Below are 230,686 nucleotides of genomic sequence, written 5' to 3'. Positions count from 1 at the left end.
ACTATCCTGTTTGGTAGCGAACTGATCCAAGGCGAAATTTTGGGTGTTGCTTCTGCACGCACCCTCCGTGGTCACCGCTTTATGGGTGAAGCGGAATTCACCATCGAATCGGCTGAGCAGTACCCTGCGATTCTTGAAGAGCGCGGCAAAGTCATCGCTGACTACGCGACTCGTAAAGCGATGATCATCGAAGGCTCACAACAAGCGGCTCAGCAGCTCGGCGGTATCGCAGATCTGGAAGATGCACTGGTAGAAGAAGTGACCTCGCTGGTGGAATGGCCAGTGGTCATGACGGCGAAATTTGAAGAAAAATTCCTCAAAGTTCCGGCAGAAGCTTTGGTGTACACCATGAAAGGTGACCAAAAGTACTTCCCAGTTTATGACGCGAGCAAAAAACTGCTGCCTAACTTCATCTTCGTTTCGAACATCGAATCGAAAGAGCCTCGCCACATTGTGGAAGGTAACGAGAAGGTAGTTCGTCCACGTCTAGCGGATGCAGAATTCTTCTTTAATACAGACCGCAAGCGCCCATTGGTGGATCGCTTACCTCTGCTAGAAAACGCGATTTTCCAACAGCAACTCGGCACGATTAAAGACAAAACCGACCGCATCACTGAACTGGCTGGCTACATCGCAGAACAGATCGGTGCTGACGTAGAGAAATCTAAGCGTGCAGGCCTACTGGCAAAATGTGACCTCATGACCTCGATGGTGTTTGAATTTACCGACACCCAAGGCGTGATGGGTATGCACTATGCGCGTCACGATGGCGAAGCAGAAGAAGTGGCGGTTGCGCTCAACGAGCAGTACATGCCACGTTTTGCGGGTGATGAACTGCCAAGCCGTGGTGTTTCTGCCGCAGTCGCAATGGCTGACAAACTCGATACTATCGTAGGTATCTTTGGTATTGGTCAGGCGCCGAAAGGCAGTGACCCATTTGCTCTGCGTCGTGCTTCACTGGGTGTGCTGCGTATTCTGGTTGAGTACGGCTACCAATTGGATCTGGTGAATTTGATTGCCAAAGCCAAATCACTGTTTGGTAACCGCCTGACTAACGCCAACGTTGAGCAGGAAGTGATCGAGTTTATGCTTGGCCGTTTCCCAACCTGGTACCAAGATGCGGGCTTTAGCATCGACATCATCCAAGCGGTGCTGGCGCGTAACCCAACCAAACCCGCTGACTTTGATCAGCGTGTGAAAGCCGTATCGCACTTCCGCGCTCTTGAAGAAGCCGAAGCACTGGCAGCAGCCAACAAGCGTGTAGGCAACATTCTGGCGAAGTACGATGGCGAATTGGGTGAAGAAATCGATCTCGCTCTGCTGCAAGAAGATGCAGAAAAGGCCTTAGCCGAAGCCGTCGAAATCATGGCAGAAGCGTTAGAACCTGCGTTTGCAACCGGCAACTACCAAGAAGCCCTGAGCAAACTGGCTGGCCTGCGCGCGCCTGTCGATGCCTTCTTCGACAACGTGATGGTGATGGCTGACGATGAAGCACTGAAGAAGAACCGTCTCACGCTGCTCAACAAGCTGCGTAACCTGTTCCTGCAAATTGCTGACATTTCGCTGCTGCAAAAATAATCTGCAGCACGATAATTTCGTCAACAAACTTTAAGCCCAACTCTTTTGAGTTGGGCTTTGTTTTTGCTCGCGCTCCCCAAACGACTTGGAGTTGCAGCCAACACCGCTGCAGCTTCAAGTAGGAAGGGGACACAAAAATATTGCTTTGCCTCGCAAATACATTGCGGTATGTTCAAGAACTATTCTAAACGGCGGAGATTCCACCGGTATATCGTTTCGCAAACACACAGCAATCATTAGGTAGTCGAGCAATGCAGTATTCCTCTTTTGGCGAAAAGTTTAATCGCTACTCCGGTATTACCCAGTTAATGGATGATTTGAACGATGGTCTGCGCACTCCAGGCGCGATCATGCTTGGTGGCGGTAATCCTGCTGCCATCCCTGCCATGCTCGATTATTTCCATAACACCAGCGCCGAAATGTTGGCCGATGGTTCACTGCTCAATGCCATGACCAATTACGATGGTCCACAGGGCAAAGATGTGTTTGTAAAATCGCTCGCCACACTGCTGCGTGAGACGTATGGCTGGAATATCAGCGAAAAGAACATCACTTTAACCAACGGCAGCCAGAGTGGCTTTTTCTACCTGTTTAACTTGTTTGCCGGTAAACAGCCCGATGGTGCACACAAAAAAATCCTCCTGCCCCTCGCGCCCGAATACATTGGCTACGGTGATGCAGGCATTGATGACGATATTTTTGTCTCCTACCGTCCGGAGATTGAGCTGCTCGATCAAGGACTGTTCAAATACCATGTGGACTTTTCTGAGCTGAAAGTCGATGAATCGGTGGCTGCGATCTGTGTGTCTCGCCCCACCAACCCAACCGGTAACGTGTTAACCGAAGAGGAAATCCACAAACTCGACCAATTAGCACGTGATAACGGTGTGCCTTTAATTATCGACAATGCATACGGCGTGCCATTCCCGAATATCATTTTTGAAGACGTTGAACCGTTTTGGAATGACAACACCATCTTGTGCATGAGCCTATCCAAACTGGGTTTGCCCGGTCTGCGCTGCGGCATTGTGATCGCCAATGAAGCGGTGACCCAAGCACTGACCAACATGAATGGCATCATTAGCTTAGCACCCGGCAGTATGGGACCCGCACTGGTGCAACGCATGATAGAAAAAGGCGATCTGCTGAGACTTAGCGAGCAGGTGATCAAGCCGTTTTATCGCCAAAAAGCGCAACATGCGGTAGAGCTGCTGCAAAGTGCGATTACTGATCCGCGTTTTCGCATCCATAAACCAGAAGGGGCGATCTTCCTCTGGCTGTGGTTTGACGAACTGCCGATCACCACAATGGAGCTTTACCAACGTTTGAAAGCGCGTGGCGTATTGATTGTACCGGGCGAATATTTCTTTATCGGCCAGCCGCAAGAATGGCCACATGCTCATGAGTGCTTGCGTATGAACTATGTGCAGAACGAGCAAGCGATGGAACAAGGCATTGCCATCATCGCCGAAGAAGTACAAAAAGCGTATCAACAAGCCAACGTCTAAACACCCAAACTAAGCAATGCAAAAAGCCCGCGAAATTCGCGGGCTTCGTTTTATCTAGCGTTCAGTGCGTTAAAACGCTGCGCAGAGTTATTTGTTTTCCAGTAGGTGCTTGCCGTTAATCGCAATTTTGCGTGGCTGCATCGCTTCTGGAATTTCGCGCTCTAAATCAATGTGCAGCAGACCATGTTCCATAGTCGCGCCAGTCACTTTCACGTAATCCGCTAATTGGAATTTACGTTCAAAATCGCGCTCGGCAATGCCCTGATAGATGTAGTTTTTGCTCTCTTCAGGTTTACGCTCACCGCGCACAATCAAAGTATTCTCTTGTTGAGTAATATCGATCTCTTCATCGCCAAAACCCGCTACCGCCATGGTAATGCGATATTGGTTGTCTTCTTTTTGCTCGATATTGTATGGAGGGTATCCGCCTTGGGCGTTTTTCGCCGCGCTGTTTTCCATCATGTTCAGTAGACGGTCAAAGCCAATCGCGTTGCGGTACAGTGGAGTAAAATCTACAGTTCTCATATTCCTATCCTCTTTGATTAAGCAATAGTCTTAACAATGACTTGTTAAGTCGCCCGATCCATTCTTATGACCTGAATCGGCGTGATTTCAGTTAGATAACACACTCCTCAGTTGAGCAAGGGTGTTATTCCAGTTCAGAGGTCCTAGCGGCATCCTCTTCACTTCTAGATATAAGGTCGCTCAAAACCATTTCAAGTTTTTGCCCCAAAATTTTTTGAAAAAAAGCCCGACACTGAGTCGGGCTAATTTGGATAATGCACTTTATCCTAACTTAACGGCCTTTGCTTTTGCGTGGCTTAATCACTGAGCTATCTTGCGCTTTTTCTTGCTTCAGCTTGCGCTTCTCTTTGAGGCTGAGTTGTGGTTTTTTCATCTCTTGTTTACTCATGACAAACTCCTAATTACTGACATAACAAACATGGGCAAAGCTTGGTTGGCTTACCCTGCATTGAGTGCTGAACGTGAGTAATGGCAAAGCAGTGATGTTGGCCCCAAATAGGCAACGTAAACACTTCATGCTGACGACGGCCAAGTAGGGCGGCACCAAGTAGGGAGTCGCACGTCACGCCACCGTGGACTTCGTGCTGATCTTCAGACGTGGTCAGAGTGACTTGAAACGACAACTGACGATGAGCATCAACAAGGCTCACCGTATCCCCAAGCTTAATGCGCTGTGGCGCTCGTTCAATAGGCGAGCGAGGATGCTCCAACTTCTCGAACAATTCGAGCAGCAACAACGGAGATTGATAGGTCAAAAAGCGGCTACGTAGCCACCAACCGGCGAGAAAACGCCGAATATTCAAAGATAACCGGTTCAGCATGATACTTCCTTTGCTCATTCCATTACCAACAGTGACAAATCGATGAGTATGCCCGGGAGTGAAATACACTCCCGGTTCAATTCACAAAGGCGACCATCCTGACCTCCAGTCAAAAAATGAGGAATAACTATAGGGTTCACAGACCACTATAGACACTAAAAAAATGAATGCAACCCAATGAAATATAGAGAAAAAATGAAAGTCTAATAAACGCCATTCTAGGATAGAAAAGCCTTACTTATGACTCAATGCTGGTGCTTTAGTCCAACAACCGAGGATATTCGACACAAAATTTTTATTGTGTCTTTTGTACTTGCGCGAGGTTGCAGACCTCCAGCATCAGGAAAGTACAAATTGCAGAGATAAAAAAAGCAGCGCCGCAGCGCTGCTTTTTATCACTGTGAATCAACCAACCCCTTATACGTCGAGGTTGGCCACTTTCAGTGCGTTGGTTTCGATAAATGCACGACGTGGTTCAACTTGATCACCCATTAGAGTAGTGAACAGCTCATCCGCGCCTACCGCATCTTCGATGGTCACTTGCATCATACGACGAGTGTCTGGATCCATCGTGGTTTCCCACAGCTGATCTGGGTTCATTTCACCTAGACCTTTATAGCGTTGGATAGACAGACCGCGACGCGATTCTTTGATTAACCACTCAAGTGCAGCGGCAAAGCTGCTGATCGGCTGAACACGCTCACCACGTTTGATAAACGCGCCTGCTTCAATCAAGCCGTCTAGCGCTTCTGACAGTTCCGCTAACTTAGCGTACTCTTTCGAGTTGATCAGATCTGCGCTCAGCAAGTATTCATGGGTCACACCATGAGTACGTACCTGAATTTTTGGCAGGTACACATTCAGCTCAGCATTGTGCTCAACCAGAACGCTGTATTGGCTCGCGCCCACTTCTTTAGCATTCAGCTGTTCGACTAAACGCTGTGTCCAAACTTCAACTGCGGCTTTATCCGCACACAGCTCGGCATTGATGCGTGGTACGTAAATCAGCTCATGCAGCATCGCGTAAGGGTAGCGGCGGCTCATGCGCTCAACCAACTTGATCGCGGCATTGTATTGCTGAACCAGTTTCTCCAGCGGTTCACCCGCCAATGCAGGAGCATCGGCATTCACGTGCAACTCTGCGCCATCCATCGCCAGTGCCACTTGGTACTGGTTCATCGCGTCTTCATCTTTGATGTACTGCTCTTGTTTGCCTTTCTTCACTTTGTAGAGTGGTGGCTGAGCAATGTAGATATAACCACGCTCAATTAGCTCAGGCATTTGGCGGTAGAAGAAGGTCAACAGCAGAGTACGAATGTGCGAGCCGTCGACGTCCGCATCGGTCATGATGATGATGTTGTGGTAACGCAGTTTATCTGGGTTGTATTCATCACGGCCGATACCACAACCCAATGCAGTGATCAGGGTCGCGACTTCTTGTGAAGACAACATCTTGTCAAAACGCGCTTTTTCTACGTTAAGAATTTTACCTTTCAGCGGCAGAATCGCTTGATTCTTACGGTTACGGCCTTGTTTCGCTGAACCGCCCGCTGAGTCTCCTTCCACTATGTAGAGTTCAGACAATGCTGGGTCTTTTTCCTGACAATCCGCCAGTTTGCCTGGCAAACCAGCGAGGTCTAGCGCGCCTTTACGACGAGTCATTTCACGTGCTTTACGCGCCGCTTCACGAGCGCGCGCCGCATCAATAATCTTCGAACAAACGTTTTTCGCTTCGCTTGGGTTTTCCGCCAAGAAATCAGCCAGCTTCTCATTCATGGCTGACTCAACCGCGGATTTTACTTCCGAAGAAACCAGCTTATCTTTGGTTTGGCTTGAGAATTTAGGATCCGGCACTTTCACCGAAACAACTGCCGTTAAGCCTTCACGCGCATCATCACCCGAGGTTGCTGCTTGCGCTTTCTTCGAGAAGCCTTCTTTGTCCATGTAGTTGTTCAAAGTACGGGTCAACGCACCACGGAAACCGGCTAAGTGGGTACCGCCATCACGCTGTGGGATGTTGTTGGTAAAACAGTAGATATTTTCTTGGAAGCCATCGTTCCACTGCATTGCCACTTCCACGCTGATGCCATCTTCACGCTCTTGGTTGAAGTGGAAGACTTTTTCATGGATCGGCGTTTTATTGCGGTTCAAGTGGGTCACAAACGCTTGAATACCCCCTTCATACATGAAGTGGTCTTTTTTATCTTCTTCACGCTCATCGCTCAGCTTGATCGAAACGCCAGAGTTCAGGAATGACAGCTCACGCAGGCGTTTAGCCAGAATGTCGTAATGGAATTCGATATTGGTAAAGGTTTGTGCGCTTGGCCAGAAACGTACGGTAGTACCGGTACGCTCAGTATCACCCACTACAGCCAACGGTGCTTGTGGCACACCATGATGGTAAGTTTGGGTGTGGATTTTGCCGCCGCGATAGATGGTGAGTAGCACTTTTTCAGAGAGCGCGTTAACCACCGACACACCTACCCCGTGCAGACCGCCGGAGACTTTATAGGAGTTGTCGTCAAATTTACCGCCGGCGTGCAGTACAGTCATGATGACTTCTGCGGCAGACACTTTCTCTTCAGGATGCATTTCGGTCGGGATACCACGACCGTCATCGCTGACTGACACTGAGTTGTCTTCGTGGATAGTGACCACGATGTCTTTACAGTAACCCGCCAACGCTTCATCAATTGAGTTATCTACCACCTCAAAAACCATGTGGTGCAGACCGGTGCCATCATCAGTGTCGCCGATGTACATACCCGGACGCTTACGTACCGCATCCAGACCCTTCAGTACCTTAATACTCGATGAATCGTAATTGTTCGACATGAGTTACTCTCTCACTCTGTTTATCCTTGCTCTATTACACCGTGGGCAACATGAAATGTTTTACTGGACTCATCCAACATATCCGCCACTTGGCTTTCGGTAATAGAACTTACAAAAACCTGCGCCCCCGTCCCTTTTAGGCTATCTGCCAAACGTTGGCGACGTAGGCTATCCAATTCGGAAGCAAAATCATCGATAAGATAAATGCATTGCTTTCCCGTCAACTCGGTGAGGTGCTGCCCTTGCGCTACACGCAACGCACACACCATCAACTTCAGTTGTCCCCGTGACAACACATCTTCCACCGGAGTTGCGTTTACTTTAATCCGCAAATCGGCTTTGTTGGGTCCGCTAAAGGTGTAACCCAACTGCTGATCCCGTTCGAAGTTTTTTTCCAGAATCGATTGATAAGGCTGATCTTTTTCCCAACCTCGATAATACTTTAAGTCGATATCGAATTCTGGCAAAAATGTGCGACATAACTGCTCTGCCACATTTTTCAATTGATTGACGTAACTTTCACGCCACTGGTCAATCTGTTCTGCCAAACGGGCTAATTCCTGATCCCAATAACTGAGTTCACGATAGCTTTGTGCACTTTTGAGCAGCGCATTACGCTGCTTGCTGAGTCGCTTAAACCGCCCCCAAGCATCATAAAAGGCAGGCTCGGTATGAAACACACCCCAATCGATAAATGCACGACGCTGTTTCGGTCCATCGGTCAGCAGTTCAAAGCCTTCCGGATGAATCAATTGCAGCGGCAAAATCTGCGCTAATTGCGCCAACTTTTGCCCAGTTTGGCCGCCTATTTTAACCTCAGTTGAGCCGTCACGCTGCTTATTAATGCCGACAGGTAGCTCAAATTGATCAGAGGTCAAAGAATGCTCACAAATCCGGCCATGCACAAACAGTTCTGGGCACTCATTTTGAATAATCCGTCCTGTCAGCGAGCTTTTAAATGAACGGCCATGGCCGAGCAGATAAATCGCCTCAAGCACACTGGTTTTACCGCTGCCATTCGGCCCGATAAGAAAGTTAAAGCCTGCTGATAGGCGAATATCACAGGCTTTAATATTACGAAACTGTTGGATCACTAACCGGGAAAGCGGCATGGTAACTCGGTTATACCTTTAGAGACGGATTGGCATCACCACGTACATGGCGCTGTCATCATCAACATTCTCAACCAAGGCACTGGCGTTGGCATCCGACATCGAAACGCGCACATTGTCGCAGCGCAGGGTGTTAAGCACATCCAAGATGTAGCTGACGTTAAAGCCAATCTCAATCGGCTCACCTTCAAAGCTTACATCCAGCAACTCTTCCGCTTCTTCTTGCTCTGGGTTATTGGCGGTAATGCGCATTTCGTTATCGGCCAGATTAACGCGCACACCACGGAATTTTTCATTCGACAGAATCGCGGCACGCGAAAATGCCTGACGTAATTCTTCACAACCCGCTTGAAGTGTTTTGTTGGTATGTTGCGGCAATACGCGACGATAATCAGGGAAACGACCATCAACCAGCTTCGAAGTAAACACAAAATGATTCACTTCAGCACGCAAGTTAGAGTGGCCGATTTGCAGCACCACAGGCTGCTCTGGCGCATCGAGCAGTTTTACCAGCTCAAGTACCCCTTTACGCGGAACAATGATCTGCTTTTGCGCGAAATCCGCACCCAACTGAGCTTGCGCTACCGCCATACGGTGACCATCGGTCGCGACTGAACGCAAGGTGGTGCCATCAATTTCAAACAGCATGCCATTTAGGTAGTAGCGCACATCTTGGTTGGCCATGGAAAACTGCGTTTTTTCAATCAGACCACGCAGCTCCGCTTGAGTGAGCGAAACTTGCACTTCACTTTGCCAATCTTCGATGTTAGGGAAATCATTGGCAGGTAAAGTTGCGAGCGAGAAACGGCTACGACCAGAACGCACTTGAATGCGATCACCTTCAAGCAGCACAGTGATCACGGCACTATCGGGCAAACCACGGCAAATATCTAAAAACTTACGCGCAGGAACGGTAATGCTGCCTGCTTCAAATTCACCTTCTAACGTCACGCGGCTGATCAGTTCCACTTCCAAATCGGTGGCTGTCATCGACAGTTGATTGTCTTCCACCTTGAGCAATAAATTGCCCAAGATCGGCAAGCTGGCGCGGCCACCTAAAGTGCCGGACACCTGTTGCAAGGGTTTAATCAAGTGGCTACGTTCAATGGTAAATTTCATAGTCTTCTCTTAAACGGAGTGAAAGCGAAATACGCAAGTGCGCTAACCATAGCGCAAATTAAGAGGAAAGCGTACGAATCAGGTTCGAATAATCTTCTTTGATATCGTGACTCTCTTCGCGCAACTGCTCGATTTTACGGCAAGCATGTAACACCGTCGTGTGGTCACGGCCGCCAAACGCATCACCAATCTCAGGCAAGCTATGGTTAGTCAGCTCTTTAGCCAGTGCCATCGCCAATTGACGAGGACGAGCGACTGAGCGCGAACGGCGTTTTGAGAGCAGATCCGCCACCTTAATTTTGTAGTATTCGGCAACGGTTTTCTGAATATTATCAATCGTGACCAGCTTTTCTTGCAGTGCTAATAAGTCACGCAGTGCTTCACGCACGAAATCAATCGTGATTGGGCGACCGGTAAAGTTGGCGTTGGCAATCACGCGGTTCAGTGCGCCTTCTAACTCACGTACGTTAGAGCGCAGGCGTTTAGCAATAAAGAAAGCCACTTCATCTGGCAGATGAATTTGGTGATCTTCGGCTTTTTTCATCAAGATCGCAACGCGGGTTTCTAATTCAGGCGGCTCGATCGCCACCGTTAAGCCCCAGCCAAAACGCGATTTGAGACGATCTTCTACACCATTGATCTCTTTAGGATAACGGTCAGAAGTCAAAATAATTTGTTGGTTGCCTTCCAGCAGCGCGTTAAAAGTGTGGAAGAACTCTTCTTGCGAACGCTCTTTGTTGGCAAAAAATTGAATATCGTCGATCAGCAAGGCATCCACACTGCGATAGTAGCGCTTGAACTCTTCAATCGCGTTATTTTGCAGAGCTTTAACCATGTCTTGCACGAAACGCTCTGAGTGCATGTACACCACTTTGGCGTTTGGATTGTTATCGACAATCGCGTTACCTACCGCATGCAGCAAGTGAGTTTTGCCCAGACCAGTGCCGCCATATAAAAAGAGGGGGTTATACGCCGCGCCAGGGTTGTCTGATACTTGGCGAGCCGCCGCTAAACCTAACTGGTTGGATTTACCTTCCACGAAGTTGTTGAACTTATGTTTCGGGTTCACATTTGAGCGATGAGTAATATCGGCCGCTGCGCTGTCATCATCCCAGGTTTTATGGATAGGTTTACGCTGCGCCAATTGCGCAGGAGCCGACGATTCAGCCGCGACATCTGCAGCCGTACGCACAGGCGCAGGTTTTGGCGCCACCACAGGGCGGCTACCCACTTCAAAGCGCAAGTTAGGCACATCATTGCCACTGAATTCCATCAGCAGACGATTGATGTTATTGAGGTACTTATCGCGTACCCAATCCAACACAAAGCGGTTCGGGGCGAATAAAGTGAGAGTATTGTCATTGAGCTCCGCTTGAAGCGGACGCACCCACATACTGAATTCTGCGGCAGGTAGCTCTTCCTGAAGCCGTTGCAAACATTGCAACCATAGCGAAGATGACACGATTCCCTCACTCAAAAATCAACGATCGGTAAAGAGGAGCAATTCTACCTGTTGATAACTCAGATCGCCAGCGCTGGATCGTCGATCCAGTGAATAAGATCTAAGTTATTCACATTATTTTTCGACCGATAACTAAGATCCTCACACATTTTGCCCGTGCTACCCACATAAAGATCCACATATCTCAGGATCTTTAGTAGTTATCCCCACTTTTTTCCCTTTGCTCAGTTATTGTTAATAACTACTGGTTATTTCTTTTGATGATTTAATTGCCAGTAGTATATAAACATAAATGATACAGGAGTCACATAATGAAACATTGGTTTAACATCGCTCTGGCTGCCCTAGCCCTTTCTTCTGCCACCGTTCAAGCTGCCACCGATGTCAAAGTCGGCATGTCGGGCCGCTATTTCCCATTTACCTTCGTGAAACAAGATGAGCTACAAGGCTTTGAGGTCGATGTATGGAATGAAATTGGCAAACGTAATGGTTACAAAGTGGAGTTTGTAACCGCAAACTTCTCTGGTTTGTTTGGTCTACTCGAAACAGGGCGCATTGATACAATTTCTAACCAAATCACTATCACGGATGCGCGTAAAGCCAAATATCTGTTTTCTGACCCATATGTAATTGATGGCGCGCAAATCACCGTACGTAAGGGTAATGATGCAATTAAAGGCATTGACGATTTAGCGGGTAAAACCGTTGCGGTCAACCTAGGTTCTAATTTTGAGCAGCTACTACGCAGCCATGACAAAGACGGTAAAATCAACATCAAAACCTACGATACCGGCATTGAACACGATGTGGCTTTAGGCCGTGCCGATGCGTTTGTGATGGATCGTCTTTCAGCGCTTGAGCTGATCGAAAAGACCGGTTTACCACTGCAACTCGCGGGTTCGCCGTTTGAAACTATCGAAAACGCGTGGCCATTTGTAAATAACGAAAAAGGTCAGCTACTGCAAGGTGAAGTCAATAAAGCACTCGCCACCATGCGTGCTGACGGTACATTAAGCCAAATCGCGCTCAAATGGTTCGGTACCGATATCTCGCAATAATTCTGCTTCACCAAGCTAGACTCTATAAAGGTGGGACTTTCCCACCTTTGATTATTTCAGAAAGGAAAGTAGATGGGTTTTGACTTTCACTACATGCTTGAGCTGCTACCGATCTTGCTCAAATATCTGGGAACCACACTGGAAATGGCCAGTTGGGGATTGGTTTTTGCGCTGATTCTGGCGCTGATTCTAGCCAATATTCGGGTGTTCAAAGTGCCAGTGTTGGATCCCCTTAGCCAGCTCTACATCAGCTTTTTCCGCGGAACGCCGCTGCTCGTACAGCTATTTTTGCTCTACTACGGTTTACCGCAAGTCTTCCCCCTGTTGGTTGGACTTGATGCTTTCAGCGCGGCGGTGATCGGTTTAACTCTGCATTTTGCGGCTTACATGGCTGAAAGTATCCGTGCCGCAATCATCGGCATTGATCGCAGCCAAATGGAAGCCAGCTTATCCGTCGGAATGACCACTTCACAGGCGATGCGCCGGATCATTTTGCCACAAGCCACACGTGTCGCTTTGCCCTCTTTGATGAACTACTTCATTGATATGATCAAATCGACCTCGCTGGCTTTTACCCTTGGCGTGGCAGAGATCATGGCTAAAGCGCAGATGGAAGCCTCATCCAGTTTCCGTTTCTTCGAAGCCTTCTTGGCGGTAGCTCTCATCTATTGGGTGGTGGTTTTAGTGCTCACTCGCCTGCAATCTTGGGCAGAGCAGAAACTCAATAAGGCGTACGCACGATGATTAAACTGAAGAATATCCACAAAAGATTTGGTACCAGTGAAGTGCTAAAGGGTATCGACCTAGAAATCCAGCGCGGAGAAATCGTGGTCATCATCGGCTCCAGTGGTACCGGAAAATCTACCCTATTGCGCTGCGTAAACTTTCTTGAGCAGGCGGATCAAGGCAGTATTAGTATTGATGAACTCACTGTCGATACCCAAAAACATACTAAAGCTGATGTGCTGGCACTGCGCCGTAAAACTGGCTTTGTGTTCCAAAACTATGCGCTATTCGCTCATTTAACCGCGCGGCAAAACATTGCAGAAGCCTTGATCACGGTACGCGGTTGGAAAAAAGATCAAGCGCACCAACGAGCTCAGCAGATTCTCGATGACATTGGCCTTGGCGATAAAGCTGATAGCTACCCTGCGGCACTGTCTGGTGGCCAACAGCAACGGGTAAGCATTGGCCGTGCGATGGCGTTGCAGCCCGAACTGCTGTTATTTGATGAACCGACCTCCGCACTCGATCCAGAATGGGTGGGGGAAGTGTTGGCTCTTATGAAAAAATTGGCGACTCAACATCAAACCATGTTGGTGGTCACTCATGAGATGCAGTTTGCTAAAGAAGTGGCGGATCGGGTGATCTTTATGGCGCAAGGAACCATTGTCGAGCAAGGTTCTCCACAGGATATTTTTGACCATCCACAGGATCCGCGCTTAAGAAAATTTCTTAATCAAGTCGGGATCCGTTAAGGATCCTTGAGATTTTGCGGTTTGTCCGTATAATCGGCCGACCGGAAATAAAGCGGCAACCAGAATGAACCCTCTCATTTGAGTAAGTTCTGACTGGGGAAAACCCAATCATTGACACCTTTTGTGACAGTGATTACAATTCCGCCTCTTTGTTGAGAGGCGTCGGCGTCTTCAGTGAAGACCTTAATGCCCACGCCGGGTTAACCAAGAACCTAAAACTACTGATCAGTAAAGGTAACATCATGTCTAAACGCACTTTTCAACCTTCAGTTCTGAAGCGCAAGCGTACTCACGGTTTCCGTGCTCGCATGGCGACTGCGAACGGTCGTAAAGTTCTGAATGCACGTCGTGCAAAAGGCCGTAAGCGCCTTTCAAAATAATCTCGAATTATTTTGAGTACGTACGCATTCAATCGGGAGTTACGTTTGTTAACTCCCGAACATTATCAAAAAGTCTTCCAGCAAGCTCACAGTGCTGGTTCTCCTCATCTCACAATCATCGCTCGCGCAAATAATCTTTCTCATCCTCGTTTGGGACTTGCAGTTCCTAAAAAGCAGATCAAAACGGCCGTTGGTCGTAACCGCTTTAAACGTCTCTGCCGAGAAAGCTTTCGTTTACATCAAAATCAGTTAGCTCATAAAGATTTTGTTGTCATTGCGAAAAAGAGCGCGCAAGATTTGAGCAATGAAGAACTGTTTAACTTGCTTGGCAAACTATGGCAACGCCTCTCTCGCCCTTCTCGTGGTTAGCCATTGGTATAGTAAAACTTTACCAGTGGTTCATTAGTCCACTCATCGGCCCACGCTGTCGATTTACTCCAACTTGTTCCACGTATGCGATAGAAGCGCTGCGAGCTCACGGTTTTATAAAAGGATGTTGGTTATCCACCAAACGTCTATTAAAATGCCACCCTTTGAACGAAGGGGGCTTTGACCCCGTTCCACCAGTCCAAAAACAAGACAGAGATAAATAACGATGGATTCTCAACGTAATATCTTGTTAATCGCCTTGGCATTGGTTTCTTTTCTGCTGTTTCAACAATGGCAAGTAGCGAAGAATCCTGCACCGCAAGCGACACAGCAAGCCCAATCCACAGGCGCAGCTGATGCACCTTCATTTTCAGATGAGTTAGATCCAACGCCTGCACAAAATGCAGCAGCGCAGGCTAAAACCATCACCGTGACTAGCGATGTACTGACTCTGTCTATTGATACGCTCGGTGGCGATATCGTCAGCGCAAAACTGAATCAATATGCTGAAGAACTCGATTCTGCTGAATCTTTTGTCTTGTTGCAAAACACCCAAGGTCATCAGTTTATTGCTCAAAGTGGTTTAGTCGGCCCACAAGGCATTGACGTCACTAGCAATAACCGTCCAGCTTACCAAGTGAATGCGGATAGTTTCACTCTGGCCGAAGGCCAAGATGAACTGCGCATTCCTATGACCTATCAAGCCAACGGCATCGATTACACCAAAACCTTCATTCTTAAGCGTGGTAGCTATGCTGTGGATGTGGTGTTTGATGTAGCCAACAACTCTGGCAACCCTGCGACTTTAGGTATGTATGCTCACCTGCGCCAAAATCTGCTCGATTCTGGTGGCAACTTGGCCATGCCAACTTACCGTGGTGGTGCGTACTCAACCAGCGATGTTCGTTACAAGAAGTACAGCTTCGACGATATGAAAGATCGCAATCTCAGTGCGCCAAACGATGTAACCGTAAACTGGGTCGCGATGATTCAGCACTACTTTGCTTCTGCATGGATTCCTCGTGATGAGCCTCAAGCTCAACTTTACTCACGCGTGATCAGCAACTTGGGCGATATCGGTATCCGTACCCCGAACAAAACTATTGCCAACGGCGATAAAGCGGAATTTGAAGCCACCTTATGGGTAGGCCCAAAACTGCAAGACCAAATGGCAGCCGTTGCGCCTAACCTTGATCTGGTGGTGGACTACGGATGGTTATGGTTCATTGCAAAACCTCTGCACTGGTTGTTGTCTGTGATTCAGAGCTTTGTGGGTAACTGGGGTGTGGCCATCATCTGCTTAACCTTCATCGTACGTGGTGCGATGTACCCACTGACCAAAGCACAATACACCTCAATGGCGAAAATGCGCATGCTGCAACCTAAACTGCAAGCAATGCGTGAGCGTATTGGCGATGACCGCCAACGCATGAGCCAAGAGATGATGGAGCTGTACAAGAAAGAGAAAGTAAACCCACTCGGTGGCTGTTTACCGATCGTACTGCAAATGCCGATTTTCATTGCGCTGTACTGGGCACTGATGGAATCCGTTGAGCTACGTCACTCACCTTTCTTTGGTTGGATTCATGACTTATCCGCACAAGATCCTTACTACATCCTGCCACTCCTGATGGGTGCAAGTATGTTCGTGATCCAGAAGATGAGCCCAACAACGGTTACCGATCCAATGCAGCAGAAGATCATGACTTTTATGCCTGTCATGTTTACCTTCTTCTTCCTGTGGTTCCCATCAGGACTGGTTCTGTACTGGTTGGTATCAAACATCGTAACTCTTATCCAACAAACGCTGATTTATAAAGCGCTGGAGAAGAAAGGCTTACATTCCAAGTAAGTTTAACGGAGTAAGAAAGAGGCGGCCAAAAGGTCGCCTTTTTGTTGGCTGCTGATTACAATGAGCCTAATTTAATCCTGTTCAGGTAACACTATGACAACAGATACCATTGTCGCGCAGGCTACGGCACCCGGCCGTGGTGGTGTCGGCATAATTCGTGTATCAGGCCCGTTAGCAGCCCATGTGGCACAGACGGTCACCGGACGCACGCTTCGCCCTCGCTATGCTGAATACTTGCCTTTTACTGATGAAAATGGCCAACAACTCGATCAAGGCATTGCGCTGTTTTTCCCCAACCCTCATTCGTTTACAGGGGAAGATGTCCTTGAGCTACAAGGTCATGGTGGCCCTGTCGTCATGGATATGCTGATTCGACGCATTCTGCAGATTAACGGCGTACGTCCTGCCCGTCCTGGGGAGTTCTCAGAACGAGCCTTCCTTAATGACAAGATGGATCTAACTCAAGCAGAGGCGATTGCTGACTTGATTGATGCCAGCTCAGAGCAAGCTGCCAAATCTGCACTGCAATCGCTGCAAGGTGAGTTTTCCAAACGTATCCATACCCTGGTGGAATCACTGATTCACCTACGCATCTATGTTGAAGCCGCCATTGATTTTCCAGAAGAAGAGATCGACTTTCTGGCTGACGGTAAGGTTTCTGCCGATCTGCAAACCATCATCGACAACCTCGCCGCAGTACGCCGTGAAGCCAATCAAGGCGCCATTATGCGTGAAGGGATGAAGGTGGTGATTGCTGGGCGTCCAAATGCGGGTAAATCCAGCCTGCTCAACGCACTTTCAGGTAAAGAGTCAGCCATTGTCACCGACATTGCCGGTACCACCCGTGATGTCCTGCGCGAGCATATCCATATAGATGGTATGCCACTGCACATCATCGATACCGCAGGGCTACGTGATGCCTCTGATGCGGTAGAAAAGATTGGTATTGAACGGGCGTGGGAAGAAATACGTCAAGCCGACCGCGTGCTGTTTATGGTCGATGGAACCACGACCGAGGCGACAGATCCACAAGACATTTGGCCTGATTTTGTTGATAGACTCCCTGAAAACATAGGGATCACGGTGATCCGCAACAAAGCCGATCAAACGGGTGAACCCCTAGGGATCTGCCATGTCAATCAACCCACCTTGATCCGCCTTTCTGCGAAAACAGGTCACGGAGTGGATGCACTACGTCAGCATCTCAAAGAGTGTATGGGCTTTGCCGGTAATCAGGAAGGTGGTTTCATGGCGCGTCGTCGCCACCTTGATGCCCTAGAGCGTGCAGCAGAACACTTAGATATTGGCCAACAGCAGCTCGAAGGTTATATGGCTGGAGAAATCCTCGCGGAAGAGCTACGTATCGCTCAACAGCACCTTAACGAAATTACGGGCGAGTTCAGCTCTGATGATCTGCTTGGCCGGATTTTTTCATCATTCTGTATTGGGAAATAGAGTAACGCTATGATTCATATCATTACGGGCAGCACCCTAGGTGGTGCGGAATATGTCGGTGACCACCTCAGCGATCTACTGCAAGAACAGGGATTTGATACAAAAATTCACAACCAACCCAAGTTCAACGAGATCCCAGCGAAAGGGACTTGGTTGATCATCACCTCTACGCACGGAGCGGGTGAATACCCAGACAATATCCAACCCTTTATCCAGTCATTGCAGGATACCCCCCCTAATACCGCAGCTCTACGCTATGCCGTGGTGGCCATTGGTGATTCAAGTTACGATACCTTCTGCGCCGCCGGTAAGCATGCCTACCAGCTACTGGCCGATATAGGTGCAAAACCTTTAGCCAACTGTTTTACTATCGATATTCAGCAGTACCCAGTACCCGAAGATGCCGCAGAAGCTTGGTTAAAGCGTGTGATTAACCGATTTTAAACTCTCTCGCGTTATACATATCAAAAGCGGCTGTGTAGGCCGCTTTTTTATTCACTATGGATAAAAAGAGTATTCACCTAAAATCGAATGTTGCATTTTTAAGCAATTACTGTGTGGATAACTATCGTATTATCCGGTGATCTTCCTTTAGTTATCCAAAGAATAACTTTTCTACTCCCCACCCCCTGTGTATAACACCTATTTTTGATCCCAGCTAATCCTTGATCAGATCAGTGCTTGATCACATGATCTGATCTTCTCAATCCGCATGATCTTGTTGATCATTTTTTACTTATCCACAAAGATCCTGTTCCTTAATAGTAGATCTAATAAAAAGATCTCTATATAGATCTTTATATATATTAATTGCCTCTCAGGATCGGAAAAAGCAGGAAAGCGATTCTCTCGCCAATCGAAAGAGGTTAGAATACGCCTCTTTTGTTAACCCATAGTCTCAATGAATACCTGAGGTCGTTCATGCTTTATCACGAAACATTTGACGTCATTGTGGTTGGTGGCGGTCACGCAGGAACGGAAGCCGCCCTCGCTGCAGCACGTACAGGACAGCGTACGTTACTTCTTACGCACAATATTGATACCCTAGGCCAAATGTCCTGTAACCCAGCGATTGGTGGGATCGGTAAAGGACATTTAGTCAAAGAAGTGGATGCAATGGGCGGATTGATGGCACAAGCTATCGATCACGCAGGTATTCAATTTCGAACACTGAACGCCTCAAAAGGTCCTGCGGTACGAGCAACACGTGCGCAAGCGGATCGTGCTCTGTATAAAGCCTATGTGCGTAATGTTTTGGAAAACACTCCCAATCTCACCCTGTTCCAACAGGCTGTTGATGATGTGATCGTTGATAATGATCACATCCGTGGTGTGGTCACCCAAATGGGCCTAAAATTTCATGCCAAAGCCGTGGTGTTGACGGTAGGTACTTTCCTTGGCGGTAAGATCCATATTGGTTTAGAAAACTTTTCTGGTGGTCGAGCAGGTGATCCTCCATCGATCGCTTTAGCACACCGTTTGCGTGAATTGCCTTTCCGCGTGGATCGCCTAAAAACCGGTACTCCACCACGTATTGATGCCAATAGCGTTGATTTCTCGGTATTGGAAGCGCAACACGGTGACAACCCGACTCCAGTATTCTCTTTTATGGGTAAACGTGAGCACCATCCACGTCAAATTCCGTGTTACATCACGCATACCAATGATCGCACGCATGATGTGATCCGAGCTAATTTGGATCGTAGCCCGATGTATGCCGGGATCATCGAAGGGATCGGTCCACGCTACTGCCCATCGATCGAAGATAAGGTGATGCGTTTTGCTGATAAAAACAGCCACCAGATCTTTATTGAACCAGAAGGCTTAACCACCACTGAACTGTACCCGAATGGCATTTCGACCAGCTTACCATTTGATGTGCAAGTACAAATCGTACGTTCAATGAAAGGTTTTGAGAACGCACATATTGTTCGTCCGGGTTACGCGATTGAATACGATTTCTTCGATCCTCGTGATTTGAAACAAACCTATGAAACTAAATTTATCCATGGTTTGTTCTTTGCTGGCCAAATTAATGGTACTACCGGTTACGAAGAAGCGGCGGCACAAGGTTTAATGGCAGGTTTGAACGCTAGCTTGTACAGCCAAGACAAAGAAGGTTGGAGCCCACGTCGTGATCAAGCCTACATGGGCGTATTGATTGATGACCTTTCAACCATGGGTACCAAAGAACCCTACCGTATGTTTACTTCTCGTGCGGAATATCGTCTGCTGCTGCGTGAAGACAACGCCGATTTACGTTTGACTGAAAAAGCACGTGAACTTGGTCTCGTGGATGATGCGCGCTGGGCACGTTTCAACCAAAAAATCGACAACATGGCCAAAGAGCGTCAGCGTCTGCAAGAAACGTGGATGAATCCGAACTCGGTTGGTGTAGAACAACTCAATGCATTGCTGAAAACGCCAATGTCGCGTGAAGCCAGCGGTGAAGATCTGCTGCGTCGTCCGGAAATGACTTATGAATTACTGACTACTTTGCCAGCTTATACGCCAGCTCTGGAAGATAGTGAAGCTGCAGAACAGGTTGAGATTCAAGTCAAATACGATGGTTACATTCAGCGTCAGCAAGATGAGATTGAAAAATCGCTGCGCCATGAACATACCAAGCTACCGATTGATTTGGACTACAAGCAAGTTAAAGGGCTTTCTAACGAAGTGGTTCTCAAGCTCAGCACTGCGAAACCAGAAACCATCGGTATTGCTTCGCGTATTTCAGGTATCACGCCTGCTGCTATTTCCATTTTGTTGGTTCACTTGAAAAAACACGGCATGCTGAAAAAGGGAGAATCGGCGTAATGAATCCGTTACGAGTCAAACTCGACGCCCTGATCAGCAAGACCACACTATCAGTGTCTGAGCAACAACGTGAGCAGTTGGTGGGGTATGTTCAACTGCTCGACAAATGGAACAAAGCATACAATCTAACTTCAGTACGTGACCCAATGGAAATGTTGGTGAAACACATTCTCGATAGTCTGGTTGTCAGCCCACACCTAAACGGTGAGCGTTTTATTGATGTTGGGACGGGACCTGGGTTACCCGGGATCCCTCTGGCGATCATGCACCCAGACAAGCAATTTGTACTGCTTGATAGCCTAGGTAAGCGGATCCGTTTTCTCAAACAAGTGATCCACGAACTCAAGATCACCAACGTCTTGCCTGTACAGAGCCGAGTCGAAGATTTCGATCCTGAACAAGGTTTTGATGCCGTATTAAGTCGAGCTTTTGCGTCGATGACCGATATGGTGAATTGGTGCCAACATTTGCCTAAAGCCGGAAGCGGTGTCTTTTTTGCGCTTAAAGGCGTAAGGCCTGATGACGAAATCACCCTACTCCCTGAATGGTGTTCTGTGACCGATATCAAAGCTTTGCAAGTTCCTGAGTTGGAAGGTGAGCGTCATCTTGTAATCTTATCGCGCAAGGGATAACAGCGAGGCATACCGTGGGTAAAATCGTAGCAATCGCCAATCAGAAAGGCGGAGTTGGGAAAACAACAACTTGTATCAATTTGGCCGCCTCTATGGCCGCCACCAAACGCAAAGTATTGGTCGTCGATCTTGACCCGCAGGGTAATGCCACCATGGCGAGTGGGGTCGATAAATATCAGGTTGATTCCACAGCTTATGAGCTGTTAGTTGAAGATGCGCCCTTTGATCAAGTGGTTTGTCGTAAAACCACTGGGCATTACGATTTAATCGCCGCTAATGGCGATGTCACTGCCGCTGAAATCAAACTGATGGAAGTGTTTGCCCGCGAAGTACGTTTAAAAAATGCCTTGGCGCCAGTGCGTGATAACTATGATTTCATCTTTATCGATTGTCCGCCTTCTTTAAACCTCCTTACAATCAACGCCATGGCAGCAGCAGATTCCGTGCTGGTTCCTATGCAATGTGAGTATTTTGCGTTGGAAGGCTTAACCGCGTTAATGGATACGATTAGCAAGCTTGCCGCGGTGGTCAATGATAACCTCAAGATTGAAGGTTTATTGCGTACCATGTACGACCCGCGTAACCGCTTAGCCAATGAAGTGTCCGATCAATTGAAAAAGCACTTTGGTAGTAAAGTCTATCGTACGGTCATTCCTCGCAATGTCCGTTTGGCGGAAGCGCCAAGTCATGGTAAGCCAGCGATGTATTACGATAAACAATCCGCAGGAGCCAAAGCCTATTTGGCATTGGCTGGCGAGATGTTACGTCGCGAAGAGATTCCCGCATAAAACAACTATAGGAATTCGTATACATGACTAAACGTGGTTTAGGAAAAGGGCTAGATGCATTGCTGGCCACCAGTTCGTTGGCTCGCGAAAAGCAGCAAGTTGCTTCACTTAGCCAGTCAATGTCTACCGAAGGTGAGTTGGCGGATTTGTCCATCTCTAACCTTAAACCAGGTATCTACCAGCCACGTAAAGATCTTTCACCTGAAGCCTTGGAAGAGTTGGCGGCTTCGATTCAATCGCAAGGGATTATTCAGCCGATAGTCGTACGCCACTTATCAACGGGTGGTTATGAGATTATCGCTGGCGAGCGACGTTGGCGTGCTGCTAAACAAGCGGGCCTAAAACAAGTGCCTTGTTTGATTAAACAAGTGGAAGATCGTGCTGCGATCGCTATGGCTTTGATCGAAAATATCCAACGTGAAGATCTGAACGCGATGGAAGAAGCTCAAGCTTTGGATCGCTTACAGAATGAATTTAGCCTGACCCACCAGCAAGTGGCTGACGTGATTGGTAAATCACGTACGACAGTGACGAACTTGCTGCGCCTTAACCAACTGTGTGACGATGTAAAGCGTTTGCTAGAAACTAAGCAACTGGAAATGGGTCATGCTCGCGCACTGTTGATGTTAGAAGGTGAACAACAAGTTGAAATAGCTCAACAAGTTGCGAAGAAGCAGATGACAGTGCGTCAAACTGAACAACTTGTAAAAAAATGTTTAAGTGACCCATCTGACGCAAAAAACGTGTCAGAAGACCTAGAAATACAACAATTGTCACAAAATTTAAGTGAGAAATTAGCGGCAAAAGTCTCTATAGTGAGATCTCCAAACGGTAAATCTAAAGTGACTATTAGTCTTGATGAACCTCACAAATTAGAGCTACTGATTGCCAAGCTACAAAACTAAGTGAGATAATTGATTTAAATCAATTGTGATAATTCACATTGTTTATGCGAAAGTTGTCGGATTGTATGCAAAATTGTAACTTTTTGCGGTGTTTTCATTGCAATCAGTTGATGCCACCGTATAATTTTCGCCAATTTCCCAGTACGAAAAAGCGGTTCGAGCTGTGGTGATTACTAGAGGTAAGAATACATGGTAGCTGTGCTAGCGAGGCAAGGACGAGAGCTTGCAAAGCGATTGTTATTGATCCAGTTCAGTGCAGTTATGATTGTGGCGGCTGCGTTTGCAGTGACGGTAAATGGTGATTGGGGACTTTCAGCGTTGGTTGGCGGCGGCATTTTTGTCATTGCTAATGCTGTTTTTGCGTTTTGTGCTTTCCTGTTTGCAGGGGCGCGAGCGCTAAAAATGGTTGCGATTTCGTTTTATACGGGTGAAGCGCTGAAAATACTGATCACCATAGTCCTGTTTTCCGTTGCCTACATGTATATGCAGTTGGAACTTGTTCCACTGAAGCTAACCTATTTGCTGGCTCTAGGTATCAATATCTGTGCGCCAGTGCTATTCATTAACAACAAAAAATAGGATGAGTTATGGCTGCGCCAGGTGAAGCGCTCACACCTTCCAGTTATATCACTCACCACCTTTCTAACCTTTCAACTTACAAGTTGGGGTTGGTGGCGGAAGAGTCGAGTTTCTGGAACGTACACATCGATAGCCTGTTCTTCTCTGTTTTAACTGGACTGATATTCCTTGGAATATTTCGTGCAGTAGCCAGAAAAGCGACAGCGGGTGTTCCGGGTAAGCTGCAGTGTGCTGTTGAGATGGTGGTAGAGTTCGTTGACAAAAACGTCAAAGATACTTTCCATGGTCGCAATCCACTAATTGCTCCTTTAGCACTCACTATCTTTTGTTGGGTATTTTTTATGAACTTGATGGACCTTGTGCCTATCGATTTCTTACCTTACCCAGCACAGCATTGGCTTGGTATCCCTTATTTGAAGGTGGTGCCGTCTGCTGATGTGAATATCACCATGGCTATGGCTCTAGGCGTATTTGCTCTGATGATTTACTACAGCATCAAAGTGAAAGGTCTGGGCGGGTTTGCAAAAGAGTTAGCACTACACCCGTTTAATCACTGGATCATGATCCCGTTCAACCTGTTGATTGAAGTTGTTTCGCTGCTAGCGAAACCGCTATCACTCGGTATGCGTCTGTTCGGTAACATGTTCGCAGGTGAGGTAGTGTTTATTCTTTGTGCGGCTATGCTGCCATGGTACCTGCAATGGATGGGATCCCTACCTTGGGCTATCTTCCATATCTTGGTTATTTTGATCCAGTCGTTTGTATTTATGATGTTGACCATTGTGTATATGTCAATGGCTCATGAAGATAACGATCATTAATAAATTGAATTTTTAATACCCATTGAATCTTTGGAGAAATTAGATGGAAACTGTATTGAGCTTCTCTGCAATCGCTGTAGCTATTATTGTTGGTCTATGTGCGGTTGGTACTGCGATTGGTTTCGCTGTATTAGGCGGTAAGTTCTTGGAAGGCGCAGCTCGTCAACCAGAAATGGCTCCTATGCTGCAAGTTAAGATGTTCATCATCGCAGGTCTGTTGGATGCGGTTCCAATGATCGGTATCGTAATCGCTCTGCTATTCACATTCGCAAACCCATTCGTTGGTCAGCTAGCTGGTTAATCACGCTTTGTCCTGACAGATCGTTTCGATTTGTCGTTGATTAACACTAAGTCCATTTTAGGGGGTAGCTGTTGTGAATATGAACGCAACTCTGCTAGGTCAAGCTTTAGCTTTTGGTATGTTTGTGTGGTTCTGCATGAAATATGTATGGCCACCGATTATCAAAGCAATTGAAGATCGTCAGAAGAAAATTGCTGATGGTTTGCAAGCCGCTGAGCGTGCAAAGAAAGATCTCGACCTAGCACAAGCTAATGCTTCTGATCAATTAAAAGAAGCAAAACGCACAGCAACTGAGCTCATTGAGCAAGCGAATAAGCGTAAAGCACAAATCATCGACGAAGCACGTGAGGAAGCTCAGGCAGAACGCCAGAAAATCCTGACTCAAGCGGAAGCGGAGATTGAAGCAGAACGTAACCGTGCTCGTGATGAGCTGCGTAAACAGGTTGCAACTCTGGCAATTGCTGGTGCTGAGAAAATTATTGAGCGTTCAATCGATAAAGATGCGCACAAAGATATTCTCGACAACATTACTGCAAAACTTTAACGGAGGGGGCATATGTCGGATTTGACTACAATCGCACGCCCCTACGCTAAAGCAGCCTTTGATTTTGCGGTAGAAAAACAGCAACTGGACAATTGGAGCCAGATGCTTGCTTTCACCGCTGAAGTCGCAAAAAACGAACAAATGCACGAGCTGTTAACCAGCTCGGGCTCAGCAAGTAAATTAGCTGAGATTTTTATTGCAGTTTGTGGCGAACAGCTTGATGGTCATGGCCAAAACCTGATTAAGGTAATGGCAGAAAATGGTCGTCTGTTGGCGATTCCAGCTCTCAATGAACTCTTTGCAGTATTGAAGCAGGAACATGAGAAGAAAGTGGATGTGGAAGTGATTTCCGCCACTGAACTCAATGACCAACAGCGTTCAGAAATTGGCAGCAAGCTTGAGCAGCGTTTAGAGCGCAAAGTTCAGCTGAATTGCAGTGTAGATGAGACTCTGCTTAGCGGGGTCATTATTCGAGCCGGAGACTTAGTCATCGATAACTCAGCACGCGGACGTTTGAAGCGTCTGAGCGATGCATTGCAGTCTTGATGGGGATTGGAGCATGCAACTTAATTCCACGGAAATTAGCGATCTGATCAAACAACGTATTGAATCTTTCAACGTTGTTAGTGAAGCTCGCAACGAAGGTACTATCGTATCGGTAAGCGACGGTATCATTCGTATTCACGGCCTTGCAGATGTTATGCAAGGTGAAATGATTGAATTACCGGGCAACCGTTATGCACTGGCACTGAACCTTGAGCGTGACTCGGTTGGTGCGGTAGTAATGGGTCCATACGCAGACCTGCGTGAAGGTATGAAAGTAACAGGTACTGGCCGTATTTTGGAAGTTCCTGTTGGTCCTGAACTGCTAGGTCGTGTGGTTAACACTTTGGGTGAGCCTATTGATGGTAAAGGCCCTATCGGTGCAAAACTGACTTCACCTGTTGAAGTGATCGCACCGGGTGTTATCGATCGTAAATCGGTTGATCAACCTGTTCAGACTGGTTACAAATCAGTTGACTCGATGATCCCAATCGGCCGTGGCCAGCGTGAGCTGATCATCGGCGACCGTCAAACAGGTAAAACTGCGTTGGCGATTGATGCGATCATCAACCAGAAAAACTCTGGTATTTACTCTATCTATGTTGCTATCGGCCAGAAAGCGTCAACCATTGCGAACGTTGTTCGTAAATTGGAAGAGCACGGCGCACTGAAAAACACCATTGTTGTGGTGGCTTCAGCGTCTGAATCTGCTGCACTGCAATACCTCGCGCCTTACTCAGGTTGTGCGATGGGTGAATACTTCCGCGATCGCGGTGAAGATGCTCTGATTGTATACGATGACCTGTCTAAACAGGCTGTTGCTTACCGTCAAATCTCACTGCTTCTGCGTCGTCCACCAGGCCGTGAAGCTTTCCCTGGCGACGTATTCTACCTCCACTCTCGTCTACTAGAGCGTGCCGCTCGTGTAAACGAAGAGTACGTAGAGCGTTTCACTAAGGGTGAAGTGAAAGGTAAGACCGGTTCTCTAACCGCTCTGCCAATCATCGAAACTCAAGCTGGTGACGTATCGGCATTCGTACCGACCAACGTAATCTCGATCACTGATGGTCAGATCTTCCTACAAACTGAACTGTTCAACGCGGGCGTACGTCCAGCGGTTGACCCAGGTATCTCAGTTTCTCGTGTAGGTGGTGCAGCGCAAACCAAGATCGTTAAGAAGCTTTCTGGCGGTATCCGTACTGCTCTGGCTGCTTACCGTGAATTGGCGGCGTTTGCTCAGTTCTCTTCGGATCTGGATGAAGCGACCAAGCGTCAGCTGACTCACGGTCAGAAAGTCACTGAACTGATGAAGCAGAAACAGTATGCACCTATGTCTGTATTTGATCAGGCTCTGGTGATCTTTGCTGCGGAACGTGGCTATCTGACAGACGTAGAACTGAACAAGGTTCTCGACTTCGAAGCTGCTCTACTATCGTATGCTCGTGCTCATTACGCTGAATTGGCAGCGCAAATCGACAAGACGGGTGCTTACAACGATGAAATCGAAGCTCAGCTGAAGAAGCTGGTTGACGATTTCAAAGCAACCCAAACTTGGTAATGAGGTCGGTGGCAGTTTCTGCCACCAACTAACGGAGAGTAACGATGGCCGGCGCAAAAGAGATACGTACTAAGATCGGGAGTGTGAAAAGCACTCAGAAGATTACGAAAGCGATGGAAATGGTGGCTGCTTCTAAAATGCGTCGTTCACAGGACGCAATGGAGTCATCACGCCCTTACGCACAAACAATACGTAAAGTGATCGGTCATGTCGCCAACGCAAGTCTAGAGTATCGTCATCCGTATCTAGAAGAGCGTGAAGCGAAGCGAGTTGGTTACATCATTATTTCTACAGACCGCGGTTTGTGTGGTGGCTTGAACATTAACCTGTTCAAAAAAGCCATCACCGATATGCAAACCTGGAAAGAAAAAGGTGCGCAAATTGAGTTGGCGATTATCGGCTCTAAAGCAACCTCCTTTTTCAACAACAGCGGTGCGAAAGTAGCGGCTCAGGTTTCTGGTTTGGGCGACAGCCCAAGCTTAGAAGATCTGATCGGTTCGGTCGGCGTAATGCTGAAGAAATACGATAAAGGCGAATTAGATCGCCTCTATCTGGTGTTCAACCAGTTTGTGAACACCATGGTGCAAAAACCAAAGATCGATCAATTGCTACCTTTGCCAAAATCGGACAGCGAAGATATGCAGCGTGGTCACATGTGGGACTACATCTACGAACCAGAACCGAAGCCTCTGTTGGATGCGCTTTTACTGCGCTTCATCGAGTCACAGGTTTACCAAGGTGTTGTAGAGAACCTAGCGTGTGAGCAAGCAGCCCGAATGGTTGCGATGAAAGCTGCTACCGATAACGCGAGCAACCTGATTGATGATTTACAACTTGTGTACAACAAAGCCCGTCAGGCGGCGATTACACAAGAATTGTCGGAAATCGTAGGCGGCGCGGCTGCGGTTTAAGCTTAGGTAAAACAAACAGTTTAGAGGATTAACGATGGCTACAGGTAAGATCGTACAGATCATCGGTGCGGTAGTCGACGTAGAGTTCCCACAGAGCGAAGTACCAAGTGTTTACGATGCTCTGAATGTTGTGGATTCCAAAGAACGTCTGGTTCTGGAAGTTCAACAGCAGCTAGGCGGTGGCGTGATTCGCGCTATCGTTATGGGTAGCTCGGATGGTTTACGTCGTGGAATGACAGTACAAAACACTGGCGCTCCAATTTCAGTACCAGTAGGTACTAAAACCCTAGGTCGTATCATGAACGTGCTTGGTGATGCGATTGACGAACGTGGCGACATTGGCGCAGAAGAGGTGTATTCTATTCACCGCCCTGCACCAAGCTACGAAGAACAGTCTAGTGCAACTGAACTGCTGGAAACGGGTGTTAAGGTTATTGACCTTATCTGTCCGTTTGCGAAAGGCGGTAAAATCGGTCTGTTCGGTGGTGCGGGTGTAGGTAAGACCGTTAACATGATGGAACTTATCAACAACATCGCGCTGCAACACTCAGGTTTGTCAGTATTTGCAGGGGTTGGTGAGCGTACTCGTGAGGGTAACGACTTCTACCACGAAATGCAGGAAGCGGGCGTTGTAAACGTTGAGCAGCCAGAACTGTCGAAAGTAGCGATGGTTTACGGCCAGATGAACGAGCCACCAGGCAACCGTCTGCGTGTAGCACTGACTGGTCTGACTATGGCGGAACGATTCCGTGATGAAGGCCGTGACGTACTGCTGTTTATCGACAACATCTACCGTTACACCCTAGCGGGAACGGAAGTATCTGCTCTGCTTGGCCGTATGCCTTCAGCGGTAGGTTACCAGCCAACACTGGCTGAAGAGATGGGTGTTCTGCAAGAACGTATCACGTCAACCAAGAAAGGTTCTATCACCTCTGTACAAGCGGTATACGTACCTGCGGATGACTTGACTGACCCATCACCAGCAACCACGTTTGCTCACTTGGATGCAACCGTTGTTCTGAACCGTAACATCGCTGCTATGGGTCTATACCCAGCGATCGACCCACTGGATTCGACTTCACGTCAATTGGATCCATTGGTTGTTGGTCAAGAGCACTACGATGTGGCACGTGGCGTGCAAGCAACGCTACAACGCTATAAAGAGCTGAAAGACATCATCGCGATTCTAGGTATGGACGAACTGTCTGAAGCGGACAAGCAAGTGGTTGCTCGTGCGCGTAAGATCGAACGTTTCCTGACTCAGCCTTACCACGTAGCAGAAGTCTTTACTGGCGATCCAGGGGTATACGTATCTCTGAAAGAAACCCTACGTGGTTTCAAAGGTCTGCTGGCAGGTGACTACGATGACATTCCAGAGCAAGCGTTTATGTACTGCGGTACGATTGACGATGCTATCGAGAATGCGAAGAAGCTATAAGGCTGACTAGGAGGCGATATGGCAGCAATAACCTTTCATCTGGACGTTGTGAGCGCAGAGAAGAAACTGTTCTCTGGCTTAGTTGAAACGTTTCAGGTGACCGGTAGCGAAGGTGAGCTGGGTATTTTCCACGGCCATACACCGCTGCTGACCGCTATCAAGCCTGGTATGGTGCGTATTGTGAAACTGCACGGCCACGAAGAGTACATTTATGTCTCTGGTGGTATTGTTGAGGTTCAGCCGGGCACAGCAACTGTGTTGGCCGATACCGCAATTCGTGGAGAAGATCTGGACGCAGCTAAGGCTGAAGAAGCCAAACGTCGTGCGGAAGAGCGCATTCTCAACCAGCATGGCGACATGGACTTTGCACAAGCGGCCAGTGAACTGGCTAAAGCCATCGCGCAGCTTCGTGTGATTGAATTGACCAAAAAGCGTCGTTAATCATGCTTACAAGCTGATAAAAAGCCTGACCTATGTCAGGCTTTTTTGTCTCTTGCAAACGTGTTTATTCGCGAGAAAGTGTGCGGTTATGGGATGCTTTTGTCCCGTTATTGACTGATTGTTAATAAATTAACGTGATTTCCTATGAAAATAATCGCTGTTCTTATTTTCGAGATAATCGTCGATTAACTATTTTCGGTTTGCTGTTTAGAATACGACGCAGAAAAATGACTAGGTAGATAACAAATGAAATTCAGTACGGTAATTCTCGCGGCAGGGAAAGGAACTCGTATGCACTCCAATATGCCGAAGGTGCTGCATACATTGGCGGGTAAGCCTATGGTAAAACACGTGATCGATACGTGTAATAGCCTAGGCGCGCAAAATATCCATCTGGTTTATGGCCATGGTGGCGATCAGATGCAGCAGGCTCTGGTCAATGAAAATGTTAATTGGGTATTGCAAGCACAGCAATTGGGTACTGGTCATGCCGTAGATCAGGCCTCTCCCCATTTTCAAGATGATGAAAAAATCTTGGTGTTGTATGGTGATGTTCCGCTGATTTCAGAAGACACTATTGAAAGTTTACTTGAAGCACAGCCCACCGATGGCATTGCACTACTGACCGTTGTGCTGGATGACCCAACCGGTTATGGCCGTATCGTACGTAAACGTGGCCCGGTGGTGGCGATCGTTGAGCAAAAAGATGCCAGCGAAGAGCAAAAGCTGATCAAAGAAGTCAACACTGGGGTGTTGGTGGCAACTGGCCGTGATCTTAAGCGTTGGTTGGCAGGCTTGAACAACAATAACGCGCAAGGCGAATACTACCTGACTGACGTGATTGCGGCAGCGCATGATGAAGGCCGCGCGGTGGAAGCGGTACATCCCTCGCACTCAATTGAAGTGGAAGGAGTGAACGATCGCATTCAATTGGCGCGTCTTGAGCGTGCTTTCCAAGCGCGTCAGGCCAAGAAGCTGCTTGAGCAAGGTGTGATGCTGCGCGATCCTGCACGTTTTGACCTGCGCGGAACACTGCAGTGCGGTTCGGATGTGGAAATCGATGTTAACGTGATTATTGAAGGCAATGTATCGATCGGTAATAACGTAGTGATTGGCGCGGGCTCAATTCTCAAAGATTGTGAGATTGATGACAACACGGTGATCCGCCCATACAGCGTAATTGAAGGGGCGACGGTCGGTGAAAACTGTACGGTTGGGCCGTTTACTCGTCTACGTCCCGGAGCAGAGCTACGCGATGATGCTCATGTCGGCAACTTTGTGGAGATGAAAAATGCTCGTCTTGGCGAAGGCTCAAAAGCCAATCACCTGACTTATCTTGGCGATGCTGAGATTGGCAAAGGCGTGAATGTGGGCGCTGGGGTGATCACCTGTAACTACGACGGTGCCAATAAGCACAAAACCGTGATTGGTGATGATGTGTTTGTGGGTTCTGATTGCCAGCTCGTAGCGCCTGTAACCATTGGTAACGGTGCGACCATTGGTGCCGGTACAACCCTGACGAAGAATGTCGCTGAGGGTGAGTTAGTCATCACTCGCGCGCCAGAGCGCAAAATTTCAGGCTGGCAGCGTCCAGTGAAAAAGAAATAATTGAACCGATTGAAAAAAGAGCCGCATTCGCGGCTCTTTTTGTCTTACTCACATTCAGTTTATTCGTCACTGACCACGCGAGCATTGTCGGGGGGGTGAACTGTTCACGTAACTGACGGTTAGAGAGTATGTAACCTATCCACAATCCGCCAGTACACAACACAATCGCAATGCCTGTCACTGGCTGAGCTTGGCTTGCAAGCGCAGCCACTAGGGCGCTGGATAAACTGCTGACACTGATCTGTAAGCTGTTTTGTAATCCGGCAGCGGTTGCTGGGCTTTGCTTAGCACTGGATAAAGCACGGTTGACCACTATCGGATACATGGCACCATTAGCCACCGCAATTAAGCAGAACGGAGCCAAGATTGGCCAAATTGAGCTTAGTGTCCATTGTGAGGCGATAAAAATCATCGCTGCTGATAGGGTAAACAGCGCAATCAACTGTTTGAGCACCAGTTCATCACCGTATTTCTGAACCGCTTTCTTACCTAGGTAGCCACCCACCATAAATGCAATGGTTTGTGGAATAAAGCTCAGGCCAATATCCCGTGCTTGATAACCAAGCTGCGCCATGATTTCTGGCATCCCGGTCAGGTAGGCAAAAAATGCCGCTGATGCACAAGCAAACATCATCACATTGCCGAGATAGGTTTTGCTTTTCAGTAAACCTTTAATATCTTGCGCGATGGAAGTGGTTTTTGGTTCTGCCACTTCATTGGTTTGTAAGCCCGTACTCACCACCAACACAATACCCATCAAGGTTAAGGTTAAAAAGATGCTGTGCCAGCCAAAGTGATCCGCCAGCAGCACACCCAATTGCGGTGCCAGTGCTGGAGAGAGCGCCACCAACGGCATGATGGTCGCAAACATTTGTTGGCTGACTGAGCTTGGGTAACGCTTGATCACCATCGCCTGCCAAATGACCGCAGGCGCGCACACCCCAATCGCTTGGATAAAACGCAGCAGTAGCAGTTGCCATACCGTTGAGCTAAACGCGAGTCCGGCAGAGGCGAGGGTAAAAACGAGTAAGCCAGCAATCAGCGTATTACGATGGCCAAATTTGTCGGAAGCTAAGCCCCACAGTAACTGGCCAAGCGCCATCCCCACTAAGAACACCGTCAGTGATAGAGCGATTTGTTCAGGGCCGGTCGCAAAAGCGGTTTCCATCATTTTAAACGCAGGCAGATACATGTCGGTGGCAATAAAGCCGAGCATGGAGAGTGCCGAAAGGTAAACCAACTGGAAGAAAGATACTTTCATTTTTTCATGTCCATCAAAATTATTCACACATGTTTTTTTCAGTATCCGTTGGCGCCAACCAGGATTTTTCTGTAGTTACATTCTAGTTTTGTCTTGTGATGAAGAGAAACGGCAAATTTTTCGGTTATCATGCAAAAAAATTGATAGGTAGGTGAGTGATGTTTTCCAAATCCTCTTTGGAGATGTTGGATGCCGTAGCGCGTTTAGGCAGTTTTACTGCGGCAGCAGAGGTACTGCACAAAGTGCCTTCGGCTATCAGCTACAGTGTGCGCCAAATAGAGAGTGAACTGGGTGTGGTACTATTTCGCCGTTTACCGCGTAAGGTCGAGCTAACCCCTGCTGGTGAGCTGTTTATGCTTGAAGCAAGGCAGTTACTGCGCCAGATGGAGGAGATCCGCGCGCAAACCAAACGCGCTGCGCATGGTTGGCGTAAAACCCTGAAGGTGACACTCGATAACGTAGTCAAGCTGGACAAGATGAAGCCGATGGTGGAAGCCTTCTATCAAACCTTTAATTTCGCCGAGCTACAGATCAACATGGAAGTGTTCAACGGCTCGTGGGAAGCGATTGCACAAGGCCGCGCCGATATCGTGATTGGCGCAACCGCAGCAGTACCAGTTGGTGGCGATTTTGAAGTACGCGATATGGGCATTCTTGACTGGGCATTTGTGATGTCCCCCAATCATCCCTGCGTGCGCGAACAGAATTTGAGTGAAGAGTTTATCAGCCAGTTTTTAGCCATCTGTTTGGACGATACCTCAAGCGTATTACCCAAACGCCATACCGAACACTACCCTAAACAGCGCCGTTTGCTACTGCCAAACTGGTACAGCGCGATTGAAAGTTTAAAAAGTGGACTCGGAGTTGGCTATATGCCAAGGCATATGGCGCAGCCGCTACTGGCCAGCGGTCAGTTAGTGGAGAAGGTGCTGCCCGATGAAAAACTGCTTAGCCACTGCTGCCTAGTGTGGCGCAAAGACGATAATCATAAATTGATTGAGTGGATGGTGAATTATCTGGGCAGTAGCGATCAACTTTACAGTGATTGGCTACAAGCTAAATAACATTATAAGAAGAGCCAGCGTTGCTGGCTCTTAAACGACGCTTCAGTGATAGGCAAAACGGAAGGGTTATGGGCGCTCAAAAATGGTCGCAATACCCTGACCTAAGCCGATACACATGGTAGCAAGGCCATATTTCGCATCTTTGGCTTCCATCAAATTGATCAGCGTGGTTGAGATACGTGTACCCGAACAACCTAGTGGATGACCTAGCGCAATCGCGCCGCCATTGAGGTTGACCTTGTCATCCATCATCTCCAGTAAGCCTAAGTCTTTAGCGCAAGGTAGAGATTGTGCGGCAAACGCTTCGTTCAGTTCCACCACATCCATATCCTGCATGGTTAAGCCCGCACGTTGCAGCGCTTTATGGGTCGCAGGTACTGGGCCGTAACCCATGATGGAAGGATCGCAACCGGCCACGGCCATCGCTTTAATGCGAGCGCGAATGGTTAAACCGAGTGCTTTGGCTTTTTGCTCACTCATCACCAACATCGCTGAAGCACCATCCGAAAGTGCCGAAGAGGTTCCCGCGGTCACGGTACCGTTGGCCGGATCGAACACGGGACGCAGTTCAGCTAATCCCGCCACAGTGGTTTCTGGGCGGATCACTTCATCGTAATCGAGGGTGAACAGTGTACCATCGGCGGCATGACCTTCGGTTGGTAGAATCTCATTTTTAAAGCGACCTTCTAATGTTGCCGCATGGGCACGCGCATGAGAGCGCGCAGCGAACTCATCTTGCTGCTGACGGCTAATACCATGCAGCTTGCCGAGCATCTCTGCGGTCAGTCCCATCATTCCCGCTGCTTTGGCCACGTTCTTAGACAGACCCGGATGGAAATCAACGCCGTGAGTCATTGGCACGTGACCCATGTGCTCGACACCGCCCACTAAACAGATTTCCGCATCGCCGACCATAATCGCGCGCGCCGCATCGTGCAGCGCTTGCATGGACGATCCACACAAACGGTTTACGGTCACCGCGCCAATTTCAATTGGCAGACCCGCAAGCAGCGCTGCGTTACGCGCAACGTTAAAGCCTTGTTCAAGCGTTTGCTGCACACAGCCCCAATAAATGTCTTCAATCTCTTTTGGATCGACCTGTGGGTTGCGCGCCAGAATGCCCTTCATCAAATGTGCTGAAAGATCTTCCGCACGTTGGTGGCGAAATGCACCGCCTTTGGAGCGCCCCATCGGAGTACGCAAGCAATCAACAATCACTACAGTATTCATTTTTGTCATTCCTTTTCCAAACCGATTTACAGGGCACTGGCTTGCTGAGCGCTGTAGAAAGATGTTCCTTGTTGCGCCATGTTCTTCAGCAGTTGCGGTACTTGATAGAGCGCGCCGAGGTCAGCGTATTTTTCCGCCATAGCCACATAGTTGGCGATGCCGATGGTATCTAGGTAACGGAATACACCACCACGGAACGGAGGGAAGCCAAGACCGTACACCAACGCCATGTCAGCTTCTTGCGCGGAGGCGATGATCCCTTCTTCAAGACAGAGCACTACTTCATTAATCATCGGAATCATAGTGCGTTCGATAAGGGTTTGTGGGTCAAAGCTTTGTGGTGCGCCGCATACAGGCGCAAGAATGGCGAGCACGTCATCGCTGAAGGCTTTCTTCGGTTTGCCTTTTTTATCAACGGTGTACTGATAGAAGCCGCTGCCATTTTTCTGGCCAAATTTTTTCGCTTCGTACAGGGCATCAATCGCTTCTCGGCCGCTTTTCGCCATGCGAGTTGGGAAGCCTTCCGCCATCACTGCCTGAGCATGGTGTGCAGTATCAATGCCGACCACATCAAGCAAATACGCCGGGCCCATTGGCCAGCCGAATTGACGCTCCATCACTTTGTCGATTTCGGTGAAGTTTGCACCATCACGCATCAGTAGGCTAAAGCCTGCAAAGTAAGGGAAGAGTACGCGGTTAACGAAGAATCCTGGGCAGTCATTGACCACAATCGGTGATTTGCCCATTTTCGCCGCATAAGCAACCACGCGGTTGATGGTATCTTCTGAGGTGTGTTCACCACGGATGATTTCCACCAAAGGCATGCGATGCACAGGGTTAAAGAAGTGCATACCGCAGAAGTTCTGTGGGCGCTTGAGTGATTTGGCGAGCAGGTTAATGGGAATGGTCGAGGTGTTGGAGGTCAGAATCGTTTCTGCATCGACCAATCCTTCCACTTCGCTCAGTACCGCGGCTTTTACTTTCGGATTTTCCACCACGGCCTCAACAATCACATCCGCCCGATCAATTCCAGCGTAATGCAGAGAAGGGGTGATGGAAGCCAGAATGCCGGCCATTTTGAAACCATCGATCTTGCCGCGCTCTAACTGTTTGTTGAGGAGCTTGGCCGCTTCGGTCATGCCCAACTCTAAAGAGTGTGGTGCAATGTCTTTCATTAGCACAGGTACGCCTTTGAGAGCCGATTGATACGCGATGCCCCCACCCATAATGCCCGCGCCGAGCACGGCAGCGTGTTGGGTGTCTTGGCTTGCTGCTTTCGCGGATTGTTTGGCTAGGCCTTTGATGTATTGATCATTGAGGAAAATACCAACCAGTGCTTGCGCCTCGGTAGATTTGGCGAGCTTGATGAAGTGTTTGCGCTCGATATCCAGCGCAGCATCGCGTGATAAACGCGCCGCTTCCTCAATCGCTACTACCGCGGTCATAGGTGCTGGATAGTGTTTGCCTGCCACCTGAGCCACCACACCTTTCGCCATGGTAAAGCTCATCATGGCTTCCAGCTTGCTTAAAGTTAGTGCTGAGGTTTTCTGCTGACGGCGTTTTTGCCAATCCAGCTTCTCTTCAATCGCTTGAGTCAAAGTGGTGATTGCGGAATCGATCAGCTTGTCGCTATCGACAATCGCATCCAGTAATCCCACTTTTAACGCTTCTTCCGCGCGGCACGCTTTACCTTGGGTGATGATTTCCATCGCGCTGTCTGCGCCAATCAAACGAGGTAGGCGCACCGTTCCGCCAAATCCCGGCATGATGCCCAGTTTGGTTTCAGGCAAGCCAATGCTGGTGGTGGCATCACCAATCCGAAAATCGGTGGCGAGTACACACTCACAGCCGCCGCCAAGTGTGTGGCCTTTTAACGCTGACAAGGTGGGGAAAGGTAAATCTTCCAACTTGTTAAAAATGCGATTGGCAAACTGCAACCACTCATCCAATTCTGCTTCCGGTTTGGCAAATAGCCCGAGAAATTCGGTGATATCAGCGCCGACGATAAAAGCCTCTTTATCTGAGCTAAGTAGGAGGCCTTTGACACTGGAATCGGCAGCGAGCGCATCTAACGCTTTATCGAGTGATTCCAGTGTGTGTAAATCCAGTTTGTTAACGGAAGCAGGAGCACAGAAAGAGAGCTCGGCAATTCCATTAGCGAGTTGCTTTACCTGTAGGGTTTTGGCTTGGTAAATCATTGTCTATCTCCGTGACATACAATCGGTGATTGCGTGTGAGAGCGGTTATTGTTGTTAATTCTGGTTTGACCAGTTAATTCAGTGTGAACTGGAGAATGGCGAATTTCAATACATTTTTTAAACAAGTGTTTAACATTGTGCACTATCGCTGAGAGTCGTTATTTCAAATGCATATCGTGCTAGACTGTGCCACTTTATTTTTGAGTGCTTGAACCATGAATCTTCAGCCGTATCTCATTCCTGCTGAATCCACTCAGTTTGAAGAAGAGATCAAAAAAAGCCTCTTTATTACGTATCTGGCCCATACTCCTGGGATCGATTCGGCGAAAGCTTTTGTCGAAGAGATAAAGCGCCGTCATGCTGATGCTCGGCATCATTGCTGGGCGTTTGTAGCAGGGCGACCGCAAGATTCTAGGTTGTGGGGATTTAGTGATGATGGTGAGCCATCCGGTACTGCGGGTAAACCCATCTTGGCTCAGCTGAGCGGGAGTGGTGTCGGGGAAATCACTGCGGTGGTTACTCGTTACTATGGTGGCGTACTGCTAGGAACTGGTGGGCTCGTTAAAGCCTATGGGGCGGAGTGCAGCAAGCCCTCAAGCGACTTCAAACTATTGAGAAAAAAATCACCACATCTGTGCACCTGACGCTAGACTACGCCATGATTCCATTACTCCATTCCTTAATGGCGCAATTTTCAGCCACGGAAAGGGAGGCTCACTATAATGAACAAGTACAGTTGGTCGTGGAATTGGAAGCATTGCAATGTGATGCCTTCCTGCAAGCTGTGATCAATAAAAGTGGCGCAAAAATACAGGTGATAAGTTCACCAGAATACACAGCCAGAACTTAGCGAGTCAGCACAAACCATAATGCAATTTCGTTCAATTATCCGTATTGTCGGGCTTCTGCTCGCTCTATTTAGCGTTTCTATGCTTGCGCCTGCGTTGGTGGCTTTAATCTACCGCGATGGAGCGGGTGTGGCATTTGTTTCCACTTTTTTTGTGCTGCTGCTGTGTGGCGGCTTATTCTGGTTTCCAAACCGCCACTATAAACATGAACTCAAAGCACGAGATGGCTTTTTAATTGTCGTTTTGTTTTGGACGGTAATCGGCAGCGCTGGTTCACTGCCTTTTTTACTCGCGGCCGATCCTAACATTTCAGTCACCGATGCGTTTTTCGAATCCTTTTCGGCATTAACGACCACGGGAGCCACCGTGATTGTTGGGTTAGATGAATTACCTAAAGCTATCCTTTTCTATCGCCAATTTTTGCAATGGTTTGGTGGGATGGGGATCATCGTACTCGCCGTAGCAATTTTGCCTGTGCTTGGCATCGGTGGGATGCAGCTGTATCGAGCAGAAATCCCTGGGCCAGTCAAAGACACCAAAGTGACTCCACGGATTGCAGAAACCGCCAAAGCGCTTTGGTATATCTACTTGAGCTTAACCATCGCTTGCGCCAGTGCTTTCTGGTTAGCGGGAATGAGCTTATTTGATGCGATTTGCCATAGCTTCTCGACCATCGCCATCGGCGGTTTCTCAACTCACGATGCCAGTATGGGTTACTTCGATAGCTATGCGATAAATCTGATCACCGTAGTTTTCTTACTGATTTCATCATGTAACTTCACGTTGCACTACGCGGCTTTTGCTACAGGTGGGGTGCACCCTAAGTACTATTGGCGCGATCCTGAGTTCCGTGCTTTCTGCGTAATTCAAACTCTGCTGTTTGTTGTCTGCTTTTCTGTTTTATTGAAACATCACTCTTATGACAGCTTTTACCAAGCGTTTGACCAAGCACTGTTTCAAACCGTATCCATTTCGACCACGGCAGGGTTTACCACTACGGGATTTTCGGACTGGCCGCTCTTTCTACCTGTGTTATTGCTGTTCTCGTCTTTTATTGGGGGATGTGCGGGTTCAACAGGCGGTGGCATGAAAGTGATCCGTGTGTTGCTACTTACCCTACAAGGGGCTCGGGAAATGAAGCGCTTAGTTCACCCTCGCGCCATCTATCCCATCAAACTTGGCGGCAGAGCACTCTCACAGCGCGTCGTGGATGCGGTATGGGGCTTCTTCTCTGCTTATGCACTGGTGTTTGTCGTGTGTATGCTTGCACTCATCGCCACGGGAATGGATGAGCTCAGCGCATTTTCTGCTGTCGCCGCCACATTGAATAACTTGGGGCCAGGCCTTGGGGAAGTCGCCGTACACTTTGCGGATGTGAATGACAAAGCTAAGTGGATTTTGATTGCGTCCATGCTCTTTGGACGCTTAGAAATATTTACTCTATTGATTCTGCTTACGCCGACATTCTGGCGTAGTTAGTGATAATACTAAGGAGAGAGCTGTGAAAGCGTTACTGTTGTACTCAAGCCAAGAAGGCCAAACGCGGAAAATTATTGAACGTATTGCACAGCAGATGCCGGAGTACGATTGTGATATCCAAGATCTGCATCAGGTTAATGAGATTGCGTTGACTGATTACGACAAAATCCTGATTGGTGCATCGATTCGTTACGGCCGCCTCAATGAAAAGCTCTATCAATTTATTCAACGTCATGTCACGACGCTGACGAATAGCAAAGCCGCTTTCTTCTGCGTCAATCTCACTGCGAGAAAAGAAGATCAAGGAAAAGATACGCCAGAAGGGAGTGTCTATATTCAAACCTTCTTGAAAAAGTCACTTTGGCAGCCAGAGCGTATCGCCGTATTTGCTGGGGCACTGTATTACCCACGCTACCGTTGGTTCGATAAAATGATGATACGGTTAATTATGACGTTAACGGGTGGAGAAACGGATACCAGCAAAGAAGTGGAGTACACCAACTGGAATAAAGTCTCTCAATTTGCCGAACAATTCCGCAATTGGTAGAGAAAACCATCACTTTCAGGCCTTGGTGACTCTTTTTTCATCGAACAGTGAAAAAAGACGAAAAAAAATCAAAAAAACACTTGTCAGTGTGAAGTAGATCTCTATAATGCGCCCTCACTGACACGGCAGACGCAACAAGCGTTAGCAGTGATTCAGTTCGGTATTTTAGGTGGCGAAATCGCCAACGAAAATAAACTGAAAAAAGTGTTTGACACGACAGTTTATCTCGCTAAAATGGCCGCCTCTTCTAAAGCAGACCGCCAAGAAGACCGCTCTTTAACAATATAAACCAATCAATCTGTGTGGGCACTCGTTGATGATAATCAAAAAAGATTTATCAATGAACTGAGTGACCATTTGAATGAGCAATCATTCAGCACAGTCAATTCAACATTACTATGTAATGTTATCAGTATTCATTGAGCCGAAGCGAAAGCTTCAAAAAACTTTTAATTGAAGAGTTTGATCATGGCTCAGATTGAACGCTGGCGGCAGGCCTAACACATGCAAGTCGAGCGGCAGCACAGAGGAACTTGTTCCTTGGGTGGCGAGCGGCGGACGGGTGAGTAATGCCTGGGAAATTGCCCGGTAGAGGGGGATAACCATTGGAAACGATGGCTAATACCGCATAACCTCGTAAGAGCAAAGCAGGGGACCTTCGGGCCTTGCGCTACCGGATATGCCCAGGTGGGATTAGCTAGTTGGTGAGGTAAGGGCTCACCAAGGCGACGATCCCTAGCTGGTCTGAGAGGATGATCAGCCACACTGGAACTGAGACACGGTCCAGACTCCTACGGGAGGCAGCAGTGGGGAATATTGCACAATGGGCGCAAGCCTGATGCAGCCATGCCGCGTGTATGAAGAAGGCCTTCGGGTTGTAAAGTACTTTCAGTAGGGAGGAAGGTGGTTAAGCTAATACCTTAATCATTTGACGTTACCTACAGAAGAAGCACCGGCTAACTCCGTGCCAGCAGCCGCGGTAATACGGAGGGTGCAAGCGTTAATCGGAATTACTGGGCGTAAAGCGCATGCAGGTGGTTTGTTAAGTCAGATGTGAAAGCCCTGGGCTCAACCTAGGAATCGCATTTGAAACTGACAAGCTAGAGTACTGTAGAGGGGGGTAGAATTTCAGGTGTAGCGGTGAAATGCGTAGAGATCTGAAGGAATACCGGTGGCGAAGGCGGCCCCCTGGACAGATACTGACACTCAGATGCGAAAGCGTGGGGAGCAAACAGGATTAGATACCCTGGTAGTCCACGCCGTAAACGATGTCTACTTGGAGGTTGTGACCTAGAGTCGTGGCTTTCGGAGCTAACGCGTTAAGTAGACCGCCTGGGGAGTACGGTCGCAAGATTAAAACTCAAATGAATTGACGGGGGCCCGCACAAGCGGTGGAGCATGTGGTTTAATTCGATGCAACGCGAAGAACCTTACCTACTCTTGACATCCAGAGAATCTAGCGGAGACGCTGGAGTGCCTTCGGGAACTCTGAGACAGGTGCTGCATGGCTGTCGTCAGCTCGTGTTGTGAAATGTTGGGTTAAGTCCCGCAACGAGCGCAACCCTTATCCTTGTTTGCCAGCACGTAATGGTGGGAACTCCAGGGAGACTGCCGGTGATAAACCGGAGGAAGGTGGGGACGACGTCAAGTCATCATGGCCCTTACGAGTAGGGCTACACACGTGCTACAATGGCGTATACAGAGGGCAGCGATACCGCGAGGTGGAGCGAATCTCACAAAGTACGTCGTAGTCCGGATTGGAGTCTGCAACTCGACTCCATGAAGTCGGAATCGCTAGTAATCGCAAATCAGAATGTTGCGGTGAATACGTTCCCGGGCCTTGTACACACCGCCCGTCACACCATGGGAGTGGGCTGCAAAAGAAGCAGGTAGTTTAACCTTCGGGAGGACGCTTGCCACTTTGTGGTTCATGACTGGGGTGAAGTCGTAACAAGGTAGCGCTAGGGGAACCTGGCGCTGGATCACCTCCTTACACGATGGTTATCGTGATGAGTGTCCACACAGATTGATTCGGTTTAGATTAGAGAAGAGTATCTTAGTGTCCCGTTCGTCTAGAGGCCTAGGACACCGCCCTTTCACGGCGGTAACAGGGGTTCGACTCCCCTACGGGATACCACTTCCGTTGCGAAGTTAGGGGGTCGTTAGCTCAGTCGGTAGAGCAGTTGACTTTTAATCAATTGGTCGCAGGTTCGAATCCTGCACGACCCACCATTATCTTCCTCCACAGGAAGTAAAACATGTGGGCGATTAGCTCAGTTGGGAGAGCACCTGCCTTACAAGCAGGGGGTCACTGGTTCGAACCCGGTATCGCCCACCACTCTTTAAGTATTTTTGGAATGAACTTCCAAACCACCAAAAGCTGCGTGGTTCGGATTTTTGCCGCCGAAAGTCCTTAAAAAGTGGTTCTTAGTGATAAGAAATACTTTGCTCTTTAACAATTTGGAAAGCTGACAAAACAACAATTTATTGTTGTTTGTAAAGTTCTCAATGTTTATCGAAAGATAAACACCAACAACACATTCAAGTGTGCTTGGTATCGAATAAGACTTCGGTCTTGTTCAAAATTTGAGTCCGGCAAAATCTGTCTCGCACTCATGTAAATTAAACGCGAGACAACTTAGGTTGTTTAAACAACAACCCGAAACTCCTTCGGGTTGTATGGTTAAGTGACTAAGCGTACACGGTGGATGCCTGGGCAGTCAGAGGCGATGAAGGACGTACTAACTTGCGATAAGCGCAGATAAGGCAGTAAGAGCCGTTTGAGTCTGCGATTTCCGAATGGGGAAACCCAACTGCATAAGCAGTTACTGTTAACTGAATACATAGGTTAACAGAGCAAACCGGGGGAACTGAAACATCTAAGTACCCCGAGGAGAAGAAATCAACCGAGATTCCGGTAGTAGCGGCGAGCGAACCTGGATTAGCCCTTAAGCACTCGGTGAAGTAGGTGAACAAGCTGGAAAGCTTGGCGATACAGGGTGATAGCCCCGTAACCGACGCTTCATCGAGCGTGAAATCGAGTAGGGCGGGACACGTGATATCCTGTCTGAATATGGGGGGACCATCCTCCAAGGCTAAATACTCCTGACTGACCGATAGTGAACCAGTACCGTGAGGGAAAGGCGAAAAGAACCCCTGTGAGGGGAGTGAAATAGAACCTGAAACCGTGTACGTACAAGCAGTAGGAGCACCTTCGTGGTGTGACTGCGTACCTTTTGTATAATGGGTCAGCGACTTATATTCAGTGGCAAGGTTAACCGTATAGGGGAGCCGTAGCGAAAGCGAGTCTTAACTGGGCGCTCAGTCTCTGGATATAGACCCGAAACCGGGTGATCTAGCCATGGGCAGGTTGAAGGTTGAGTAACATCAACTGGAGGACCGAACCGACTAATGTTGAAAAATTAGCGGATGACTTGTGGCTAGGGGTGAAAGGCCAATCAAACTCGGAGATAGCTGGTTCTCCCCGAAAGCTATTTAGGTAGCGCCTCGGACGAATACTACTGGGGGTAGAGCACTGTTAAGGCTAGGGGGTCATCCCGACTTACCAACCCTTTGCAAACTCCGAATACCAGTAAGTACTATCCGGGAGACACACGGCGGGTGCTAACGTCCGTCGTGGAGAGGGAAACAACCCAGACCGCCAGCTAAGGTCCCAAAGTATTGCTAAGTGGGAAACGATGTGGGAAGGCTCAGACAGCTAGGATGTTGGCTTAGAAGCAGCCATCATTTAAAGAAAGCGTAATAGCTCACTAGTCGAGTCGGCCTGCGCGGAAGATGTAACGGGGCTAAGCAATACACCGAAGCTGCGGCAATGTCCTTTGGGCATTGGGTAGGGGAGCGTTCTGTAAGCCGTTGAAGGTGAATCGTAAGGTTTGCTGGAGGTATCAGAAGTGCGAATGCTGACATGAGTAACGACAAGGGGGGTGAAAAACCTCCCCGCCGGAAGACCAAGGGTTCCTGTCCAACGTTAATCGGGGCAGGGTGAGTCGACCCCTAAGGCGAGGCCGAAAGGCGTAGTCGATGGGAAACGGGTTAATATTCCCGTACTCAATCAAATTGCGATGGGGGGACGGAGAAGGCTAGGTGGGCCAGGCGACGGTTGTCCTGGTTCAAGTGCGTAGGCTTAAGAGTTAGGTAAATCCGGCTCTTTTTAAGGCTGAGACACGACGTCGAGCACCTACGGGTGTGAAGTCATTGATGCCATGCTTCCAGGAAAAGCCTCTAAGCTTCAGATTTGATGGAATCGTACCCCAAACCGACACAGGTGGTCGGGTAGAGAATACCAAGGCGCTTGAGAGAACTCGGGTGAAGGAACTAGGCAAAATGGTACCGTAACTTCGGGAGAAGGTACGCTCTTGATGGTGAAGTCCCTCGCGGATGGAGCTGACGAGAGTCGCAGATACCAGGTGGCTGCAACTGTTTATTAAAAACACAGCACTGTGCAAAATCGCAAGATGACGTATACGGTGTGACGCCTGCCCGGTGCCGGAAGGTTAATTGATGGGGTTAGCGTAAGCGAAGCTCTTGATCGAAGCCCCGGTAAACGGCGGCCGTAACTATAACGGTCCTAAGGTAGCGAAATTCCTTGTCGGGTAAGTTCCGACCTGCACGAATGGCGTAATGATGGCCACGCTGTCTCCACCCGAGACTCAGTGAAATTGAAATCGCTGTGAAGATGCAGTGTACCCGCGGCTAGACGGAAAGACCCCGTGAACCTTTACTACAGCTTGGCACTGAACATTGAACCTACATGTGTAGGATAGGTGGGAGGCTATGAAGACGTGACGCTAGTTGCGTTGGAGCCGTCCTTGAAATACCACCCTTGTATGTTTGATGTTCTAACTTAGACCCATTATCTGGGTTGAGGACAGTGCCTGGTGGGTAGTTTGACTGGGGCGGTCTCCTCCCAAAGAGTAACGGAGGAGCACGAAGGTGGGCTAATCACGGTTGGACATCGTGAGGTTAGTGCAATGGCATAAGCCCGCTTAACTGCGAGAATGACGGTTCGAGCAGGTGCGAAAGCAGGTCATAGTGATCCGGTGGTTCTGTATGGAAGGGCCATCGCTCAACGGATAAAAGGTACTCCGGGGATAACAGGCTGATACCGCCCAAGAGTTCATATCGACGGCGGTGTTTGGCACCTCGATGTCGGCTCATCACATCCTGGGGCTGAAGTCGGTCCCAAGGGTATGGCTGTTCGCCATTTAAAGTGGTACGCGAGCTGGGTTTAGAACGTCGTGAGACAGTTCGGTCCCTATCTGCCGTGGGCGTTGGAAGATTGAAGGGGGCTGCTCCTAGTACGAGAGGACCGGAGTGGACGAACCTCTGGTGTTCGGGTTGTGTCGCCAGACGCATTGCCCGGTAGCTAAGTTCGGAATCGATAACCGCTGAAAGCATCTAAGCGGGAAGCGAGCCCTGAGATGAGTCTTCCCTGACAGTTTAACTGTCCTAAAGGGTTGTTCGAGACTAGAACGTTGATAGGCAGGGTGTGTAAGCGTTGTGAGGCGTTGAGCTAACCTGTACTAATTGCCCGTGAGGCTTAACCATACAACACCCAAGGGGTTTTGTAGTGGACTCAAAGCTAAGCGCATAAGAATGTGTGTGAGAACGAAAACAGCTTTCCAGATTTTAAAATTTTGCTTGGCGACCATAGCGTTTTGGACCCACCTGACTCCATCCCGAACTCAGAAGTGAAACGAAACAGCGTCGATGGTAGTGTGGGGTTTCCCCATGTGAGAGTAGAACATCGCCAGGCTCCTATTTATTTTCACTTTTTAAAAGTGAAGACAAAAGGTCCGACTGGTCTAGCAATAGACGAGTCACCATAAAGTTCTAAAAATTTTAGAGTTTTATGTTGACTTTCAAAGTGGGAAGCGTATTATACGCACCTCGCTGACGTGCTAAGGCACTGAAAGCCAAGCTCTTTAACAATATAAACCAATCAATCTGTGTGGGCACTCGTTGATGATAATCGCAAAAGATTTATCAATGAACTGAGTGACCATTTGAATGAGCAATCATTCAGCACAGTCAATTCACTCTCGAAAGAGAGTATCAGTATTCATTGAGCCGAAGCGAAAGCTTCAAAAACTTTTAATTGAAGAGTTTGATCATGGCTCAGATTGAACGCTGGCGGCAGGCCTAACACATGCAAGTCGAGCGGCAGCACAGAGGAACTTGTTCCTTGGGTGGCGAGCGGCGGACGGGTGAGTAATGCCTGGGAAATTGCCCGGTAGAGGGGGATAACCATTGGAAACGATGGCTAATACCGCATAACCTCGTAAGAGCAAAGCAGGGGACCTTCGGGCCTTGCGCTACCGGATATGCCCAGGTGGGATTAGCTAGTTGGTGAGGTAAGGGCTCACCAAGGCGACGATCCCTAGCTGGTCTGAGAGGATGATCAGCCACACTGGAACTGAGACACGGTCCAGACTCCTACGGGAGGCAGCAGTGGGGAATATTGCACAATGGGCGCAAGCCTGATGCAGCCATGCCGCGTGTATGAAGAAGGCCTTCGGGTTGTAAAGTACTTTCAGTAGGGAGGAAGGTGGTTAAGCTAATACCTTAATCATTTGACGTTACCTACAGAAGAAGCACCGGCTAACTCCGTGCCAGCAGCCGCGGTAATACGGAGGGTGCAAGCGTTAATCGGAATTACTGGGCGTAAAGCGCATGCAGGTGGTTTGTTAAGTCAGATGTGAAAGCCCTGGGCTCAACCTAGGAATCGCATTTGAAACTGACAAGCTAGAGTACTGTAGAGGGGGGTAGAATTTCAGGTGTAGCGGTGAAATGCGTAGAGATCTGAAGGAATACCGGTGGCGAAGGCGGCCCCCTGGACAGATACTGACACTCAGATGCGAAAGCGTGGGGAGCAAACAGGATTAGATACCCTGGTAGTCCACGCCGTAAACGATGTCTACTTGGAGGTTGTGACCTAGAGTCGTGGCTTTCGGAGCTAACGCGTTAAGTAGACCGCCTGGGGAGTACGGTCGCAAGATTAAAACTCAAATGAATTGACGGGGGCCCGCACAAGCGGTGGAGCATGTGGTTTAATTCGATGCAACGCGAAGAACCTTACCTACTCTTGACATCCAGAGAATCTAGCGGAGACGCTGGAGTGCCTTCGGGAACTCTGAGACAGGTGCTGCATGGCTGTCGTCAGCTCGTGTTGTGAAATGTTGGGTTAAGTCCCGCAACGAGCGCAACCCTTATCCTTGTTTGCCAGCACGTAATGGTGGGAACTCCAGGGAGACTGCCGGTGATAAACCGGAGGAAGGTGGGGACGACGTCAAGTCATCATGGCCCTTACGAGTAGGGCTACACACGTGCTACAATGGCGTATACAGAGGGCAGCGATACCGCGAGGTGGAGCGAATCTCACAAAGTACGTCGTAGTCCGGATTGGAGTCTGCAACTCGACTCCATGAAGTCGGAATCGCTAGTAATCGCAAATCAGAATGTTGCGGTGAATACGTTCCCGGGCCTTGTACACACCGCCCGTCACACCATGGGAGTGGGCTGCAAAAGAAGCAGGTAGTTTAACCTTCGGGAGGACGCTTGCCACTTTGTGGTTCATGACTGGGGTGAAGTCGTAACAAGGTAGCGCTAGGGGAACCTGGCGCTGGATCACCTCCTTACACGATGGTTATCGTGATGAGTGTCCACACAGATTGATTCGGTTTAGATTTGAGCATTAAGTGGGTCTGTAGCTCAGGTGGTTAGAGCGTACGCCTGATAAGCGTAAGGTCGGTGGTTCGAGTCCACTCAGACCCACCACTAACGATGGGGTTATAGCTCAGCTGGGAGAGCGCCTGCCTTGCACGCAGGAGGTCTGCGGTTCGATCCCGCATAACTCCACCATCTTTAAGCGTTTTCGCTGAGAATGTTTAAAAATGGTTCATTCTTTGAATCTTGCTCTTTAACAATTTGGAAAGCTGACAAAACAACAATTTATTGTTGTTTGTAAAGTTCTCAATGTTTATCGAAAGATAAACACCAACAACACATTCAAGTGTGCTTGGTATCGAATAAGACTTCGGTCTTGTTCAAATTTGAGTCCGGCAAAATCTGTCTCGCACTCATGTAAATTAAACGCGAGACAACTTAGGTTGTTTAAACAACAACCCGAAACTCCTTCGGGTTGTATGGTTAAGTGACTAAGCGTACACGGTGGATGCCTGGGCAGTCAGAGGCGATGAAGGACGTACTAACTTGCGATAAGCGCAGATAAGGCAGTAAGAGCCGTTTGAGTCTGCGATTTCCGAATGGGGAAACCCAACTGCATAAGCAGTTACTGTTAACTGAATACATAGGTTAACAGAGCAAACCGGGGGAACTGAAACATCTAAGTACCCCGAGGAGAAGAAATCAACCGAGATTCCGGTAGTAGCGGCGAGCGAACCTGGATTAGCCCTTAAGCACTCGGTGAAGTAGGTGAACAAGCTGGAAAGCTTGGCGATACAGGGTGATAGCCCCGTAACCGACGCTTCATCGAGCGTGAAATCGAGTAGGGCGGGACACGTGATATCCTGTCTGAATATGGGGGGACCATCCTCCAAGGCTAAATACTCCTGACTGACCGATAGTGAACCAGTACCGTGAGGGAAAGGCGAAAAGAACCCCTGTGAGGGGAGTGAAATAGAACCTGAAACCGTGTACGTACAAGCAGTAGGAGCACCTTCGTGGTGTGACTGCGTACCTTTTGTATAATGGGTCAGCGACTTATATTCAGTGGCAAGGTTAACCGTATAGGGGAGCCGTAGCGAAAGCGAGTCTTAACTGGGCGCTCAGTCTCTGGATATAGACCCGAAACCGGGTGATCTAGCCATGGGCAGGTTGAAGGTTGAGTAACATCAACTGGAGGACCGAACCGACTAATGTTGAAAAATTAGCGGATGACTTGTGGCTAGGGGTGAAAGGCCAATCAAACTCGGAGATAGCTGGTTCTCCCCGAAAGCTATTTAGGTAGCGCCTCGGACGAATACTACTGGGGGTAGAGCACTGTTAAGGCTAGGGGGTCATCCCGACTTACCAACCCTTTGCAAACTCCGAATACCAGTAAGTACTATCCGGGAGACACACGGCGGGTGCTAACGTCCGTCGTGGAGAGGGAAACAACCCAGACCGCCAGCTAAGGTCCCAAAGTATTGCTAAGTGGGAAACGATGTGGGAAGGCTCAGACAGCTAGGATGTTGGCTTAGAAGCAGCCATCATTTAAAGAAAGCGTAATAGCTCACTAGTCGAGTCGGCCTGCGCGGAAGATGTAACGGGGCTAAGCAATACACCGAAGCTGCGGCAATGTCCTTTGGACATTGGGTAGGGGAGCGTTCTGTAAGCCGTTGAAGGTGAATCGTAAGGTTTGCTGGAGGTATCAGAAGTGCGAATGCTGACATGAGTAACGACAAGGGGGGTGAAAAACCTCCCCGCCGGAAGACCAAGGGTTCCTGTCCAACGTTAATCGGGGCAGGGTGAGTCGACCCCTAAGGCGAGGCTGAAAAGCGTAGTCGATGGGAAACGGGTTAATATTCCCGTACTCAATCAAATTGCGATGGGGGGACGGAGAAGGCTAGGTGGGCCAGGCGACGGTTGTCCTGGTTCAAGTGCGTAGGCTTAAGAGTTAGGTAAATCCGGCTCTTTTTAAGGCTGAGACACGACGTCGAGCTACTACGGTAGTGAAGTCATTGATGCCATGCTTCCAGGAAAAGCCTCTAAGCTTCAGATTTGATGGAATCGTACCCCAAACCGACACAGGTGGTCGGGTAGAGAATACCAAGGCGCTTGAGAGAACTCGGGTGAAGGAACTAGGCAAAATGGTACCGTAACTTCGGGAGAAGGTACGCTCTTGATGGTGAAGTCCCTCGCGGATGGAGCTGACGAGAGTCGCAGATACCAGGTGGCTGCAACTGTTTATTAAAAACACAGCACTGTGCAAAATCGCAAGATGACGTATACGGTGTGACGCCTGCCCGGTGCCGGAAGGTTAATTGATGGGGTTAGCGTAAGCGAAGCTCTTGATCGAAGCCCCGGTAAACGGCGGCCGTAACTATAACGGTCCTAAGGTAGCGAAATTCCTTGTCGGGTAAGTTCCGACCTGCACGAATGGCGTAATGATGGCCACGCTGTCTCCACCCGAGACTCAGTGAAATTGAAATCGCTGTGAAGATGCAGTGTACCCGCGGCTAGACGGAAAGACCCCGTGAACCTTTACTACAGCTTGGCACTGAACATTGAACCTACATGTGTAGGATAGGTGGGAGGCTATGAAGACGTGACGCCAGTTGCGTTGGAGCCGTCCTTGAAATACCACCCTTGTATGTTTGATGTTCTAACTTAGACCCATTATCTGGGTTGAGGACAGTGCCTGGTGGGTAGTTTGACTGGGGCGGTCTCCTCCCAAAGAGTAACGGAGGAGCACGAAGGTGGGCTAATCACGGTTGGACATCGTGAGGTTAGTGCAATGGCATAAGCCCGCTTAACTGCGAGAATGACGGTTCGAGCAGGTGCGAAAGCAGGTCATAGTGATCCGGTGGTTCTGTATGGAAGGGCCATCGCTCAACGGATAAAAGGTACTCCGGGGATAACAGGCTGATACCGCCCAAGAGTTCATATCGACGGCGGTGTTTGGCACCTCGATGTCGGCTCATCACATCCTGGGGCTGAAGTCGGTCCCAAGGGTATGGCTGTTCGCCATTTAAAGTGGTACGCGAGCTGGGTTTAGAACGTCGTGAGACAGTTCGGTCCCTATCTGCCGTGGGCGTTGGAAGATTGAAGGGGGCTGCTCCTAGTACGAGAGGACCGGAGTGGACGAACCTCTGGTGTTCGGGTTGTGTCGCCAGACGCATTGCCCGGTAGCTAAGTTCGGAATCGATAACCGCTGAAAGCATCTAAGCGGGAAGCGAGCCCTGAGATGAGTCTTCCCTGATACTTTAAGTATCCTAAAGGGTTGTTCGAGACTAGAACGTTGATAGGCAGGGTGTGTAAGCGTTGTGAGGCGTTGAGCTAACCTGTACTAATTGCCCGTGAGGCTTAACCATACAACACCCAAGGGGTTTTGTAGTGGACTCAAAGCTAAGCGCATAAGAATGTGTGTGAGAACGAAGACAGCTTTCCAGATTTTAAAATTTTGCTTGGCGACCATAGCGTTTTGGACCCACCTGACTCCATCCCGAACTCAGAAGTGAAACGAAACAGCGTCGATGGTAGTGTGGGGTTTCCCCATGTGAGAGTAGAACATCGCCAGGCTTTGAATCTCGCTGATAGTGTTACCATGCTATTAGCACACAATTTGCGGAGAGATGGCTGAGTGGTTGAAAGCACCGGTCTTGAAAACCGGCGATGGTTAATAGCTATCCTAGGGTTCAAATCCCTATCTCTCCGCCACTATTAAGAAAGGTCGCTGATAATTCAGCGGCCTTTTTGCATTTCCGTCGTTTTTATTTTCAATAAAAAGGTTATCGATAAAGTAGCGATAGCCTATTTTTCTAAAGTTCTTTATTTATCAACAACGCTTTTCTTTATAGAAACAACCCGCCACAGCGCTTGGACAAGTGGATTATCTAACTGTGAACGTTTACAGCAAACACCGAGCATAAAGGGTTTTATGGGTGTGACGCTTAAACGCTGAACCTTGTCACGCACGGGGCTGTTATTGATAACCACATCAGGCGCGATGCCTACACCACACCCGAGAGCCACCAAGCTGACGATTGCTTCATGCCCTGCGATCTGGGCGTAGATATTGGGCTTTATCTTCATTTGCTTAAACCAGATATTGGCTCTATCTCGTGCGGTTCCCGACTCGGGAACAATAAACGGTATTGAGTTCCAATCAGGCTGCTCTTTTTGTAGTTCATCGACAAAGCTGCTGATCCCAAGCGGGGCAATGACTGACAGAGGAATCTCACTAATAGTGGCGAACTCGATGCGGCTCGGCAGCTGTTCTGGCATAGCTGAAATCGCAATATCGGCTTCGTCTTGCAGAATCTTATCGATCGCTTGCGCCGGATCGCCAGTCAGCAATTTGAATTCGATATACGGGTGTTTGAGGCGAAATGAACTGAGTAACTCTGGTAGATGGCTATAGCTGGCGGTAACGGAACAGAATAGTTTTATTTCACCGCGCAGTTCTTGGCTATGGTCATTGAGTTCAGTAGTGAGTTGTCGCCAATCGTTAATGATGCGTGCCGCGACAGGAAGTAATCGATGAGCGGCTGGTGTCAATTCGACACTACGGTTATCACGCAGAAATAGCGTGTGACCTAAGTCCTGCTCAAGCTTCTGTATTTGTCGACTCAGTGCCGAAGGGCTGAGATGCATCGCCGCCGCTGTTTTACTGAAGTTTTTGCAGTCGCACAGATGCATGAATATCTGCAAGGTTTTGATGTTCACAAAAGAGTCCTATGTTGCATTTGTTGCAATAACTAGTTGTGAATATATCACTTTGCGCAATTTTGTCTCTGGCTTAGTATGAGTTTATTCGGTCATATCGCACCGACTTAACGGAATCATTTATTAAGGAGCACCCACATGGCGAATTATTTCAATACGCTCAACTTGCGTGAACAGTTGGATCAACTTGGTCGTTGCCGTTTTATGGCGCGTGAAGAGTTTGCAACCGAAGCTGACTACCTAAAAGGTAAGAAAGTGGTGATCGTAGGCTGTGGTGCTCAAGGCCTGAACCAAGGCCTAAACATGCGTGATTCTGGTTTAGATGTTTCTTACGCTTTGCGTCAGGCTGCGATTGATGAACAGCGTCAGTCATTCAAAAATGCAAAAAACAATGGTTTTAATGTTGGCAGTTATGAGCAACTCATTCCGACGGCGGATTTGGTGGTTAACCTGACTCCTGATAAGCAGCATACCAGTGTTGTTAATGCCGTTATGCCACTGATGAAGCAAGGTGCAGCGCTAGGTTACTCACACGGTTTTAATATCGTTGAAGAGGGCATGCAGATCCGTAAAGACATCACGGTAGTGATGGTGGCACCAAAATGTCCTGGTACGGAAGTTCGTGAAGAATATAAGCGTGGTTTCGGTGTTCCGACTCTGATCGCAGTTCACCCAGAAAATGATCCACAAGGTGAAGGTTGGGAAATTGCTAAAGCGTGGGCAGCTGCAACAGGTGGCCATCGCGCGGGTTGTTTGGCTTCTTCTTTCGTTGCGGAAGTAAAATCCGATCTGATGGGCGAGCAAACCATTTTGTGTGGCATGCTGCAAGCTGGTTCTATCGTTTGTTACGAGAAGATGGTTGCTGATGGTATCGATCCTGGTTATGCAGGTAAGCTTCTGCAATTTGGTTGGGAAACCGTGACTGAAGCACTGAAGTTTGGTGGTATCACGCATATGATGGATCGCCTCTCTAACCCTGCCAAAATCAGAGCATTTGAGTTGTCTGAAGAGCTGAAAGATTTGATGCGTCCTCTGTACAACAAGCATATGGATGACATCATCTCTGGCCATTTCTCAAGCACTATGATGGCTGACTGGGCGAATGACGATAAAGATCTGTTTGGCTGGCGTGCAGAAACGGCTGAGACTGCATTCGAAAACTACCCAACAACAGATGTGAAAATTGCAGAACAAGAATACTTTGATAACGGTATTTTGATGATTGCAATGGTGCGCGCTGGGGTTGAGCTAGCGTTTGAAGCGATGACCGCTTCAGGCATCATCGATGAATCGGCTTACTATGAATCACTGCATGAGCTACCACTGATTGCGAATACTGTGGCTCGTAAACGTCTGTATGAAATGAACGTGGTGATTTCTGACACAGCTGAGTACGGTAACTACCTGTTTGCGAATGTGGCTGTGCCGCTGCTGCGTGAAAAGTTCATGCCGAAAGTAAGCACGGATGTAATTGGTAAAGGTTTGGGTGCGGTATCTAACCAAGTGGACAATGCAACGCTTATCGAAGTGAACAGCATCATCCGCAATCATCCAGTGGAGTACATTGGCGAAGAATTGCGCGGCTATATGAAAGATATGAAGCGTATCGCGGTGGGCGACTAATTTCTTAATTTAGTTTTCCAAAGCAAACACAACAACACACTATAATAAAAACCAAGAAGGCTTAGTCGTATGACTAAGCCTTTCTTTATTGGGTCACTCAGTGACTGAGTGTTTAGTCTATGGCTCTAGCGTTTATTTATCGGCTAATTTAGCTTCGAGTTCGGCCATCTTCTGTTCTAATTCAGTCAGCTTCTGGCGAGTGCGTAATAAAACTTGGGTCTGAACATCAAACTCTTCACGGCTTACCACATCCAGTTTATTGAGCTGGCCTTGAATGACTTGACGCACTTTCTGTTCTACATCAGCGCCCAGTTCTTTCACGGGTTGTGGCATGGCTTCATGGATTTGCTTGGCGATCTGCTCGAGTTTCTTTGCATCAAACATAGTGGTTACTCCTGTTAAGTTGCCAACATTCTATGCAATTCAGCTGGCGATGTCGTTAGATTAGGCAAGAAAAAAGGCCATCGAAATGGCCTTTTGTGATTGAGTCTGAGCGCCGGGATTACAGTTGACGATGAGCGGCTTTCGCTTCGTCAATACGTGCCAACTTCTCCAGATCTTTGTCTTCGACAAATACCGGCAGTGGTTTGTGTTTCTCTGCGAGGTAGCTGTAAATCACAGGTAGTACAAACAGAGTAAACAGTGTACCAATCGCCAAACCAGAGACGATAACAATACCGATACTGAAGCGTTGAGCAGCCCCTGCTCCGGTGGCGTACATCAGTGGGATGAGGCCTGCAATCATCGCCGCTGTAGTCATCAAGATTGGGCGTAAACGCACTTTTGCTGCATGCATGACGGCATCGATTCGGCTGAGTTTGTTGTGTAGCTGCTCTTCTTTAGCCACTTCACAAATCAAAATACCGTGTTTGGTGATAAGACCCACGAGGGTGATCAGACCTACTTGTGAGTAGATGTTCATCGTCGCGGTTCCCCATGCCAGTGCGATCAACGCACCACAAATCGCCAATGGTACAGAGACCATGATAACCAATGGATCTTTGAGAGATTCAAATTGAATCGCCAGAACCAAGAAGATGATCGCCAATGCTAGACCAAACGTCGCATACAGTGCGCTACCTTCAGTTACATATTGACGAGCTTCACCCATGTAATCATGGTTGTAGCCTTTAGGCAGTTTGCTACTAGCCAAGTTTTCAAACCAGTTAATTGCATCACCCATTGCGGTACCTGGTGAAGGTACTGCACCCACGGTGGCAGAGTTTAGCTGGTTGAAGTGTGGCAGAGAACGAGGCTCCGCAACGACATCAATCGTGATCAGGCTGCCTAGAGGAATCACTTTGCCATCCGCCGCACGAACATAGTAATTGTTCATAGATTGCGGATTGAGACGCCATTTACGTTCTACTTGTGGGATCACTTCGTAAGATCGGCCATTGAGGTCGATGCGGTTTACATAACCGTCGGCCATCATGGTGCTGAGTGTGATGCCGATGTCTTGCATGGTCACGCCGTAAGCACCGGCTTTGTCTTTATCGATATTGATCTTCATCGTAGCCGAATCGAAGTTGAGGTTAAGATCCGAGTAGACGAACATCGGGCTTGATTTTACTTCGGTCAGAATATCGGTCGCGATCGTAAACAGGCTTTCAAAGCTGTTTGGCGTAGTGATAACAAACTGAATCGGTAGACCTGAACCTGCACCAGGCAACTCTGGCATTTGGAAGGCGGTTACCGCCATACCAGGGATCTCTTTTACCAGGGTACCCACACGGTTGGTGACATCCGCTTGGCTTGCTTCACGTTGACTCCATGGCACCATTGACGCAATACCAAACGCCTGATTTGAGCTAGGTACACCGGTAAACACCTGAGCAAATTGTACTTCAGGCTGATCAGACAGAATTTTATTCACATCATCCATCGTATTCGCCAGATAGTCGAGGTTCGCATTTGATGGGCCTGTACCCATCAACATGACCACCCCTTTATCTTCCGAAGGTGCCAGTTCACTTGGGATGAACTTGAACAGCATTGGAAGACTAGCAAATACGATAAATGCAAACGCGATAACCACAGGACGATGAGTCATCACTGCGCTCAGCATGCGCTCATAACGCGCTGTCATGCGATCTAGCAAATGATGCACTTTCAGTTCAAATTTGTTTGGCGCTTCATTCGCCTTGAGCATTTTTGAACACATCATTGGAGACAAGGTCAGTGCGATAATGCCAGAGACAAATACCGAACCGGCCAGTGTTAACGCAAACTCCTTGAATAGAGCACCGGTAATGCCGCCCATCAACGCGATTGGGGCATATACCGCACCTAGGGTGAGCGTCATCGCAATAACAGGGATGGCAATTTCACGGGTACCAATGATCGCCGCACGGAAAGGCGATTCCCCTTCTTTGATGTGACGGTCAACGTTCTCCAGAACTACGATCGCATCGTCTACGACCAGACCGATCGCAAGTACCATCGCCAGCAGAGTCATCAGGTTCCAAGAGAAGCCCATCATCTGCATCACCATCGCTACACCAATCAGTGAAAGCGGGATAGTGACAATCGGGATGATTACGGCACGCAGCGAGCCCAAGAACAGAGTGATCACGACCAGAACGATCAGTGCTGCTTCTACGATGGTTTTGATTACCTCGTGGATTGACTCATTGATCGCAACCGTGGAGTCATACAGCACGTTCATTTTGATGTTGCTTGGCATGTTTTTCTGCAGTTCAGGCAGCATGTCGAGCACATCTTTCGCAATATTGATTGGGTTAGCACTTGGCGCCGCATTGATTGCAGCAACCACTGCTTCACGGCCGTTAGCACTTGCACGATAAGTATCATGGCTCTTTGCTAGCGTCACTTTAGCAATATCACCCAGACGAGTCACATTACCTTTCTCGGCTTTCACCACCAGGTTTTCCAGTTCTTCAACGGTCGATACCTGAGTATCGGCACTGCCGTTGTAGAGCACGAACTCACCGATCGCTTGACCTGTGGCCGACTGATAGTTGTTAGCATTCAGAATGCTCATCACATCAGCAGCAGACAGGTTGAGTGCTGCCATTTTGGCAGGATCCAACCACACGCGCAGAGCGTATTTCATACCACCGTACAGATCGATACTGGATACACCATTGACTGCGTAAAGCTGTGGATTAACCACTCGCTCTAAGTAGTCAGTGATTTGGCTAGAGGCCAACTCTTCACTAGTAAAACCAATGTACAGTACCGCCGTCGTTGAACCAGTCGACATGGTCACGGTTGGGTCTTCCGACTCTTTTGGTAGCTGTGAACGAACAGAGTTGGTTTTCGCCAATACATCCGACAACGCCGCATTAGGATCGGTGTTGAGCTTCATGGTTACCGTAATCGTCGAGCGGCCGAGAACCGATTGTGACGTCATGAAATCAATGTTATCGGCTTGTGCGACCGCTTGTTCTAGCGGCTGGGTGATAAAGCCTTGGATCAGATCAGCACTGGCACCGTAATAGCCAGTACTTACCGTAATCACGGTATTGGTCATTTCAGGGTATTCACGCACCTGCATTTTGAAGATCGCTTGCAAACCAAGCAGTACGATCAAAAAGCTGATGGATACCGCTAAAACTGGACGTTTTATAAAAACATCAGTAAAGCGCATGATGCCTCCGCTTACAGCATTGGGGTTTCTGCTGGTGGTGTAGTTGCATCGCTTTCAACAATACGAACTTTAGCACCGTTACTTAGACGCACCTGACCTGTCGTAACAACGACATCGCCCGGTTTCACGCCTTCCAGAATGTGAGCAATTGACTCAGTACGCTCACCCACTTTTACCACATGTTGCTGTACGCGTTTCTCGCCGTTTTCCTCGGTCACGGTATAAACATTGTCACCGTAGAGCGTGTAGGTAATGGCGGTTTGTGGCAAGGTGACTTGGTTCTCCAACTTCGGCAGAATAATGTTGGCACGCGCGAACATACCGCTACGCAGTTTGCCATCACTATTTGGAATATTTGCTTGTACTTGGATCAAACCACTTTGTACGCTCACCGCAGGTTCAATGGCTGAAATCGAACCTTTAAATGAAGTTTGTGGGTAAGAATCAACGAAAATGTCGACTTCTTGATTAAGCGAGATGCGCGAAATATCGGTTTGTGGCACCGTAAAACGTAGGCGCATCACGCTGGTGTCTTCTAGGCGAACAATATCCGTTCCTGGTTGTAGGTATTGGCCTAGAAACACATTACGAATACCGATCACGCCTGCGAATGGAGCTTTGATTTCACGGCGAGCAATGCTGGCTTTTAAACCGTCAATATCTGCGGCGAGAGAGTAGTAGTTCGCTTCAGCTTCGTCATAAGATTCTTTCGAGATAGAGCCTTTCGCAAACAGACCTTTGTAGCGCTCATATTTCGCCTTTGCTGCCGGGAAGCGAGCTTCAGAGCTTTTTAAATTGGCTTTTTCAACAGAAGAATCGAGCAATACCAGCGGTTGTTCTTTGGAAACTTGAGTGCCTGATTCAAATAGGATTTGATCAATAACACCAGAAGTTTCGCTGGTCAAAGTCACACCTTGGTTTGGCTCAATAAAACCGATCGCTTCAATGACCGGAACCCAATCGACAGGATTCACCGTGGTTACCGTCACCGGAAATTCTGGCTCAGGACGATTTGCCATGTATTCGGCAATTTTCTTTTGTTTGAAAAGATTGAAGCCTATCACACTGCCAAACAGCAAGATTGCGATAAGCAACATAAAAAATGTCCACTTTTTCATTCTGGTGCGAACTCCAAATTAGTGTTGAGTAATAGCATCCCAACTGGCTTGAATCATTGCATCGAGAGTTGAATCATCCAGTTGATAAAAACCTAAAGCGTATTTACGAGCAAGAGTGACTGTAGTTTCAAAACTCAACGCAGAAAGAAGATGGTTATCGAGAGGTTTGAAAAGTCCTTGTTGTTTTCCTTGGTCGAACAATAATTCGACTTTGGCAAACATTTTCTGCTCTAGTTCCCTTACGTTGCAACAAGTTGTTGTTGGTAAAGACTCATACTGCACTCGATTACTGATAATGTCACGACAAGAGCCAGCCAACGTCCAAATATTAAGCCACATAGTACGGAAACGTTCTTGCAAAGACATGTCATCTTTGAGATTGGCTTGTACTGCTTCTGCGATTCTTTGACTGACATGCAAACGCACTTCAATCAATAAATGATCTTTATCGCGGAAGTAACGATAAATAGTTCCCGTCGCCATATTCGCTGCTTTGGCCACCTTATGCATAGAAAGACCATGAAAGCCTTGTTCTGCAATCAGTTTTTCTGCAGCGATTAAGATTTGGAGCTGTTTATCGCAGCGCACCAATTCTGACATCACATTTCTCTGAAAATGAACGTTTGTTCATTATAGCGGCTAATCCCCCCTGTTTTGCAATACATCTGTGCAGTAAAATTTTGTAAAGAAAGTTTCTTTGTTGGTAATCCAAGACTAGCAGATTATTATTGTCGGCTAGATTTGAGAGGATTAAGAGCACCATGAAGCTGAACCCAAGACAAGATGAAGCCGTCAAATACGTCTCTGGACCCTGTTTGGTATTGGCAGGCGCTGGCTCGGGTAAAACTCGTGTGATCACCAATAAAATTGCCTATTTGGTTCAACAGTGTGGTTATAAAGCACGCAATATTGCGGCAGTGACGTTTACCAATAAAGCCGCGCGTGAAATGAAAGAACGCGTTGCTCAAACGCTCGGTAAAGGTGAGTCGCGCGGATTAATGGTGTCCACCTTCCACACCCTTGGCTTAAATATCATTCGCCGTGAATTCAAGGCTCTCGGCCTTAAAGCGGGCTTTTCACTGTTTGACGATCAAGATCAGCTCGCGCTACTCAAAGAATTGACTGAAAAGCAGCTGGATGGTGATAAAGATTTACTGCGTTCGCTACTGAGCACCATTTCCAACTGGAAAAATGACATGCTGACTCCGCCACAAGCCAAAGCCATGGCGAAAGGTGAGCAGCAGCAACTGTTTGCTCACTGTTTTGAGCTGTACCAAAAACAGATGCAGTCTTACAACGCACTCGATTTTGATGATTTGATCTTGCTACCGGTGTTACTGCTACGCAGCAATGAAGAAGTTCGCCAACGTTGGCAAAATCGTATTCGCTATCTGCTGGTGGATGAATATCAAGACACCAACACTAGCCAGTATGAATTAGTGAAGCTTCTGGTCGGTGAGCGTGGCCGTTTAACTGTGGTGGGTGATGATGACCAATCCATTTATTCATGGCGCGGTGCGAAGCCACAAAACTTAGTGCTACTTGGTGAAGACTTTCCGAGTTTAAAACTAATTAAGTTGGAGCAGAATTACCGCTCTACGAGCCGCATTTTGCGTGCGGCGAACATCTTAATTGCCAATAACCCCCACGTTTACCAAAAGGCGCTCTTTTCTGAGTTAGCGGAAGGGGAAAAGCTCAAGGTCATACTGGCCAATAATGAAGATCATGAAGCAGAGCGAGTGACCGCAGAAATCATCGCCCATAAGTTTCTGAATCGAACTGAGTACCGAGATTACGCGATTCTTTATCGCGGAAACCATCAATCGCGACTGATTGAAAAATCCCTTACCCAAAACCGTGTACCCTACAAACTTTCCGGTGGCACTTCGTTTTTTGCGCGCGCAGAGATCAAAGACATCATGGCTTACTTGCGAGTGCTAGTGAACCCTGATGATGACAACGCATTTCTGCGTATTGTGAATACGCCGAAACGCGAAATCGGCCCTGCTACGCTCGAAAAGTTAGGCAGTTACGCCAATATGCGGGGCAAAAGCCTGTTTGCCGCGAGTTTCGAGCTTGGTTTAGAGCAACACTTGGCGGGGCGAGGGCTTGATAACTTACGCCGCTTCACCGAGTGGTTGGTGGCGATTGCTGATAATGCTGAGCGTGGTAACACGGTGGAAGCGGTGCGCGCATTAGTGCGTGATATTCGCTACGAAGATTGGTTGTATGAGACTTCCGCCAGTCCGAAAGCGGCCGAAATGCGCATGAAAAACGTCTCCGATCTTTATTCGTGGATTGTGGCCGATTTAGAGGGTGATAACCCAGATCAAGAAGAGAAAACCCTCAAAGAAGTTGTTCAACGCTTAACCCTGCGCGACATGATGGAGCGTGGTGAAGAGAATGACGATAGTGATGCAGTACAGCTCATGACACTGCATGCCTCAAAAGGGTTGGAATTTCCTTATGTGTACCTGATTGGTGCAGAAGAGGGGATTTTGCCGCACCAAACCAGTATTGATGAAGAGAATGTCGAGGAAGAACGCCGCTTAATGTATGTCGGCATCACCCGAGCACAGCGTGAGTTGACATTTATGGTGTGTAAAGAGCGTCGTCAGTTTGGTGAACTGATCAAACCTTCGCAAAGCCGCTTTTTGGATGAGTTGCCCCAAGACGATATCGAGTGGGAAGCGAAGAAAAAACCTGTGACACAAGAAGAGCGTATGGCGAAAGGGCAAGCACATATCGCCAATTTACGGGCGATGTTTAAGAAGTAAAATAAAAAGGGCTTGTTAGAACAAGCCCTTTTTATGATTCAATCTTCGCGATTATAGACCCGCGGTCATATGTTCAATTGCCGCCATAATCTCATCATCGGAACAATCCATACAAGTGCCTTTTGGTGGCATGGCATTGAAGCCGTTTAGTGCATGATTTTTCAACACATCTTTACCTTGGGCAATACGTGGTCCCCATTCGGCCGCATTACCAATTTTCGGCGCACCGCTCACCCCTGATGCGTGACAAGCAATACAGAAAGTCCCATAAACTTGAGAGCCTTCACGTGGTCCGGTCGGTTCTGCTTTAACTGGCTCACTGCCAGCAAGATAGACATTACCTACGGGTTTGATGCGTTCTGCAATTGCATTTTTTTCGGCATCAGTAGTGGCAAACGCTGCTGTTGAAAATGTTAGAGCAGCGAACAGTACGCTTAAGAGTGATCGAGACATATCCATTAACTCACTTTACATTCCGAAGGTAAGTGCTGCTTACCTATTATTTTTAGAGTGTTTCAATTTAACAGACGGTAATTGCTGTTAAATCAATGTAAATTTTGGGTGATTATATCCTGAGAAGTTGTTGCAATAAACAACAAGTTGCGATCTTCCGGCGGTGAGTCACAACCTTTATAAGGGAATAGTAGCAAGCATCTGATGAAAAAGGCGCCAAACAGTAAAAAAAGTAAAAAAAACACTAGACGCCCTAATGTGATATACGTATTATTCCACTCCGCCGATAGGGCATGCGCCCGTAGCTCAGCTGGATAGAGCGTTGGCCTCCGGAGCCAAAGGTCGAAGGTTCAAATCCTTTCGGGCGCGCCATTTCGCCCGGGGAATATCGGTAAAGAATTTCAGTGGTGGCTATAGCTCAGTTGGTAGAGCCCCGGATTGTGATTCCGGTTGTCGTGGGTTCGAGTCCCATTAGCCACCCCATTTATCTAGGTGATAATAAATTATCTCCTGTCTTAAGAAAGCTTCTTAAGCAAAACAAAGTCGGTGAATAGCGCAGTTTGGTAGCGCATCTGGTTTGGGACCAGAGGGTCGGGGGTTCGAATCCCTCTTCACCGACCACTTATTGAAAGACTAGGCAGTGAGCGTAGTCTGAAATAACGGCAGACAAGCGGTTATTACAAGCTTCAGTGGTGGCTATAGCTCAGTTGGTAGAGCCCCGGATTGTGATTCCGGTTGTCGTGGGTTCGAGTCCCATTAGCCACCCCATTTATTTAGGTGATAATAAATTATCTCCTGTCTTAAGAAAGCTTCTTAAGCAAAATAAAGTCGGTGAATAGCGCAGTTTGGTAGCGCATCTGGTTTGGGACCAGAGGGTCGGGGGTTCGAATCCCTCTTCACCGACCACTCTTCAAAGCCTCAGCATTTGCTGAGGCTTTTTGCATTTCTGCCTCTTTATTATTTCTCCCCTTTGCTCCCCTGCTCTCTGAAGTACATCGGTTATAACTTCAGCGGATATTTTATCTTTATTCTGAATAGATCGTTTTTCCTATCGATTTTCGTTTATGCATCTGGTGTGGATGTTGGGTCTTGTTTATCTCTAATAAGTTGCGATCTTGCCGACAATTCATCGATAGAACTGGGTTATGGATTGGATTTTACCCTGCTTTTGTTCTAGTTCTGAATATGGTTTTATTGCGGTTTTATGGTTTTTACATTGGTATTTTTAGCTTTTGTTTGGACTTTATGACTAGATATTGGCTTTTTAATGAGATGTTTAATGGGTTTTAATTAAAGGCTTAACGCATGGTTGTTTGTTTTTTGTTAAATTGGCATTTTTGAGTGTGGGATAAATTATTCATTGGCTATTTTATCTCCTGTTATGAATTGGATAATTTACAGCAACAAATACTAGGTGTGTTGAGGTTTTTTCAATAAATTAAAAATGGTAAGACCAATAATATATGCGATTATTTTGCATATTCAGTGTTTTGTGGAAATTGTTCCTGCTTAAGGACGATTTTTTATCCTCTCTTTGTTGCTTTTGTGTGAAAGATTTGCCAAATTGAGAAGCTTATAAATTGTCAGAATATTGTTCTGATTCGAATGGATGCAAAATGTACATCAGTCTCGCCTTTTTTCGCTGATGTGCTTCAGACAGGGCAGAGTACTGCCTCAGCTGTAGAGGTCTGATGGAATGTCACTTTTAGAAGTCAAAAATCTTAGAATTGAATACCCTTCCCGTCACGGTGTGCATGCGGCGGTGAAATCACTTACTTTAGATATCCAACGCGGTGAAATTGTTGGTGTGGTGGGTGAATCGGGTGCTGGAAAATCCACCGTCGGCAACGCGGTTATCGATTTATTAAGCCCTCCCGGAACCATTGCTGGTGGTGAGGTGTATTTAAACGGCAAGAAAATATCGGGTCTTTCTCCGCAAGCGATGCGTGCAGTGCGTGGCAGTAAAATCGGTTTTATTTTCCAAGATCCGATGACATCACTGAACCCGTTGTTTACCGTTGAGCATCAATTAACGGAAACCATTCATGCCAACATGCAGGTGAGTGCTCAAGAGGCGTATCAACGTGCTTTGTCACTGATGAAGCAGGTGGGTATTCCGCAACCAGAAAACCGTCTTAAGCAATACCCTCACCAATTTTCAGGTGGTATGCGCCAACGTGTAGTGATTGCGATCGCGTTGGCCGGTGAGCCCGATTTGATCATTGCCGATGAGCCAACCACGGCACTCGATGTGTCGATTCAAGACCAAATCTTGAGCCTGATCCGTGAGTTATGTAAGAAGAATAATGTCGGCTGTATGCTGGTCACTCACGATATGGGTGTGGTTTCGAATGTGACTGACCGCGTAGCAGTGATGTACCGTGGTGATTTGGTTGAGTTTGGGCCAACGGCGAAAGTGCTTGGTACGCCAGAGCATCCTTACACGCGCAGTTTGATTTCGGCGGTTCCTCGTTCTGATCGGAAGTTGGATCGTTTTCCTCTGGTGAGCTATATCGAAGAAGCGAAGGAGCTTAGGCCTTTTGATGTTAAGAATCATTGGTTGGGGCAAAGCCAAGACCACCGTAAATACAGTGGTTCATTACTGAAAGTGGAAAATGTAAATCTGCGCTTTGTGACCAAAGATTCCCTGTTTGAGAGCCGCCGTGAGTATGTACAAGCTTCGAATAACGTCAGCTTTGAAGTTCACGAAGGGGAAACCTTTGGTTTGGTTGGTGAGTCTGGTTCAGGGAAATCGACCATTGCGCGCGTGATCGCCGGTTTGTATCAACCCAATGATGGGCGTGTGACTTTTGAAGGCATTGATTTAACAGCACTAAAATCTGAGCATGAGCGCCGCCCAATGCGTCGCCAAATGCAGATGGTGTTCCAAAACCCGTATACCTCGATGAACCCGCGGATGAAGATTTTCGACATTATCGCCGAGCCGATCCGTTTTCATAAACTGACTCGTAGCGAGAGTGAAACCCGACAAATCGTCAATGATCTGCTTGAGCATGTTGGTTTAGGCAAGATGGCAGGCTTGAAGTATCCCCATGAATTTTCAGGTGGCCAGCGTCAACGGATCTCGATTGCACGCGCGCTCGCGACGCGTCCGCGTCTGCTGATTTGTGATGAACCTACCTCGGCGCTGGATGTGTCGGTGCAGGCGCAAATCCTGAATTTGCTCAAAGATCTGCAAGATGAGCTGAATTTGACCATGTTGTTTATCAGCCATGACTTACCGGTGATCCGCCAGATGTGCGATCGCGTCGGGGTCATGCAGATGGGTACGCTGTTAGAAGTGGCTCCGACGGAGCAACTCTTTACGGATCCGCAGCACGAATACAGTAAGAAATTGATTTCCTTAATGCCTGAGTTTACAGGCTTACGCGAAAGTACTACGGCAGCATAGCCGTTAACCATGGACCAACTGTTTGGTTGGCGATTGTCACAAAAGCAAATACAACAAACTAGGGATCTGGATTCCCGCATAAGGAGTTATGCAATGAAAACCATGAAAAACAAACTGGCGTTGGCTTTGATAGCGGCTGGCTTGAGTTTTGGTGCGATGGCCGCGGATATTACCGTGGCTTATGACGCTGACCCGGTCTCAATGGACCCACATGAGCAGCTGTCAGGCGGTACTCTGCAACTGTCGCACATGGTCTTTGATCCACTGATTCGCTTTACACAGAAAATGGAATTTGAACCTCGCCTGGCCGAATCTTGGCAGCGTGTGGATAACGAAACCATGCGTTTCACTTTGCGCAAAGGCGTGAAATTCCACTCAGGCAATGATTTCACCGCAGATGACGTGGTGTGGACGTTTAACCGTTTGAAAGAATCAGCGGATTTTAAAGGCATCTTTGAGCCATTGGTGTCATTGACCAAGGTGGATGATTACACCATTGAAATCAAAACCGCAGGCACCTATCCACTGATCGAAAACGTAGCGACCTACATTTTCCCGATGGACAGCAAGTTCTACACCGGCACGACTGCTGACGGTAAGGATAAAGCGGAAATCGTTAAACACGGTAACTCTTACGCTTCTGAGCACATTTCTGGCACTGGCCCATTTACCGTAACGGCACGTGAGCAAGGCGTGAAGATGGAGTTCCAACGCAACCCGAATTATTGGGATAAAGCCTCGAAAGGTAATGTGGATAAGCTAACTCTGGCAGTCATCAAAGAAGATGCAACGCGTGTTGCGGCTCTGCTGTCTGGTGGCGTTGACATGATTGCACCAGTGGCTCCTAACGATTATCAACGTATTAAAGATGCGAAAGGCGTGGATCTGTTCACTATGCCTGGCACGCGCGTTATCACCCTCCAAATGAACCAAAACAGCAACCCAGCGCTGAAAGATGTACGTGTACGTCAAGCTATCGTTTACGCGATTAACAACGAAGGGATTGTTGAAAAAGTCATGAAAGGGGCTGCCACGACGGCAGCACAGCAAAGCCCAGTGGGCTATGCCGGCTACAACGAAAGCCTCAAGCCACGTTTTGATCTCAACAAAGCGAAACAGTTGATGAAAGAAGCGGGTTATGAAAAGGGCTTCACTCTCACCATGATCGCGCCGAATAACCGTTACGTGAACGATGAGAAGATTGCACAAGCCGCATCGGCAATGCTGTCAAAAATTGGTATTAAAGTTGACCTAAAAACCATGCCAAAAGCGCAATACTGGCCTGAGTTTGATAAGTGTGCGGCGGATATGCTGATGATTGGTTGGCACCCAGATACTGAGGATTCAGGGAACTTCACTGAGTTCCTGACCATGACTCGTGATGAGAAAACGGGTAAAGGTCAATACAACTGTGGTTACTACTCTAACGCAGAAGTGGATAAGTTAGTCCACCAATCGAACGAAGAGACCGATCTGGAAAAACGCAGCGTGATGCTGAAGAAAGTGGAAGAAATTCTGTATAACGAAGCGGCATTTGTGCCTCTTCACTTCCAAGACCCATCTTGGGCTGCGAAAAGTACGCTGGATATCGCGCCGATCATCAACGGTATGGACTTCCCATACTTTGGCGATTTGGTGGTGAAAGAGTAATTTTCTCCACGCTCAGCTCTGCGGGTTTTGACCCGCAGAGTGCGCTCTCGGGTACTTTGCTTTTTTTCAGTCGGGCAAAGTACCCTTTTTAAGGCTGAAAGTTTTTGGCGCTTAACCGCGCACACAGATTCACATGGAAAGTTAAGGGGCAAGGAATGTTTTCGTTTCTGGTCAAGCGCCTGTATCAGGCACTGATAGTGATGTTTGTGATCAGTTTGGTGGCGTTCGCCATTCAGGACAACCTGGGTGATCCGCTGCGCGAGCTTGTTGGGCAGTCAGTTTCGGAAGCAGAGCGTCAAGCACTGCGTGACGAATTGGGCCTCAATGATCCCTTCATTGTTAAATACTCGCGTTTTGTTACGGCGGCGGTGCAAGGAGATTTAGGGACATCCTATTTCTTTAAGCGTCCGGCGTTAGAAGTCATTTTTGATAAGTTGGTGGCGACACTCGAATTAGTATTGGGCGCTACGCTGATCATCATCGTTTTTTCGATCCCGCTTGGGGTGTACTCTGCCATTCATCCGAAAAGCTTGTTTACCAAGATAGTGATGGCGGGTAGCAGCATCGGTATTTCGATCCCGGTATTTTTAACTGCGATCATGTTGATGTACGTATTTTCGATTGAGCTGGGTTGGTTACCTTCTTATGGCCGTGGTGAAACGCTGAATTTACTGGGCTGGGAGTCGGGCTTTTTCACGCTCGATGGTTTGCGCCACCTAGTGTTACCTTCCATTGCCTTAGCATCGATTATGCTGCCACTGTTTATTCGCCTTGTGCGCTCAGAAATGCTGGAAGTGTTGAGCTCGGAATACATCAAGTTTGCTCAGGCGAAAGGTTTGCCGCTCAACAAAATCTATTACCAACATGCGTTGAAAAACACCATGCTGCCAGTATTAACGGTGGGGGGGTGCAAATCGGTACTATGGTGGCCTACACCATTTTGACCGAAACCGTCTTCCAGTGGCCGGGTACGGGTTTCCTGTTTTTAGAGGCGATTAACCGAGTGGATACACCGCTTATCACAGCGTACGTCATCTTCGTTGGATTGATTTTCGTGGTGACCAACACCATCGTTGACCTGTTGTATGGTTTGATTAACCCAACCGTCAACCTCACTGGCAAAGGAGCTTAACCATGAGTGCAGTATCTACCGCTCCTTCACGCTGGGAGCGCTTTAAGCAGTCGGATTTTCTGTATTATTTTTTACGCGACAAAGTGGCGATGAGCAGCTTTGCGGTATTTCTGTTGTTTGTGCTGGTGGCGATCAGTTCACCTTGGATTGCTCCAACCAACCCGTATGATCTCTCTTCGATTGATATTATGGATGCGGAGCTTCCACCTTCATGGATGGAAGGCGGCAATGAACACTTTTGGTTAGGGACCGATGAACAAGGGCGCGACATTTTCTCGACCATTCTGTATGGCTCGCGCTTATCGTTGACCATCGGCTTTTTGGCGGTGGGATTGCAGCTGATCTTAGGGATAGTGATCGGTTTATCCGCGGGCTATTTCGGTGGTCGCATTGATAGCTTTTTAATGCGTTTTGCCGATATTCAGCTCTCATTCTCGACCATGATGGTGGCGATCATCGTCTCGGCAATTTTTAAAGCCAGTTTTGGTGGTGAATTTTTCAGCCAATACGCTGTGGTGATGTTGGTGGTAATTATCGGCGTGGCTGAATGGCCACAATACGCGCGTACCGTACGTGCTTCGGTATTGGCGGAAAAGAAAAAAGAGTACGTCGAAGCCGCACGCGTGATGGGTTTTAAAGCGCCACGCATCATGTTCCGCCATATTCTGCCGAACTGCTTATCACCGATCCTGGTGATTTCAACGGTACAGGTGGCAAATGCGATCATGTCAGAGGCGGCACTCTCTTTCCTTGGCTTGGGTTTACCTGTTGATCAGCCATCACTCGGCTCACTAATCAGTATCGGCTTTACCTACATTTTCTCGGGTGCTTGGTGGATCACCGCCTTTCCTGGCGCAGTGTTGGTATTGCTGGTGTTGGTGATTAACCTGCTTGGCGATTGGTTGCGTGACGTATTCAACCCCAAAATTTACAAAGGCTAAGCGAATCTGATTGATTTGCTTCACAAACTGTCCATAAACTAAGAGCCGTATTTGAATGCGGCTCTTTTTTTGCATTTATTTTTGCTATACCGGATCCCAATAAATGTTCGATAACGGCTAACCGCCGAACTCGAATTCTGATTTCAGTCACAGAGTATTAAGGAGATAAGCGGATGCCGAAATGGATTCTATGCTGCAACCTGAGTGCGGCTTTGCTGTTACTCTCTCCGATCGCTTTAGCGGCGAACAGCGAGTATTTGTGTGATGCGCAACAAGCCGCGGTCAATCAATTGCCGGTGCTCGATGCGACTTGCCCAATTGGTGATGGCCTATGGGGAAAAAAGCCTAAGCGGGGCGATTCTCTGTTCTGGATCCAGTGCGGCATGCTGAGTAAGCCAATGCCACTCGCAACGGTAAAAGCCATCTATGAGCATATTTCCACAGATATTTGGGTGAAGCCTGAACCCAAAGGTTCACGTTGCTTGATTGGCCCCTACACGGATTTTGAACTGGCGAATAAAGAGTTAAAAAAGGTCAAAAAACTGGCGACCTTTGAGCAAGCATTCATCCGCCAAGTGGTGAAAACTTCTGCGCAGCAGCCTGTGATGAAAGCCAAACCCATAACCGCTGCGGTGGCTCCGGCTGCCAACACAGCGGTATCAAAAGCTTCAGCTCCTAAGCCCGCGAGCAAACCGAAAAGCGAAGAAAAATCCGCTCCCACTGTGGTAGCCGCTGCCGCGCCAACGAAACCCGTAGCAAAGCTCAACAGCACACCTAAACCTTCGGGAAACAGTGGTTTTGTATTGCGCCAGCAAGTGAAAGTGGGCAGCCAAACCTTTGCTGTGCCGTACAGTGACAACCCGAAAGTGCAGTTTTACATGGAGCATGATCAGGCGTGGAATCGCCTCGATTATGATGCTGCACAAATCGTGTGCCGAGATCTGGGTATGCGTCTCGCTACCGAACAAGAGTGGTCGGCGTTATTGCAGTCGAAACAGATGCAACAATATCAATGGCCTGTGCAATTGCCATATTGGGGGGAAGGGCGTAAAGGGATGTTCACCACTGGCAAAGTCAATGTGTTAAAAGGCTCATCACTGCTCAATGTGGTGTGTGTGAAGTAAAACGCTTCTAAATGATTTGATAAAAAGAAAGCGGCTATGAGCCGCTTTCTTTTTGAGCAGAACGGAATCTCGATGCTGCTACCGCATCGTAACAATCTACTATCACACGTAAAATCTGGAATTTTTCTGTAATGTCTCTAGTTTAAAGCCATAGAAGTACTTTCAGAAATTCCACGTTACTATTTTTTTACAGAAGGGTTATCTTTGCTTTTTAAAGAAGTCTTCTGAGCAGTTCGTAAACGGCCTTTGCTGATACTAACGCTGCGACCCTATGGTATTCATCACCTTTATTAGAATCACCGTTATCGACGACTGCTTTAGCACTAAAGTATATAGGCTGGTGAGGTGATTGCCTCGCAGCTTCATACAAGGCATAAGACTCCATTTCAAACGCAGTTTTTTTCCGGTGCTGAGCTGTAATCTGGCTAAGCATCGTGTCATCAGCTATAACAGAGCTGCCACTTGAGGTTGGTGCAGTATAGATTTTAATATTTAGCTTGGAAGAATCTCCGATCATTTCGGTGCGACTTAAAGAAACATTTTCAGCGATGGCCTTTTTAAAGTCTTGGCGCGTGATAATTTGTTCTATTTTGGTTTGAGTTTCATGACTCAGAGGGATTGAATAGCTTTCTGGTACAAACCCCTGACTTGTCCACTTACCCGCATCATGTTGATCACATTGAGAGGGAATGACTATATCATAAATGTCAGCCTTACCCTCGATTCCAGCACAAATACCACTCATACAAATTATTTTTGGTTCAAATAATTCGATTGCTCTTGCACTAGCTATTGAAGAATTTACTAGTCCCATCCTTGGTGGAACTATTATCAATCCTTTTTTTTCATCAATAGTTATATACCTAAATGAAAGACCAAATTTAACATCTGAATTATCTTCTATATATCCAGCTTCAATAAAAGCATCTGCCTCTTTTTGTAGAGCACAAATAATTATAAAATCATATATTAATTTTGGAATACATGATTCTACTTTCCTTATGAAAGCACTCTTCCACTCATGAGATTCAGGTTTGTATGTAATGACATTAATATCATGTCTGTTTAGATCTGAAAAATTAGTCTCGGCTGAATCCAAATATTGTGTAATAGCTATTACTGGAGTTTTATAATTCTTTGATTCATAATCCCTGATTTTTTCGATTAAAGTTGATGTGACGTCTTTAGGGTCATCAGTTTCATTGCCGAATACAGGCAGAACTAAGTCTGCAACAACTAAATCGAAAGTTTCCCTATTGATTATTGACACAAAATCAACAATAGAACCGCATTCTGTGATTGAAATATGAGTATTGATTTCATCAAGAGCTGATTTTATTGATTTGAGTTTATCTTGATTGTCTTCTACGATTAGTATTTTCATATGCTATCTAATATATTTTTAAGACTCTCTTCCCAAGATGAGTCACCTTCCTTGTATTCTATACATGCTATTACGTTGCAATCTAGTTGAACTTTAAGTTCGTTGGTTGCTTTATTTAAATCATAATAGCTTCCGGAGATTTCAATATCAGGATATTGAGTGACAACAATACAAGGTTCACTTCTGTTTAGATATCTAAGCTCAAGTAGAACATCTATTCCACCTGTCAACAATGATTTTGGTGCACCACCTCCAGCGACGGAAGGATGACTTGGAATTGCCATGTCAACTAAAATAAGGTCAAAAACTTTCTTATTTATTATTGCTGTAGCCTCTACTAAGCTACCAACAACTTGTATCTGGCTTTGAGAATGAAATCCCAAAAGAAAACTCTTAAGGCTATCTGCTTTAAAACTGTCATCCTCTACAATTAAAATATTTTTCATATATGCCCCAACCTGTAAATCATTTCTATACAAACTTTTCGCTTGATGCACTTGATATTAAGAATTTGGAAACTCTTATCATATTTTTGTAGATGGAATAATTTTTTTATTCCGCTGGATTTCTCATGAAGTTGAGCGTCATCAATATCGCTTTCGTTATCTATTCTTAGCAACTCATTCACTTGGTTTTCATTTGAAGAGTCTAGTATCTCTGAATCAAATTTAACTCGAACAAAATTGCTAGTATCGTCTTTATCTAGCGAAAAGCTTCTAGATATTTTACCTAAAGGCTTGCCATGCTTTGCTGCATTATAAACGATAACATATAAAGCATCATACAATACATGATAAGCTCCTCCCATTAGTTCTATATCATCTTTCTCTTCAAAGCTAGTTTCTGGTTCAAATTTTGAAAAGCTTTGCTGAACTTCAGCAACAACTGCTTTGTAGAGAAGATTTAACGATGCTTTCGGTGATACGCTTTGTGGCTTTTTGAACCAGCCATACATTTCTGTAAGCTTGTCGTTAACTAAGCGGTGAACTTCTCTCGTGAAACTGGCTAATCTTGCTTCATCAATTTGTGTTTGTAGAGATTTGCTTTTTATTTCATTTAAAATATGTAGGTCTATTAAATTAGCCTTCTTACCTTTTAAGTAACTATTAATAGATCTCATATCACTTTCTGCTAATCTCCAACAATATTCATTTATCAATAATATGGAATTGTAAGAGTTATTGCTTGATTCAAAGTCACTATAAATATTATTCAAACATCCTCTTAGAACCTCTATTTTATTTGAACCACTTATTTCTGGGTCTAGAAAACCTTCAAATTTGCTATGACTTTTAATATGTAGTTTGCTCTTTACAATCGATTCAACTTCTTTTTCGTAATCCTCTTTAAATTGATTCCAAAGTGGTGATATTAAAGCATCACTAATTACATCGTCGTATTCTTTTTCAATCCCGTTTACTACACTATAATAGAGCTGGCCCTTAAAAGTACCATGGCGTAATCTTCGCCCTAGATAAGAAGCAATACCGAATAAGTTGTTGGAACAAAACTCAGAATAACATCTTGAAATTATGTGAACAATTTGAACTTCATTAGGATTTCCTTCCTCTTTATCGTGGGGGGAAAGTGTCAATGCTGTAGTCAAATCTTGAGCAATTTCATCTTGCATCCACTCAAGAAATTTCTGTGTGTCGACATATATTCGGTTATCATCTAGCTCATTTTTAACTAAGTTAATCTTATGGTCGATTCTTAAATTTTTTGCTCGGACAGTATAACTGCTATCACCAGTTGATTCTCCCATCCAGCTATGAAGATTTGCTCTAGTTTCAGTTATTTGCTCTGTTGTGCTTATAATATGACTTAATTTTGATATAAAATCTTCAGTACAGACTTCATATGTGTATTCAGCAACTGACAATGACTTATTTGCAACATCTTTTATAAAGCTTAGTAGATCAGAATTGTAGTTGGATATTAGATGGTTTTGTAATGTTCTTCTTAGATTGAAATTATCTGCTTCGTTTTTGCTTCTCTTAATTATTAATAGAAGTATTATTATTTTTGACAGTTCACTTGGTGCGCCAAGTAGAAATGTTTTTATAAATTTTACATTTACAGTTCTAGCTAAATCTCTAGTTATTTCCATTACTTTAATTAAAGTATTTTCTGTTGTGTGAATCATACCTTCTTTCATATGTATGACTAAATTAAACAAAGCAGAATTAGATATTAGAGAATGCTTTTCAAATAATTTTATTTTGCCAAATGTAATATCTTTATTTGAGTCTACTATGTCCTCAATACAAGATATGTTGATATTATTCTTAACTCTAAGTAATAATTCATCAGTCAGGCTAAAATAGCTTGATTCTGGGGAGTCATTAAAGTGATCAATTAGAAATCGATACTCTACAATATCATCATTTTCTAACCAAGCACTACTTCTTTGAAAGAATACGTCCTCAGGATCTTTATATGAACTATAAATGCTAGCAATATCAATTATTGTCCCATTACCATCATTTATTTTGTTAAAGATATAGTTTATATATTGATATTTTGAAGTGTCTATTAAAGATTTATTTACTTTAATAATAAAAATTGCGTCAATTAATGAGGACTGTAAACAACTTTGAATTAACTGACTTAAATCCTCACTGTCTTTTGCATGAGGATGAAAGCCAATTCTTAGAATATCTCTAGTGAATTTGTTTATTTCTCCTTTGTCTTTAGTCGACATTACGGATCTTTTAACACTAAGATAGTCCTGTTCTTCTTTGTAGCAATACAGCAATGTATTTACTGCATTGCTTCTTATTCCGTATGTGGCTATTATTTTATTTAATTTTTCAAACTCATTATGTTCACTTTGGGACATAACGAATATTGTTTTTCTCAAAAGAAGATGACTATAACCAAACTCCGAAATTGCATTATATATTAAATTTTCTGCTTTTATTAAATTGTTTTGGTATATGGATTTATTAATTTCTGATAAAGCATCGAGAAAAGATTCTATTTTACCTATGTTAGATTTTACAGCATTGTCTATATACGACAATTCCTTCTCCAAACCAAGGTTTTTAAGGCGAATGAATTTTTCTTTGACTTGAGGTACATCAGGGAACAGTTCCGGTAAAGTATAATTAGTAGATGATAGAGCTCTTATTGCTGATTCTGCTTGATACAGTTCTGCTACACTACAGTTTTCCCTTAGATAATTCATGAGCTGTATAGATTCCTTCTCTTTAGAAGAAGTTACCGCTCTCACTTTATTTCTAGTTGATATTTTTAACTTTTTTAATTCTAATCCTGCATTACCTTTTTGGTTCCCTGATAATAATATCATTTTAACTCTCTGTTTTTATTGTGATACTTATATTATTTATCGCTGTATGAAATTAGCATAACTTAAACTAATGGGCTAAGCTATTAAGTTTATTGTTATTTTTTACAAATTGTTATTTTTAGTCGAGATCTTCACATTTTGAATGGGTTATTAAGAGGATTCATGTAGTGGCATAGTGAATTTGGTCACTTAGTTAGAGGTGATATCATCACCTCATAAGTTAACAGGTGACATTATGACAAAACGTACAAGACGACTATTTAGCGCAGAATTTAAGTTAGAAGCAGCGCAGCTAGTCTTAGACCAAAATTACTCAGTGACGGAAGCAGCCCAAGCCATGAATGTGGACAAGTCCACGATGGATAAATGGGTTCGCCAGCTTAGAGAAGAACGCCAAGGGAAAACACCTAAAGCTTCACCTATGACCCCTGAGCAAATAGAAATTCGGGAATTGAAAAAGAAGCTGGCTCGCCTTGAAGAGCATAATGAAATACTAAAAAAAGCCACGGCTCTCTTGATGTCGGACTCACTGAACAATTCTTGATAATCAAGAAACTCAAGCAGAGCCACAGCGTAAAAATATTATGCGAAGTCTTCAATGTTCATCGAAGTAGTTATCACTATTGGCTTAAACGCCCAGCGTTAATTAATGCGGAAACAATAAAACTGCGCAGCTTGATTAGCGAGGCTCACGCCGCAAGCAATGGCTCTGCGGGAGCGAGAACCATTGCAGATATAGTCACAAATCAGGGTGTAAAGCTGAGCCGATACCGAGCAACAAAGCTAATGAGAACTCTTGGTTTAGTAAGCTGCCAAGAACCAAAGCATCGTTACAGAAAGGCTTCACAAGAACATATTGACGTTCCAAATCACTTAAGTCGTCAATTTGCTGTTACGGCTCCAAATGAAGTCTGGGCTGGCGATGTTACGTATATTTGGACTGGTAATCGGTGGATGTATTTAGCGGTCGTTATCGATCTTTTTGCCCGCAAAGTGATCGGTTGGTCAATGTCTTTGTCGCCTGATAGTCGGTTGACAGGTAAAGCGCTGTCTATGGCCTATGAATCTCGCGGAAAGCCAAAAGGTGTCATGTTCCATAGCGATCAAGGCAGTCATTATACTAGCCGTAAATACCGTCAATTACTGTGGCGCTTTCAAATAAAACAGAGTTTATCTCGCCGAGGAAACTGTTGGGATAATGCGCCGATAGAGCGCTTCTTTAGAAGTCTGAAGACGGAATGGGTGCCAACTGTGGGTTATCGTAGCTTCGCTGAGGCTCAACAAGAGATCACCCGCTACATTATCGGATATTACTGCCAACTTAGGCCACATCAGTATAACGGTGGTCTAACTCCCAATGAATCAGAACGATTATATTGGGAAAACTCTAAAACCGTGGCCAATTTTAGTTGACCACTACAAACTGTAAAAGTCGGGCGAAGGTGCGCTAGTATTCCTACATTACGAATTTGGATGAACTCCATTTTAAATGGGGCCTCTTCTTCCTTACTTATTAGTAGATAACCTTCATGAATTGCCCAAAGATAAAAGTTCTTAACTTGGTTCATGTAGGTATTTGCAGTACTTTGAGCTAACTCTCCATTATTTATTAGTTTTAGTAGATGAGACCTGAACAGGTAAGTTGGTTTTAGTCTCTTTATCGGAGGAAAGTGATTCCAATATAAGTTTTCATCTTCTAGAAATTGAAAGTACTTATATAAAGCACGGCTGCATGGGTTGAGATCTTTGGCTTTCTTAATTGCTTTTAGATAAAAGAAATAGCTATTTGGTTCTTGAAGAAAATCACCCTCATCGGAGAACAAAGTTGGGAGAGATCCGATATTGTTTTTTATCGGTAGGCAATGATAGATATCATTATCTTGCAGTGTTAATTCTGTATTTTTATAAACGTCATCGGAATGTATTAGAAGAGTCATGTGCCCACCTAGAAAAACACCGCCTAAACAATCAGTATAAGCGGTGTTTAAAGTTTTCCAGATTTCCTAACATGTGGGAGTTAAATTTCTACACTAACTCCTCATGGTGACGAACTCTTCCGAGCCCGTAGGGTGAATTGCGACTACGGAGTCGAAATCGGCTTTGGTTGCGCCCATTTTCATCGCGACACCAAAACCTTGGATCATTTCATCAACCGCAAAACCGATGCCGTGTAGACCAACCACGGTTTCTTCAGGGCCAGCACAAACCAGCTTCATTTTGCATGGCTGACGGTGAGAGGTAACGGCGGTGTACATAGCGGTAAAGCTTGATTTGTACACTTTCACGTTCTCTGCGCCGTACTGAGCAATCGCTTGTGGTTCAGTCAGGCCAATCGTGCCGATCGGTGGGTGGCTAAACACCACGGTTGGCACCAACTGGTAATCCATCTTAGCGTTCAGTTTGTTGTTAAACAGGCGCTCAGAGAGTTGGCGACCGGCTTTTACCGCCACCGGAGTCAGCTCAATGCCGCCTTCCATGATGTCACCAACACAGTAGATGCCTGCTACATTAGTGTTTTGGAACTCATCGACCTTGATGTAGCCTTGCTCATTGGTCGCAACGCCCGTTGCAGCAAGGTTGATCGCATCGGTGGCTGGGTGGCGACCGATCGCCCAAATCAGAGTATCCACGTTGTACGTGTGACCATTTTCCAGATGCAGCGTCAGGCTACCATCGGCTTCTTTTACCACTTGTTTTGGCACGCTATGGGTGTGCAGCTGTGGCCCTTCCGCGTTCATCACTTCCACTAAGGTTTCGATGATCATTGGGTCGAAGCTACGCAGTGGTGACTCTTTGCGGCAGAACAGGTGAGTTTCTGTACCTAGCGCATTCAGCACGCCCGCGATTTCTACTGCGATATAGCCAGCACCGATCACCGCAACGCGTTTTGGCTGCTCGCTCAGCTCAAAAAAGCCGTTCGAGTCGATGCCGTATTCTGCGCCTGGAATATTTGGAATGCTTGGGCGGCCACCAACGGCAATCAGAATGTGGTCAGCCGTGTAAAGTTCGCCATTCACTTCGACGGTTTTCGCATCAACAAACTTCGCAAAACCTTTGATCACGTGAACTTTATTATTGCCCAGAACACGATCGTAAGATTGATGGATGCGGCCAATGTAGGCTTGGCGGCTTTCAATCAGTTTTGCCCAGTTGAAGTTCTTCACATCGACATCGAAGCCGTAATCTTCAGCATAAAGGTGCATCGCTTCTGCGATTTGCGCGCCGTGCCACATCACCTTTTTCGGTACGCAGCCAACGTTGACACAAGTACCGCCTAAATCTTTGGCTTCGATGAGAGCGACTTTCGCGCCATACATAGCCGCGCGGTTGGCTGAAGCGATGCCGCCGCTGCCGCCACCAATACACAGGTAGTCAAAATGTGTTGCCATTACTTTCTCCAATTATGTCTGGCGAAGATGCTCTTCGCTCTTTTCTTGTATTCCTTATATCAGGGCAAGTGCGTCAGAATCCACCTGCCTTGATGAAAAAGCCGATTATTCAGGCACGACCCATTCAACTTTGTAATGTCCCGTTGCAGGGGCAATCGCCTGTTTGAGGAAAGGCAAAATGGTCTGCATCTGGCTTTCCAGCGTCCATGGCGGGTTCACTACAATCATGCCGGAAGCCGTCATGCCGCGTTCATTGGTGTCAGGAGAAACACCCAATTCAATTTGTAAGATTTTGCGAATCCCTAAACCTTGCAAGCCTTCTAACATGTCATCGATATCGCAGCGATTGACCACCGGATACCAAATCGCATAGATGCCGGTTGCCCAGCGTTTGTAACTCTGAGCGATCGCTTGCACTACATCGCGATACTCTTTGGCGAGCTCATAAGGCGGGTCAATCAGCACTAAGCCGCGGCGCTCTTGTGGCGGCAAACTGGCTTTCAGGCGCGCGAAGCCATCTTCTTTATAGATAGAGACTTGGCGATCACGATGGAACTCTTGCTCCAGCAATGGGTAATCGCTTGGGTGGAGTTCGGTCAGCACCATGCGATCCTGCTCACGCAGGTGGGCGCGTGCTACACGGGGTGAACCTGGGTAGTAACGCAGAGTTTCCCCTTGATTGAGCTGGCGAATCGCATCCAGATAGCTATCGAGCTCCGCTGGAATGTTGTCTTGTTGCCAGACTCTTGCAATCCCTTGTTTGTATTCGCCGGTTTTCTCCGACCATTCATGGGTCAGATCGTAACGACCCACACCAGAGTGAGTATCATGGTAGACAAAAGGTTTCTCTTTTTGTTGTAGAGAATTGAGGATCAGGCTCTGCACGATATGCTTCAGCACATCCGCATGGTTGCCCGCATGGAAACTGTGTCGGTAACTTAACAAAATAGACTCTCAAACCCTTCAAGGGGCGCTGTACTAGAGGCTGTTCAGCCTGCCGCTAGTAATAGAAATAAAAATATTGGCTTGATTATATACCGATTTATGGCGCAGAGCGCAGCGTAAAGCCGCGGTTTTTTGTGTAGCGAAAGGCGCGACTGAGTCGTATTTTGCAACGCTTTTCCTACCGCCTCCTATTGAAAAATCATTCTGCTACCTATATTTACTAGCATAACTCCCAGGTCAAAATTCGGCCTGTCTCTATGATGAAAAGGAATCTTTTTATGTCAAACCCACTTCTTACCTTTACGGATCTGCCGCCGTTTTCTGCGATTAAACCGGAGCACGTAAAGCCAGCGGTTGAACAGGCGATAGCGGATTGTCGCCACACCATAGATCAGGTTCTGGCCGATAACCCACAGCCGAGTTGGGAAACCGTGATTGCCCCGATTGAAGCGGTGGATGATCGTCTAAGCCGCATCTGGTCCCCCGTCAGCCACATGAATTCTGTCGTGAACAGTGATGAACTGCGTGAAGCGTATGAAAGCTGCCTGCCGCTGCTTTCTGAATATGGCACTTGGGTTGGTCAGCACAAAGGCCTGTTTGAAGCGTACAAAACCTTAAAAGAGAGCGAAGGCTTCGCGGCATTAACGCGTGCGCAGCAAAAAACCATCACTGACAGTCTGCGTGATTTTGAGTTGTCAGGCATTGGCTTGCCAGCACAAGAGCAAAAGCGCTATGGCGAAATCAGCAAGCGTATGTCTGAGCTGGGCTCTAAGTTCTCTAACAACGTGCTGGATGCCACTATGGGTTGGACCAAGCACATTACGGACATGAACGAACTGGCGGGCATGCCGGAGTCTGCGTTAGCGGCGGCAGAAGCAGCAGCCCAAGGTAAAGGCCTAGACGGTTATCTGCTGACGTTAGACATTCCATCTTACCTACCTGTGATGACTTACTGTGATAACCAAGCGCTGCGCAAAGAAGTGTATGAAGCGTATGTGACACGTGCTTCGGATCGCGGCCCGAATGCGGGTAAATGGGATAACAGCGAAATCATTGCTGAGCAACTGAAACTGCGCCATGAAATCGCGCGTATGCTCGGCTTTAGCACTTACAGCGAAAAATCGCTGGCCACTAAAATGGCCGAAACCACTGATCAAGTGCTTGGTTTCTTAAATGATCTCGCCAGCAAAGCCAAACCACAGGGTGAGCGTGAAGTGGAAGAGCTGCGCCAATTTGCCGAAAGTGAGTTTGGCGTCAAGCAGCTTGAGCTGTGGGATATTGCTTACTACAGCGAAAAGCAAAAGCAGCATCTATTTGAAATCTCCGATGAAGAGCTGCGTCCTTACTTCCCTGAGCACAAGGTAGTGAATGGCCTGTTTGAAGTGCTGAACCGCTTGTTTGGTATGCAAGTCAAAGAGCGCCAAGGGGTGGATGTATGGCACGAATCGGTGCGCTTTTTCGATATTTTTGACGAAAAAGGGACGCTGCGTGGCAGCTTCTATCTCGACCTGTATGCGCGTGAACACAAACGCGGTGGCGCGTGGATGGATGAGTGTCGTGTACGTCGCACTACCGATAATGGTGAGCTGCAAACACCGGTGGCTTACCTAACGTGTAACTTCAACCGCCCAGTGGGTGATAAGCCGGCACTGTTTACCCACGATGAAGTGACGACCCTGTTCCACGAATTTGGCCACGGCATTCACCATATGCTGACCCAAGTGGAAGTGGGCGCGGTATCAGGCATCAATGGTGTGCCTTGGGATGCGGTCGAGCTGCCAAGCCAATTCTTGGAAAACTGGTGTTGGCAAGAGGAAGCGCTGGCGTTTATTTCCGGTCATTACCAAACGGGCGAGCCACTGCCGAAAGCGATGCTGGATAAAATGCTGGCGGCGAAAAACTTCCAATCAGCGATGTTTATTCTGCGCCAGTTGGAGTTCGGATTGTTCGACTTCACTCTGCACACCACTTACGACCCAGAAGTGGGGCCAAAAGTGCTGGAAACCTTGGCGGAAGTGAAAAAGAAAGTGGCGGTGTTGCCGGGCTTGGAGTGGAACCGCTTCTCGCACAGCTTTAGCCATATTTTTGCGGGTGGCTACAGCGCCGGTTACTACAGCTACTTGTGGGCAGAAGTGCTTTCGGCGGATGCGTTCTCACGCTTTGAAGAAGAAGGCATTTTCAACCACCAAACGGGGCTGAGCTTCCTCAACAACATCCTTGAAATGGGTGGCAGTGAAGAGCCGATGGAGCTGTTTAAGCGCTTCCGTGGCCGTGAGCCGCAAATTGATGCTCTGTTGCGTCATGCCGGAATCGCCGCGTAATCGATAGTACTTTCAGCCCACCTCGTGTGGGCTGAAATTTTTCCGGCCACCGCTGCGCCCATTCAAGACGTTTGGGTATCTGCGACACTTGGGGTTATAATCGTCGCCATTATGTATAAATAACCAGTGGCGAAGTCATGATCGATCCCTCTCTATTGCTCGACGGTCTCAACGATAAACAACGCGAAGCGGTGGCAGCGCCACTGGAAAACTTACTGATTTTGGCCGGTGCCGGCAGTGGCAAAACCCGCGTGCTGGTACACCGGATTGCGTGGTTGATGTCGGTGGAAGAAGCCTCGCCGTTTTCGGTGATGGCGGTGACCTTTACCAACAAAGCCGCAGCCGAAATGCGTGGCCGAATTGAAGAGCTGATGCATGGCACCGCCTCTGGCATGTGGTGCGGCACTTTCCACGGCATTTGCCACCGCATTCTGCGCGCTCATTATCTTGACGCCAAGCTGCTGGAAGATTTTCAGATCATCGACAGTGACGATCAGCAGCGTCTGCTCAAACGCCTCATCAAAGCGCACAATCTGGATGATAAACAGTGGCCGGCGCGCCAAGTGGCGTGGTGGATCAACAATCAAAAAGATGAAGGGTTGCGCCCGGCGCACATCAACGCCTTTGATCCGGTTACTCAAACTTATCTCAAGCTTTACACCGCTTACCAAGAAGCGTGCGATCGCGCCGGCTTGGTTGATTTCGCCGAGATTTTGCTGCGCGCCCTAGAGCTTCTGCGTGGTAATCAGCACATTCGCGAGCATTATCAGGCGCGCTTTAAGCACATTTTGGTCGATGAATTCCAAGACACCAACGCGATTCAATACGCGTGGCTACGCATGATGGCGGGCGCACAGTCGAACGTAATGATCGTGGGTGATGATGACCAATCGATATACGGCTGGCGTGGCGCGCGAGTAGAAAACATCGAAAAATTTACCCGCGAATTTCCGAGCGTGAATACCATTCGACTGGAGCAAAACTACCGCTCCACCAAGACCATTTTGGAAGCCTCAAATACACTGATCGCCAATAACAGCGAGCGGATGGGCAAGCAGTTGTGGACTGAGGGCTTGGTTGGCGAACCTATTTCGGTGTATTCAGCGTATAACGAGCTCGATGAAGCACGCTTTGTGGTCAGCAAAATCAAAGGTTGGCAGGAGCAAGGCGGCACGCTCACTGATTGTGCGATCTTGTATCGTAACAACGCCCAGTCTCGGGTATTGGAAGAGGCATTATTGCAGGCGAGCTTGGCCTACCGCATTTATGGCGGGATGCGCTTTTTCGAACGCCAAGAGATCAAAGATGCGCTGAGTTATCTGCGTTTGATTAATAACCGTAATGACGACACCGCATTTGAGCGAGTGATTAATACGCCACCGCGCGGTTTGGGTGATAAAACCCTAGAGACCATTCGTTTTGCCGCGCGCGATCGTGGCTGCACCTTGTGGGATGCCAGTGTCGGTCTGCTTAATGACCAAGTCTTAACTGGGCGTGCAGCTAGCGCGCTGAGTCGCTTTGTTGAACTGATCAATGCTTTGGAAGAGGAAGGCATCGACATGCCGCTGCATGTGCTGACTGACCATGCGGTAAAAACCTCTGGTCTGCTGGAGATGTATCAGCAAGAAAAAGGCGAAAAATCCAAAGCGCGGATTGAAAACTTGGAAGAGCTGGTCACGGCGACGCGCCAGTTTGAAAAGCCAGAAGAAGCGCAGGATATGACCATGCTGACCGCATTTTTGACCCATGCGGCACTGGAAGCGGGTGAAGGCCAAGCCGATGAGCATGATGATGCGGTACAGCTGATGACCTTGCACAGTGCCAAAGGATTAGAGTTCCCGCTGGTGTTTATGGTCGGCGTGGAAGAGGGCATGTTCCCGAGCCAAATGTCTGCCGAAGAGGCGGGGCGTCTCGAAGAGGAGCGTCGCCTGTGTTACGTCGGTATGACCCGCGCGATGCAAAAGCTCTACATCACCTACGCGGAAATGCGCCGCTTGTACGGGCAAGACAAGTATCACAAACCCTCACGCTTTATTCGTGAACTGCCAGAAGGGTGTTTGGATGAAGTACGCATGAAGGCGCAAGTCAGCCGCCCAACCAGCACAGGGCGCTTTAGCCAAACCGTAGTCAAAGAAAGCTTTAACGAAACCGGTTTTAATTTGGGCTCACGAGTCCGTCACCCGAAATTTGGCGAAGGCACCATCATTAACTTTGAAGGCAGTGGCCCGCAAAGCCGAGTGCAAGTGGCGTTTAATGGCGAAGGCATTAAGTGGTTAGTGACGGCTTACGCGAGATTAGAGAAGGTGTAGATAGAATAGTGCGGCGACGTGGCTCCCCCTTTTAGGGGGAGGTCGGGAAGAAATTGCCAAATTGCCCCTAGATACAAAGTAACGATTAACGTTTCTGTTGAGGAGTAAAGTGGTGATGACTTTTCGGGAGAAAAAAGAAAACCCCGGGGGCAAGCCCACCGGGGTTAGAGTCTTACTCGCAGCATTCCAGCTACTAAAAGGTGCTCCCTGCATCTAATCCTTGATAGTACGCTGCAATCCGTCAGCTCAATCCTTGCATCGCCATCCTAGCGGTGTCCTGTGTCTTCCATTACAACTCACAATCCTAGCGAGTTCACATCACTTGTTCCCTGAGCGGTGTCCCTGCCATCATCCTGATGTTCAGTCCTTGCCTCGTCCAGAGGTGTCCATTTCCCATCCTTGTCGTTACCATCCTAGCAACGATTGCGTCCGTTCAATGTCCAATAACGCTTTCCTTGCCGAGCATTCATCCTGAATGTTCGATTCTTCTTCCTGAAGATCACCAATCCTTGGTGCTTTCCTGTTCCGTGTCAGTATCCTTCCGACGAGATTCATCTTACTGAGCTGAGCTTTCTGAACAAGCAAAGCGAAGCGATTTCTTGATGTTCGAAATAATGAGATTTTGAACATTTTATTTAAAAACAATTATTTAAGTTGTTTTTGTCAGTGTTTTTTATCGCAGAAAGCGAATTTGTCCTACCGCTTTGTAAGAGATCTCGCACAGCATGATCGGCCAAAGTCGGATCATAGCCATCCGAAGGTTTGTGCTATAGCGCGGCTTGCTTGCCATAAAATCACGCCACCGGCCAAGATAAACACCGCAGCGCATATGCTATCGACGGATCGCGTAATGCGCTGCATGCGTTGTTGCATGGCAGACGTGGTAAGCAGCCAAGCTAAACAGGAGAACCAAGTTAGGGATAAGCCAACCAGAATCGCAGCGGCACTCACCTTGCCAGACACAGACATGCTGGCTGGGATCAGGCTAGATAACAGGCTGACAAAAAACACGAGAGCTTTGGGATTCAAGAGATTGGTCATCATGCCTTTTGTGAAGGCTTGACGGCGGTTGCCGAGAATGGAGAGCGCAGGGCTGTGCGTTGGTGTGCTGGCGTTTTTTTGCGCCATCACTGATTGCAAAGCGCCGACCCCCAGATAAAGCAAGTAGCTGCCGCCAGCCAGTTGTAACAGGTTAAACAGCATTGGCTGCTGTTTGACTAAGTAGCTAATGCCGGTCAGGCTCAAAATCAAATGGACTAAAATGCCGCACGACAAACCTAACGCGATCATCACGCCAGTTTTACGCCCGTGCTGTGTAGCGTTTTGCACCACTAAGGCGACATCAGGACCCGGGCTTAATAAGGCAATAAAATGCACACCGGCTAAGGTGGCTAAAATGGACATTTCGTTCATGCTTTCTCCTCACATTATTTACCCAGTATGCCGCGCGGCGAGCGCGAGGAGCTTGTAAATTTTTGACAGCGTGGTTAACAAAAGCGAGTGATCAAAGAAGGCGAAAGGCCATAAGTGGCTTTGAAGGCTTTACTGAAATGGGCCTGATCGTAAAAGCCGACCTGATACGCGACATCTGTGCCTGGTTTGCCACTTTGCAGCAGTTTCATTGCTTGCTCTAGTCGTAGCCGTCGTAACCAAGCGTAAGGCGTGAGCCCCGTTTGCGCTTTAAAATGGCGCTGAAATTGAGTTGGGGAGAGTTGGCACAATTGCGCTAACTGTTCGAGCCGGATCGGTTGGTCAAGCTGGCTGAGTACCCACTCTTTGAGTAGGGCGAGATTGTGTTGGCCAAGCGGTTTGACGGTGGGTTGTTTTAGGTAGCTATAACGCTCAAGCAGCGGAGCAAAGCCTTGATAAGGTAAGCAATCTTTGGCGAGCTGGCTGAGGTTGTCCTGTCGCAGCAAATGGTGAAGTTGCTGCAAGGAGTGAAATAGGGTCGGGTCTTGTACAATCAACTGCTCAAAGCCGATCACTTGTTCAATCTGGTTGGCTTCGAGCGTCTGCTGTAACCATTCAGGTTCAATGGAGAACACTTGTACTTGATAGCCCGTATTACTGTGCGCGTGGCCATCATGCAATTCATCGGGTGACATCAGTACCACACCACCTTGTCCCACTTGATGCCAAGCCCCTTGGTGATAAAAACGTTGTACACCTTGGGTGATGAGACCGATATGGATATCCAGATGATAGTGACGCTCAAACGCAAACTGGCGATAGTCGGCTTCAATCAGACTGATCGCGGGGTAAGCGGTTGGGCGATAATGCACTTTATCCATAGAGACCAAAAAGTGGGCTAACTTGCCAAAATCTTAAGCGGTGAGTCAGAGCTTGTCTTGTAAAAAATGATCAGTGCCTCTGCGCGTGGGTGGGAAAAATGAGGTGCGAGTAAAAAATGATGGACAGACTCTGCCCATCACTTTTTGAGTTAACGCTTACTCGCCGATGGCGACGCCTTCACGGCGAGGGTCAGCGGCTCCCTCAAGACCTTGCGCGGTAATACGAATGGCGTGCAGACCTGAGTTGAGCTCTTTGATCCCTACTTTCGATCCCAAGCTTTCCAGCGCGGGCTTGAACTGCTCAGCAGAGGTGCCTTGTTCGAGCTCGATTTCGCCAAAACGATTCAGCACATGCGGTTGATTGATCGCGGCTTGAATATCCATATCCCACTGAATGTGCGCAATCAGTGCTTGCGCCACATAGCCAATAATTCGGCTGCCACCGGGTGAGCCAATCGCCAGATAGGGTTGGTTATCCTGCAAGACAATGGTCGGTGCCATTGAAGAGCGTGGGCGTTTGCCCGGCTCTAGGCGATTGGCAATCGGGCGACCTTCACTTTGCGTGGCAAACGAAAAATCGGTCAGTTCGTTGTTGAGTAAAAAGCCGCGCACCAACAAGCGTGAGCCGAACGCGTTTTCGATCGAGGTGGTGAAGGAAACCACGTTGCCTTCACGGTCAACAATGTTGAAGTGGCTGGTGGAGGGCTGTTCTATCGACTGATCGGGGCTGCGTAGCTGCGCATGATGCCAAGGCGGATTGCCTGCTGGCGCACTGGTCAGCGCTTTGCCGGGTTGGATGAGTTTAGCGCGCTCGGCCAGATAGGCTTTATCCAATAAGCCTTGGGTCGGAACGGGCACATAATCTTGATCGGCCATGTACAAGCCGCGATCGGCAAACGCCAGTTGTGAGGCATCACCCAACACTTGCCATGATTTCACATCCTGCGCGCCCCAACCTTTAAGATCGTACTGCTCGGTGAGGGCGAGAATTTGTCCCACTGTCAGACCGCCTGAGCTGGGTAACCCCATGCCGCAGACTTGGTAAGTTTGGTAAGCCGCGCACACGGGCGCACGCTGTTTGACTTGGTACGTATCAAAATCTTGCTGAGCGAGCACTCCGGGATTGCCCGGCGCATTTTGCACCGTGGCGATGATGTCTTTGGCGATGTCACCTTGATAGAAGGCGGAGGCGCCTTGCTGTGCGATGGCTCTGAGTGTGGCGGCGTAGTCCGGGTTTTTCAGTAAAGTGCCGGCTGTGAGGGGTTCACCTTGTGCATCAAAGAAATAGGCTTTGGTGGCAGGAAAACGGCCTAAACGCTCTTTATCTTCTGCAATAAGTGCCGCCAGGCGAGGGCTAACCTCAAAGCCTTGCTCGGCGAGTTTGGCGACAGGTTCAATCAAGCGCGCCCATTCCAGCTTGCCGTATTGACGATGGGTTTCCCACAGCAGTTTGACTGTGCCGGGAGTGCCAACCGAGCGACCGCCGACCACGGCATCGTAAAATTTCATTGGCTGACCTGTACTATCTAAAAACAGTTCAGGTGTCGCGTTGAGTGGCGCGGTTTCGCGGCCATCGAATGTGGTGAGCGCTTTTTTCTTGGCATCCCAGTAGACCAAAAACGATCCACCGCCAATGCCGGATGATTGCGGCTCAACCAAGCCCAGCATCAGTTGTGTCGTCACCATGGCATCTATCGCATTACCGCCTTGGCGTAAAATCGAAGCCCCCGCTTCGCTCGCCAGTGGGTTAGCCGCCGTGACCATCCAGTTTTTGGCTTTGACTAACGGTTTGTGCTCAAAGCCGGTGGCTTGTTCTGGCGCAACCGCATCGGTGGCTTGATTCGGGGTGGCTTGTGCAGCTATTGCAAACATCAGCGCAGGAAGCGCCAAGCGGGTATGAGTCCAGTTCATGCCCATCTCCATTTTCGTTGTTATGAAGATGTCATGTTAACGGTTGGTTAAAGAGTTGTTCTAGCGGGTTGTTGGCTAAATCGATGATTTATGCAGCAATGTCTCAAGATTGAACGAGTTAGACGAGATGGAATAGAGAGGTAAGCAAGGGATTGCTTACCTCGGTGGCGAACACTAACGTGCACGCCGTGCTGCGTGTCCTGCTTTTAAACCATCAAAACTGAAGATGACGAGTGCGCCCCAAATAAAGGCAAAGGTGATGGCTTTATCGCTGGTAAAGGCTTCGCCATACACCAACACCGCAAGCAGAAACATTAAACTTGGGCCAATGTATTGGAAAAAGCCTAACGTAGAGAGTTTGAGGTGTGCTGCCGCTCCGGTAAAGCACAGAAGAGGCAAGGTAGTGACGACCCCTGCTGAGATAAGCAGCAGATTAAGTTGCCAATCATTGAGCATCATATTGCTGGTGGTACTGTCAGCGAACCAGAACAGATAAATTGCTGCAGCGGGCAGCATAAATAGGGTTTCAAGGAACAAGCCCGTTTGCGCATCGACTTGGATCTTTTTACGCAGTAGACCATAAAAACCAAAGCTGGTGGCAAGGGCAATGGCCACAATCGGCACTGAGCCAAACACCACTAACTGAATGCCCACGCCAATCGCGGCAAGCGCGACCGCAAACCACTGCAATTTACGCAGCCGTTCCCCTAAAAACAGCATGCCGAGCAGCACGTTGAGTAGCGGGTTAATGTAGTAGCCTAAACTGGCATCCAACATATGGTTGGCGTTGATAGACCAGATAAAAATCAACCAGTTACCCCCTACGAGCAAGGCGGTGAGCAAGAGCAGCCAAAATTTGCGCGGAGTTTGCGCTACTTCCACCACATTGCGCCAACGGCGACCAAGGTGAATGAGTACGGCAAGTAATACAAATGACCACAGAACACGGTGACTGAGGATTTCTGGTGCGGATACGGCACCAAGTGCTTTGAAATAAATCGGTGCCACACCCCACATGGTGTAAGCGCTGATGGCGAGCAGAATACCTTTTTTAGCGTTGTGTTGGTCAGGCGTCATGGATGATTTCTCTGGCTATCGTGATGACCGCGTCGGCGGCAGCGGGATCGGAGTATAACCTGAGAATCGTAACCTGTACGTATTTTGCGGTTTTATTCACCGAGTAACCCCTCTACAATAGCCAGCTTGTTGGCGACCCATGACTCTTACTTTGCATTCTATCGATATGACCGCGACTTTAATGGCTGAATCTTCTGCTCTCTTTGCCACTCCTGAACGTGTTTTGCACGAGGTGTTTGGCTATCAGCAATTTCGTGTCGGTCAGCAAGAGGTGATTGAGGCGGCGCTGGCTGGGCGTGATAGCTTGGTCATTATGCCGACGGGCGGTGGTAAATCACTCTGTTACCAGATCCCTGCACTGGTGTTGGAAGGGGTCACCTTAGTGGTTTCTCCCCTGATTTCGCTGATGAAAGATCAGGTTGACCAGCTTAAAGCCAACGGTGTCGCCGCCGAGTGCGTGAATTCTACTTTGGCGCGCGAGGAGCTGATCGCGATTTATAACCGCATGCACGCTGGCCAGCTCAAGCTGCTGTATGTGTCGCCAGAGCGGGTATTGACCGCCGAGTTTATCGAACGGCTCAGCCATCTGCCGTTAGCCATGATTGCGGTCGATGAAGCGCACTGTATTTCGCAATGGGGACACGACTTTCGTCCTGAATACGCCTCATTAGGCCAGCTTAAGCAGCGTTTCCCGAATGTGCCGGTGATGGCGCTGACGGCGACTGCGGATGACGCGACCCGTCACGACATTATGCAGCGTTTGCAGCTCAATGAGCCGCATCAGTATCTGGGCAGTTTTGACCGCCCGAACATCCGCTACATGCTGGTGGAAAAACATAAGCCGGTTTCGCAAGTGATTCGTTATCTGGAAACGCAGCGTGGGCAGTGCGGCATCATCTATTGTGGCAGCCGTAAAAAAGTCGAAATGCTCACTGAAAAGCTGTGCGGCAACCACATTCGCGCCGCCAGTTACCATGCCGGGATGGACGCCGATGAACGCGCTTGGGTGCAAGAGGCGTTTCAGCGTGATGACCTGCAAATTGTGGTGGCGACCGTGGCGTTTGGCATGGGGATTAATAAACCCAACGTGCGCTTTGTGGTGCATTTTGATATTCCACGCAACATTGAATCCTACTATCAGGAAACTGGCCGCGCAGGGCGTGATGGCCTGCCTGCTGAAGCCATGATGCTGTACGACCCTGCTGACATGAACTGGCTGCGCCGCATGCTGGATGAAAAACCCGATGGCGCGCAAAAACAAGTTGAAAGCCACAAACTCACCGCCATGGGCGCGTTTGCTGAAGCGCAAACTTGTCGCCGCCAAGTGTTGCTCAATTATTTTGGCGAATATCGCGATAAGCCATGTGGTAACTGCGATATCTGCCTCGATCCGCCCAAGCGTTTTGATGCCACGGAAGAGGCGCGCAAAGCGCTGTCGTGTGTCTATCGCGTCAATCAAAACTTCGGGATTGGCTATGTGGTGGAAGTGCTGCGCGGGATGCAGAACATCCGTATTCGCGAGCATGGCCACGACAAAATCACCACCTACGGCATTGGCCGCGATCACAGCCACGACTACTGGGTGAGTATTTTCCGCCAACTGATCCACAAAGGCATGCTCTACCAAAACATCACGCGCAACTCGACATTGCAACTGACCGAAGAAGCGCGCCCCCTGCTGCGCGGTGAGATGAATATTGAGCTGGCGGTACCGCGTTTAGATACCGCGGCGCGCGCGGCGAAATCCGATAAGTTGTCGGGTAAAAACTACGACAAAAAGCTGTTTGCCAAACTGCGTAAGCTGCGTAAATCGATCGCCGATGATGAAGGCTTACCACCGTATGTGGTGTTCAGTGACGCCACCTTGATTGATATGGCGGAGATCATGCCGACCTCTTATGGCGAAATGTTGGCGGTGAATGGGGTTGGGCAGCGCAAGCTAGAAAAATACGCCGACCCGTTTTTGGATCTGATTCAGGAGCATTTGACCTATCATGGCTGAGTTTGGTTTAGGCGAATACCTTGCTGCTGAAGGACGCTTGATTGTGCGCGCCGAAAACTTCGATTTTGAGGCTTTTGCTGAAACCGCTTTGCGTTTGGTGAACTTACTTTCCGCTCGGGTGTTGGAAAAGCAGTGCGATGCGGATCTTCACACTTGGCTGATCGATTTCGAAGGTTGCCATTTACTGCTGCGCGGCGAGCATTACAGCCAATCATTGTGGCTGGAAACCCTAACCGCAGGTCAGGGCGATGAGGAGCTGGCGTTTATTGCCAAGCTCTTGCAGCGCATCTAAGCCAGTAAAGTCGAGCGTTGTTCCATCGCGCGCAGTCTGTGCTTTTCTTTTATTTTTCGCCCCTTATGCTAAGACCCATGCACTTATGGGTTTTCGCGCCTATAGGTCTTAGCACTTACGGATAATCCACCTATGACCAATGGAGGAGAGGCGAATGCGTTTAGAGTCGATTCATCAAGAAGTCATTTCGTTTGAGCGGTTTGTGTGGCGTTGCCTACGCTATGCGTTGATTGCTTTATTGGTATTGCTCGTTGGTCTGCTGCCAGGGGTGATTGGCTTTATGTTGCTGGCGGAGCTGGCTGCTGCTCAAGCTTGGCTTAATGCACTCTCGATGGTGAGCGGCCTTGAGCTCCCTTATCCGGTGGCGGATTTCCACCAATCTGCAGCCTTACACCTCTTTTTGGCTTTTTATAGCTTATTCATTGAGACGGTGTTTTTTGTCTCCCTTGCTACTTTATTTGCCCCCGCTATTCACCGCGTGTTTCACCGTATGCACTGTGCCGAAGAGGCGCAGTAAAAAGCCCCTTGCGGGGCTTTATCGTGTCTCAAGAATTAGGCTTCGCCAATAAAACCGCCGGTCTGGTGCGCCCATAACTGGGCATAAATCCCTTTGTGCGCCAGTAGCTCTTGATGCGTGCCTTGCTCTACGATTTTCCCTTCATCCATCACAATCAGCCGATCCATCGCGGCAATTGTCGATAAACGGTGCGCAATCGCAATCACGGTTTTGCCTGCCATCAAAGTATGCAGATTCTCTTGAATGGCTGATTCCACTTCAGAATCGAGTGCGGAAGTTGCTTCGTCCATGATCAATATTGGCGCGTTTTTCAGGAGCACGCGTGCGATCGCAATACGTTGACGTTGGCCGCCAGACAGTTTCACGCCACGTTCACCGACTTGAACATCATACCCAGTGCGGCCTTGCTCATCTTGCAACTCCTGAATGAAATCATGAGCATGCGCTTGGCGAGCGGCTTCTTCGATGGCGGCTTGATCGGCATCCGGGTCGCCGTACAAAATGTTATCGCGGATCGAGCGGTGCAGCAGTGAAGTATCTTGGGTGATCATGCCGATATGGCGGCGCAACGACTCTTGGCTGACATGGCTAATGTCTTGCCCATCAATTCGAATTTGGCCGCTTTGCACATCATAAAAGCGCAGCAGTAGATTGACTAACGTGGATTTTCCCGCGCCAGAGCGGCCGACAATGCCGACTTTCTCTCCGGCTTGAATTACCAAGTTGAGATCGTCAAACACGGTTTTTTGCGCGCTGTAACCAAAACGAACTTGCGAGAAGCTCAGCTCACCAAATTTCACTTGGAGCGATTTTGCTTGTGGGCGATCCTCAATTTCCACTGGGTTCGCTATGGTGTTCATGCTGTCAATAACGGTGCCAACGCTTTCAAACAGAGCGCGAATTTCCCACATGATCCACTTCGACATGCCTTGCATGCGCAGCGCGATCGTAATGCCAATTGCGATCACCCCGACGGTGACCGTTTCCGCGAGCCATAACTGGATCGAGAGGGCTGCAATGCTAAACAGCAACAGATAGTTGATCAGATCCACACTGTAGAGAAGCGAGGTTAAGGTACGCATTTGGCGATAAACCGTGTGCAAAAATTGCGTCATTCCTGCTCTGGCGTAGGTGGTTTCGCGCTGAGAATGGGAGAAAAGTTTCACGGTGGTGATGTTGGTGTAGGTATCAACAATCCGCCCAGTCATTTGCGATTGTGCGTTGGCTTGATCGGTCGAGATGGTTTTTAGGCGTGGTACGAAGTAGACCTGAATCGCGATATAGAACAGTAACCAAACGAGGATCGGCACCACCAAAACTTTGTCAGCCTCGGCAATCATCACTAGCATCGACACCATATACACCGCGATATAGACCGACAGATCGACCAATTTCAGCACCGTTTCGCGCACGCTATTCGCATTTTGCATCAATTTTGTCGCAACGCGCCCAGCAAAATCACGTTGGAAGAAGCCGATACTTTGTTTGAGTAAGTAGCGATGGGTCGACCAACGGATCGACATTGGGTAGTTACCCAAAATGGTTTGATGCAGCAACATCGAGTGTACGAGTGCCAGAATCGGCATCACTACCAGTACCAGTGCCGCCATCGTCCACAGCCGTTCGCCATGCATTTCCCAAAACTGGTGGCGCTCTTGAGTGCTGAGAATATCAACAATCTCTCCCATATAACGCATGAGAGTGACTTCAGCCATCGCTACGCAGGCGCTGAGTAGCGACATCAATAACAGCGGTTTTTCAAAGCCTTGCGTGTAGTAACGACAGAAAGCAACCAAAGATTTAGGCGGTGTTTGCGGCTCTTGAGCCGGGAAAGGTTCGGTCAGTTTTTCAAACCATTGGAACATGAACAAGGTGCCTTAATGAAAGTAATTGAGAAAGATTCGCAACTTTTGCTTTTAATTAAGCTGATTATCACTAAAATTGCGGAAAGTTAATACTAATAAAAACAATTCTCAAATCATACAGCAGAGGTTTTTATCATGCGTGATATTCGCCCGAGCCAACTCGGACAATACATCCGTCGTGCGCTTCGCTTGCACTTCATCCCTGTCGTTTTGGTTGCCGCACCGAGTGTAATGGCCAATACCAATCAAGAAACTGAGCAGTTAGAAACCTTAGTGGTGACCGCTTCAGCCTTGAAAGTGGAAACACCCGCACAAGAAACGCCAAAAGCGCTATCGGTTGTCACTCAAGAAGATATTGTGGCTCGCGCGCCACAAAAATTGGATGAAGCGCTGCGCTATACCTCCGGCGTCACCGCTCAACCTTATGGCGCGGACAATGATACTGATTGGCTCAAAGTGCGTGGTTTTGATGCTGCGACCTATCAAGATGGCAGCCGCCTGTTCCGTGATGGTTACTACACTTGGCTTATCGAACCTTACGCTTTAGAGCGTATTGAAGTGCTGAAAGGACCTGCTTCGATTTTGTATGGTGAAGCGCCTCCGGGTGGGGTGGCCAATGCGGTGCAGAAGAAACCGACCGACATTCCACAAGGTGAGGTTGGCCTACAAGTGGGCAATGACGCGCTGCGCACCTTAACCTTAGACATTTCCGATTACGCGAATCAAGACGGTTCCGTGCGTTACCGTTTAGTCGCGTTGATGAAAGAGAATGATGGGCAGTTGAACGGTACGCAAACCAGCCGTAACTACCTTGCGCCAAGTCTCAGCATCGATATTTCTGAGCAAACCCGTTTAACCCTGCTGGCGAGCTTTTTGGAAGACAGCGGTGTGCCGACTAACCCATTTTTCCCTGCGGCGGGCACCTTAATCGATTCTAACTTTGGTCATATCGATCCCTCTACCAACTTAGGGCAACCGGATTACGACAAGTATGAGCGTCGTCAGGTGTCATTGGGTTACTTGTTCGAACATAATCTTAATGATGTCTGGGCGCTGTCACAGACCTTCAATTACGGCGATAACGATCTCTATCTGCGCAGCAGCTACGCTTTCTCGAATGATGATCCAAGTAAAGACACATTAACGCAAGGCATTGTGTTCCGTGATGGTTCAACCGAAAGCTTGAGCTTAGATAACAAAGCGGTGGCGAAGTGGGATTCTGCCCGTGTTGAAAACACGCTGTTGATGGGCTTAGAGCTGCAACGCCACCAGACTCAAGGTGTTGAGTTAGATAACTACAGCTTTGGCACCATCAATCCGTTTAACCCGATTTATGGCAATTACACGCCTATCGATGAATCTTCCGCAGCGGATCGCACTATTACCAAAGAGCAAGCGAGCCTGTACGCGCAGTACCAAATCAAGCTGGATCAGCAGTGGATTGGTTTGATTGGCGGCCGTATGGATTGGGTCGATACTGAAAACGAAAGCCAAAAGAACGCGCAGCGTAAAAGTCGCAGCGATGCGGAGTTTTCATTCAATGCGGGTTTGATGTATCTGGCCAGCAATGGTGTATCGCCTTACCTCAGCTATTCACAATCGTTTGATGTGCTCAGCACCATCGATAGCGCGACGGGTGAGTTGTATAAGCCACTGAAAGGCGAACAAACTGAGGTGGGCGTGAAGTACCAGCCAGAGTTTTATGATGGTTACATCAACTTGGCTTGGTTTGATATCACCCAACAAAATGCGCTGGTGACCAACCCAACGACTTTTGTGGCGACGCAAACGGGTGAAATGACTGCCCAAGGCATTGAGGTCGAAAGCGTAGGTTATGTCACCGATAGCTTGAAATTGACCGCCAGCTACACCTTCACCGATGCCAAAACCGATGAAACGGGTGGCAAGGGCACACAACAAGCCGGTTTGATCCCGAAACATCAGGCGTCAGCGTGGCTGGATTACGATGCGGCGCAGCTTGGTCTGCAAGGCTGGACGTTTGGCTCCGGCGTACGTTACATCGGTGAGTCGAAAGATAATCCGCGTTCGAGCGATCGTGCGGTGCCGAGTGTGACCTTGGTGGATCTGATGGCGGGCTATGAAATCACAGAAAACTGGCAAGCGCAGCTCAACATCAACAACCTGTTTGATCGTGAGTTCGTATCTGGGTGTGATTACTGGTGTTACTACGGCCAATCACGCAGCGCTGTGCTCAGTGCCAACTATCGCTGGTAGTCGGCAATCGTTGTGAACTTGCCGTTTGGGGTAGCCAATTATCCGTATTCTTGGATGATTGGCTGCCAGACAACTCCCGCTTCTGGCGGGATTTGTTGTTTTTATTGAATGCCAATTATTAGGGGGATCAATGTTTCAGTTGGCTGATATTCAAATGGTTCGCGGTGGGCGCACCATTTTGGCGATCGATCATTTGACCATTCCGACCCATGAGCTGACAGTCGTGCTTGGTCACAACGGTTCCGGCAAATCCACCTTAGTCAGTTTACTGTCGGGCCAACAGTCGCCCGATTGCGGTCAAGTGACCCTCAATGGTCAATCACTCTCATCACTGCCGAGTAAAACCCTCGCCAAAGCCGTGGCCTTTTTGCCGCAGAAATTGCCAACCAGTGCCGGATTAACCGTGCGTGAATTGGTGCGTTTAGGGCGCTTTCCGTGGCGCGGCACCTTGGGCCGTTGGCGCAAGGAAGATGAGCAGATTATCGATGCGGCACTTGAAAAAACGGGTGTGAGTGGTTTTGCGCATAACTTGGCGGATGAGCTTTCCGGCGGTGAGCGTCAACGCGCTTGGGTGGCGATGCTGCTTGCACAGCAATCTCCAGTGCTGATTTTGGATGAGCCGACGTCGGCGCTTGATGTGCATCACCAATATCAATTGATGGCGCTGCTGGCGGAGCTCAATCAAACCCAAGGCGTGGGTATTATCGTGATTTTGCATGATCTCAATTTGGCGCTGCGCTACGCGACCCACATTGTGGCGCTTAAGCAGGGGCAGATCGCCTTTGAAGGCAGTGCTGAGTTGTTGCTCGATGAGCAGCGGTTGTCGGATCTGTATCACTCACCGATCCGTTTGATTGATCACCCGAATCCCATTTCTCACTCTTCTACTAATAAGGTTGCGATCGTATGTGCTTGATGAGTCTATGGAGTGTTCGTTTGCGGAACATTTGCCGACCGAAGACGGTTTTTGGCTGGCTTGCCGCGCTTTGTCTATTCGCACTGCCCGTGCAAGCACAAATTGTGCTGACGGATAGCCAAGGGACGCACACTTTTGCTGAGGTTCCACAGCGAGTGGTGGTGCTGAACTGGGATCTGCTTGAACAAGTGCTTGAACTGGGCATTCAGCCCGTTGGCGCGCCGGAATTGAGTTCTTACGTGCAGTGGGTTGTGCAACCCGAGGTGCCAAGTTCGGTGCAAGATATTGGCACTCGTACTGAGCCGAATTTAGAGAAAATTGCCGCACTTAAACCGGATGTCATTTTAGCCGCAGGGCCGCAACAAGATTTGCTGGCCACCTTAGGGCGCATCGCGCCAGTGGTGTATCTACCCAATTTTTTCGAGCAAGATAACGCTGCCCAAGTGGCGATTAGCCACTTTAAAACCTTAGCTACCTTGTTTGGTCAAGAAGCTGTGGCGCAGCAAAAGTTGGGGGCGATGTATGCTCGTTTTGCTGAGCTGAAAGCTTCGCTACAGCACGCCTTTGGTGACACTTTACCTGCGGTGGTGACACTGCGTTTTGCCAACCCAACCTCGGTGTTTTTGTATACCGAAAACTCCACGCCGCAATATGTGCTAGAACAGCTCGGTTTATCGTCAGCGCTGCCGCAGCCGCCGAAAGAGTGGGGCATAGTGCAAAAACGCTTGAGTGAGTTGCAACACGTTGAGCAAGGCTATGTGCTCTATTTCTTGCCATTTGCGGAAGAGAAAAAAGTGCAAAAATCGGTGTTGTGGCGCGCGATGCCGTTTGTGCAGGCGGGACGTGTCAATTCCGTGCGTTCCGTGTGGAGCTATGGCGGGGCGATGTCGCTGCGTTATAGCGCAGAAGCGATCACCGAAAGCTTGCTGGCGGTGGCTCCGCAATCATGAGTGTGCTGCGTTTAACTGGTTTGGGGGCGCTGACTCTGCTGTTGGCGCTGGTGAGTGTGCAGTGGGGGCACAATTTAACCCTCAATGAGCAGTGGCAATTGGTGCTCGGTAATCAAGCCGCGCAAAGTTTCGCGCAGGTGAATTTTATCTACGCGCAACTACCCCGTGCGGTGATGGCCATAGTGGTGGGCGCGGTGCTTGGGTTGGTGGGCAGCTTGATGCAACAGTTGACCCAAAACCGACTCACCTCACCGCTGACGTTGGGAACCTCATCCGGTGCTTGGTTGGGGCTGATTATCGTCAATATCTGGTTCAGTGATTGGGTGGCTGATTACAGCGCATTGGCTGCGATGGCTGGAGCACTGCTCGCTTTCGCACTGATAATCTCGATTGCGGGGTTACGCAATCTCACCGGATTACCGCTAGTCGTTTCCGGCATGGTGGTGAACATTTTGCTGGGTTCGATTGCCACGGCCTTGGTGCTGCTGAACGAAGAGTTCGCCCAGAATGTATTTATGTGGGGTGCTGGTGATTTAGCGCAAAACGGCTGGGAGTGGCTCACTTGGTTGCTGCCGCGTTTGGCTTTGGTGTTCCCGTTACTGCTGTTTGCACCACGAGTGCTGACTTTGCTTCGGCTCGGCCATGAAGGGGCGGCGGCGCGTGGTTTAGCGGTATTGCCTGCTTTTTTACTTTTGATGACGGGTGGGATTTGGTTGGTATCCGCATCGATTACTGCGGTTGGGGTGATCGGTTTTATCGGTTTATTAACCCCGAATATCGCCCGTTCACTGGGGGCACGCACCCCAAAAATGGAGTTATACAGCAGTGCGCTGCTTGGCGCTTTGTTGCTGCTTGCCACTGACATGCTCGCCATGGGGTTGAGCGTGTGGGCGGAGGAAGTGGTGCCTAGCGGCATTACCGCCGCCGTGATTGGTGCTCCGGCTCTGATCTGGTTTAGTCGTCGCCAGCTCCAAGCGCAGGATTCGCTCTCTATCTCCTTGTCTTCACATCGTCGTTCGCCTTCTCGATGGGCGGTGATGCTCATTGCGGCGGCTTTATTTTTGGCTCTGGGTTTACATATTGGTTGGCAGATGGAAAGTGCAAGCTGGGCGCTGCCGAGTGAGTTTCAATGGCCGCTTCGTTGGCCGCGCATGCTCACCGCGCTGTTTGCTGGGGTGGGATTGGCGATCGCGGGAACGTTACTGCAACGGCTGATTTATAACCCGTTAGCCAGCCCTGATATTTTGGGCGTCTCTTCGGGGGCTACGTTTGCCTTGGTGTTTGCTAGCTTGTTTTTAGGGCAAAGTTTGCAGAGCACCCACTGGATGACGGCGCTGCTTGGCAGCGCTGCGGTATTGGTGGTGCTATTGCTGCTTGGGCGGCGCCATCATTACGTACCGTCTAGCTTGATTTTGACTGGGATTGCCATCACCGCACTGTTGGAAGCCTTGGTGCAATTTACCTTAGCTAAAGGAACGGGCGACAGCTATCAGATTTTGCTGTGGCTATCGGGCTCAACTTATCGTGTCACGGGCGAGCAAGCTTTGCTGCTCAGCGTGGGTGTGGTGGGGTTAACACTGTTGGCGCTTGGCTTGTCTCGTTGGCTTACCTTGATCTCAATTGGGCGCGGTTTTGCTACTGCTCGCGGCTTGAGTGCGAGTCGCGCCAGCTTAGTTTTGCTGATCTTGGTCGCGCTGTTGTGCGCTTTGGTGACTGCGACCATGGGGCCCGTCAGCTTTGTCGGTTTGATTGCGCCACACATGGCGATGATGCTCGGCGCGCAGCGTGCTTCATCTCAACTTCTGCTCGCTGCGTTGGTCGGTGGTACCTTGATGCTATGGGCAGACTGGTTGGGGCAAGCCTTGTTATTCCCCGCGCAAATTGCCGCAGGCACGCTAGTGGCAATCATTGGTGGCAGCTATTTTCTGCTGCTGTTACTCAGTCAGCGTGCACGCTAAACCCGAAGTTGAGAGGCGTTCGCCTCTCAACGCATCTGGCGAATGTCGGAAGAAATGTCATCGATCAACTGCCGCGCGGACGTTTCACGCTGCTGAGTGAGGGTGAGAAAAATCAGGTCGGTCAGCACGTTTTGCGCGGTACGCGAAGCAATCGCAGAGCTGCGGTGCTGCGTTTCATCGGCAATCGTATCCAGTGCCAGATCGGCCAGTTCACGTAAGCGATTTTTGTTCGGTGTGGTCAGGGCAATCACTTTCGCACCTTGCTGTTTGGCCGCTTCCGCTGCAATCAGAATTTCGCGCTTTTCTCCGGAAAATGAAATCGCAATCAGCACATCTTGGCTATGTAAGGTGCGAGCGGTCGCGATCTGCACGTGGCTATCTTGCTCCGTGAGCGCGGTAATACCGAGCTTGAGCAGCTTAAATGCGAGATCTTTGGCGACCAGCGCTGAGCCACCAATCCCGATGATCTGTACCCGCACCGCTTGCTGAATCCAGCTGATCGCCTCACTAAACTCATCCAAACGCAGAGCATTGGTGGTGTGGAACATCGCTTCGGTTTTGGTTTGCACCAGTTTTTGGGCAATTACGGCGACGGGGTCATCGGCCAAGATGTTGCTGTGTAAAGGCTGGTTGACCATGACTTGTTTGCGTCCCAGCTCTTCGGTGAGGGCGAGTTTAAATTCGCTGTAGCCTTTAAAACCAAGCCGTTGGGTAAATTTGACTATGCTCGATTGGCTCACATTGGCCCACGCGGCCAAATCTTGGCTGGTCATCGCTGCCGCCTGCGCCGCATTGGCGAGAACCCAATCACCAATCTGGCGGCCACTCTCGGAAAGTTGGGTGCGACGGCTGACGATGCGTTGTAGTACGGACATTTTTTACACTCCTTATGAATAAATTATTCCATTGTAGGAATAATGCCTGCCACGCTTCACTCTTTCTCAATCAATGGCTTCATGGTTGAATGTTTGTTTTTCTCGATGCTTTTCACGATTATTCCAAAAAACGCCTGCTTAAAGAATAACCTTAATTGTGATTCTTATCACCAAAATGGAATATTTTATTCCATAGAATCGCCTCAATTCGAAATTTGCCGAGAAGCCTTATGAACATTGATTTAACCCGCTTAGTGACCGAAAGCCGTAATCCAGCCAGTGAGCAGATTGATACCTTGTCCACGTTGGACATGCTGCAAGTGATCAACCAACAAGATCAGTTGGTCGCCTTGGCGGTCGCGCAAACCTTGCCACAAGTCGCGCAAGCGGTGGAAGCGATTACCGCTGCTTTTGCTCAAGGCGGACGCTTGATTTATATGGGCGCAGGTACGTCTGGTCGTTTAGGGATTCTCGATGCGAGTGAATGTCCGCCGACCTACGGTAGCAAGCCTGAACAGGTGATTGGTTTGATCGCCGGTGGACATACGGCGATTTTGAAAGCAGTCGAGAATGCCGAAGACAACCGCGAGCTAGGCCAAAGCGATCTTAAGGCCCTGAACCTTAATGAAAAGGATGTGCTGGTTGGCATCGCCGCCAGTGGCCGCACACCGTATGTGATTGGGGGAATGGAGTACGCACGCTCAGTCGGTGCCACCGTAGTATCACTGGCGTGTAATCCGGGCTGCCCGATGGAGGCGTGCGCGGATATTGCGATTACCCCCGTAGTCGGTGCGGAAGTGGTTACGGGTTCGTCACGTATGAAAGCGGGTACTGCGCAGAAACTGGTGCTAAATATGCTGACCACGGGCGCGATGATCAAAAGTGGCAAAGTGTTTGGCAACCTGATGGTGGATGTGGAAGCAACCAACGCCAAGCTCATCCAACGGCAAACCAACATTGTAGTGGAAGCGACAGGCGTAAGCGCTGAGCAAGCGGAAGCAGCATTGGCCGCGTGTGGTCGCCACTGCAAGACTGCGATTTTGATGATTTTGGGCGGTTTTAGCGCAGAGCAAGCCGCACAAAAACTGGCGCAGCACCAAGGCTTTATCCGCGCAGCGCTCAACCAAGAATAAACAGCAGAGAGAAGGAGCCGATGATGGCCAAAATAACCCAAACCATGATGGCACAAGTGCTGTCTCTGGTCGGCGGCAGTGGTAACGTCGCCAAATGTGGCAACTGCATGACTCGCTTGCGTTTAACGCTGAATAATTCTGCGCTCGCCGATCATGCGGCATTGAAAAAAATTTCTGGAGTGATGGGCGTGGTTGAAAGTGACGCACAACTGCAGATCATCCTCGGTCCCGGTAAGGCACAAACGGCCGCGGATATGATGAATGCCTTGATTGAATCGGGCGACAACGTGGCACCTGCAGTGAGCGAGGCGGATCTCTCCACCATTGCCGCGCAGCAGAAAAAGCAGATGAAGAGCAAGCAAACCAGTGCGGTACAACGCTTTTTGAGCAAGTTTGCCACCATTTTTACCCCGCTGATCCCCGGATTTATTGCCGCAGGCTTGCTGCTGGGCATTGCGACTCTGCTTGAGCAAATCTATGTGGTTGGCCAAACCCCGAGCGAGTTTATGCTCGATCTGGTGGCTTACCTCAAAGTGTTTGGCAAAGGGCTGTTTGCGTTTCTCAGCATCTTGATTGGCTATAACGCACAGCAGGCATTTGGTGGTTCCGGCGTGAACGGGGCGATTCTGGCTTCGCTGTTTGTACTCGGTTATGACCCAGAAGCAACCAAAGGCATTTACTCGGGGATGAGTGAGTTCTTCGGCTTTGCAATTGACCCGCGTGGCAACATCATCGGGGTATTACTGGCGGCAATTTTAGGCGCGCAAGTGGAACGTAAAGTGCGTGAATACATGCCGGATGATTTGGATATGATCCTGACTTCGGTGGTGACTTTGCTGATCATGGGCGCGGTGACTTTCCTCATCATCATGCCTATCGGCGGTGAGCTGTTTAAAGGCATGTCATGGCTGTTTTTAAACCTCAACGATAACCCACTCGGTGCTGCCATCTTGGCCGGTTTGTTCTTAATCTCGGTGGTGTTTGGTATTCACCAAGGTTTTGTGCCGGTTTATTTCGCGCTGATGGAAGCGCAAGGCTTTAACTCACTGTTCCCGATCCTTGCGATGGCAGGCGCTGGGCAAGTCGGTGCCTCACTGGCGCTGTACGCGAGAGCCAAAAAAGAGACCACGATTCGCACTCAAATTAAAGGGGCGATCATCCCGGGCATTCTCGGCATTGGTGAGCCACTGATTTATGGCGTGACGCTACCGCGAGTGAAACCTTTTGTCACCGCCTGTATTGGCGGTGCGGCGGGCGGCTTCTTCATCGGCCTCATCTCTTATTTAGGGCTGCCCGTTGGCCTCAATACGGTGTTTGGCCCATCCGGTGTGGTGGCGATTCCTCTGATGACTTCAGCCGACGGTATTTTTGCGGGTATGGCGGTATTTGTCGGTGGTTTGCTCATCTCTTATGGTATCGGTTTTATCGCTACCTACTTCTTTGGCTGTAAAGACGTCGATTTGAGCTGACCCTTGAACCCTATAGGTATTCTCTTTTTCATACGAGGAAGAGGATGTCCTTTCATACCGGCGACAAAGCGTTGTTTCGGTATAGTCAAAACGCCCTCTGATGAGGGCGTTTTCTTTGAATGTCTCGATACTCTAAATCAGCTTATTTCTTGGTGAGCTTATCCAAATAGCCCATCGCAAAAGCCGATAACACAAAGGTAATGTGCAGCAGCAAGTACCATTTGATTTTGTCACTTTCGATGTTTTCGGTATTCATAAACACTTTGAGCAGATGAATTGATGAGATGGCCACAATCGAAGCCGACACTTTGTTTTTCAGCGAACTGGTATCCAGCTTGCCTAGCCAACCGAGTTTGTCCTCTCCCTCATCAATATCGAGTTTAGAGACGAAGTTTTCATAGCCCGAAAACATTACCATCACAATCAAACCGCCGACCAGTGACACGTCAATCAACGAGAGTGCAATCAGGATCAAATCGACTTCATTGATGGTAAAAATATTCGGCAACAGGTGAAAAATCTCTTGGAAGAATTTAATGCCTAACGCAAGCAGGATCAGGCTTAAACCAAGATAAATCGGCGCCATAATCCAACGCGCAGAGTAGAGAAGCTTTTCTATGAGTCGTTCCATGGGGTTCCAATCAATAAGAGGTAAAGGACATTAGATAAAAGCCTCGAATCAACGAGGCTTTCAAGATTATTCAATATTTTGGATCTGCTCTCGCATCTGTTCGATAAGCACTTTTAGCTCCACGCCGGAGGCGGTGATATCGGTCGAGATGGATTTCGAAGCCAAGGTGTTCGACTCACGGTTGAATTCTTGCATCATGAAATCGAGTTTGCGGCCACATGATCCACCTTTTTTCAGCACTTCACGCGCTTCTTTAACATGAGAGTCGAGGCGATCCAGCTCTTCGGCCACATCTGATTTCTGTGCCAGCAGGATCAGCTCTTGCTCTACACGGCTCGCATCGAGCTCGATTTTCGCTTCTTCAAATTTGCTGAATAGACGCTCGCGTTGCCACTCCAGAATTTCTGGCATGCGTGCGCGTACTTTGACCACTTCGGCGCTGATCGCTTCCAAACGTTGCTCAATCAGCGCTTTCATGTTGTCGCCTTCACGGCCACGTGCGGCGATAAACTCATCCACGCCTTCATCAAACGCACTGAGTAGCGCTTGGTTGATGGCGTCCATATCTTGCTCTGGCGTTTCCATCACGCCCGGCCACTGCATCACTTGGAATGGGTTAATGCGGCTGAGTTCACCAGTCATATGCATGATCTGGCTTGCCGCATTAATCACTTGCTGGGCGAGCCCTTCATTGATGGTGAGATGGCTTTGTGCGGCGGGATTCGCTTCAAAGCGCAAATGACACTCGATCTTACCGCGTGACAGGCGCTGACGAAAACGCTCGCGCAGCAGTGGTTCTAAACCACGGAACTGCTCAGGCAGGCGGAAGTACGTTTCTAAATAACGTTGGTTAACCGAGCGAATTTCCCACACGGCGCTGCCCCAATCGCCTTTGACTTCTTTGCGTGCGTACGCAGTCATGCTGTAAATCATCAGGATGTCCTTTGCTTTCATCTCTTTGTGACTGGCGCTAATAGTAGCAAAGCAGGCAAAACGGCGCTACCGTGCTGAGTTCGTTAACCTAGCGCCTGTAGGGGCTTTGGGCTATAATCACGCCCCAACCGAATTGATACAGCCACAAGAAGGTCGAGACCCTATGCGTCCAGATAACCGCGCTGCGGACCAAGTTCGCCCCATCAAAATCACCCGCAACTACACTGCATACGCAGAAGGCTCGGTGTTGGTGGAATTTGGCAACACCAAAGTGTTGTGTAATGCCAGCATTGAAGAAGGTGTGCCACGTTGGTTAAAAGGCCAAGGTAAAGGCTGGGTGACGGCGGAATACGGCATGTTGCCACGTGCGACCCATTCACGCACGCGTCGTGAAGCGACCAATGGTAAGCAAGTCGGTCGTACCATGGAAATCCAGCGTCTGATCGCGCGCAGCCTACGTGCTGTGGTGGATCTGGAAGCGATGGGCGAAATCATGATCACAGTGGATTGTGATGTGATTCAAGCCGATGGCGGTACGCGTACCGCTTCGATTACCGGTGCAAGCGTGGCACTGGCCGATGCTTTTGCCCATCTGATCGCCAAAGGTCAACTGAAGAAGAACCCGATGAAAGGCCATGTGGCTGCGGTTTCGGTTGGTATCTTAGGTGAAGATGTGCTGTGCGATCTGGAATATGTCGAAGATTCTGCCGCTGATACGGATATGAACGTGGTCATGACCGAAGAAGGCAAAATGATTGAAATCCAAGGCACCGCGGAAGGTGAGCCGTTCAGTCATGAGCAGTTGCTGGAATTGTTGGCTGTCGCGAAAAAAGGCATTGCCGATATTGTCGCAGTGCAGAAGGCATCGTTGTTAGATTGATCAAGTAGCTCCCAATTGGGGGCTATTTTTTTGCCCTCATCTTCGTCGGTATTGACGCGATGGCTGCGTTAGCAAGTACTTTTTGCCCTAGTCACTTACTTCAGTAAGCTCCTAGGGACTCAAAGTTTTACTGCCTTGCCCTCACGGCAATATCTTAGAAGATGTATTGTTCTTAAATCGTAAATTTAGAGAAGATGTGATGAAAGCTTACCAGCGTGAATTTATTGAGTTTGCCCTAGAAAAACAGGTGCTGAAGTTTGGCGAATTTACTTTGAAATCAGGCCGTAAAAGCCCTTATTTCTTTAACGCTGGTCTGTTTAATACTGGCCGTGATTTAGCGCGCTTGGGCCGTTTTTACGCGGCAGCGCTAGTGGATTCTGGTATTGAGTTTGACGTGCTGTTTGGCCCTGCTTACAAAGGCATTCCGATTGCGACCACCACAGCAGTCGCGTTGGCGGATCACCACGATGTGGATACGCCTTACTGCTTTAACCGCAAAGAAGCCAAAAATCATGGCGAAGGCGGTAATCTGGTGGGCAGCAAGTTAGAAGGCCGCATTATGCTGGTGGATGATGTGATCACTGCCGGTACGGCGATTCGTGAATCGATGGAGCTTATCCAAGCCAATAACGCCGATTTAGCCGGTGTGCTAGTGGCGATTGATCGCCAAGAAAAAGGCAAGGGCGAGCTGTCTGCGATTCAAGAAGTGGAACGTGATTTCGGCTGCGCGGTGATTTCGATTGTGAGCCTGACCGATCTCATCACCTATCTTGAGCAGCAAGGTAACAACACTGAGCATCTAGAAGCGGTGAAAGCGTACCGCGCGCAGTACGGCATTTAAGCGCATTCATCCAACCCAAGCCTAAAACGAAAAAACAGCCTCAAAATGAGGCTGTTTTTCTAGTATTAAGCTCAAGAACAAAGCGCTTAGCTTTGATCACCATGATGGGAGTTGTCGTAAATCTCTCGTCCATCACGCTGAGTTTTCAGCAACGACAAGTTCCACATGTACTGCTCCGGCTGTGGCGTGACCAGCGCTTCAATCGCTCGGTTCATCGCCAGTGCATCGGCTTCTTCATCGCCGGTTGGGAAGTTTTGCAGCGCAGGCAAAATGTGCACTTCATAACGGCCTGAATCACTGTTGTAGCATGACATCAAAGGTACTACATGCGCTTTGCACAGCTTAGCCATTTTGCCAAACCCTTTGAGCGTGGCTTTTTCGGTAGCAAAAAACGGTACAAACACGGAGTTTTGCGGGCCGTGATCTTCATCCGGCACCCAGTAGCCAACATAGCCAGATTGAATCGAACGCAAGAAAGGTTTGATGCCAGATTCGCGAGTAAAAATACGGCCACCATACTGCATGCGCTGGACGTGCATTAGCCAATCGGCAATCGGGTTGCGCTGCGGTTTCATGATGTTGGCGACTTTATAGCCACGAGCCGCCAGCATGACGGCGGCATAATCAATGGCCCAAGAGTGCGGGACTAACAGAATAACGCGCTCACCGCTATCCAGCAGTGGCAGCAAGTTCTCTTCGCAAATCAGTTCGCCACGCGAGTTATTGTAGCGAGTTGAACGCACCAACAGTTCTGAATAACCGAGCATAAACTGCGAGGCTTTCACAAAAGTATCATGCAAGATTTGTTCGCGCTCTTGCTCACTTTTCTCTGGAAAGCAGTAGGCGAGGTTAACCCGAGCGCGGCGTACTACGCGGCCATTTTTCTTGATGATGAGTGGCACCAAAGGTTTCGCCAGTCGATCACGCAAGCGCCAAGGAATAAAGGCTAACAGTGCTGCGAAAGCGATGCCAATCCAAGTCCCCCAATGTTTTGGGTGCAGAAAGCGCCACTCAAATTGCGGGTTATGTAGATGGCGAGTCACGCCGTTGTCTTGATCGCTCACAAATTCACCTTTACTGCTTTACTGATAGCGCGAGTTAGTCAGTTCAATGTCCGGCAAGGATTTGAAGCGTTTGTGCAGCCACATCCATTGCTCGGGGGCGCGCAGTATAATCTCTTCGACAAATTTATTCATGTAAGCCGCGGCAGCAGTTTCATCTTTTTGTGGGTAGTCCGCTTCAATCGATTTATCGGCCATGATCTCATAGCGCCCTTCGGCGTTACGGAAGCCAGAACCAATCACAATCGCGCAGTGGCTGGTGTACGCCAAAATACTGGTGCCGGTTGTGGTGCACGCCTCTTGTACCGCAAAGAAAGGCACAAACACCGATTTGTTGTGACCATAGTCTTGGTCCGGCAAATAGAACAGACGCTCGCCTTGGCGTAACACGCGGATCATCTGCTTAATATCAGTTCGGTTGATCAGCTGATTGCTATTGCGTGTCCGACCACGGTACTGGATGAACTCATAAGCAGGATTAGTGTGCGGACGGTAAACACCATATCCACCAATGCCCAATACACCATAAGCACGCGCGGTAATTTCCAGATTGAGCGCATGTACACAGCAGAGTAGTACCCCTTTGCCCGCTTGTGCGTGTTGGCGCAACGTTTGGGTATCTTTATCAATCAAAACGCGCTTGAAGCGCCAGGTTGGCCAGAACCAAGTGATGCCAGTTTCAATTAGCGCCATACCGGTATTTTTAAAGTTCTCCAGTACAAAAGCGTCGATCTCATTTTGGCTCATGGCTGGGAAGGCCAATTCTAGATTGCGTTTGGCAATGTGAACGCGTTTTTTTCCGAAACGCATCGAAAATTGCCCTAAACCGCGGCCGATTTTTAGCAAAACAGGGTAAGGCAGTAGGTTAACCAAAAGGGCTAACAAACCAAAGCCAAACCAGACACCCCAATGTTTAGGGTGCAATAAAGAGAGTGTGAATGCAGGTTTGCTGTATTTTTCTTGACTCATTGTACTCACTTAATCTGCGCACTCAGCAGTGCCCAGTATTCATCAAAATTAGCGGTGGGGAGATATTTGAAATCGGAACGCACAAAGCGGTTCAGACTGCCTTCCACCTGACCGAGCAATTGCGCGGCAAGAATGTTTTCATCGACCGGGAAGGATTTTCCTTCGCGGAGTTTACGTTCGCGCAGAATTTGGCGCAAAGAAGTTTCAATGCGTTCAAACAACTGGTTGATGCGATCGCGCAAGCGTTCATTCTCAAACATTAAAGCATGCCCAGAGAGAATACGTGTCAAGCCCGGGTTACGTTCTGCAAAGGCGAGCAAGAGTTGCATGACTAAACGAATGCGATTGAGTGTGTCTTTCTCTTCATCAAAGATGCGGTTGATGCGCGACATCAGCGACTCTTCAATAAACTCAATCAGTCCTTCAAACATACGAGCTTTGCTGGGGAAGTGGCGGTACAGTGCTGCTTCTGAAACGCCAACCTGTTTGGCCAGTTTTGCGGTAGTAATGCGCGAAGCCCCTTCATTGGATTCCAGCATTTCTGCTAGAGCTTGCAGGATTTCTTCGCGTCGGTTGATTTTTTTATTGCCGGCCATGCCCCGTCTTTCCTTTTGGTTATCACTGCTGATGAACAAAAAATACGCCGCCGCAGCCAGAAAGTCTGCGACGGAGATGAAACCCTTGAAGTTTAACTAAGCTCAGAGGTTGTTCGAAGCGTGTTGATAAAAATGGTTGAAGTAGGTGGCGAAAATAGCACCTACATTTGGTCGTTAATCAATTGCATCACCGCGGTGGCGAGTGCTTCTTTACTGGTCAAAGGCAGGCTTTGTTGCCCATTTTTCCAGAACACGCTCAAGGCATTGTCGTTGCTGTTGAAGCCCTGTCCAGCAATCGATACGTCGTTGGCACAAATCATATCCAGATTTTTACGTACCAGTTTGCCACGCGCATACGTCTCGACATCTTGTGTTTCTGCCGCAAAGCCAACAGTAAACGGTCGATTTTGAGTAAGAGCCGCAACGGACGCCACGATATCAGGATTTTTCACCATCTCGACGCTCAGTGTATCGTTGTCGCTGTTCTTTTTGATCTTCTGTTCGGCCACGGCTTGTGGGCGATAATCGGCTACGGCTGCGCAAGCAATAAAGATCTGGTGCGAGGTCGCCTCTTTCATCACCGCGCTGTGCATCTCTAATGCGCTCTGCACATCAATGCGATTGACGCCCACTGGGGTTGGTAAATGTACCGGACCGCTGACCAATGTGACTTCAGCACCGAGTTGCGCGGCCGCTTTGGCCAGCGCAAAGCCCATTTTTCCTGAGCTGTGATTGGTGATATAGCGTACTGGGTCGAGTGCTTCACGAGTTGGACCCGCGGTGATCAGCACGTGTTTGCCGAGCAGAATTTTTGGTGCGAAGAAGCTTTCGCAGCGTGCCACTAATTCCATCGGCTCCAACATACGGCCGGGGCCGATATCACCACAGGCTTGTTCGCCCGCTGCGGGTCCCCAAATGGTGTAACCACGGCGTATTAGAGTCTGTAGATTTTCTTGGGTAGCAATATTGCGATACATCTGCTGATTCATGGCTGGCGCAATCGCTACTGGTGCGCTGGTGGCCAGAATGAGCGTGGTGAGTAAATCATTGCCCATGCCTGCGGCCATGCGCGCGATGAGGTCAGCAGTCGCAGGTGCCAGCAGCACCAAATCGGCCCATTTAGCCAGCTCAATATGCCCCATCGAGGCTTCTGCCGCAGGGTCAAGCAAGCTATCCGACACTGGACGTCCAGAAACGGCCTGCATGGTTAGCGGAGTAATGAATTCTTTGGCGGCGTGGGTCATGACCACTTGCACGGTCGCGCCGCGCTCCACCAATCGACGAGTCAATTCTGCACATTTGTATGCCGCGATACCACCGCTGATACCGAGCAGAATCTTTTTGCCTGTCAATGATTGCATTTGGGAACCCTCAAAAAATCTGCGCGCTATGTTAGCACAGCTAGAGCTAAAAGTTGGAGTCACAACCACCGCTGTGCATCGCGCCACTGGTCGAGCTGCAAAGCATCGGTCATTTCACAGACAATAGACCATGGATATGAGATAAGTTATTCACAACACTAACAATAATATAAAGGGAATCTTATGCTGTCTTCTCTACGTAGCCGTACCAAATTACTACTTTTAACTGTCATACCTTTAATCATTATTACCACTCTAGTTACTTTGGTGTATTACCGCAGTGGCCATGAAAGTCTGCAACAAGAACTGGATCAGTATCGTGAGGCGTTGATTCAGGCTAAGAAAAATGAACTCAAAGCCTACTTAATGATGGGGGTCACGGCAGTTAAGCCTCTTTATGAGAATGACAACGCCGGTGAAAACCAAGAACAGGCCAAGCAAATTCTTAAAGCAATGCGTTTTGACAGTGATGGTTACTTCTTTGCTTATGATTCAAAAGGGGTAAATACACTACATGCGATTAAACCTGAGCTGGAGGGAAAAAACCTCTACGGCATGAAAGATGAAAATGGTGTCGCGGTGATTGCTGGCTTAATTGATGCCTCAAAAACGGGAGATGGATTCCTCTATTTCTCTTGGCATAAACCCACCATCAATGCTCAAGCGCCGAAACTGGGTTATGCCGAATACCTGCCGAAATGGGATTGGGTATTGGGTACCGGCATCTATATTGATGATGTTGATCAGCAAGTACAAGCCAAACGCCAAGAACGAGAAGCGGAACTGTATGATCAGACGGTGTATGCCATCAGCATGTCTGTGTTTGGGTTGCTGATTACGATTATTGCTGTTGGATTTGTGGTCTCGCGTGGCATCGCTCCACTACAACATGTCGTCAGCTCTTTACAAGATGTAGCAGCCGGTGGTGGTGATCTCAGTGCTCGCCTGAAAGTTGAGAGCCAAGATGAGATTGGCGATGTGGCTAAAGCGTTTAATGCCTTTATGGATAAGCTGCATCCGATGATCGAACAACTCCGTTGTTCGGCTATTTCGGTTGAACAAGCGGCGCAGGATCTGGATAAGCAAACATCTGCGGCTAGCCAAAAAATGGGTCATCACTGCCTAGAAACCGAGAAAGTGGTGGCGGCGGTGACGGAAATGAGTGCGACAGCGCGTGAAGTGGCTGGCAATACCCAAGCGACCGCTCAAGCCATTGAATCTGCCAACGTACAAATTGTTTCAGCACAAACAGAGGTCAATCTAGCGATTGACGGAATTGGTGAATTGGTGAATGAGGTTAACCAGACATCGGAAGCGATCGTTCACCTTAGCCAACAAGCCGCCAAAATTACGCAAGTTTTGAAAGTGATTGGCGATATCGCCGATCAGACAAACCTGTTGGCACTTAACGCCGCCATTGAGGCCGCGCGTGCTGGTGAGCAAGGGCGTGGTTTTGCCGTGGTGGCGGATGAAGTGCGATCGTTAGCAAGCCGCACCCAAAACAGCACTAAAGAGATTGGTGACATGCTTAACGCGCTACATCAAGGCGTTAATAAAGCGGTAAGCAGCATGAGCCTTAGCCAAGAGCGTGGCGAAAAAACTGCATTAGAATCCGTCCAAATTAAAGAGAGCTTAGCGGGGATCTCCCAAGCGGTGCATTTAATCCATGACATGGGTATCCAAACGGCTTCGGCAGCTGAGCAACAAAGCGCAGTAGCCGAAGAGATCAACCAAAATCTAGTCGCCATTCAACACATCGTTACGCAATTGAACGATAACCTAAACAGTTCGCAAGCAATCAGCTCACGTTTAGCCGAGGCTGGGCAAGAGATGGGATCGCTGGTTGGCCACTTTAAGCTTTAGGTAACAGTGACGTTACATCATGGTTTGAGGTGATTCGAAACTTTATTAGGGCCGCTTGCGGCCCTTTGCTTTCTCTGTTTTGTGTAAGCAAAACCGACCCAGAGAAAAGAGATGAGCCTAAAACAGTTACCCACCGAATCCATGCCGCGTGAAAAATTGCTGCAACGCGGCCCGCAATCATTAAGTGATGCGGAATTGCTGGCGATTTTCCTACGTACAGGCACCCAAGGCATGAACGTGCTCGCCTTAGCTGATCTGCTGCTGCGCGATTTTGGCTCATTGCGCGCACTGTTTTGTGCATCTCAACAAGAATTTTGTCGTCACAAAGGATTGGGGGAGGCGAAATACGTTCAACTGCAAGCCGTTTTGGAAATGACGCAGCGCTACCTCGCAGAAACCTTAAAACGTGGTGATGCCTTGACCAGTCCTCAGCAAACCAAACTTTATTTGTCGAGTGTGTTGCGGGATCGGCAGCGCGAAGCCTTCTATATTTTATTTTTGGATAACCAACATCGCGTCATCCGCGATGAAATATTATTTGAAGGCACTATTGATGCGGCGAGCGTTTACCCACGAGAAGTCGTGAAGCGAGCGCTGCATCATAATGCGGCCGCAGTGATACTCGCGCACAATCATCCTTCAGGGGTTGCGGAACCCAGTCAAGCCGATCGAAGGATCACCGATCGCTTGCGTGACGCTCTCGGGTTAGTGGAGATTCGCGTGCTTGACCATTTCGTGATTGGTGATGGCGAAGTGGTCTCTTTTGCTGAACGTGGCTGGATATAGTCAACACTTATGGTTTGCGGCATTTTTAAGCTTGTGAGTTAGCGAGAATCTGCTAATATGCCCCGACATTTTTTAACCCTGATTCAGCTCGCACCGTAAAAAGATCAGCAAATCCTGCGAAAAGGATCTGTTCGGGTCTTGAGCAATGTGCGGCAAGTTAGTATAATGCGCGACCTTTGATAGCCTTGTATGGGTATTCCATAACGGTTTTTAACCTCAACTTCTTATTTTGGAAAGAGAGAGAGGTTCGGCCACCAAGGTTGATATCGAGCTGAAACGATTTGGAGAAGACATTCATGTCACGAGTATGCCAAGTAACTGGTAAGCGTCCTGCCGTTGGTAACAACCGCTCACACGCAAAAAATGCTACTAAGCGTCGTTTTCTGCCGAACCTACAAACTCATCGTTTCTGGGTAGAGAGCGAAAAACGTTTTGTTAAACTACGTCTAACTGCTAAAGGTATGCGTATCATCGACAAGAAAGGCATCGATGCTGTTCTTGTAGAGATCCGTGCACGTGGCGAAAACGTTTAAGAGGAATTGAGCAATGGCTAAAGGCATTCGCGAAAAAATCCGCCTAGTATCATCTGCAGATACAGGTCACTTTTACACCACTGACAAAAACAAGCGTAACATGCCTGGCAAATTCGAGATCAAGAAATATGATCCTGTAATTCGTCAACACGTTATGTACAAAGAAGCAAAAATCAAGTAATTGATTCGAGCTCTTACAGTGTGTGAAAAAACCCAGCCTTTGGTTGGGTTTTTTTCTGTCTGTTATTTATGGTTTAGCCTCAGTAGCTTAAAGTCTGCCATTTAAGAAACTTGGTGATGGCTAGGATCTCCCTAATCACTTTGCTACTCTTTGAACGTTTGCTTATCGCAAGGAGTGATTATGCGCGTTTCTCCCCCTCGGCGTCGTCGTTGGAACAACATTCTGATTTTGGCTGTCATTGGTTTTATTACCGTGATCAATTTACCGACGATCATAAAAACCTATTTATTACCGGACTCTTCAAGCCAGTTTCCTTCGTTACTTCGAGTTGATGCGACTTTGCAGGCGCTGCATTTCCCCGAGTTTTCTTTGGAAAAAAGCCGTGAAGAGTGGTTGTCGACCCCAGAGCTGAGTGTCGAAGGACAAGAATTAGTGCAGCGTTGGCAGTCTTTAACGGGAACGGAAGTGGACGATGCGACGTATCGTTCATTGCAACCGACATTACCGACCGCACAAACGATCGAAGTGTGGTACGCCGATCGCGAAGAGCCACAAAGGATCACCTTCTATCAGACTCCCCAATTTTGGTTGCTAAAAAACTGGCAAGATCACTGGATTGCAGTCTCTGTCGAGACGAGTTATCTATTTCCTGCACCATTGTAAGAGGTTGTTATGCCGGAATTACCTGAAGTTGAAGTCAGCCGTTTAGGGATCTCGCCACATTTGGTGGGCGGCACCATTCAATCCTTAGTGTTACGTACGCCCAAGTTGCGCTGGCCGATTCCCCAAGAGCTAAAACTACTTGAAGGGCAGACTATTCTCGCGATTCATCGTCGAGCCAAGTATCTGATTATTGAAACCGCCGTCGGCAGTGCGATTGTACATTTGGGTATGTCTGGCTCGCTGCGTATTTTGGATGGTGATTTCCCTGCTGCGAAACACGATCATGTGGATCTGGTGATGACCAGTGGTAAACGGCTGCGCTATAACGATCCGCGCCGCTTCGGGGCTTGGTTATGGTGCGCGCCTGATGAGAGCCACGAAGTGCTCGGGCGTTTGGGGCCTGAGCCGTTGACCGAAGCTTTTAACGCTGAATATATGATGGACAAAGCGCGCAACAAACGCATTGCAGTAAAAGCTTTTATCATGGACAACGCAGCCGTCGTGGGTGTGGGTAATATCTACGCCAATGAATCGCTGTTTACGTCACGCATCCATCCACTGCGTCCCGCTCATTCGCTGAGTTTAGAGGAGTGGCAAACCTTAGTAGCGAACATCAAACAAGTGCTGCAAGTGGCGATTAAGCAAGGCGGCACCACACTGAAAGATTTTACCCAAAGCGATGGTAAGCCGGGTTATTTCGCGCAAGAGCTGCAAGTGTATGGCAAAGCCAAACAGCCTTGTCCCCATTGTGGAGAGCCGATTTGCGAGCAGAAAATTGCCCAGCGCAATACCTTTTTCTGCCCGCAGTGCCAGCATTGATATACCCAAACGACTTGGAGTTGCAGGTAGCCAACACCGCTGCAGCTTCAAGTAGGAAGGGGGATTGAGGGATGTGAGCTTACATCTCTTTGAATAACTAGATTTTTTTCTTTTGATGTAGAGCGTTAGCCACAATAGTGGGCACAAACTCATCCACATTGCCGCCGTGGATCGCCACTTCTCGTACTAAGGTTGATGAGATAAATGCGTGCTCTTCGGCGGGCGTTAAAAACACACTTTCTAAGCCCGGCATTAAACGGCGATACATATTGGTGAGACCAAATTCGTATTCGAAATCGACTGTGGTACGCAAGCCGCGGATCAATACATTCGCTTTTTCGGCTTTGGCAAAATCGACTAACAATCCGGAAAAGCCTTTCGCGCTGACGTTATCCAGATGAGAGGTGACATGGCGCGCGAACTCGACCCGTTCTTCGAGCGTAAACAGAGTGTTTTTACTCGGGCTGGCGGCCACGGCTATGATCACTTCATCAAACATTTGCGCGGCGCGCTCAATCAGATCCAGATGACCGTTAGTGATGGGGTCAAAAGTGCCGGGGTAAATCACTCGGGAAAGACGTTTTTGGCTCACAATCCGTTACTCATCAATCAGGGAAGTGGCCTCATCCTAACAAAAAGCCTCACATTTACCTATGAAGTCGGTATGATGAGCACGCAAAATTTCACACCTTATCGAGCACAATGAAAAAGTTACTGGTTATTCGCAACGATAAAATTGGCGATTTTATGCTGGCTTGGCCAAGTTTCGCTATGCTGAAAGCTTCTCTACCGGATTGTCATATCACCGCGCTGGTGCCGAAATACACCGCCGCACTGGCTGAGCTTTGTCCATGGATTGACGCGGTGATCATCGACCCCGGTCAACAGGCGGATAAGGTGCAGCATCAGCAGTTGGTGCAAAGCTTAAAAGCGCAGCAGTTTGATGCTTCTATTAACCTGTTTTCGACCATGTATAACGCGCTCTTAGTATGGAAAGCACGCATTCCTTACCGTTTAGCGCCCGCGACCAAATTGGCGCAGATTTTCTATCAGCACCGCATTAAGCAAAAGCGCTCGCAATCGGCCAAGCCGGAATACGAATATAATCTTGATTTGGTACGTGCTTTTTTGCGTGATATCGGCCAGCCGATTATTGAACCAAACGCACCGTATCTGACCTTTCCTGCTGAGCAGTTGGCGGCGCAGCGCAGCAAACTCGCTGATCAGCTAGAGCTTAATCCGGCTAAGGCGTGGCTTTTTGTTCATGCAGGCAGTGGCGGTTCAGCGAATAATCTCTCTTTGACGCAATACAGTGAGTTAGTGACAGGCGTGATGGATGAACACAAACAAGTGGTGCTCACCGCAGGTCCTGGTGAAGAAGAGAAAGCGGCGCAATTGCAAAGTTTGCTTTCTGAGCAAGGAGTGTCGGCAGCCTTGTACGCCAAAAATGACGGGCTGGTGGATTTCACGCGCTCGCTGGCGTGCGCGCAGCTTTTTATCGCGGGCTCGACAGGGCCTTTGCATATCGCAGCAGCCTTGGATGTGCCCACGGTCGGATTCTTCCCAGCCAAGCGTTCAGCAACGCCACTGCGCTGGCGACCACTCAACTCGCAAGGTAAGCACATCGCTTTTTGTCCGCCGCCCGCAGATGATAAAGCGAACCAAGAGAACATGAGTCGGATTGATATGAAGAGCGTATTGACTGAGCTTGCGCCTTGGCTGCGTAGTGTGCAGCTTTAATTATTAAAAAAGGGAGCTGCGGCTCCCTTTTTCTTTGTTACTTTACTCGATAGATATCCGCTTAGCGTTTGTAGTGCTCGTCATTATCACGTGCCCACAAATCAGCGTATTTCACAAAGGTGGAGTGTGCAGAGAGCAGTGCAATTAAAAATCCCTGTTTTCCATCTAAAAAACCGCGCTTGAGCAGATACATTTTCAAAAAACAGCCCACAGCATGGACGATGCCTTGAGAAAGGGATGCCTTCTTGCCTTTCGCCTGACGCTGATCCGCCCACGCTTTGGCGTAACCCGCGGATTTCACCAGATAGTGGTGCACATCGTTATAGGTGTAGTGAATCGCATCGCCCGCTAAAGTTTCGACTTTCATGCTTGGTTCAACGTGCACCTTTTCATGCACTAATGCGTCATTGTAGCGAGTCAGCTGAGTTGGGTAGAGGCGCAGTACGCGATCGGGGTACCAACCGCTATGGCGGATAAAGCGACCAAACACCCAACTGAGGCGTGCAAATTGATACAAGGTATCCGGCTTATTAGCGGCAACGGCTTGCAAAATGCTTTGCTTGAGCTCCGGAGTCACTCGCTCATCGGCATCCAGCCACAGCACATAATCCGATTGGACATAAGATTGTGCCAACTGGCGCTGCTGGCCAAAGCCCGGCCACTTTGCATTCACGTAAAATTTTTCAGTGTAACGACGCGCGACCTGCTCGGTTTCATCGTGACTGCCAGAATCGAGCACCACGATTTCATCAACCCAGTCGTGCACGGTTTGTAAGCACTCATCCAGATGACGCGCTTCATTTTTTACTATCAATGCGACAGCAAGCGTTGGTTTATTCACGAAAAATCCTCGCTACGAATAAATCTGGGTATAAAAGGTGTTTCAATCGTTCACCTGTGTGGCCATGATGTCAGCAGCGGCACGCTCAAACATCGCAATCACTTGTTGCGCGGTGATGCGCTGCATCGCATTGGGGTCTTTAACCCGAGTGCGCCAATCAACCTGCTGCGGCGTTTTACCGGTTTCCGCAAGTAAAGCTTCTTGGTAAACGGAAACGACATAGTGGCGATAATGGTATGGACCTGTGCGCTCAGGATTATGGTGAGCGTAGAGACCAATGATTGGTGTATGCATGGCGTTCGCCATATGCGCAGGGCCTGTATCGGGGGCGATCACCAAATCTGCCTTTGCGAGCAGTGCGAGCATCTTTTGCAGCGTGCTTTTTCCCACCAAGTTTAAGACGGGGTGAGCGAGTGCTTGCTCCACTTGCGCGGCCAGATCTCGCTCAACTTGTGCTGGGCTTCCGGCCAAGATCACTTGCCAGCCTTGTTGTTGGGCATGTTCAATAACTGCTGCATAGCCCTCTGCCGTCCAATTCTTATAAGCTTTGCTTGCTCCGGGCACCACAACTAAGCGAGGTTGCTCGGGCTGAAACTGCGCCTCAGCCCATGTCAGATCGTCAGGTTGGCAGGTGAGTGACCACTTAGGCTCAATATCGCGAATACCTAAGTGCTCAACAAACGCCAATAACCCATCTAAGACGTGCATTTTGTCCGGTGAGGGAACTTTGACATTGGTAAACCAAGTTTGAAAATCTTGGCTGCGCGCCGCATCAAAACCCAGTTTATAGCGCGCTTTGATCCCTAATGTTGCAATGCTGGCGCGAAAAGCGTACTGCATGTGCAGCAGCGCATCAAAACGCTCGGACTTTAATTGCTGCCAAAGCTGAGTATAAGCACGCCATCCGAGTTTTTTATCAAACACGATGACCTGAATATCGGGCAGAGATTGGATCAGTTCTGCTTCCAGTTTACCCGTCACCCAAGTGATACGTGTTTGCGGCCATTGGCGTTGAATCGCTTGTACGGCAGCTATCGTATTACAGACATCACCAATCGCCGATAAACGCAGGATACAGAGGGAGTGTGGGGCTGATTGAAACAATGCCATAGCCAAGCCTATTCGATAAAACTATTCGATAATTGAGCCAGAATTATGCAGAGCTGACCAGAAAATGTAAAATGCAGCACGCCAGATGCAGAGCAAAACTGCAAAACTACCGGATAACGATAGGAATCGCCCCTTGATACAGACGTTCAACGACGCGCAGCAGAAAGTTTGGTTTGACGACGCGCTTTTGCATGAAGACCCAAGTCAATGCTGTAACCCCGAGTTTTGGCAGCAAAATGGTAAAGTGCTCGGCAGCGCGACAGGACGAGGCACTACGTGGTTTGTACAGTTGCAACAGACACAAGGTGCGTTGCGTCATTATCGCCGCGGTGGTTTGTTTGGCAAACTAGTGGCCGATTCTTACGGGTTCACTGGTTGGGAAAAGACTCGCAGCTATCAAGAATTTATTCTGCTCAATCACTTGCGCGATGCTGGCGTTAACGTGCCGCGCCCGATTGCCGCTCGCGTACAAAACCACGGGCTACTGTATAAAGCCGATCTCTTAAGTGAAAAGGTGCCGAATGCCCGCGATCTGGTGAGCATTTTGCAAGAAAGCCCGATCAGCGATGAACTCTATCGTAAAATCGGCCGTGAGATCCGCAAAATGCACGATGCGCAAGTTAACCACACCGATCTTAATATTCATAACATCTTGATTGATGACCAAGAGAAGGTATGGATTATTGATTTTGATAAGTGTTATGTGCAAATTGGAGATTCTTGGAAACAAGGGAATCTCAAACGATTGAAGAGGTCGTTTGAGAAAGAAGTTGTCAAACGAGCCGTTAAATGGAGCGAATTCGATTGGCAACCTGTAGTGCAAGGTTACCAATTGGTCGATTAGGATTTGAGCTTACGTAAAAGCTTGCCTTCTTGATAACGGTAGTAGCGATATAAGCGCTTAATATCAAGCGGACGACGAGTCTGCCCATTAAGATACAGCCAATCCTTAAGGTCATATTCAAGCGCCAGATTACCTCGTTTATAGAAGCGCTCAGTGACATCCAATCCAATATTTTCTGGACAATCCATGAGTAAGTTATTAGCCATAAACTGTGGCCAAAAGTCTTCACCTAAGCCTGCGTGATCGCAGGTTTTGCTCTCAACATGGTGATCTTCACCGAGTAGTGCTGAGATCCAATTCAGACACAAAACTTGCTCTGTCGCTGGGTGGCGTGCTTTGTAGCCCGGTTTAAGCGTGAAGTGTAATTCTGGTATCCAGCGATCAGACCAAATAGTCAGGAGATCTTGAGTCAGTCCAAAATCAAACAGATCGCTTTTATGAAAATAAACCGGATGCCCGTAGTGGCTCGAAATAAAAAACGTGCTGCTAGTGAGCACCCGTTGAGTCAAAAATTGATAATTCTGCGCTCGGGGGAGATCGGCATATTGTTCATACAACTCAACAAATTGACGACCCGTCAGTAGGTTATCGGTACGTAACTTAACAGCATAAGGCGTTTTTACTGCTTTCAGCCCCATGTGGGTGCTGTACATCTGACGGTTATTATTGAGTTTAATTGGCTGACCGTCATAAAAAACGGTATTTGAGCCGGGATCATCCAGTTCCAACACTTGGTCGTAATCGAGCCCATCCAACGGCTGCCCTTTCCAAGTAGACAGAATGATGGTCGATTTAGGAAAAAAGTGGCGTATGGAGTTCAAACACAGCTCGGTGATGCCCGCGATTTGCTGACGACTGGCACTGGCTTGTACCGGTCCCTGTACAACAAAGGTGATCGCTTCATCATCAATCTTGATCATGGTTGTGGCTGCCTCAAAAAGTCAGTGTACTCATCTGGCACGCCACAAAAAATGACCTCATGGCGCGCGATCAAGTGGTAGTGAATATTTAACCCTTTTTGTATGAGTAGGTTGTAGAGTGGCGCAATGTATAGCTCGCCTCGCTCCCATTCTTGGCTAGGTCTGGCAACGTATTCGCGATATGCCTCCAAGTAATCCTCTTTACGATTGAAGTGATAAAGGCCGGTACTACAGAGATCGGAAATCGGATTTTTCTCGGCAGTCTGAATCACCTTGGTGCTGCCTGTATGTTCTGGTTTGGCGAAAGACCAGTTGTCACCGCTGCCCTGAAACACTTCTAGGTAGCCATCGCTGTGTTGGCTAATGTCAGGAAATACAAAATTCGGACGGAATGTGTCGATGTTAAACACAGTGATCGAGCCTTGATAGTCCACGCCCTGTTTTGCGAGTTCTTCTAAGCCTAAAGTCACCGTTTCTGCTTGGCCGCGAGTTTCTGTATGCAATTCAGCAATGTAAAACTGTTTAATGCCAAGCTGAGTCGCTTTTTCGCGCACAAAGGCAGCAGTGTCGTAAACATTGCGCACAATAAACAGAAACGGAGTGCTAGCAAAATACGAGGCAAAGCTGTTGACCGAGTGTTCAAACAGGGTTTGACCATGGGCTTCAAGCATATATTTAGGCTGGGTATAGCCGGCTTTAAAGAAACGAGAACTCATTCCCGCCATTGGGATCACAATCATTGATCAAGCCTCAGTAAAATTTGATGGAGACGAAATGCATTCGCAAACAAGGCATCTTGGCGGCGACGATCATCGGCATGCAAAGGCAACATGGAAAGGAATAGTTGAATTTGCATCGCGTAGAGATTTTTCGCCGTGAGACCGAAGGTCTGTTCAATCAGTTCGATAAAACCTTGTTGCGTCTCTTTATGATGGGTCTGCTCGGCAATCTTTAATTCGATCGAGTTATTGCTAATTTCAACATGGTAGTAACCGGCAATAATCCAGTCATACAAGCCAAGAATCGAATGACTCAGTTTAGCGAGATCGTAGCGGATATCACCATACAGTGTTTTCTGGCCGTCAGGCGTCATCCCTCTAGGGTCAATTGTCTTAATTTTGTTGGCTCGGAAGTCATACAAAATGTTGCTAAAGCAAAAATCACCGTGCAAGACCCCTAACAAGGGTTCCCCATTAGGCAGATGTTTTTGGCTATCACGTAGAATTTGCGCGAGCGAAACATCTTGTCCAGCGAACTGCCATTGATCTTCTAAAGTGATGTGTCGTGCTGCACAGAATTCTTTGAGGCGTAGAGCGGTTTTATCGGAAAACAGTATGTCGAGAGTATTGATAGGAGCATTTGGCTCGACCGCTTGCTCAAGGCATAGGCTTAAAAACTCCACCGCGCTAGCTAAGATTTTCTGCCAGATTTGGCTCGGTAATCTGGAAAAAACGAATAACTCGTTCAGTGCTGTTAGGTAGAGATACTCTAAGCGATAAGATATTTTCCCCTCGCTGTTTTGGCTGCCTAAATATTGTGGAATGAAGCCACGCATCGCCATTGGCAGATTGTCAAACCAGTAAGCTTCAGATGCGATTTTTTGGTTCTTGATGCTCGACTTTTCAATCCATTTAGCGGTGATGGTCAGCTCATTAAAGGCGCGTTGGGTGGTGAATTCGGCTTTGGAGTGATAGTAAGTATTTACATGGCCAAAGTCGAGCCAACCGATTGAATTAACGGAACTTAAGCCTACGCTTTTATGATAGCGATTGAGACCAGCAATAAACTTCCACTCACTCTGTGTGATACAACGAACCAGTTCTCGTGGGCGGCTGAACTTGAAGTAGCCATCGATAATTCGCTGACTTTCGTGACTCATGGGTGTATTGGCGTCTTGTAGCCAATCAACGTCATCATTAGTTAATACGGCCCAGTTATAGCTGTCTTTTGCGGTGGAAACGCTGACGATATCATCGCCAACTGGCAGTTGGTTGAATAGCGTATCACCGTAGAGGATGTGCAGCGGTGCATTGAGTGAGTGTCCACTAATATTGAGTGCTGCCACCAGTGATGCCCCTAAGCTGAGTCCATCTGGTGTAGCGATAATTGTCACCTGATGTTGTTCAAGCCACTGGAGGTCAATCTCTGAGACCACATAAGACTCAGGTAAAGAGAGGTAGACTTTTACGCCTTGTGGTGCCAAAGCGACTTGATGCTGAAACAGGCGACGATTGCCTAACGGCAGAAAACTCGGAGGAATACGCCCAAATTCAGATTCCAACTCTTGGCCGACATAGGCACCAGACATAATTAGGAACATGATTTTTCCTTCTCAAAGAGTTGGTGGATCTCTTCCAAACTCATCGAGGCAAATTCGGAAGGGCGCACGGCACGATCATCAATGTAAAAGCCATCGTGTCCACACCAAGGTTTACCCACTAAAATTTCATCATAAGGCACTTGGTGTTTATCCAGCCACTCAGTAATGATAGGAAGCGTGTGGATATTGATTTTGCCGACGTTACCTTCATAAGTGCGCATATTACGCGCCGTCGAAATCACAATCTCAAACCCTTGTTGGTGGTACTCGCGAAGCTGCTCAATCACATCAAGCCGAGGTAGCACGTTACGATAATCGGAAGTATTGGCTTGGGTGAGAGTGCCGTCGAGGTCGACGATCAATTTTTTCATTGGACGAATTCCTTAGTAAAACCTAATTCGATCAAGGTGTTTTCGAGAGCCCCACGATTTTGCATCACAATCTCTAACGCATTTTTTCCGCATTGCTGCCGTTCTTGAACATCAGAAAACCAATGGTTCACCTGCTTGGCAATGGTTTCTGGTTGGTCAGCAATCACACAGGCATGTGCATTCATGAGTGCGTGGGTGATATCGGTAAAGTTGTAAAAGCTAGGGCCTGTAATGATGGGTTTTGCCAGTGCGGCAGGTTCAAGCAAATTATGCCCGCCGACTTTTTTGCCCACTAAACTGCCTCCCATAAAACACACATCAGAGGCTCCGAGTAATACCAGCATCTCGCCCATGGTATCGCCTAGATACACTTGAGTGTCGGAGGCTATTGTTTGTTGGCTGCTACGAGTTTGCACAGAAAAGAGACTGGCTGCGAGCTTATGCACCGCCGCAAAACGTTCAGGATGGCGCGGCACTAAAATCAAAAGAGCATCAGGATGCTGCTTGAGGATCGCTTGATGTGCCGCTAAGACGATTTCATCTTCGCTTTGATGCGTGCTTGCGGCTATCCAGATTGGGCGATGGTTTCCTAAAGCCGTTCTGAGCGCTTCACCTTGAGCAATCACCTCATCGGTGATGCTGATATCAAACTTAATCGAACCGGTAATTTTGATTTTTTTCTCTTCCACACCGAGCTGAATAAAACGCTGCGCATCGTCTGCGAATTGACACAACACTAGGCTGAGATGCTTCGTCATGCAGTTAAAAAATGGGCGAATTCGCTGATAACCGCGATAGGATTTCTCCGAAAGCCGTGCATTCACGAGAGTGATGGGCAAACCCGCTTTGGCTACTGCGTGTAGAGTATTTGGCCACAGTTCTGTTTCCACTATGATCAATTGGTAAGGTCGGATACGACGCAAAAAGCCTCTCACCGCAAAGGAAAAATCAATCGGGGTATAACGATGCTCAACCCAATCCGCCAATTTTTCCGCTTGTTCAGCACCCGTCGGGGTGGTGGTAGTCAGTAGAATTGGTGTATTTGGTGAACGTTGCTTAATTTGTTTGATCAAGGGCGTTACCGCTAAGGTTTCACCCACCGACGCGGCATGGATCCAAATCGGTGGGGTTGCGGTTTTTAGTGGTGGGGTAATGCCGAAATGCTCTTTCCAACGTTTTCCGACACTGGGTTTCCCCTGTCTACGGCGATAGAGGCCATACAGTAAAAACGGTGCAGCTAAAGTGAGTAAAAGCGTATAAAGCGTACGGAGCAGCATTATTTTTTCACGAGATCTTCGGGATTGATGTGTGTCCATTTACCACGAGGTTTATCAATGTATTGGAAGTATTCATTGGTGAACGTGCCCTGAATACATACGTATTTACGATCTTGGGTGTGAATCACCGCTTTAGCCGACAAAATGTTATTGAGCACTGTTGGCCCTGTGGAGTGATATACCCCCATGGAAGGCTCGTAGTGATTCACGTTATAAACCACCTGTTCAATGGTGGCCTGTAGATCTGGATTGTTTGGGGCGGTGGCAATGAAGTAGTTAGTGATCTCGGTATTATTTTTAATGCGAATATACAGCTCTTGTGAGTCGCCAAGCAGCTTATCGAGCGACCATACCAGCGTGGCATCAATATCCATATACACTCCACCATAGGTATTAAGTACCACTAAACGCCATAAATCGGCTTGGGCTGCACCGTTCGTGAGGCGTGAATAAGCGTCATAAACTTCTGGTGATGCATGTTCTTTTAAGAACTCACCACGCGCTTCGGTACTCACATAACGATAGTCACAGTTGAGCGACATCAGGCGGTTAAACAGATAGTTAAGGTAAACCGGTAGTGAAGCTTGATCGGTGAAGTTGGTTTGCCAAATAGTGCGCGGAATGGTGGCATTAGCGCGCATTTTTAGTTTGGCTGGTGAATAAGCGGGAATCGTAAAACGCAGCTTTGGAAACACCCAATGAAATGGGTAAGAGAGCATTTTAAATAGGTTGCCAGTCAGACGAATCAGTCGGTTGGCGATCAATACGGTTACTTTGCTCATATTCATTGTTCCTGTGTGTTTTTGGCTGCAGCCAAGCGCATTTTTAATGTTGTATCAATCGCTGAGGTAATTTGCTCAGTAGACGGTTTTTCACCATTCGCATTCATCACGATAGTATGCGCTTCATAGAGAGGGGTGTAACGAAAGGGAACCGTAGCATAAAAAATTCCCACCGTTGGTGTGTGAGTTGATATTGCCACGTTTCGGATGCCCGTATCGGGGGCAATCACCAGAGTCGCTTTCGCAATGAAGGTGACTAAGTCATCAAGAGGCAAACATGGTTGAATCGTTAACGAGCCATTGTCGGCTAGGTCTTGTAAATACTCACCTTTTTCAAACTCATTCTTTCCTTCAAGAAAGACATGTTTCACATTCGGTTGTTGTTGAATAGTTTGCTCAATCACTGCCCGCATCTCAGGCTTAGTTAAAATTTTGCGCAGCTGGGAGGCACCACTGAAATAGACGATATACGGAGCGGTATGATCGCAGATCTGCCTATTGTCAGGGTAAGCAAAATCAAGCGGATAACTCGGGTTGTGGCCAAGGATTTTCAGCATATCGAGCATGCATTCCACTTCCGGTTGAAAATCAGAGCGAAAGACTGCCAAGTTATACAAAGTGCCACATAAAAAGGGTTTGTAAGGAAAGCCCACTTTGAGTTTCGCTTTAGTCAGTAATGTCATCCAGTAAGAGCGATTCGTACCAGCCACATCAAAGATAATGTCTTGTGCTTCCAGTTGGTTATAGTCTTGCCATTTTTGCTTGAGTGACAGCTGTTTTGAATCATCGCGGCTTTTCATTATTACTGTTTTGTCCGCTAGCTCTGAGGGGGTTCCATAGAGGTAGTTTGACACTGTGACCAAGGTGATTTCGGCATTAGGAAAGAACTTTCTAGCCTCAACTAAAAAGGGGCGCACAATGACTTGGTCGCCAAGTGCTGCATGACGAATGACAGCAATTTTCTTAACTGCTAGAGGGTTAAAATGGTCATTTAAGTATTGGCGTGCCGCTTTCGAAGCATAAGCACCTTTTTCAAACCAGAGGTGTTTCATGAATCTTTTCCAATAAATTTATCTAAAGCTTTAATGACTTGTGCAGGTTTTAGTTGATTTAAGCAATTTAAATGTTCTAACGGACAAACTCGCTTAAAGCACGGACGACATTCGATCTCTGTATGTACGACTGCCAGTTTATCCGTCAGTGGTGGCGTATATTTGGGAGAGCTTGAACCATAAATTGCCACAATGTTACAACCAACAGCGGCTGAAACATGCATTAGACCAGAATCGTTACTGACCACAGTATGGCAAGCTGCAAGCAGATCAACGGCTTCGATGAGAGAGGTTTCGCCGGCGAGATTAGCGCAGTATTCCTGTTGCTCTTCACTTAAAGCCTGTTGAATTTGGGTGGTGACGGAGTGATCTTTTGCTGAGCCAAAAAGCCATACTTGAAAACCTTGCTCAATAGCATAACGAGCAACTTCAGCGTAGTAATGATCAGGCCAGCGTTTCGCGGGGCCAAATTCTGCACCAGGACATAGTCCAATGACAGGACGCGATGAGACTAAACCGAGTCGCTGTCGAGCGGCTTGCTGCGCAATCGAGTCGATGATGAGTTTAGGCCTTGGGCAACGTTCTAACGAAACATCGGCAAGCATCGTGGCTTTTGGGTGGGCCAAGGCAACATATCTTTCCACCATATATTGGAAAACACGCTTATTTGGGCGCAAATCATTGAGCAAACCATAGCGAAATTCCCCTTTCCAGCCGGTACGTTTTGGAATGTTAGCAAACCAAGGGATCAAGGCTGATTTGGCTGAATTAGGTAGCACAATGGCATGGGTATACCGATTATCGCGCAGCTCACACCCAATCGCCCGGCGCCCAAGCAGATTGAAAGCACCATGACCGATAGTCATTTCAATCGCTTGATTGACCTCAGGCATGCGTTCCAAAATTGGCTTACACCAAGCAGGAGCTAATACGTCAATCTGTGCATCAGGGTGCTGCTGTTTTAGGCGCTGGTACAAGCTTTGTGACATGACCATATCACCTACCCAAGAAGGGCCAATAACAAGAATTTTCATTTGCCTACAATGCTCTCATCAATTCGTCGTGAGAATAGCATACTGGTATAAAGATGATAACCTGCCTGTTGTTAAAGTCATGCTTATCAAATTGATTACCGTAGACAAAAACGTTCTAACTTAAATACAAATATGCTCTAATTACCCCATACTGAAGTAATGAGAAGAACAACACTGGATTTCAAAAATGAAAATCTTTGTGATTAGCCTCAAACGCTCTCCAGAAAGGAGAGATAACATTAAGAGACAATTTGATGTTCTGGGATTAGAGTTTGAGTTTTTTGATGCTGTCGATGGAAGAGTTGAACCCCCACATCCTCTGTTTTCTAACTATAACTACTTTAAGCGGTTATGGTTGACGAGTGGTCGAATGCCATCCAAAGGAGAGTTAGGCTGCTATGCTAGCCATTATCTACTCTGGGATAAATGCGTAAAACTTAATGAATCTATTTTAGTGATTGAAGATGATGCAGCAATAAATAGCAAGTTAGTAGATCTCTTCCCTACGATAGAGAGGAAAGTACATGAGTATGGTTTTTTGAGATTAGAACCAGAGACGGAAAGGTGTCAACTTTTCACTAAAGAATATAACGGTAGTTATCAGATAGCCTTTATGAGTAATAATTTTGGAGGGACACGTTCATATGCAATCTCTCCTAATGCAGCTAATAAGCTATTATTAGGTTCTAAACAGTGGTGTATGCCAGTAGATAACTATATAGGCTCGTTGTATATACATCATATGCCATCTTATTTATTTAAACCTTACGTTGTTGAAAATCCAGAGGACTTTGGAACTACCATCCAATTAAATGAAGAGGCTGAAGCTAAGTGGTTTCGAAAGCCAATTCGCGAGGCCTATTCTATGTATAGAAAGATTATAATGTCTTACCACAATAGAAAAATGATATGATAAATAGTAAAATAAATAAACTTTGGATTAAGGTTGAAGATTTAATCATATATTCACCATTTATTGTGACATTTATGGTTATATTTAACATTCCAGACTCAAAGCATTTTTTTTCTAGGGTTACTATAGTTTCTGCGCTTTACTGTGCAGCGCGATTTTATCCATTATGGAAAGTGGATTTAAAAAAGAAAAAAATAATTATAATTGGCTCCTTTATCTTTTGCGGGTATTTTTTTTTCATGCAATACATTAATGAGGGTAACTCAGATTTTCCTCGTTCGATATTGTACATTTTTCTTTACTTTTTGTTTTTCCCTTTAATAAGGTTTAATCAGAAGTTTGTTTTTTATTTATTAATTGCATCTTCGATTTTTTTGGGAATGAATGCATGTTATCAAGTTTTTTTTCTTGAGATTGATAGGGCTGGTTTTTTAGCTATAAACCCCATACCGTACTCCTATTTTTCAGGGGTTTGTTTAATAGCTTTACTTTATTTCACCTTGAAGTTTAATGATAAAACATTGGCTGAGATAATACTGTCTTTTATTGGGATTTTATTGTCATTTTACTCCATCATCTTAACTCAAACACGAGCAACTTTACTTTCAATATTGATTGTTTTTGTTTTTTTAACTATTTTATCTGTAATTAAGGCTCCATCGCGAGTGAATATTTTCAGCATGCTAATAGGATATATAGTTTTTCCTATGATGCTATGGAGTATTCCAATAGTACAGCAAAGAATAACAGATGCTGTAATTCAGGTTCATAACTATGAAAATAGTGACTATAAGTCATCATCGGGTATACGTATAAAATTGTGGGAGGCTGGTTTAGATATAGCATCAGGTAATATTATATTAGGTACAGAAAGAAATTTGGTAAAGGCTATTTCTTCAGAGAGAATTTCTGATAACATATATCCATATTATTTAAGTGACTTTTTAATTCATCCTAATCCTAATTTTCATAATCAATATATTCAAGCGTTCGTTGATAGTGGGTTATTAGGTTTGATTTTGATTTTGTTTTTTATTTTCTTTCCGAGTGTTTCTTTATTTAATTCTAAATGTTATTGTTCTAAGCTATTTGGTATGTCTATTTCTATGTTTACCGCCATATGCTTATGGTTTGATTCATTATTCTTATATAATCATACGGTAATTTTGTATGGTTTGGTTTGTATGATTCTATTTGGGGTTAGATTTGATGAAAAAGAAAAACTATAAAATTGCATTGCAGTTTTTTGGTCACCTAAGAAGTTATCGTGAAACGTTTCCTTACCAAATAGAACATATTATTTCTGAATATGATTGTGATATATTTATTCATACATGGGAAACAGAAGAGCATAATGATCCAACATGGCATAAATCAGTGCCAGAAAGTGGGCCTATAATTATAACTAATCGTCAAGATTTGATCGAATATTACCAACCTATGGCATTAGAAATTGAAGATAATTCAATTGTTGTTCAGCAAGGCTATTTTAATGGAAATAATAATATTCTTTTACGTTCAATGAAAGCTATGCTCCATTCCCAGCAAAAGGTGAACGAGCTTAGAAGAGAATATTCATTAAGTCATTCTATTGATTATGATTTCGTTATTACACTAAGACCAGATGTCATGCCATTGTGTAGGCTGAATTTGGATGATTATATCCAAGAGTTTGAATTTGCAAAAAATGTGTGTATTCATTTTTCTAATGGTGCGCATCAACACTCACAGGGAAATAAAAAGATATACACTCCTCTTGCGTCTGACATATTTTATATTAGTACTCCTCAGACGATAGATAGTGTATTTAATGGTAATGTGAATTTCTTTAATCGATTTTATATGGACTTTAATAAAGTTAATCTTGGTGGAATTAGTGCTCCCGAGGCAAGCTTTAATGAGATGTTATTACAGTGTGGAGTAATCTCTCGATTTTATGAATTCCCATACGCAGTAGTCAGAACTACTGGTAATAACCATTTGAAAGTTAGTTTTGAAGTAATGGGAAAGTTTGAGAAAAAAGTTGATATGCCAACTTATCTACATGGCCTTGATAGGAAAGAAAAAAAAACCTCTATGTATAAGCTTTTTTCTAAGCTGAGTAACGAAAGAATAGGAAAGATTCAAAAAGAAATTAACCGTTTTAAGCGGCAGTTAGATGCTTTTTCTGATTGGTTAAAGCAGATTAAAGAATCTCGCTGAAGGTTAACTTATCAATAAGTTAATTTTTCCTCCCAGTTGATGTTGTTTTGAATAACTTTGGCTGGGTTACCAACAGCAATAACATTAGTTTCTATTGATTTTGTGAGTGTTGAATTTATCCCCACTATAGAGTTGTTACCAATGTGAACACCTTTTAATATGGTAACATTATCTGCTAACCATACATGCGATCCGATATAAATATTTTTAGCCGAATTAATTCGTTTTCCATCATGTAAAATATCATGACCATCACTGGTCATGATTTTTATATTTCGTGAGAGCATGCAGTCATTGCCGATCTTAAGATTGGTGTTGCGTTCTCGACAAGAGATAAAGCAATTTTGCCCAATAACACAATTGGCTCCTATTTCTAATAGACAATTATTGCCATTGAGCTCGATGGAGACGCCTTTTAAATTTGCACCATCATGAATAATTAGTTGGTTATTATTGCCATTGACATAAATATCGCAATAGCGAATACGAGTATTTTTACCTATTTGAATGCTGTTGTTAGGTTTTACCCGAATTTTATTACGTAGTTTTGCAATTAAACCAAAGCCAGCCATCTGCAACCTCTTATTATTTTTTGTTCATTTTTCTAAATAGATAATTCCCTTTCACTTTTCGCCACAGACCAAAAGTGTCGGTTCTTGGAAAAATCGCAATCCGACGAATTTGATAGGGATCTTGATGCATCAAAAGTGGACCACTGTTGGTCGCTACGGCAAATGGGTAACCTAGCTCCTTAGCCAGTTGTTTAGAGGTTGTATCATGGTCACCATAAGGATAAGCAAAGGAAGTCAGTGGCTCTCCGATTAGCGCTTCAAGTTCGAGTTTGTTGCGTAATATCTCTTCGCGTTGTTCTGATTCGCTGAGCTTACTCAAAAAGGGATGAGTCATCGTATGACCCCCAATTTCTACTAATCCAGAGTCATGTAACGCTTTAACTTGCTCCGGTGACATCAAAGGCACCACTTTTTCTGGGTTGTCACTAACTTCGACATCCCAGCGATTAAAATTCTCGCCAGTCACCACATACACCACGGCTTTAAATTGATACTTTTTGAGCAGCGGTAGTAACAACTCATAGTTGTCGCGATAGCCATCATCAACGGTAATCATGATAAAACGCTTACCCGGTTGTAAGCGATGAATAAATCCCTTCTCGGCTAGGTCTTTAAAGGTTAAAGTTTCAAACCCCATTTTCTTGAGTAACTGAAAATGTTTCTCAAGCTGCTTCACATGTAAATAGGTTCCATGCACCCCTTTTTCGCTGTCATCACGAATAAAGCGATGATACATGATGATGGGGACTTCTCGCTGTAACTTGCTGACGTAGACGGTTTGATAAAGGCTTTCAAGCTCATCAACAATCGCTTGTAAATCATAGTTAAGCCTGATCTGCTCGGTGATCTCTTGAGCACAGTGTGGCTGACTTAGGCCTTGTTCAATTAAAGCGGGAATCTGCTGGAAATCAATCGCCAAATCTTGTGGGCCAATATCACCAAAGTTGGTTGCCATGGCTTGGTTAAGATTTTCCAGTTTGATAATGCCCACACAGCTTGCTTCACCAATCGCAAGGGTCGGGCGGCCACACAGTAGTGCTTCAATCGCGACTCGCCCTGCACCAATCACTAAATCTGATTGAGCCATTACTTGTTCAACGTTAGCGCTGTAGCCGGGAAATGAGACTTTATCTTGCAGTGCGCTAAAACGCTCGGTCAATGGTGTACCAGTGATCACTTGAACTTGGTAGCGGTCGAGGTCTAAACACTCGGTTAGCAACCTATAGCAAAGTTCACCTTTCGGGCCACTGAGTCGGCCAATGATAGAGATAACAGGCTTAGGATTATTGGGTGCAGCGCTGCGTTTAAAGGTACCTGTTTCTATCCCATTACGGCTTACGTGCAGTTGGCTCTCTGGTACATCGAGATCTTTGATTAATTGCTCTCGTATTGCTTCGCAAACAGGCAGTGCTTTATCTCCCATTGCATGGAATTTTTTGCGTGAAGCATGTACCGGTTGACGACCATGTACCGTGGTAACCATAGGGGTATTAGTCAAGCGGCAGGCAATATGGCAACTCCAGCTTGACGCTCGTGAGTGAGCATGGACCAACTGGATCTGATGTTTCTTGATCAGGTAAACCAGATAGGCAACATGCCAAAAGCGCCGTGGGATGCTGCGTTTATTAAAGCGCAGTTTAAAAAATAGGCCATCGCGAGCTTTGGTGAGCGTATCGGAAACATAAAATACCTGATGGCCACGTCGAGTGAGCTCATTACCCACACTAGTGGCGTACACCTCGGCTCCCGTCACTTCGAGTTGGGATAGGGCCATCAAAATATTCATCTAAACTCCAATTTCCACATCTGGTTATACGCCCCTTTAGGAGCCAATTTTTTACACCTTCCCTTTTGGGAGGCAATTCTTCTATTTCTCCCCTCTCTACAAGGGGTTAATTCCGTTTGTTCCTCCCCCTTTTAGGGGGGAGGGGGTAGGAGTATCCCTTACTTTCGATTAATCAGCGCCATATATTCAGCGACACCTTCAGCCACACTCTTGAATTGTACATCACAGCCAGCTGCGCGAAGTTTGGTAAGGTCAGCCTCCGTAAACTCTTGATAAGCACCTTTAAGATGGTCTGGGAATGGAATGGTTTCGACTTCGCCGCGACCATGGAATGTGATCACCGCTTTCGCCACTTCGTTGAACGATTCCGCTTTACCTGTACCACAGTTGAAAATGCCGGATACGCCATTATCTAAAAACCACAAATTGACCGCAGCGACATCGCCGACATACACGAAATCACGTTTGAAGTTCTCACTGCCAGCAAATAGTTTCGGATTTTCACCCGCGTTCATTTGATTGTTCAAATGAAAGGCAACCGAAGCCATCGAGCCTTTATGCTGCTCACGAGGACCGTATACGTTGAAGTAACGAAAACCGGTAATTTGCGATAAGGTTTCACCGTGTTGTTTAGCATCGAGCCATAGGCGTCGCACATAGTTATCAAATTGCTGCTTCGAGTAACCGTAAACGTTGAGTGCACCTTCATACTGCGGCTCTTCAATAAAGGTATCGGTTTCACCATAAGTGGCTGCTGAAGAAGCATAAAGGAAGGGAATTTCACGATCTAAGCAATAATGCAGCAGCTCTTTAGAGTATTCATAGTTGTTGAGCATGACATATTTGCCATCCCATTCTGTGGTCGCAGAGCAAGCACCTTCATGGAAAATGGCGTCAATGGACCCGAAATCATCACCGGCCATGATCTGAGCTAGGAAGTCATCTCGATCCATATAGTCAGCAATCTGTAGGTCAACCAAATTTTTGAACTTACGACCATTTTTCAAATGATCGACGACCAGAATGTCAGTGATACCACGCTCATTAAGCGCTTTGATAATGTTGCTGCCAATCATGCCAGCGCCGCCAGTTACGATAATCATTATGAATTCCTATAGATGCGAACAGTTGCACGCATTATAGCCTGTCATTTTCTTACTGTAATCACAAAATCTAAGCTCCGTCTTTTGAGGGCTCGCCCTGTAAGAGGTTTTGGTTTAAACTCCTTGGCAAAATGCATGTTGTATAACGCTATTAGGAGCGAGACCTAAGGGCGGTAGCGTGTCAAAAATTTGTACTTCTATACTGCAGGAGCAATCAGTGAGTTCATTAGCCAATACCCCTCCCGTTCAGCCGCCACAATACCCACATTACGCCTATCCTGCTAATGATGAAATTGATTTAAGAGAGCTTTTTTCAGCCCTATGGCAAGGAAAGTGGCTAATCATTATGACCACATTGCTTTTTAGTTTGACCGCCATAGGCTATGCATTAACCGCTCAAGAATGGTGGAGTGCCAAAGCAACCGTTAGCCAGCCACAATTGCAAGGTATTGCTAGTTATCAACAGGCGGTAAAGCGTTATCAACCTCTGTTTGATGTGTATCAAGAAGATGGCACCATTATTGTCAGTAATGCATTAGATAGCTTGGTTGCCCCTAAGCTCATTTTTCAGCAGTTTATTCAAACGTTTAATGCTAACGGCACCAAACGCCGCTTTATGCAAAATAACCCTACTTTTTTAACTTTACAAAAGCAGATGCTGGAGCAAACCAATGATCCGGAAGTTATTCAGAAGCTATACGAGGAGTGGTTTGATCGCATTCAAGCATCTGCTGTCGATAAAAACACCAACGACATATTCACCTTAAGCTTTCAGTCTGTCGATAAAGCCAGCAGCCTAACCTTACTTAATGACTATGTTCAGTTTGTTAACCAAACCCTTAATCAGCAGCTCAATGATGATTTAATTAGTACCTTGGCAGCAAAATATGGCGAGTTGACACAGCAAGAGAAGAACTTACTTCAACAAGCACAATTACGTTTACAGGTTGAATTAGAGCGCACTCAATATGCATTAACGATTGCTGAAGCGGCTGATATTAAACAGCCAGTACAAAATTTAGGTGAGCAAGAGCTTTTTGCGATTAATATTGGTAGCCGCGCCTTAAAAGCTAAAGTGGACGCTTTAAAATCGATTAAAGATTTGAGTGTGTTTGAGCCAAGACTGGCTATTTTACAAAGTAAGCTGAGCCAATTTGACTTAGAAATGCTGAGTGCAGAGCCTAAGTGGTCGGTAAACGGTTTTTACTATTTAGACCAACCGGAACAACCACTCACTCGGGATAAACCTAAGCGTGCTTTGATTGTGGTGCTTGGTGGTTTGCTTGGTGGAATGCTGGGGGTGGCGATTGTTTTGGTGAGATTTGCGTTTAAAAGCGAAGAGGAAAAGACTTAAGACTCAGAGTAATCGAAACGTAATAATTAGGTAAGACACTTGGCTCCCTTGCATTCTTGCATTGCGTGAATGCTCGTGTGGTTTTCGTGATTTGATAATTTAAACTAGGTTGGAAAATGTCCAAGAAGAAAGTCTTGACGGTGTTTGGTACTCGCCCAGAAGCAATAAAGATGGCCCCTCTGGTTCATGCATTGGCAATAGATGAGCGTTTTGAAGCTAAATGTTGCGTAACAGCTCAGCATCGTGAAATGCTAGATCAAGTTTTGGAGTTATTTGAAATAATGCCAGACTATGATCTCAATTTGATGAAAGCTGGCCAAACGCTTAATGAAGTAACGACGAGGATCCTATTAGGGTTAAAACCTGTATTAGAAGATTTCAAACCCGATGTGGTATTAGTCCATGGTGATACAGCAACCACCTTTGCAGCTAGCCTTGCCGCCTATTATGAGCAAATTGCTATTGGACACGTTGAGGCTGGTCTGCGCACTGGTAATATCTACTCACCATGGCCAGAAGAAGCGAATCGTAAGCTTACTGGTGCGTTAACTAAGTACCACTTTGCCCCTACAGAGACTTCAAAGCTAAACTTACTACAAGAAAACTACTTAGAACAGAATATTTTCGTAACTGGAAATACGGTGATTGATGCGTTGCTAATGGTGAAAGAGAAAATTGAGCAAAATGCAGATCTCAAAGCTGCCTTGGCCGCACAATTCCCTTATCTGGATGAGAACAAAAAACTTATCTTAGTTACTGGCCATCGCCGTGAAAGCTTTGGTGATGGATTTGAGCGTATTTGTGAAGCGTTGGCACAAATAGCCCAACTGCACCCTGAGGTGCAAATTCTCTACCCAATGCACCTAAACCCGAATGTACGTGAGCCAGTGAATCGCATTCTTGGTAGTGTGAAAAACGCGCTACTGATTGAGCCGCAGCAATACCTGCCTTTTATCTATTTAATGGACCGTGCACATATTATTCTCACTGATTCGGGTGGAATCCAAGAAGAAGCTCCCTCCCTTGGTAAACCAGTGCTGGTTATGCGCGATACCACCGAGCGGCCTGAAGCGGTAGCTGCTGGGACAGTTAAATTGGTGGGGACCGACGTAGAAAAAATCGTCTTCAACATTAGTACCTTGCTGACCGATAGCGAAGCCTATCAAGCAATGAGCTATGCTCATAACCCGTACGGCGATGGTAAAGCGTGTCAGCGAATTCTAGATTCACTGTGCAAGTAGCTCAGGGAAACCGCATGAAGGTCGTCGATATATAAGGGCTGCGGTGTTGCTTAGAATTAGTTACCAATGCTTCCTTAATCTCAGTTTTTTGATGTAACCCGATGAAATTTAAGATCACCTTGTAGATCATTTCAGTTGTTTTGTAATTGCTCCTAGACAATATAGGAGCCTACATATGAGCGAGTTAATCAACCCATTTATGCATTTCCAAATCATTAAAGACTATCGACAAGAAAGCAAAGTAGAACACAAATTATCAGACATTATTTTGCTGACAATTTGTGGTGTTTTGTCGGGTCACGATGGCTGGGATGGCATTATCGATTTTGGTAATGCTCGCTTAGATTTCCTTAAACGATATGGTCACTTTGAAGCTGGAATTCCTTCTGCGGATACGCTGTCTCGCGTGATGGGTATGATTAATCCTGTCGCTTTGCAAAGAAGCTTCATTGCTTGGATGAAGGACTGCCATACACTGACGGATGGTGAAGTGATTGCCATCGACAGTAAAACATTACGCGGCTCTTATGACCGCTCAAAAGGCAAGGGAACGATCCATATGGTGAACGCTTTTGCTACAGCAAATGGAATGAGCATTGGACAACTGAAGGTTGATTCTAAGAGTAACGAGATTACCGCGATCCCCAAGCTACTAGACTTGCTAGATGTAAAAGGCTGCTTGATTACGATTGATGCCATGGGCTGCCAAAAGAAAATAGCGCAAAAAATCCGTGATAAAGAATCGGATTATTTATTGGCGGTCAAAGGCAATCAGGGAATGCTTGAGCAAGCTTTTGATGATTATTTTCGAATGGACATGCTTCAAGACTTCGACGGTAGTTCTTATAGTACCCAAGAAAAAAGTCACGGAAGAATAGAAACAAGAGTGGCTTTAGTGAATCGCGATTTGTCGGTTTTGGGTGATATTGAACATGAATGGCCTGGGCTTAAATCAATGGGCATCGTGGCTTCAATTCGACAAGAATCGGCAGTAGCAACAGAGCAAGATGTGAGTATTCGTTACTACATATGCTCTAAAGAATTGGAAGCTCAAACGTTACTTGAAGCGACACGTTCTCACTGGGGTGTAGAGGTCATGCATTGGTCACTTGATACTGCATTTTGTGAGGACAATTCGCGTATTAGAGCGGACGATCGAGCAGAGGCTTTTGCAAGGATCAGGCAGATATGCTTGAACCTATTAAAGAGCGAAACCACGTTTAAAGGTGGTATCAAACGTAAACGGATGCACTGCGCAATGGACGAAAAGTACCTAAGTAAGGTTCTTGAAAGCCTTACGTGACGGTGATGTTCATGCGGTTTCCGTGGCAAGTAGCTTTGAAAATACCTCCTAGAACCTAATTTATAAACTTCATCTTTAGGACTTATAAACATGTCTTTTGAAACCATTTCAGTGATTGGCTTAGGCTACATTGGTTTACCTACTGCAGCGATGTTTGCATCACGTAAAAAGAAAGTGATCGGTGTGGATATTAATCAATATGCTGTTGATACCATTAATCAAGGTAAAATTCATATCATGGAACCGGATCTAGATATGATGGTGCACACTGCAGTTAGTAGTGGCTACTTAAAAGCGACTACCAAACCAGAAGCAGCAGATGCCTTTCTGATTGCAGTTCCCACACCATTTTTGCCTTGTACAGATGGTGATATTCCCGCACCGGATCTCTCTTATATTGAAGCTGCGAGTAAAGCGATTGCTCCTGTTTTAAAGAAGGGCGATCTAGTGATTCTAGAGTCGACTTCACCAGTTGGTGCGACAGAGCAAATGGCTGAATGGTTGTCTAATGTACGTTCTGATTTAACATTTCCGCAAACACACGGTGAAAAAGCTGACATTAATATTGCACACTGCCCTGAACGCGTTCTTCCAGGGCATGTTGTTCGTGAGCTTATTGAAAATGATCGTGTGATTGGTGGTCTGACTCCAACATGTTCAGAGCGTTCAGTTGAGCTTTACAGGACGTTTGTTCAAGGTGAGTGCCTTATAACTAATGCGAGAACGGCTGAAATGGCTAAACTCACCGAAAATAGTTCTCGCGATGTTCAAATTGCTTTTGCAAACGAGTTATCTATTATTTGTGATAAGCTAGATATTAACGTGTGGGAGCTTATTGCCTTGGCGAATCGTCACCCTCGTGTAAATATTTTACAACCAGGGCCTGGAGTTGGTGGTCATTGTATTGCCGTAGACCCTTGGTTCATCGTTTCAAAAACGCCAGAAGAAGCAAAAATCATTCATGCGGCAAGAAAAGTCAATGATGGCAAGCCAAGCTGGGTTATTAGTAAAACTAAAATGGCTATTGCAGACTTTCTACAAGAGAATACGGATAAAACTGCAAAAGATATTACAATTGCATGCTATGGGTTAGCTTTTAAACCTGATATAGATGATTTGCGAGAAAGTCCTGCAATGCAAATCGTAAAAGAAATCGCATCTTCACATGCTGGTAAAGTTATTGCCGTTGAACCTAATATCCATCAATTACCTAGTTCATTGGAAAAACAAGTAGCTCTACAGAGCTTTGAAGTTGCAAAGGTTACTGCTGATATTCACGTATTGCTCGTTGATCATACTGAGTTTAAATCAGAGCCTTTAAATACAAAGCATTTAGTAGATACAAAAGGTATCTGGCTATGAGTTATCACATTGAAATTCAGCCAGCAGGGGTAAGTTACAGGAGTGAAGATAATTTACTTGATGACGCTCTGAATAGTTCATTTCCTCTAGAACATAGTTGTAAAACTGGTGACTGCGGAGTATGTATAGCTGAAGTTGTATCTGGCGAAATTGAAAACGAGTATGGTGAGTTAGTTACAAGTGGGGCTGTTTTGACTTGCCAGTCGAAGCCAAAATCGAATGCAGTTTTAAAAGCGAATTATTATCCAGAGTTAGCACATCTCAAAGAACAGATTCTGCCTTGTAAACTTGTGAGCATCAATTATCCCGTTAAAGATATTGCAATACTGAGGCTTCGCTTCCCACCAACGAGTAAGTTCGACTACTTACCTGGGCAATATGTTGATTTAATGTTTAAGGGGATAAAGCGTAGTTATTCTATTGCTAATACACAGTCAGACAGTAAAGAAATTGAGCTTCACATACGTCGAGTGCCTCAAGGCAAGATGTCTGAACTTATTTTCGGTCAAGTAAATGAAAATCAACTCATGAGAGTTTCGGGACCGAAAGGCACTTTTTTTATTAGAAACGGAAATGGACCTTTAATATTTGTTGCGACAGGAACGGGAATTGCACCTATCAAGGCGATGACTGAACAGCTGATAAAATGTCAAGATACAAGGAGTATCTATATTTATTGGGGGATGCGTTACATTACAGAATTATATTTTGAGGAATTGCACGAGTTGGCGAACTCCTACGAACATATCCATTTTTCTCCTGTCTTGTCGAGAGAAATGAACAGTGGAAAATATCGAAAAGGTTATATACAAGATGCAGTGCTAAGTGATTTTAGCTCTTTAGAAAATGTTTCCGTTTATGCTTGTGGGTCACCAAATATGATCAAATCAGCAAAGGCACTCTTAATCGAAAATGGCCTACCATCAGAGCATTTTTACTCTGATGCTTTTATACCTGCAAAATAATTACCAAAGTGAGTTGGAGAACAAATGAAAGCAGTAATTTTAGCAGGCGGCTTGGGTACACGCTTAAGTGAAGAAACCGCCGTTAAGCCAAAACCTATGGTAGAAATTGGTGGTATGCCAATCCTTTGGCACATCATGAAGCAGTATTCTACTCATGGTATTAACGATTTCGTGATTTGCTGTGGTTACAAGGGGTATGTCATCAAAGAGTATTTTGCGAACTACTTTTTGCATATGTCTGATGTGACTTTTGACATGAAACAAAATGAAATGATCGTTCACCGTAAGAGAGCCGAACCATGGTCTGTGACGTTGGTGGATACTGGTGATAATTCTATGACGGGAGGTCGCTTGAGACGTGTTGCTGAGCACGTTAAAGATGAACAAGCCTTTTGTTTTACCTATGGCGATGGTGTCGGTGACATAGACATCCAAAAAACGATCGATTTTCACTTTTGTCATGGTAAAAAAGCGACGTTAACCGCGACGTATCCACCAGGGCGCTTTGGTGCACTCGATATTCAGAAAGGCCAAGTCAACAGTTTTAAAGAGAAACCTAAAGGTGACGGAGCCATGATCAATGGTGGTTTCTTCGTACTGTCGCCTCAAGTTCTTGATTACATCGATGGTGATAGTTGTGTATGGGAGCAATATCCATTGAATCAGCTGGCAGAAGAGGGGGAGCTCATGGCCTATGAGCACCAAGGCTTCTGGCAGCCAATGGATACATTGCGCGACAAAGTCTACCTTGAAGAATTATGGCAAAGTGGCAAGGCCCCTTGGAAAAATTGGGAGCGATGATGAATCCTGCATTTTGGCAAGGTAAACGTGTATTTATTACGGGTCATACTGGTTTTAAAGGTGGTTGGCTTTCACTATGGCTTCAAGAAATGGGCGCGTTAGTGAAAGGCTATTCCCTTTCAGCACCTACCACTCCTAGCTTGTTCGAAGAAGCCAAGGTATGGGCAGGCATGAACACAGAAGAAGGCGACATTCGCGACTTTACACATTTACGACAAAGTATGTACGAGTTTAAGCCAGAAATTGTTTTCCATATGGCTGCTCAGCCACTGGTTCGCCTTTCATATCAACAACCGATGGAAACCTACTCCACCAACGTTATGGGAACGGTGTACTTGTTGGAGGCGGTTAAGCAAATCGGTGGTGTTAAGGCAGTGGTTAACATCACGTCGGATAAGTGTTATGAAAACCGTGAATGGGTATGGGGTTATCGCGAAGATGAGCCTATGGGGGGCTATGATCCTTACAGCAACAGCAAAGGCTGTGCAGAGCTCGTTGCATCCGCTTACCGCCAATCTTTCTTTAACAAAGAACAATACACTCAACATGGTTGCGCATTAGCGTCGGTTCGTGCGGGTAATGTGATTGGGGGTGGTGATTGGGCAGAAGACCGCTTAATCCCTGATATGCTTAAAGCTTTTTCTCAAGATCAGAGCGTTGAAATTCGAAGCCCGCACGCAATTCGCCCTTGGCAACATGTGCTAGAACCACTGTCTGGTTACATTGCCATTGCAGAAAAACTGTATACCGATGGCCCAGACTATGCGGAAGGCTGGAATTTTGGACCGAAAGATGAAGACGCAAAGCCAGTTGAGTGGATCGTCAATCGCTTGAGAGAGTATTGGGGGAATGGTGCGCAATGGCACTTGAGTGCGGGAGAGCATCCTCATGAGGCGCATTACCTTAAACTGGATTGCTCAAAGGCGAAAATGCGCCTTAAGTGGCAGCCTGTTTGGGATTTAGACACCACATTAGAAAAGATCGTCGCTTGGCAAAAAGCATGGCTTGCAAAAGAAGACATGCACCAATACACGATCAATGAAATCAAACAATATATGAAAGCACGAGTAGGTAAAGAGTAATGTCGAAAGAACAGTTGAGAAGCCAGATCGCTGAGTTAGTCGCTCAGTATGCTGCGATTGAGTTTGCGCCGAAGATGTTTATCGGCGGTGAGAGTGTCGTGCCGCCATCAGGTAAAGTACTAGGAGCAAAAGAGCTACAGTTGATGGTTGATGCATCGCTCGATGGATGGTTAACGACAGGGCGCTTTAACGAACAATTTGAAAAGCGCTTAGCAGAGTATATTGGTGTTCCTTACCTATTAACCACAACTTCTGGCTCTTCAGCAAACCTACTCGCTTTGACTGCGCTGACATCCCCTAAGCTTGGTGACCGTCAATTAAAACCGGGTGATGAAGTGATTACCGTCGCTGCCGGCTTCCCAACAACGGTGAACCCAACGATTCAAAATGGTTTGGTACCAGTTTTTGTCGATGTAGACATTCCGACATACCAAATTAAGCCAGAAATGATTGAAGCAGCGGTCTCTGAAAAAACCAAAGCCATCATGGTTGCGCATACATTGGGTAATACCTTTGATCTGACCGAAGCTCGCCGTGTCGCAGATAAGTACAACTTGTGGTTAATTGAAGACTGTTGTGACGCACTGGGTTCAACCTATAACGGCCAGATGGTCGGTACATTTGGTGATATTGCGACAGTAAGCTTCTACCCTGCCCACCACATTACAATGGGTGAAGGTGGCGCCGTATTTATGAAAGATAAAGAACTGCGCAAGCTGGTTGAATCATTCCGTGACTGGGGGCGTGATTGTTACTGCCCACCGGGTTGTGATAATACTTGCGGTAAACGTTTTGACCAGCAGTTAGGCTCGTTACCGGATGGTTATGACCACAAATACACCTACTCGCACTTAGGTTACAACCTAAAAATTACCGACATGCAAGCAGCCTGTGGCCTCGCTCAGATGGACCGTGTCGAAGATCTCGTGCAGAAACGTAAAGATAACTACGCCTACCTAAGAGCGGGCTTGGTCTCATGTGAAGAGTTCATTATTCTGCCGGAAGCAACAGAAAACTCGGATCCATCTTGGTTTGGTTTCCCAATCACAATTCGCCCTGAGAGTGGCATTGAGCGTGTGGATCTATTGAAGTTCATGGATCAATTCAAGATTGGTACTCGCTTACTCTTTGCGGGGAACTTAACCCGTCAACCCTATTTTGAGCATGTGAATTACCGCGTGGTTGGTGAGTTAACCAATACAGATTTAATTATGAATAATACTTTCTGGATTGGTGTATACCCAGGCTTAGCTAAGGAGCAGTTAGATTTTGTGATTGAGAAATTCGAAGAATTTTTTGGTGTAAGCTTTTAGACATTAATGATATGGAAACAGTGTTAATAACTGGAGGGACAGGGTTTGTAGGAAAAAGACTTGTTACCTCACTGCTAAATAAGGGTTATAAGGTAATTCTTTTAGTCAGAAAGTCTTCGGATATCTCGGTTCTAGATGTCTCTTCAGATAGCTTAAAGTTATATTATATAGAAGATAATTTAGAACTCACATTTAGTGAGAATACGATTGATTTCGTATGTTTTCTTGCATGTAATTACGGTCGAAATGGCTCCATATTTGATGTGTTTGAGACTAATTTGAATTTACCTATGGCCCTGTTGTCGTTATGTTCAAAGTATCATGTAAAAAGGTTTATTAATACTGATAGCTTTTTTAGCAAATCAGGAAACGGAACATATCTTAATGAATATTGTGAAAGCAAAAAAATGCTCTTGTTTTGGCTAAAGCAGCAAAGCCAAGTTAAAGTGATTAATTTAGTTCTACAACATGTATATGGTCCAGGTGATAACACGACAAAGTTTTCGTATTGGCTGCTTAGCCAGTTTATGAATGGCAAGAAGAACGTAGATTTAACAGAAGGTGATCAATCAAGAGATTTCATTTATGTAGATGATGTCGTAAGAGCGTTTGTCTCAGTTATAGAAAATGAAAGTAATTTACCATTTTATATAGAGTTAGTAGTAGGAACTGGAGAACTATCCACAATAAAGGAGTTCGTAAAAACTATGAAATCACGCTTTACCTATCTTAAGGGGAATTGTGACACTAAACTTAAATTTGGAGCTATAGAGAGACCGGATGATGGAATCGAGCCGATTCCAACCAATCTAGAACAGTGGAAGTTTATCGGTTGGAAGCCACAATACTCTTTGATTGAGGGAGTAACAAAATTCATCGAAGAAGAGCTTGAGTTTGAAGTTAAGTAGTTTTTTAAAATTGGGGGCGACAGAAGCTCTCTGTAAAGGTGGAAACATCTTAATAAGTTTGATACTTGCTGCTGTATTTTCTCCGGAAGAGTATTCAACAGTTGTCAAACTTATTTTACTAGAAGTTGTTTTTATTGAAACCTATCTGTTCGGTCAACATCATTCAGTATTGAAAGGTTATGACTTCTCTAATACTCTGATTTCGGTTGTGAAATACAGTGTTTTCAATGGTATAGCTCTTCTAGCTGTTGGGTATTACGTGTTTAACTCATTGCTGCTTGTATATCCCCTTGTTTTTTCAATACTCTTCCAAGCGTCGGCAAAGTTATATACAACAAGGTGTAGGTATTTAGGGCGAAATGATGAATATAACCGAGTTAGAATAACAGAACAGCTCTTGCGGTTGATATCGATAGTTTCACTATGCTATTTAGGCGGAAACGCTCAATATTATTCAGTAGGTGCATTAGTTGGTGGAATGATGATCATGCTAGTCCTATATTCTAAGAAAAATGAGCTAACCAATTTCCATTTAGATGATTTATTAAGGTTAAATTTTCGGAGTGAACACATAAGATTTGGTCTACCGTTAGGGATTCATGCCTTTGCTGGCGCACTATACGTAATAATAGATAAGGTACTTGTCGGCAGTATGATGTCAACTAATGATCTTGCGGTATACGCATTCACTAGTACGATTGCTATGTCTCCTTTTTTTGCTCTAAATGTAATTTCTTTAGCATTTACACCGAAGATATACAGCTGTAACGGAGGTGCATTATTATCTGTTCGACTTAAACAATTTTTTATAACCTCTATAGCATCAATTTTTTTGATTTATATATTGCTAATCCTAGTTATTTATCCATACATTTTAAGTTTTTATGATGATACATATCATCAAGGAAAAGAGTTTTTTAACTTTTTTATAATTGTGTTAGTTCTTCAAGCACTATCAAACACATTTCTCTACGGGCTAGCTGCTGTCAAGTTTGTAAAGTTAGTTCCACTTGTGACTATTTCTGGTTTAACCTTGAATTGCATATTAGGTATGTTATTGGTACCGCACTATTTTACAAAGGGAGTGTTAGCTTCATTTATAATTGCAGAAGTGTTTGTTTGTTTCATGCTATATGGATTGTTTAAGAAATCTCAGAATAAAATTAAGTATATCTGTGATCATTGAAGATGCTTGATTTTCGATAAAATCAGGATCATGCTACGTGTCATGAAAATGGTACTCACTCCTGAGCAAAAGCAGCAACTAGAACAGATGCACGACAGTGAGGGTGATAGTAATGTGTGCGATCGTATAAAAGCAGTTTTGCTGGCTTCTGAGGGCTGGAGTAAAGATCTCAAGCTCTTCGTACACGGCCCGCGCATGTTATTGACGCACTCTTTTGTCAAAATTCGGGATAAAATTTTAAGAAATAGATTGAATTAGCGATCTTGACGTGATCTTATACTGTTAAAGATAAAGCAGGATAAGACGAGTATGGATTACAGTGAATTTAAAGAGCATTTTAGCATATTGAGTGATACTCGTCAGGTAAGAAAATCGACCTATAATTTCTTCGAAGTGATGTTCCAGGTGGTGACAGCGATGCTGTGCGGAATGAAGACTTGGGATGAAATCGAAGGCTTTGGTGAGGAAAATTTAACCTGATTTCGTAAGTTTAGTGACTACTCTTCTGGTCAGGGAAACCGCATGAAGGTCGTTGATATATAAGGGCTGCGGTGTTGCTTAGAATTAGTTACCAATGCTTCCTTAATCTCAGTTTTTGATGTAACCCGATGAAATTTAAGATCACCTTGTAGATCATTTCAGTTGTTTTGTAATTGCTCCTAGACAATATAGGAGCCTACATATGAGCGAGTTAATCAACCCATTTATGCATTTCCAAATCATTAAAGACTATCGACAAGAAAGCAAAGTAGAACACAAATTATCAGACATTATTTTGCTGACAATTTGTGGTGTTTTGTCGGGTCACGATGGCTGGGATGGCATTATCGATTTTGGTAATGCTCGCTTAGATCTCCTTAAACGATATGGTCACTTTGAAGCTGGAATTCCTTCTGCGGATACGCTGTCTCGCGTGATGGGTATGATTAATCCTGTCGCTTTGCAAAGAAGCTTCATTGCCTGGATGAAGGACTGCCATACACTGACGGATGGTGAAGTGATTGCCAACAGTAAAACATTACGCGGCTCTTATGACCGCTCAAAAGGCAAGGGAACGATCCATATGGTGAACGCTTTTGCTACAGCAAATGGAATGAGCATTGGACAACTGAAGGTTGATTCTAAGAGTAACGAGATTACCGCGATCCCCAAGCTACTAGACTTGCTAGATGTAAAAGGCTGCTTGATTACGATTGATGCCATGGGCTGCCAAAAGAAAATAGCGCAAAAAATCCGTGATAAAGAATCGGATTATTTATTGGCGGTCAAAGGCAATCAGGGAATGCTTGAGCAAGCTTTTGATGATTATTTTCGAATGGACATGCTTCAAGACTTCGACGGTAGTTCTTATAGTACCCAAGAAAAAAGTCACGGAAGAATAGAAACGAGAGTGGCTTTAGTGAATCGCGATTTGTCGGTTTTGGGTGATATTGAACATGAATGGCCTGGGCTTAAATCAATGGGCATCGTGGCTTCAATTCGACAAGAATCGGCAGTAGCAACAGAGCAAGATGTGAGTATTCGTTACTACATATGCTCTAAAGAATTGGAAGCTCAAACGTTACTTGAAGCGACACGTTCTCACTGGGGTGTAGAGGTCATGCATTGGTCACTTGATACTGCATTTTGTGAGGACAATTCGCGTATTAGAGCGGACGATCGAGCAGAGGCTTTTGCAAGGATCAGGCAGATATGCTTGAACCTATTAAAGAGCGAAACCACGTTTAAAGGTGGTATCAAACGTAAACGGATGAACTGCGCAATGGACGAAAAGTACCTAAGTAAGGTTCTTGAAAGCCTTACGTGACGGTGATGTTCATGCGGTTTCCGTGCTTTTATCCAGAATTACGGATCATTTTCAGATATTGAAACCTGCACCTTCAAGTTGAACGCGTATGGCAGAAGTATAATAGAGTTCTGGGATAATCTTTAATCGAGTTTGTAAAAAACTTAATCAAGAAGTTTTCTAAAATCTAGAAAAGTGTTGGAATCTTTATAGAGAACTGACTGATGTGCTTAGTTAAATTGCACAAATGCGAGTGTTAAATATAGAAATGATGTATGCGATAGATTCGAACAATATTTTGTAAATTTTATCATTGCTTTATTAAGGAGAGCATCTGTGAATTTTTCTTTGATGGATATACTATGTTCTTAGTTTTTTTATTCATATTTAATATCCTTTCGTTTATAACCTTAAAGCTGAATGTATTAAATTGGGAGTCAATAATACCCGCGTTAGTCTTTACAGTATTTACATTAATATTAGCACTGAAAACATTCTATGACAGGTATTTGGTAGTGGCTTTTAATCCAATAAGAATGTTTCTGATTATATTTAGTCTTCAAGTGACTCTAGGAGCGTGGGGTTTTTCACAAGGTTGGGTAATAGTTGAAAAAGACTTAATCGACTACCAGAAATGGGATTACTTTTCTGAGAATGTGGCTATTTTGTTGGCTATGATGTCTGTAGTATTTTACGTAGATACAAAATTCTCAAAGAAATACATAAAATACTCTATCAATATTAGTGGGCATTTAAATGAAATTCAATTAAACAGAAATAGAATACTTCCTATATTTATACTGTCTGTATTTTTTATCATTAGTTTAGATTTGTCTTTTTTTGGTTCTGAAGGTGATCTGGCAATTTTACCAAAAACATTAGTTGCATTATCTATTTGTATATTAATTCAGAAGTTAAAGCTACCATTTCGTGTTATTAGTTATGCATCAATAGTGATTTTTTTCGCTATGTTTTCGATTAATGAAAAGAGAGAAGCTATATATCTTTTATTCCCGATTATTTGGATTGAGTCAATACTTAGGGCTCATATAATCAACTTTAAAATATTGCGCTATTTGACTTTGATTTTTTTCTTAGTATTTTTACTTATTATAATGATGTCAATTGCTAGAGGGTATGGAGGCTATGGTGAATTTGATAATCTTGTCGATACAATACCTTACATAAAAAATTACATATACTCAGATGTTTTCGTATCTGCAGTGTTAAATAATATAGAAGCTTCGTACACTTTCTTTCATACCTTAAACTCGTTTGAGCTAATCAATGACGATTTCACAAGATTGGCTGCAGGAACAACGATTATAAAGCCTTTTTTTATATTATTTCCAAGAGAAGTTTTTTATTTTAAGCCAGATAGTATCCTCGAGCTGTATACTCGCATAAATGATCCATCAGGAAGAGAGCTTGGTGTTTCATGGCTAATCAGTATTTTTGGTGAGGCATACTGGAACTTTCACTTAATGTCTATAGTTGTAGTGTACGTAATTTTTTATCTTTTTAGTAAGTACTTCATAAACACAGTAAGAAAAGTAGATTCCTCTAAATCTATCTGTAATTTTATATTTCCGATGTATGTGTACATATGTTTTTTAACGTTAGCTAGAGGCTCCGGCTTCGATCAGTTTTTTGTATATATTATTATTGGTGGTACATTATATTTTTTACTTACAAAACTATTTACCTTAATAAGAAGTTGATATGTGTGGATTATACTTTGACTCAAATTTTAATAAATCTAGCGTTTCTGTAGAAAATCTTGAAGTGCTACTAAAGCACAGAGGTCCTGACTCAATGCAGGTCTATGAGTGTGGACACGTTAGACTTTTTCATTCTAGATTGGCAATAGTAGGATTAGAAAAAGAAAGTAATCAGCCTTATAGTTTTGACGACCTAGTGATTGTTTACAACGGCGAAGTGTTCAATTTTATTGAGTTGAGAAATGAGCTAAAGGAGCTAGGATATCAATTCGACACTAATTCTGACACCGAAGTAATACTTAAACTATTCCACTGTTACGGAAAGGGGTTTGAGGCAAGACTAAATGGTATGTGGTCGTTAGTTATTTATAATAAGACCGAAAATACAATTTATGTCAGTCGAGACCGGTACGGGCAGAAGCCTCTATTTTACTCATTTTCAGAAGAGCGGGTATTGATATCTAGTGAAATTGAACCTATTTTCGTCAATGGGAGTTACTCACCAGATCTTGAAACGATCCAATTATTTTTGAAAGAAGGTGATTTTGACTCGAATGGACGAACTTTTTTTAAAGGTATATATGAGTTTCCGGTTGCTACCTGGGCTGAATATGATTTAGTGAAAAGACGTATAGTCGATATCAAACGGTATTGGGATTATGGAAAAGGCTCTGAACTATCCAAATCATTTGATGAGCTTTTTGAGGATTCGGTAAAATTAAGGCTTAGGTCTGACGTAGAAAGTTCATTATTGCTCTCGGGAGGATTAGACAGCACAGCAGTAGCGAATGTTGTGAATAAGTTTCAACCTGTAGGGTTTAAAGCTTTTTGTTTTTCTTCTGAAGACGGGGATGATGAAGTTGAGTTTGCTAAGACTATTGCTGATAAGCTGAATTTAGAGATTGATGTGATTAAAAATAATGTCAGCGATAGTGAGTTTCTTGAGCAATTAAATAAACTTGTTGTCAGACTTGGGAGGGGCCATTCATCTCCAGCTATCATTTCTGTTGATAATATATATCGAAAAGTAAATGCGTCAGGAATCAGAGTGGCTCTAGATGGTCAAGGCGCTGATGAAATGCTAGCAGGTTATGCTCACTATCATATTCCTTTATTCAAAGATTCCTTGAAAACGCTCAATTTTAACTTGTTCAGCCTTGTATTCCGAGATTTCATTCGTAGCGGGCCTGTCAATTCGGTTGTTATGTATTTAAGAAATACGGGTGGAAGCAGGGTTAAAAGATGTATGAGAATTCTCTATGGGTATGAGCCACTATTTAATAGAATAGATAAAGATGATAGCCATATGACTTATATTAAGATTTCTCAACCGAAAAGTATTTATATTCCTAAGTCATATATCCAAAATTACTTGCTCAAGCAGCATGTCGTAGGCCTTAAAAATCTGCTTTATTATGGCGATATTGTTGCAATGAACAATTCTGTCGAAAATAGGTCTCCATTTTTAGATCATCGATTGGTAGAGCATATTTTTTCAGAGCCTAAGCTGGATAGTTTTCTTGGGGCCAAAGGAAATAAAAATGTACTCCGAAATATGGATTTTTATAATGAATTCGAATTAATTTTAGACAGGAAAAAAATTGGCTTCAATACACCTATTAGTAAAAATATCAAAGAGAAAATGTGCAAATTTATTCTGGATAATGGCAGGGTTTTTTCAAATAAAATAGTGTCAAAATCATTTTTTAATAAGCTATACCAAAGCAATCAATTACTAGAGTCGAAATATGAACGATTGCTATTTAGATTGTATCAGGTTGAGTATTGGTTCGAGTATTATTGTGGAGAAAAATGTTGAATAAAACAATAGAAATAATCATACCTTCTTACAATCGAGTAGATAAACTGTCATTAATATTAAGATGTCTAACTAAATCCCTAGCAGAAGACATTATCGTTAAAGTTATTGACAATTGCTCTGATGTTTATTACGAAGAAGCGTTTCGTAATTGTAACGACTTATCCAGATTGATTGATGAAAATAAGCTTATTGTTATTCGTAATGAAGCGAATGTCGGAATGTCTGCAAATATATTAAAAGCCCATCTTATTGCTGAAAGCGATTGGTATATGATTCTATCAGATGACGATAGAATTGAGCCTGATTTTTTTAGTAAAATACGCTCAAACATCGTTCTCGCTGATAAGTTACAAATCCCAATTATAAAATTAAACTCTCAATTTGAGGGAGAATGCAAGTCCATTGAGCATTTTATTAATCTTTCGGAAAGTGTAAGTGGATTTAATAGTCATATTTTTCTTTCTAATTACATATATAAGAATAGAGTGTTAAATAGTTTCGTGTCATGTGGGTATATGCATTGTAACTCATATGTCCCTCATTTCATAATGTTGTTAAGTTATATGCTCAATGGTGGTAAAATCCTATACAGCAAGGATAACCATGTAACTTATGAGGTTCCGTCAACGGGATATAATTATGCGCGAGTAGCTGGCTTAGGTGTTGGATGTTATAAAGATCTATTTTTAAATTTAGATGAAAAACTGAGTGCCAAAATACATGGCATGTTTTTCCCTCACAACGACTTCAAAGTGTTAATAGATTTAAGATACCAGACATTAGGTAATAATTGTAGTTTTGATTACTTATTTCATAAAAATAACTATCTCTTCCAAGTCAAGATAGCTAGATCTTTTTATAAAATGATTTTTTTATCGCTGGTATCTAGAATAATTCAGTCAAGAGTTGGTTTTCGTATTACGCTGATGTTATTGAAAATGCTCCCAAAATATTATCATCATATAGAAGAAATGGAACGAAGGTATGGATAAGGTTTTTATTTTACAACGCTTTATACCAAAGTATAGGTTGGGTGTATTTAAGCGGATTGCACCATCAAATCAAGATCGCATTCAGATGCTAATAGGAGAAAATATAGAAGGATTAAAGGCAAAGAATCATAGTGATCTTCATGGCGTTAATTATAGAATGTTAAATTCTAAGAAATATGAATTTTTGGGAAAACTACTGGTAAATCATATTGGGTTGTTTCGGACTTTAGTCAAAGAAAGACCAAGCGTTGTCATTTGTGAGGCGGAAAGTCATTTCCTTGGATATTTGAAAGCTATAGCATACAAGTTATTGTTTTTAGGCAAGCCTAAATTGATTTTGTGGTGCTTCTTTGTTCTTCCAGGTAAAGAGTTAGGCTTTTTTGATAGATATATGAAGCCAGTTTTTAGAAGTTTTTTTTCGGGTTTTATAAGTTATAGCTCCCTAGGGAAAAATTTTCTAGTATCCCATAACGTAAAAAAACCTATTGTTGTTGCAACAAACGTTTGCGACACGGACTACTACGATTCACTTTTAGAGTATGACAACAGAACTTCGATTGAATGTAAAGATATCTACAACCTTGCTGGTAAATTTGTAGTTTCTTTTGTTGGCACAATTGACGAGGTAAAAAAACCTGACTTCATAATTAAGATGGCTAATCAGTCAGCTCAATTAGAGTCTCTAGTATATTTAATTGTTGGGGATGGTCCTTACTTAAGTGAATTGAAAAATATGGTTAAAGAGCTTGGACTTAAAAACGTTGTATTTACGGGTAAAGTCCAAGATATTGTGAGTGTTATGAAAGCTACTAATGTACTAATGATACCTGGTCGTGGTGGGATCGTTATTTCTGAAGCTATGTGTTGTTCTAAACCAGTAATTGTCCATGAGGCTGATGGAACCGAACTAGATTTGATAGTAAATGGGCAATCTGGATTTATAGTTGATGATCTTAATACTGAAAATATTATTAATAAAATTAATATACTGATGGAGAATCAAGAGGAATATATAAAAATGTGTAATTGGTCACTTAAATTTTCAAAAATATATAATACCAAAAACATGGCAGATAAAGTCATAGAAATTATAGAAAAGGTATAAAGAATGAGGGTATGTACTAATTGCGTAATGGACACATCAGATTCGAAAATTACTTTTGATGAAAATGGAGTTTGTGATCATTGTACGACATTTTACAGTGATATCATGCCTAATTGGCATCCAGATGAGAAGGGGTGGATAGAGATAACTAAGATAGCTGCTGATATTAAGAAAGAAGGTGAAGGTAAAGAATTCGATTGCATTATCGGTATGAGTGGTGGTATTGATAGCTCATACTTAGTCTATTTAGCAAAAGAAAAACTTGGCTTAAGACCTTTGGTTTTTCATGTCGATGCCGGTTGGAACTCTCAACAGGCTGTGCATAATATAGAGCAAATAGTTGATCGTCTGGGCTTAGATCTATATACAGAAGTTATTGACTGGGAAGAAATGAAAGACTTACAACTTTCTTTCTTTAAGGCTGGTGTTTCTCATACTGATACGCCTCAAGATCATGCGTTCTTTGCAACCATGTACAAGTTTGCGTCAAAGCACAATATTAAGCATATTTTAACTGGTGGTAATTACTCTACGGAGTGTATTCGTAATCCTCTGGAGTGGATGTATTTTCAATCAGATTCTCGACAAATCAAAGATATCCAGAAAAAGTTTGGTACGAAAAAGCTTAAAAAATTCCCACTGACAAACATTTTGTGGCACAAGGTGTATTTGCCATATATCAAAGGTATTAAGCTTTATAGGCCTCTGGATTTTATGCCTTATAATAAAGAAGAAGCGACACAGTTTTTAGTCGATAACTATGGATACCAGCGTTACGCACAAAAGCATTTTGAGTCACGTTTCACCCGTTTTTATGAATCTTATTGGCTTTATGAGAAATTTGGCTTTGACACTAGAAAAGTTCAGTACTCTAGTTTAATCGTCACAGGTCAAATGACAAGAGAAGATGCTCTTAGAAAATTGAAAAATCCACCATATGACCCAGAGACCATTGATGACGACTTAAATTATATCGCCAATAAGCTCGGCATTACCACAGATGAGCTAAAAGGATATTTTGAAGCACCAAACAAAACCTATAAAGACTATAAAAACCTACAATCGATTTATGATGTAGGTGCAAGGGTAATGAGAAAGCTTGGTCTTGAAAAAGGTGGCAAGCGATGATTGCAATAGTAGATTATGGTTCTGGCAATATTCAAGCGATTCAAAATATATTTACTAAGCTCAAAGTTGAAACGTTTTTTGCTCGGACTCCTGACGACTTATTTAGAGCTGATAGAATTATTTTACCAGGTGTTGGGGCATTTGACGAAGCCATGACACAACTAGATAAATCGGGCATGAGGGCTGCATTGGACCATTTTGCGATGGTTGATAAGAAACCCGTTCTAGGTATTTGCGTTGGCCTTCAGGTCATGGCTAAAAGCAGCGATGAAGGTGTGTTGCCTGGACTTGGTTGGTTTGATGCTTCAGTAAAAAAGTTCGATGAATCAAAAATTAAGTTTAAGCCTAAACTACCACATATGGGATGGAACGAAGTTGAGCCCACTGAAGATCATCCTTTGCTCAGTAATATCGATTGCGAAAAAGGATTTTACTTTATTCATTCGTACTACTTTGATGCTCATGATGAGAAAGATGTTCTAATTAAAGCGCATTATGGTGATGATTTTTGCTGTGCCGTAAGAAAAGATAATATTTTTGGTTTCCAGTTCCACCCTGAAAAAAGTCATTCTAATGGTATTAACTTACTTAAGAATTTTTCTGAGTTTTCATTATGTTGAGATCAAGAGTATCCCCATGTTTGCTCATCCACAACAAAGGGCTAGTTAAAACTGTCAAGTTTAAAGATCCTAAGTATGTCGGTGATCCTATAAACGCCGTCAAAATCTTCAATGAGAAAGAAGTTGATGAGCTGATCGTTTTAGATATAGACGCAACCGTTGAAAACAAGTTACCTGATTACCAAATGATCAAACATCTCGCCAATGAGAGTAGAATGCCGCTGTGCTATGGTGGTGGTATTAAAACAGCTCAACAAGCACAAGAAATTATTAAACTAGGTGTTGAAAAAGTTGCAATTTCAAGCGAAGCATTGAGTAATCCAGCTGTACTTAGTGAAATGGCCGACATCATTGGTAAACAAAGCATTGCAGTTGTTTTAGATGTAAAGAAAAACCTGTTAGGTTGCTATGAGATTTACACACATAATGGTAAGAAAAAAGTTAAAAAGAAGTTCGAGCAAGTCATATCTGAATTAGAAGAAGTGGGTATTGGTGAATTAGTTATCAACTCTATAGATCAAGATGGAATGATGAAAGGCTACGATATGAAATTAGCCGAAAAGGTGCGAGACTTAACAAGTGTTCCGCTCACAATTCTTGGTGGTGCAGGTTCGACGGAAGATATCTTAAAACTAGTTGAAAAATTTAAAGTAATAGGTGCATCTGCTGGGAGCCTTTTTGTTTTTAAAGGTGTGTACAAAGCAGTATTAATTAATTACTTAACCCAAGATGCCCTTACTAAGATTAGAAAGATCGCACGTTCACAAGTAGGAAAGTAGCATGAAACAAATTCTTCAGGATATGGCTAAAGGTGGCTCTTCCATTGTTGAGTCGCCTTCGCCAAAAGCCACTAAAAACTATATTCTTATTAATACTACTACATCTTTAATCTCTGCTGGTACTGAGAGAATGTTGGTTGATTTTGGTAAGGCGAATTTAATTGATAAAGCGCGTTCCCAGCCTGACAAAGTAAAAATGGTTCTGGAAAAGGTTCAAACAGATGGCTTAATGACAACCATTGATGCAGTGAAGTCAAAATTGGCCCAGCCTTTACCCTTAGGTTACTGTAATGTTGGCATTGTTGAAGACAGTGGAAATGGTGCAAAACATTTTAAAGTTGGAGATCGTGTTGTTTCCAACGGTCCTCACGCTGATGTCGTTCGTGTGCCCAAAAACTTATGTGCTCTCATTCCAGATAATGTGTCCGATGAAGAAGCATCGTTTACGGTTGTGGCTAGCATCGGTCTACAAGGTATCCGTCTCGCTAACCCGACTATAGGTGAGTCATTTGTGGTGACGGGTGTGGGCTTAATCGGTCTACTCACGGTTCAATTACTCCGAGCCCAAGGGTGTCGTGTGCTCGCTATTGATTATGATGATGCGAAGTTAGAGCTTGCTAAGCAATTTGGTTCAGAAGTGTGTAATCCAGGAAAAGGTCAAGATCCTGTTGCCGCTGGTATAGCATTTAGTCGTGGAAATGGTGTCGACGGCGTTATTATTACCGCTTCAACAAAATCCAATGATCCGATAACGCAAGCTGCGCGAATGAGCCGAAAGCGCGGTCGTATCATTTTGGTTGGGGTCACAGGCTTAGAGCTAAGCCGTGCCGATTTCTATGAAAAAGAATTAACTTTCCAAGTTTCTTGTTCTTATGGTCCAGGCCGCTATGATCCGAGTTATGAAGAAAAAGGGAATGATTATCCGCTGCCTTTTGTTCGTTGGACTGAACAGAGAAACTTTGAGGCTATTTTAGACATGATGTCGGGCGGGCAACTGAACGTAAAACCGCTTATAACGCATCGTATTGTGTTTGAAAACGCAGCTGAAGCATATGATTTGCTAACGAGTGACAAATCGGCACTTGGTATCCTGCTAAAGTATAACTCACCTGTTGAATCTCGCCATACGTCAACACTCATGCTTAATCCCGAAGTTGAGTATAAGGCTGGTGAGCCTGTTGTAGGGTTTGTTGGTGCTGGTAATTATGCGTCTCGCGTCTTGATCCCTGCATTTAAAAATGCGGGTGCACAACTGCATAGCATATCTACCTCTAGTGGTATAAATGGTGTGATTCATGGTAATCAAGCTGGCTTCAAACAAGCAACAACCGATACAGATGCACTGATTGAAAGTGAAAAGATTAATACTGTGGTTATTGTCACACGCCATAATAGCCACGCACACTTTGTCAAAAAAGCGTTATCAGCTGGTAAAAATGTGTTTGTTGAAAAACCGCTGGCTATTCACCATGAAGAACTAGAGCAAGTTAAGTCAGTATATGCTGAAGCTTCTCAATCAAATAATCCGCCTAAATTGATGGTTGGTTTTAATCGACGCTTTGCACCACAAATCCAAAAAATGAAATCACTCATTGACCCAATAAAAGGCCCCAAATCATTCATTATGACTATAAACGCGGGTTGTATTCCAGCAAACCATTGGACACAGGACATTGGTGTTGGTGGTGGTAGAATCATAGGTGAAGCATGCCACTTTGTTGATCTAATGCGTTTTCTTGCAGGTAGTGAGATTGTCTCTGTTCAAGCTCGTAGGATGGGGGATAGTGACTCTGTAGATGTTACTGAAGACAAAGCGGCTATTATACTTGGTTTTGCTGATGGTTCACTTGGCACCATTCAGTATTATGCAAATGGCGCAGCAAATTTCCCGAAAGAACGTATAGAAGTGTTTGCTGATGGTAAGGTGTTACAGCTAGATAACTTTGTAAAGCTAAAAGGTTTTGGCTTTAAAGATTTTAAGAGAATGAATCTTTGGAAGCAGGATAAAGGTCAAAATTTGTGCTCAAAATTGTTTTTAGATTCTATTCGTTATGGTAACAGGTCTCCTATTGATATAAGTGAAATTTTTGAGGTGGCGAAGGTTTCTATAGATATAGCAGAGCAGCTTAGACAGCAATGAGTAAGCATATAAAAAATATATTTAATATATATCACACAGTTAAATATCTTAAATTTAAACAAGTATATTATAGAATTTATTACCGTTTCTTTAAACCTAAATTTGTTGATAGTGGTCAGCCCAATCATTTTTTTTGGCGATGGTCTGGCCCGTTACTGAATAAACAAAGCATATTCAGTAACGGCGAAGTAAAGTTTCTAAATCAAATAGGCACTGTAAACAAGCCAGAAAATTGGAATTGCTCAACTAAGCCTAAATTATGGTTGTACAACTTACATTATTTTGATGATTTGAGTTCGCAAGATGGTGCCTCAAGGCATCATCTGCATCAAGAATTCATTGATAGATGGGTTGCTGAAAATCCACCATGTATTGGTAACGGTTGGGAGCCTTATCCAATTTCGTTGCGTTTAGTGAATTGGATAAAATGGCTAAGTGTACAAGTAGATCCAGAACCTAAATATCTAAAAAGTATCTTGGAACAAGCTAATGTCCTTGCTCAACAACTTGAATACCATATTCTAGGCAACCATTTATTTGCAAATGCTAAAGCACTAACTTTTGTTGGTGCTTATTTAAAAGGGGGAAATTCTGATAAATTACTGACTCTTGGTGTTAAATTGCTGAATAATGAATTGGATGAGCAGTTTTTAGCGGATGGTGCGCATTTTGAACTCTCGCCAATGTATCATGAAATCTTATTGTGGGACTTGCTAGAGCTGATTGACTTAGCGATAACAAGTAATAGAGAAGAGCTTATAGCTTGCTTGCCGAAGTGGACTGGCGTGGCAGAAAGAGCATTATTCTGGTTGACGACCATGATGCACGACGATGGTGAGATTAGCTTCTTTAATGATTCCGCTATTGGTATAGCGATGCGCCCTCAGCAAATTTTCTCTTATGCGAGAAAATTAGGTCTAATATATTCTAATGTTGAAAAAAAATTAATTACCAACAAGAACAGTGGTTACAGTCGAGTCTCATTAGCGAACTACACTGTTATTTTTGATCACGCAAATGTTGGGCCTGACTATTTACCAGGTCATGCACATGCAGATACTTTGAGTTTTGAATTATCTATAGGTAAGCAACGCGTTTTTGTTAATTCAGGCACATCATTATATGGCACAAGTGCTGAGCGTTTACGCCAGCGTAAAACTCCAGCACATAATACAGTATCAGTATCAGGGTATGACTCCTCACAGGTTTGGTCTGGATTTAGGGTGGCAAGGCGTGCTTATGCTCAGCTGATAAAGGCAACCTGTGATGAGAATAAAGTTCAATTAATCGCAAGCCACAACGGCTACATGCAACAGAGTCCAAAAGTTATCCATACGAGAGAACTCGACTGTACGCATGATAGCATTATTATCAGTGATGTCTTGTCGAAGCCAATTCAAGCCCGCTTTCATCTGCATATTCATCCAGACGTTAACGTAATTAAACTGTCAGAAAAAAAGCTCAAAATCATACAAGATGGTGAAATTCTTTGCTTAATTGTCAGTGCAGAGCCAATAACTATACAAGATAGCACTTGGCATCCTGAGTTTGGTAAGTCTATTGCAAATAAGAAAATTGAAATAGATTTTATTAGTGGTTGCCTAAGAACAGAAATTATACAGATTAAGAGGGAATCGTGAAAATACTGGTTTTATCATTTTACTTCAAACCAGATCTGTGTGCGGGCTCGTTTAGGACGACAGCTTTAGTCGAGCAATTGAAGCAACATGCCGGGATAGAGATTGATGTCATCACAACCATGCCAAATCGATACGCTAGTTTTAGTACCGAGGCAAAAACAGAAGAATTTGATGGCAATGTAAGAATAAGACGCATAGATCTACCCTCTCATAGAAGTGGGATGGTGGATCAGATAAAGTCTTTCAAAGCCTTTTATCAACAGTCACGACAGATTGTTAAACACGAAGATTATGATGTGGTTTTTGCAACTAGCTCGAGACTTTTCACCGCGTTTTTAGGTGCCCGTGTAGCAAAGAGTAAGAGCTTACCTTTATATCTTGATGTACGAGATATCTTTGTTGATACGATTAAAGATGTTTTACCTTCAAAAGTCGTTATTATGTTAAAGCCCATACTATCAGTTTTTGAAAAATATACATTTTCTTCCGCGAATCATATCAATCTTGTCTCTAGAGGATTTGCTAGTTATTTCAATGAGCGTTATTCCAATATTAATTATTCTTGGTTTACAAATGGTATTGATAGTGAATTCTTAGATTTTCCTCCTCTTAGAACTGATATCGGGTCAAAAAAGCAAGAAAAACGAATTGTTTATGCAGGTAATATTGGTGAAGGGCAAGGCTTACATACAATTCTTCCTGAGTTTGCTAAACTGATAAATCCAGAGTATCATTTCAGTTTAATTGGTGATGGTGGTAGAAAGCAGCAACTAATTGACAGTTTATCTACTACGTCAAATATAGAATTCGAGCCTCCAGTTAATAGAATAAAACTAGTCGAGAAGTACTTGCAGGCTGATGTTCTATTTTTACATCTCAATGATTATCCAGCTTTTGAGAAAGTGCTACCGTCAAAAATATTTGAATACGCTGCGACGGGAAAGCCTATTTTAGCAGGTGTTTCTGGTTATGCTGCTGAATTCATTAAATCTGAAGTTACAAACGCTGAGGTTTTTTTTCCTGGTGATCATAAAGGTGCAATGAAAGCGTTAATGAAATTAAATCTTCAGTATACCGATAGAAATGACTTTATTCTTAAATATACCCGGTCCAATATAATGAAAGAGATGAGTGAGTCGATCGTTACTTTGGGGAAATTGTAATGAGTAGAGTTTTAATTACGGGATATTCAGGGTTTATTGGCAGTCACTTGGTGGACGCGCTCAGTCCTTCGGACAACATAAATTTACTCGGACGTTCCCAGCCACCACCATGTAATATACACCTGAATGCAAATATTGACCCCAATTCCGATTACTCTGCTGTGTTGAATGATGTTGAGGTTGTGGTGCATATTGCAGCCCGTGTCCATGTAATGAATGACAACTCATCTGATCCATTAAATGAGTTTAGACAGGTGAATACTTCAGGAACTATCAATCTTGCTACTCAGGCTGTTAAAGCAGGCGTTAGAAGATTTATTTTCCTTAGCTCTATTAAGGTTAATGGCGAATCAAGCCTTTTTAGTAAACCTTTTAAGGAATATGATATTAGACGTCCTAAGGATTTTTATGGACAATCTAAATCAGAAGCAGAAAAATTGTTAATAGAGTTAGCTGAAGAAACAGGATTAGAAGTGGTCGTTATTCGTCCTACTCTAGTTTATGGACCAGGAGTCAAAGCTAATTTTGCTGCACTCATGGGGTTAGTTTTGAAGGGTATGCCATTACCATTTGGCTGTATTACTGAAAATAAACGCAGTTTGGTATATGTCAATAACTTAGTGGATTTAATAATCACTTGTATTGACCACCCTAAAGCAGCAAATCAAGTTTTTTTAATTTCTGATGATCACGATCTTTCGACTTCTGAAATAGTTCGTGAAATGGCTATTGCTTTAGGTAAGCCAAGTTGGCAGTTACCGATTCCCATTTGGTGTTATAAGTTAGCAGGAAAACTATTTAGCAAATCAGATGTCGTAGAAAGGTTAACTGGATCATTACAGGTTGACATTTCTCATACGAAAGAAACATTAGGTTGGAAGCCGCCTCACTCCCTACGGGAAGGCTTTATACAAACAGCGCAAGCTTTTCTTCAAGAAAAAAATAAATGATGGTAAAAATGATTCGTTTAATTGATTTTCTCGCCGCATTCTTTGGTTTGTTATTTCTATGGCCAATATTATTAATTGTTACCATTATTGGTCTGTTCGATACAGGATCACCAATTTTTATTCAAACCCGGGTGGGTAAACATAAAAAGCCATTTAAGTTGGTTAAGTTTCGTACCATGTCGGTTAATACTCAGTCAGTGGCTTCTCACCTAGCGAGTGCGAGTTCAATTACGAAGCTCGGAGCTTTTTTGCGTAAAACCAAGCTTGACGAATTACCCCAACTCATTAATGTTTTGAAAGGTGAAATGAGTTTAGTAGGACCACGCCCCAACCTTTTTAATCAACATGAGTTGATTGCCGAACGTGATGCTTTAGGGGTTTATGATGTTCTTCCCGGAATCACTGGACTGGCTCAAATTCAAAATATTGATATGTCTACCCCAAGGCTTCTAGCTCAAACCGACAAAAAGATGATTGATACACTGACATTGAAGGACTACTTTGGTTATATCCTCAAAACAGTAATGGGGAGTGGTGCTGGTGACGCAGTAAATAAAAAATAGACTAATTAGAAAAGTGTGAAGCAATTACTATGGCTAGGCTAAACTTTATCTGGAATCTTTCGCGTGTAAATAAGCGCATCATCAGTGTTTTGGTGGATGCGTTTTTTATCATTTTCTCATTTTACAGTGCTTACTGGGTTCGAGTCGGGAACGTTGAGATTATTCACTCAGACTCGATACCTTATCTTCTTACAACGGTTATCGTTGTTACAATCCTAAGCTTTACTCGACTTGGGCTGTATCGAGCGATTCTCCGTTACCTCACTTTCCATGCTCTTGCTGTGGTGAGTGTTGGTACCCTGATTTCTGCTGCATCAGTCGCTATTGCCGCTTTCTATTTTGATGCGCCAGTGCCGCGATCTTTACCTATCATCTACGGTACTTTTTTGTGCCTGCTATGTGGTGGATCGCGTTTGATTGTGCGTGTATTGGTTTCTGGGCTCAATGGCAAAGGTCGTAAAGTCGTGCTGATTTATGGTGCGGGCTCTGCTGGTCGTCAACTAGCGATAGCTTTACGTAACTCAGAAAACTACAAAGTAGTTGGGTTTATCGATCAAGATAAAACCCTTGAAAATACCGTAATCATGGGTTTGCAAGTTTATGATATTAGCCGAGCTGCTTACCTCGTTGATAAGTACGATGTTACCCAAGTGCTACTTGCAGTACCGAGTGCTTCACGAGCGCGTAGGAAGAAGATTCTCGAGTCATTGATAGACTTGTCGGCGGAAGTGCTTACAGTTCCTGATATGAAAGATATCGTTGAAGGCAAAGCATCCATCGATCAACTGAAAGATGTGGCGATTGAAGACTTGCTGGGGCGCGATCCGGTGACACCTCAGCAATGTTTAATGGAATCGAATATCTTAGGTAAGGTAGTTATGGTGACAGGGGCTGGCGGTTCTATCGGCTCTGAGCTCTGTCGTCAGATTGTGCGGCAAAAACCTAAAGTACTAGTGTTGTTTGAGCTTTCAGAGTTTGGGTTATATCAAATCGATAGAGAACTCAAACAACTGATGGAAGCCGAGGGGCTGCACGTTGAAATCATACCGCTATTGGGGTCGGTACAGAGAATCAATCGCCTTGTGGTAACAATGAAAAGCTTCAAGGTTCAAACTGTGTATCATGCTGCTGCTTATAAACATGTACCTCTTGTTGAGTACAATGTCGTTGAAGGGGTACGCAATAACGTTTTTGGTACTTACTACGCTGCGCAGGCGGCCATTGAAGCAGGTGTTGAATCGTTTGTTCTGATCTCCACTGATAAAGCGGTGCGCCCGACCAATGTCATGGGAACCACCAAGCGTATGGCCGAACTGGGTTTGCAAGCGCTTGCGGAACAAGAAAACCGTAAAGCCAAAGGAACTCGCTTTTGTATGGTGCGTTTTGGTAATGTTTTGGGCTCATCGGGTTCTGTGGTTCCGCTGTTTAAACGTCAAATTGAGGCAGGCGGCCCAATTACGGTGACGCACCCAGACATTATTCGTTATTTCATGACCATCCCTGAAGCGGCGCAACTGGTGATCCAAGCCGGAGCTATGGGGAAAGGTGGGGATGTGTTTGTGCTTGATATGGGTGAGCCTGTACGCATCACTGACCTCGCGGTTAACCTTATTCAGCTTTCTGGGCTGGAAGTGAAAGATGAGCAGCATCCTTATGGGGATATTGCTATTGAGTTCACAGGGTTAAGGCCAGGTGAGAAGCTCTATGAAGAACTGCTGATTGGCGATAACGTTGGAAAAACTGCTCACGAGCGGATTATGACAGCCAATGAACGTTATTTACCTTTAGCGGAATTCGAACAGCATCTCAACGAGTTGGACAAAGCTTGTCATGCATTTAACCATGAACGTATCCGTGAGCTATTACTTGAAGCGCCGACCGATTTTAATCCGACGGATGGTATTGGTGATTTAGTTTGGCAGCGTACACAAGACAACCAGACTCAGCTTGAAAATCAGTTCGTGCATTAATGCTTTCGATTCATGTTTGTTCGAAATCGGTATGATCCGATCGGTTGATTAATACAGTCAGGAGTGGAAAACAACATGGAAGTGGTTCATCACGGAGGGAAGGAGAGTGTCACTGGTTCATGCCATGAATTGCGAGCCGATGGGCAAGCACTACTGATTGATTGCGGTCTGTTTCAAGGGGCGGATGAACACCCGTTGGCAGTGGAGTTTGCGCTGGGGCATGTGGATGCTCTGATCTTAACCCATGCGCACATTGACCATATTGGCCGTTTGCCTTGGTTATTGGCGGCGGGTTTTAAGCAGCCGATTTACTGCACGGCGGCAACGGCGGAGCTGGTGCCATTGATGCTGGAAGATGGTTTAAAGCTGCAGTTAGGCATGTCTCCCAAGCAGAGTGAGCGCGTACTTACCGAGGTGCGCCGTTTGCTGCGGGTGCAAGATTACCAAAAGTGGTTTGCTGTGCAGCCTAAGCGTGTTGATTCGCTCTGGGTGAGCTTTCAGCCTGCGGGGCATATTTTGGGCTCGGCGTATGTGGAAATTCGGCGTCCGAATGGTGAGGTGGTGGTGTTTTCGGGGGATTTGGGGCCAAGCCATACGCCTTTGTTGCCCGATCCGCAGTCGCCAGAGCGGGCAGATTATCTGTTTATTGAAACCACCTATGGCGATAAGCAGCATGAGGATGTGCAGAGCCGAGGGCAGCGGCTGCGCATAATGATTGAACGTTCACTGAGTGATGGTGGGGCAATTTTGATCCCTGCGTTCAGTGTTGGGCGCACCCAAGAATTGCTATTTGATATCGAACAACTCATCTTTTCGAATCAGATTGACGCGAATTTGCCGATTATTCTCGATTCGCCGATGGCGCAGCGTGTTACGCGATCTTATCGTCGCTTTAAGCAGTTATGGGGACGAGAAGCCAAAGCGCGGCTGCAAATGCATCGGCATCCTTTGGCGTTTGAGCAGTGTATTACGGTGGAAGATCATCGAACCCATGAGCGTTTAGTTAACCGCTTGGCTTCAACTGGAGAAGCCGCGATTGTGGTAGCGGCTTCGGGAATGTGTCAGGGCGGCCGAATTATGGATTATTTAAAAGCCCTGCTGCCGGATGAAAGAACCGATCTTATTTTGGCTGGCTTTCAAGCCGAAGGTACGCTTGGGCGTAAAATTCAAAGTGGTGAGAAGTCGGTGTGGATTGATGGCGATGAAATTGAAGTTAAAGCGCATATTCATACGATGTCGGGCTATTCAGCTCATGCAGATCAAGCGGATCTTCTGCGTTTTATTACTGGCATTGCTGAAAAGCCTAAGCAAGTACACCTTATTCATGGTGAAGCATCCGCTAAACAAACCTTCGACGAGCAGCTTACTCAACTTGGTTATTCGGTGTTTTAACCCGTATTTCTAACGCATTCCTCCCCTTGTTAGGGGAGGGAGAGTGTTTGGGCTTAAGCTCTCAGGGCTCGAAAGTCATTTCCTGTTGGCGCTTGGGACACGCGCAGGTCAAATTCAGGCAGTACTGCGTAGATATGATCAAAAATATCCGACTGAATACGTTCGTATTCAACCCACACTGTGGTGCTGGTAAAGCAGTACACCTCTAGAGAAATGCCATCGTGAGTGGGCGCTAACTGACGCACCATCAGCGTCATATCTTGGTGAATATTGGGGTGAGTGCGCAGATAGCGCTCTAAATAGGCGCGGAAACTGCCGATGTTGGTCAGGCGACGGCCATTGATTCGGCAGGCCAAATCCCAATGTTTTTGTTGGTTGTAGCTGCTGATCTCTTGTTCTTTTTCCGCCAAGTAAGGCTCAAGCAGTTGCGCTTTTTTCAGTGCTTGTTTCTCTTCTTCCGTCAAAAAATGCACGCTGGTGGCATCAATCAAAATGCTGCGCTTGATGCGGCGACCACCGGACTCTTGCATGCCTTTCCAGTTTTTAAATGAATCTGAAATCAGAGCGTAGCTTGGAATGGTGGTGATGGTTTTATCCCAGTTCTGCACTTTGACTGTGGTTAGGCTGATATCAATCACAGAGCCATCTGCGCCATATTTGGGCATTTCCAACCAGTCACCGACCGAGAGCATTTTGTTGGCAGAAAGCTGTACCCCAGCAACTAAGCCGAGGATCGGGTCTTTAAACACCAACATAAATACGGCGGTCATCGCACCTAAACCACTGAGCAGGATGACGGGGGATTTACCGATCAAAATCGAGGTGAAAAACAGCGCCGCGATAATAAATACAATGATTTTGATGCTCTGTAAAATACCGCGAGTAGGCAGGTTTTTCCCTACTTGGGTTTTGCTGAGCAATACTTCCAACACATTCAAAATAGAGTACGAGGCCAGCATGCTGAACACTACAATCCATAAGGCGGTGACGGTATGCAGTACGTCATAAGTGAATGTTCCGGGGCTCAGCCATAGCTGGGTTTGCACCGCAATCACGACGCCTTGGATCAGTAGAGCAACGCGACTAAACAGGTGCTCTTTAAACAACGCATTGCGCCAAACGCTCTGTTCATGGCGAGTGTGGCGCTTGAGCCACAGTAAAACGCCGCGATGCAACACCAAGTGAATAGCAATAGAAATAGCAGCAATCAGGCCAAGTGCTTCAGAAAGTTGAATCACGCGTTCAATTTCAATATCAAACTTCTGTAACCACAAGGTTAATGTTTCAAGCATGGCTTACTCCTTAATCAATCTGCGCGCCATACTACCTCAAACCCTAACGGCTTGCTATGTAAGTACTTGCTTCACTCGATGGCGTAGGTAGGGGACGATGTCTTGCTCAAACCAAGGGTTATTTTTCAGCCATAAGGTGTTGCGTGGAGAGGGATGCGGTAGCGGTAAAACAGAAGGCGCCCAGCGTTGCCACTGCTGTACCGTTTCGGTCAAGGTGGTGGGTTTGTCCGATAGGTAATAATGCTGTGCATACTGACCAATCAGGAGAGTGAGTTGCCGATTGGGCAGTTGCTCTAGAACTTTGGCATGCCATAGCGGCGCACACTCTTTACGCGGTGGTAAATCTCCGCTACGCCCTCTGCCCGGATAGCACAATCCCATTGGCATGATGGCGATCTTCTCTTCGCAATAAAATGTATCGCGATCTAAGTCGAGCCATTGGCGCAGTCGATCACCGCTGGCATCATTCCACGGAATTGAAGTGTTGTGCACCTTAGTGCCCGGTGCTTGGCCAATAATTAAAATCTTCGCCGCCGAATGGGCGCGGATCACTGGATTCGCACCCAACGGTAAATGGGGTTCACAGACTGTGCACTGGCGAATTTCCGTCAGCAGTGACTCAAGCATCAGTAGCCTTTTTCAAAATCAATCTGGTTACGCAGTGGCAAGTTATCGCACCAACGTTGGTAGTTATCGGCGAAGATATCGACCACTTGCTCTGGAAAGCTGACTGCTGCGATGTGTGGCGTGATGGTGATCGCCGGATTGCTCCAGAATGGATGATCTTGAGCGAGTGGCTCTTTGATAAATACATCCAAAAACGCGTGGCGGATATGCCCAGCAGCAATCAAATCAGGTAAATCTTGTTCAACCAACGTTTTGCCACGCCCCACGTTAAACAGCAGTGTCTGGTGGCAGTGGCTGAGATTTTCTTGATTGAGCAGCCCTTCGGTTGCGGGGGTATTGGGCAGCGTATTCACCAGTAAGTCGGCACGCATTAAGGCGGCTGGCAGCTCACTGATGTGATAAGTGGCATCAAAATGCCCTTCTTTGGCGGGAATGCCAGTGCGATTGACGCCCACCACTCGCAGCCCAAACTGTTTAGCCACATGGGCCAAATGGCAGCCAATTGAGCCAGTACCTAAAATCACTAGGGTTTGATTGGCTAAGGATGAGTAAGGGCGCGGCTGCCAAAGGCGCTCAGCTTGTTGGGTTTGATACAGGCGAAGATCGCGCTGATATTGGATAGCGTAACCCATCACATATTCGGCGATCAGGTGCCCGAAGATGCCTTTGACGTTGGTGAGCAGATAGTTTTTGCGCAGTTTGGGAGCCATTAAGGTATCGACACCCGCATAGGCGGAATGCAGCCATTGCAAGTGTGGAAAGTCGTCCAAACAACGCGCCGCCATCGGCGGTGCGGCCAATAAAATCGTGGCTTGTGTGCGATCATCGGTGACGCTAAGGCCTACGAGCTGACGCTCTAAGATCAGCTCGCGGTAGTGTTCATCATGTTCAGTCAGAATATACAGCTGGTGGAAATTGTTCATAGGCGCGTCTTTTTTCCCTTATGGTTATCCAGTACACTTCCGCTGTCTTTTTCCGCAACGATTTGAAGTGACTATGTTACAAAACCCTCTACAGCTTCGTCTTGAGAAGTTTGAACCTTGGCAACAGATTACCTTTATGGCCAGTCTGTGTGAACGTATGTATCCGAATTACGCTATGTTCTGTGAGCACACGCAGTTTGCTGAGGCGCGTATCTACCGTGACATTCTCGACAGCGTGTGGGAATTGATGACGGTAAAAAATGCCAAAGTGAACTTTGAGCATCAGCTAGAAAAACTCGAAGAGTTGATCCCAACTTCGGATGCGTTTGATCTGTACGCCGTGTATCCCGCGATTGATGCCTGTGAAGGCTTAGCCACCCTGCTGCATGGTTTGTTGGATCGTGATGATTTAGCGGAATCAATGATCAAAGTGAGCCAGATTTCGGTACAAACCGTCGCTCAACTGGAAGAAGCACAAACCGGTGAAGCCATCACCAACTATAACCAAAAAGAGAATGAAGCCGTGTGCGCCGAATGGGACGTACAGTGGGCGATTTTCCGCCCGCTGCGTGAAGCGGTTGAGCGCGACATTGATCTCATTAAAGACCTACGCAAAGAGCTGCGCGAAGAAGGGGTCAGCAATATCGGGGTGGAGTTGTAGTTCTCCCACGATTGCCAAGAGAAACGGGAGCCTAAGCTCCCGTTTGACTATTCCTCTTCGTCGCGGCTTTCGATCATGCGATGTTTACGCTTCCAATGTTCCCAACGTTCAGTGGCTAGCTGTTGCATATCGGTCGTGCGGTCCGCTTCATCAATGATTTCTTCGCCGAGCAGATGCTCGAAGATATCTTCCAAGGTCAGCAAACCTTGCACTGAACCGTATTCATCGACCACGACCGAAAGTTGCAAGCGTTTTTGCATCATCTGATCAAAAGCTTTAGGCAGGCTAAAGGTATTGAGCAGAACATGGATCGGGCGCATTACCTCGCCAAGTGTGGCAGTGCCTTGACCATTTTGCTGATGTTTAAACAGTTCAAGACGATGCACAAAGCCGACAATATTGTCTTTCTCTTCGCTGTAAATCAGCGGACGCGAGAAAGGTGTGTCGCGGTGTTGCTCAAGAAACTCATCAATTGTCAGAGCGGCGGCAACACGAAACAGAACCGGACGCGGCGTCATCACCTGCGTGACTGGCACGCTTTGAATGGCCAACAAGTTGTTGAGCATTTTGGATTCACCGGCAGCAAATTCGCCATTCTCGTTAGCTAGCATCGCCATCGCAGAAATCTCGTCCCGCAGTTTCGGCGCTTCCACTTTGTGCGCTAAACGCTTAGTGATCTGTTCTGAGAACCAGACGAACGGTGTTAGCGCCCATACCATCCAGCGCAGCACTAAGGCAGAATTTGGTGCCAGTTCGCGCCAGTAAGTTGCCCCTATGGTTTTTGGTACGATCTCAGACAGCACCAAAATACCCAGAGTCAGCACCGCAGAGAACAGACCTAGCCATTGGCTACCAAACACCACTGCAGCTTGAGCACCAGCCGTTGCCGCACCGATGGTATGCGCGATCGTGTTTAGGGTGAGGATCGAGGCGAGTGGACGGTCGATATCTGCTTTTAACTCCGCCAAGCGAGTGGCCGCAGGGTGACCTTGTTGACGCAGTTGGGCAAGATAGCTCGGGGTAATACTCAGGAGTACCGCTTCCAATACTGAACAGATAAACGATACGCCAATCGCGACAGAAATATATATCGCAAGCAGAAACATAAAATTCCTTGGTTTTTAGAGTGCACGTTCGAACTCTTTTCTTCTCACTAACGCTGAGCGGATGCCGAGCATTGCGGTGAGAATATGAAGAAAAATCGCTTCGCCTGAAGGAGTCGAAAGTGCTTTTTTCAGTCACTAAATCGATTGAAATGACAGGCTTCCCAGTCGATTAGCTCTCTTTTAATAAGGCCTCAGGCAGTCAATTACAAGCGAACCTGCGGCTTGATTAGTAACAAATTGTGAGTTGTTACTCAGATTACGGTTAAAAGTGCGTCATAAAAGCGAAAGTTGCGCGACAAACCTTTGCCAGATCGGGCATTTATGTTTTAGAGTGAGCTCGATTCGATAACCTATTGAGAAGGGAAACCTAAATGAACAAGACCCAATTGATCGACTTTATCGCAGAGAAAGCGGACCTGACTAAAGCGCAAGCGAAAGCGGCTCTTGAAGCGACTCTGGGTGCGGTTGAAGGTGCTCTGAAAGACGGCGACCAAGTACAACTGATTGGTTTTGGTACATTCAAAGTTAATCATCGTTCTGCTCGTACTGGCCGTAACCCAAAAACCGGTGAAGAGATCAAAATTGCGGCAGCTAACGTTCCTGCATTCGTAGCAGGTAAAGCGCTGAAAGACGCGATCAAGTAATTGCTTTATACTACGCCGAGACTAAACATCTCGGCGTTTTTGTTTATGAAGCAGCAATTTCCTATCTTTCTTTTGATCTCTGGCCTGTTGGCTGGGTGTTCTTCTACTCCAAATCCTAATCTTGAACAGATCAATCAATTTACCGGTGGTAAAACGATTGGTGATGCGACCAGCTTTTACTGGTATACCGAACGCTTTCAAAAACCGAGCTCAGCCTCCGATTACGTGACTTCTGGTGATTACGGCAGCTACCAAACTAGTTACCACTGGGAAGAGGGGCAAGTCCGTGAAATTCGCCGTGAGGGTGAACATCTGGATGGCAAAAAATTGCTACCGTTCCGAGTTCATATTCGTTTTAGTAAAGAGGGCGAAGCCGTCTACCAGCAGTATCGACTGGGTGGAAAGGTATTGCCGATGAGCGAAGAGCAGATCGCTCACTATGTATTGCAAGCTAAAGCGGTGGCAGAAGCCACGAAAGAGCAAGATAAGCAAGGATTAGAGCTTATCCAAGGCTATTGGAATGGTAAAGTGTTTGAAACCTGCGCTGGGGTTGAGTATCCGCGTGTCGAGTTTAATCAAACCCTACCGAGTTTTGTGTTTAACCGTCTTGCTTCTATTGAAAGCTATGTGGCGTTTTTGGGCAAAATCCGTAACGGTAAAGTGCATATCGATGAGTTGCTATTACTCGATGATGCGGATCACGACTGTGTGCAACAACCCGAGTTGATTGATTAAATCGGTTTATGTTAATGCCATCTAATCCCATCGAATAAAAACGCTGTTGAATAAAGAAGTTGTCGAATAGAAAACCTATCGAATAAAAAAGCGCGAACTTCGCGCTTTTTGTATTGATCAGGCTATGGAGATGCTTACTTGGCTTGCTCACGCGCAATTGCGCGATAACCGATATCGCGACGGCAGAACATGCCATTCCAGTTGATTTGATCCGCCAGTTGGTAAGCGCGTTGCTGCGCTTCTAACACCGTATTACCCAGCGCCGTTGCACATAGCACGCGACCGCCATTCGTCACCACTTGGTCGCCTTGGGTTTCGGTGCCCGCATGGAACACTTTTTGTCCCGCGATTTCTTGAGTCGGTAGACCAGAAATCACCTCACCTTTGGCGTAATCGCCTGGGTAGCCACCAGCGGCCAGTACCACACCGATCGAGGCGCGCGGATCCCACTTCGATTCCACTTGATCCAGCTTGCCCGCAATCGCTGCTTGGCAAAGTTCAACCAGATCCGATTGCAGACGCATCATGATCGGTTGAGTTTCTGGGTCACCAAAGCGGCAGTTATACTCAATCACTTTCGGTGCGCCAGTGCTATCAATCATCAAACCTGCGTAGAGGAAGCCAGTGTAGGTGTTGCCTTCGGCTGCCATTCCGCGCACGGTTGGGTAAATCACTTCACGCATCACGCGATCATGGATGTCCTGTGTCACCACTGGCGCTGGTGAGTAAGCTCCCATACCACCGGTGTTCGGGCCAGTGTCGGCATCGCCCACGCGTTTGTGATCTTGGCTGGTGGCCATTGGCAGTACGTTTTCACCATCAACCATCACGATAAAGCTCGCTTCCTCTCCATCAAGGAATTCTTCAACCACCACGCGGCTGCCTGCTGAACCAAACGCATTACCAGCTAGCATGTCTTGAATTGCGTCTTCGGCCTCTTGCAGAGTCATGGCAACAATCACGCCTTTGCCAGCCGCTAAACCGTCCGCTTTCACTACAATCGGCGCACCCTTTTCACGTACATACGCCAGTGCTGGCTCAATTTCAGTGAAGTTGGCGTAAGCCGCGGTTGGAATGTTATGGCGAGCGAGGAAATCTTTAGTGAAAGCTTTGGAGCCTTCCAGTTGAGCAGCACCTTGGGTGGGGCCAAAAATCGGCAAACCCGCTGCACGAAACGCATCCACCACACCAATCACCAGTGGTGCTTCTGGGCCAACAATGGTCAGCTCAATCGCTTTATCTTGGGCAAAGGCAACCAGTGCTGGAATGTCGGTGATGCCAATGTTGACGTTTTGCACCTTGTGCTCAAGCGCAGTACCCGCATTACCGGGAGCCACGTAAATGGTGTCAACTTGTGGGTTTTGTGCCACTTTCCACGCCAGTGCGTGTTCGCGACCGCCAGAGCCGATGATGAGAACTTGCATTGTGAAATCCTTACTTAAACAAGATGGGGCGCGTTGCACCCCATACCAATCATGCCAATTAATGACGGAAGTGACGCATACCGGTGAAGATCATCGCCATACCGTGTTCGTTGGCTGCATCAATCACCTCTTGGTCGCGCATTGAGCCACCCGGCTGGATCACGCAAGTGATGCCTGCTTCTGCCGCAGCATCAATCCCATCACGGAATGGGAAGAAGGCATCCGATGCCATGACGCTGCCTGCCACTTCCAAGCCTTCATCAGCAGCTTTGATACCGGCGATTTTCGCGGAATAAACCCGGCTCATTTGACCTGCGCCGATGCCGATCGTCATGTCGCCTTTGGCGTACACAATCGCGTTGGATTTCACGTATTTCGCCACTTTCCAGCAGAACAGAGCATCTTTCAGCTCAGCGTCGCTGGGTTGACGAGTTGAAACCACTTGTAGGTCATCTTGTGCCACCATACCTTGGTCACGGTCTTGCACCAATAAGCCACCATTTACGCGCTTCAAATCAAATCCTGTGGTTTGACCTTGCCATTCACCACACTCCAGCAAACGTACGTTTTGTTTGGCTGCGACGATGTCGATCGCGGCTTGCGAGACTTTCGGCGCGATGATCACTTCCACAAACTGGCGCTCGATGATCGCTTTGGCCGTTTCGCCATCCAGCTCACGGTTAAAGGCAATGATGCCGCCAAATGCCGAGGTTGGGTCGGTTTGATAAGCGCGGTGGTAGGCTTGTAGCAGATCGTCACCCAACGCTACACCACATGGGTTCGCGTGTTTCACAATCACACAGGCTGGCTCGCTGAACTCTTTGACGCACTCCAGTGCGGCATCGGTATCGGCAATGTTGTTGTAAGAGATGGCTTTACCTTGGATTTGGCGTGCGGTGGCGACTGAGGCTTCTTGTGGATTGGCTTCCACATAGAAAGCGGCTGCTTGGTGGCTGTTTTCGCCGTAACGCATATCTTGCTTTTTGATGAACTGCGCATTGAACGTGCGAGGGAATTTGCTCTCTTCATCCCCTTCTTTGTTATCGCCATAAGAAGGCACCAGCGTGCCGAAGTAGTTCGCAATCATGCCATCGTACGCCGCGGTATGTTCAAAAGCGGCAATCGCCAGATCAAAACGCGTCGCTAACGTCAGAGAGTTTTGGTGAGCATCCATTTCGCGGATCACACGGTCATAATCGTGCGCATTCACCACAATGGTCACATCTTTATGGTTTTTTGCTGCAGAACGCACCATAGTCGGCCCGCCGATATCGATGTTTTCAACGGCATCGGCCAGCGTGCAATTTGGGTTAGCCACGGTTTGTGCGAAAGGATAGAGGTTCACCACCACCATATCGATCGGCTGGATGCCGTGGGTGTTCATCACCGCATCGTCTTGACCACGACGACCTAAGATGCCGCCATGCACTTTCGGGTGCAGGGTTTTTACGCGCCCGTCCATCATTTCTGGGAAGCCGGTGTAATCGGAAACTTCCGTTACCGCAAGGCCTTGCTCGGCGAGCAGGCGTGCAGTGCCACCGGTTGAGAGCAGCTCAACGCCACGTTCCGCGAGCGCTTTAGCGAACTCAACAATGCCGGTTTTATCTGATACGCTGAGAAGCGCACGGTGAATAGGACGAGCGTTGTTCATGCTTCCATTTTCCTTTAAAAGATATTTGCCGAAAGTGATCTGTTGCGCTGGAGTGGTTTGAAGAGTTCTTCAAATCCTGAGTGAGCGAAAGGCAACAGAACAGTTTGGGGAAACACCTTATCCGCCGGAATTTGGATGGCGCGTATTCTAACCAATTTATTACAAAAGATCTCGCGCAATCGTTTGGCATGGGAAAAATAATCGCTAAAAAACGGTTTTTCAAGCACAAATTTTAACGAAAGCTTAAATATCCCCAAACTACTCCAAGTAGGAAGGGAAGAGGAGTAGTGATGTTTCAGATTGGAGAGTTAGCCAAACGCTGTGGCGTTTCCACCGATACACTGCGTTTCTATGAAAAAAATAACCTGATTGCTCCGGCAACGCGTACGGAGTCGGGCTATCGATTGTACGATGAAAAGAGTCAGCAGCAGGTTTCTTTTATTTTAAAAGCCAAAGAGTTAGGGCTGAGTTTGGATGAGATAAAAGAGTTGCTGGAAATTCGTTTGGAAGCGACCGAGCACAGCTGCGCCGAGGTGAAAGCGATCACTAGCGCTAAGCTGGCGGTGATCGATCAAAAAATTGAAGAGTTAACCCGTATTCGCAGTGCACTGAAAAAAATCAATGATGCCTGCTGTGGGCATGTGGAAGATAACGCCAGCCACTGCTCGATTTTGGCCGCGTTAGAGTAGTGAAGTGGGTTCCACGTTATATTCTGATTAGTAAGGATAATTTGGATTTTATTGCTGGTCATATGCTGGGTTGGTGGTTAAACAACCTAAGTTTGCATTTTTTAGCCTTATAAATAGTAGGTGAAATAGGGTGGTGCACTTATAATTTCGCTCTTCATCGGTGCGTACTGCCATCGCGTATTGTGCTGCTTACCGATGCTATCTTCCTGATACAAAGAGCTATTCTATGATTGGAATCTGTTTTCAAATCAATGACTGGGTTCTGTGCATTGATGAGAATAAGCTGTATCGCCAAGATAGGGAGGTCTCGGCCGAGCCGCGTCTTATTAACTTGCTGCATTTTCTTGCGGAGCATGCCGGAGAGGTATTCGGCCGCGAGGAACTCATTCAACATGTCTGGGACGGGGCGATTGTCACCGACCAAGTGGTCACTCAATCCATTTTTGAGTTGCGTAAGCTATTGCGCGACGGACGCGAAGAAAACCTCAGTTATGTGGTGACGGTTCCCAAGCGTGGCTATAAGTTAGTCGCGAATGTGCAGCGCCTTGATGGCAATCCTTACCTCTCTCGTCAAGAAGAGTCGGCGGCCAGTGATGTCGGTTTGACGGACGATATCGACGAAGTGGAAGAAGCCGTTCCCGAGATCGTGTTTCCTGCTGGTCCGTTAACGCGCGCCGTATGCCAAAGTCAGCAGCCGAAAAAATCAGCTAAGCCGAATGTGAGCCGTTGGCGCTTAAACTTGCTCAATGCGATCTGGATTGGTCTAGTGATTGTAGCGATGGGCTTTTTTACCGTGCAACAGTCGCAAGTGCGCATCACCCAAGTGGTGGATACCCACCTGATTGAATTTAAATTCCAAGACAGTTTTCATGCACAGGCGCTCACGCATGACCTTGCCGATGGTATCGCGCAAAAGCTGATGGCCGATCTGACCCAGGTGAGTGATTATCGAGTGATTCTCGGTAAAACGGCTTATAGCTCAGGCATTTTGCCCGGTAAGTCGATCATGGTGCGAGTCAATGATAAGGACGGGCATGAGTTTTTAGATCTTGAGCTTAAAAACAACTCTTCCGATGCGGTGCTGTTTAGTCGGCAATATCCGCTCGATAGCCAACATCTGGCTTCTGTGCTGAAAAGTGCGGAATGGGATGTCATGCAAGCGCTGAAAATCCCGAATGCCGAGCAGCAAGCACAGCGTTTATTGGTGGATTTTCCGCGTCAACCTGCGGCGTTAGGGCTGTATGTGCGCGCCAATCATTATTTGAATGTTGCCGATCGTCAGCAGTTCCAAAAAGGCATTTATTTATTGGAGCAAGTGCTGAAATTAGAGCCGGACAACCATTATGTCCAAGCCGAATTACTGATTGCCTACCATGTGCAGCAAGCACTCAGTCCAGATCAGGCGCTCAATCAAGATCGCATGCTGGTGTTGAGTGAGCAGTTGCAGCAGGTGAGTTACTCCCCCCAAGCGGTGGTGCAGCCACGCATTTATGAAGCGTTAGCACTGCAAGCGACAGTCGAAAACCAAGTGGAAGCGGCCACGCGCTATTTGGCGCAAGCTCAGGGTTTGCGGGAATCGGTGCTTTCATATGTGCTGCAAGGCAAGCACGCTGAACTCAAAGGCGATCTGGATGGCGCAAGCGATGCCTACAGTGAAGCGTTTTATATGGACACGTCGCTGGAAACTTATCTGCTGTGCGAAAACTTGGTGTTCCACTCCAACTTAAAATCCATTGATTACGCCATGTACCGCTCGGTGCATCCTTCGGTGGTTCGTTTACTGTAACGCTCGTCTACGGTCAATCTCATCTATCTATCCCCAAACGACTTGGAATAGCAGGTAGGAAGGGGATAGAGCGAACTTGCGCCTTCTTTCTCCGAACTGACTTTATCACGGTTTAGAGGGGAGGGCGCGCCGCTTTATCTCTCGAATCTTTCTGACTGAAAAACACCGCCAATCACATCGAACGATGTCTATGTACTCACTAGTCGTTTAACTTCTACTCGCCATTAATAGCCATTCGTTTGAGCCTATTCTCCAAGCCAAATTCAGTGAGCGTCATTGGCATTCTGTGCCAATGGATATCGCTTCATCGAGCGTCTTGCCAGTGGAGTGACAAATCTTATGACAAGACCAACAGTTTTTTGGCGATAAACCTCCCTCCTGATACCTCCGCAGAGCAGTATTTAGCGTGATGTTTTCACCTTGATATTTTTAGCTGTCTCTCCTGATATTTTTAGGTTTTTTATTAACCACATGAAAATAAAGAGGTTTATTGGTGGTGTTTATCAGGTTGATATCAAGAAACTCATGCTTGGCTCATCATTTTATTGATAAGCGGAAGTTTATTTTTTTTCGTTTTTTTGGGCGTAGTCTGCACTTCGAAATTTAGCGAGGTAGCGCAGGTGATTGCACTCATGACATCTCGCTAACCCATTCAGTTTGAGTTTTGTAACTTAAGTAGAATCGATTTGGAGATGTTATGTCATCAAATGCAAAAAAAATCGGCCTGATCGCCTGTACGGGTGTGGTGGCTGGCAACATGATGGGCAGTGGTATTGCTCTGCTTCCTTCTACGCTAGCGAGCGTAGGTTCAATTTCCATTTATAGCTGGCTGATCTGCATTGTTGGCGCACTCAGTTTGGCGTTTGTGTTTGCTCGTTTGGCAACCAAAAACCCGCAAGAGGGTGGCCCGATTGCTTATGCAGGGGAAGTGTCACCGGTGTTTGGTTTCCAAACGGGCGTGCTTTACTACCACGCTAACTGGATTGGTAATTTGGCGATTGCGATTACCGGTGTTTCTTACCTTTCGGTGTTCTTCCCGGTGCTGAATAACCCGATCCCTGCTGGTTTAGCGACCATTGCTTCGGTTTGGCTATTTACCTTAGTCAACTTGCTTGGTGGTAGCTGGGTAAGCCGTTTATGTACCATTGGTTTGGTGCTGATTTTGATCCCTGTAGTCGGTACGGCTCTGTTTGGTTGGACGCACTTTGACAGCGCGCTCTACAGCCAAAACTGGAACGTGTCTGCTGGTAGCGATGGCCATGCGGTGATCACCGCAGTGCTGATTTGTCTGTGGTCTTTCGTGGGTGTCGAATCGGCAGCGGTTTCTTCCGGTATGGTCGAAAACCCAAAACGCACGGTACCACTGGCAACCATGTTAGGTACTGGTCTTGCGGGTCTTATCTACATTCTTTCTACCCAAATGATCAGCGGTATGTTCCCTGCTTCTGAAGTGGCGGCATCTGGTGCACCTTTTGCGCTGGCGACCACCGCACTGTTTGGTAGCTGGACTGCGCCATTCGTGTCTGCCTTTACGGCATTGGCATGTTTCACTTCACTTGGCTCTTGGATGATGCTGGTCGGCGAAGCGGGCAAACGTGCCGCTAACGATGGCAACTTCCCGAAAGTGTTCGGTGAAACCGATCGCAACGGTGTGCCGAAAAAAGGTCTGCTGATTGCTTCCAGCATGATGACACTGCTGATGCTGGTGCTGATGTTCTTCAGCTCAGAAACTGCGCACGCTTCCGATCTGTTTAACCAACTGACCACCGATGCGGTTCTGCTGACCATGCTGCCTTATTTCTACTCCAGCATTAACCTGATCCGCTTCGAAGGCATGACCACTCGCAATACGTTTGTGATGTTGTTCTCCGGTATTGCTAGCCTGTTCTGTATGGTGGCGCTGGCTGGTGCAGAGGGTTCAACCCTGACTGCAACCTTCATCATGTCGCTGATTATTCTGATGTTCTACAGCAAAAAAGCGGGTCTGGATAAATACATCGAGACTCATCCACAACAAGCTTCGGCTCAGTTCTGATTGACCTTGCTGGCGTCTGCCACGCCAGCTTTCTGAATTCACTATGGCGCTCGTCTTACTCACTGTGCAGTGCACAGAGAGCGCCTTTTTTCGCCTTGGAGATGTCCAAATGAATATTTTCGCTATCTTGAACCACATGGGTGTGTTCTTTAAAGAAGAGCCTGTTCGCCAACTGCATGCAGCATTAGAAAAAGCCGGTTACGACGTGGTTTATCCGGTGGATGACAAAGATCTGATCAAGATGATTGAGATGAATCCACGCATTTGCGGCGTGCTGTTCGACTGGGATAAATACTCGCTAGAGCTGTGTGAGCGCATCAGTAAAGTTAATGAAAAACTGCCGGTGCACGCCTTTGCTAACGAGCAATCGACGTTAGATATTTCGCTAACCGACCTGCGCCTCAACGTGCATTTCTTCGAATACGCTCTGGGCATGGCCGACGATATCGCAATCAAGATCAATCAAGCGACTCAAGAATACAAAGACGCTATCATGCCTCCGTTTACTAAGGCGCTGTTCAAATACGTAGAAGAGGGTAAATACACCTTCTGTACTCCGGGCCATATGGGCGGTACTGCGTTCCAGAAAAGCCCTGTTGGCAGCATTTTCTACGATTTCTACGGTCCAAATACTTTCAAAGCGGACGTATCGATTTCGATGCCAGAACTGGGTTCACTGCTCGATCACTCCGGCCCACACAAAGAAGCAGAAGAGTACATCGCACGCACGTTCAATGCCGATGCCTCTTACATCGTGACCAACGGTACATCGACCTCGAACAAGATCGTCGGTATGTTCTCAGCGCCTGCGGGCAGCACAGTGCTGGTGGATCGTAACTGTCATAAGTCATTGACTCACTTAATGATGATGACGGACGTCACCCCCATTTACTTCCGTCCAACCCGTAACGCTTACGGCATTCTCGGTGGTATTCCACAGAGCGAATTTAGCCGTGAAGTGATTGCAGAGAAAGTGGCAAACACTCCGGGTGCGAGCGCGCCAAGCTACGCGGTGATCACCAACTCGACTTACGATGGCCTACTGTACAACACCCAGTTCATCAAAGAGTCGCTGGATTGCAAACACATCCACTTCGACAGTGCATGGGTGCCTTACACTAACTTCAACCGTATTTATGAAGGCAAGTGCGGCATGAGTGGTGAAGCGATGCCGGGTAAAGTGTTCTACGAAACCCAGTCAACTCACAAACTGCTGGCGGCGTTCTCGCAAGCCTCGATGATTCATGTCAAAGGTGAGTTTGACCGCGAGTCGTTCAACGAAGCCTTTATGATGCACACCTCAACCTCACCACAGTACGGTATTGTGGCATCGACTGAAACTGCTGCGGCGATGATGCGTGGCAACACTGGTCGTAAGTTGATGCAAGATTCGATTGATCGTGCGATTCGCTTCCGTAAAGAGATCAAACGCCTGAAAGGCGAGAGTGAAGGTTGGTTCTTCGATGTTTGGCAACCCGAGAACATTGAGACTACCGAGTGCTGGAAACTCGATCCAAACCAAGATTGGCATGGCTTCAAGAATCTTGATGACAACCACATGTATCTTGACCCAATCAAAATCACTCTGCTCACTCCGGGAATGAGCAAAGATGGCGAATTGGAGCAGAGCGGTATTCCGGCATCACTGGTATCGAAATATCTTGATGAACACGGCATCGTGGTCGAGAAAACCGGCCCTTATAACCTGCTGTTCCTGTTCTCTATCGGTATTGATAAGTCAAAAGCAATGCAGTTGCTGCGCGGCTTGACTGAGTTCAAACGCGGTTACGATCTGAACCTGACCATTCGTACTATGCTGCCTTCACTGTACCGTGAAGACCCAGCTTTCTACGAAGGCATGCGTATTCAAGAGTTGGCGCAAGGCATTCACGATTTAACCCGTAAATACCAACTGCCAGAGCTGATGTACAAAGCGTTCGATGTGCTGCCAGAGATGAAAGTCACGCCACACGTCGCATGGCAACAAGAGCTGCGCGGTCAAACCGAAGAGATCCTGCTTAACGAGATGGTGGGTCGCGTGAGTGCCAACATGATCCTGCCTTATCCTCCAGGCGTGCCATTGGTACTGCCAGGTGAAATGGTGACAGACAGCTCTCGTCCAGTGTTGGATTTCTTGGAAATGCTGTGTGAAATCGGTGCGCATTACCCAGGTTTTGATACTGATATTCACGGTTTGTATCGCCAAAAAGATGGCTCTTACACCGTGAAAGTGCTGAAAGACTAAGCCAGCTTGAATCACCCTATAAAGACAGCGTAATTCCCCAATGGACGCTGATACACAGAGAGAGCCTTACGGCTCTCTCTTTTTTCATGGTGCAATTTAGGTGAAAAGCATGGTCGCGGGATCAGATTTTAAACACCGCTAAGCTGCGAGCCAGATGCTGGCCATTTTCCATCAACTGTTCACTAGCGGCAGCCACTTGGTTCGCTTGAGCAGCGGCTTGGGTGCTGTGCTCAGCAATCTGGGTGAGGTTACGGGTAATTTCGTTGGTGGCCTCGGATTGCTGGGCGCTCGCACTGGCAATATGTTGGTTGAAAGACAAAATGGTTTGGATTTGCGCTTCAATCTCATTAAGCATCTGCTGCGCTTGATCCGCTTGTTGTTGAGTGACGCGTGATTGCTGCTGGGTTTGCGTCATAGATTGACTGACACTTTGCGCTTTTTTCTGCAAACCGCCAATGATCTGTTCAATCTCATTGGTGCTCGATTGCGTACGAGTCGCCAAGGTGCGAACTTCATCGGCCACTACCGCAAAACCTCGGCCTTGCTCACCGGCGCGTGCTGCTTCAATTGCCGCGTTCAGAGCCAGTAAGTTGGTCTGCTCGGCCACGCCACGGATCACTTCTAAGACTGCGCTAACGGATTGAGTCTCTTGGGCGAGAGTTTGCGTCTCTTGCTCGGTTCGAGTCAGTTGGTCTCGCAGGGTTTGCATGTGCGAAGAGGTTTGATTAATCGCTTGGCGGCCTTGGCTAGCTGCATTATCGGCATTGCGCGCGGCTTGTTCCGCTTGGCTAGCAGCTTGAGCCACTTCTTGGTTTGACGCATGCAGTTCATTCATTGCCGAGGCCACGGTATCCACCGCTTGATGCTGTTCGTAGGCTTTGCTAGATGCACTCTGCGCGACTTGGGTGAGTTCATCCGCAGAGCCAGTAACACTGTCGGTGATCGGGGTAATGTCTTGCAGAATGGTGCGAATTTTACCGGTAAATAGGTTAAAGGCTTGGGCGATGTGCGTCAGTTCATCTTTGCCGGTTGCACTGAGTTGGCGGGTGAGATCCCCTTCGCCTTGGGCAATATTTTTTAGGGTTGCCAGTGTTTCCCCGCACGGTTGCGTAATGCTACGGCCGATTAGGCTAGCAAAGGCAATTAACAAGATGAGAGTGGCGATAACCCAGACAAACACGGAGCTGAGTCGCTGCATCACCAGCGCATTCACATCATCGACATAGATGCCCGTACCAATAATCCAGCCCCAAGGTTTAAACAGTTTGACGTAAGAGACTTTGTCGACGGGTTGTTCGGCGCCCGGTTTCGGCCACTGATATTCAACGACGCCTTGTTGGCTTTGTTGCGCGACTTTGACCATTTCGATAAATAGCGCTTTACCGTTTGGATCTTTAAAGCTGCGTAGATCTTTGCCATTCAAATCGGGTTTCATCGGGTGCATTACCATGGCAGGCTGCGCATCGTTGATCCAAAAATAATCGTTGTTGCCATAACGTAATTGGGCGATCGCTTGCTTGGCAGCGGCTTGCGCTTGTTCCGTACTCAATGCGCCTTGTGTCGCTTGCTGAGCATAGTGTTCAAGCAAGGTGTAAGCGGTTTCGACCAAGTGCTGGGTTTGGGTTTGCTTCTCCAGCATAAGGTCGCTTCGATAGTCTTTCACTGTGATACCGAATGGAATGGCAAGCAGTAATAAAATGGCCGCCGTTAGTAAAAATAAGCGGTTACGGATAGACAGGTGGCGCAGGCTAAGGGTCGTCATAAGCATCACTCCTTGAGATATGACTGGCGAACGCGTGGGTTAAATTTTCATCGCACGCAAGACTGTAACAAATTGTTTTTAGTAAGGTAAATGCGACCAAAGGGGAAAAATGGTGAAGTTGTGGGCAGGGTCTCTTTTAGACGTATCGACGTCGACATAAAAAAGGCCAAGCATAGCTTGGCCTTATCAGGAGTGTTGATTGTGTTAGACGTTGCGTACCAGCTCCGCTAGCGCATCCCAATCGCCTTTGTCCATCAGGTCAGTTGGTACCATCCAAGTGCCGCCACACGCGACAACCGATTTGAGCGCCAGATACTCTTGCGCATTGTTTGGATTGATACCACCCGTTGGCATAAAGCTGACTGGGTACACCGCGCTCAGCGCTTTCAGCATCGCAATGCCGCCAGATGGCTCGGCCGGGAAGAACTTCAGGGTACGCAGACCCATTTCCATCGCTTGCTCTACCAAACTTGGGTTGTTGACGCCCGGAATGATCGCGATATTGCGCTGCTGACAATATTTCACTGTGGTCGGGTTCAGACCCGGGCTAACGATGAAATCGGCACCTGCCGCAATGGCTTCGTCCACTTGTGCGCTTGTGAGTACGGTACCCGCACCGATCAGTAGCTCAGGGTAAGCTTCACGCATGATACGGATGGATTCCGCCGCTGCTTCGGTACGGAAAGTGACTTCTGCACAAGGCAAACCGTTTTCTACCAGCACTTTGGCCAATGGCAGTGCGTGGGCGACATCATTAATCGCAATAACAGGGACAATTTTGATCGCTCGTAAGCGTTGTTCAATGGTCATGAGTCCATACCTCTACAGAATAAAGCTGAGTGTTGCCACAATCAGGAAGGCGATACCGCCCAAAAGGGTTTCCATCACAGTCCACGTTTTCAGAGTGGTTTTCTCATCCATCTCCATCAAGCGTGACACCAGCCAGAAACCAGAATCGTTAAAATGTGAAAGCACAGTAGCACCGCCGGCAATCGAAATCACGATAAAGCACAGATCCAGTTCCGATAAGCCAGTGGTTGCCGCTACCGTTGGTGCAATTAGGGCTGCCGTGGTAGTGAGTGCTACAGTGGCTGAGCCTTGTGCCACACGCAAACAGGTAGAAATGACAAATGCTGCTATCACAATTGGCATACCTGTATCCGAGAGCACGCCAGCCAGCGCGCTACCAATGCCGCTGGCACGCAGTACGCCACCGAACATGCCGCCCGCACCCGTCACTAGAATCACCGCACAGATTGGTGCAAGAGAGTCACCACACAGTTTTTCGAGGCGTGCCATACCGTAATCTTTGGCAAATGCCGCCAAACAAACCAGCAGAGTGATCAACAGGGCAATCGGAGTTTTCCCCAGCATACGTAGGAATTCTACGGCCGGTGTTTTGCCATCAATGATGCCTGCAACCGCGAGGGTGTTTAAGCCGGTATCCATGAAAATCAGCAGTACTGGCAATACCAGAATGGTCATTACGGTCGCAAATTTTGGCAGCTTGGCTTCATCAATGATCGCATCGGTATTGAAGAACGCTTTAGACAGAGGGATGTCGAATTTTTTACCGGCATACAGACCGAATAAGTAAGCGCCCAAATACCATGTTGGGATTGCCACCAGAATACCGACCATCAGGAGCAGGCCAATGTTTGCACCCAGCAGTTCGGCTGCCGCAACCGGCCCCGGATGCGGTGGAACAAAGGCGTGCATTACCGCAAACGCACCTGCTGAAGGCAGCGCGTATTTCAGTGGTGAGCCACCAAAGCGTTTCGCAACGCTGAAAATGATCGGCATCATCACAATCAGGCCCGCATCAAAGAAGATGGGGAAGCCAAACAGTAGCGATGCTACGCCGAGCGCAAACGGGGCGCGCTGTTCGCCGAAGCGGCCGATCAGCGTATCCGCTAGCACTTTCGCACCGCCTGTCACTTCTAAAATTTTACCGATCATTGCACCAAGGCCGACCAGTAGCGCAACGGAAGCGAGCGTACCGCCAAACCCCGTCATCATGGTGGAAACCACCTTGTCTGAAGAGACGCCAGTGGCAATCGCCGTGCCTAAACTGACTAAGGTCAGTGAAGCAAAAGCGTGGATTTTAAAGCGAATAATCAGCAGCAGTAGCGCAACAATCGCAACCGCCGCCACGGATAAGAGATAGGTTGGATCAGAGGTTTGTAGTAAAGGGTCCATGAGTTCACCGTCCAGATTTTATAGTTTGTGTTATAGCTCACATTTAGTGAAGTTACCGGTAACATGTTACCCATAACATGAATAAGATAAACCCATATTTCGAAGTGAATTTTAAAAATGCGATCACGCGCAAGTTTGGTTTTAAGGAGTCGTTATGGCCGGTAGTAGCATCATTGTGATGGGGGTTTGTGCTTGCGGTAAAAGCACCATTGGTGAGTTATTGGCAAAGCAGACTGGGCGAAAATTCATTGATGGCGATGATCTTCATCCGCGCGCCAATATTCAGAAAATGGCCTCCGGCCAACCGTTAGATGACGAAGATCGTAAGCCTTGGTTGGAGCGTATTCGCGATGCCGCCTACAGCCTTGAGAGTAAAAATGAACACGGCGTGATTGTGTGTTCAGCACTCAAAAAGCAGTACCGCGATCAGATCCGTGAAGGCAACCAGAATGTGACCTTCTTGTTCTTAGATGGCTCGAAAGAGCTGATCATGGAGCGTATGCGCGCTCGCCAAGGCCATTTCATGAAAGAGAACATGGTCAACAGCCAATTTGAAACCTTACAGCGCCCAGATGGTGAGCCGAAAACGCTGATCATTCCGATTGATTGCTCAGTGCAAGAGATTGTGAATGGTGCCATTCAAGCACTGCAAGAGCAGGAGGGGTTATGATTCATCCGGTTTTAGCCAAAGTCACTGAAAATCTAATCGAGCGTAGCCGTGAAGCACGCGCGGCATTCATTGCACGCAGTCAAGCACAAGAAAAAGCCGGCAAAGGTCGCACCTCACTCTCTTGCGGTAATTTAGCCCACGCAGTGGCGGCCTCTTGCAGCACAGAGAAAAAAGCGATTCTCGATTTCACGCGCAGTAATGTGGCGATTGTCACCTCGTACAATGACATGCTCAGTGCGCATCAACCTTATCAGCACTATCCAGACCGCATTAAAATGGTGTTGGCTGAATATGGCCACACAGCGCAGGTAGCCGGAGGTGTGCCCGCGATGTGCGATGGCGTGACGCAGGGCCAACCGGGGATGGATATGTCGCTGTTTTCGCGTGATTTGATTGCGCAGGCGACCGCACTCTCCCTCAGTCACAATGTGTTTGATGCCACTTTGCTGCTCGGCATCTGTGACAAAATTGCCCCGGGGCAATTGATGGGCGCGCTCTCTTACGCTCATCTGCCGACCGCGTTTATGCCTGCAGGCTTAATGGCGACTGGTATCAGTAACGAAGAGAAAGTCGATATTCGCCAAAAGTATGCGGCGGGTGAAGTGGGTAAAGAGGCACTGCTGAATATGGAGTGTCAGGCATACCATGCACCAGGCACTTGTACTTTTTACGGCACGGCAAATACCAACCAATTAGTGTTTGAAGCGATGGGGTTGATGCTGCCGGGCTCGGCGTTTGTGCACCCTCACTCAGCGCTGCGCCAAGCATTGAATGATGATGCCACCGTAAAAATCGCTAGCATGACGCAAGGTTCCGCTCAATATCGCCCACTCTATGAAGTGGTAACAGAGAAAAGCTTACTTAATGGTATTGTGGCTCTGTTGGCATCAGGTGGCAGCACGAACCATACGATTCATATGCTGGCGGTGGCACGTGCGGCAGGAATTTTGCTGACGTGGCAAGACATGAGTGATCTGTCTGACGTGGTTCCTCTGCTAGCGAAGGTGTACCCGAATGGCCCCGCGGATATGAACGCTTTCCAACAAGCGGGCGGTGTACCCGCGCTGATGAAGCGTTTGCATGAAGCCAAGTTGCTGCATTCAGACGTAACACCGGTGTTTGGTGAGTTTAGTGATCAGCTGACTCTGCCTGAGTTGGTGGATGGCGAGCTGCGTTGGGTTGCGTGTGATGGCACGCGTGATGCGCAAGTGATCGCGGCTAGCGAAGCGTGTTTCCAAGCGACTGGCGGCACCAAAGTGCTCAGCGGTAACTTAGGCCGTGCGGTGATCAAAGTCTCTGCGGTGAAAGAGGAGCAGCGAATCATTGAAGCACCGGCGGTGGTATTCCAATGTCAGCATGAAGTGGAAGCCGCGTACCAGCGTGGCGAGCTCAATAAAGATTGCATCGTGGTGGTGACGCACAATGGCCCTGCGGCCAATGGTATGCCAGAGTTGCACAAACTGATGCCAATTTTGGGCAACGTGCAAAAGGCTGGATTCAAAGTCGCGTTAGTGACGGATGGTCGTTTGTCCGGTGCATCTGGCAAAATTCCTTCCGCTATCCATGTATCACCAGAAGCGGTACGCGGCGGAGCCATTGGCCTAGTGCGTGATGGTGACCTAGTGCGCCTAGATTGCAGCACGGGTACGTTGGAAAACCTGACTGACATGAGTCACCGCCAAGCCTTGGTACTCGATACCGAGCGTGACCAACAAATGTGGGGACGCGAATTGTTTAAAGTGATGCGCCAAGCGGTCTCTTCCGCCGAACAAGGGGCGAGCTTTATTGTTTAACCTTGGGTAAGTTGAAGCATCAAAAAAAGGCGGTGTATACCGCCTTTTTCATCTTTATCCTTTGTGGAGTGCTGGTGTTACACACTTTCACCCGCAGTAAAACGATAGCCCATATCCATCACATGATTTTCCGCGCGTTCACCTTTGAGTGCGGCAATCAGTAGCTCAGCGCTTTTTTCACCAATCGCATAACGTGGTGTATCAACACTAGTCAGCTTTGGTGTGATGGTGCGGCCGATGTCTAGCGCGTTATAGCCAATCACTGAAAGCTGTTCTGGTACCCGAATCCCACGCTGCTGCGCCACCAGTAGAGTGCCAATCGCGATGTCATCGTTGGTGCAGAACACACCATCCAGATCGGGGTAACGCGCGAAGGCTTCATCAAGCAACTGAGCGGCGAGAGAGAAACTGGAGTGTGAGCCAGTCAGCACGTGCTTGATAGGCAGCCCGGCTTCTTGCATCGCTTGGTCATAGCCCTGCATACGCAGTTTGGTGCGGGTATCAAGCCGTGCACCGAAATAGGCAATCGAACGTTTACCCGCCGCGATAATTTTTTTCACCGCTTGATATGAGGCTTCGATGTGATCCATGCCTACGGCCATATCAATCGGGTTAGTAGGCAGCTCCATGGTTTCGACGACAGGCACGCCAGAGCTGGCAATCATCTGCAAAGTGCGCTGAGTGTGATGACTTTCGGTGAGAATCAGGCCATCGACTTGATAGGCGAGCAGCGAAGCAATTTTGCGCTCTTCTTCCTCCTCATCGTAACCAAAGTGGGCGAGTAGGGTTTCATAGCCATTGGCTTTGGTCACCGCTTCAATCCCTTGCACAAAAGAGGCAAAAATTTGGTTCGACAAGGAAGGAAGTAAAATACCAATCGCTTTACTGGACGATTTAGAAAGCATCGCGGGGGCGCGATTTTCAATGTATCCCAAAGCCTCAACGGCGAGCGCTATCTTCTCCCGCGTGGCCGCAGCCACGGAATCCGGGCTTCTCAGATAACGCGACACAGTCATTTTTGTTACGCCAACTTGATCCGCCACATCTTGCAATGTCGCGCGCTGTTTTTTTGTCATAGGTTATTGAGTCTTTTATAAAATGTTATGAGTAACATTATGAAGAAGTGACGGTATGGGTACAACCATTGTGTGTGGTGAATAAAAGGTAATAAAAAAGCCCTGACAAGGTCAGGGCTTAAAAACGTCGATGAAGATTAGTTCATGCCGTAGAAACTAAATTGCTGTTTTTATTCGTTTTCATTTGTTTCTCTGTTATGTATTTTTATTTTAAATTTCAGTTAGTTAAATTTATTTTTGTTTTGGTTTGTCTTCTCTTGTTTCTAGTCTTATCATGATCTCGGGGTACATGTGGGGGTACATGGAACCTAGCCATGTACCCCGAGGAAAAGGACGTTATGGGCAAACTCTACGACAAGCATTTGAAGGCTGTTTTAAATAAATCTCACCTTAAAGTGTTCACTTTGACCGATGGTGATGGATTGGGTGCAAGGGTCTCTTTACAAGGAAACGTGCGTTGGCAGTTTCGCTATAAGATTAACGGCGCAAGCAAACGTGTCGATCTCGGTGACTATCCTGATTTATCGTTGTTAAAAGCCCGCGAAGAAGCGCAAAAGTGTCGAGAATGGTTGGCGGAAGGCCATGACCCGAAACTGCAACGTTCCGTGATTCGACAAGAAACCCTTAAGCCTGTTTCTGTACAAGATGCCCTAGAGTACTGGCTGGTGGAATATGCAGAATCGAATCGTGCTAACGCTGACAAACATCGATCTCAATTTCAAAAACATATTTATCCCTATATTGGCGCTTTGCCACTCGCACAGACGGAAACGCACCATTGGATTGAGTGTTTTGATCGCGTTCGCAAGGGGATTGCTGGTAAGCAGCGTCCAGCACCTGTCGCAGCAGGTTATGTGCTGCAAAATGCAAAACAAGCGCTGCGTTTCTGCCGAGTTCGCCGCTATGCCACCAGCCGTGTTTTAGATGACCTTACCGTAAATGATGTTGGCAAGAAGCAACGCAAAAAAGACCGAGTGCTCACAGCACAAGAGCTCTCGGATTTATGGAATGCAGTCCAGACACCGAACAAGTTTCTTCCCTATTACTGCCATTTGGTTAAGTTTCTGATTGTGTTTGGTGCTCGCACTCAAGAAGTCCGTTTATCAAAATGGAAAGAGTGGGATTTTGAAACGTTGCTTTGGACAGTGCCAAAAGAGCACAGTAAAACAGATGAAAAAATCATTCGCCCTATTCCTGATGAGCTGGTGCCTTGGTTGCTTCAACTAAAAGCAGACAGTGATAAAGAAGCGTTGATTTTGGGAGAAGAGAAAAGCCCTGAAACAGTGAGCCAACAAGGTCGCTTCTTCTGGCAGCGCTTAGGCCATGAAGAGGCTTGGACATTACATGACATTCGTCGAACACTCGCGACGCGCCTTAATGAACTTGGTGTTGCGCCTTATGTTGTCGAGCAACTTTTAGGGCACAGCTTGGGGGGCGTAATGGCGATTTATAATCGTAGCCAGTATCTACCTGAAAAAAGGGAAGCGCTCACAATGTGGCTCGAACATTTAGACATTATGACGAACAAAACAAATAATGTGACGTCGATTATTTCCAGCAAAAGAACCGCGTGAGTTTGATGAGTTACCAACCACCTTACACTATCACTAATCAGATTCTTTCGCTGGTGGCACAAATCAGCGAATGCTTGGGGCGCCTGTCTGTCAATTGTGCTTCACCTCGTGAGCTGAAGCTGCGCAAGGTTAACCGAGTGAGAACGATTCAAGGCTCACTTGCTATTGAAGGGAATGAACTTTCTCAAGAGCAGATCACCGCCTTACTGAATGGTAAGCGGGTACTCGCGCCCAAAAAACAGGTTCAAGAAGCACTGAATGCGATCAATGTTTACCAAGAGTTGAATTCATTCTTCACATCGTGAAGTTGACTTGCTGCAAGCTCACGAAGTGTTAATGATTGGCTTGCAGTCTATGATTGGTCGTTATCGTATGGATGCTGTTGGTGTTTTCAAGAACGGACAGGTATTGCATATGGCCCCGCCTGCGGAGCGCGTGCCAAAACTGATGAGTGAGTTATTTCAGTGGTTGGCCAATGACAATAGCCACCCGCTTATTCGCAGTTGTGTGTTTCATTATGAGTTTGAATTCATTCACCCATTCTCGGATGGAAATGGACGTATGGGCAGGCTTTGGCAGACCCTGATATTGTCCGAATGGAATCCTCTTTTTGCCCACTTACCTGTTGAAAGTTTTATCTATGATAATCAACAGGCTTACTATGATGCGATTAATCGCAGTACGTTGAAAGCCGATTCAGAGCCGTTCATTGCCTTTATGTTGCAGATGATCTTGAACGCTTTGCAAGAAACAGAAGCGACTACCCCTCAAGATGCCCACCAAGTTACCCCTCAAGTTAAACAACTGCTAGAAGTGCTAGAAGGGGAAATGCTCAGAGAAGAAATTCAAGCGATGTTGGGACTCTTTGGTTCACTTTCTAACTAAGCTGCCTGTACGGCAGTGAACTAAAATGACAGAGCAGATAAGCTCCCCTCAATCGAAATGCGCTGAGTTCAGCTAAATCAACAAGTTCTGTTCTAAATTTGTTGATTAACCAAGCACCTTCACCTGCCAGCACTTCGCCAGTTTCAGCTTTGCTGGTAAAGTATGCCGATTAACCCATTCTGTACGCCTGCGGTACATCAATACTCCTCAGGCCGGCGTTGTTTAAGGGAATCCAACAGTCACATGGCAATCAAAAAAACTGAACTCTATTCATCCTTGTGGGCCAGCTGTGATGAGCTGCGCGGCGGCATGGATGCATCGCAATACAAAGACTATGTGCTGACCATGCTGTTTATGAAGTATGTGTCGGATAAAGCCAAGCATGACCCAAACGCGATGATTGAAGTACCAGCAGGCGCCAGCTTTGATGACATGGTGTCGCTGAAGGGTAAAACCGAGATTGGTGAAGGCTTAAACAAAATCATCGCTAAACTGGCCGAAGAAAACGATTTAAAAAGCGTCATCGACATTGCCGACTTTAACGACGAAGACAAGCTCGGCAAAGGTAAGGAAATGGTCGACCGCTTAACCAAGCTGGTCGGTATTTTTGAAGGCTTAGATTTATCTGGCAACCGCGCCGATGGCGATGACTTGTTAGGCGATGCCTATGAATACCTGATGCGCCACTTCGCCACCGAATCGGGCAAATCCAAAGGCCAGTTTTATACCCCGTCTGAAGTGTCGAAAATCCTCTCCAAGGTGCTGGGCATTAACGAACACACCTCGCAAGACTGCACCGTGTATGACCCAACCTGTGGCTCAGGCTCTTTGCTTCTAAAAGCCAGCGACGAAGCGCCACGCGGCTTGTCGATTTTTGGTCAGGAAATGGATAACGCCACTAGCGCCTTGGCGCGCATGAACATGATTTTGCATGACAACGTTACCGCTAAAATCTCCAAGGGCAACACGCTGGCCGCGCCAGAATGGAAAGACACCAACGGCGAGCTGAAAACCTTCGACTTTGCCGTGGCCAACCCGCCGTTTTCCAATAAAAACTGGACCAGCGGTATCAATGCTGAACACGACGAATTTAAACGCTTTGCCTGGGGCGTGCCGCCCGAGAAAAACGGCGACTACGCATTTTTGCTGCATATCATCAAAAGCTTAAAAAGCACCGGCAAAGGCGCGGTCATTCTGCCGCACGGTGTGTTATTCCGCGGCAATGCCGAAGTGCGCATCCGCGAAAACCTGCTCAAGCAAGGCTATATCAAAGGCATTATTGGTCTGCCGGCCAACCTGTTTTACGGCACCGGTATTCCCGCCTGTATTATCGTCATTGATAAAGAATCAGCCGCAAGCCGGATGCTGAAAGATCCGCTTGACCTTGACAAAACCGAAGGCGGTATCTTTATGGTCGATGCCAGCAAAGGCTTTGCCAAAGACGGCAATAAAAACCGCCTGCGCGCGCAAGACATTCATAAAATCGTTGATGTCTTTACCAAACAGCTGGAGCTCAAAGGCTACAGCCGTTTAGTCTCGCTCAAAGAAATCGCCGGCAACGACTACAACCTGAATATCCCGCGTTACATCGATAGCAGCGAAGGAGAAGACTTACACGATTTATCCGCCCATTTAGCCGGTGGTATCCCTGAGCGTGACGTCGCCGCCCTGGGCGATTTCTGGCAAGTATTACCCAGCCTGCGCGATAGCTTATTCGCCCCGGCACGCCCAGGTTATTTGCACGCCAAAGTCGCCGCCCGTGACGTCAAACCAACCATCTTGCAACACACCGAGTTCCAGCAGTTCGCCCAAAGCGCCAACGCACCATTTCAGGCGTGGTTTGCGCAAATGCAGTTAGACTGCATCGACGGCAGCGAAACACCCAAAGCACTCATAGACCGCATCAGCGAGGCGTTGCTCGAAGCCTATGACCAAGTGCCTCTTTTAAGCAAATACGACGTCTACCAGCTGCTGATGGATTATTGGCAAGATACCATGCAAGACGATGTCTATGTGCTGGTGCAAGACGGCTGGGACGCTGGCAAAGTCCTGCGTGAGCTTATGGTTGCCAAAGGCGAGAAACTCAAAGAGGTACCAGATTTAGTCATCGGTAAAGCCAAGTACAAAGCTGAACTGTTACCACCCGCCTTATTGGTGAAACGCTTTTTTGCCGCCGAACAAGCTGAACTCGACCGCCTGCAAAGCGAGCTCGATAGCATCAGCCAGGAGCTGGAAAGTTATATTGAAGAGCACAGCACCGAGGATGGCTTGCTCGCTGATGCGCTCAACGACAAAGACAAAGTCACCGCAGCGTCGGTGAAAGCACGGTTAAAACTCGCATCAGACCCTGACGAGCGTAAAGCGCTGCAACACCTGCAGCGCATGTTTGATAGTGAAGGCAGCAGCAAGAAGGCTGTCAAAGAACAACAAGACAAACTCGACCTATTGGTGTTTAAACGCTACGCCACGCTCACAACCAATGAGGTGAAAACCTTATTGGTACAAGATAAATGGCAAGCCACGCTGCAAACCAGTATTCAGGCCGAAATTGAACGCATGGGCCAGCAACTGGCAAGCCGCGTGAAGGATTTGGAAGAGCGTTATGCCGAGCCATTGCCGCAGATTAGTCAGTCAGTGGATGTGTTAAGTGCCAAAGTGGCTGAGCATTTGAAGGCAATGGGTTTGGAGTGGGCTGTATGACAACCAATTTATCGACTGTGCTTATAAGTTCTGATGAGCAACTATATGCTTCAAGCAGTCTTTTCAAAAATACAGAATTAGGAGCTATTCCAATTGATTGGGAGCTTGCAAGTATTGAGAACGCTCTAGCAAACAAACATATATTTGATCAAATGGATGGAAATCATGGTGAGCTTTATCCTAAAAGCCATGAATTTAGCTCATATGGCGTGCCTTATATTGGCGCAACTGATTTCAGTACAGGTCGTATTGATTATAAGGGATGTAAGTATTTACCTGAGCAACGTGCAAAGAAATTCAAAAAAGGAATTGCACGTAATGGAGATGTACTATTTGCACATAACGCCACAGTTGGTCCAGTCGCATTAGTTGAGACAACATTAGATTTTGTTATTCTAAGCACTACTGCTACTTATTACCGATGCAATCCTGAAAAAATTAATAATCATTACCTGTATCATTTTTTCTCATCTGATTTTTTTGTGAAGCAGTACTCGTCAGTAATGTCACAGTCAACACGAAATCAGGTACCGATTCTGGCACAGCGTAAATTTCTGCTAGTGCTTCCGCCACTTACAGAACAAATCGCCATAGCCAATGCCTTATCGGATGTGGATGCGTTAATTCAGGAACTGGAAAAGCTGATTGCGAAAAAGCAGGCGATTAAAACCGCGACCATGCAACAACTGCTCACCGGCCGCACCCGCCTGCCACAATTCGCCCACCACCCCGACGGCAGCAAAAAAGGCTACAAACCCAGCGAACTCGGCGAAATCCCAGAGGATTGGAGTGTTAGCCCTCTAAAAGAATTACTTAGAGAAAATCCTAAATATGGAATAAATGCTGCGGCTGTTCCATTGGAAGGTAATTTGCCAGTTTATATCCGAATTACTGATATATCTGAGGATGGTTACTTTAAGCCTAGTGAAAAAGTCGGTGTTAAAAGCCCGTTTTCAGGTATGTATCAATTAGCTGATGGCGATATTGTATTAGCGCGAACTGGTGCAAGTGTTGGTAAGTCATATCTTTACAGAGCCGAAGACGGGATTTTAGTATACGCAGGGTTTCTGATTAAAATTTCACCTGAACAATCAATTTTAGAGCCAAAATTTCTTATTCAATATCTGAAAACAGAACAATATTGGTCTTGGGTAACTGTAAATTCCATGAGAAGCGGCCAGCCGGGAATTAACGGTAATGAGTATGGAAGCTTACTGATCCCATGTCCGACCAAAGAAGAACAAATAGCGATTGCTACAATCCTTTCAGATATGGATAAGGATGTTCAATCTCTCGAAAACCGTTTAAACAAAACCCGCCAGATCAAACAAGGGATGATGCAAGAGCTGTTAACCGGCAAAACCCGTTTGGTATAAGGAAGAACATATATGGATATCAAAGCCGAAGTAAAAAGCGTTGAACGCCTCAAAGACTATTTCTTTGTTGTGCCCGACTATCAGCGGGAATATGTGTGGAAGGTGGATGATCAGGTCGAACAGTTTCTGATAGACATAGATAACGAATATGTACCTGGTGCCAGAGATCAGGCCAGTTACTTTATTGGCTCTATCATCATTGTGCAAAATGGTGAAAAGCACGATGTTATCGATGGTCAGCAACGTTTAACCACTTTAGTCATTAGCCTCTGTGCATTGCGCGACTTACTACAAAGCTGTGATGGAGAACAACAACTTCAAGCCAATGACCGCAAGCTGCTGGCTAAGGTGGAGGAATGGCTATCGGACTTTGATATCAAAAGTGACCAAATGATGCCGCGTTTGGAGTTGCAGTATGATGAGAGCAGTGACTTCTTAAGCCAATTGATTGAAAGCAAGAGTTTTCAAGGGCAAGCGACCGGTTCAATTACTAAGATGCGACAGGCGTATCAGCGGATCCGGAATCATTTTGCAGGCTACCAGCATCAGAGCATCTCCGAATTGATGGCTTATGCCCGGTACTTTTTAACGGGTATCGATTTGGTGGTGATTGAGTCAGAAAACCTCAGCAGTGCCCTGAAGATCTTCGAAACCATTAACCAGCGTGGTGCCGGCCTCAATGCCATGGATTTGGTTAAAAACCTTATGTTTAGTCAGGCAAAAGAGTCTCAATTTGGCCAGATAAAGACTACCTGGAAGCAGATCACCGACAATCTTCAGCAGTGTGGTGAGGGTGACAAACCGCTGCGCTTCCTGCGTTACTTTATGCAGGCCCGCTATCACAACGGTATTTTGCGTGAAGATGAGCTGTATAAGTGGATCATCTCCAAAGAGGGGAAGGATGCGCTGCAATTTGAAGCAGAGCCAGTCGCTTTGGTGAAAGAACTGGAACGCATGTCACTGCGCTATGCCGAGCTGGTTAATGCCACCAATAATGCCAATAACCACCGAGAAGTGAGCCGCTATCCCAGTGTCGTCAACATTGGTTACATCAATAAGTATCGTTCGCGTCAGCATTTGGTGTTGCTTATGGCCCTAGATGTGAACTGTCCGGATGAAGTGCTTGAATACCTGGCCTGCCAATTGGAGAGTTTCTTCTTTTTTGCCAACACTCTTTCACTGCAAACCAAGACCTATGAACAGAGGTTTACTCAATGGGCTGCGAAGCTTCGGGGTGCCCGTGATACTGAAACGGTAGCTATTGCTCTGGAAAGCACACTGGTCGCATTTATTCGCCATCGGTTGCATGAATTTAAACAAGCCTTTGAGCGCATCAATCATACCCATTATAACCCTCAGTATAGGGAGCGATTCATTCTGGGTAAGCTTGAGAACGAGATCCGTCGGCAATGTGGGCTGGTGGCTAAGAGTCAGAGCATGATCCAGCAAATGCAAATAGAGCATATTTTGCCATCGACAGTACGCAATCTCGAACTATCAGAGTATTTCAATGATGGGATTAGCCATATCCTCTGCAAGCCAAAACTGGGCAATGTCACCTTGCTGGAAAGTACAATCAATCAAGCCATTAGTAAATGTAATGACTTAGCTACCGACTGGTTTACCCAAAAACAAAAGGCATACACACGCTCAGATTGCGTGATGACCAACTTGTTAGCTCATGACTATGAGATAGGTAATGACACAGCATTGAATCGCTACAAGCGTAAGTCAGGGTATAAATTTGAGCAGTGGACGCCACAAAGCATAGATGCGCGTCAGCGGCTGTTAATGGATTTGGCGATGGATGCATGGCGATTTAATGGTCAGCGTATCGATAAACAGCCTGATGAGACCGAGCAAGAGGCGGTTGCCGTACAAGTCTGAACTGATGATACGGCAGACCAACGCTTAGTTGAGTTCGAAATAGGTAAGTGTTGGTGTAGTATCAGGTTTACAAGAATATGCGATGACACCTAGAGTATGGAGAACCTCGCAGCGGACAATAAATATGGATGAAGAGACCAATATGATTATCCAAAAACTATCGGTGAACGGTTTTAAATCGATGATGTCGGAACAGCCAATAGAGCTTGGTCGAGTGAACTGCTTTATTGGTGCAAACGGGGTGGGCAAGAGCAATATCCTAGAAGCCTTAGGTGTTATCGGTGCTGCGGCGAAAGGCGTTGTTGATGATGAAAGCCTGTTGCGAAGAGGTGTTAGAGCTGGGGTCCCGAAGCTATACAAAAGTTCTTTTGCATCTGAGCGGACTCCGGCTCATATCGGCATTAGCGTTACTTCCAGTTCAGCGGCTGAATATCGAGTCTCTTTACTCAACCCACTAGAATCACCAGACCCGGCTTGGTCATTCAAAACCGAATACTTGTTCGATGGTAGTGAGGAAATCATTGCTGATGGCGTTCGAGCAAAAAAAAATCTGAACCCAACTGCGGGACTCGCTGCTTTACGTCAGGTAGAGCTTAGTAAGGAGAATCACGGTTACCAATTAATGCAGTCTCTTAAGGACTATGCGATTTATTGCCCTAACACTCCTACACTGCGAGGTATTGCCCAAGATCTTCAATCACGGACACCGGTAGGATTGAGTGGGGGTCTGCTTGCCGAAGCATTTGAAATGTTGCGCAAATATCTGATCCAATTGGGAGATGTTGGTGAAGATGTTTTGGACGAAGTTTACTCTCTTATTGATTGGGTTGCAGATATCAATATCACTTCACAGGCTGGTTCTCTGCTCTCAGACAAAGTTCCTCGAGCAAAGCACTTAATTAAGTTCACCGATAGGTACATGAAGACCAGCCGGAATGAGTTGACGGCTTATGATGCCAGTGAAGGGGCGCTTTACGTGCTTTTTGCTGCGGTATTGTGTTTATTGCCACAGTCACCGAAAGTGTTTGCGATAGATAACTTAGATCAGGCATTGAATCCGCGCCTACTCGCCAAGCTGACCGGAAAGTTGAGCAATTGGTTAAAAGTCGGTGGGAACGAAAAACAGATACTGTTCACCGCTCATAACCCTGCCGTGCTTGATGGCTTGGACTTGTCTAGCAATGACATTAGGTTGTTTGCCGTAGAGCGAAACTCAAACGGTTTGACTCAAATTAGGCGCATAACTTTGACACCCGAATTACAGCTTTTGAACAAGGACTATCCATTATCAAGACTGTGGTTAATGGGGCATTTAGGAGCCGTGCCAAATGTCTGATCTCAGAATTGCACTAATTGCCGAGGGGGAAACAGACTACGTTATCATTGAAGCCGCACTGAAAGCCATTCTGCCTCGTCCGTTTATCATGACGCAACTTCAACCGGAAGCAACTCAACCTGAAATGGGTAGTGGATGGGGTGGTGTTTTAAAATGGTGTTATACCGCATCAGAGCGATTTCCAGGGCCAGTTACAAATGATCCAACTCTGAGTGGTTACGATATGGTGATCATCCATCTTGATGTGGATGTTACGGGCTTTAGCTACGCCGACTGCGGCGCAAATGTGGCGCAGATGGCAGTAGATAAGCAATGGCAACATTTACCCGTAAATTGCGCATGTCCGCCAGCTGAAAACTGTGCTGATGCACTAATACCCGTTATTGAAAGTTGGTTAGGTACCGCCTCTTTAGGGCAGTCGGTACTTTGCCTCCCAGCTCAATCTTCTGGAACTTGGCTGGCCGCAGCTTACTTACCCGCCGGACATGCTCTGCTGGCCAATGAGCCTGAATGCAATGGCATTGAAGCGCAACTGGAAAGACTCCCAAAGCAACTTAAAGTGAAAAAGAGCCAGCGGGAGTATCGTTCGAAAGCCCCAACAATTACGACCAAGTGGAACAGTGTGAAACAAATTTGTAGTCAGGCGCTAAAATTCGAGCAGAGAGTGCTGGCACTTATTTCGTAACGGATATGCACTAATGCAATATGCATTTTGCTCCGTTATGTTCCAAAGCACCAAAAACTAAACACACTAATGTTATTTTATTAAGCCCACTAGATGTGAAGCGTGTAATCAGAACAGGGATTGTAGATGACTGACGTTGGCCAAAAAGAAAAACTCACCCAGCAACGGGTTATTAAGCTTTTCACCCAAGAGCTTGGCTACCGCTATCTAGGCGATTGGACTGACCGTGCCAATAACCGCAATATTGAAGAAGAACTCCTTTCTAAGTGGTTAAGCGAGCGTGGTGTGTCCGCGGCATTAATTGCCCGCGCACTGCGTCAACTCGATAAAGCCGCCAGCCTAGGCGAAGGTAAGCACCTCTATTACGCCAACAAAGACGTCTACCAACTGCTGCGCTACGGCGTAAAAGACAAAGAAAGCGCCGGTGAGCAAAACCAAACGATTTGGCTAATTGATTGGGAAAAACCGGACGCAAACGACTTTGCCATTGCTGAAGAAGTGACTGTGAAAGGTGAAAACAAAAAGCGCCCAGATTTGGTGCTGTATGTGAACGGTATCGCTTTGGGTGTGATTGAACTCAAACGCTCCAGTGTATCGGTGTTCGAAGGCATTGCGCAGAACCTCGATAATCAGAAAAAAGACTTTATCCGCAACTTTTTTACCACCATGCAGCTGGTGATGGCAGGAAACGATACCCAAGGCCTGCGCTACGGCACCATCGAAACCTCTGCCAAACATTATCTGGAGTGGAAAGAGGATTGTGTTAATCCCTATGAATACATTCTGGATTTTCATATCAGCCGCATCTGCCAAAAGCAGCGCTTTTTAGAACTGATTCACGACTTTATGGTGTTCGACGCCGGCCGTAAAAAGACCTGCCGACACAACCAGTACTTCGGTATTAATGCCGCCAAGAAATTTATCGCCCGCCGTGAAGGCGGTATTATTTGGCATACTCAAGGCTCGGGAAAGAGCTTAACCATGGTTTGGCTCGCCAAGTGGATCCGCGAAAATGTGCGTGACTCGCGTGTGTTGGTGGTAACCGACCGTACCGAATTGGATGAGCAAATAGAAAAGGTATTCTCCGGCGTTGATGAGCAAATTTACCGCAGCAAAAGCGGTGCTGATTTAGTCGATAAGCTGAATAAGCCAAACCCTTGGTTGGTCTGCTCGCTGGTGCATAAATTTGGTCGTCATGGCGAAGATGATGACGAATCAACCGCAAACGCCGATGACTTTATCAGCGAAATAAAGAAAAGCTTGCCGGCAGATTTCTCGCCCAAAGGTGATGTGTTTGTGTTTGTTGATGAATGTCACCGCACTCAGTCGGGCTTATTGCATGCTGCTATGAAAAGTATTCTGCCCAATGCGCTCTTTATCGGTTTTACCGGTACGCCGCTGATGAAAGAAGACAAGAAAAAATCAGTCGAGGTGTTTGGTACCTATATTCACACCTACAAGTTTAACGAAGCTGTGTCGGATGGTGTAGTGCTTGATTTGCGCTATGAAGCGCGTGATATCGACCAGCGGGTGAAATCACAAAAGAAAGTGGATGAATGGTTTGAGGCTAAAACCAAAGATTTATCCCGCTTAGGCAAGCTGCAAATTAAGCAAAAATGGGGCTCGATGCAAAAGCTGCTCTCCAGTCGGGCAAGGCTGGAGCAGATTGTTGGCGATATTCTGATGGATTTTGACACCAAGCCACGCCTTAAAGAGGGCCGCGGCAATGCCATGTTAGTCTGCGCCAGTGTCTATCAGGCGTGCAAAGTGTATGAGATGTTCGCTGACGCTGGGTTTCTCGGTAAATGCGCGATTGTGACCAGCTATCAGCCCAATGCTGCTGAAATTAAAGGCGAAGAAACCGGCGCCGGCGCAACCGAGAAGCTTCAAAAGTACAAGATTTACCGCAAAATGCTGGCCGAGTTTTTTGAGCAACCGGAAGACGAAGCCGCAAAACGGGTGGAAGAATTCGAGCAAACCGTTAAAAAACGCTTTATCGAAGAGCCAGGCCAAATGCGCTTACTGATTGTGGTCGATAAGCTGCTGACGGGCTTTGATGCGCCTTCCGCGACGTACTTGTACATCGATAAAAAGATGGCGGACCATAACCTGTTCCAAGCCATTTGTCGGGTCAATCGCCTGGATGGGGATGACAAAGATTATGGCTATATCATCGATTACAAAGACTTGTTCAAATGCCTGGAGAAAACCGTCAACGACTACACCAGCGAAGCCTTTGAAGGTTATGACAAAGAAGATGTCGCAGGCCTGTTGAAAGACCGGCTGAAGATGGCCAAAGATGATTTGGACAATGCGCTTGAGGCAGTGAAAACCTTGTGCGAGCCAGTCAAAGCCCCCAAGCATCAAATCGATTACCAGCATTATTTCTGCTGTCAGCCTGGGGCACTTGAAGATGAGCTCAGTGAAAAAGAGGCGCTACGTCTCACGCTTTACCAAAGCGTGTCAAAACTAATCCGCTGTTTCACCAATATTGCCAGTGAGATGCAGCAAGCCGGCTATAGCAAAGGCGAAGCCGAGGTGATCCGCCAAGAGGTTGAGCATTACAGCAAAGTGCGCGATGAAATCAAAATCGCCAGCGGTGATGTCGTCGACATGAAGCAGTTTGAGCCAGCGATGCGACAAATGCTTGATTTGTATATTGACGCCGACCCAAGCGAAACCCTGATGGATTTTGAAGAGTTGGGATTGATTGAGCTCATTGTGCAAAAAGGCGCTGAGGCTTTAGATGGCTTGCCAAAGGATATGAAAAAGAATCCTGAAGCGATGGCAGAGGCAATCGAGAACAACGTCCGTAAAACCATTGTGGATGAGAACCCAGTAAACCCGAAGTATTACGAACAGATGTCGGTGTTGCTGGATGAGCTGATTAAGCAACGCCGGCAGCAGGCGATTTCATACCAAGAGTATTTAGAAAAAGTGCGTGAACTGGCGAAGAAGGTCAAATATCCGGCCAGTAACACCAGCAAAGCCTACCCAGATAGCATGGATACTATGGCCAAACGGGCGCTGTACGATAACTTTGGAAGTGACGAAGTGCTGGTGACTAAAATCGACACCGCCGTGCGCTATACCAAAAAGGCTGAGTGGTTAGGCGACCGGTTCAAAGAAAAAGAGATCGCACGCGCCATTCGCCAGGAAACCGCCGAATATAACGTGGATGTTCAGGCCGTTATGGAGTTGGTTAAAGCGCAGAAAGAGTACCATTGATGGCCGAAGTGACCATTGGCAATTTGACCCTCGATTTGCAGCGCAAACCGATTAAAAACCTGCATATTTCGGTGCTACCACCTGACGGCAAAGTCCGTGTGTCTGCACCGCTGCAACTGAGTGACACAGCTATTCGCATGGCTGTGGTGAAACGCTTAGCCTGGATACGCCAGCAGCAAGCTGATTTCGCCGCGCAGCCACGCCAATCCGAACGCGAAATGTGTTCCGGCGAAACTCATTACCTCTGGGGCCGAGGCTATCGACTGGATGTGGTAATTGGCATGGAATCGAGTGTCAAACTCAAAGGCGGCAAAATAGTTCTAGCTGCTCGGCAAGATATCACGCCCGAAAAACGCCAAGCTATACTGCAAGACTGGTACCGCACAATCCTAAAAAAGCGCATCGAACCTCTGATGCAGCAATGGCAACAACGGATCGGTGTAGAGCCAACATTTGTCGGCATTAAGCGTATGAAAACCAAGTGGGGCAGTTGTAACCCCAGCACTGGCCGAATTTGGCTTAATCTGGAGCTCGTCAAAAAGCCTCCAGAATGCCTTGAGTTCATCATTGTGCATGAACTCATTCACTTACTTGAACGCCACCACAATGAGCGTTTTAACGCCTTGATGCGGCAACATCTGCCTAAATGGGCTGAGCATCGCCGAACGCTGAACCGATTACCCTTGGCATTTGATAAGTGGGGGTATTAAACCACCCGTAGTATTTATAAAGTATTTAATGATGTCATTAGATAGGCCTGATTTTATGGGCAAGTTTAGTATTGCACGTCGTAATTTCAGACTGAGATCTCCTCATATAAGCTGTAATGCATTTGGAGCTGGTCAGATGGAAATCGGAAATTGATTTTACGGTAAATTGGTACCTCTTTCTCTAATCAGGCAGATTAAGGTAAGGATGAAAAAGAAAAATTAGAGATACTAAGACGATCATTTAGGCTTTTCACATTCAAGAACAACTATATCGGTGAGCAAGAGAAAAGGGATCGCATGATTGTCAACTCCGACAACGGGAGCTTGATGTTCCCGTTCACTTTTATTTTTTGTGCTATATCGCTATGCCGATTTCATAGGAGACAACTGCACTACTTTAAGTATTGCAAGTGCTTGCAACTTCTCACCTCATGCTTCTAATAGTACTGACGCATGATGTCAAACTGGGCTGCAAAAAGAGTGAGAGGTATGCAATGTTGATGTTACTACAGGATTATTTGCTTGGGGCTGCGCTGGTGGCGTGCGGCTTGCTGTGGGTGATGGTCAGGCACTTGGATAAGCATGATTGGCAGTGGGATAAAGGCGACATCTGGTTTCATTTTGTGTTTATGGTGTTGTTCTGGCCTTTAATGCTGTTTGGTTGGGTAAAACAGGGCAGACCTCATTGGGCTGATTGGCTGAAACCTACGGCTAATCGTGCCGATTATTACCGAGAAATGGAACGTGCCTATCGAGAACTGAAAACCTGTGGCGCTTATGTTCGCTATAAACCTAAACCAGAGGGGATTTGTGACAACAGCTATGGTGAGTTTATTTTTCCTAGTGCTTTGCTTGAGAAGCAGTTAATTGAGCGGTTACATCAATCACCTCATCTACAAGGCAATGATGAGGGGAAACTGTTGGCTTGGGTGCAAAGCCGTGATGAGTCTCTGCAAGAGCCTGTCGATGTGCCGCCAATGTGGTCGAGGTTTTCTTACTTGGCGGATGATTTAATTGCACACAATATCGGCCTTGTACGCTGTTCTGTCTGCCATGACGAAATTGAAACGGGTCAACTTCAAGAGAAATCGGTCAACCTTTGTGGGCGTGTAGAGCGGAAGTATCTCTGCCCCAATGGTCATGCTCTGCTTGCTTTTGAATTGATGAGGTTTACTTATTCAAGCCGCTAATTTGGGCTCAAAATCCCCTAAAAATGCGCAAATACACTCTCACGATGTGTACTTTTTTAATTTTGAAACGGTGACGAAAAAAGTGATCAGTAGTGATAGTTTTTGTTTATATGATTGTTTGTAATATGATTTTTAGAAGTGATCAGTAAGATTTGCGCAGTTTAAAAGTGATCAGTTCAGATGATCAGTAAAAGTGATCACTGGAACTGATCACTTTTGCGTTTTTCAGCGTTTTTGCTTGAGTTGTCGTTTTCAAAAGCTGGCTGCGACCGTAGCTATTTCGCGAAGGGCTGCGGCTTTTGGTGTCGTTTTTGGCGAAGTAGCTTAGTCGAGTTAGCAGGGATGGCCATTCCTTATCGAAGCCATAGCGATTAACTTTGTAGATTCTATTTTTGACCTGATAACTAAAATTGCGCTCGTCTTGCTGCTTCCAAAGTGTGTTGGCGAGTGTATCTATGGTGCCGCTGTGCTGGCAGCAATGACCACTGATAAATACGGCCAGATGATAGTGTTGTTTATCCCTGCCACTATGTTCACGAATCCAGAAGTAACCGATATTGGGCGTGTTGTAATGTTTCTGCAAAGCTTGCATCAGCTTGATGAGGAATGTGCTTAATTGCTGGTTGTTGTCACTGGGCTGATTCTGGTGAAGTTGTAGGATGACCCCGCAAAACTTGGAATAGTGATTTCTCCAACTTTTTGCCAAATCAAAACTGGATTGGAGGATGTTTTGATCAACACCTGTTGCGCGGTGGAAAATTTGATACACCTGATCACCGTGACGGTAAAGCGCTAGTTTGGATTTAGTCGGGTGAAGAAGGATGCGAGCTCTCATAACAATATCTTTATACCTGCGAACTTTGTCGCCAGTATTCCACGCAGTGCCGCGTTTTTACTGGGTTGTTCTCATTTGTGCTTATCTAGAAACTTCGTGTTTTTATAGACAATTCCGGCCTAAAGCGGACATCAGTAGATAAAAAAGGGCGATTAATGCCCTTTTTGACTTTTTTGCCACTCTAGGATTGTAGTTAGAAGCCATCCACCATTATTGCCACCTACGGTACGCATAGGCTCAGGTAAGCGCTTATCCTTGACCATGCGATGGATTGTGCGCTCATTGACATGCAGCAGATTGGCGAGCTCTTTTTTGCTGATGATATGCAGTGGCATTGCCGCCTTATTACACTGACGAGAGAGATCGAAGGTCATTATGCTTCTTCCGAATATTGGCCTGCTTGTTTGTCTAGCCATTGTGTAAGGTCAGAAAGTCGCCAAACGACGGAACGGCTACCTAACTTGATACGAGGAGGGAAGCGACCTTCTTTTTCAAGCTTCCAAGCTTGGCTGCGGGAAATAGCGGTGATACTACGGCGCTCTGCTTCTCGGACAAATCGGTCACAAGAGAGTTGGTTTGGTTGGGTGAGTTTTTCTATGGCAGTCATACTGTGCTCCGTGGTTGAGATTCGTGTATAGGCTGCCATAGAGGTTTTAATTATTCATGTCGATCGCTATGCTGAAACGGGTTCAGGGCAAAAATCGATAAGTTTTGAGGTAATAAACTGATCAACTAGGATTTCTGCGCCCTTGCCACTTTTTGATTCACAATAACTCCCTCCATCAAGTACCGCTCTCAAACCTTCCGCTAATTTTCTCTCGGAACGTTGGAGTAATGGTTTTAGGGCAGGGGGAGTGGGGCGCATTTTAGATACATGCTCAACTAAACGCTCTACAAATAAACCGATAGCGACAATGACACTGCTCTGGTGACTAAAAAACGCTTTTGCTATCGGAATGATGACGTCGAGAGCCCGGTTTGTATGTGGCTTCTTTGAAGTGATACCTGCCCATTTTTGCTTGATCAAAATCGTTAGCTCTTTCTTGGTCGCTTCATCTAATGGTTGGTTGGCCATGCGCAATTGGCGAAACCTTTCGGACCTATATAAGAATATGCACAGCTTGTTTGTCGAGATAGCATCATGGCTGTAGCCCAGTGCATCAGCGGTCTCAATAACAAATCGCTCTACAGGATGACAAGAACGCTTCCATTTGTTAGGTCTTAAAACAAGGTCCACAACTTTGCGGATGGGCTTTCGCTCTTCTGGTTCAAAGACAATAACCATTGCACGATCAATTTCTGATGACTGTAGTGGCATAGTGAATTTGGTCACTTAGTTAGAGGTGATATCATCACCTCATAAGTTAACAGGTGACATTATGACAAAACGTACAAGACGGCTATTTAGCGCAGAGTTTAAGTTAGAAGCAGCGCAGCTAGTCTTAGACCAAAATTACTCAGTGACGGAAGCAGCCCAAGCCATGAATGTGGGCAAGTCCACGATGGATAAATGGGTTCGCCAGCTTAGAGAAGAACGCCAAGGGAAAACACCTAAAGCTTCACCTATGACCCCTGAGCAAATAGAAATTCGGGAATTGAAAAAGAAGCTGGCTCGCCTTGAAGAGCATAATGAAATACTAAAAAAAGCCACGGCTCTCTTGATGTCGGACTCACTGAACAATTCTTGATAATCAAGAAACTCAAGCAGAGCCACAGCGTAAAAATATTATGCGAAGTCTTCAATGTTCATCGAAGTAGTTATCACTATTGGCTTAAACGCCCAGCGTTAATTAATGCGGAAACAATAAAACTGCGCAGCTTGATTAGCGAGGCTCACGCCGCAAGCAATGGCTCTGCGGGAGCGAGAACCATTGCAGATATAGTCACAAATCAGGGTGTAAAGCTGAGCCGATACCGAGCAACAAAGCTAATGAGAACTCTTGGTTTAGTAAGCTGCCAAGAACCAAAGCATCGTTACAGAAAGGCTTCACAAGAACATATTGACGTTCCAAATCACTTAAGTCGTCAATTTGCTGTTACGGCTCCAAATGAAGTCTGGGCTGGCGATGTTACGTATATTTGGACTGGTAATCGGTGGATGTATTTAGCGGTCGTTATCGATCTTTTTGCCCGCAAAGTGATCGGTTGGTCAATGTCTTTGTCGCCTGATAGTCGGTTGACAGGTAAAGCGCTGTCTATGGCCTATGAATCTCGCGGAAAGCCAAAAGGTGTCATGTTCCATAGCGATCAAGGCAGTCATTATACTAGCCGTAAATACCGTCAATTACTGTGGCGCTTTCAAATAAAACAGAGTTTATCTCGCCGAGGAAACTGTTGGGATAATGCGCCGATAGAGCGCTTCTTTAGAAGTCTGAAGACGGAATGGGTGCCAACTGTGGGTTATCGTAGCTTCGCTGAGGCTCAACAAGAGATCACCCGCTACATTATCGGATATTACTGCCAACTCAGGCCACATCAGTATAACGGTGGTCTAACTCCCAATGAATCAGAACGATTATATTGGGAAAACTCTAAAACCATGGCCAATTTTAGTTGACCACTACAGACATAGACAGTATCCGTGTTCATTTGGTTTTCAGAGTAGCTAATTGTTCCCATTAGTAATGGTTATTTCAGTGATCTGGATGCCGAAATTGAATAAATGATTTATGGATTTGTTTTTGTTAGTTGTTGTTTTATATAACTATTTATCCTAATCTACTCTAGAATCCTCTAGAATCCTCTAGAATCCTCTAGAATCCTCTAGAATCCTCTAGAATCCTCTAGAATCCTCTAGAATCCTCTAGAATCCTCTAGAATCCTCTAGAATCCTCTAGAATCCTCTAGAATCCTCTAGAATCCTCTAGAATCATTTTAGATCACTTGGTTTACCTTAAACTCATTGTGCTTTGACGGTATTTGCTTGAACAAAACGGAGGCTTGTCGGTAAAGGCTCTAAACGATGGTTCTTTAAAAGTCTGTCAGTAAGATTTAGATGGTGAGGGAGTTAGGAAAACGTCCGGGGTACATATGGGGGTACATATAACAAAAAAGCCGCTCTCCATTAATGAAAAGCGACTTTAAAATCAGCTAGTTAACTAATGTTAATTAGTTCATGCCGTATTTTTTCAGTTTCTTACGAAGAGTGCCGCGGTTGATACCCATCATAGTTGCTGCGCGAGTTTGGTTACCGCGAGTGTATTGCATGATGGTGTCCAGAAGTGGTTGTTCAACTTCAGCTAGAACTAATTCATACAGTTCAGTCACTTCTTGGCCGTTCAGTTGAGCCAAGTAGTTTTTAAGAGACGCTTTAACAGAGTCACGCAGTGGCTTTTGCGTGATTTGGTCTTGTGAAGTTACGGTAGTAACGGTTAAAGCTTCTGAAGTCAGATTTTGTTCGAACATATTCGGTCTAGCTCTTCTCTTAATTATGATGCAACGTTATCAAAATACCCTTCGAGCGCATCGAGTTGCTGGTCAGCAGTCTCAATGGCGTTGAAGGTACGGCGAAACGCACTCGCTTGTTCATGCTCTTGCAGGTACCAACTCACGTGTTTGCGCGCAATTCGTGGGCCTAAGTACTCTCCATAAAACTGATGGAGTGCGGTTACATGACCAAGCATGATGTCTTTCACTTCCGAAATTGGAAGTTCTGGCATTGTGGTGCCGTGTTCCAAAAAGTGTTGGATTTCCTGAAAAATCCATGGTCGTCCTTGGGCAGGACGGCCAATCATTAAAGCGTCTGCACCGGTGTACTCCAGTACGTAGCGTGCTTTCTCCGGGCTATCGATATCACCGTTAGCAATAACCGGAATGCTCACAGCCGCTTTGACCGCTTTAATGCTGTCGTATTCCGCCTCACCTTTGTACATGCAGGCACGAGTTCGTCCATGGAGAGCCAGTGCTTGTATGCCGCAGTCTTCGGCTAATTGAGCAATCGAGAGACAGTTTTTATTGTCTGTATCCCAACCCGTTCGGGTTTTGAGTGTGACTGGCACATTCACTGCATTCACTACCGCTTTCAAGATGTCTTCAATCACATCCGGATAGCGCAGCAGTGCAGAGCCCGCGAGCTTTTTATTTACTTTTTTGGCTGGGCAGCCCATGTTGATATCGATGATTTGCGCACCGTTTTCAACGCTGAACTGCGCGGCTTCGGCCATCAGCTGTGGATCGCTGCCCGCAATTTGTACTGAGCGAATGCCCGATTCGCCTTCATGTACCATGCGGTTTTGCGATTTGGCCGTTTTCCACAACGCAGGATTGCACGACATCATTTCACTGACCGCCATTCCTGCCCCGTAGCGTAAACACAACTCTCGAAAGGGTCTGTCGGTGACACCCGCCATTGGGGCGACGATCAGATTGTTCTTAAGTTGATAGTTTCCGATTTTCAAAACGTCTTCACAGCTTCGTACCAGCAAGGGCGCGCATTTTACGCATTTTTTTGATGCCTGAAAAGACTAATATTTGAGCATTGGCAAATTGTTTTGCCAAATAGTCGATTTATCAGTCAATTAGGCAGCAAAGTCTTATCTAGCCTAGCTTGCGGCCAGAAATGCGACACCATTCGCTCTTTTCTGCGATGGGGTCAAGCTCCAGATCGTCACGGTAAAATTCCGCCACGCTTTCGGCTTGCGTATCCAGAATGCCGGACATAGCCAGTTGGCCGCCGGGCTTCAGGAGTCCTTTGATGATCGGAGAAAGTTCACGCAGTGGGCCGGCCAGAATGTTCGCGACCACCACGTCAGCCACCAAGCCTTCGGGTTGATCTTTTGGCAGGTAAACTTCGATTTGATCTTCCACGCCGTTACGCGCAGCGTTGTCTTTGGACGCAAGTAGTGCTTGTGGATCGATATCAATCCCGATCACTTTCGCGGCACCAAGCTTGATGGCGGCAATCGCCAAAATGCCAGAACCACAACCAAAATCGATCACGGTTTTGCCAGTTAGGTCGAGGTTATCCAGCCACTCTAGGCACAATGCGGTAGTGGGGTGAGTGCCGGTACCAAAAGCCAAGCCTGGGTCGAGCATCACGTTCACTGCTTGTGGATCTGGCACTTCACGCCAGCTTGGGCAGATCCAGAGGCGGCGGCCAAATTGCATTGGGTGGAAGTTATCCATCCATTCGCGTTCCCAGTCCTTATCTTCCACTTGCTCCACTTTGTGAGCAAAACCTTCAGCCAGCATGTTGCTGGCTTTGATTTGCTGAAGGATCAGCGAGGTATCCATATCCGCTTCGTACAGTGCGACCACATCGGTATCACCCCATAGGCGGGTTTCACCCGGCAGAGGTTCAAATACAGGCGTATCTTTGGCATCGAGGAAAGTGACTGACACAGCACCAGTTTCTTCCATCAGCATATCGCCAATTGCTTCTGCATTGTCGTTGGTCGCATTGAGTTTAATTTGAATCCAAGGCATGGCTTAAGATCTCATCGGGTTTAGATTGGCGCAGAGTGTAGCAGATTTGCCACTGATGTTCAGGCCAGAAAGTGGGCGGATTTAAAACAAAAAGCCCACCGAAGTGGGCTTCATCCCCTGCCTACTTGAAGTTGCAGCGGTGTTGGCTACGTTCGTTCACCTCAATCACATAGTCTGCCTATGCTCATGGGGATTCACTCACTTGCCGCCTATCTGCAACTCCAAGTAGTTTGGGGAGTGTTGATTGGACTATGCGCGATGAGAATAAAAACGGCGGCTTACTTGATGCCGAGTTTTTTCTCCAGATAGTGGATGTTGCTACCACCTTTCTGGAAGTTTTCATCTCTCATGATAGCTTGTTGTAGTGGGATGTTGGTTTTGATCCCTTCAACAATCATCTCATTGAGCGCGTTACGCATACGAGCAATCGCCACATCACGGTTTTCACCGTAAGTGATGAGTTTGCCGATCATCGAATCGTAATGAGCAGGTACGGTGTAGCCAGAGTAAATGTGTGACTCCCAACGTACGCCCATACCGCCAGCTGCATGGAAACGCTCAATCTTGCCTGGGCAAGGTAGGAAGCGCTCTGGGTCTTCCGCGTTGATACGACACTCAATCGCATGGCCGCGGATTTTGATGTCTTCTTGTTTGAAAGACAGCGGTTGACCCGCAGCAATACGCAACTGTTCTTTGATCAGGTCAACGCCGGTGATCATTTCAGTCACTGGGTGCTCAACCTGAATACGGGTGTTCATTTCAATGAAGTAGAATTCACCGTTTTCGTACAGGAATTCAAACGTACCTGCACCGCGGTAACCGATTTCGATACACGCGCGAGTACAACGCTCACCGATGAACTTACGCAACTCTTCAGTGATACCCGGTGCTGGTGCTTCTTCCACCACTTTTTGGTGACGACGCTGCATTGAACAGTCACGCTCACCAAGGTGAATGGCATTGCCTTGACCGTCAGCGATCACTTGCACTTCAACGTGACGTGGGTTTTCAAGGAATTTCTCCATGTACACCATGTCGTTGTTGAAGGCAGCTTTGGCTTCCGCACGCGTCATCTGGATTGATTTAGTCAATTCAGCTTCGTTACGCACCACACGCATACCACGACCGCCGCCGCCGCCAGAGGCTTTGATGATGACTGGGTAGCCGATGCGTTTCGCGTGAGCTTTGTTTTTTGCTTCATCGTTATCCAGTGGGCCGTCTGAACCTGGCACACAAGGTACGCCCGCTTTTTTCATCGCATTGATGGCTGACACTTTGTCACCCATCAAGCGGATGGTTTCAGCGCGAGGGCCCACAAAAATGAAGCCACTGCGCTCCACTTGCTCAGCAAAATCTGCGTTTTCAGACAAAAAGCCGTAACCCGGGTGGATTGCCACTGCACCAGTGACTTCCGCTGCAGAGATAATGCGTGGAATGTTCAGGTAGCTGTCGATGCTTTTTGCAGGACCGATACAGATAGATTCATCAGCCAGCAGTACGTGTTTCAAGTCACGGTCAGCCGTCGAGTGGACAGCTACCGTCTTGATACCTAATTCTTTACATGCACGAAGAATACGGAGCGCAATTTCGCCCCGGTTCGCGATGACTACTTTATCTAACATAAAGGTGGCCTCGATTATTCGATAACAACAAGCGGTTGGTCGAATTCAACTGGCTGACCATCTTGAACAAGAATCGCCGTTACTACGCCTGATTTGTCCGCTTCGATCTGGTTCATCATTTTCATCGCTTCAACGATACACAGGGTATCGCCAACAGAAACACTTTGACCCACTTCGACAAACGCTTTGGCGTCTGGGCTTGGTGAACTGTAGAACGTGCCGACCATTGGAGAAAGCACTTTATGACCTGTTGGTACTTTAGCTGCTACAGGTGCTTCTGCTACTGCTGCTTGAGCAACAGGCGCTGGTGCCGCAACGGGAGCAGGAGCTGCTGCGTAGTGCACTTGAGGTGCTGGAGCTGGTTGGCCATAACGACTGATGCGTACTGACTCTTCACCTTCAGAAATTTCCAGTTCTGCGATGCCAGACTCTTCAACTAACTCGATAAGCTTCTTGATTTTGCGGATATCCATGTTTCTTTCTCTTTTATCTTGTGAATAAGACAGCCCCAATGGGCTGCAGAGTGTCTTTATTGCTTGGCCTGCAATGCTCGGATAGCGGCAGACAAAGCGAATTCGTAACCTTGAGCACCTAAACCACAAATCACCCCTTGGGCTTTATCTGACAAGTAGGAGTGATGACGGAAGGGCTCACGTGCATGAACGTTGGACAAATGCACTTCAATAAAAGGAATCGCCACCCCAAGTAAGGCATCACGCAACGCAACGCTGGTATGGGTAAAGGCCGCCGGATTGATGATGATGAAATCCACTTTGCCGAAGGCTTGGTGAATCGTTTCAATCAACTCATATTCGCGGTTAGATTGCAGATGTTCTAACTCAATGCCTGCCTGTTGCGCTTGCTCGTGCAATGTCGATACGATCTGTTCCAAAGTCTGTGAACCGTAGTGGGCAGGTTCACGCAAACCCAATAAATTGAGGTTTGGTCCATTTAGAACAAGAATGCGAGATTTTGCAGTCATTGTGTAGCCATCTTCCTTTATTGTGTGGTGAATAAGCAGTTTCCCACAAATTTACTTATTCGACATAAAGATTTTGTCAAAAGTTCGCGGATTTTATTAAATTGCCCACGATTATAGCTAATTCATAACAAATGGCAGCAATTTACTGGTCTAATCACCTAGTTTGATGGTTTGAATCTGCAGTGAGGTTAACAAAATAGGGGTATAACCAGCGAATACGATGAGCCTAAACCCAATGTTTTGCAAAGTGGAGTGTGTTTTCTTGAAAGATGGTTATTGGTTCGTAACCAAATCCCTTCATTTTGCGTCATGTGCTGCACAATGCGCGAGGAGCAGTGATTGGTTTGCGTGAATGGAAAAGAAAAACTCCGGCCATCAAATGTTCCGGAGTTTTGAATAGCAAGCAAAGGTTTATCCCTTCCTACTTGACGCTGCAGTGGTTAAGTTTGTTAGCCCAATTGCAATCGCTTATCGATGCAATTGGGATTTTCTCACTAACTCTACTACCTACCTGTGACGTTAAGTTATTAGGGTATCGTCGTTGTTATTTCAGTTGCGCTTTTTCGGCAATCAGGCGGTCAACTACGCTTGGATCGGCCAGCGTTGAGGTATCACCCAAGTTGCTGGTATCGCCGGTGGCAATTTTACGCAAAATGCGGCGCATAATTTTACCTGAGCGGGTTTTCGGTAGCGCATCGGTCCAGTGTAGGACATCTGGTGTCGCGATAGCGCCAATCTCTTTGCGTACCCAATCTTTCACTTCTTTATGCAGCTCAGCGCTCGGATATACCCCATCATTGAGCGTGATGTAAGCGTAAATCGCTTGGCCTTTGATGTCGTGTGGAACTCCAACCACGGCGGCTTCTGCAATCTTATTGAATGCGACCAGCGCGGATTCAATTTCTGCCGTACCCATGCGGTGACCGGAAACGTTGAGTACGTCATCGACACGACCGGTGATCCAGTAGTAACCATCTTCATCGCGACGCGCGCCATCACCAGTAAAATACATACCTTTAAAGGTGGAGAAATAGGTTTGTTCAAAGCGATCGTGATCGCCATACACAGTACGCATTTGACCCGGCCATGAGTCGAGTAGCACTAAATTGCCTTCGGTTGCACCTTCAACAATTTCGCCCATGTTATCGACTAGCGCTGGCTGTACACCAAAGAACGGACGTGTCGCCGAACCCGGTTTCAACGCGGTTGCGCCCGGCAGTGGTGTGATCAAGATACCGCCGGTTTCGGTTTGCCACCAAGTATCGACAATCGGCGACTTTTCGTTGCCGATAGTGCGGTAGTACCACTCCCACGCTTCTGGGTTAATCGGTTCACCCACGGAGCCCATGATGCGCAAGCTGTCACGGCTGGTGCCTTTAATGGCTTCATCGCCTTTGGCCATCAGTGCACGGATCGCCGTTGGTGCGGTGTAAAGGATGTTGACCTTATGCTTATCCACCACCTCGCTCATACGTGCGGTGGTGGGGTAGTTTGGCACGCCTTCAAACAGAATGGTTTTTGCGCCATTAGCCAATGGGCCATACACCAGATAGGAGTGACCGGTGATCCAACCCACGTCAGCCGTACACCAGAACACTTCGTTAGGCTGATAGTCGAACACATATTTGAAGGTCATGGTTGCATAGACTAAGTAACCGCCCGTGGTGTGCAGCACGCCTTTCGGTTTACCGGTTGAGCCGGAAGTGTAGAGGATGAACAGCGGATCTTCGGCTTTCATCTCCTCCGGTGGGCAATGATCGGAGGCTTTTGCTGTTGCCTCATGCCACCAAATATCACGGTGCTCATGCCAAGCCACATTGCCGCCGGTGCGCTTGAGTACCATCACTTTGCTGATATTTTTTACTTCTGGGTTGGTCAGCGCTTCATCGACATTTTTCTTCAGTGGTACGGCGCGGCCGCCACGGACACCTTCATCGGCGGTGATCACCAATTTGGCGTTAGAGTCGATAATACGGCCTGCCAGTGCTTCCGGTGAGAAGCCACCAAAGACGATAGTGTGCACTGCGCCAATACGCGTACAAGCCAGCATGGCTACCGCCGCTTCTGGCACCATTGGCATGTAGATACACACCACATCGCCTTTACGTACGCCTTGTTCTTTCAGGGCATTGGCAAAACGGCACACTTCTTGGTGCAGTTGCTTGTAAGTCAGGGTTTTGTCTTGAGTTGGGTCGTCACCTTCCCAAATAATGGCAACTTGGTCGCCACGCGTCGCCAAATGGCGATCAATACAGTTGGCAGAAACGTTTAAGGTGCCATCTTCAAACCAGCGAATATCGATATGGCCAGGGTCAAAAGAAGTATGTTTGACCTTAGTAAAGGGTTTAATCCAGTCGACGATTTTGCCGTGCTCGCTCCAAAAGCCTTCCGGATCTTTGATTGATTGCTGATACATTGCCAGATAAGTGTCGTTATCGGCATGGGTATGCGCTTTGATGTTCTGTTTGACCGGATAAATATGGGCTTCACTCATTGCGGGTTCTCCTTGTGAATTCGGCAAATTTCCTGAAATGGCGCGTTTGAAACACGAGAGGAGGAAATTCGTTTCGCTTATAACTCTCAGTCAGGGCAGGAATTTCTACAATTAGACTTTAGGATGAAAGCCTGAGTCGGGGGGATTTCACGGCAACCACTCAGCAAAAGAGCGGGGGAGATCACTGAAATACAGTGCCGATTACACACCGGGAGCAATAAATTGTGGTAAATCGCCCTTGGTCAAGCGCACAAAGACCAAAGCGGCGGCAATCGCATCTTGCAGCGCATCATGTTTGTCTTGTAATGGGAGATCCAGATGGCGGCAGATCGCCTCTAAACTCAGATCGAAATAGGCATTGGGCAGGTGTTTTTCCAGTTTATCGTGATAGATCTGGCTCACTTCAATCAATCGATTAGGCAGCGGAAAGCCGAGATGCTTACGGCAGGCGATATCCAAAATCGTTTTATCGTAACGAATGTGGTAGCCCACTAAAGGCCGATTACCAATGAAATCGATGAGTTGGATTAGTGCTTCTTTTTCGCTTAGCCCATCTTGCAGATCTTGATGGCGAATTTTGTGAATGCGGACGGAACCAGAGTCGAGCGATTGCGGCGCGCACAGGCGCACTTCAAACGGCTGACTGGTCAGGATACGGTTATCGATAATTTTGGTCGCAGCGATAGTCACCAGCTCGGCGCGTTTAGGATCTAGGCTGGTGGTTTCACAGTCGAGCGAGACATACTCTTGGTGACGCTCCGATTTAAACAGTGTCTGATAGGGCGAATCCTTGAGTTTGGCGTGCCAATAACGGCGCAGTAACCAGTTCATTCACCACCTCAATCACGTATTTGATAGTGGTAACCGAGCCACTGTTTAAATTTTTTTACCACATGCAGGCTGTGGCGCAATAAATCGCGCTCAGTACGGTCGAGCTGCTTGAAGTCGAGTTGGTTGGTGCTGTGCTGATTACCAAGTTGCTGGGCTAGGCGCAGTTTTAAAAACAGCTTAAAGGCTTCGCTCAGGTTATCGCCCGTCTCTTGTTCTAGAACCCGCTTTTTGACTAAAGCTTCAATCCGATCAAAGGTGTTATTGGCTTCGATGGCGTGTTCCAAACTTAAGGCGCGCACGCCGTGTACGATAGGGAAAATCCCCCCTTGTTTGATATCAATCCCTTGCTTGCTGCTTTTTACGTTACCAAACAAGGTGAGCGGTACCGAGAAGTTGAGAGCTGGACGGGTGAATTCGGCCAAGATGAGCTCTTGATCGGCCATTAAGTGCTGCAAATGCGCTTTCACTGGCGCAAGCAGCGCACGATTTCCGGCCACGGCATGGGCGTCAGCAAAAATGGCAATATCCATCACTTGTTCTGGGCGAGCGGCTTTCACCCAATCAGATAGGGTGCGTTTCCATTCGCTCTGGTTGCGCACCCATTTCGGGTTATTGACCATCACTTTGCCGGGACACAGGGGATAGCCGAGCTGAAGCAGGGTATGGGTGAACGTCTCCATGATGGGTTGGCACTGGTGCCATTCCAACCCATCTTGAATGATCAGCGCGTTGTCTTGATCGGTTTTGAGGATCTGTTCACCACGACCTTCGGAACCAAGAACCACGAGACAGCACTGATCGTGCAAAGCGGGCGGTACTACCAATTCAAAGGCTTTTTCGATGATCTGTTCATTGACGGCCGAAATCAGTTCCATCACAAAACGGGTGCGCACTCCGCGCGACATGAGATTTTCCACCAGTTCGCGCTGTTTGTTGGCCGCGAGTGCTAACTCATCAATGCTGGCGGCACGGGCAATCGCGAGCGTCAATACATGGGAGTGGGTGGAGAACGCACTGAGGATTTGGATCATCGACAGCAACCCTACAGCCTGATTGCCATTGCACACCATGACCCGTTTGATACGTTGGCGAGTCATCATCACCATGGCATTGAACAAGAAGTCGCCCTCATCTACGTGCAATACCGGAAAGGTGGCAATCTCACCCACGGGGGTATCTAAAGGGCGGCCTTCGAGCATTACCGCATGCAGCATGTTGGTGCGTGTGACAATCGCATAAGGATGGGCATGGAGGCGATCCAATCTTGGGTCATTGGTTTCAAGTGCCACTAAAGCCGCGTCAATGCCCCGCTCTTTCATCAATTGAGTTACCGAGTTGAGCGGCAGGTCTGGCGACAAAATGAAAGGCGGGTGATAGATGGAGCTATCGACTTTAGTCAGAATGAATTCTGCGATGTTTTTCTGCTGTGCTGCCGCTTCAATTAATTCTTGGCGTTTGGCTAGGTTATTATCGAAATACGCAGCGAACTCACCGTTTTGTTCGTACAGCTGCAAGAAAGTTGGCTTAGGCAGCAGGTAAGATAAGGTGTCTTCCAAAGCCATATATTGATGTTTACTGTGTTCATCAAACATGGCGCGCACATCAAACAAGTCATCATTCGCGTAATGTGCGAAGACTTCCTTCCCGTCGGGGCTGCGCTCTTCAACTGTCCCTTTGATCAAAATATGCAGATGAGTGCTTGGCTGTTGTGTGTCAATCAGCACATCACGCTGACGGAAGTAAGCAACATCCAACGCACTGCGCAGTTGGTGCTGTTGCTCGGCCGTCAAGCGGTTGAAGGGTGGTGACTGCATATTGAACTTATCCGGCATAGGGAGCACTCATCGGTGGGGCAGGTTCACTAAGTGTGACAAATTTCCCCTTACCCTCCAGACGACTTTGGTCTAATGCACGGAGGCGGGGATTTCGGGGATGAAATGAAGTGCAATCGGGAAACGATGAGTTGCGTAATCTTCCCTTTTTTAGCGGTTAATCCACATGCATAATGTGCGCGTTTTTACCTCCCTCTTCTGATTAGGAATGATCATGTTTACCCCCACTCCCTATGGTTGGATTTCACAATATTTCATCGGTTTTTTCTTTGCTTACGGCGTTTATTTGCCATTTTGGTCACTCTGGTTTGAAGACCAAGGCGTTTCTGCGACCGATATTGGTGTATTGATAGGGATTGGTTTTGCAACGCGCTGTGTCGCGAATCTCGTGCTCACGCCACGTTTGCACCGAGTTGAGCAGCTAATGCCTGCGTTGCGTTGGCTCAGTTTTGCGGCGCTGTTGTTTGTCGGCTTCCACTTTTTTACCGGCGGCAGTTTTTGGTTAATGGCGTTAGCGACAATTCTGTTTAACCTCTGCTGTGGTCCTGTAGTGCCGATTTCTGATGCCATGGCCAACTACTACGCCAAGCTCAAAATGCTCGACTACGGACGTACGCGTTTGTGGGGCTCGATTGCCTTTATTGTAGGTTCTACTGTAGTGGGTTTCTTGGTCGCGAAGTGGGGCAGTTCGATGATTCTGTACACCGCACTGGTTGGAGTCGCGGTCTCTTGGCTGTTCAGTCTGCGCCAAATTACACCTATGCCAGTGACAGAGCACGAGGCTCATGCAGTGCGCCCGAAGTTGACGGAGCTTCTTACCGAGTGGCCTGTGGTGAAATTTCTGCTGCTGGTGGCCTTAATCCAAGGCAGTCATGCGGCCTATTACAGTTTCGGCTCGATTTATTGGAAACAAGCGGGTCACTCAGAAGACATCATCGGCTATTTGTGGAGCTTGGGTGTGGTGTCAGAAGTGCTGGTGTTTGCCTTTAGCAAACGCTGGTTCGCGGGCTGGAGCTTGCGCACGCTATTCTTAGTGGCGTCGTTGGGTGTCATTGCACGTTGGGGTTTAACTGCCTCCACGACTACCATTCTGGCCTTAGTGGCGATCCAGCTGCTGCATGGTGTGACCTTTGCGATGGCGCACATCGCGGCGATTCAGTACATCCAGCATGCGCCACAAAATAAAATGGTGGCACTGCAAGCTCTGTATAACGCAATTCCACTCGGCGCCGTGATTGCAACAATCACCACGTTAAGTGGCTGGGGGTATGAGCATTGGGGGGCCGCTGTATTTTGGGCGATGGCCGCGATGGGCGGATTGGCGTTATTGATTCGCGTTGATCTGCCACCTTCAACGGTACAAGATGGCAATGCGCTGAAAGCGGAGCCTGAAGCACAGAATTAAGTCGTTCTGATTGAGTTCAAAAAACAACCTCGTTTTAATAGAAGCCTCTCAATTGAGAGGCTTTTTTCATTTCGCAACGGCAAGGATGTCTGATGCAAGGTTGGTTGGTGATTCCCGTTTCGCTCGCGTATCTCGGCGTGCTGTTTTTGATTGCTTGGTATGGTGACAGGCAAACTCGTTGGCTCGCCAATTGGCGGCCATGGATCTATAGCTTGTCGATTGCAGTTTACTGTACTTCTTGGACGTTCTACGGCACGGTTGGGCAAGCGAGTGTTAATCCTTGGTCGTTCCTGCCGATTTATATCGCCCCTATATTAATGTTTGTGTTTGGTTGGCGGGTTTTGGCGCGGCTGATTTTGATCGCTAAACGTGAACACATTACCTCACTCGCCGACTTTATTGCCGCTCGTTATGGCAAATCACAAGGGTTAGCCGTGGCGGTGACGGTGATCGCCGTGCTCGGCATTTTGCCTTACATCGCGCTGCAACTGCGCGGTATTACCATGGGCTTGAACATCGTCGCGCCTGATTTAATGAGTGAATACGGCTACCAAGAGTCTCATGTGTCTTGGTTTGTGGTGCTGGCGCTAGCGTTATTTACCATGTTGTTTGGTACGCGGCATATTGACAATACCGAGCACCATCGCGGGATGATGATGGCGATCGCTTTTGAGTCGATCGTCAAATTAGTGGCCTTTCTCTGCGTTGGGGTGTTTATCGCGTATTTGGCTTGGCGCACTGATGGATTAGAGCTTTCCGAGATCGCCTCTCGTACCTACCAAGCCCCCAACTGGCCGACCTTATTGATCCATACGTTGCTGACCATGATTGCCATCGTCTGCCTACCGCGTCAATTTCATACCATGGTGGTGGAAAATGAACGGCCGCAAGATCTACATACCGCCCGTTGGTTATTCCCAGTTTATCTGCTGTTAATGAGTGTGTTTGTATTGCCGATTGCTTGGACAGGTCAAGGTTTGCTGCCAAGCACCTCACCCGATACGTTTGTGATCAGTTTGCCCGCTTCTGCTGGGGCGCATGATATGGCTCTACTGGCTTTCTTGGGTGGCACGTCGGCCGCTTCCGGTATGGTGATTGTTTCGACCATAGCACTGGCGATCATGGTGTCCAATGATCTGGTGATGCCTTTGCTATTACGGCGTATACGCTTGTCGCAGCGCACTCATCGTCATTTCTCTGGATTATTGGTGGTGATACGCCGCACGTTAATCCTACTTTTGCTGTTTGGTGCATGGGGCTTTTATCTGGTACTCGACAGCATTCCTTCTTTATCGGCGATCGGTTTTCTGTCGTTTTCCGCCATTACCCAGTTTGCGCCCGCCATTTTCGGTGGCATGTATTGGCGAGAGGGGAATCGTAAAGGGGTGTATGTCGGTTTGGCCGTCGGGTTTGCTTTATGGCTGATTACCCTGATGAGTGCGACCGATATGCTGGCGGGCGATGCCAGCAACAACGTTTTGCTGTGGGTGATCACTCCTCCAGATTGGTTAGTGGCACTGGGTTTGAAGAGTGCGGATTGGGGAATGCTCCTGAGCGTGACTCTGAACACCTTGTGTTATATCGGCATCTCTTTAGTGACTCGCGCCAGTTTGAGTGAGCGTTTGCAAGCCGCGGCGTTTGTGGGTACTCCGCTGCCAGAAAACGAAAACATGAGCCTTTACCAAAGCCGAGTTACGGTCGGTGAATTGGAAATGTTGGCTTCACGTTTTGTCGGACGTTCTCGGGTGCGTAATGCGTTTGCCCAGTATTGGAGCCAGCAGCGCGAAACACTATTGCCCAATCAGCAAGCCTCTTCCACCTTAATTCGCCATACCGAGCGGGTGCTGGCAGGGGTGTTTGGTGCCTCTTCGGCCAAGTTGGTGCTGACCTCGGCGTTGCAAGGGCGCAAGATGCAGCTTGAAGAAGTGGCAACCATCGTTGATGAAGCCTCTGAATTGTACGATTTCAGCCGGGGCTTATTGCAAGGGGCGATTGAACACATTGGTCAAGGGATTGCCGTGGTCGATAAACAATTACGCTTGGTAGCGTGGAATCAGCGCTATCTGGAGTTATTTGAGTTTCCTGCGGGATTAATTCAGGTTGGACGCCCAATTGCCGATGTGATTCGCCACAATGCTCAGCAAGGTTTGTGTGGTCCGGGCGATCCGGAAGATCATGTGCAGCGGCGTGTTTATCACTTGGAGCAAGGAACAAGCCACACCTCTTCGCGAGTGCGTGCCGATGGGCGGGTGATTGAAGTGCAGGGCAACCCGATGCCAGGTGGCGGGTTTGTAATGAGCTTTACCGACATCACCGTGTTTAGAGAAGCGGAACAAAATCTCAAGATCGCCAATGAGACGCTGGAAGAGCGAGTGTTGCAGCGTACATTAGAGCTGGAAAAACTCAACAAACAGTTGGTAACGGCAACCCAGCGCTCAGAGCGTGAATCGCAATCCAAATCGCGCTTTTTGGCCGCTGTCAGCCACGATCTGATGCAGCCATTGAATGCGGCGCGCCTCTTCGCCTCTTCGCTGTCGGAAGTGGCCAAAGAAGCGGAGGTACAAAAGCTGGCTCATCACATCGAGAGTGCACTTGGTGCGGCAGAAGATTTGATCAGCGACCTACTGGATATTTCACGTTTGGAGTCAGGCAAAATCGATCTGCATCCACACAGTTTTGCGATTATGGATGTACTGTCGAATCTCAATGCCGAGTTTAGTGCGCTTGCGGCTAAACAAGACGTGCAATTTAGCCTAGTGCCTTCATCACTTTGGGTACATTCAGATCCCAAATTGCTGCGCCGAGTGATCCAAAATTTCCTGACCAACGCATTTCGCTACAACCCTAAAGGTAAGGTGACCCTTGGGGTGCGCCGCGTAGCAGGGCAAGTGCGGATCGATGTGTGGGATAACGGAATTGGCATTGAAGAAGATAAACAGCAGGAAATTTTCGAAGAGTTTAACCGCGGCAGCCAAGTACGATCGGATCAAGGTTTGGGTTTGGGGTTGGCGATTTCCAAAGGGATTGCTCATGTGCTGGGGCACCAGATTTCGATGCGTTCTTGGCCGGGGCTAGGCAGTGTTTTCTCGCTGACGTTAGAACGTGCCGAGCCCAATCAACAGCCAGTCAGTCTCGTGACGCCTGTCGCCGATACGAAAACCGAGCTGCAGCATCTGCGTGTCCTGTGCGTGGATAATGAATCGGATATTCTGATTGGCATGCGCGATCTGCTTGAACGCTGGGGTTGCGAAGTGAAAACCGCCACCGATATTCATGGCAGCTTGAAAGCACTTGAGCCGCAGTGGATACCGGATGTGATTTTATCTGATTACCGTTTGGATAATGGTCGTACGGGGTTGGAAGTCTTGCAGCAGTGCCGCTTGCGCCTAGGTGACTGTTTTACAGGGGTGATTATCAGTGCTGATCGTAGCCCAGATATTTTGGAAGGGATTGAATCGAACGGTTTTCGTTTTATGGCTAAGCCCATCAAACCGCTAAAGCTGCGTGCGCTACTCAACGGTATTTCGTAAGCGAGCTAAATATTAAATAACATTAAGCCCTCATCAAGAGGGCTTAAAAGTGTCAATGCATTGTCCGATTTAACGGAACTCAATGGTGAGAGGCCAGCCAATATCGGTTTGACGGTTAGCCTCCAGCTCAAGTTCTGCACGTGTCAGTGGGTTTTGCGTCAACCATGTCTCATCGATGGTTAGGGTCAGCTTATCTCCGTCGGCACTTAGTTCGACATCCGGCTCTAGTGCAGGATTACGTCGATGGCTGAGTAACACCGCAAGGCGTAGCAGACGCAGTACACGTTTACCGCTAGTACCTGAAAGCGCGTATTGCTCCGGTAACGAAGTCAATTGCTCGCGATAGCGACGTACAATTTCACCTAAATAGTGCTTTTGTGCGCGTGTATAGCCGGGAAGATCGAGGTTTTGCAGCAAATAAGCACTGTGTTCTCCCCCTTTTTTATAATCAATGGTGAGACCGATTTCGTGCAGTTTAGCCGCTGTTCGCAGCAGCATTTTAGCTTGTGGTTCGCTAATCCACGCTTCATCGCCACATTGTGCCAATAGTTTACTGGCGAGAGCTGCCACTTGCTCAGCATAAGCATTATCGAGCTGATAACGAGTTTGTACACAGTGAATGGTACGCGCCCGAATATCATCTTGGCGTAAGTCTTGAACCATTTCGTAAACGAGTCCTTCGCGCAGTGCGCCACCGGCGAGCGTCATCGCTTCGATATTCAGTGATTCAAAAATCGCGATAAGAATGGAAAGCCCGCTTGGAAAGACTAAGGCACGCTCAAGGGTTAAGCCCTCGATATCCAACTCTTCCAGATGATCGGCCAACATAGCCTGTTTCTGTAAACGCTTGAGTTTGGCGAGTGTGATCACTTCATCCATGCCCTGCGCGAGCATGATTTCTTGTAAAGCTTGCACTGTGCCACTGGCGCCGACGCACACATTCCACCCAAGCTCAGTGTATTGAGCCAGAATGGGGTCAAGCATCTCTTTGGCAGCCAGAATCGCATTATTAAAGTTAGTGGCGGTGAGTTGACGGTCCTTGAAATGACGTTCCAACCAAGTCACGCACCCCATTTTCAAACTAGTGAGCGCTTTCGTTTCAAAACCCTCACCAATAATCATTTCAGTGCTAGCGCCACCAATATCCACCACCAAACGGCGCCCTAATCCACCAGAAGTATGTGCGACACCTTTATAGATAGTGGCGGCTTCTTCTTCACCGGAAATTACGTCGATCGGGTGACCTAAAATCTGGTTGGCTTTGGCGATAAATTCGCAAGCATTGATGGCAGTACGCAGTGTGGCGGTACCTACTATGCGGATATTCTCGGCTGGGATATCTTGCAGTCGCTCGGCAAAAAGGCTGAGACAGTCCCAACCCCTTTGCATCGCTTCTAAGCTCAAGGCGTTATGTTCGTCTAGGCCTGCGGCTAGACGCACCTTACGTTTGATTTTTGCCATAGTCTGCACACTGCCATCGATATGACGCACGACCAACATGTGGAAGCTGTTGGAACCTAGATCAATCGCAGCGTACAGCGGTGAAGAAACGGCTTGGCTCATAGCGAAATCAGGCATCCTTTTTCGGGCGCGGTGCACGTGGGCGGCGCTGTTGCGGTTTACGATTGCCCCCGTTGTTGCGAGAACCTGCAGTATTGGTACGACGCTGTTGTGGCGATGAACGTAGGCTCAAAGGTGCTGGCAGATCGGTGAGCAGAGCCGAAGGATCGTAGTCCGAGGTTGGAATCGCATGCTCAATATAGCTTTCGATTGCCGGTAAGTTAATTGCGTACTCTTCACACGCAAAGCTAATTGAATGGCCACTTGCGCCAGCACGGCCGGTACGACCAATACGGTGTACATAGTCTTCACAATCGTCAGGTAAGTCGTAGTTAAATACGTGAGTCACTTGAGGAATATGCAAGCCGCGCGCTGCAACGTCGGTCGCAACCAGAATGTCCACATCACCTTGCGTGAACTGCTCTAAAATACGCTCACGTTTTTTCTGCGGTACATCACCGGTCAGTAGGCCAACACGGTGGTTATCGGCCGCTAAGTGAGCCCAAATCTGTTCACAGCGGTGCTTAGTGTTAGCAAAAATGATTGCGCGATCTGGCCACTCTTCTTCGATCAGAGTCTGTAGCAGCGCCATCTTGTGTTCGTTCGATGGGTAGAACAGCTCTTCCTGAATGCGATGCCCCGTTTTTTGCTCAGGCTCTACCACCACATGTTCAGGATTGTTCATGTGTTCAAAAGCCAGCTCTTGCACGCGGTAAGAGAGGGTGGCAGAGAACAGCATGTTGAGACGATCTTTTGGCTCAGGCATACGGCGGAACAAAAAGCGAATGTCTTTAATAAAGCCGAGATCGAACATACGATCCGCTTCGTCCAGTACCACAGCTTGGATATAGTTAAGGCTGAACACGCGCTGCTTATAGAAATCGATAATTCGTCCGGTGGTACCGATCAGAATATCCACGCCACTTTGCAGTTTTGCGAGCTGTTTATCATAGCTTTCGCCACCGTAAGCTAAAGCCGCTTTCAGACCGGTCGAGGCCAACAAAGGCTCGGCATCGTTATAGATCTGAATCGCCAGTTCGCGAGTCGGAGCCATAATAATGGCGCGTGGCTGAGTATCCGTTCGGCCTTCCGCAGCAGGGGTCGTCAATAAATGGTTGAAGGTAGCAGTAAGAAACGCGAGCGTTTTACCAGTCCCTGTTTGGGCCTGGCCTGCGATGTCTTGGCCGGTGAGCAGTACCGGCAACGCCAATGCTTGGATAGGGGTACAGTAAACGAATCCCTTTTTTTCCAGTCCATCAATAACTTGTGGTTGTAAACCAAAGTCGGCGAACTTATGCTCTGTGATATGCGTCTTTTTCATGGCTATAGAATATCAGCTTACGCTTGCAATACGGAAGTAAATACATTCCAATAGAGCATCTATTTACTGGTTGAGTTATCACCAGTGCAGAAAATCACATTGGAGTGAAAGATGAGTGACAAAATTTTGCAGCTGACCGATGACGGTTTCGAGAACGATGTAATCAAAGCTGCAGGCCCGGTTCTGGTTGACTTTTGGGCGGAATGGTGTGGTCCTTGTAAGATGATCGCGCCGATCCTAGATGAAGTGGCTGACGAATACGCAGGCAAACTCACTATCGGCAAACTGAATATTGACCATAACGCAGGAACACCACCTAAGTTTGGTATCCGCGGTATCCCAACGCTGCTTCTGTTTAAAGACGGCAGTGTGGTAGCGACCAAAGTCGGTGCGCTATCAAAAACTCAACTGAAAGAGTTCCTTGACGCGAACCTGTAATCAGTTAAACCGCCAAACCGTACATAGTAATATGTACGGTTTTGTTTTTGGCAAAAAACAATTTCTAGACTAGGCTAATATTTAGTGCTAGCTTATTGCACGTTAATTAGACAGTTATTCACTTCTTGGTCAATCCTTCGACCATATCCATCTTAACTTAACAACGATCCTTTTTGACTAACTAAGTATCCACCACAATGAATCTAACAGAACTGAAGAACACCCCTGTGTCTGATCTGGTTAAGCTTGGCGAAAGTCTAGGCCTTGAAAACCTGGCACGCCTACGCAAACAAGACATTATTTTCGCAATCCTTAAAGCACACGCAAAAAGTGGTGAAGACATTTTTGGCGATGGGGTTCTGGAAATTCTTCAAGACGGTTTTGGTTTCTTACGTAGTGCAGACAGTTCATACCTTGCTGGCCCTGACGACATCTATGTGTCACCTAGCCAAATTCGTCGCTTTAACCTACGTACAGGCGACTCAATTGCCGGGAAAATTCGTCCGCCAAAAGAGGGTGAGCGTTACTTTGCCTTGCTTAAAGTGAACACTGTAAACGATGACCGCCCAGACAACGCCCGCAACAAAATCCTTTTCGAGAACTTAACGCCTCTGCATGCCAACGAACGTATGGTGATGGAACGTGGTAATGGTTCTACAGAAGATATTACCGCGCGCGTTCTTGATCTGGCTGCACCAATTGGTAAAGGTCAACGTGGTCTGATTGTTGCTCCGCCAAAAGCGGGTAAAACCATGTTGCTGCAAAATATCGCACAGAGCATTGCCAGCAATCACCCTGAGTGTGTGCTGATGGTTCTGCTGATTGATGAGCGTCCAGAAGAAGTAACTGAAATGCAGCGCCTAGTAAAAGGTGAAGTGGTCGCTTCAACCTTTGATGAGCCAGCATCGCGCCACGTACAAGTGGCAGAAATGGTCATTGAAAAAGCCAAGCGTCTGGTTGAGCACAAAAAAGATGTGGTAATCCTGCTTGACTCGATTACTCGTCTGGCTCGTGCGTACAACACTGTGGTTCCTGCCTCTGGTAAAGTACTGACTGGTGGTGTGGATGCGAACGCCTTGCATCGTCCTAAGCGTTTCTTCGGTGCAGCACGTAATGTGGAAGAGGGCGGTAGCTTGACCATTATCGCTACTGCGCTGGTTGATACCGGTTCTAAGATGGATGAAGTGATTTACGAAGAGTTCAAAGGTACAGGTAACATGGAACTGCACTTGAACCGTAAGATTGCTGAAAAACGTGTTTTCCCAGCTATCGACTTCAACCGTTCAGGTACGCGTCGTGAAGAGTTACTGACTAAGACCGATGAGCTACAAAAGATGTGGATTCTACGCAAGATCGTTCACCCAATGGGCGAAACCGATGCGATGGAATTCCTAATTGATAAGTTAGCCATGACCAAAACCAACGATGAGTTCTTTGACGCGATGCGTCGTCAGTAATCGAGCGTTGTCTCAAACACCACCCTTGCGGTGGTGTTTTTGTTTGCGTTCTAGACCAGTGGTGTCCACACTGATGTAGAACGAACAAGGAGGAGTATATGCAACAAGGATGGTTGTGCCTCGTTCTTCTCTTTTTGTTAGGTATGCCGCCTTACGCGCTTGGTGGTGATATCACGGCAACAGAGCGTGAGCTTTGGCTTGCGGAGCCACAGACCCAACAGAAAGCCGAAGAGCTTTATCTGCTCGCACTGCACAATGAAGTAGATCGCTTACAGTTCAATTTGCAGCGTATCAGTTATCCCGCACAAGAAGTCGTGCGTTTTCTTCTATTGCAAAAATTTGAACAAGGCCAGCTGATCTTAACGGAGGAGCTGGCGGTATTTATTGCTGCTCAAAAATCACAATCACCCAACTATTTGATTGCTGAACGAGGTGATGGTTATGAGTTCTCTGTCCCCGCTTTTGACTATGCCGCGATCGCCCATCGACTGTTAAAACAAGCACAGCAGCAACAAGATATCGTGATGTTTGTGTTGCAAGCCGAGAATGGTGAACTCAATCTACGTGAGTGGCTCTCCGGTTCATCTGCTCAAATTGAAGCTCGCCAGCGCTTATTACTCGCAGAATTGAATCGCTTATCTCCGCAAGCTATAGAGCGTTTGATTGCTCAAATCACAACGGAGCAAGTAACGAGTTGGCTACCAGCATCAAGTGTTATGGTACAACTGGCAAGGCATAGTCAAAATCCAGCTTTGTATCAAAAGCTTTGGCTAATGAAAGCCAATGATGAACTGAGGCGTGAAATCACTCGCTTAGCAGAGCAGGCTGATTTCTTTGCCCAACAACAACTGATGGTTGCAGCCGCAAATCCGCGCTTGAAACAAGAGGCGCTGCAAGCTTTAGTTAGTATTCAGCCGATGTCGAATGAGGTAGAGCTTTTTCTGATCGAAAAACTTGGGCAAAGTGAAGAAGCCACACAAGTGGCACACCTGCTTGCCCAATCGGGTTATCAAGGATGGTTACGTGAACTGGTTAGTTCGAACCGAACAGTCAAGCAGCAGGCGATTTTAGCGGAGCTGAATCCATAACAAGTGAATGTAAGAAAATGGCGCAGAAAAATCGCGAGTTTTGTTATACTGCGGTCATCGCTTTCAATGAGTAGTAGACCTATGAATTTTAAGGACTTACGGGATTTTCTTGACTATCTAGAGCAACGTGGGGAGCTAAAACGTATTACCCATCCAATTGATCCGCATTATGAAATGACTGAGATCAGTGACCGGACGTTACGTGCTAAAGGCCCTGCGTTGTTGTTTGAAAATCCGCTAGGTTACGACTTTCCAGTGCTAACCAATTTGTTTGGCACGCCAGAACGCGTTGCGATGGGAATGGGTCGGCAACAGGTTCAAGAGCTGCGCGATGTCGGTCAGTGGTTGGCTTATCTTAAAGAGCCAGAGCCACCTCGTGGTTTAAAAGAGCTGATTGAAAAGCTGCCTGTTTTTAAACAAGTGCTCAATATGCCCGTCAAACGCTTACGCCGTGCTCCTTGCCAAGACATTGTCTGGCAGGGTGATGAGGTCGATCTTGATAAAATCCCTGTGATGAGCTGCTGGCCGGATGATGTTGCACCACTTTTAACTTGGGGTTTAACCATTACGCGTGGCCCACATAAAAAGCGCCAAAACCTTGGGATCTATCGTCAGCAAAAAATCGCCCGTAATAAAGTCATCATGCGTTGGTTAGCCCATCGCGGAGGGGCATTAGACTTGCGGGATTGGATGGAAAAACATCCCGGAGAGCCTTTTCCTGTCAGTGTGGCGTTTGGTGCCGATCCGGCGACCATTCTCGGTGCAGTAACGCCCGTCCCAGATACCTTATCTGAATACGCGTTTGCTGGATTGTTGCGTGGCAGTCGTACTGAAGTGGTCAAGTCGATCAGTAACGATCTGGAAGTTCCCGCGAGTGCTGAAATCGTGCTCGAAGGCTATATCGATCCTAACGAATTTGCAGATGAAGGCCCTTATGGCGATCACACGGGTTATTACAACGAGGTAGAGCGCCATCATGTGTTCACTGTCACTCACGTGACCATGCGTAATAAGCCGATTTATCACAGTACCTATACAGGGCGTCCGCCCGATGAACCCGCCGTGCTTGGTGTGGCGCTTAACGAAGTCTTTGTACCTATCTTGCAAAAGCAGTTTCCTGAAATTGCCGATTTTTATCTGCCGCCAGAAGGCTGTTCGTATCGCATGGCGATAGTGACACTCAAGAAGCAGTATCCGGGACACGCTAAGCGGGTGATGCTGGGGGTGTGGTCATTCCTAC

Annotated in this window: 181 protein-coding genes, 11 tRNA genes, 6 rRNA genes and 7 pseudogenes (2 of these 205 running past the window's edge); 133 read left to right on the top strand and 72 right to left on the bottom strand. The window is 46.8% G+C overall.

Features of this window, described 5'->3' with window-relative positions; genetic code table 11:
* Together glyS and EPB59_RS12370 are read left to right on the top strand one after the other, a co-directional pair.
* A protein-coding gene (glyS, locus tag EPB59_RS12375) for a glycine--tRNA ligase subunit beta (RefSeq protein WP_154173002.1) crosses the window boundary here: on the top strand, positions 1-1,578 show its 3' portion. Its footprint begins 489 nt before the window's first position; 1,578 of the gene's 2,067 nt are visible here — the last part of the coding sequence; its start codon lies beyond the left edge, outside the window; its stop codon occupies positions 1,576-1,578.
* A gap of 251 nt (positions 1,579-1,829) precedes the next feature.
* On the top strand, positions 1,830-3,086 hold the full coding sequence (locus EPB59_RS12370; protein WP_001200166.1) for a valine--pyruvate transaminase: 1,257 nt from the start codon (positions 1,830-1,832) through the stop codon (positions 3,084-3,086).
* An 87-nt stretch (positions 3,087-3,173) separates the two neighbouring features.
* On the opposite strand, the gene EPB59_RS12365 is transcribed toward EPB59_RS12370, so the two are convergent.
* The 6 genes and pseudogenes from EPB59_RS12365 to dnaA form a co-directional block, all read right to left on the bottom strand.
* Positions 3,174-3,611, bottom strand: a complete 438-nt coding sequence (locus EPB59_RS12365) for an Hsp20 family protein (protein WP_001261062.1) — start codon at positions 3,609-3,611, stop codon at positions 3,174-3,176.
* Positions 3,612-4,008: 397 nt separating this feature from the next.
* Positions 4,009-4,432 (bottom strand): annotated as a pseudogene (locus EPB59_RS12355) (transcription elongation factor GreAB).
* A 417-nt stretch (positions 4,433-4,849) separates the two neighbouring features.
* Complete coding sequence (gene gyrB / locus EPB59_RS12350) at positions 4,850-7,267, bottom strand: DNA topoisomerase (ATP-hydrolyzing) subunit B (protein WP_154173000.1); 2,418 nt, start codon at positions 7,265-7,267, stop codon at positions 4,850-4,852.
* Between the two features lie 20 nt (positions 7,268-7,287).
* Positions 7,288-8,379 carry a DNA replication/repair protein RecF gene (gene recF / locus EPB59_RS12345; RefSeq protein WP_001131361.1) on the bottom strand — a complete coding sequence of 364 codons (1,092 nt, stop codon included), beginning with the start codon at positions 8,377-8,379 and terminating at the stop codon, positions 7,288-7,290.
* Positions 8,380-8,397: 18 nt separating this feature from the next.
* Positions 8,398-9,498, bottom strand: coding sequence for a DNA polymerase III subunit beta (dnaN, locus tag EPB59_RS12340; protein WP_154172998.1), 1,101 nt, complete (start codon positions 9,496-9,498; stop codon positions 8,398-8,400).
* A 58-nt stretch (positions 9,499-9,556) separates the two neighbouring features.
* Positions 9,557-10,960: a chromosomal replication initiator protein DnaA gene (gene dnaA, locus EPB59_RS12335; protein ID WP_000099213.1), complete on the bottom strand. Its 1,404-nt coding sequence runs from the start codon at positions 10,958-10,960 to the stop codon at positions 9,557-9,559.
* 311 nt (positions 10,961-11,271) lie between these two features.
* Between dnaA and EPB59_RS12330 the strand changes: the two genes are divergently transcribed.
* The 23 genes from EPB59_RS12330 (at position 11,272) to glmU (ending at position 31,438) form a co-directional block, all read left to right on the top strand.
* A complete protein-coding gene (locus EPB59_RS12330; protein WP_154172996.1) occupies positions 11,272-12,018 on the top strand; it encodes an amino acid ABC transporter substrate-binding protein in 747 nt (248 codons plus the stop codon).
* A gap of 72 nt (positions 12,019-12,090) precedes the next feature.
* Positions 12,091-12,762, top strand: a complete 672-nt coding sequence (locus EPB59_RS12325) for an amino acid ABC transporter permease (protein WP_000505208.1) — start codon at positions 12,091-12,093, stop codon at positions 12,760-12,762.
* Positions 12,759-13,496, top strand: a complete 738-nt coding sequence (locus tag EPB59_RS12320) for an amino acid ABC transporter ATP-binding protein (RefSeq protein WP_154172995.1) — start codon at positions 12,759-12,761, stop codon at positions 13,494-13,496. The genes EPB59_RS12325 and EPB59_RS12320 overlap by 4 nt, the downstream gene beginning before the upstream one ends.
* A 242-nt stretch (positions 13,497-13,738) precedes the next feature.
* Positions 13,739-13,876: a 50S ribosomal protein L34 gene (gene rpmH, locus EPB59_RS12315; RefSeq protein WP_000044781.1), complete on the top strand. Its 138-nt coding sequence runs from the start codon at positions 13,739-13,741 to the stop codon at positions 13,874-13,876.
* Between the two features lie 45 nt (positions 13,877-13,921).
* Positions 13,922-14,245, top strand: coding sequence for a ribonuclease P protein component (rnpA, locus tag EPB59_RS12310; protein WP_000957258.1), 324 nt, complete (start codon positions 13,922-13,924; stop codon positions 14,243-14,245).
* The gene (yidD, locus tag EPB59_RS12305) at positions 14,212-14,469 is read left to right on the top strand and encodes a membrane protein insertion efficiency factor YidD (protein WP_001886301.1); all 258 of its coding nucleotides are present in this window, start codon (positions 14,212-14,214) and stop codon (positions 14,467-14,469) included. The genes rnpA and yidD overlap by 34 nt, the downstream gene beginning before the upstream one ends.
* A gap of 2 nt (positions 14,470-14,471) precedes the next feature.
* Positions 14,472-16,097 carry a membrane protein insertase YidC gene (gene yidC, locus EPB59_RS12300; RefSeq protein ID WP_055051968.1) on the top strand — a complete coding sequence of 542 codons (1,626 nt, stop codon included), beginning with the start codon at positions 14,472-14,474 and terminating at the stop codon, positions 16,095-16,097.
* A 93-nt stretch (positions 16,098-16,190) separates the two neighbouring features.
* Positions 16,191-17,552, top strand: a complete 1,362-nt coding sequence (gene mnmE / locus EPB59_RS12295) for a tRNA uridine-5-carboxymethylaminomethyl(34) synthesis GTPase MnmE (protein ID WP_134817684.1) — start codon at positions 16,191-16,193, stop codon at positions 17,550-17,552.
* A gap of 9 nt (positions 17,553-17,561) precedes the next feature.
* On the top strand, positions 17,562-17,996 hold the full coding sequence (gene mioC, locus EPB59_RS12290) for an FMN-binding protein MioC (protein ID WP_055051966.1): 435 nt from the start codon (positions 17,562-17,564) through the stop codon (positions 17,994-17,996).
* 477 nt (positions 17,997-18,473) lie between these two features.
* Complete coding sequence (gene mnmG / locus EPB59_RS12285) at positions 18,474-20,369, top strand: tRNA uridine-5-carboxymethylaminomethyl(34) synthesis enzyme MnmG (RefSeq protein ID WP_154172993.1); 1,896 nt, start codon at positions 18,474-18,476, stop codon at positions 20,367-20,369.
* Positions 20,369-21,001, top strand: a complete 633-nt coding sequence (rsmG, locus tag EPB59_RS12280; RefSeq protein ID WP_055028243.1) for a 16S rRNA (guanine(527)-N(7))-methyltransferase RsmG — start codon at positions 20,369-20,371, stop codon at positions 20,999-21,001. The genes mnmG and rsmG overlap by 1 nt, the downstream gene beginning before the upstream one ends.
* Before the next feature lie 14 nt (positions 21,002-21,015).
* The gene (locus EPB59_RS12275) at positions 21,016-21,789 is read left to right on the top strand and encodes a ParA family protein (RefSeq protein ID WP_000516545.1); all 774 of its coding nucleotides are present in this window, start codon (positions 21,016-21,018) and stop codon (positions 21,787-21,789) included.
* A 23-nt stretch (positions 21,790-21,812) separates the two neighbouring features.
* Positions 21,813-22,694 (top strand): ParB/RepB/Spo0J family partition protein, encoded by an 882-nt coding sequence (locus EPB59_RS12270; RefSeq protein ID WP_154172991.1) that lies wholly within the window; start codon positions 21,813-21,815, stop codon positions 22,692-22,694.
* A gap of 189 nt (positions 22,695-22,883) precedes the next feature.
* Positions 22,884-23,273, top strand: a complete 390-nt coding sequence (locus EPB59_RS12265) for a F0F1 ATP synthase subunit I (protein WP_055051965.1) — start codon at positions 22,884-22,886, stop codon at positions 23,271-23,273.
* Between the two features lie 8 nt (positions 23,274-23,281).
* Positions 23,282-24,094, top strand: a complete 813-nt coding sequence (atpB, locus tag EPB59_RS12260) for a F0F1 ATP synthase subunit A (protein ID WP_055051964.1) — start codon at positions 23,282-23,284, stop codon at positions 24,092-24,094.
* Between the two features lie 43 nt (positions 24,095-24,137).
* A complete protein-coding gene (gene atpE, locus EPB59_RS12255; protein WP_000450922.1) occupies positions 24,138-24,395 on the top strand; it encodes a F0F1 ATP synthase subunit C in 258 nt (85 codons plus the stop codon).
* A 73-nt stretch (positions 24,396-24,468) separates the two neighbouring features.
* Positions 24,469-24,939: a F0F1 ATP synthase subunit B gene (gene atpF, locus EPB59_RS12250; protein WP_032470338.1), complete on the top strand. Its 471-nt coding sequence runs from the start codon at positions 24,469-24,471 to the stop codon at positions 24,937-24,939.
* A 12-nt stretch (positions 24,940-24,951) separates the two neighbouring features.
* Positions 24,952-25,485, top strand: a complete 534-nt coding sequence (gene atpH / locus EPB59_RS12245) for a F0F1 ATP synthase subunit delta (RefSeq protein WP_154172989.1) — start codon at positions 24,952-24,954, stop codon at positions 25,483-25,485.
* A gap of 13 nt (positions 25,486-25,498) precedes the next feature.
* Positions 25,499-27,040: a F0F1 ATP synthase subunit alpha gene (gene atpA, locus EPB59_RS12240; protein WP_001176737.1), complete on the top strand. Its 1,542-nt coding sequence runs from the start codon at positions 25,499-25,501 to the stop codon at positions 27,038-27,040.
* 44 nt (positions 27,041-27,084) lie between these two features.
* Positions 27,085-27,951, top strand: coding sequence for a F0F1 ATP synthase subunit gamma (gene atpG / locus EPB59_RS12235; RefSeq protein WP_000896518.1), 867 nt, complete (start codon positions 27,085-27,087; stop codon positions 27,949-27,951).
* A 34-nt stretch (positions 27,952-27,985) separates the two neighbouring features.
* The gene (gene atpD / locus EPB59_RS12230) at positions 27,986-29,389 is read left to right on the top strand and encodes a F0F1 ATP synthase subunit beta (protein ID WP_000190492.1); all 1,404 of its coding nucleotides are present in this window, start codon (positions 27,986-27,988) and stop codon (positions 29,387-29,389) included.
* A gap of 18 nt (positions 29,390-29,407) precedes the next feature.
* On the top strand, positions 29,408-29,830 hold the full coding sequence (locus EPB59_RS12225) for a F0F1 ATP synthase subunit epsilon (protein ID WP_000719050.1): 423 nt from the start codon (positions 29,408-29,410) through the stop codon (positions 29,828-29,830).
* A 246-nt stretch (positions 29,831-30,076) separates the two neighbouring features.
* Positions 30,077-31,438, top strand: a complete 1,362-nt coding sequence (gene glmU, locus EPB59_RS12220; RefSeq protein WP_154172987.1) for a bifunctional UDP-N-acetylglucosamine diphosphorylase/glucosamine-1-phosphate N-acetyltransferase GlmU — start codon at positions 30,077-30,079, stop codon at positions 31,436-31,438.
* 59 nt (positions 31,439-31,497) lie between these two features.
* On the opposite strand, the pseudogene punC reads toward glmU, so the two are convergent.
* Positions 31,498-32,699, bottom strand: a pseudogene (punC, locus tag EPB59_RS12215) (purine nucleoside transporter PunC).
* A 158-nt stretch (positions 32,700-32,857) separates the two neighbouring features.
* On the opposite strand from punC, the gene punR reads away from it, so the two are divergent.
* On the top strand, positions 32,858-33,763 hold the full coding sequence (gene punR / locus EPB59_RS12210) for a DNA-binding transcriptional activator PunR (RefSeq protein ID WP_195707005.1): 906 nt from the start codon (positions 32,858-32,860) through the stop codon (positions 33,761-33,763).
* 66 nt (positions 33,764-33,829) lie between these two features.
* On the opposite strand, the gene fadA is transcribed toward punR, so the two are convergent.
* Both fadA and fadB read right to left on the bottom strand, forming a co-directional pair.
* Positions 33,830-34,993: an acetyl-CoA C-acyltransferase FadA gene (gene fadA, locus EPB59_RS12205; protein WP_154172983.1), complete on the bottom strand. Its 1,164-nt coding sequence runs from the start codon at positions 34,991-34,993 to the stop codon at positions 33,830-33,832.
* A 26-nt stretch (positions 34,994-35,019) separates the two neighbouring features.
* Positions 35,020-37,191 carry a fatty acid oxidation complex subunit alpha FadB gene (gene fadB, locus EPB59_RS12200; protein WP_154172981.1) on the bottom strand — a complete coding sequence of 724 codons (2,172 nt, stop codon included), beginning with the start codon at positions 37,189-37,191 and terminating at the stop codon, positions 35,020-35,022.
* Positions 37,192-37,406: 215 nt separating this feature from the next.
* Between fadB and EPB59_RS12195 the strand changes: the two are divergent.
* The 16 genes and pseudogenes from EPB59_RS12195 (at position 37,407) to EPB59_RS12120 (ending at position 51,465) form a co-directional block, all read left to right on the top strand.
* Positions 37,407-38,041, top strand: a pseudogene (locus tag EPB59_RS12195) (YigZ family protein).
* A 19-nt stretch (positions 38,042-38,060) separates the two neighbouring features.
* Entirely contained in the window at positions 38,061-39,518 is a 1,458-nt protein-coding gene (locus EPB59_RS12190; protein ID WP_055051957.1) for a TrkH family potassium uptake protein, read from the top strand.
* 22 nt (positions 39,519-39,540) lie between these two features.
* A complete protein-coding gene (hemG, locus tag EPB59_RS12185) occupies positions 39,541-40,065 on the top strand; it encodes a menaquinone-dependent protoporphyrinogen IX dehydrogenase (protein WP_154172979.1) in 525 nt (174 codons plus the stop codon).
* 147 nt (positions 40,066-40,212) lie between these two features.
* The gene (locus tag EPB59_RS12180; RefSeq protein WP_154172977.1) at positions 40,213-40,353 is read left to right on the top strand and encodes a hypothetical protein; all 141 of its coding nucleotides are present in this window, start codon (positions 40,213-40,215) and stop codon (positions 40,351-40,353) included.
* A 162-nt stretch (positions 40,354-40,515) separates the two neighbouring features.
* Positions 40,516-42,058: ribosomal RNA gene (locus tag EPB59_RS12175) — 16S ribosomal RNA — on the top strand.
* Between the two features lie 68 nt (positions 42,059-42,126).
* A tRNA-Glu gene (locus tag EPB59_RS12170) sits at positions 42,127-42,202 on the top strand.
* A gap of 19 nt (positions 42,203-42,221) precedes the next feature.
* Positions 42,222-42,297 (top strand) — tRNA-Lys (locus tag EPB59_RS12165).
* 30 nt (positions 42,298-42,327) lie between these two features.
* A tRNA-Val gene (locus EPB59_RS12160) sits at positions 42,328-42,403 on the top strand.
* A 343-nt stretch (positions 42,404-42,746) separates the two neighbouring features.
* Positions 42,747-45,633, top strand: a 23S ribosomal RNA gene (locus EPB59_RS12155).
* A gap of 92 nt (positions 45,634-45,725) precedes the next feature.
* Positions 45,726-45,841 (top strand): 5S ribosomal RNA (gene rrf / locus EPB59_RS12150).
* Between the two features lie 339 nt (positions 45,842-46,180).
* A 16S ribosomal RNA gene (locus EPB59_RS12145) occupies positions 46,181-47,723 on the top strand.
* 62 nt (positions 47,724-47,785) lie between these two features.
* Positions 47,786-47,862, top strand: a tRNA-Ile gene (locus EPB59_RS12140).
* An 8-nt stretch (positions 47,863-47,870) separates the two neighbouring features.
* A tRNA-Ala gene (locus tag EPB59_RS12135) sits at positions 47,871-47,946 on the top strand.
* 286 nt (positions 47,947-48,232) lie between these two features.
* Positions 48,233-51,119 (top strand): 23S ribosomal RNA (locus tag EPB59_RS12130).
* Positions 51,120-51,211: 92 nt separating this feature from the next.
* Positions 51,212-51,327: ribosomal RNA gene (gene rrf / locus EPB59_RS12125) — 5S ribosomal RNA — on the top strand.
* The 16S, 23S and 5S rRNA genes sit together here with 6 tRNA genes alongside, the layout of an rRNA operon.
* A gap of 47 nt (positions 51,328-51,374) precedes the next feature.
* A tRNA-Ser gene (locus tag EPB59_RS12120) sits at positions 51,375-51,465 on the top strand.
* Between the two features lie 111 nt (positions 51,466-51,576).
* Here the strand turns inward: EPB59_RS12120 and ilvY are convergent.
* Positions 51,577-52,473 (bottom strand): HTH-type transcriptional activator IlvY, encoded by an 897-nt coding sequence (gene ilvY, locus EPB59_RS12115; RefSeq protein ID WP_154172975.1) that lies wholly within the window; start codon positions 52,471-52,473, stop codon positions 51,577-51,579.
* A 138-nt stretch (positions 52,474-52,611) separates the two neighbouring features.
* Here ilvY and ilvC point away from each other — a divergent pair, with 138 nt between their 5' ends.
* Positions 52,612-54,096: a ketol-acid reductoisomerase gene (gene ilvC / locus EPB59_RS12110; protein WP_154172973.1), complete on the top strand. Its 1,485-nt coding sequence runs from the start codon at positions 52,612-52,614 to the stop codon at positions 54,094-54,096.
* A 132-nt stretch (positions 54,097-54,228) separates the two neighbouring features.
* On the opposite strand, the gene ubiK is transcribed toward ilvC, so the two are convergent.
* From ubiK to vexR, 4 genes are all read right to left on the bottom strand, one after another.
* Complete coding sequence (gene ubiK / locus EPB59_RS12105) at positions 54,229-54,480, bottom strand: ubiquinone biosynthesis accessory factor UbiK (RefSeq protein WP_000458935.1); 252 nt, start codon at positions 54,478-54,480, stop codon at positions 54,229-54,231.
* Between the two features lie 118 nt (positions 54,481-54,598).
* Entirely contained in the window at positions 54,599-57,709 is a 3,111-nt protein-coding gene (gene vexB, locus EPB59_RS12100; protein ID WP_055031704.1) for a multidrug efflux RND transporter permease subunit VexB, read from the bottom strand.
* An 11-nt stretch (positions 57,710-57,720) separates the two neighbouring features.
* The gene (locus EPB59_RS12095) at positions 57,721-58,827 is read right to left on the bottom strand and encodes an efflux RND transporter periplasmic adaptor subunit (RefSeq protein ID WP_055051900.1); all 1,107 of its coding nucleotides are present in this window, start codon (positions 58,825-58,827) and stop codon (positions 57,721-57,723) included.
* 18 nt (positions 58,828-58,845) lie between these two features.
* A complete protein-coding gene (gene vexR, locus EPB59_RS12090; RefSeq protein WP_154172971.1) occupies positions 58,846-59,427 on the bottom strand; it encodes a TetR family transcriptional regulator VexR in 582 nt (193 codons plus the stop codon).
* Between the two features lie 161 nt (positions 59,428-59,588).
* On the opposite strand from vexR, the gene rep reads away from it, so the two are divergent.
* On the top strand, positions 59,589-61,604 hold the full coding sequence (gene rep / locus EPB59_RS12085; RefSeq protein WP_154172969.1) for a DNA helicase Rep: 2,016 nt from the start codon (positions 59,589-59,591) through the stop codon (positions 61,602-61,604).
* Positions 61,605-61,655: 51 nt separating this feature from the next.
* On the opposite strand, the gene EPB59_RS12080 is transcribed toward rep, so the two are convergent.
* Positions 61,656-62,063 (bottom strand): c-type cytochrome, encoded by a 408-nt coding sequence (locus EPB59_RS12080; RefSeq protein WP_154172967.1) that lies wholly within the window; start codon positions 62,061-62,063, stop codon positions 61,656-61,658.
* A gap of 289 nt (positions 62,064-62,352) precedes the next feature.
* Between EPB59_RS12080 and EPB59_RS12075 the strand changes: the two genes are divergently transcribed.
* The 10 genes and pseudogenes from EPB59_RS12075 to EPB59_RS12030 all read left to right on the top strand — a co-directional run bounded on the left by EPB59_RS12075 (position 62,353) and on the right by EPB59_RS12030 (position 70,316).
* Positions 62,353-62,429 (top strand) — tRNA-Arg (locus EPB59_RS12075).
* Between the two features lie 35 nt (positions 62,430-62,464).
* A tRNA-His gene (locus tag EPB59_RS12070) sits at positions 62,465-62,540 on the top strand.
* A 61-nt stretch (positions 62,541-62,601) separates the two neighbouring features.
* A tRNA-Pro gene (locus EPB59_RS12065) sits at positions 62,602-62,678 on the top strand.
* Positions 62,679-62,749: 71 nt separating this feature from the next.
* Positions 62,750-62,825, top strand: a tRNA-His gene (locus tag EPB59_RS12060).
* A 61-nt stretch (positions 62,826-62,886) separates the two neighbouring features.
* Positions 62,887-62,963 (top strand) — tRNA-Pro (locus tag EPB59_RS12055).
* A gap of 790 nt (positions 62,964-63,753) precedes the next feature.
* Entirely contained in the window at positions 63,754-65,469 is a 1,716-nt protein-coding gene (locus tag EPB59_RS12050; RefSeq protein ID WP_154172965.1) for a dipeptide ABC transporter ATP-binding protein, read from the top strand.
* Between the two features lie 93 nt (positions 65,470-65,562).
* The gene (locus tag EPB59_RS12045) at positions 65,563-67,119 is read left to right on the top strand and encodes an ABC transporter substrate-binding protein (protein WP_000855614.1); all 1,557 of its coding nucleotides are present in this window, start codon (positions 65,563-65,565) and stop codon (positions 67,117-67,119) included.
* Positions 67,120-67,274: 155 nt separating this feature from the next.
* Positions 67,275-68,251, top strand: a pseudogene (locus EPB59_RS12040) (ABC transporter permease).
* Between the two features lie 2 nt (positions 68,252-68,253).
* Positions 68,254-69,192, top strand: a complete 939-nt coding sequence (locus tag EPB59_RS12035) for an ABC transporter permease (RefSeq protein WP_154172963.1) — start codon at positions 68,254-68,256, stop codon at positions 69,190-69,192.
* Positions 69,193-69,365: 173 nt separating this feature from the next.
* A complete protein-coding gene (locus EPB59_RS12030) occupies positions 69,366-70,316 on the top strand; it encodes an SPOR domain-containing protein (RefSeq protein WP_154172961.1) in 951 nt (316 codons plus the stop codon).
* Positions 70,317-70,527: 211 nt separating this feature from the next.
* Here the strand turns inward: EPB59_RS12030 and EPB59_RS12025 are convergent, their stop codons facing one another.
* From EPB59_RS12025 to EPB59_RS18485, 3 genes are read right to left on the bottom strand one after another with little or no spacing between them, the layout of a single operon-like run.
* Positions 70,528-71,700 carry a response regulator gene (locus EPB59_RS12025; RefSeq protein WP_154172959.1) on the bottom strand — a complete coding sequence of 391 codons (1,173 nt, stop codon included), beginning with the start codon at positions 71,698-71,700 and terminating at the stop codon, positions 70,528-70,530.
* A complete protein-coding gene (locus EPB59_RS12020; RefSeq protein WP_154172957.1) occupies positions 71,697-72,146 on the bottom strand; it encodes a response regulator in 450 nt (149 codons plus the stop codon). Before EPB59_RS12020 ends, EPB59_RS12025 begins: the two co-directional genes overlap by 4 nt.
* Positions 72,143-75,013 (bottom strand): hypothetical protein, encoded by a 2,871-nt coding sequence (locus EPB59_RS18485; RefSeq protein ID WP_206666806.1) that lies wholly within the window; start codon positions 75,011-75,013, stop codon positions 72,143-72,145. Before EPB59_RS18485 ends, EPB59_RS12020 begins: the two co-directional genes overlap by 4 nt.
* Before the next feature lie 235 nt (positions 75,014-75,248).
* Between EPB59_RS18485 and EPB59_RS12010 the strand changes: the two genes are divergently transcribed.
* Positions 75,249-76,426 (top strand): IS3-like element ISVch4 family transposase gene (locus EPB59_RS12010; RefSeq protein ID WP_154172955.1). Its coding sequence is split into 2 segments (ribosomal slippage): positions 75,249-75,507 and positions 75,507-76,426, totalling 1,179 coding nucleotides; the frame shifts between segments, so codons are not numbered across the junction.
* A gap of 617 nt (positions 76,427-77,043) precedes the next feature.
* Here the strand turns inward: EPB59_RS12010 and gorA are convergent.
* Positions 77,044-78,402, bottom strand: coding sequence for a glutathione-disulfide reductase (gorA, locus tag EPB59_RS12005; protein WP_154172953.1), 1,359 nt, complete (start codon positions 78,400-78,402; stop codon positions 77,044-77,046).
* 105 nt (positions 78,403-78,507) lie between these two features.
* A complete protein-coding gene (locus tag EPB59_RS12000) occupies positions 78,508-79,347 on the bottom strand; it encodes a 23S rRNA (adenine(2030)-N(6))-methyltransferase RlmJ (RefSeq protein WP_000954221.1) in 840 nt (279 codons plus the stop codon).
* A 278-nt stretch (positions 79,348-79,625) separates the two neighbouring features.
* Here EPB59_RS12000 and prlC point away from each other — a divergent pair, with 278 nt between their 5' ends.
* Together prlC and uvrD are read left to right on the top strand one after the other, a co-directional pair.
* Entirely contained in the window at positions 79,626-81,668 is a 2,043-nt protein-coding gene (gene prlC / locus EPB59_RS11995) for an oligopeptidase A (protein ID WP_154172951.1), read from the top strand.
* A 137-nt stretch (positions 81,669-81,805) separates the two neighbouring features.
* Positions 81,806-83,977, top strand: coding sequence for a DNA helicase II (uvrD, locus tag EPB59_RS11990; RefSeq protein WP_000566886.1), 2,172 nt, complete (start codon positions 81,806-81,808; stop codon positions 83,975-83,977).
* Between the two features lie 744 nt (positions 83,978-84,721).
* On the opposite strand, the gene EPB59_RS11985 is transcribed toward uvrD, so the two are convergent.
* The 4 genes from EPB59_RS11985 to rarD form a co-directional block, all read right to left on the bottom strand.
* A complete protein-coding gene (locus tag EPB59_RS11985; protein ID WP_001004604.1) occupies positions 84,722-85,390 on the bottom strand; it encodes a LysE family translocator in 669 nt (222 codons plus the stop codon).
* A 74-nt stretch (positions 85,391-85,464) separates the two neighbouring features.
* The gene (locus EPB59_RS11980) at positions 85,465-86,268 is read right to left on the bottom strand and encodes an AraC family transcriptional regulator (protein ID WP_195707004.1); all 804 of its coding nucleotides are present in this window, start codon (positions 86,266-86,268) and stop codon (positions 85,465-85,467) included.
* A 156-nt stretch (positions 86,269-86,424) separates the two neighbouring features.
* The gene (gene ggt / locus EPB59_RS11975) at positions 86,425-88,179 is read right to left on the bottom strand and encodes a gamma-glutamyltransferase (protein ID WP_195707003.1); all 1,755 of its coding nucleotides are present in this window, start codon (positions 88,177-88,179) and stop codon (positions 86,425-86,427) included.
* Positions 88,180-88,353: 174 nt separating this feature from the next.
* The gene (gene rarD, locus EPB59_RS11970; protein ID WP_154172945.1) at positions 88,354-89,256 is read right to left on the bottom strand and encodes an EamA family transporter RarD; all 903 of its coding nucleotides are present in this window, start codon (positions 89,254-89,256) and stop codon (positions 88,354-88,356) included.
* Between the two features lie 166 nt (positions 89,257-89,422).
* Here rarD and recQ point away from each other — a divergent pair, with 166 nt between their 5' ends.
* The 3 genes from recQ (at position 89,423) to EPB59_RS11955 (ending at position 92,067) form a co-directional block, all read left to right on the top strand.
* Positions 89,423-91,258 carry an ATP-dependent DNA helicase RecQ gene (gene recQ / locus EPB59_RS11965; protein ID WP_154173221.1) on the top strand — a complete coding sequence of 612 codons (1,836 nt, stop codon included), beginning with the start codon at positions 89,423-89,425 and terminating at the stop codon, positions 91,256-91,258.
* Complete coding sequence (locus EPB59_RS11960; RefSeq protein ID WP_000807267.1) at positions 91,251-91,550, top strand: DUF3630 family protein; 300 nt, start codon at positions 91,251-91,253, stop codon at positions 91,548-91,550. Before recQ ends, EPB59_RS11960 begins: the two co-directional genes overlap by 8 nt.
* A gap of 154 nt (positions 91,551-91,704) precedes the next feature.
* Complete coding sequence (locus EPB59_RS11955; protein ID WP_001235441.1) at positions 91,705-92,067, top strand: hypothetical protein; 363 nt, start codon at positions 91,705-91,707, stop codon at positions 92,065-92,067.
* Positions 92,068-92,102: 35 nt separating this feature from the next.
* On the opposite strand, the gene EPB59_RS11950 is transcribed toward EPB59_RS11955, so the two are convergent.
* Complete coding sequence (locus EPB59_RS11950) at positions 92,103-93,932, bottom strand: ABC transporter ATP-binding protein (protein ID WP_195707002.1); 1,830 nt, start codon at positions 93,930-93,932, stop codon at positions 92,103-92,105.
* 135 nt (positions 93,933-94,067) lie between these two features.
* Here EPB59_RS11950 and fhuA point away from each other — a divergent pair, with 135 nt between their 5' ends.
* The 4 genes from fhuA (at position 94,068) to fhuB (ending at position 99,991) form a co-directional block, all read left to right on the top strand.
* Positions 94,068-96,167 (top strand): TonB-dependent siderophore receptor FhuA, encoded by a 2,100-nt coding sequence (fhuA, locus tag EPB59_RS11945; protein ID WP_154172941.1) that lies wholly within the window; start codon positions 94,068-94,070, stop codon positions 96,165-96,167.
* Between the two features lie 130 nt (positions 96,168-96,297).
* The gene (locus EPB59_RS11940) at positions 96,298-97,083 is read left to right on the top strand and encodes an ABC transporter ATP-binding protein (RefSeq protein WP_148519182.1); all 786 of its coding nucleotides are present in this window, start codon (positions 96,298-96,300) and stop codon (positions 97,081-97,083) included.
* Positions 97,074-98,033: an iron-siderophore ABC transporter substrate-binding protein gene (locus tag EPB59_RS11935; protein ID WP_154172939.1), complete on the top strand. Its 960-nt coding sequence runs from the start codon at positions 97,074-97,076 to the stop codon at positions 98,031-98,033. Before EPB59_RS11940 ends, EPB59_RS11935 begins: the two co-directional genes overlap by 10 nt.
* On the top strand, positions 98,030-99,991 hold the full coding sequence (gene fhuB, locus EPB59_RS11930; RefSeq protein WP_154172937.1) for a Fe(3+)-hydroxamate ABC transporter permease FhuB: 1,962 nt from the start codon (positions 98,030-98,032) through the stop codon (positions 99,989-99,991). The genes EPB59_RS11935 and fhuB overlap by 4 nt, the downstream gene beginning before the upstream one ends.
* Positions 99,992-100,017: 26 nt before the next feature.
* On the opposite strand, the gene EPB59_RS11925 is transcribed toward fhuB, so the two are convergent.
* Positions 100,018-100,866, bottom strand: a complete 849-nt coding sequence (locus tag EPB59_RS11925) for a MurR/RpiR family transcriptional regulator (protein ID WP_000114970.1) — start codon at positions 100,864-100,866, stop codon at positions 100,018-100,020.
* Between the two features lie 230 nt (positions 100,867-101,096).
* Here EPB59_RS11925 and murQ point away from each other — a divergent pair, with 230 nt between their 5' ends.
* Positions 101,097-101,999, top strand: coding sequence for an N-acetylmuramic acid 6-phosphate etherase (murQ, locus tag EPB59_RS11915; protein ID WP_154172933.1), 903 nt, complete (start codon positions 101,097-101,099; stop codon positions 101,997-101,999).
* A 23-nt stretch (positions 102,000-102,022) separates the two neighbouring features.
* A complete protein-coding gene (gene murP / locus EPB59_RS11910) occupies positions 102,023-103,468 on the top strand; it encodes a PTS N-acetylmuramic acid transporter subunit IIBC (RefSeq protein ID WP_154172931.1) in 1,446 nt (481 codons plus the stop codon).
* Between the two features lie 142 nt (positions 103,469-103,610).
* Here murP and EPB59_RS11905 read toward each other — a convergent pair whose 3' ends face one another.
* Both EPB59_RS11905 and EPB59_RS11900 read right to left on the bottom strand, forming a co-directional pair.
* A complete protein-coding gene (locus EPB59_RS11905; RefSeq protein WP_154172929.1) occupies positions 103,611-104,099 on the bottom strand; it encodes a TIGR00645 family protein in 489 nt (162 codons plus the stop codon).
* 66 nt (positions 104,100-104,165) lie between these two features.
* A complete protein-coding gene (locus tag EPB59_RS11900; RefSeq protein ID WP_055064641.1) occupies positions 104,166-105,032 on the bottom strand; it encodes a YicC/YloC family endoribonuclease in 867 nt (288 codons plus the stop codon).
* A 163-nt stretch (positions 105,033-105,195) separates the two neighbouring features.
* Between EPB59_RS11900 and rph the strand changes: the two genes are divergently transcribed.
* Together rph and pyrE are read left to right on the top strand one after the other, a co-directional pair.
* Positions 105,196-105,912, top strand: a complete 717-nt coding sequence (rph, locus tag EPB59_RS11895; RefSeq protein WP_154172927.1) for a ribonuclease PH — start codon at positions 105,196-105,198, stop codon at positions 105,910-105,912.
* A gap of 199 nt (positions 105,913-106,111) precedes the next feature.
* The gene (gene pyrE, locus EPB59_RS11890) at positions 106,112-106,753 is read left to right on the top strand and encodes an orotate phosphoribosyltransferase (protein WP_000649353.1); all 642 of its coding nucleotides are present in this window, start codon (positions 106,112-106,114) and stop codon (positions 106,751-106,753) included.
* Positions 106,754-106,839: 86 nt separating this feature from the next.
* Here pyrE and lpxN read toward each other — a convergent pair whose 3' ends face one another.
* Genes lpxN through slmA form a run of 3 tightly spaced genes read right to left on the bottom strand, consistent with a single transcriptional unit; the run spans position 106,840 to position 109,379 of the window.
* Positions 106,840-107,817 carry a lipid A biosynthesis myristoyltransferase LpxN gene (lpxN, locus tag EPB59_RS11885; RefSeq protein ID WP_154172925.1) on the bottom strand — a complete coding sequence of 326 codons (978 nt, stop codon included), beginning with the start codon at positions 107,815-107,817 and terminating at the stop codon, positions 106,840-106,842.
* An 18-nt stretch (positions 107,818-107,835) separates the two neighbouring features.
* Positions 107,836-108,783: an LpxL/LpxP family Kdo(2)-lipid IV(A) lauroyl/palmitoleoyl acyltransferase gene (lpxL, locus tag EPB59_RS11880; RefSeq protein ID WP_195707001.1), complete on the bottom strand. Its 948-nt coding sequence runs from the start codon at positions 108,781-108,783 to the stop codon at positions 107,836-107,838.
* Between the two features lie 5 nt (positions 108,784-108,788).
* A complete protein-coding gene (gene slmA, locus EPB59_RS11875; RefSeq protein ID WP_000918350.1) occupies positions 108,789-109,379 on the bottom strand; it encodes a nucleoid occlusion factor SlmA in 591 nt (196 codons plus the stop codon).
* Here slmA and EPB59_RS18425 point away from each other — a divergent pair.
* Positions 109,335-109,475 (top strand): lipid A biosynthesis lauroyl acyltransferase, encoded by a 141-nt coding sequence (locus EPB59_RS18425; RefSeq protein ID WP_195707000.1) that lies wholly within the window; start codon positions 109,335-109,337, stop codon positions 109,473-109,475. The two genes, slmA and EPB59_RS18425, sit on opposite strands and share 45 nt — an antisense overlap.
* 65 nt (positions 109,476-109,540) lie before the next feature.
* Here the strand turns inward: EPB59_RS18425 and coaBC are convergent, their stop codons facing one another.
* Positions 109,541-110,740, bottom strand: a complete 1,200-nt coding sequence (gene coaBC, locus EPB59_RS11870; protein WP_154172921.1) for a bifunctional phosphopantothenoylcysteine decarboxylase/phosphopantothenate--cysteine ligase CoaBC — start codon at positions 110,738-110,740, stop codon at positions 109,541-109,543.
* Between the two features lie 183 nt (positions 110,741-110,923).
* On the opposite strand from coaBC, the gene EPB59_RS11865 reads away from it, so the two are divergent.
* From EPB59_RS11865 to mutM, 6 genes are all read left to right on the top strand, one after another.
* Positions 110,924-112,603 carry a methyl-accepting chemotaxis protein gene (locus EPB59_RS11865; RefSeq protein WP_154172919.1) on the top strand — a complete coding sequence of 560 codons (1,680 nt, stop codon included), beginning with the start codon at positions 110,924-110,926 and terminating at the stop codon, positions 112,601-112,603.
* Positions 112,604-112,714: 111 nt separating this feature from the next.
* Positions 112,715-113,389, top strand: a complete 675-nt coding sequence (radC, locus tag EPB59_RS11860) for a RadC family protein (protein ID WP_055051871.1) — start codon at positions 112,715-112,717, stop codon at positions 113,387-113,389.
* Between the two features lie 296 nt (positions 113,390-113,685).
* Positions 113,686-113,922, top strand: coding sequence for a 50S ribosomal protein L28 (rpmB, locus tag EPB59_RS11855; RefSeq protein WP_000091952.1), 237 nt, complete (start codon positions 113,686-113,688; stop codon positions 113,920-113,922).
* Between the two features lie 13 nt (positions 113,923-113,935).
* Positions 113,936-114,103, top strand: coding sequence for a 50S ribosomal protein L33 (gene rpmG / locus EPB59_RS11850; RefSeq protein ID WP_001051799.1), 168 nt, complete (start codon positions 113,936-113,938; stop codon positions 114,101-114,103).
* 180 nt (positions 114,104-114,283) lie between these two features.
* On the top strand, positions 114,284-114,766 hold the full coding sequence (locus EPB59_RS11845; RefSeq protein ID WP_195706999.1) for a hypothetical protein: 483 nt from the start codon (positions 114,284-114,286) through the stop codon (positions 114,764-114,766).
* 9 nt (positions 114,767-114,775) lie between these two features.
* Complete coding sequence (gene mutM / locus EPB59_RS11840) at positions 114,776-115,585, top strand: bifunctional DNA-formamidopyrimidine glycosylase/DNA-(apurinic or apyrimidinic site) lyase (RefSeq protein ID WP_154172917.1); 810 nt, start codon at positions 114,776-114,778, stop codon at positions 115,583-115,585.
* A 97-nt stretch (positions 115,586-115,682) separates the two neighbouring features.
* Here the strand turns inward: mutM and coaD are convergent, their stop codons facing one another.
* Entirely contained in the window at positions 115,683-116,177 is a 495-nt protein-coding gene (gene coaD, locus EPB59_RS11835; protein ID WP_000078886.1) for a pantetheine-phosphate adenylyltransferase, read from the bottom strand.
* 110 nt (positions 116,178-116,287) lie between these two features.
* Here coaD and EPB59_RS11830 point away from each other — a divergent pair, with 110 nt between their 5' ends.
* Positions 116,288-117,325 carry a glycosyltransferase family 9 protein gene (locus tag EPB59_RS11830; RefSeq protein WP_154172915.1) on the top strand — a complete coding sequence of 346 codons (1,038 nt, stop codon included), beginning with the start codon at positions 116,288-116,290 and terminating at the stop codon, positions 117,323-117,325.
* 61 nt (positions 117,326-117,386) lie between these two features.
* Here the strand turns inward: EPB59_RS11830 and EPB59_RS11825 are convergent, their stop codons facing one another.
* Both EPB59_RS11825 and EPB59_RS11820 read right to left on the bottom strand, forming a co-directional pair.
* A complete protein-coding gene (locus EPB59_RS11825; protein WP_154172913.1) occupies positions 117,387-118,166 on the bottom strand; it encodes a glycosyltransferase family 2 protein in 780 nt (259 codons plus the stop codon).
* Between the two features lie 42 nt (positions 118,167-118,208).
* On the bottom strand, positions 118,209-119,276 hold the full coding sequence (locus tag EPB59_RS11820) for a glycosyltransferase family 9 protein (protein WP_195706998.1): 1,068 nt from the start codon (positions 119,274-119,276) through the stop codon (positions 118,209-118,211).
* A 133-nt stretch (positions 119,277-119,409) separates the two neighbouring features.
* Here EPB59_RS11820 and EPB59_RS11815 point away from each other — a divergent pair, with 133 nt between their 5' ends.
* A complete protein-coding gene (locus EPB59_RS11815) occupies positions 119,410-120,120 on the top strand; it encodes a 3-deoxy-D-manno-octulosonic acid kinase (RefSeq protein WP_195706997.1) in 711 nt (236 codons plus the stop codon).
* Here the strand turns inward: EPB59_RS11815 and EPB59_RS11810 are convergent.
* From EPB59_RS11810 to waaF, 8 genes are read right to left on the bottom strand one after another with little or no spacing between them, the layout of a single operon-like run.
* Complete coding sequence (locus tag EPB59_RS11810) at positions 120,117-121,040, bottom strand: WavE lipopolysaccharide synthesis family protein (RefSeq protein WP_154172908.1); 924 nt, start codon at positions 121,038-121,040, stop codon at positions 120,117-120,119. The two genes, EPB59_RS11815 and EPB59_RS11810, sit on opposite strands and share 4 nt — an antisense overlap.
* Positions 121,037-121,780 carry a glycosyltransferase family 2 protein gene (locus tag EPB59_RS11805; RefSeq protein WP_154172906.1) on the bottom strand — a complete coding sequence of 248 codons (744 nt, stop codon included), beginning with the start codon at positions 121,778-121,780 and terminating at the stop codon, positions 121,037-121,039. The genes EPB59_RS11810 and EPB59_RS11805 overlap by 4 nt, the downstream gene beginning before the upstream one ends.
* Positions 121,777-123,360, bottom strand: a complete 1,584-nt coding sequence (locus EPB59_RS11800; protein ID WP_154172904.1) for a capsular biosynthesis protein — start codon at positions 123,358-123,360, stop codon at positions 121,777-121,779. Before EPB59_RS11800 ends, EPB59_RS11805 begins: the two co-directional genes overlap by 4 nt.
* On the bottom strand, positions 123,351-123,731 hold the full coding sequence (locus EPB59_RS11795) for an HAD-IIIC family phosphatase (protein WP_000734013.1): 381 nt from the start codon (positions 123,729-123,731) through the stop codon (positions 123,351-123,353). Before EPB59_RS11795 ends, EPB59_RS11800 begins: the two co-directional genes overlap by 10 nt.
* Positions 123,728-125,008, bottom strand: coding sequence for a lipid IV(A) 3-deoxy-D-manno-octulosonic acid transferase (waaA, locus tag EPB59_RS11790; RefSeq protein WP_195706996.1), 1,281 nt, complete (start codon positions 125,006-125,008; stop codon positions 123,728-123,730). Before waaA ends, EPB59_RS11795 begins: the two co-directional genes overlap by 4 nt.
* Positions 125,008-125,790, bottom strand: a complete 783-nt coding sequence (locus EPB59_RS11785) for a glycosyltransferase family 32 protein (RefSeq protein ID WP_000049393.1) — start codon at positions 125,788-125,790, stop codon at positions 125,008-125,010. Before EPB59_RS11785 ends, waaA begins: the two co-directional genes overlap by 1 nt.
* A gap of 2 nt (positions 125,791-125,792) precedes the next feature.
* Positions 125,793-126,842: a glycosyltransferase family 9 protein gene (locus tag EPB59_RS11780; protein WP_154172900.1), complete on the bottom strand. Its 1,050-nt coding sequence runs from the start codon at positions 126,840-126,842 to the stop codon at positions 125,793-125,795.
* The gene (waaF, locus tag EPB59_RS11775) at positions 126,839-127,876 is read right to left on the bottom strand and encodes a lipopolysaccharide heptosyltransferase II (protein ID WP_154172898.1); all 1,038 of its coding nucleotides are present in this window, start codon (positions 127,874-127,876) and stop codon (positions 126,839-126,841) included. Before waaF ends, EPB59_RS11780 begins: the two co-directional genes overlap by 4 nt.
* Positions 127,877-128,063: 187 nt before the next feature.
* Here waaF and EPB59_RS11770 point away from each other — a divergent pair, with 187 nt between their 5' ends.
* Genes EPB59_RS11770 through EPB59_RS11760 form a run of 3 tightly spaced genes read left to right on the top strand, consistent with a single transcriptional unit; the run spans position 128,064 to position 130,991 of the window.
* Positions 128,064-128,789, top strand: a complete 726-nt coding sequence (locus tag EPB59_RS11770; protein WP_154172896.1) for a glycosyltransferase family 25 protein — start codon at positions 128,064-128,066, stop codon at positions 128,787-128,789.
* Complete coding sequence (locus EPB59_RS11765; RefSeq protein ID WP_154172894.1) at positions 128,786-130,018, top strand: O-antigen ligase family protein; 1,233 nt, start codon at positions 128,786-128,788, stop codon at positions 130,016-130,018. Before EPB59_RS11770 ends, EPB59_RS11765 begins: the two co-directional genes overlap by 4 nt.
* Complete coding sequence (locus EPB59_RS11760) at positions 129,999-130,991, top strand: hypothetical protein (RefSeq protein WP_154172892.1); 993 nt, start codon at positions 129,999-130,001, stop codon at positions 130,989-130,991. The genes EPB59_RS11765 and EPB59_RS11760 overlap by 20 nt, the downstream gene beginning before the upstream one ends.
* An 11-nt stretch (positions 130,992-131,002) precedes the next feature.
* On the opposite strand, the gene EPB59_RS11755 is transcribed toward EPB59_RS11760, so the two are convergent.
* The 3 genes from EPB59_RS11755 to rfaD form a co-directional block, all read right to left on the bottom strand.
* Complete coding sequence (locus tag EPB59_RS11755; RefSeq protein WP_195706995.1) at positions 131,003-131,563, bottom strand: acyltransferase; 561 nt, start codon at positions 131,561-131,563, stop codon at positions 131,003-131,005.
* Between the two features lie 13 nt (positions 131,564-131,576).
* A complete protein-coding gene (locus tag EPB59_RS11750; RefSeq protein ID WP_154172888.1) occupies positions 131,577-133,349 on the bottom strand; it encodes a polysaccharide deacetylase family protein in 1,773 nt (590 codons plus the stop codon).
* Positions 133,350-133,507: 158 nt separating this feature from the next.
* Positions 133,508-134,452, bottom strand: a complete 945-nt coding sequence (rfaD, locus tag EPB59_RS11745) for an ADP-glyceromanno-heptose 6-epimerase (protein ID WP_154172886.1) — start codon at positions 134,450-134,452, stop codon at positions 133,508-133,510.
* Positions 134,453-134,669: 217 nt separating this feature from the next.
* On the opposite strand from rfaD, the gene EPB59_RS11740 reads away from it, so the two are divergent.
* From EPB59_RS11740 to EPB59_RS11610, 27 genes and pseudogenes are all read left to right on the top strand, one after another.
* Positions 134,670-135,806, top strand: coding sequence for an LPS O-antigen chain length determinant protein WzzB (locus EPB59_RS11740; RefSeq protein ID WP_154172884.1), 1,137 nt, complete (start codon positions 134,670-134,672; stop codon positions 135,804-135,806).
* 116 nt (positions 135,807-135,922) lie between these two features.
* Positions 135,923-137,047, top strand: coding sequence for a non-hydrolyzing UDP-N-acetylglucosamine 2-epimerase (gene wecB / locus EPB59_RS11735; protein WP_154172882.1), 1,125 nt, complete (start codon positions 135,923-135,925; stop codon positions 137,045-137,047).
* A 175-nt stretch (positions 137,048-137,222) separates the two neighbouring features.
* On the top strand, positions 137,223-138,350 hold the full coding sequence (locus EPB59_RS11730) for an ISAs1-like element IS1358 family transposase (RefSeq protein ID WP_154172880.1): 1,128 nt from the start codon (positions 137,223-137,225) through the stop codon (positions 138,348-138,350).
* Between the two features lie 90 nt (positions 138,351-138,440).
* Complete coding sequence (gene wecC, locus EPB59_RS11725; RefSeq protein WP_154172878.1) at positions 138,441-139,712, top strand: UDP-N-acetyl-D-mannosamine dehydrogenase; 1,272 nt, start codon at positions 138,441-138,443, stop codon at positions 139,710-139,712.
* On the top strand, positions 139,709-140,677 hold the full coding sequence (locus tag EPB59_RS11720; RefSeq protein WP_154172876.1) for an FAD-binding oxidoreductase: 969 nt from the start codon (positions 139,709-139,711) through the stop codon (positions 140,675-140,677). Before wecC ends, EPB59_RS11720 begins: the two co-directional genes overlap by 4 nt.
* Before the next feature lie 24 nt (positions 140,678-140,701).
* Positions 140,702-141,478 (top strand): glucose-1-phosphate cytidylyltransferase, encoded by a 777-nt coding sequence (rfbF, locus tag EPB59_RS11715; protein WP_154172873.1) that lies wholly within the window; start codon positions 140,702-140,704, stop codon positions 141,476-141,478.
* Entirely contained in the window at positions 141,478-142,560 is a 1,083-nt protein-coding gene (gene rfbG / locus EPB59_RS11710) for a CDP-glucose 4,6-dehydratase (RefSeq protein WP_154172871.1), read from the top strand. Before rfbF ends, rfbG begins: the two co-directional genes overlap by 1 nt.
* The gene (gene rfbH / locus EPB59_RS11705; RefSeq protein WP_154172869.1) at positions 142,560-143,873 is read left to right on the top strand and encodes a lipopolysaccharide biosynthesis protein RfbH; all 1,314 of its coding nucleotides are present in this window, start codon (positions 142,560-142,562) and stop codon (positions 143,871-143,873) included. Before rfbG ends, rfbH begins: the two co-directional genes overlap by 1 nt.
* Before the next feature lie 11 nt (positions 143,874-143,884).
* Complete coding sequence (locus EPB59_RS11700; RefSeq protein WP_154172867.1) at positions 143,885-144,781, top strand: NAD-dependent epimerase/dehydratase family protein; 897 nt, start codon at positions 143,885-143,887, stop codon at positions 144,779-144,781.
* Positions 144,768-145,967 (top strand): oligosaccharide flippase family protein, encoded by a 1,200-nt coding sequence (locus EPB59_RS11695; RefSeq protein ID WP_195706994.1) that lies wholly within the window; start codon positions 144,768-144,770, stop codon positions 145,965-145,967. Before EPB59_RS11700 ends, EPB59_RS11695 begins: the two co-directional genes overlap by 14 nt.
* 42 nt (positions 145,968-146,009) lie before the next feature.
* A pseudogene (locus tag EPB59_RS11690) lies at positions 146,010-146,132 on the top strand (IS630 family transposase); the annotation flags it as partial.
* A gap of 144 nt (positions 146,133-146,276) precedes the next feature.
* Positions 146,277-146,447 (top strand): transposase family protein, encoded by a 171-nt coding sequence (locus tag EPB59_RS11685; protein ID WP_154172863.1) that lies wholly within the window; start codon positions 146,277-146,279, stop codon positions 146,445-146,447.
* 202 nt (positions 146,448-146,649) lie between these two features.
* Positions 146,650-147,774, top strand: coding sequence for an ISAs1-like element IS1358 family transposase (locus EPB59_RS11680; RefSeq protein ID WP_154172861.1), 1,125 nt, complete (start codon positions 146,650-146,652; stop codon positions 147,772-147,774).
* 494 nt (positions 147,775-148,268) lie between these two features.
* Positions 148,269-149,474: a hypothetical protein gene (locus EPB59_RS11675; RefSeq protein ID WP_154172860.1), complete on the top strand. Its 1,206-nt coding sequence runs from the start codon at positions 148,269-148,271 to the stop codon at positions 149,472-149,474.
* A gap of 1 nt (position 149,475) precedes the next feature.
* Positions 149,476-151,293 carry an asparagine synthase (glutamine-hydrolyzing) gene (asnB, locus tag EPB59_RS11670; protein ID WP_154172858.1) on the top strand — a complete coding sequence of 606 codons (1,818 nt, stop codon included), beginning with the start codon at positions 149,476-149,478 and terminating at the stop codon, positions 151,291-151,293.
* On the top strand, positions 151,287-152,288 hold the full coding sequence (locus EPB59_RS11665) for a glycosyltransferase family 2 protein (RefSeq protein WP_154172856.1): 1,002 nt from the start codon (positions 151,287-151,289) through the stop codon (positions 152,286-152,288). The genes asnB and EPB59_RS11665 overlap by 7 nt, the downstream gene beginning before the upstream one ends.
* Positions 152,281-153,393: a glycosyltransferase gene (locus EPB59_RS11660; RefSeq protein ID WP_154172854.1), complete on the top strand. Its 1,113-nt coding sequence runs from the start codon at positions 152,281-152,283 to the stop codon at positions 153,391-153,393. Before EPB59_RS11665 ends, EPB59_RS11660 begins: the two co-directional genes overlap by 8 nt.
* 3 nt (positions 153,394-153,396) lie before the next feature.
* On the top strand, positions 153,397-154,521 hold the full coding sequence (locus EPB59_RS11655; protein WP_154172852.1) for an N-acetyl sugar amidotransferase: 1,125 nt from the start codon (positions 153,397-153,399) through the stop codon (positions 154,519-154,521).
* Complete coding sequence (gene hisH / locus EPB59_RS11650; protein ID WP_154172850.1) at positions 154,518-155,141, top strand: imidazole glycerol phosphate synthase subunit HisH; 624 nt, start codon at positions 154,518-154,520, stop codon at positions 155,139-155,141. Before EPB59_RS11655 ends, hisH begins: the two co-directional genes overlap by 4 nt.
* Entirely contained in the window at positions 155,135-155,920 is a 786-nt protein-coding gene (locus EPB59_RS11645; RefSeq protein ID WP_154172848.1) for an AglZ/HisF2 family acetamidino modification protein, read from the top strand. The genes hisH and EPB59_RS11645 overlap by 7 nt, the downstream gene beginning before the upstream one ends.
* A 1-nt stretch (position 155,921) precedes the next feature.
* The gene (locus EPB59_RS11640; RefSeq protein ID WP_154172846.1) at positions 155,922-158,060 is read left to right on the top strand and encodes a bi-domain-containing oxidoreductase; all 2,139 of its coding nucleotides are present in this window, start codon (positions 155,922-155,924) and stop codon (positions 158,058-158,060) included.
* Positions 158,057-159,700 carry a heparinase II/III family protein gene (locus EPB59_RS11635; RefSeq protein WP_154172844.1) on the top strand — a complete coding sequence of 548 codons (1,644 nt, stop codon included), beginning with the start codon at positions 158,057-158,059 and terminating at the stop codon, positions 159,698-159,700. The genes EPB59_RS11640 and EPB59_RS11635 overlap by 4 nt, the downstream gene beginning before the upstream one ends.
* Positions 159,697-160,863, top strand: coding sequence for a glycosyltransferase family 4 protein (locus EPB59_RS11630; RefSeq protein WP_154172842.1), 1,167 nt, complete (start codon positions 159,697-159,699; stop codon positions 160,861-160,863). Before EPB59_RS11635 ends, EPB59_RS11630 begins: the two co-directional genes overlap by 4 nt.
* Positions 160,863-161,813 (top strand): UDP-glucose 4-epimerase family protein, encoded by a 951-nt coding sequence (locus EPB59_RS11625; protein WP_154172840.1) that lies wholly within the window; start codon positions 160,863-160,865, stop codon positions 161,811-161,813. Before EPB59_RS11630 ends, EPB59_RS11625 begins: the two co-directional genes overlap by 1 nt.
* A gap of 8 nt (positions 161,814-161,821) precedes the next feature.
* Complete coding sequence (locus EPB59_RS11620) at positions 161,822-162,376, top strand: sugar transferase (RefSeq protein ID WP_154172838.1); 555 nt, start codon at positions 161,822-161,824, stop codon at positions 162,374-162,376.
* 29 nt (positions 162,377-162,405) lie between these two features.
* Positions 162,406-164,346: a polysaccharide biosynthesis protein gene (locus EPB59_RS11615; protein WP_154172836.1), complete on the top strand. Its 1,941-nt coding sequence runs from the start codon at positions 162,406-162,408 to the stop codon at positions 164,344-164,346.
* A 75-nt stretch (positions 164,347-164,421) separates the two neighbouring features.
* On the top strand, positions 164,422-165,738 hold the full coding sequence (locus EPB59_RS11610) for an MBL fold metallo-hydrolase (RefSeq protein ID WP_154172834.1): 1,317 nt from the start codon (positions 164,422-164,424) through the stop codon (positions 165,736-165,738).
* A gap of 53 nt (positions 165,739-165,791) precedes the next feature.
* Here EPB59_RS11610 and EPB59_RS11605 read toward each other — a convergent pair whose 3' ends face one another.
* Genes EPB59_RS11605 through EPB59_RS11595 form a run of 3 tightly spaced genes read right to left on the bottom strand, consistent with a single transcriptional unit; the run spans position 165,792 to position 168,580 of the window.
* On the bottom strand, positions 165,792-167,030 hold the full coding sequence (locus tag EPB59_RS11605; RefSeq protein ID WP_154172832.1) for a mechanosensitive ion channel family protein: 1,239 nt from the start codon (positions 167,028-167,030) through the stop codon (positions 165,792-165,794).
* A gap of 54 nt (positions 167,031-167,084) precedes the next feature.
* A complete protein-coding gene (locus EPB59_RS11600; RefSeq protein ID WP_154172830.1) occupies positions 167,085-167,657 on the bottom strand; it encodes a uracil-DNA glycosylase family protein in 573 nt (190 codons plus the stop codon).
* Positions 167,657-168,580, bottom strand: coding sequence for a D-2-hydroxyacid dehydrogenase (locus EPB59_RS11595; protein WP_154172828.1), 924 nt, complete (start codon positions 168,578-168,580; stop codon positions 167,657-167,659). The genes EPB59_RS11600 and EPB59_RS11595 overlap by 1 nt, the downstream gene beginning before the upstream one ends.
* A 73-nt stretch (positions 168,581-168,653) precedes the next feature.
* Between EPB59_RS11595 and EPB59_RS11590 the strand changes: the two genes are divergently transcribed.
* Positions 168,654-169,241, top strand: coding sequence for a YjaG family protein (locus EPB59_RS11590; protein WP_154172826.1), 588 nt, complete (start codon positions 168,654-168,656; stop codon positions 169,239-169,241).
* 47 nt (positions 169,242-169,288) lie between these two features.
* Here EPB59_RS11590 and EPB59_RS11585 read toward each other — a convergent pair whose 3' ends face one another.
* Positions 169,289-170,347: a CNNM domain-containing protein gene (locus tag EPB59_RS11585; protein WP_154172824.1), complete on the bottom strand. Its 1,059-nt coding sequence runs from the start codon at positions 170,345-170,347 to the stop codon at positions 169,289-169,291.
* A gap of 371 nt (positions 170,348-170,718) precedes the next feature.
* On the opposite strand from EPB59_RS11585, the gene hupA reads away from it, so the two are divergent.
* Both hupA and EPB59_RS11575 read left to right on the top strand, forming a co-directional pair.
* Entirely contained in the window at positions 170,719-170,991 is a 273-nt protein-coding gene (gene hupA / locus EPB59_RS11580; RefSeq protein ID WP_001044505.1) for a nucleoid-associated protein HU-alpha, read from the top strand.
* Between the two features lie 45 nt (positions 170,992-171,036).
* Positions 171,037-171,726 (top strand): DUF1481 domain-containing protein, encoded by a 690-nt coding sequence (locus EPB59_RS11575; protein WP_055052062.1) that lies wholly within the window; start codon positions 171,037-171,039, stop codon positions 171,724-171,726.
* A gap of 134 nt (positions 171,727-171,860) precedes the next feature.
* Here the strand turns inward: EPB59_RS11575 and purD are convergent, their stop codons facing one another.
* The 3 genes and pseudogenes from purD to EPB59_RS11560 all read right to left on the bottom strand — a co-directional run.
* Positions 171,861-173,150, bottom strand: a complete 1,290-nt coding sequence (gene purD / locus EPB59_RS11570) for a phosphoribosylamine--glycine ligase (protein ID WP_154172822.1) — start codon at positions 173,148-173,150, stop codon at positions 171,861-171,863.
* A gap of 58 nt (positions 173,151-173,208) precedes the next feature.
* Positions 173,209-174,801 (bottom strand): bifunctional phosphoribosylaminoimidazolecarboxamide formyltransferase/IMP cyclohydrolase, encoded by a 1,593-nt coding sequence (gene purH, locus EPB59_RS11565; RefSeq protein ID WP_154172820.1) that lies wholly within the window; start codon positions 174,799-174,801, stop codon positions 173,209-173,211.
* Between the two features lie 83 nt (positions 174,802-174,884).
* Positions 174,885-175,058, bottom strand: a pseudogene (locus tag EPB59_RS11560) (phosphoribosylamine--glycine ligase); the annotation flags it as partial.
* 33 nt (positions 175,059-175,091) lie between these two features.
* On the opposite strand from EPB59_RS11560, the gene zntR reads away from it, so the two are divergent.
* The 4 genes from zntR to EPB59_RS11540 all read left to right on the top strand — a co-directional run bounded on the left by zntR (position 175,092) and on the right by EPB59_RS11540 (position 181,556).
* Positions 175,092-175,490: a Zn(2+)-responsive transcriptional regulator gene (zntR, locus tag EPB59_RS11555; protein WP_033931587.1), complete on the top strand. Its 399-nt coding sequence runs from the start codon at positions 175,092-175,094 to the stop codon at positions 175,488-175,490.
* 226 nt (positions 175,491-175,716) lie between these two features.
* Entirely contained in the window at positions 175,717-177,276 is a 1,560-nt protein-coding gene (cadC, locus tag EPB59_RS11550) for a lysine decarboxylation/transport transcriptional activator CadC (RefSeq protein ID WP_114779195.1), read from the top strand.
* A gap of 697 nt (positions 177,277-177,973) precedes the next feature.
* Entirely contained in the window at positions 177,974-179,311 is a 1,338-nt protein-coding gene (gene cadB, locus EPB59_RS11545; RefSeq protein ID WP_055028124.1) for a cadaverine/lysine antiporter, read from the top strand.
* A 109-nt stretch (positions 179,312-179,420) separates the two neighbouring features.
* Entirely contained in the window at positions 179,421-181,556 is a 2,136-nt protein-coding gene (locus EPB59_RS11540; protein WP_055052065.1) for a lysine decarboxylase CadA, read from the top strand.
* A 121-nt stretch (positions 181,557-181,677) separates the two neighbouring features.
* Here EPB59_RS11540 and EPB59_RS11535 read toward each other — a convergent pair whose 3' ends face one another.
* From EPB59_RS11535 to EPB59_RS11525, 3 genes are all read right to left on the bottom strand, one after another.
* Positions 181,678-183,318 carry a methyl-accepting chemotaxis protein gene (locus EPB59_RS11535; protein ID WP_095469849.1) on the bottom strand — a complete coding sequence of 547 codons (1,641 nt, stop codon included), beginning with the start codon at positions 183,316-183,318 and terminating at the stop codon, positions 181,678-181,680.
* Between the two features lie 204 nt (positions 183,319-183,522).
* A complete protein-coding gene (locus EPB59_RS11530; RefSeq protein ID WP_055031688.1) occupies positions 183,523-184,128 on the bottom strand; it encodes a bifunctional 4-hydroxy-2-oxoglutarate aldolase/2-dehydro-3-deoxy-phosphogluconate aldolase in 606 nt (201 codons plus the stop codon).
* A gap of 12 nt (positions 184,129-184,140) precedes the next feature.
* On the bottom strand, positions 184,141-185,517 hold the full coding sequence (locus tag EPB59_RS11525; RefSeq protein ID WP_055035645.1) for a GntP family permease: 1,377 nt from the start codon (positions 185,515-185,517) through the stop codon (positions 184,141-184,143).
* A gap of 154 nt (positions 185,518-185,671) precedes the next feature.
* Between EPB59_RS11525 and EPB59_RS11520 the strand changes: the two genes are divergently transcribed.
* Together EPB59_RS11520 and edd are read left to right on the top strand one after the other, a co-directional pair.
* The gene (locus EPB59_RS11520) at positions 185,672-186,187 is read left to right on the top strand and encodes a gluconokinase (protein ID WP_000919103.1); all 516 of its coding nucleotides are present in this window, start codon (positions 185,672-185,674) and stop codon (positions 186,185-186,187) included.
* Complete coding sequence (gene edd, locus EPB59_RS11515) at positions 186,184-187,980, top strand: phosphogluconate dehydratase (protein ID WP_154172818.1); 1,797 nt, start codon at positions 186,184-186,186, stop codon at positions 187,978-187,980. Before EPB59_RS11520 ends, edd begins: the two co-directional genes overlap by 4 nt.
* Positions 187,981-188,057: 77 nt before the next feature.
* Here edd and EPB59_RS11510 read toward each other — a convergent pair whose 3' ends face one another.
* Positions 188,058-189,056 carry a substrate-binding domain-containing protein gene (locus EPB59_RS11510; protein ID WP_154172816.1) on the bottom strand — a complete coding sequence of 333 codons (999 nt, stop codon included), beginning with the start codon at positions 189,054-189,056 and terminating at the stop codon, positions 188,058-188,060.
* Between the two features lie 338 nt (positions 189,057-189,394).
* Between EPB59_RS11510 and EPB59_RS11505 the strand changes: the two genes are divergently transcribed.
* The 10 genes and pseudogenes from EPB59_RS11505 (at position 189,395) to EPB59_RS11460 (ending at position 204,627) form a co-directional block, all read left to right on the top strand.
* A complete protein-coding gene (locus tag EPB59_RS11505; protein WP_148532719.1) occupies positions 189,395-190,630 on the top strand; it encodes a tyrosine-type recombinase/integrase in 1,236 nt (411 codons plus the stop codon).
* Positions 190,627-191,494 (top strand): annotated as a pseudogene (locus EPB59_RS11500) (Fic family protein); the annotation flags it as partial. The gene EPB59_RS11505 and the pseudogene EPB59_RS11500, both read left to right, overlap by 4 nt.
* A 264-nt stretch (positions 191,495-191,758) precedes the next feature.
* Positions 191,759-194,215, top strand: a complete 2,457-nt coding sequence (locus EPB59_RS11495; RefSeq protein WP_154172814.1) for a type I restriction-modification system subunit M — start codon at positions 191,759-191,761, stop codon at positions 194,213-194,215.
* Positions 194,212-195,591: a restriction endonuclease subunit S gene (locus tag EPB59_RS11490; RefSeq protein WP_154172812.1), complete on the top strand. Its 1,380-nt coding sequence runs from the start codon at positions 194,212-194,214 to the stop codon at positions 195,589-195,591. Before EPB59_RS11495 ends, EPB59_RS11490 begins: the two co-directional genes overlap by 4 nt.
* Positions 195,592-195,603: 12 nt before the next feature.
* Positions 195,604-197,478 carry a DUF262 domain-containing protein gene (locus EPB59_RS11485; protein WP_154172810.1) on the top strand — a complete coding sequence of 625 codons (1,875 nt, stop codon included), beginning with the start codon at positions 195,604-195,606 and terminating at the stop codon, positions 197,476-197,478.
* 124 nt (positions 197,479-197,602) lie between these two features.
* Positions 197,603-198,814, top strand: a complete 1,212-nt coding sequence (locus EPB59_RS11480) for an AAA family ATPase (RefSeq protein ID WP_154172808.1) — start codon at positions 197,603-197,605, stop codon at positions 198,812-198,814.
* The gene (locus tag EPB59_RS11475; protein WP_002162586.1) at positions 198,807-199,499 is read left to right on the top strand and encodes a hypothetical protein; all 693 of its coding nucleotides are present in this window, start codon (positions 198,807-198,809) and stop codon (positions 199,497-199,499) included. Before EPB59_RS11480 ends, EPB59_RS11475 begins: the two co-directional genes overlap by 8 nt.
* A gap of 126 nt (positions 199,500-199,625) precedes the next feature.
* Positions 199,626-202,727: a type I restriction endonuclease subunit R gene (locus EPB59_RS11470; protein ID WP_154172806.1), complete on the top strand. Its 3,102-nt coding sequence runs from the start codon at positions 199,626-199,628 to the stop codon at positions 202,725-202,727.
* Positions 202,727-203,437: a M48 family metallopeptidase gene (locus tag EPB59_RS11465; protein ID WP_123012842.1), complete on the top strand. Its 711-nt coding sequence runs from the start codon at positions 202,727-202,729 to the stop codon at positions 203,435-203,437. Before EPB59_RS11470 ends, EPB59_RS11465 begins: the two co-directional genes overlap by 1 nt.
* A 494-nt stretch (positions 203,438-203,931) precedes the next feature.
* A complete protein-coding gene (locus tag EPB59_RS11460; protein ID WP_154172804.1) occupies positions 203,932-204,627 on the top strand; it encodes a hypothetical protein in 696 nt (231 codons plus the stop codon).
* A 184-nt stretch (positions 204,628-204,811) separates the two neighbouring features.
* On the opposite strand, the gene EPB59_RS11455 is transcribed toward EPB59_RS11460, so the two are convergent.
* The 4 genes from EPB59_RS11455 to EPB59_RS11440 all read right to left on the bottom strand — a co-directional run bounded on the left by EPB59_RS11455 (position 204,812) and on the right by EPB59_RS11440 (position 206,747).
* On the bottom strand, positions 204,812-205,462 hold the full coding sequence (locus tag EPB59_RS11455; RefSeq protein ID WP_154172803.1) for a YagK/YfjJ domain-containing protein: 651 nt from the start codon (positions 205,460-205,462) through the stop codon (positions 204,812-204,814).
* 152 nt (positions 205,463-205,614) lie between these two features.
* Positions 205,615-205,836, bottom strand: coding sequence for a helix-turn-helix transcriptional regulator (locus EPB59_RS11450; protein WP_000141836.1), 222 nt, complete (start codon positions 205,834-205,836; stop codon positions 205,615-205,617).
* A complete protein-coding gene (locus EPB59_RS11445) occupies positions 205,836-206,069 on the bottom strand; it encodes a helix-turn-helix transcriptional regulator (protein ID WP_055029635.1) in 234 nt (77 codons plus the stop codon). Before EPB59_RS11445 ends, EPB59_RS11450 begins: the two co-directional genes overlap by 1 nt.
* 66 nt (positions 206,070-206,135) lie before the next feature.
* The gene (locus EPB59_RS11440; protein WP_241666217.1) at positions 206,136-206,747 is read right to left on the bottom strand and encodes a hypothetical protein; all 612 of its coding nucleotides are present in this window, start codon (positions 206,745-206,747) and stop codon (positions 206,136-206,138) included.
* A 94-nt stretch (positions 206,748-206,841) separates the two neighbouring features.
* Between EPB59_RS11440 and EPB59_RS11435 the strand changes: the two genes are divergently transcribed.
* A protein-coding gene (locus tag EPB59_RS11435) for an IS3-like element ISVch4 family transposase (protein ID WP_154172801.1) occupies positions 206,842-208,019 on the top strand; the annotation gives its coding sequence in 2 pieces (ribosomal slippage) (positions 206,842-207,100 and positions 207,100-208,019; 1,179 coding nt in all).
* A gap of 551 nt (positions 208,020-208,570) precedes the next feature.
* On the opposite strand, the gene fis is transcribed toward EPB59_RS11435, so the two are convergent.
* The 9 genes from fis to EPB59_RS11390 form a co-directional block, all read right to left on the bottom strand.
* Positions 208,571-208,867: a DNA-binding transcriptional regulator Fis gene (fis, locus tag EPB59_RS11430; protein WP_000462885.1), complete on the bottom strand. Its 297-nt coding sequence runs from the start codon at positions 208,865-208,867 to the stop codon at positions 208,571-208,573.
* A gap of 23 nt (positions 208,868-208,890) precedes the next feature.
* On the bottom strand, positions 208,891-209,859 hold the full coding sequence (dusB, locus tag EPB59_RS11425) for a tRNA dihydrouridine synthase DusB (protein WP_001905559.1): 969 nt from the start codon (positions 209,857-209,859) through the stop codon (positions 208,891-208,893).
* Between the two features lie 139 nt (positions 209,860-209,998).
* Positions 209,999-210,886, bottom strand: a complete 888-nt coding sequence (prmA, locus tag EPB59_RS11420) for a 50S ribosomal protein L11 methyltransferase (RefSeq protein WP_001145806.1) — start codon at positions 210,884-210,886, stop codon at positions 209,999-210,001.
* Between the two features lie 278 nt (positions 210,887-211,164).
* Positions 211,165-212,508: an acetyl-CoA carboxylase biotin carboxylase subunit gene (gene accC, locus EPB59_RS11415; RefSeq protein ID WP_055052074.1), complete on the bottom strand. Its 1,344-nt coding sequence runs from the start codon at positions 212,506-212,508 to the stop codon at positions 211,165-211,167.
* Between the two features lie 14 nt (positions 212,509-212,522).
* Positions 212,523-212,981: an acetyl-CoA carboxylase biotin carboxyl carrier protein gene (accB, locus tag EPB59_RS11410; RefSeq protein WP_000354614.1), complete on the bottom strand. Its 459-nt coding sequence runs from the start codon at positions 212,979-212,981 to the stop codon at positions 212,523-212,525.
* A gap of 56 nt (positions 212,982-213,037) precedes the next feature.
* Positions 213,038-213,490: a type II 3-dehydroquinate dehydratase gene (aroQ, locus tag EPB59_RS11405; RefSeq protein WP_154172799.1), complete on the bottom strand. Its 453-nt coding sequence runs from the start codon at positions 213,488-213,490 to the stop codon at positions 213,038-213,040.
* A 544-nt stretch (positions 213,491-214,034) separates the two neighbouring features.
* A complete protein-coding gene (acs, locus tag EPB59_RS11400; RefSeq protein WP_055035642.1) occupies positions 214,035-215,984 on the bottom strand; it encodes an acetate--CoA ligase in 1,950 nt (649 codons plus the stop codon).
* 201 nt (positions 215,985-216,185) lie between these two features.
* Positions 216,186-216,815: a 3'-5' exonuclease gene (locus tag EPB59_RS11395; protein WP_154172797.1), complete on the bottom strand. Its 630-nt coding sequence runs from the start codon at positions 216,813-216,815 to the stop codon at positions 216,186-216,188.
* Between the two features lie 8 nt (positions 216,816-216,823).
* Positions 216,824-218,647, bottom strand: coding sequence for a CBS domain-containing protein (locus EPB59_RS11390; RefSeq protein ID WP_154172795.1), 1,824 nt, complete (start codon positions 218,645-218,647; stop codon positions 216,824-216,826).
* A 214-nt stretch (positions 218,648-218,861) separates the two neighbouring features.
* Here EPB59_RS11390 and EPB59_RS11385 point away from each other — a divergent pair, with 214 nt between their 5' ends.
* Both EPB59_RS11385 and EPB59_RS11380 read left to right on the top strand, forming a co-directional pair.
* Entirely contained in the window at positions 218,862-220,052 is a 1,191-nt protein-coding gene (locus EPB59_RS11385; RefSeq protein ID WP_154172793.1) for a 3-phenylpropionate MFS transporter, read from the top strand.
* 92 nt (positions 220,053-220,144) lie between these two features.
* The gene (locus EPB59_RS11380; RefSeq protein ID WP_154172791.1) at positions 220,145-223,582 is read left to right on the top strand and encodes a hybrid sensor histidine kinase/response regulator; all 3,438 of its coding nucleotides are present in this window, start codon (positions 220,145-220,147) and stop codon (positions 223,580-223,582) included.
* Between the two features lie 69 nt (positions 223,583-223,651).
* On the opposite strand, the gene gppA is transcribed toward EPB59_RS11380, so the two are convergent.
* Positions 223,652-225,145 carry a guanosine-5'-triphosphate,3'-diphosphate diphosphatase gene (gene gppA, locus EPB59_RS11375; RefSeq protein WP_154172789.1) on the bottom strand — a complete coding sequence of 498 codons (1,494 nt, stop codon included), beginning with the start codon at positions 225,143-225,145 and terminating at the stop codon, positions 223,652-223,654.
* Between the two features lie 7 nt (positions 225,146-225,152).
* Positions 225,153-226,463: an ATP-dependent RNA helicase RhlB gene (gene rhlB / locus EPB59_RS11370; protein ID WP_095457799.1), complete on the bottom strand. Its 1,311-nt coding sequence runs from the start codon at positions 226,461-226,463 to the stop codon at positions 225,153-225,155.
* 111 nt (positions 226,464-226,574) lie between these two features.
* Between rhlB and trxA the strand changes: the two genes are divergently transcribed.
* The 4 genes from trxA to ubiD all read left to right on the top strand — a co-directional run.
* Complete coding sequence (trxA, locus tag EPB59_RS11365; RefSeq protein WP_001280783.1) at positions 226,575-226,901, top strand: thioredoxin TrxA; 327 nt, start codon at positions 226,575-226,577, stop codon at positions 226,899-226,901.
* A 197-nt stretch (positions 226,902-227,098) separates the two neighbouring features.
* Positions 227,099-228,358, top strand: coding sequence for a transcription termination factor Rho (rho, locus tag EPB59_RS11360; protein WP_001054524.1), 1,260 nt, complete (start codon positions 227,099-227,101; stop codon positions 228,356-228,358).
* A 98-nt stretch (positions 228,359-228,456) separates the two neighbouring features.
* The gene (locus tag EPB59_RS11355; protein ID WP_154172787.1) at positions 228,457-229,446 is read left to right on the top strand and encodes a hypothetical protein; all 990 of its coding nucleotides are present in this window, start codon (positions 228,457-228,459) and stop codon (positions 229,444-229,446) included.
* Positions 229,447-229,527: 81 nt separating this feature from the next.
* Positions 229,528-230,686 carry the 5' portion of a 4-hydroxy-3-polyprenylbenzoate decarboxylase gene (ubiD, locus tag EPB59_RS11350; RefSeq protein ID WP_154172785.1) on the top strand. Its footprint extends 683 nt past the window's final position, so 1,159 of the gene's 1,842 nt are visible here — the first part of the coding sequence; the start codon lies at positions 229,528-229,530; its stop codon lies off the right edge, out of view.

The organism is Vibrio metoecus (genome assembly GCF_009665255.1).
Classification (GTDB): domain Bacteria; phylum Pseudomonadota; class Gammaproteobacteria; order Enterobacterales; family Vibrionaceae; genus Vibrio; species Vibrio metoecus_B.
This window is presented reverse-complemented; position numbering and strand designations above follow the sequence as displayed.

Coding starts and splice junctions, on each gene's coding strand:
- EPB59_RS11605 (WP_154172832.1), bottom strand. CDS start 167,030: ATGCTTGAAACATTAACCTTGTGGTTACAGAAGTTTGATATTGAAATT.
- fadB (WP_154172981.1), bottom strand. CDS start 37,191: ATGATTTACCAAGCCAAAACCCTACAGGTAAAGCAACTCGCTAATGGA.
- EPB59_RS11390 (WP_154172795.1), bottom strand. CDS start 218,647: ATGCCGGATAAGTTCAATATGCAGTCACCACCCTTCAACCGCTTGACG.
- EPB59_RS11810 (WP_154172908.1), bottom strand. CDS start 121,040: ATGATCAAGATTGATGATGAAGCGATCACCTTTGTTGTACAGGGACCG.
- EPB59_RS11900 (WP_055064641.1), bottom strand. CDS start 105,032: ATGATTTACAGCATGACTGCGTACGCACGCAAAGAAGTCAAAGGCGAT.
- EPB59_RS11760 (WP_154172892.1), top strand. CDS start 129,999: ATGAAAAAGAAAAACTATAAAATTGCATTGCAGTTTTTTGGTCACCTA.
- EPB59_RS11785 (WP_000049393.1), bottom strand. CDS start 125,790: ATGAGCAAAGTAACCGTATTGATCGCCAACCGACTGATTCGTCTGACT.
- EPB59_RS12020 (WP_154172957.1), bottom strand. CDS start 72,146: ATGAAAAATATTTTAATTGTAGAGGATGACAGTTTTAAAGCAGATAGC.
- fhuB (WP_154172937.1), top strand. CDS start 98,030: ATGAGTGTGCTGCGTTTAACTGGTTTGGGGGCGCTGACTCTGCTGTTG.
- EPB59_RS11985 (WP_001004604.1), bottom strand. CDS start 85,390: ATGAACGAAATGTCCATTTTAGCCACCTTAGCCGGTGTGCATTTTATT.
- EPB59_RS11540 (WP_055052065.1), top strand. CDS start 179,421: ATGAATATTTTCGCTATCTTGAACCACATGGGTGTGTTCTTTAAAGAA.
- rarD (WP_154172945.1), bottom strand. CDS start 89,256: ATGACGCCTGACCAACACAACGCTAAAAAAGGTATTCTGCTCGCCATC.
- asnB (WP_154172858.1), top strand. CDS start 149,476: ATGTGTGGATTATACTTTGACTCAAATTTTAATAAATCTAGCGTTTCT.
- EPB59_RS11470 (WP_154172806.1), top strand. CDS start 199,626: ATGACTGACGTTGGCCAAAAAGAAAAACTCACCCAGCAACGGGTTATT.
- EPB59_RS11440 (WP_241666217.1), bottom strand. CDS start 206,747: ATGGTTATTGTCTTTGAACCAGAAGAGCGAAAGCCCATCCGCAAAGTT.
- EPB59_RS11445 (WP_055029635.1), bottom strand. CDS start 206,069: ATGACTGCCATAGAAAAACTCACCCAACCAAACCAACTCTCTTGTGAC.
- atpE (WP_000450922.1), top strand. CDS start 24,138: ATGGAAACTGTATTGAGCTTCTCTGCAATCGCTGTAGCTATTATTGTT.
- EPB59_RS12095 (WP_055051900.1), bottom strand. CDS start 58,827: ATGAAAAAGTGGACATTTTTTATGTTGCTTATCGCAATCTTGCTGTTT.
- EPB59_RS12080 (WP_154172967.1), bottom strand. CDS start 62,063: ATGGATATGTCTCGATCACTCTTAAGCGTACTGTTCGCTGCTCTAACA.
- gyrB (WP_154173000.1), bottom strand. CDS start 7,267: ATGTCGAACAATTACGATTCATCGAGTATTAAGGTACTGAAGGGTCTG.
- yidC (WP_055051968.1), top strand. CDS start 14,472: ATGGATTCTCAACGTAATATCTTGTTAATCGCCTTGGCATTGGTTTCT.
- EPB59_RS12050 (WP_154172965.1), top strand. CDS start 63,754: ATGTCACTTTTAGAAGTCAAAAATCTTAGAATTGAATACCCTTCCCGT.
- EPB59_RS12270 (WP_154172991.1), top strand. CDS start 21,813: ATGACTAAACGTGGTTTAGGAAAAGGGCTAGATGCATTGCTGGCCACC.
- rfbH (WP_154172869.1), top strand. CDS start 142,560: ATGTCGAAAGAACAGTTGAGAAGCCAGATCGCTGAGTTAGTCGCTCAG.
- EPB59_RS11505 (WP_148532719.1), top strand. CDS start 189,395: ATGGGCAAACTCTACGACAAGCATTTGAAGGCTGTTTTAAATAAATCT.
- EPB59_RS11685 (WP_154172863.1), top strand. CDS start 146,277: ATGGATTACAGTGAATTTAAAGAGCATTTTAGCATATTGAGTGATACT.
- rpmG (WP_001051799.1), top strand. CDS start 113,936: ATGGCTAAAGGCATTCGCGAAAAAATCCGCCTAGTATCATCTGCAGAT.
- accB (WP_000354614.1), bottom strand. CDS start 212,981: ATGGATATCCGCAAAATCAAGAAGCTTATCGAGTTAGTTGAAGAGTCT.
- EPB59_RS11385 (WP_154172793.1), top strand. CDS start 218,862: ATGTTTACCCCCACTCCCTATGGTTGGATTTCACAATATTTCATCGGT.
- EPB59_RS11800 (WP_154172904.1), bottom strand. CDS start 123,360: ATGTTCCTAATTATGTCTGGTGCCTATGTCGGCCAAGAGTTGGAATCT.
- EPB59_RS11520 (WP_000919103.1), top strand. CDS start 185,672: ATGGCCGGTAGTAGCATCATTGTGATGGGGGTTTGTGCTTGCGGTAAA.
- atpH (WP_154172989.1), top strand. CDS start 24,952: ATGTCGGATTTGACTACAATCGCACGCCCCTACGCTAAAGCAGCCTTT.
- EPB59_RS11575 (WP_055052062.1), top strand. CDS start 171,037: ATGAAGCAGCAATTTCCTATCTTTCTTTTGATCTCTGGCCTGTTGGCT.
- EPB59_RS11635 (WP_154172844.1), top strand. CDS start 158,057: ATGAGTAAGCATATAAAAAATATATTTAATATATATCACACAGTTAAA.
- EPB59_RS11600 (WP_154172830.1), bottom strand. CDS start 167,657: ATGCTTGAGTCACTGCTGACGGAAATTCGCCAGTGCACAGTCTGTGAA.
- acs (WP_055035642.1), bottom strand. CDS start 215,984: ATGAGTGAAGCCCATATTTATCCGGTCAAACAGAACATCAAAGCGCAT.
- EPB59_RS12190 (WP_055051957.1), top strand. CDS start 38,061: ATGCAATTTCGTTCAATTATCCGTATTGTCGGGCTTCTGCTCGCTCTA.
- slmA (WP_000918350.1), bottom strand. CDS start 109,379: ATGGCCGGCAATAAAAAAATCAACCGACGCGAAGAAATCCTGCAAGCT.
- EPB59_RS11485 (WP_154172810.1), top strand. CDS start 195,604: ATGGATATCAAAGCCGAAGTAAAAAGCGTTGAACGCCTCAAAGACTAT.
- prmA (WP_001145806.1), bottom strand. CDS start 210,886: ATGCCTTGGATTCAAATTAAACTCAATGCGACCAACGACAATGCAGAA.
- EPB59_RS11765 (WP_154172894.1), top strand. CDS start 128,786: ATGATAAATAGTAAAATAAATAAACTTTGGATTAAGGTTGAAGATTTA.
- EPB59_RS11730 (WP_154172880.1), top strand. CDS start 137,223: ATGAGCGAGTTAATCAACCCATTTATGCATTTCCAAATCATTAAAGAC.
- EPB59_RS11820 (WP_195706998.1), bottom strand. CDS start 119,276: ATGGCATTGTTTCAATCAGCCCCACACTCCCTCTGTATCCTGCGTTTA.
- EPB59_RS11795 (WP_000734013.1), bottom strand. CDS start 123,731: ATGAAAAAATTGATCGTCGACCTCGACGGCACTCTCACCCAAGCCAAT.
- EPB59_RS11780 (WP_154172900.1), bottom strand. CDS start 126,842: ATGAAACACCTCTGGTTTGAAAAAGGTGCTTATGCTTCGAAAGCGGCA.
- EPB59_RS11495 (WP_154172814.1), top strand. CDS start 191,759: ATGGCAATCAAAAAAACTGAACTCTATTCATCCTTGTGGGCCAGCTGT.
- EPB59_RS11755 (WP_195706995.1), bottom strand. CDS start 131,563: ATGGCTGGCTTTGGTTTAATTGCAAAACTACGTAATAAAATTCGGGTA.
- pyrE (WP_000649353.1), top strand. CDS start 106,112: ATGAAAGCTTACCAGCGTGAATTTATTGAGTTTGCCCTAGAAAAACAG.
- atpG (WP_000896518.1), top strand. CDS start 27,085: ATGGCCGGCGCAAAAGAGATACGTACTAAGATCGGGAGTGTGAAAAGC.
- EPB59_RS11620 (WP_154172838.1), top strand. CDS start 161,822: ATGATTCGTTTAATTGATTTTCTCGCCGCATTCTTTGGTTTGTTATTT.
- EPB59_RS12265 (WP_055051965.1), top strand. CDS start 22,884: ATGGTAGCTGTGCTAGCGAGGCAAGGACGAGAGCTTGCAAAGCGATTG.
- EPB59_RS11610 (WP_154172834.1), top strand. CDS start 164,422: ATGGAAGTGGTTCATCACGGAGGGAAGGAGAGTGTCACTGGTTCATGC.
- EPB59_RS12370 (WP_001200166.1), top strand. CDS start 1,830: ATGCAGTATTCCTCTTTTGGCGAAAAGTTTAATCGCTACTCCGGTATT.
- ilvC (WP_154172973.1), top strand. CDS start 52,612: ATGGCGAATTATTTCAATACGCTCAACTTGCGTGAACAGTTGGATCAA.
- EPB59_RS11480 (WP_154172808.1), top strand. CDS start 197,603: ATGGATGAAGAGACCAATATGATTATCCAAAAACTATCGGTGAACGGT.
- EPB59_RS12045 (WP_000855614.1), top strand. CDS start 65,563: ATGAAAACCATGAAAAACAAACTGGCGTTGGCTTTGATAGCGGCTGGC.
- rep (WP_154172969.1), top strand. CDS start 59,589: ATGAAGCTGAACCCAAGACAAGATGAAGCCGTCAAATACGTCTCTGGA.
- EPB59_RS11660 (WP_154172854.1), top strand. CDS start 152,281: ATGGATAAGGTTTTTATTTTACAACGCTTTATACCAAAGTATAGGTTG.
- wecC (WP_154172878.1), top strand. CDS start 138,441: ATGTCTTTTGAAACCATTTCAGTGATTGGCTTAGGCTACATTGGTTTA.
- EPB59_RS11665 (WP_154172856.1), top strand. CDS start 151,287: ATGTTGAATAAAACAATAGAAATAATCATACCTTCTTACAATCGAGTA.
- EPB59_RS11525 (WP_055035645.1), bottom strand. CDS start 185,517: ATGGACCCTTTACTACAAACCTCTGATCCAACCTATCTCTTATCCGTG.
- rfaD (WP_154172886.1), bottom strand. CDS start 134,452: ATGATTATCGTAACTGGCGGCGCTGGCATGATTGGCAGCAACATTATC.
- EPB59_RS11935 (WP_154172939.1), top strand. CDS start 97,074: ATGTGCTTGATGAGTCTATGGAGTGTTCGTTTGCGGAACATTTGCCGA.
- EPB59_RS11380 (WP_154172791.1), top strand. CDS start 220,145: ATGCAAGGTTGGTTGGTGATTCCCGTTTCGCTCGCGTATCTCGGCGTG.
- recQ (WP_154173221.1), top strand. CDS start 89,423: ATGACCGCGACTTTAATGGCTGAATCTTCTGCTCTCTTTGCCACTCCT.
- EPB59_RS11805 (WP_154172906.1), bottom strand. CDS start 121,780: ATGATTGTGATCCCAATGGCGGGAATGAGTTCTCGTTTCTTTAAAGCC.
- EPB59_RS12030 (WP_154172961.1), top strand. CDS start 69,366: ATGCCGAAATGGATTCTATGCTGCAACCTGAGTGCGGCTTTGCTGTTA.
- waaA (WP_195706996.1), bottom strand. CDS start 125,008: ATGCTGCTCCGTACGCTTTATACGCTTTTACTCACTTTAGCTGCACCG.
- edd (WP_154172818.1), top strand. CDS start 186,184: ATGATTCATCCGGTTTTAGCCAAAGTCACTGAAAATCTAATCGAGCGT.
- fhuA (WP_154172941.1), top strand. CDS start 94,068: ATGCGTGATATTCGCCCGAGCCAACTCGGACAATACATCCGTCGTGCG.
- punR (WP_195707005.1), top strand. CDS start 32,858: ATGTTTTCCAAATCCTCTTTGGAGATGTTGGATGCCGTAGCGCGTTTA.
- EPB59_RS11355 (WP_154172787.1), top strand. CDS start 228,457: ATGCAACAAGGATGGTTGTGCCTCGTTCTTCTCTTTTTGTTAGGTATG.
- yidD (WP_001886301.1), top strand. CDS start 14,212: ATGGCAACGCCTCTCTCGCCCTTCTCGTGGTTAGCCATTGGTATAGTA.
- vexB (WP_055031704.1), bottom strand. CDS start 57,709: ATGCGCTTTACTGATGTTTTTATAAAACGTCCAGTTTTAGCGGTATCC.
- EPB59_RS11395 (WP_154172797.1), bottom strand. CDS start 216,815: ATGAACTGGTTACTGCGCCGTTATTGGCACGCCAAACTCAAGGATTCG.
- mutM (WP_154172917.1), top strand. CDS start 114,776: ATGCCGGAATTACCTGAAGTTGAAGTCAGCCGTTTAGGGATCTCGCCA.
- prlC (WP_154172951.1), top strand. CDS start 79,626: ATGTCAAACCCACTTCTTACCTTTACGGATCTGCCGCCGTTTTCTGCG.
- EPB59_RS11510 (WP_154172816.1), bottom strand. CDS start 189,056: ATGACAAAAAAACAGCGCGCGACATTGCAAGATGTGGCGGATCAAGTT.
- rfbG (WP_154172871.1), top strand. CDS start 141,478: ATGAATCCTGCATTTTGGCAAGGTAAACGTGTATTTATTACGGGTCAT.
- mnmG (WP_154172993.1), top strand. CDS start 18,474: ATGCTTTATCACGAAACATTTGACGTCATTGTGGTTGGTGGCGGTCAC.
- EPB59_RS11865 (WP_154172919.1), top strand. CDS start 110,924: ATGCTGTCTTCTCTACGTAGCCGTACCAAATTACTACTTTTAACTGTC.
- EPB59_RS12225 (WP_000719050.1), top strand. CDS start 29,408: ATGGCAGCAATAACCTTTCATCTGGACGTTGTGAGCGCAGAGAAGAAA.
- EPB59_RS11450 (WP_000141836.1), bottom strand. CDS start 205,836: ATGACCTTCGATCTCTCTCGTCAGTGTAATAAGGCGGCAATGCCACTG.
- EPB59_RS11585 (WP_154172824.1), bottom strand. CDS start 170,347: ATGTTTCTGCTTGCGATATATATTTCTGTCGCGATTGGCGTATCGTTT.
- cadB (WP_055028124.1), top strand. CDS start 177,974: ATGTCATCAAATGCAAAAAAAATCGGCCTGATCGCCTGTACGGGTGTG.
- EPB59_RS11950 (WP_195707002.1), bottom strand. CDS start 93,932: ATGTTCCAATGGTTTGAAAAACTGACCGAACCTTTCCCGGCTCAAGAG.
- fis (WP_000462885.1), bottom strand. CDS start 208,867: ATGTTCGAACAAAATCTGACTTCAGAAGCTTTAACCGTTACTACCGTA.
- atpD (WP_000190492.1), top strand. CDS start 27,986: ATGGCTACAGGTAAGATCGTACAGATCATCGGTGCGGTAGTCGACGTA.
- fadA (WP_154172983.1), bottom strand. CDS start 34,993: ATGAATACTGTAGTGATTGTTGATTGCTTGCGTACTCCGATGGGGCGC.
- EPB59_RS11590 (WP_154172826.1), top strand. CDS start 168,654: ATGTTACAAAACCCTCTACAGCTTCGTCTTGAGAAGTTTGAACCTTGG.
- EPB59_RS11640 (WP_154172846.1), top strand. CDS start 155,922: ATGAAACAAATTCTTCAGGATATGGCTAAAGGTGGCTCTTCCATTGTT.
- hupA (WP_001044505.1), top strand. CDS start 170,719: ATGAACAAGACCCAATTGATCGACTTTATCGCAGAGAAAGCGGACCTG.
- trxA (WP_001280783.1), top strand. CDS start 226,575: ATGAGTGACAAAATTTTGCAGCTGACCGATGACGGTTTCGAGAACGAT.
- aroQ (WP_154172799.1), bottom strand. CDS start 213,490: ATGACTGCAAAATCTCGCATTCTTGTTCTAAATGGACCAAACCTCAAT.
- atpA (WP_001176737.1), top strand. CDS start 25,499: ATGCAACTTAATTCCACGGAAATTAGCGATCTGATCAAACAACGTATT.
- EPB59_RS12320 (WP_154172995.1), top strand. CDS start 12,759: ATGATTAAACTGAAGAATATCCACAAAAGATTTGGTACCAGTGAAGTG.
- EPB59_RS11655 (WP_154172852.1), top strand. CDS start 153,397: ATGAGGGTATGTACTAATTGCGTAATGGACACATCAGATTCGAAAATT.
- cadC (WP_114779195.1), top strand. CDS start 175,717: ATGATTGGAATCTGTTTTCAAATCAATGACTGGGTTCTGTGCATTGAT.
- murQ (WP_154172933.1), top strand. CDS start 101,097: ATGAACATTGATTTAACCCGCTTAGTGACCGAAAGCCGTAATCCAGCC.
- EPB59_RS12330 (WP_154172996.1), top strand. CDS start 11,272: ATGAAACATTGGTTTAACATCGCTCTGGCTGCCCTAGCCCTTTCTTCT.
- EPB59_RS11475 (WP_002162586.1), top strand. CDS start 198,807: ATGTCTGATCTCAGAATTGCACTAATTGCCGAGGGGGAAACAGACTAC.
- waaF (WP_154172898.1), bottom strand. CDS start 127,876: ATGAAAATTCTTGTTATTGGCCCTTCTTGGGTAGGTGATATGGTCATG.
- EPB59_RS11750 (WP_154172888.1), bottom strand. CDS start 133,349: ATGAATATTTTGATGGCCCTATCCCAACTCGAAGTGACGGGAGCCGAG.
- EPB59_RS11940 (WP_148519182.1), top strand. CDS start 96,298: ATGTTTCAGTTGGCTGATATTCAAATGGTTCGCGGTGGGCGCACCATT.
- EPB59_RS11455 (WP_154172803.1), bottom strand. CDS start 205,462: ATGAGAGCTCGCATCCTTCTTCACCCGACTAAATCCAAACTAGCGCTT.
- EPB59_RS11960 (WP_000807267.1), top strand. CDS start 91,251: ATGGCTGAGTTTGGTTTAGGCGAATACCTTGCTGCTGAAGGACGCTTG.
- EPB59_RS11830 (WP_154172915.1), top strand. CDS start 116,288: ATGAAAAAGTTACTGGTTATTCGCAACGATAAAATTGGCGATTTTATG.
- atpB (WP_055051964.1), top strand. CDS start 23,282: ATGGCTGCGCCAGGTGAAGCGCTCACACCTTCCAGTTATATCACTCAC.
- murP (WP_154172931.1), top strand. CDS start 102,023: ATGGCCAAAATAACCCAAACCATGATGGCACAAGTGCTGTCTCTGGTC.
- uvrD (WP_000566886.1), top strand. CDS start 81,806: ATGATCGATCCCTCTCTATTGCTCGACGGTCTCAACGATAAACAACGC.
- EPB59_RS11720 (WP_154172876.1), top strand. CDS start 139,709: ATGAGTTATCACATTGAAATTCAGCCAGCAGGGGTAAGTTACAGGAGT.
- lpxL (WP_195707001.1), bottom strand. CDS start 108,783: ATGAGTCAAGAAAAATACAGCAAACCTGCATTCACACTCTCTTTATTG.
- EPB59_RS18485 (WP_206666806.1), bottom strand. CDS start 75,013: ATGATATTATTATCAGGGAACCAAAAAGGTAATGCAGGATTAGAATTA.
- coaBC (WP_154172921.1), bottom strand. CDS start 110,740: ATGCAATCATTGACAGGCAAAAAGATTCTGCTCGGTATCAGCGGTGGT.
- rho (WP_001054524.1), top strand. CDS start 227,099: ATGAATCTAACAGAACTGAAGAACACCCCTGTGTCTGATCTGGTTAAG.
- EPB59_RS11680 (WP_154172861.1), top strand. CDS start 146,650: ATGAGCGAGTTAATCAACCCATTTATGCATTTCCAAATCATTAAAGAC.
- EPB59_RS11955 (WP_001235441.1), top strand. CDS start 91,705: ATGCGTTTAGAGTCGATTCATCAAGAAGTCATTTCGTTTGAGCGGTTT.
- vexR (WP_154172971.1), bottom strand. CDS start 59,427: ATGTCAGAATTGGTGCGCTGCGATAAACAGCTCCAAATCTTAATCGCT.
- mioC (WP_055051966.1), top strand. CDS start 17,562: ATGATTCATATCATTACGGGCAGCACCCTAGGTGGTGCGGAATATGTC.
- glmU (WP_154172987.1), top strand. CDS start 30,077: ATGAAATTCAGTACGGTAATTCTCGCGGCAGGGAAAGGAACTCGTATG.
- rpmB (WP_000091952.1), top strand. CDS start 113,686: ATGTCACGAGTATGCCAAGTAACTGGTAAGCGTCCTGCCGTTGGTAAC.
- ggt (WP_195707003.1), bottom strand. CDS start 88,179: ATGAACTGGACTCATACCCGCTTGGCGCTTCCTGCGCTGATGTTTGCA.
- EPB59_RS11530 (WP_055031688.1), bottom strand. CDS start 184,128: ATGACCATTGAACAACGCTTACGAGCGATCAAAATTGTCCCTGTTATT.
- EPB59_RS12035 (WP_154172963.1), top strand. CDS start 68,254: ATGAGTGCAGTATCTACCGCTCCTTCACGCTGGGAGCGCTTTAAGCAG.
- hisH (WP_154172850.1), top strand. CDS start 154,518: ATGATTGCAATAGTAGATTATGGTTCTGGCAATATTCAAGCGATTCAA.
- EPB59_RS11625 (WP_154172840.1), top strand. CDS start 160,863: ATGAGTAGAGTTTTAATTACGGGATATTCAGGGTTTATTGGCAGTCAC.
- EPB59_RS11770 (WP_154172896.1), top strand. CDS start 128,064: ATGAAAATCTTTGTGATTAGCCTCAAACGCTCTCCAGAAAGGAGAGAT.
- wecB (WP_154172882.1), top strand. CDS start 135,923: ATGTCCAAGAAGAAAGTCTTGACGGTGTTTGGTACTCGCCCAGAAGCA.
- rfbF (WP_154172873.1), top strand. CDS start 140,702: ATGAAAGCAGTAATTTTAGCAGGCGGCTTGGGTACACGCTTAAGTGAA.
- EPB59_RS12025 (WP_154172959.1), bottom strand. CDS start 71,700: ATGAAAATACTAATCGTAGAAGACAATCAAGATAAACTCAAATCAATA.
- purH (WP_154172820.1), bottom strand. CDS start 174,801: ATGAACAACGCTCGTCCTATTCACCGTGCGCTTCTCAGCGTATCAGAT.
- EPB59_RS11460 (WP_154172804.1), top strand. CDS start 203,932: ATGTTGATGTTACTACAGGATTATTTGCTTGGGGCTGCGCTGGTGGCG.
- EPB59_RS12365 (WP_001261062.1), bottom strand. CDS start 3,611: ATGAGAACTGTAGATTTTACTCCACTGTACCGCAACGCGATTGGCTTT.
- accC (WP_055052074.1), bottom strand. CDS start 212,508: ATGTTAGATAAAGTAGTCATCGCGAACCGGGGCGAAATTGCGCTCCGT.
- rph (WP_154172927.1), top strand. CDS start 105,196: ATGCGTCCAGATAACCGCGCTGCGGACCAAGTTCGCCCCATCAAAATC.
- EPB59_RS11595 (WP_154172828.1), bottom strand. CDS start 168,580: ATGAACAATTTCCACCAGCTGTATATTCTGACTGAACATGATGAACAC.
- EPB59_RS11700 (WP_154172867.1), top strand. CDS start 143,885: ATGGAAACAGTGTTAATAACTGGAGGGACAGGGTTTGTAGGAAAAAGA.
- rhlB (WP_095457799.1), bottom strand. CDS start 226,463: ATGAAAAAGACGCATATCACAGAGCATAAGTTCGCCGACTTTGGTTTA.
- EPB59_RS11905 (WP_154172929.1), bottom strand. CDS start 104,099: ATGGAACGACTCATAGAAAAGCTTCTCTACTCTGCGCGTTGGATTATG.
- radC (WP_055051871.1), top strand. CDS start 112,715: ATGAGCCTAAAACAGTTACCCACCGAATCCATGCCGCGTGAAAAATTG.
- EPB59_RS11645 (WP_154172848.1), top strand. CDS start 155,135: ATGTTGAGATCAAGAGTATCCCCATGTTTGCTCATCCACAACAAAGGG.
- EPB59_RS11535 (WP_095469849.1), bottom strand. CDS start 183,318: ATGACGACCCTTAGCCTGCGCCACCTGTCTATCCGTAACCGCTTATTT.
- EPB59_RS12325 (WP_000505208.1), top strand. CDS start 12,091: ATGGGTTTTGACTTTCACTACATGCTTGAGCTGCTACCGATCTTGCTC.
- gorA (WP_154172953.1), bottom strand. CDS start 78,402: ATGGCAACACATTTTGACTACCTGTGTATTGGTGGCGGCAGCGGCGGC.
- EPB59_RS11465 (WP_123012842.1), top strand. CDS start 202,727: ATGGCCGAAGTGACCATTGGCAATTTGACCCTCGATTTGCAGCGCAAA.
- rsmG (WP_055028243.1), top strand. CDS start 20,369: ATGAATCCGTTACGAGTCAAACTCGACGCCCTGATCAGCAAGACCACA.
- dnaN (WP_154172998.1), bottom strand. CDS start 9,498: ATGAAATTTACCATTGAACGTAGCCACTTGATTAAACCCTTGCAACAG.
- EPB59_RS11615 (WP_154172836.1), top strand. CDS start 162,406: ATGGCTAGGCTAAACTTTATCTGGAATCTTTCGCGTGTAAATAAGCGC.
- EPB59_RS11490 (WP_154172812.1), top strand. CDS start 194,212: ATGACAACCAATTTATCGACTGTGCTTATAAGTTCTGATGAGCAACTA.
- EPB59_RS11845 (WP_195706999.1), top strand. CDS start 114,284: ATGCGCGTTTCTCCCCCTCGGCGTCGTCGTTGGAACAACATTCTGATT.
- rpmH (WP_000044781.1), top strand. CDS start 13,739: ATGTCTAAACGCACTTTTCAACCTTCAGTTCTGAAGCGCAAGCGTACT.
- EPB59_RS11925 (WP_000114970.1), bottom strand. CDS start 100,866: ATGTCCGTACTACAACGCATCGTCAGCCGTCGCACCCAACTTTCCGAG.
- ubiK (WP_000458935.1), bottom strand. CDS start 54,480: ATGTTTGATGCAAAGAAACTCGAGCAGATCGCCAAGCAAATCCATGAA.
- recF (WP_001131361.1), bottom strand. CDS start 8,379: ATGCCGCTTTCCCGGTTAGTGATCCAACAGTTTCGTAATATTAAAGCC.
- zntR (WP_033931587.1), top strand. CDS start 175,092: ATGTTTCAGATTGGAGAGTTAGCCAAACGCTGTGGCGTTTCCACCGAT.
- mnmE (WP_134817684.1), top strand. CDS start 16,191: ATGACAACAGATACCATTGTCGCGCAGGCTACGGCACCCGGCCGTGGT.
- gppA (WP_154172789.1), bottom strand. CDS start 225,145: ATGAGCCAAGCCGTTTCTTCACCGCTGTACGCTGCGATTGATCTAGGT.
- purD (WP_154172822.1), bottom strand. CDS start 173,150: ATGCAAGTTCTCATCATCGGCTCTGGCGGTCGCGAACACGCACTGGCG.
- EPB59_RS11980 (WP_195707004.1), bottom strand. CDS start 86,268: ATGGATAAAGTGCATTATCGCCCAACCGCTTACCCCGCGATCAGTCTG.